At 68.9% G+C, this 176,140-nt stretch carries 186 protein-coding genes, 2 tRNA genes and 2 pseudogenes; 106 read left to right on the top strand and 84 right to left on the bottom strand.

Annotation, left to right across the window (positions count from 1 at the left end; translation table 11 throughout):
• Positions 1 to 94: 94 nt before the first annotated feature.
• The 7 genes from L942_RS44025 (at position 95) to cutA (ending at position 5,513) form a co-directional block, all read left to right on the top strand.
• Entirely contained in the window at positions 95 to 883 is a 789-nt protein-coding gene (locus L942_RS44025) for a hypothetical protein (protein WP_158684595.1), read from the top strand.
• Positions 884 to 1,343: 460 nt separating this feature from the next.
• Complete coding sequence (locus tag L942_RS37265; protein WP_037369317.1) at positions 1,344 to 1,691, top strand: hypothetical protein; 348 nt, start codon at positions 1,344 to 1,346, stop codon at positions 1,689 to 1,691.
• 128 nt (positions 1,692 to 1,819) lie between these two features.
• Positions 1,820 to 2,284 (top strand): hypothetical protein, encoded by a 465-nt coding sequence (locus tag L942_RS37270; protein ID WP_051166514.1) that lies wholly within the window; start codon positions 1,820 to 1,822, stop codon positions 2,282 to 2,284.
• Positions 2,281 to 2,922 carry a DUF3558 domain-containing protein gene (locus L942_RS37275; RefSeq protein WP_081655385.1) on the top strand — a complete coding sequence of 214 codons (642 nt, stop codon included), beginning with the start codon at positions 2,281 to 2,283 and terminating at the stop codon, positions 2,920 to 2,922. The genes L942_RS37270 and L942_RS37275 overlap by 4 nt, the downstream gene beginning before the upstream one ends.
• A gap of 1,237 nt (positions 2,923 to 4,159) precedes the next feature.
• Entirely contained in the window at positions 4,160 to 4,324 is a 165-nt protein-coding gene (locus L942_RS44690) for a hypothetical protein (RefSeq protein WP_158684596.1), read from the top strand.
• Positions 4,325 to 4,333: 9 nt separating this feature from the next.
• Positions 4,334 to 5,086: an ESX secretion-associated protein EspG gene (locus tag L942_RS37285; protein ID WP_037369322.1), complete on the top strand. Its 753-nt coding sequence runs from the start codon at positions 4,334 to 4,336 to the stop codon at positions 5,084 to 5,086.
• A 100-nt stretch (positions 5,087 to 5,186) separates the two neighbouring features.
• Entirely contained in the window at positions 5,187 to 5,513 is a 327-nt protein-coding gene (gene cutA, locus L942_RS37290; protein ID WP_051166515.1) for a divalent-cation tolerance protein CutA, read from the top strand.
• A 4-nt stretch (positions 5,514 to 5,517) separates the two neighbouring features.
• Here the strand turns inward: cutA and L942_RS43475 are convergent, their stop codons facing one another.
• A complete protein-coding gene (locus tag L942_RS43475; RefSeq protein WP_158684597.1) occupies positions 5,518 to 6,891 on the bottom strand; it encodes a helix-turn-helix domain-containing protein in 1,374 nt (457 codons plus the stop codon).
• Between the two features lie 444 nt (positions 6,892 to 7,335).
• Between L942_RS43475 and L942_RS37295 the strand changes: the two genes are divergently transcribed.
• From L942_RS37295 to L942_RS37340, 11 genes are all read left to right on the top strand, one after another.
• Entirely contained in the window at positions 7,336 to 7,806 is a 471-nt protein-coding gene (locus L942_RS37295; RefSeq protein ID WP_037369328.1) for a hypothetical protein, read from the top strand.
• 2 nt (positions 7,807 to 7,808) lie between these two features.
• Entirely contained in the window at positions 7,809 to 8,192 is a 384-nt protein-coding gene (locus tag L942_RS42385; RefSeq protein ID WP_158684598.1) for a hypothetical protein, read from the top strand.
• Positions 8,192 to 8,440 carry an AMED_5909 family protein gene (locus L942_RS44695; protein WP_051166517.1) on the top strand — a complete coding sequence of 83 codons (249 nt, stop codon included), beginning with the start codon at positions 8,192 to 8,194 and terminating at the stop codon, positions 8,438 to 8,440. Before L942_RS42385 ends, L942_RS44695 begins: the two co-directional genes overlap by 1 nt.
• A gap of 26 nt (positions 8,441 to 8,466) precedes the next feature.
• Positions 8,467 to 9,057: a helix-turn-helix domain-containing protein gene (locus L942_RS44700; RefSeq protein ID WP_158684599.1), complete on the top strand. Its 591-nt coding sequence runs from the start codon at positions 8,467 to 8,469 to the stop codon at positions 9,055 to 9,057.
• Complete coding sequence (locus tag L942_RS37310; RefSeq protein ID WP_037369334.1) at positions 9,006 to 9,740, top strand: helix-turn-helix domain-containing protein; 735 nt, start codon at positions 9,006 to 9,008, stop codon at positions 9,738 to 9,740. Before L942_RS44700 ends, L942_RS37310 begins: the two co-directional genes overlap by 52 nt.
• A 3-nt stretch (positions 9,741 to 9,743) precedes the next feature.
• Positions 9,744 to 9,989: an AMED_5909 family protein gene (locus L942_RS37315; RefSeq protein WP_037369337.1), complete on the top strand. Its 246-nt coding sequence runs from the start codon at positions 9,744 to 9,746 to the stop codon at positions 9,987 to 9,989.
• Between the two features lie 376 nt (positions 9,990 to 10,365).
• On the top strand, positions 10,366 to 11,943 hold the full coding sequence (locus L942_RS37320) for an FtsK/SpoIIIE domain-containing protein (RefSeq protein ID WP_037369339.1): 1,578 nt from the start codon (positions 10,366 to 10,368) through the stop codon (positions 11,941 to 11,943).
• A complete protein-coding gene (locus L942_RS37325; RefSeq protein ID WP_037369340.1) occupies positions 11,940 to 12,326 on the top strand; it encodes a hypothetical protein in 387 nt (128 codons plus the stop codon). The genes L942_RS37320 and L942_RS37325 overlap by 4 nt, the downstream gene beginning before the upstream one ends.
• Before the next feature lie 104 nt (positions 12,327 to 12,430).
• Positions 12,431 to 14,050, top strand: coding sequence for a replication initiator (locus L942_RS37330; RefSeq protein ID WP_037369343.1), 1,620 nt, complete (start codon positions 12,431 to 12,433; stop codon positions 14,048 to 14,050).
• Between the two features lie 23 nt (positions 14,051 to 14,073).
• A complete protein-coding gene (locus L942_RS37335) occupies positions 14,074 to 14,256 on the top strand; it encodes an excisionase family DNA-binding protein (RefSeq protein ID WP_037369346.1) in 183 nt (60 codons plus the stop codon).
• Between the two features lies 1 nt (position 14,257).
• Complete coding sequence (locus tag L942_RS37340; RefSeq protein ID WP_037369349.1) at positions 14,258 to 15,469, top strand: site-specific integrase; 1,212 nt, start codon at positions 14,258 to 14,260, stop codon at positions 15,467 to 15,469.
• A gap of 78 nt (positions 15,470 to 15,547) precedes the next feature.
• Here the strand turns inward: L942_RS37340 and L942_RS37345 are convergent.
• From L942_RS37345 to L942_RS37365, 5 genes are all read right to left on the bottom strand, one after another.
• Positions 15,548 to 15,620 (bottom strand) — tRNA-Ala (locus L942_RS37345).
• 73 nt (positions 15,621 to 15,693) lie between these two features.
• On the bottom strand, positions 15,694 to 16,497 hold the full coding sequence (gene sepX / locus L942_RS37350; RefSeq protein ID WP_037369350.1) for a divisome protein SepX/GlpR: 804 nt from the start codon (positions 16,495 to 16,497) through the stop codon (positions 15,694 to 15,696).
• Positions 16,498 to 16,658: 161 nt separating this feature from the next.
• Positions 16,659 to 17,318, bottom strand: coding sequence for a GNAT family N-acetyltransferase (locus tag L942_RS37355; protein WP_037369352.1), 660 nt, complete (start codon positions 17,316 to 17,318; stop codon positions 16,659 to 16,661).
• Between the two features lie 3 nt (positions 17,319 to 17,321).
• Entirely contained in the window at positions 17,322 to 18,683 is a 1,362-nt protein-coding gene (glp, locus tag L942_RS37360) for a molybdotransferase-like divisome protein Glp (protein WP_106965183.1), read from the bottom strand.
• Positions 18,680 to 19,585, bottom strand: coding sequence for a UTP--glucose-1-phosphate uridylyltransferase (locus tag L942_RS37365; RefSeq protein ID WP_037369353.1), 906 nt, complete (start codon positions 19,583 to 19,585; stop codon positions 18,680 to 18,682). The genes glp and L942_RS37365 overlap by 4 nt, the downstream gene beginning before the upstream one ends.
• Before the next feature lie 24 nt (positions 19,586 to 19,609).
• On the opposite strand from L942_RS37365, the gene L942_RS37370 reads away from it, so the two are divergent.
• From L942_RS37370 to mscL, 4 genes are all read left to right on the top strand, one after another.
• Positions 19,610 to 20,209, top strand: a complete 600-nt coding sequence (locus tag L942_RS37370; RefSeq protein ID WP_037369354.1) for a 5-formyltetrahydrofolate cyclo-ligase — start codon at positions 19,610 to 19,612, stop codon at positions 20,207 to 20,209.
• A gap of 615 nt (positions 20,210 to 20,824) precedes the next feature.
• A complete protein-coding gene (locus tag L942_RS43485) occupies positions 20,825 to 21,154 on the top strand; it encodes an FmdB family zinc ribbon protein (protein WP_081655389.1) in 330 nt (109 codons plus the stop codon).
• Positions 21,155 to 21,283: 129 nt separating this feature from the next.
• Positions 21,284 to 21,943 carry an SAF domain-containing protein gene (locus L942_RS37375; protein WP_235079622.1) on the top strand — a complete coding sequence of 220 codons (660 nt, stop codon included), beginning with the start codon at positions 21,284 to 21,286 and terminating at the stop codon, positions 21,941 to 21,943.
• 74 nt (positions 21,944 to 22,017) lie between these two features.
• Positions 22,018 to 22,443, top strand: coding sequence for a large-conductance mechanosensitive channel protein MscL (gene mscL, locus L942_RS37380; protein WP_037369355.1), 426 nt, complete (start codon positions 22,018 to 22,020; stop codon positions 22,441 to 22,443).
• Positions 22,444 to 22,448: 5 nt separating this feature from the next.
• Here mscL and L942_RS45125 read toward each other — a convergent pair whose 3' ends face one another.
• Positions 22,449 to 22,622: a hypothetical protein gene (locus tag L942_RS45125; protein WP_200863048.1), complete on the bottom strand. Its 174-nt coding sequence runs from the start codon at positions 22,620 to 22,622 to the stop codon at positions 22,449 to 22,451.
• Positions 22,623 to 22,686: 64 nt separating this feature from the next.
• Entirely contained in the window at positions 22,687 to 23,187 is a 501-nt protein-coding gene (locus L942_RS37385) for a MogA/MoaB family molybdenum cofactor biosynthesis protein (RefSeq protein ID WP_037369357.1), read from the bottom strand.
• Positions 23,188 to 23,310: 123 nt separating this feature from the next.
• Here L942_RS37385 and L942_RS37390 point away from each other — a divergent pair, with 123 nt between their 5' ends.
• Both L942_RS37390 and L942_RS37395 read left to right on the top strand, forming a co-directional pair.
• Positions 23,311 to 24,369 carry an NAD-dependent epimerase/dehydratase family protein gene (locus L942_RS37390; protein ID WP_037369359.1) on the top strand — a complete coding sequence of 353 codons (1,059 nt, stop codon included), beginning with the start codon at positions 23,311 to 23,313 and terminating at the stop codon, positions 24,367 to 24,369.
• A 56-nt stretch (positions 24,370 to 24,425) separates the two neighbouring features.
• The gene (locus L942_RS37395; RefSeq protein WP_051166527.1) at positions 24,426 to 25,274 is read left to right on the top strand and encodes an MBL fold metallo-hydrolase; all 849 of its coding nucleotides are present in this window, start codon (positions 24,426 to 24,428) and stop codon (positions 25,272 to 25,274) included.
• Between the two features lie 18 nt (positions 25,275 to 25,292).
• Here the strand turns inward: L942_RS37395 and L942_RS37400 are convergent, their stop codons facing one another.
• From L942_RS37400 to L942_RS37410, 3 genes are read right to left on the bottom strand one after another with little or no spacing between them, the layout of a single operon-like run.
• Positions 25,293 to 26,342: a sensor histidine kinase gene (locus L942_RS37400; protein ID WP_037369360.1), complete on the bottom strand. Its 1,050-nt coding sequence runs from the start codon at positions 26,340 to 26,342 to the stop codon at positions 25,293 to 25,295.
• Complete coding sequence (locus L942_RS37405) at positions 26,339 to 27,040, bottom strand: response regulator transcription factor (protein ID WP_037369361.1); 702 nt, start codon at positions 27,038 to 27,040, stop codon at positions 26,339 to 26,341. The genes L942_RS37400 and L942_RS37405 overlap by 4 nt, the downstream gene beginning before the upstream one ends.
• 8 nt (positions 27,041 to 27,048) lie before the next feature.
• Positions 27,049 to 28,452, bottom strand: coding sequence for a hypothetical protein (locus tag L942_RS37410; RefSeq protein WP_037369363.1), 1,404 nt, complete (start codon positions 28,450 to 28,452; stop codon positions 27,049 to 27,051).
• Between the two features lie 159 nt (positions 28,453 to 28,611).
• Here L942_RS37410 and L942_RS37415 point away from each other — a divergent pair, with 159 nt between their 5' ends.
• The 5 genes from L942_RS37415 to L942_RS37435 are packed head-to-tail and all read left to right on the top strand — an operon-like array spanning position 28,612 to position 32,213.
• Positions 28,612 to 29,256, top strand: coding sequence for a glycosyltransferase family 2 protein (locus tag L942_RS37415; RefSeq protein ID WP_037369659.1), 645 nt, complete (start codon positions 28,612 to 28,614; stop codon positions 29,254 to 29,256).
• Entirely contained in the window at positions 29,253 to 29,924 is a 672-nt protein-coding gene (locus tag L942_RS37420) for a TIGR04282 family arsenosugar biosynthesis glycosyltransferase (RefSeq protein WP_037369366.1), read from the top strand. The genes L942_RS37415 and L942_RS37420 overlap by 4 nt, the downstream gene beginning before the upstream one ends.
• A complete protein-coding gene (locus tag L942_RS37425; RefSeq protein ID WP_037369368.1) occupies positions 29,921 to 30,550 on the top strand; it encodes a class I SAM-dependent methyltransferase in 630 nt (209 codons plus the stop codon). Before L942_RS37420 ends, L942_RS37425 begins: the two co-directional genes overlap by 4 nt.
• Complete coding sequence (locus L942_RS37430) at positions 30,547 to 31,764, top strand: molybdopterin-dependent oxidoreductase (protein ID WP_235079623.1); 1,218 nt, start codon at positions 30,547 to 30,549, stop codon at positions 31,762 to 31,764. Before L942_RS37425 ends, L942_RS37430 begins: the two co-directional genes overlap by 4 nt.
• Positions 31,761 to 32,213 (top strand): hypothetical protein, encoded by a 453-nt coding sequence (locus tag L942_RS37435; RefSeq protein ID WP_037369369.1) that lies wholly within the window; start codon positions 31,761 to 31,763, stop codon positions 32,211 to 32,213. The genes L942_RS37430 and L942_RS37435 overlap by 4 nt, the downstream gene beginning before the upstream one ends.
• A gap of 295 nt (positions 32,214 to 32,508) precedes the next feature.
• On the opposite strand, the gene L942_RS37440 is transcribed toward L942_RS37435, so the two are convergent.
• The 7 genes from L942_RS37440 to L942_RS37470 all read right to left on the bottom strand — a co-directional run bounded on the left by L942_RS37440 (position 32,509) and on the right by L942_RS37470 (position 40,128).
• Complete coding sequence (locus tag L942_RS37440) at positions 32,509 to 34,131, bottom strand: trypsin-like peptidase domain-containing protein (protein WP_037369370.1); 1,623 nt, start codon at positions 34,129 to 34,131, stop codon at positions 32,509 to 32,511.
• Between the two features lie 80 nt (positions 34,132 to 34,211).
• Positions 34,212 to 35,282 (bottom strand): galactose-1-phosphate uridylyltransferase, encoded by a 1,071-nt coding sequence (gene galT, locus L942_RS37445; protein ID WP_037369372.1) that lies wholly within the window; start codon positions 35,280 to 35,282, stop codon positions 34,212 to 34,214.
• A complete protein-coding gene (locus L942_RS37450) occupies positions 35,279 to 36,079 on the bottom strand; it encodes a DeoR/GlpR family DNA-binding transcription regulator (protein ID WP_106965189.1) in 801 nt (266 codons plus the stop codon). The genes galT and L942_RS37450 overlap by 4 nt, the downstream gene beginning before the upstream one ends.
• A gap of 119 nt (positions 36,080 to 36,198) precedes the next feature.
• Positions 36,199 to 37,638 (bottom strand): sensor histidine kinase, encoded by a 1,440-nt coding sequence (locus L942_RS37455; RefSeq protein ID WP_037369376.1) that lies wholly within the window; start codon positions 37,636 to 37,638, stop codon positions 36,199 to 36,201.
• A complete protein-coding gene (locus L942_RS37460; RefSeq protein ID WP_009083592.1) occupies positions 37,635 to 38,327 on the bottom strand; it encodes a response regulator transcription factor in 693 nt (230 codons plus the stop codon). Before L942_RS37460 ends, L942_RS37455 begins: the two co-directional genes overlap by 4 nt.
• A gap of 517 nt (positions 38,328 to 38,844) precedes the next feature.
• A complete protein-coding gene (locus L942_RS37465; RefSeq protein WP_037369379.1) occupies positions 38,845 to 39,465 on the bottom strand; it encodes a trimeric intracellular cation channel family protein in 621 nt (206 codons plus the stop codon).
• Between the two features lie 9 nt (positions 39,466 to 39,474).
• Positions 39,475 to 40,128 carry a response regulator gene (locus tag L942_RS37470; RefSeq protein ID WP_009083595.1) on the bottom strand — a complete coding sequence of 218 codons (654 nt, stop codon included), beginning with the start codon at positions 40,126 to 40,128 and terminating at the stop codon, positions 39,475 to 39,477.
• A gap of 253 nt (positions 40,129 to 40,381) precedes the next feature.
• Here L942_RS37470 and L942_RS45755 point away from each other — a divergent pair, with 253 nt between their 5' ends.
• From L942_RS45755 to L942_RS37475, 3 genes are all read left to right on the top strand, one after another.
• The gene (locus tag L942_RS45755) at positions 40,382 to 40,840 is read left to right on the top strand and encodes an alpha/beta hydrolase (RefSeq protein WP_235079630.1); all 459 of its coding nucleotides are present in this window, start codon (positions 40,382 to 40,384) and stop codon (positions 40,838 to 40,840) included.
• Positions 40,837 to 41,337, top strand: coding sequence for a hypothetical protein (locus L942_RS45760; RefSeq protein WP_235079624.1), 501 nt, complete (start codon positions 40,837 to 40,839; stop codon positions 41,335 to 41,337). Before L942_RS45755 ends, L942_RS45760 begins: the two co-directional genes overlap by 4 nt.
• Before the next feature lie 475 nt (positions 41,338 to 41,812).
• The gene (locus tag L942_RS37475; protein ID WP_037369383.1) at positions 41,813 to 42,148 is read left to right on the top strand and encodes a hypothetical protein; all 336 of its coding nucleotides are present in this window, start codon (positions 41,813 to 41,815) and stop codon (positions 42,146 to 42,148) included.
• 161 nt (positions 42,149 to 42,309) lie between these two features.
• Here the strand turns inward: L942_RS37475 and L942_RS37480 are convergent.
• Positions 42,310 to 42,382: transfer RNA gene (locus L942_RS37480), tRNA-Arg, on the bottom strand.
• The gene (locus tag L942_RS42395; protein WP_051166529.1) at positions 42,345 to 43,019 is read right to left on the bottom strand and encodes a TetR/AcrR family transcriptional regulator; all 675 of its coding nucleotides are present in this window, start codon (positions 43,017 to 43,019) and stop codon (positions 42,345 to 42,347) included. Before L942_RS42395 ends, L942_RS37480 begins: the two co-directional genes overlap by 38 nt.
• Positions 43,020 to 43,089: 70 nt before the next feature.
• Here L942_RS42395 and wzt point away from each other — a divergent pair, with 70 nt between their 5' ends.
• A complete protein-coding gene (gene wzt / locus L942_RS37485; RefSeq protein WP_037369385.1) occupies positions 43,090 to 43,830 on the top strand; it encodes a galactan export ABC transporter ATP-binding subunit Wzt/RfbE in 741 nt (246 codons plus the stop codon).
• Here wzt and L942_RS37490 read toward each other — a convergent pair.
• The gene (locus L942_RS37490) at positions 43,827 to 44,813 is read right to left on the bottom strand and encodes an Lrp/AsnC family transcriptional regulator (protein ID WP_081655391.1); all 987 of its coding nucleotides are present in this window, start codon (positions 44,811 to 44,813) and stop codon (positions 43,827 to 43,829) included. The two genes, wzt and L942_RS37490, sit on opposite strands and share 4 nt — an antisense overlap.
• Positions 44,814 to 44,881: 68 nt before the next feature.
• Here L942_RS37490 and L942_RS37495 point away from each other — a divergent pair, with 68 nt between their 5' ends.
• Entirely contained in the window at positions 44,882 to 46,231 is a 1,350-nt protein-coding gene (locus L942_RS37495; protein ID WP_051166518.1) for an MFS transporter, read from the top strand.
• Here L942_RS37495 and L942_RS37500 read toward each other — a convergent pair.
• The gene (locus tag L942_RS37500; RefSeq protein WP_037369386.1) at positions 46,152 to 47,021 is read right to left on the bottom strand and encodes an SDR family oxidoreductase; all 870 of its coding nucleotides are present in this window, start codon (positions 47,019 to 47,021) and stop codon (positions 46,152 to 46,154) included. The genes L942_RS37495 and L942_RS37500 overlap by 80 nt on opposite strands.
• A gap of 70 nt (positions 47,022 to 47,091) precedes the next feature.
• A complete protein-coding gene (locus tag L942_RS37505) occupies positions 47,092 to 47,592 on the bottom strand; it encodes a pyridoxamine 5'-phosphate oxidase family protein (RefSeq protein ID WP_037369388.1) in 501 nt (166 codons plus the stop codon).
• A 372-nt stretch (positions 47,593 to 47,964) separates the two neighbouring features.
• Here L942_RS37505 and L942_RS37510 point away from each other — a divergent pair, with 372 nt between their 5' ends.
• From L942_RS37510 to ftsW, 3 genes are all read left to right on the top strand, one after another.
• Positions 47,965 to 49,584: an NRAMP family divalent metal transporter gene (locus tag L942_RS37510; protein WP_037369672.1), complete on the top strand. Its 1,620-nt coding sequence runs from the start codon at positions 47,965 to 47,967 to the stop codon at positions 49,582 to 49,584.
• 85 nt (positions 49,585 to 49,669) lie between these two features.
• Positions 49,670 to 50,971, top strand: coding sequence for an LCP family protein (locus L942_RS37515; protein WP_051166519.1), 1,302 nt, complete (start codon positions 49,670 to 49,672; stop codon positions 50,969 to 50,971).
• Positions 50,972 to 51,083: 112 nt separating this feature from the next.
• Positions 51,084 to 52,352, top strand: a complete 1,269-nt coding sequence (ftsW, locus tag L942_RS37520; RefSeq protein ID WP_037369679.1) for a putative lipid II flippase FtsW — start codon at positions 51,084 to 51,086, stop codon at positions 52,350 to 52,352.
• Positions 52,353 to 52,395: 43 nt separating this feature from the next.
• Here the strand turns inward: ftsW and L942_RS37525 are convergent, their stop codons facing one another.
• Together L942_RS37525 and L942_RS37530 are read right to left on the bottom strand one after the other, a co-directional pair.
• The gene (locus L942_RS37525; protein ID WP_037369389.1) at positions 52,396 to 53,550 is read right to left on the bottom strand and encodes an AAA family ATPase; all 1,155 of its coding nucleotides are present in this window, start codon (positions 53,548 to 53,550) and stop codon (positions 52,396 to 52,398) included.
• Positions 53,544 to 54,512 carry an RNA polymerase subunit sigma-70 gene (locus tag L942_RS37530; protein WP_440201363.1) on the bottom strand — a complete coding sequence of 323 codons (969 nt, stop codon included), beginning with the start codon at positions 54,510 to 54,512 and terminating at the stop codon, positions 53,544 to 53,546. Before L942_RS37530 ends, L942_RS37525 begins: the two co-directional genes overlap by 7 nt.
• Before the next feature lie 66 nt (positions 54,513 to 54,578).
• On the opposite strand from L942_RS37530, the gene L942_RS37535 reads away from it, so the two are divergent.
• The gene (locus tag L942_RS37535) at positions 54,579 to 55,139 is read left to right on the top strand and encodes a TIGR03086 family metal-binding protein (protein WP_200863049.1); all 561 of its coding nucleotides are present in this window, start codon (positions 54,579 to 54,581) and stop codon (positions 55,137 to 55,139) included.
• Here the strand turns inward: L942_RS37535 and L942_RS46080 are convergent.
• From L942_RS46080 to L942_RS37550, 4 genes and pseudogenes are all read right to left on the bottom strand, one after another.
• A pseudogene (locus L942_RS46080) lies at positions 55,136 to 55,612 on the bottom strand (methyltransferase); the annotation flags it as partial. The gene L942_RS37535 and the pseudogene L942_RS46080 sit on opposite strands and share 4 nt — an antisense overlap.
• Positions 55,613 to 55,633: 21 nt before the next feature.
• Positions 55,634 to 56,122, bottom strand: coding sequence for a methyltransferase family protein (locus tag L942_RS46085; protein ID WP_326929386.1), 489 nt, complete (start codon positions 56,120 to 56,122; stop codon positions 55,634 to 55,636).
• A gap of 342 nt (positions 56,123 to 56,464) precedes the next feature.
• The gene (locus L942_RS37545) at positions 56,465 to 57,778 is read right to left on the bottom strand and encodes an MFS transporter (RefSeq protein ID WP_037369393.1); all 1,314 of its coding nucleotides are present in this window, start codon (positions 57,776 to 57,778) and stop codon (positions 56,465 to 56,467) included.
• 32 nt (positions 57,779 to 57,810) lie between these two features.
• Positions 57,811 to 58,830 (bottom strand): hypothetical protein, encoded by a 1,020-nt coding sequence (locus tag L942_RS37550; protein WP_037369395.1) that lies wholly within the window; start codon positions 58,828 to 58,830, stop codon positions 57,811 to 57,813.
• A 98-nt stretch (positions 58,831 to 58,928) separates the two neighbouring features.
• Here L942_RS37550 and L942_RS37555 point away from each other — a divergent pair, with 98 nt between their 5' ends.
• Positions 58,929 to 59,531 carry a TetR/AcrR family transcriptional regulator gene (locus L942_RS37555; protein WP_037369398.1) on the top strand — a complete coding sequence of 201 codons (603 nt, stop codon included), beginning with the start codon at positions 58,929 to 58,931 and terminating at the stop codon, positions 59,529 to 59,531.
• Positions 59,532 to 59,534: 3 nt separating this feature from the next.
• On the opposite strand, the gene L942_RS37560 is transcribed toward L942_RS37555, so the two are convergent.
• Positions 59,535 to 59,885 (bottom strand): antibiotic biosynthesis monooxygenase family protein, encoded by a 351-nt coding sequence (locus L942_RS37560; protein WP_037369400.1) that lies wholly within the window; start codon positions 59,883 to 59,885, stop codon positions 59,535 to 59,537.
• 192 nt (positions 59,886 to 60,077) lie between these two features.
• Between L942_RS37560 and L942_RS37565 the strand changes: the two genes are divergently transcribed.
• On the top strand, positions 60,078 to 61,265 hold the full coding sequence (locus L942_RS37565) for a cytochrome P450 (protein WP_037369401.1): 1,188 nt from the start codon (positions 60,078 to 60,080) through the stop codon (positions 61,263 to 61,265).
• 93 nt (positions 61,266 to 61,358) lie between these two features.
• Positions 61,359 to 61,742 carry a hypothetical protein gene (locus L942_RS37570; protein ID WP_051166530.1) on the top strand — a complete coding sequence of 128 codons (384 nt, stop codon included), beginning with the start codon at positions 61,359 to 61,361 and terminating at the stop codon, positions 61,740 to 61,742.
• Between the two features lie 4 nt (positions 61,743 to 61,746).
• On the opposite strand, the gene L942_RS37575 is transcribed toward L942_RS37570, so the two are convergent.
• Complete coding sequence (locus L942_RS37575; RefSeq protein ID WP_037369405.1) at positions 61,747 to 62,688, bottom strand: MBL fold metallo-hydrolase; 942 nt, start codon at positions 62,686 to 62,688, stop codon at positions 61,747 to 61,749.
• 2 nt (positions 62,689 to 62,690) lie between these two features.
• Positions 62,691 to 63,689, bottom strand: coding sequence for a fumarylacetoacetate hydrolase family protein (locus L942_RS37580; RefSeq protein WP_037369407.1), 999 nt, complete (start codon positions 63,687 to 63,689; stop codon positions 62,691 to 62,693).
• 126 nt (positions 63,690 to 63,815) lie between these two features.
• Here L942_RS37580 and L942_RS37585 point away from each other — a divergent pair, with 126 nt between their 5' ends.
• Positions 63,816 to 64,415, top strand: coding sequence for a TetR/AcrR family transcriptional regulator (locus L942_RS37585; RefSeq protein ID WP_051166520.1), 600 nt, complete (start codon positions 63,816 to 63,818; stop codon positions 64,413 to 64,415).
• Between the two features lie 42 nt (positions 64,416 to 64,457).
• On the opposite strand, the gene L942_RS37590 is transcribed toward L942_RS37585, so the two are convergent.
• From L942_RS37590 to L942_RS37615, 6 genes are read right to left on the bottom strand one after another with little or no spacing between them, the layout of a single operon-like run.
• A complete protein-coding gene (locus L942_RS37590) occupies positions 64,458 to 65,339 on the bottom strand; it encodes a hypothetical protein (RefSeq protein WP_037369411.1) in 882 nt (293 codons plus the stop codon).
• A 1-nt stretch (position 65,340) separates the two neighbouring features.
• Positions 65,341 to 66,822 (bottom strand): CoA transferase, encoded by a 1,482-nt coding sequence (locus L942_RS37595; RefSeq protein WP_037369413.1) that lies wholly within the window; start codon positions 66,820 to 66,822, stop codon positions 65,341 to 65,343.
• Complete coding sequence (locus L942_RS37600; RefSeq protein ID WP_037369416.1) at positions 66,819 to 67,676, bottom strand: 3-hydroxyacyl-CoA dehydrogenase NAD-binding domain-containing protein; 858 nt, start codon at positions 67,674 to 67,676, stop codon at positions 66,819 to 66,821. The genes L942_RS37595 and L942_RS37600 overlap by 4 nt, the downstream gene beginning before the upstream one ends.
• Before the next feature lie 14 nt (positions 67,677 to 67,690).
• Positions 67,691 to 68,854, bottom strand: a complete 1,164-nt coding sequence (locus L942_RS37605; protein ID WP_037369417.1) for an acyl-CoA dehydrogenase family protein — start codon at positions 68,852 to 68,854, stop codon at positions 67,691 to 67,693.
• 13 nt (positions 68,855 to 68,867) lie between these two features.
• Positions 68,868 to 70,040, bottom strand: coding sequence for an acyl-CoA dehydrogenase family protein (locus tag L942_RS37610; RefSeq protein ID WP_037369420.1), 1,173 nt, complete (start codon positions 70,038 to 70,040; stop codon positions 68,868 to 68,870).
• 3 nt (positions 70,041 to 70,043) lie between these two features.
• Positions 70,044 to 71,216: a CaiB/BaiF CoA transferase family protein gene (locus tag L942_RS37615; RefSeq protein WP_037369423.1), complete on the bottom strand. Its 1,173-nt coding sequence runs from the start codon at positions 71,214 to 71,216 to the stop codon at positions 70,044 to 70,046.
• Positions 71,217 to 71,346: 130 nt separating this feature from the next.
• On the opposite strand from L942_RS37615, the gene L942_RS37620 reads away from it, so the two are divergent.
• The 6 genes from L942_RS37620 (at position 71,347) to L942_RS37645 (ending at position 76,366) form a co-directional block, all read left to right on the top strand.
• Positions 71,347 to 72,222: a LysR family transcriptional regulator gene (locus tag L942_RS37620; protein WP_037369684.1), complete on the top strand. Its 876-nt coding sequence runs from the start codon at positions 71,347 to 71,349 to the stop codon at positions 72,220 to 72,222.
• Between the two features lie 124 nt (positions 72,223 to 72,346).
• Positions 72,347 to 73,747: a fatty acid desaturase gene (locus L942_RS37625; RefSeq protein ID WP_037369426.1), complete on the top strand. Its 1,401-nt coding sequence runs from the start codon at positions 72,347 to 72,349 to the stop codon at positions 73,745 to 73,747.
• Positions 73,747 to 73,938 carry a ferredoxin gene (locus L942_RS37630; protein ID WP_037369428.1) on the top strand — a complete coding sequence of 64 codons (192 nt, stop codon included), beginning with the start codon at positions 73,747 to 73,749 and terminating at the stop codon, positions 73,936 to 73,938. Before L942_RS37625 ends, L942_RS37630 begins: the two co-directional genes overlap by 1 nt.
• Positions 73,935 to 75,137: an NAD(P)/FAD-dependent oxidoreductase gene (locus L942_RS37635; RefSeq protein WP_037369431.1), complete on the top strand. Its 1,203-nt coding sequence runs from the start codon at positions 73,935 to 73,937 to the stop codon at positions 75,135 to 75,137. The genes L942_RS37630 and L942_RS37635 overlap by 4 nt, the downstream gene beginning before the upstream one ends.
• Position 75,138: 1 nt before the next feature.
• Entirely contained in the window at positions 75,139 to 75,762 is a 624-nt protein-coding gene (locus L942_RS37640) for a TetR/AcrR family transcriptional regulator (protein WP_037369434.1), read from the top strand.
• 208 nt (positions 75,763 to 75,970) lie between these two features.
• On the top strand, positions 75,971 to 76,366 hold the full coding sequence (locus L942_RS37645; protein ID WP_037369436.1) for a VOC family protein: 396 nt from the start codon (positions 75,971 to 75,973) through the stop codon (positions 76,364 to 76,366).
• A 379-nt stretch (positions 76,367 to 76,745) separates the two neighbouring features.
• Here L942_RS37645 and L942_RS37650 read toward each other — a convergent pair whose 3' ends face one another.
• The gene (locus L942_RS37650) at positions 76,746 to 77,462 is read right to left on the bottom strand and encodes a CDP-alcohol phosphatidyltransferase family protein (protein ID WP_051166521.1); all 717 of its coding nucleotides are present in this window, start codon (positions 77,460 to 77,462) and stop codon (positions 76,746 to 76,748) included.
• Positions 77,463 to 77,495: 33 nt separating this feature from the next.
• Between L942_RS37650 and L942_RS37655 the strand changes: the two genes are divergently transcribed.
• Genes L942_RS37655 through L942_RS37665 form a run of 3 tightly spaced genes read left to right on the top strand, consistent with a single transcriptional unit; the run spans position 77,496 to position 79,615 of the window.
• Positions 77,496 to 78,470 carry a zinc-dependent alcohol dehydrogenase gene (locus L942_RS37655; RefSeq protein ID WP_037369439.1) on the top strand — a complete coding sequence of 325 codons (975 nt, stop codon included), beginning with the start codon at positions 77,496 to 77,498 and terminating at the stop codon, positions 78,468 to 78,470.
• A 12-nt stretch (positions 78,471 to 78,482) separates the two neighbouring features.
• The gene (locus tag L942_RS37660) at positions 78,483 to 78,881 is read left to right on the top strand and encodes a 6-pyruvoyl trahydropterin synthase family protein (RefSeq protein ID WP_037369443.1); all 399 of its coding nucleotides are present in this window, start codon (positions 78,483 to 78,485) and stop codon (positions 78,879 to 78,881) included.
• Positions 78,878 to 79,615 (top strand): class I SAM-dependent methyltransferase, encoded by a 738-nt coding sequence (locus L942_RS37665; protein ID WP_037369444.1) that lies wholly within the window; start codon positions 78,878 to 78,880, stop codon positions 79,613 to 79,615. Before L942_RS37660 ends, L942_RS37665 begins: the two co-directional genes overlap by 4 nt.
• On the opposite strand, the gene L942_RS37670 is transcribed toward L942_RS37665, so the two are convergent.
• The 4 genes from L942_RS37670 to L942_RS37685 all read right to left on the bottom strand — a co-directional run bounded on the left by L942_RS37670 (position 79,598) and on the right by L942_RS37685 (position 83,703).
• On the bottom strand, positions 79,598 to 80,563 hold the full coding sequence (locus tag L942_RS37670; protein WP_037369446.1) for a DNA polymerase domain-containing protein: 966 nt from the start codon (positions 80,561 to 80,563) through the stop codon (positions 79,598 to 79,600). The two genes, L942_RS37665 and L942_RS37670, sit on opposite strands and share 18 nt — an antisense overlap.
• 39 nt (positions 80,564 to 80,602) lie before the next feature.
• Positions 80,603 to 81,382: an oxygenase MpaB family protein gene (locus tag L942_RS37675; protein ID WP_037369447.1), complete on the bottom strand. Its 780-nt coding sequence runs from the start codon at positions 81,380 to 81,382 to the stop codon at positions 80,603 to 80,605.
• 42 nt (positions 81,383 to 81,424) lie between these two features.
• On the bottom strand, positions 81,425 to 82,441 hold the full coding sequence (locus L942_RS37680; protein ID WP_200863050.1) for a cytochrome P450: 1,017 nt from the start codon (positions 82,439 to 82,441) through the stop codon (positions 81,425 to 81,427).
• 386 nt (positions 82,442 to 82,827) lie between these two features.
• Positions 82,828 to 83,703: a LysR family transcriptional regulator gene (locus L942_RS37685; RefSeq protein WP_037369449.1), complete on the bottom strand. Its 876-nt coding sequence runs from the start codon at positions 83,701 to 83,703 to the stop codon at positions 82,828 to 82,830.
• 70 nt (positions 83,704 to 83,773) lie between these two features.
• Between L942_RS37685 and L942_RS37690 the strand changes: the two genes are divergently transcribed.
• The gene (locus L942_RS37690) at positions 83,774 to 84,916 is read left to right on the top strand and encodes an FAD-binding oxidoreductase (RefSeq protein ID WP_037369451.1); all 1,143 of its coding nucleotides are present in this window, start codon (positions 83,774 to 83,776) and stop codon (positions 84,914 to 84,916) included.
• 1 nt (position 84,917) lies between these two features.
• On the opposite strand, the gene L942_RS37695 is transcribed toward L942_RS37690, so the two are convergent.
• A complete protein-coding gene (locus tag L942_RS37695) occupies positions 84,918 to 85,322 on the bottom strand; it encodes a nitroreductase family deazaflavin-dependent oxidoreductase (RefSeq protein ID WP_037369452.1) in 405 nt (134 codons plus the stop codon).
• An 87-nt stretch (positions 85,323 to 85,409) separates the two neighbouring features.
• Here L942_RS37695 and L942_RS37700 point away from each other — a divergent pair, with 87 nt between their 5' ends.
• Positions 85,410 to 85,859: a MarR family winged helix-turn-helix transcriptional regulator gene (locus L942_RS37700; RefSeq protein ID WP_037369454.1), complete on the top strand. Its 450-nt coding sequence runs from the start codon at positions 85,410 to 85,412 to the stop codon at positions 85,857 to 85,859.
• Between the two features lie 32 nt (positions 85,860 to 85,891).
• Here the strand turns inward: L942_RS37700 and L942_RS37705 are convergent, their stop codons facing one another.
• Positions 85,892 to 86,563 (bottom strand): GNAT family N-acetyltransferase, encoded by a 672-nt coding sequence (locus L942_RS37705; protein ID WP_037369455.1) that lies wholly within the window; start codon positions 86,561 to 86,563, stop codon positions 85,892 to 85,894.
• A 119-nt stretch (positions 86,564 to 86,682) separates the two neighbouring features.
• On the opposite strand from L942_RS37705, the gene L942_RS37710 reads away from it, so the two are divergent.
• A complete protein-coding gene (locus L942_RS37710) occupies positions 86,683 to 87,531 on the top strand; it encodes a PaaX family transcriptional regulator (RefSeq protein ID WP_037369457.1) in 849 nt (282 codons plus the stop codon).
• Here L942_RS37710 and L942_RS37715 read toward each other — a convergent pair.
• Positions 87,521 to 87,913, bottom strand: coding sequence for a RidA family protein (locus tag L942_RS37715; protein ID WP_037369690.1), 393 nt, complete (start codon positions 87,911 to 87,913; stop codon positions 87,521 to 87,523). The genes L942_RS37710 and L942_RS37715 overlap by 11 nt on opposite strands.
• Before the next feature lie 66 nt (positions 87,914 to 87,979).
• Between L942_RS37715 and L942_RS37720 the strand changes: the two genes are divergently transcribed.
• A complete protein-coding gene (locus tag L942_RS37720) occupies positions 87,980 to 90,331 on the top strand; it encodes a bifunctional salicylyl-CoA 5-hydroxylase/oxidoreductase (protein WP_037369458.1) in 2,352 nt (783 codons plus the stop codon).
• Entirely contained in the window at positions 90,328 to 91,473 is a 1,146-nt protein-coding gene (locus L942_RS37725; protein ID WP_037369459.1) for an acyl-CoA dehydrogenase family protein, read from the top strand. Before L942_RS37720 ends, L942_RS37725 begins: the two co-directional genes overlap by 4 nt.
• Before the next feature lie 20 nt (positions 91,474 to 91,493).
• Here L942_RS37725 and L942_RS37730 read toward each other — a convergent pair whose 3' ends face one another.
• The gene (locus L942_RS37730) at positions 91,494 to 92,225 is read right to left on the bottom strand and encodes a DUF2306 domain-containing protein (protein ID WP_200863051.1); all 732 of its coding nucleotides are present in this window, start codon (positions 92,223 to 92,225) and stop codon (positions 91,494 to 91,496) included.
• A 250-nt stretch (positions 92,226 to 92,475) separates the two neighbouring features.
• Here L942_RS37730 and L942_RS37735 point away from each other — a divergent pair, with 250 nt between their 5' ends.
• Positions 92,476 to 93,693 (top strand): glycoside hydrolase family 16 protein, encoded by a 1,218-nt coding sequence (locus tag L942_RS37735; RefSeq protein ID WP_037369465.1) that lies wholly within the window; start codon positions 92,476 to 92,478, stop codon positions 93,691 to 93,693.
• 286 nt (positions 93,694 to 93,979) lie between these two features.
• Here L942_RS37735 and L942_RS37740 read toward each other — a convergent pair whose 3' ends face one another.
• A complete protein-coding gene (locus L942_RS37740) occupies positions 93,980 to 94,696 on the bottom strand; it encodes a GntR family transcriptional regulator (protein ID WP_440201364.1) in 717 nt (238 codons plus the stop codon).
• Positions 94,697 to 94,804: 108 nt separating this feature from the next.
• Here L942_RS37740 and L942_RS37745 point away from each other — a divergent pair, with 108 nt between their 5' ends.
• The 5 genes from L942_RS37745 to L942_RS37765 are packed head-to-tail and all read left to right on the top strand — an operon-like array spanning position 94,805 to position 99,089.
• Positions 94,805 to 96,064: an MFS transporter gene (locus tag L942_RS37745; protein ID WP_037369468.1), complete on the top strand. Its 1,260-nt coding sequence runs from the start codon at positions 94,805 to 94,807 to the stop codon at positions 96,062 to 96,064.
• Positions 96,061 to 96,855 carry a putative hydro-lyase gene (locus tag L942_RS37750; protein ID WP_037369471.1) on the top strand — a complete coding sequence of 265 codons (795 nt, stop codon included), beginning with the start codon at positions 96,061 to 96,063 and terminating at the stop codon, positions 96,853 to 96,855. Before L942_RS37745 ends, L942_RS37750 begins: the two co-directional genes overlap by 4 nt.
• Position 96,856: 1 nt before the next feature.
• Positions 96,857 to 97,606, top strand: coding sequence for a LamB/YcsF family protein (locus tag L942_RS37755; RefSeq protein WP_037369473.1), 750 nt, complete (start codon positions 96,857 to 96,859; stop codon positions 97,604 to 97,606).
• Entirely contained in the window at positions 97,603 to 98,217 is a 615-nt protein-coding gene (locus L942_RS37760; RefSeq protein WP_200863052.1) for a 5-oxoprolinase subunit B family protein, read from the top strand. Before L942_RS37755 ends, L942_RS37760 begins: the two co-directional genes overlap by 4 nt.
• Complete coding sequence (locus tag L942_RS37765) at positions 98,214 to 99,089, top strand: biotin-dependent carboxyltransferase family protein (RefSeq protein ID WP_037369476.1); 876 nt, start codon at positions 98,214 to 98,216, stop codon at positions 99,087 to 99,089. Before L942_RS37760 ends, L942_RS37765 begins: the two co-directional genes overlap by 4 nt.
• On the opposite strand, the gene L942_RS37770 is transcribed toward L942_RS37765, so the two are convergent.
• From L942_RS37770 to L942_RS37795, 6 genes are all read right to left on the bottom strand, one after another.
• On the bottom strand, positions 99,058 to 99,681 hold the full coding sequence (locus tag L942_RS37770) for an alpha-ketoglutarate-dependent dioxygenase AlkB family protein (protein ID WP_440201365.1): 624 nt from the start codon (positions 99,679 to 99,681) through the stop codon (positions 99,058 to 99,060). The two genes, L942_RS37765 and L942_RS37770, sit on opposite strands and share 32 nt — an antisense overlap.
• Before the next feature lie 164 nt (positions 99,682 to 99,845).
• The gene (locus tag L942_RS37775) at positions 99,846 to 100,901 is read right to left on the bottom strand and encodes an alcohol dehydrogenase catalytic domain-containing protein (RefSeq protein WP_037369481.1); all 1,056 of its coding nucleotides are present in this window, start codon (positions 100,899 to 100,901) and stop codon (positions 99,846 to 99,848) included.
• A gap of 126 nt (positions 100,902 to 101,027) precedes the next feature.
• On the bottom strand, positions 101,028 to 101,378 hold the full coding sequence (locus tag L942_RS37780) for a hypothetical protein (RefSeq protein ID WP_037369484.1): 351 nt from the start codon (positions 101,376 to 101,378) through the stop codon (positions 101,028 to 101,030).
• 72 nt (positions 101,379 to 101,450) lie between these two features.
• Entirely contained in the window at positions 101,451 to 102,269 is an 819-nt protein-coding gene (locus L942_RS37785; RefSeq protein WP_037369695.1) for an LLM class flavin-dependent oxidoreductase, read from the bottom strand.
• Positions 102,270 to 102,337: 68 nt separating this feature from the next.
• Positions 102,338 to 103,021: a metal-dependent transcriptional regulator gene (locus L942_RS37790; RefSeq protein WP_037369486.1), complete on the bottom strand. Its 684-nt coding sequence runs from the start codon at positions 103,019 to 103,021 to the stop codon at positions 102,338 to 102,340.
• Positions 103,022 to 103,062: 41 nt separating this feature from the next.
• On the bottom strand, positions 103,063 to 103,503 hold the full coding sequence (locus tag L942_RS37795) for a GNAT family N-acetyltransferase (protein ID WP_037369487.1): 441 nt from the start codon (positions 103,501 to 103,503) through the stop codon (positions 103,063 to 103,065).
• A 43-nt stretch (positions 103,504 to 103,546) separates the two neighbouring features.
• Between L942_RS37795 and L942_RS45765 the strand changes: the two genes are divergently transcribed.
• Positions 103,547 to 103,861, top strand: coding sequence for a hypothetical protein (locus L942_RS45765; protein ID WP_037369489.1), 315 nt, complete (start codon positions 103,547 to 103,549; stop codon positions 103,859 to 103,861).
• A 13-nt stretch (positions 103,862 to 103,874) separates the two neighbouring features.
• Here L942_RS45765 and L942_RS37805 read toward each other — a convergent pair whose 3' ends face one another.
• Positions 103,875 to 105,452, bottom strand: a complete 1,578-nt coding sequence (locus L942_RS37805; protein WP_037369491.1) for an amidohydrolase — start codon at positions 105,450 to 105,452, stop codon at positions 103,875 to 103,877.
• Positions 105,453 to 105,499: 47 nt separating this feature from the next.
• Here L942_RS37805 and L942_RS37810 point away from each other — a divergent pair, with 47 nt between their 5' ends.
• The 5 genes from L942_RS37810 to L942_RS37830 all read left to right on the top strand — a co-directional run bounded on the left by L942_RS37810 (position 105,500) and on the right by L942_RS37830 (position 109,608).
• Complete coding sequence (locus L942_RS37810; RefSeq protein WP_037369493.1) at positions 105,500 to 106,243, top strand: enoyl-CoA hydratase/isomerase family protein; 744 nt, start codon at positions 105,500 to 105,502, stop codon at positions 106,241 to 106,243.
• Positions 106,240 to 107,775 (top strand): ATP-dependent acyl-CoA ligase, encoded by a 1,536-nt coding sequence (locus L942_RS37815; RefSeq protein ID WP_037369494.1) that lies wholly within the window; start codon positions 106,240 to 106,242, stop codon positions 107,773 to 107,775. Before L942_RS37810 ends, L942_RS37815 begins: the two co-directional genes overlap by 4 nt.
• Positions 107,772 to 108,419: a TetR/AcrR family transcriptional regulator gene (locus tag L942_RS37820; RefSeq protein ID WP_037369497.1), complete on the top strand. Its 648-nt coding sequence runs from the start codon at positions 107,772 to 107,774 to the stop codon at positions 108,417 to 108,419. The genes L942_RS37815 and L942_RS37820 overlap by 4 nt, the downstream gene beginning before the upstream one ends.
• A gap of 46 nt (positions 108,420 to 108,465) precedes the next feature.
• Positions 108,466 to 108,792, top strand: a complete 327-nt coding sequence (locus L942_RS37825) for a hypothetical protein (RefSeq protein WP_037369498.1) — start codon at positions 108,466 to 108,468, stop codon at positions 108,790 to 108,792.
• Positions 108,793 to 108,918: 126 nt separating this feature from the next.
• Complete coding sequence (locus tag L942_RS37830) at positions 108,919 to 109,608, top strand: 4'-phosphopantetheinyl transferase family protein (RefSeq protein ID WP_037369697.1); 690 nt, start codon at positions 108,919 to 108,921, stop codon at positions 109,606 to 109,608.
• 32 nt (positions 109,609 to 109,640) lie between these two features.
• Here the strand turns inward: L942_RS37830 and L942_RS37835 are convergent, their stop codons facing one another.
• Both L942_RS37835 and mihF read right to left on the bottom strand, forming a co-directional pair.
• Positions 109,641 to 110,807, bottom strand: a complete 1,167-nt coding sequence (locus L942_RS37835) for an isochorismate synthase (RefSeq protein ID WP_037369500.1) — start codon at positions 110,805 to 110,807, stop codon at positions 109,641 to 109,643.
• Between the two features lie 94 nt (positions 110,808 to 110,901).
• Positions 110,902 to 111,213, bottom strand: coding sequence for an integration host factor, actinobacterial type (mihF, locus tag L942_RS37840; protein WP_050788348.1), 312 nt, complete (start codon positions 111,211 to 111,213; stop codon positions 110,902 to 110,904).
• Positions 111,214 to 111,674: 461 nt separating this feature from the next.
• Here mihF and L942_RS37845 point away from each other — a divergent pair, with 461 nt between their 5' ends.
• The 11 genes from L942_RS37845 to L942_RS37895 all read left to right on the top strand — a co-directional run bounded on the left by L942_RS37845 (position 111,675) and on the right by L942_RS37895 (position 123,012).
• Entirely contained in the window at positions 111,675 to 113,303 is a 1,629-nt protein-coding gene (locus L942_RS37845; protein ID WP_037369502.1) for a long-chain fatty acid--CoA ligase, read from the top strand.
• A gap of 99 nt (positions 113,304 to 113,402) precedes the next feature.
• On the top strand, positions 113,403 to 114,707 hold the full coding sequence (locus L942_RS37850; RefSeq protein WP_037369504.1) for an ABC transporter substrate-binding protein: 1,305 nt from the start codon (positions 113,403 to 113,405) through the stop codon (positions 114,705 to 114,707).
• A complete protein-coding gene (locus tag L942_RS37855; RefSeq protein ID WP_037369506.1) occupies positions 114,704 to 115,615 on the top strand; it encodes a carbohydrate ABC transporter permease in 912 nt (303 codons plus the stop codon). Before L942_RS37850 ends, L942_RS37855 begins: the two co-directional genes overlap by 4 nt.
• Positions 115,612 to 116,430 (top strand): carbohydrate ABC transporter permease, encoded by an 819-nt coding sequence (locus tag L942_RS37860; protein WP_037369508.1) that lies wholly within the window; start codon positions 115,612 to 115,614, stop codon positions 116,428 to 116,430. The genes L942_RS37855 and L942_RS37860 overlap by 4 nt, the downstream gene beginning before the upstream one ends.
• Before the next feature lie 90 nt (positions 116,431 to 116,520).
• On the top strand, positions 116,521 to 116,970 hold the full coding sequence (locus tag L942_RS37865) for a hypothetical protein (RefSeq protein WP_037369510.1): 450 nt from the start codon (positions 116,521 to 116,523) through the stop codon (positions 116,968 to 116,970).
• Between the two features lie 183 nt (positions 116,971 to 117,153).
• Entirely contained in the window at positions 117,154 to 118,869 is a 1,716-nt protein-coding gene (locus tag L942_RS37870) for a TIGR03767 family metallophosphoesterase (protein WP_037369513.1), read from the top strand.
• A 52-nt stretch (positions 118,870 to 118,921) separates the two neighbouring features.
• Positions 118,922 to 119,323, top strand: a complete 402-nt coding sequence (locus L942_RS37875; protein ID WP_037369516.1) for a PaaI family thioesterase — start codon at positions 118,922 to 118,924, stop codon at positions 119,321 to 119,323.
• Positions 119,324 to 119,397: 74 nt separating this feature from the next.
• Entirely contained in the window at positions 119,398 to 120,654 is a 1,257-nt protein-coding gene (locus tag L942_RS37880; RefSeq protein ID WP_200863053.1) for a peptidase C39 family protein, read from the top strand.
• Positions 120,655 to 120,698: 44 nt separating this feature from the next.
• Complete coding sequence (locus L942_RS37885; RefSeq protein WP_235079627.1) at positions 120,699 to 121,205, top strand: DinB family protein; 507 nt, start codon at positions 120,699 to 120,701, stop codon at positions 121,203 to 121,205.
• Between the two features lie 86 nt (positions 121,206 to 121,291).
• Positions 121,292 to 122,389: an S-(hydroxymethyl)mycothiol dehydrogenase gene (locus L942_RS37890; RefSeq protein ID WP_037369522.1), complete on the top strand. Its 1,098-nt coding sequence runs from the start codon at positions 121,292 to 121,294 to the stop codon at positions 122,387 to 122,389.
• A 65-nt stretch (positions 122,390 to 122,454) separates the two neighbouring features.
• A complete protein-coding gene (locus tag L942_RS37895; protein WP_037369524.1) occupies positions 122,455 to 123,012 on the top strand; it encodes a hypothetical protein in 558 nt (185 codons plus the stop codon).
• Positions 123,013 to 123,049: 37 nt separating this feature from the next.
• On the opposite strand, the gene L942_RS37900 is transcribed toward L942_RS37895, so the two are convergent.
• Entirely contained in the window at positions 123,050 to 124,660 is a 1,611-nt protein-coding gene (locus L942_RS37900; protein WP_200863054.1) for an FAD-binding oxidoreductase, read from the bottom strand.
• Between the two features lie 16 nt (positions 124,661 to 124,676).
• On the opposite strand from L942_RS37900, the gene L942_RS37905 reads away from it, so the two are divergent.
• From L942_RS37905 to L942_RS37925, 5 genes are all read left to right on the top strand, one after another.
• Positions 124,677 to 125,321, top strand: a complete 645-nt coding sequence (locus L942_RS37905; protein ID WP_037369526.1) for a TetR/AcrR family transcriptional regulator — start codon at positions 124,677 to 124,679, stop codon at positions 125,319 to 125,321.
• Positions 125,318 to 126,853 carry a glycerol-3-phosphate dehydrogenase/oxidase gene (locus L942_RS37910; RefSeq protein ID WP_037369528.1) on the top strand — a complete coding sequence of 512 codons (1,536 nt, stop codon included), beginning with the start codon at positions 125,318 to 125,320 and terminating at the stop codon, positions 126,851 to 126,853. Before L942_RS37905 ends, L942_RS37910 begins: the two co-directional genes overlap by 4 nt.
• Before the next feature lie 67 nt (positions 126,854 to 126,920).
• On the top strand, positions 126,921 to 127,172 hold the full coding sequence (locus L942_RS37915; RefSeq protein WP_037369531.1) for a helix-turn-helix transcriptional regulator: 252 nt from the start codon (positions 126,921 to 126,923) through the stop codon (positions 127,170 to 127,172).
• A 2-nt stretch (positions 127,173 to 127,174) separates the two neighbouring features.
• Positions 127,175 to 128,074: an ABC transporter ATP-binding protein gene (locus L942_RS37920; protein WP_326929387.1), complete on the top strand. Its 900-nt coding sequence runs from the start codon at positions 127,175 to 127,177 to the stop codon at positions 128,072 to 128,074.
• Entirely contained in the window at positions 128,071 to 129,249 is a 1,179-nt protein-coding gene (locus L942_RS37925) for an ABC transporter permease (RefSeq protein WP_037369536.1), read from the top strand. Before L942_RS37920 ends, L942_RS37925 begins: the two co-directional genes overlap by 4 nt.
• A 28-nt stretch (positions 129,250 to 129,277) precedes the next feature.
• Here the strand turns inward: L942_RS37925 and L942_RS37930 are convergent, their stop codons facing one another.
• From L942_RS37930 to L942_RS37945, 4 genes are all read right to left on the bottom strand, one after another.
• A complete protein-coding gene (locus L942_RS37930) occupies positions 129,278 to 130,636 on the bottom strand; it encodes a cryptochrome/photolyase family protein (protein WP_037369539.1) in 1,359 nt (452 codons plus the stop codon).
• A 63-nt stretch (positions 130,637 to 130,699) separates the two neighbouring features.
• Positions 130,700 to 132,016 (bottom strand): citrate synthase, encoded by a 1,317-nt coding sequence (locus L942_RS37935; protein WP_051166523.1) that lies wholly within the window; start codon positions 132,014 to 132,016, stop codon positions 130,700 to 130,702.
• Between the two features lie 190 nt (positions 132,017 to 132,206).
• Positions 132,207 to 133,148 (bottom strand): carbohydrate kinase family protein, encoded by a 942-nt coding sequence (locus L942_RS37940; RefSeq protein WP_037369541.1) that lies wholly within the window; start codon positions 133,146 to 133,148, stop codon positions 132,207 to 132,209.
• 55 nt (positions 133,149 to 133,203) lie between these two features.
• Positions 133,204 to 133,791 carry a TetR/AcrR family transcriptional regulator gene (locus L942_RS37945; RefSeq protein WP_037369544.1) on the bottom strand — a complete coding sequence of 196 codons (588 nt, stop codon included), beginning with the start codon at positions 133,789 to 133,791 and terminating at the stop codon, positions 133,204 to 133,206.
• Between the two features lie 103 nt (positions 133,792 to 133,894).
• Between L942_RS37945 and L942_RS37950 the strand changes: the two genes are divergently transcribed.
• Positions 133,895 to 135,040 (top strand): acyl-CoA dehydrogenase family protein, encoded by a 1,146-nt coding sequence (locus L942_RS37950; protein ID WP_037369547.1) that lies wholly within the window; start codon positions 133,895 to 133,897, stop codon positions 135,038 to 135,040.
• Here L942_RS37950 and L942_RS37955 read toward each other — a convergent pair.
• A complete protein-coding gene (locus tag L942_RS37955) occupies positions 135,037 to 135,399 on the bottom strand; it encodes a winged helix-turn-helix transcriptional regulator (RefSeq protein WP_037369549.1) in 363 nt (120 codons plus the stop codon). The two genes, L942_RS37950 and L942_RS37955, sit on opposite strands and share 4 nt — an antisense overlap.
• A 66-nt stretch (positions 135,400 to 135,465) precedes the next feature.
• Here L942_RS37955 and L942_RS37960 point away from each other — a divergent pair, with 66 nt between their 5' ends.
• Positions 135,466 to 136,281 (top strand): NmrA family NAD(P)-binding protein, encoded by an 816-nt coding sequence (locus L942_RS37960; protein ID WP_037369552.1) that lies wholly within the window; start codon positions 135,466 to 135,468, stop codon positions 136,279 to 136,281.
• Between the two features lie 95 nt (positions 136,282 to 136,376).
• Positions 136,377 to 136,985: a Uma2 family endonuclease gene (locus L942_RS37965; protein ID WP_037369554.1), complete on the top strand. Its 609-nt coding sequence runs from the start codon at positions 136,377 to 136,379 to the stop codon at positions 136,983 to 136,985.
• Between the two features lie 32 nt (positions 136,986 to 137,017).
• On the opposite strand, the gene L942_RS37970 is transcribed toward L942_RS37965, so the two are convergent.
• Genes L942_RS37970 through L942_RS37980 form a run of 3 tightly spaced genes read right to left on the bottom strand, consistent with a single transcriptional unit; the run spans position 137,018 to position 139,634 of the window.
• Positions 137,018 to 138,238, bottom strand: coding sequence for an amidohydrolase (locus L942_RS37970; protein ID WP_037369556.1), 1,221 nt, complete (start codon positions 138,236 to 138,238; stop codon positions 137,018 to 137,020).
• A gap of 11 nt (positions 138,239 to 138,249) precedes the next feature.
• A complete protein-coding gene (locus tag L942_RS37975; RefSeq protein ID WP_037369558.1) occupies positions 138,250 to 138,762 on the bottom strand; it encodes a GNAT family N-acetyltransferase in 513 nt (170 codons plus the stop codon).
• Positions 138,729 to 139,634, bottom strand: a complete 906-nt coding sequence (locus L942_RS37980; RefSeq protein ID WP_037369561.1) for an aldose 1-epimerase family protein — start codon at positions 139,632 to 139,634, stop codon at positions 138,729 to 138,731. Before L942_RS37980 ends, L942_RS37975 begins: the two co-directional genes overlap by 34 nt.
• Positions 139,635 to 139,722: 88 nt before the next feature.
• Between L942_RS37980 and L942_RS37985 the strand changes: the two genes are divergently transcribed.
• The 3 genes from L942_RS37985 to L942_RS37995 are packed head-to-tail and all read left to right on the top strand — an operon-like array spanning position 139,723 to position 141,958.
• Positions 139,723 to 140,298, top strand: coding sequence for a TetR/AcrR family transcriptional regulator (locus tag L942_RS37985; protein WP_037369563.1), 576 nt, complete (start codon positions 139,723 to 139,725; stop codon positions 140,296 to 140,298).
• On the top strand, positions 140,298 to 141,113 hold the full coding sequence (locus L942_RS37990) for an MBL fold metallo-hydrolase (RefSeq protein WP_037369565.1): 816 nt from the start codon (positions 140,298 to 140,300) through the stop codon (positions 141,111 to 141,113). Before L942_RS37985 ends, L942_RS37990 begins: the two co-directional genes overlap by 1 nt.
• The gene (locus L942_RS37995) at positions 141,110 to 141,958 is read left to right on the top strand and encodes an MBL fold metallo-hydrolase (RefSeq protein ID WP_037369568.1); all 849 of its coding nucleotides are present in this window, start codon (positions 141,110 to 141,112) and stop codon (positions 141,956 to 141,958) included. Before L942_RS37990 ends, L942_RS37995 begins: the two co-directional genes overlap by 4 nt.
• Positions 141,959 to 141,989: 31 nt before the next feature.
• Here L942_RS37995 and L942_RS38000 read toward each other — a convergent pair whose 3' ends face one another.
• Positions 141,990 to 142,715: an SDR family oxidoreductase gene (locus tag L942_RS38000; RefSeq protein WP_037369571.1), complete on the bottom strand. Its 726-nt coding sequence runs from the start codon at positions 142,713 to 142,715 to the stop codon at positions 141,990 to 141,992.
• Positions 142,716 to 142,801: 86 nt separating this feature from the next.
• On the opposite strand from L942_RS38000, the gene L942_RS38005 reads away from it, so the two are divergent.
• Complete coding sequence (locus tag L942_RS38005) at positions 142,802 to 143,365, top strand: TetR family transcriptional regulator (RefSeq protein ID WP_037369574.1); 564 nt, start codon at positions 142,802 to 142,804, stop codon at positions 143,363 to 143,365.
• Here L942_RS38005 and L942_RS38010 read toward each other — a convergent pair whose 3' ends face one another.
• A complete protein-coding gene (locus tag L942_RS38010) occupies positions 143,366 to 144,796 on the bottom strand; it encodes an amino acid permease (RefSeq protein WP_037369577.1) in 1,431 nt (476 codons plus the stop codon).
• A gap of 9 nt (positions 144,797 to 144,805) precedes the next feature.
• Positions 144,806 to 145,948: an aminotransferase class V-fold PLP-dependent enzyme gene (locus tag L942_RS38015; protein WP_037369579.1), complete on the bottom strand. Its 1,143-nt coding sequence runs from the start codon at positions 145,946 to 145,948 to the stop codon at positions 144,806 to 144,808.
• A 258-nt stretch (positions 145,949 to 146,206) separates the two neighbouring features.
• Here L942_RS38015 and L942_RS38020 point away from each other — a divergent pair, with 258 nt between their 5' ends.
• On the top strand, positions 146,207 to 147,004 hold the full coding sequence (locus tag L942_RS38020; RefSeq protein WP_051166524.1) for a cyclase family protein: 798 nt from the start codon (positions 146,207 to 146,209) through the stop codon (positions 147,002 to 147,004).
• Entirely contained in the window at positions 147,001 to 148,629 is a 1,629-nt protein-coding gene (locus L942_RS38025; protein ID WP_037369582.1) for a thiamine pyrophosphate-binding protein, read from the top strand. The genes L942_RS38020 and L942_RS38025 overlap by 4 nt, the downstream gene beginning before the upstream one ends.
• On the opposite strand, the gene L942_RS38030 is transcribed toward L942_RS38025, so the two are convergent.
• The 4 genes from L942_RS38030 to pdxH all read right to left on the bottom strand — a co-directional run bounded on the left by L942_RS38030 (position 148,589) and on the right by pdxH (position 152,969).
• A complete protein-coding gene (locus tag L942_RS38030; protein WP_037369584.1) occupies positions 148,589 to 149,962 on the bottom strand; it encodes an APC family permease in 1,374 nt (457 codons plus the stop codon). The genes L942_RS38025 and L942_RS38030 overlap by 41 nt on opposite strands.
• A gap of 46 nt (positions 149,963 to 150,008) precedes the next feature.
• Entirely contained in the window at positions 150,009 to 150,569 is a 561-nt protein-coding gene (locus tag L942_RS38035) for a DUF3558 domain-containing protein (RefSeq protein ID WP_037369587.1), read from the bottom strand.
• Between the two features lie 37 nt (positions 150,570 to 150,606).
• Complete coding sequence (locus L942_RS38040; protein ID WP_037369712.1) at positions 150,607 to 151,884, bottom strand: MFS transporter; 1,278 nt, start codon at positions 151,882 to 151,884, stop codon at positions 150,607 to 150,609.
• Positions 151,885 to 152,303: 419 nt separating this feature from the next.
• Positions 152,304 to 152,969, bottom strand: coding sequence for a pyridoxamine 5'-phosphate oxidase (gene pdxH / locus L942_RS38045; protein ID WP_037369590.1), 666 nt, complete (start codon positions 152,967 to 152,969; stop codon positions 152,304 to 152,306).
• 246 nt (positions 152,970 to 153,215) lie between these two features.
• Here pdxH and L942_RS38050 point away from each other — a divergent pair, with 246 nt between their 5' ends.
• Entirely contained in the window at positions 153,216 to 154,892 is a 1,677-nt protein-coding gene (locus tag L942_RS38050; protein ID WP_037369592.1) for a purine-cytosine permease family protein, read from the top strand.
• Here the strand turns inward: L942_RS38050 and L942_RS38055 are convergent.
• The 6 genes from L942_RS38055 to L942_RS38080 are packed head-to-tail and all read right to left on the bottom strand — an operon-like array spanning position 154,857 to position 159,298.
• Positions 154,857 to 155,585, bottom strand: coding sequence for an urease accessory protein UreD (locus tag L942_RS38055; RefSeq protein ID WP_037369595.1), 729 nt, complete (start codon positions 155,583 to 155,585; stop codon positions 154,857 to 154,859). The two genes, L942_RS38050 and L942_RS38055, sit on opposite strands and share 36 nt — an antisense overlap.
• Entirely contained in the window at positions 155,582 to 156,283 is a 702-nt protein-coding gene (gene ureG, locus L942_RS38060) for an urease accessory protein UreG (protein ID WP_037369597.1), read from the bottom strand. Before ureG ends, L942_RS38055 begins: the two co-directional genes overlap by 4 nt.
• On the bottom strand, positions 156,273 to 156,959 hold the full coding sequence (locus L942_RS38065; RefSeq protein WP_037369599.1) for an urease accessory protein UreF: 687 nt from the start codon (positions 156,957 to 156,959) through the stop codon (positions 156,273 to 156,275). Before L942_RS38065 ends, ureG begins: the two co-directional genes overlap by 11 nt.
• Entirely contained in the window at positions 156,959 to 158,680 is a 1,722-nt protein-coding gene (locus L942_RS38070) for an urease subunit alpha (RefSeq protein WP_037369600.1), read from the bottom strand. Before L942_RS38070 ends, L942_RS38065 begins: the two co-directional genes overlap by 1 nt.
• Entirely contained in the window at positions 158,680 to 158,985 is a 306-nt protein-coding gene (locus L942_RS38075; protein WP_037369602.1) for an urease subunit beta, read from the bottom strand. The genes L942_RS38070 and L942_RS38075 overlap by 1 nt, the downstream gene beginning before the upstream one ends.
• Positions 158,986 to 158,995: 10 nt before the next feature.
• Positions 158,996 to 159,298 (bottom strand): urease subunit gamma, encoded by a 303-nt coding sequence (locus L942_RS38080; RefSeq protein ID WP_037369604.1) that lies wholly within the window; start codon positions 159,296 to 159,298, stop codon positions 158,996 to 158,998.
• Positions 159,299 to 159,762: 464 nt separating this feature from the next.
• Here L942_RS38080 and L942_RS38085 point away from each other — a divergent pair, with 464 nt between their 5' ends.
• On the top strand, positions 159,763 to 160,902 hold the full coding sequence (locus L942_RS38085; protein WP_037369606.1) for a citrate synthase 2: 1,140 nt from the start codon (positions 159,763 to 159,765) through the stop codon (positions 160,900 to 160,902).
• A 52-nt stretch (positions 160,903 to 160,954) separates the two neighbouring features.
• Here the strand turns inward: L942_RS38085 and L942_RS38090 are convergent, their stop codons facing one another.
• Positions 160,955 to 161,536: a TetR/AcrR family transcriptional regulator gene (locus L942_RS38090; RefSeq protein WP_037369608.1), complete on the bottom strand. Its 582-nt coding sequence runs from the start codon at positions 161,534 to 161,536 to the stop codon at positions 160,955 to 160,957.
• Positions 161,537 to 161,550: 14 nt separating this feature from the next.
• Positions 161,551 to 163,257, bottom strand: a complete 1,707-nt coding sequence (locus tag L942_RS38095; RefSeq protein WP_037369714.1) for an SDR family oxidoreductase — start codon at positions 163,255 to 163,257, stop codon at positions 161,551 to 161,553.
• 152 nt (positions 163,258 to 163,409) lie between these two features.
• On the opposite strand from L942_RS38095, the gene L942_RS38100 reads away from it, so the two are divergent.
• The 7 genes from L942_RS38100 to sepH all read left to right on the top strand — a co-directional run bounded on the left by L942_RS38100 (position 163,410) and on the right by sepH (position 170,729).
• Positions 163,410 to 164,249 (top strand): ABC transporter ATP-binding protein, encoded by an 840-nt coding sequence (locus L942_RS38100; protein WP_106965186.1) that lies wholly within the window; start codon positions 163,410 to 163,412, stop codon positions 164,247 to 164,249.
• Positions 164,246 to 165,061, top strand: coding sequence for an ABC transporter permease (locus L942_RS38105; protein ID WP_037369612.1), 816 nt, complete (start codon positions 164,246 to 164,248; stop codon positions 165,059 to 165,061). Before L942_RS38100 ends, L942_RS38105 begins: the two co-directional genes overlap by 4 nt.
• Positions 165,040 to 166,227 carry a sensor histidine kinase gene (locus L942_RS38110; RefSeq protein WP_235079629.1) on the top strand — a complete coding sequence of 396 codons (1,188 nt, stop codon included), beginning with the start codon at positions 165,040 to 165,042 and terminating at the stop codon, positions 166,225 to 166,227. Before L942_RS38105 ends, L942_RS38110 begins: the two co-directional genes overlap by 22 nt.
• Complete coding sequence (locus tag L942_RS38115; RefSeq protein ID WP_037369617.1) at positions 166,224 to 166,847, top strand: response regulator; 624 nt, start codon at positions 166,224 to 166,226, stop codon at positions 166,845 to 166,847. The genes L942_RS38110 and L942_RS38115 overlap by 4 nt, the downstream gene beginning before the upstream one ends.
• Positions 166,848 to 166,870: 23 nt before the next feature.
• Complete coding sequence (locus L942_RS38120) at positions 166,871 to 168,217, top strand: serine hydrolase domain-containing protein (RefSeq protein WP_037369619.1); 1,347 nt, start codon at positions 166,871 to 166,873, stop codon at positions 168,215 to 168,217.
• Between the two features lie 291 nt (positions 168,218 to 168,508).
• Positions 168,509 to 169,633, top strand: coding sequence for a phosphoserine transaminase (gene serC, locus L942_RS38125; RefSeq protein ID WP_037369621.1), 1,125 nt, complete (start codon positions 168,509 to 168,511; stop codon positions 169,631 to 169,633).
• A 259-nt stretch (positions 169,634 to 169,892) separates the two neighbouring features.
• On the top strand, positions 169,893 to 170,729 hold the full coding sequence (sepH, locus tag L942_RS38130; RefSeq protein WP_037369623.1) for a septation protein SepH: 837 nt from the start codon (positions 169,893 to 169,895) through the stop codon (positions 170,727 to 170,729).
• Positions 170,730 to 170,921: 192 nt separating this feature from the next.
• On the opposite strand, the gene L942_RS38135 is transcribed toward sepH, so the two are convergent.
• Genes L942_RS38135 through L942_RS38145 form a run of 3 tightly spaced genes read right to left on the bottom strand, consistent with a single transcriptional unit; the run spans position 170,922 to position 172,739 of the window.
• A complete protein-coding gene (locus L942_RS38135) occupies positions 170,922 to 171,275 on the bottom strand; it encodes an MmcQ/YjbR family DNA-binding protein (protein WP_037369626.1) in 354 nt (117 codons plus the stop codon).
• A gap of 18 nt (positions 171,276 to 171,293) precedes the next feature.
• A complete protein-coding gene (locus L942_RS38140; RefSeq protein ID WP_037369629.1) occupies positions 171,294 to 171,884 on the bottom strand; it encodes a DUF2537 domain-containing protein in 591 nt (196 codons plus the stop codon).
• Positions 171,885 to 171,917: 33 nt separating this feature from the next.
• Positions 171,918 to 172,739 (bottom strand): TrmH family RNA methyltransferase, encoded by an 822-nt coding sequence (locus L942_RS38145; RefSeq protein ID WP_037369632.1) that lies wholly within the window; start codon positions 172,737 to 172,739, stop codon positions 171,918 to 171,920.
• Between the two features lie 217 nt (positions 172,740 to 172,956).
• On the opposite strand from L942_RS38145, the gene L942_RS38150 reads away from it, so the two are divergent.
• The 4 genes and pseudogenes from L942_RS38150 to L942_RS38165 all read left to right on the top strand — a co-directional run.
• Positions 172,957 to 174,453, top strand: coding sequence for a glutamate-cysteine ligase family protein (locus L942_RS38150; protein WP_037369635.1), 1,497 nt, complete (start codon positions 172,957 to 172,959; stop codon positions 174,451 to 174,453).
• Positions 174,454 to 174,504: 51 nt separating this feature from the next.
• A complete protein-coding gene (locus L942_RS38155) occupies positions 174,505 to 175,107 on the top strand; it encodes a TetR/AcrR family transcriptional regulator (protein WP_037369716.1) in 603 nt (200 codons plus the stop codon).
• Positions 175,108 to 175,185: 78 nt separating this feature from the next.
• Entirely contained in the window at positions 175,186 to 175,860 is a 675-nt protein-coding gene (locus tag L942_RS38160) for a heme oxygenase (biliverdin-producing) (RefSeq protein ID WP_037369637.1), read from the top strand.
• A gap of 114 nt (positions 175,861 to 175,974) precedes the next feature.
• Positions 175,975 to 176,140, top strand: a pseudogene (locus L942_RS38165) (superoxide dismutase); the annotation flags it as partial.

Below are 176,140 nucleotides of genomic sequence, written 5' to 3' on the forward strand. Positions count from 1 at the left end.
TCCTTCCAGGCGAGGCCGAAGCCTCACAGGTGAGGTGTCAACCAAACCCTGAGCAGACCCGTGGCCTGTATTGGGCGGTGTCACAGCGCTGACCTTGGCGGCCTGGTGGCTGTCGGACTGGCAGGTCTGGCCGTGGCTGGGCGCGGTGGGCGTGATGCTGCTGCTGGGTGTGACGGGGGCGGCTCGGCGGGTCGGGCTGGCGTGGACGCTGGCGGCGTGCCTGGCGGTGGTCGCGTTGTGGCTGCTGCTGGTCTACGTGTCTCCCTGGTGGTGGCTGCTGCTGGCTGGTGTCGTGCTGCTGGTGGCGGCTGTGACGGCTGCGGCGGTGCTGAGGCTGCGGGAACGGCGCGCGCAAACCCTGGCGGCGCTGGGGATCGGCCTGGCGATGGTCGCGGGCGGTGCGGTCGGACTGGGGGTCACTGCGGCTGAGCACGAACGGCAGGAACAAGCGGCGTTGGACCAGCAGCATCAGACCTCGGTGGCGCGGATTCTGCCCCGTACGCCGGGCAGCATGGTGAACTTCCTGGTGGAGAAGATCGCCTATCCCACGCCGGATGCGGTGACCTCTGCGTGCTTCGTCTTCGCCCCTCCCGCTCAAGCCCAGTTGGCGGGGAGCCTGAGGGTTGCGGACTGTCCGGCTGCGGTGCGGGCGCTGGCGGCGAAAGTCATTGACGCGCACGACTACGCCAACAATGTGTGGCTGCCGGGGCAGGCCGTGACGCGTGGTCCGGCCGGGACTGTGGTGGACGCGTGCCATCTGACGTTCGACGCGCTGACCGACGACACCCCGCACCCCAACGCGGGGCCTCAGCTCGGGCGCTTGACCTTGCAACAGCAGCAAGGCGAAGGGTCGCTCATCGTGGCCTACCAGCGGTGCCGGTAGCAGGGTTGCGCGAGCAGGAAGGCGCTGGGCTGTTCTGTCCGTCGTTCTCGCCCTTGCCATCGTGAGTGCCGTGCTGGCGGGGTCAAGGGGGAGCGCCAGCTCATCGCGCAGCGACGCCGAAGGCGCCCTTGAGGCCGTCGGCGCGGCATTCGAGGATCGGGCGCGAGGAGGACGGCCCAGCGCCGGAGGTGAGCGCGGCTCCTGCCGGGAGAACGGCGGGGTTGGCGTCCGGTGCTGCTGGTCGACGCGGGGTCATGGGGCTTGGGCGGCGTCTGCGGCGGCGTGCGCACCCGGGGCGAGTCTTCGGCGGGCTCGCCGGGCGGGCCGGCCGGAGCGCCAGCGGAGGCCCGCCCAGCCAACCGGCGAGTCTCGCCGTACGCGAGGTGACCGGTTGCGCGCCGCCGCAGGCGGCGCGCCTTGATCCCCTAGAGCCAAATTCGGCAGGCGTTAGCGTGGCGGCATGGACCGACCAAACGATTCCGGCGACGGTGCGGAGCCGGAGTACAGCGACTACTACCGTCAGCACGCGCTGTGGGCGAGGCGGACCGCGGACCTCCAGACCACGTTCATCGACCTGCTCGACAAGCTGGCCGAGCACGGGCAGCCGCACCCGACCGACATGCGCGAGAAGGCGGTGTGGCTCAGGCAGACGATGGGGCAGGTGGCTGACGTGCTGGCCGCGCAGGGACTCGCGCATGACGAGATGCTGGCGGCTGGTGGTCCGGACAATTCCCGCGCGTGGGTCGAGTACGAGGCCATGACGCGCCGCCACGCTGAGCTGTTGCCCCGGGACCCGTCTCCCGAGTGATGGAGGTCCTTTTTCGGTGAACCGGTCACCCCTGCGTGACGGGTCCGCTACGGTGATTCTAGACAAGTTGCCCACGGATTGGACAGCTGTTCACAGGGCGGGCGTAGGTCATCGGAGGGGTATCCGCAGTGTCTCAACCTGCACAGCAGCCGGGATGGCTCGACGGGCTGTACTTCAACATCGGCGATACGTTCGACGCGGGAGACGCGGCCGGTGCCGCGATGAGCGGCGGCGGTTCGTCGGGTGGCCAGGGGTTCACGATGAGCCGCGATGACGCGACGGCCATGCTCAAACTGGCCAAAACCGTCCGCGAGCACTTCCGCGACATGCAAACCGACGCTAGCCGACTGACTCAGACTACGTCTCCGGCAGACGAGCCGACCAGCAACGGCTACAACAAGCTGCTGGTCAATCAGGGCGAGCCGAAAGGCGCGTTCGTCATGGGCGAGGACCAAGTCAAGCGGGAGTTCGCTTATGCCGACGAGCTGGTGAAGCGGTTAGAAAAGGCGTTGGGGATCATCGGGTCGTCGGACGAGCAGGCCGCGACCGATGTTAAGGATGCGGGCAAGCAGAGCGGAGGGTTCGCGGTATGACACGCCGTGTCGTCACCACAATCCTGGGCGCGGTCGCGGTCGTGTCCGTCGCTGCCGCATGCTCCAGCGGCCCCGGGGCTGCCCCGGCGAGCACCGAGCCGACACCAGCGTCGTCGTCGGCCACTGCTGCTGGCCTGCCACACAGCGGGGCACCGAAGGTCGAGCATCCGCTTCCGGAGTCGGTGCTGTCCGGGCAGCCCTGTCAGGAAGCGCTCACCTCTGACCAACTCAAGCAGATCCTCGACATGGTGCCGCAGGGCGAACCGTCCAACATTCCCGGTCTCGGCCCTGACTGCAAATGGCACAACACCGACGCTGGGGCGCAGGTAGGGGTCGGCTACACGACGCAGACCCATCAAGGGCTGAGTGCGGTCTATCAGGGCACGAAACCGCAGGCGAAAGTGTGGCGGGAGTTGCCGCCCATTCAAGGGTTTCCCGCAGTCGCGTTTTCAACAGAGGACTCTGGCACTCAGACTGGTCTCTGTCTGGTGAGCGTGGGTATCGCGGACGATCTGTCGTTTGACGCATCGCTTGGTCTGGGTGACGCGAAGAGGGCCAGTGGGGCCGATCCATGTCCGCTTGCTGCGCGGGTGGCGGACATGGTGGTCACGAACCTGAAGCGCAAGGCGGGTGCGTGATGGGGTTCTTCGATGTCCTCGGCGACGCGGCGAAGGCCGTGGGCGGGGCGCTGGAAGACGCTGCGGACTGGGTCGGGGACCGGGCCAGCGACGTGGGCCACTGGTTCGACGATCTCTACCACGGCAACCTGGGTGATCAGGCGGTCCCGGCACCGGAGCTGGTGGCGAAGGTCCTGGCGAGCCAGGGCGCGCAAAGCTGGCACCAGAGCGCGCAGCAGGCCACGAGCCTGGCGGGCAAACATGACCAGGCGGGTGCCTGGGTACAGCAGCTGAGCGCCGGTCTCGAGTCTGCGTGGACCGGCGGCGGCGCGGACGCCGCGCAGTCGAGGATCAAGCCGTTCGCCGACGCGACCACGGCCGCCGCGCAGACTTACACCGGCAACGGGCAGAACCTCACCGACCTCGCGCACGGGTTCGACGCGATGAAGCAGAGTTTGCAGCCAATGCCGGGTGTGCCGCCGCACAAGAACCTCTGGGACGAGGCGACGTGGTGGAACACCGACACCGAGGACCAGATCAACCAGTACAACAAGACGGCCCAGGACAACCTCGACAAGTACCACGGGTACACCCAGCACGCCCAGACCAGCGGGCAAAGCNNGGGCAAAGCCTCAAGACCGACTACGGCCAGCTCAGCGGGTTCGACGGTGACGTGACCCTCTCCGAGCCCGGCAAGCATAAGACGGGCGGTCCGGACGACGGGCACGGACCCGACGGCCGCTCCCGGTCCGGGTTCGGGCCGTCGCGCACGGGCGGACCCTCGGACACCGGCGGGCCGTCGAGCACGTTCACCCCGAACTACCCCGGCAGTACGCCTCCCCCGCCAGGTTCGGGCGGTCACCTGCCGACCTACCAGCCGCCGAGCCATCCGGTGGGGACTGGGCCGGGCGACGGCACGACGGTCGCGGGATGGACGCCGCCGGATCCCAGCCGGATCACCGGTCCGGGTTCGGGCTGGGTTCCCTCGCCGTCGATTCCGGGCGGCGGTACCGGCGGTGGGAACTCGTGGACGCCGGGACTGGTTGGCGGATTCGGTCCGACTGGCGGGTTCTCCGGTAGCGGCGGTGCTGCAGAGTCCGGCGGCGCCGGTGGTCGCGGCGGGAGCGCCGCGGGGCGGCTGGGCAGCGGATCAGGCACCGGCGGTGCGGCCGAGGGCGCGGCGGGGCGAAGCACGTCCGCGGCTGGTGCCGGGATGCGGGGCGCGGCCGGGGCCAAAGGATCGGCTGGAATGGGCGGCATGGGTGCCGGGGGTGGCAAGGGCAAGGGCGAGGAAGACAAGGAACACCAGCGCAAGTATGGGCTGGAGGACGATTCCGCGTTCGACATCACCGATGACGAGGACGGCCGGTTGCGTGACCCGCGCACCGGGCTCCCGCCCACGCCGCCGACCATCGGCGGCTGAGACACCACGATGACGATCCTCGACCGGCCGGTGCGGATTCCGCGACCGGCGTTCTTCATAGCGTGGAACTACGTCGGCGGGGGCACGCTCCCCGCCGTGGTCGACCCGGACACCACGTACGCCACCGCGGACTTTGCCCGCGAGTTGGAGCAGCGCACGATGTCCCGGTTCGAGCGGTCGCGGTTGGCGACGTCCGACGGACGGCTGACCCCATCGTTCCGGGCGACGTTGGAACTGCTCGCCGCACCGGAAAAGGAGCTGTACGCCTGGACCGCGTTCGTCCACCGCCCCGACGACAACGGCGCTGTGTTCGTCGCCTCCGCAGGCCGCAACGCCGTCCGGCTGATTACTGACCACCGCTCCATCCAGCTCGACCCAATCCCGGTACGCGACCTGGCGGCGAACCTGGTCGACACCCTGCCTGACTACGCGCCGGCCAGGATCAGCCACCTGCGGGTGCCGATGTCCTACCTCGACGGCAGCAACGTCGATCCGCTCTCGGAAGACTCTGGTCAAGCCGACCAGATCCGCCACCTGACCCGGGCCGAACGCGCAGGAGTGCACAAGCTCTACGCCGCCACGCGGAGGGGCGGCAACCGCATTCACAGTACCCCGCTCACCGTCTACGACCTCACCCGAAACGGCCGCGTCCTGGCCTTCACCAGCACCGGTAACAGCGGTAGCGAAGAAGCGACGATGTGCCCTGGCAGCCGCAGGAACCTGGTGGACGCACTCGACCTCACCCTCAGCGGCCTCGGCTGACGACACCCCCGAGCCTCCCGGCACGGCGTGGTTGCGCCACGCCGGTCACCGAATTCTGCGGCTAAGCTCGAAAAGGACGGCTGAACCGAAGGAGGGCACAGTGTCGCGTAGCTATTGCACGGCGGTGACGGTAACCGATAGCGAAGACGATGCGGCGCGATTGGCTCGCGGCATAGTCGAGGCGCGCCTAGGTGCGTGCGCGCAGGTGTCCGGGCCGATCCGGAGTTTTTATCGGTGGCAGGGCAGCATCCATGATGAGCAAGAGTGGCAAGTCCTCGTCAAGACTGACGCAGACCGTATTGACCTGCTTATTGCACACATTAAAGAGAACCACCACTACGATGTTCCCGATATCGTAGTGCAGCCGATTGAGGCGGGCAGCGCGGAATACCTTGAGTGGTTGACGTCCGAAACTCGGCCAGAGTAGTTGGCTATCGGTGTAAGCCAGACCTGATCTTATCGCGGATCGCATTTTCGGGGCTGCTCACCTTCGCTGTTGCAAGCTTGGACGAGAGGGTGAGCAGCCTCTGCCGGGACAAGCTGCTTTCGGTGCGGATGGTGGAATCAATCGCGCCATCTACTAGCGCTTGCGCCCTGTCGTAATCGTTCGCGCGAACGCAGAGCGTCGTGAGGTCTGTCAGGGCTAGAGCCCGCTGCTTCCGCACGGTCGGAGGAAGGGATGCCAGTAGAGAATCGGCGATCGCGGGAGCGTCGCGGTGCTGGAGTCCCATGTAGGTCGAGACGGTCAAACTGCCAAGCCTGCTCGCAGTAAAGAACGTCGTCCAAAGTCGCTCTGTACGGGGTTGCGCGAAGTCAAAAGCCGTAAACGCGCGTTCGAGTGCGCGCATGGCTTCTGTTTCATTCCCCAAACGGCTTAGCTCTTCAGCCTCTCGGCCTGCGACCCATGCCCGGGTGGCAGGTGCCGTAGTGCCCGGCACGTAGCTCTCAGCCTGTTGAAGCAGGCGGATTGCTGGGATTGTGTCATTCCGCGAAGACGCTAGGTAGCTCCAGTACGAAAGCGCGCACGCCGCTAGGGGTCCATCGTCGGAAGCCTTGGCGATTTTTAGCGTCTTGCGCCAAGATTGAACGGCTTCGTTCGCATTTCCAAGGTCAAAATGCAACCATCCGACCAAAACTTCTGTCTCGCCCAGGGTGCGAGCAAGCTCACTTCTAATTTCACTCGTGCGGGCGTTGTCAAGTAATGCGGAGACGATTGACCGATGTCGTTGCAAATCGTCCAGCAACTGGCGTGCGGGAACCGTGTGCTCATTCTCGTGAAAGTCCGCGGTTCGGTCCTTCATAAGCTGAACGGTAGCCATGTCGACTGGCCGATCGTTTTCTACTGAATCGATTAATCGCTGCCAGGGTGCGTTCGCGAGTAGCGCTGCGCTTGCAGCTGAAACCGCTATGGCACCTGCGGTCTTAAATAGGTCGCGACGCGGTACGCCAACTGAACTCGGACCGGTATTCTCAGGCGAATAACCTGGGTGACTGGTCAGGGTTGCGTGCTCTGTTTGGGTACTGAACCATAAGAGGTCGGCTGGTATGCGCAGAGCATTCGCCCACCTTTCGAGCTTTGCGAGGTCGGTGATGGCCGAAGGGGACCGCTCAAGCCTGCTGAGCTGCCCCTGAGTGACACCAAGCCACGCCGCGAGATCGGCTTGCTTGACCTTGGGGTCTTGCGCGGACCGATAAGCCCGGAGGAAGTGCCCGAAGTGCTGGTTAAGCAGGGGTGCGCGGATGTCTGGCCGCTCCCAGAAGTCGGCGGGCAGGTCGGGCGCGTTTGCCTCGGCGTCCTCACTCATACGGTCACCCCCTGCGGTTGTCGTATGCATGCATCGTAGCACGGTAACGGGTTGTTGACCTGCGCATATGCGTCGGATGCATATTTGGCGCTTAGCGCCGTATGCATATGCCTGTCTTCAGTTTTGAATTTGGCTCGCCTGGCCGATTCTAGCTCATGTTCGACAAGCCGAGTACGTAGGGAGGGCCGCTAAGTGAGAGGGCTGGTTCATGGCGAAGCGCACTGGACCTCGGGCATCTGAAGGCGCCGAAAACGATGGGGCCGAGAGGTACATGTGGGTGTTCCGCGCGGGAAGCTCCGCCGTTCTCTCGGTTCCTGGAATAAGAGATCTGATGATGTCGGCTGAAGAGGCCCGAAATATCGGCCAGATGCTACTGGACATGGCTGACGACATAGATGGCGAAAAAATAAACGGCAAAGATTCCCAACAGTAAGGGTCAATATCGTGGCTATTGAACGTGGTTTCCGGTTTTCCATTCCGTTCGATGACGCTTTTCCTGACGGTCTTGTGATGGTCGGCGAGGTTTCGGCGGACAACGAGTTTCAGTCTCGGGAGGAGCGCGCGGCGAACCGGCCAGTTCGTCAGAAGGTGGACGAAGTGACGGGCAAGCGGCAGTGGAAGTTCACAGCAACGGACCCGGGCGAAGCGAAGGCGAAGCGGGCATCGTTCGAGGTGACGTTGCTGGCGGACGTGCAGCCGGTGCCGACGACCAGTGAGGCCCTGCCGGGTATGCGGCCGGTGGAATTGGAAGGGTTGACGGCGGAGCCGCGCGTTGGCGGGCAGGGCGAGTTCAAGTACCTGACGTACGTGTTCCGCGCGACGGGTTTCAAGGCCGCTGGTTCCGGTTCGGCGGGTGGTGCTAAGTCGTCGCGGTCGTCGACGTCGTCGAGCTCGGACGAGTCCAAGGCGGCCTAGTGATGCACGCGCGGCGTCGTTCGGTGAAGGAGCTGGAAGAGGCGTGGACTTCGGCGTATCAGGATTACTCGGGTCTGTACAACGTCGAACAGCGGGAGAGCACGGACGAGGCGCGTGCGCAGCTGGGCTACGCGACGGAGACAGTTGCGCAGCTTTGGCATGAGTTGCTGGAGGCGCAGGCGTGGCCGTGGTGGGTCCGCGCGGCGGTGGTGCTGGCGGTGCGGGAGTTTTCCCGGCAGGCGGCGGATCTGGCCATGAGCGCGGCGGAACCGGCAGTGCAGGCGACGGCGGAGCGGGTCCGGCTGGGCAATCCGCGGCGGTTGCCGAGTTCGCGGCCGGGCTCCGGGCGTGGTCGTCGCAACGGCCCGGGTCCGGGCGGCTCGTGATGGCGACGAAGACGGGACCCCGGACCCTGGACGAGGCGCACGCCGACAAGCTGAGCCGGTTGCCCCGTGGTCCCGTGTCGTCGGCGGAAAAGTTGTTGTGGCACAAGGAAAACATGCGGATGTATCAGGAGGTGGCGGAGATCGACACCCGGCACCATTACGAGGCGCTGAGTTGCGCGTTCGTCGAAAGCCTGCGGATTGCGGAGCTGGAGCAGAGCAAGAACGGGGCGGAGGCCGGAAAGGAGTGAGGGAGGTGAACGCGGGTGCGCGCGCGGTGGGCGGATTCCTGGTGGCTCGTCGGCATGAGCTTGGCTTGAAACAACGGGAAGTCGGTTTCCGCGCGGGCATCTCGCATACCTCGATGGTGCGGTTCGAGAAAGGCCAACGGCCGGTGCAGTCGGTCGCGGTCACGGCCAAGCTGGCGAAGGCGCTGGAGGTGAACCCGTACGGGCTGGTTGCGATGGTGGCGGACGGAAAGGGAAAGCTGGACCGTTCCGTGTCCTTGTCGTCCATTGTGGATCAATTGGCGTGCAGCTACGTGTGTGACCTGCACGAGCCGGAATGCCTGGCAGAGTTGATATTTCTCCTGCGGGCGATTGCGCGCAAGGACTGCGAAGAGGCTGCTGCGGCTGCGGGGCTGCATGTCCGGTCCTGGGACAAGCTGGAGCGGAACGAGTACCGGCCGTCGATTCCCGTCCTCGTGCGGATCGCGGAACGGCTGGGCTCAGGCTCGGAAGCGTACCGGGTGCCGCTGCTGGGGTTGGCCATGCGAGATCAGCTGCGGAGGCAGCACTACGAACGGAAAGGCGAAACATGGAAGCCGCGCTGGACTCGCCCGCCGAGGTCGCGGCGGTGGTCGCGGTGAGGGGCATGGACGTGGACGGCTGCGAAACGGTCGAGGCGGCGGACGAAAGGGTTGCGGCGACGGCGCGCTTCCTGCTGGAACGTCGGCGAGAGCTGGGCTTGTCGCAGGCCGGAGTGTCGCGGCGGGCGGGCATTAACCGGACCACGCTGGGGCGGCTGGAGAGGGGCGAGGAACCGCTGTGCTCGGTCGTGTTTGCGTCGGGGCTGGCGAGGGCGCTGAATGCGTCTCCGTACGCGTTGGCGTTGACGGCTGCGGACGGAACGGGACAGCCGGAGCCGCGGGAAGGGTTCAACTCCTTTGTAGACGAACTGCATGTGTTCGGCGGCAGTCGAATGCGCGCGCCGAAGTGCTTGGCGCAGCTGGCGTTCGCGTTGCGGATGCGAGCGCGGAAGCTGTGCTGCGAGGCGGCGGAGGATGCCGGGCTGCACCCCGCGACCTGGGGACAGGTCGAGCTGGGGAAGCTCCACCCGTCGATTCCGATGCTGGTCGGGATGGGGCAAGCGGTGGCATGGGACTTGCCGGTATGTCGGCGGCAACTGCTGCTCATCGCGGTGCGCGACCAGGTGGACCGCGAGGAATGCGCGCAGCGTGGCGAGACATGGGACCCGGGCTGGCGGCGGCCCGCCAAGGTTCGGCAACCGGCTGATTGGCCCGCCTCGGCGCGAACACAGAACGGAGGATGAAACGTGAAAGACGTCGACGCGGTGACGACGCTGGAGGAAGCGCGCAACGAAGCGAAGAGGCTCGACCCGGGCGAGGGCGCAGACCTGCCGGAGCGGATCGGCTGGCTGCGCCACGTGGCGCAACTGTACAAGAACGTCTCCGTTACCGACCCTGAGCACCAGTACGAGGCGTGGGCGATGTTCGGCAGGCAGCGGGAAGCCATCGCGCGCTTGACTCGGAAACCGGAGTACGCCTCCGACTATGACTAGCGGACCGGAGGAGGTGATCTCAGCGACACGCTAAAAGCATTTTCTCAATCGAATATCGAAAAAGCACGTGGGACGCGCGCTTGTGGCTCAACGCGTCCCACGTGCCCGGAATTGTCCCTATAAATAAACGCAGAACCGGCCTCTTGGCGGCAAACCTGAACCGGTTCTGCGCTGTCCACTGGTGGTGAACGATGAATAAGATAAATGACGACCAACAACAGACGTCAACCGGGGTCACCCGAACGCGCAGCCAAAAATGCCGCAAGTTCGCCCGGCTCGTGCCCGGCGAAACACCCTGCGCTCCGTGCCAGGGCATGTTGCCGCTGGTCCTGCGGCTGCCGGATACGTGCGCACGGCCGGACGGCGGTGATGCCCGATGAACGCGGCGACGGTGATCATCGGCGGCGTGAGCCTGGCGGTGCTGGTGTGGATGCTGGCCAAACTCGGCCGCGCCTTCGCCGCGATCGCGGAAACCCTGGCCGCACTGGCATTCCTCGGCCTGGCCCTGTGGGGCCTCGCGCGGGCCGTGGGCTGGATTGTTCGGCAACTGGCCACCCACTGGCGCACCTGCCTGACCTTGCTCGCCCTGTGGGCGTGGTGGCATTGGCTCGGCTGGCTCTCCCTGGCGATCACGGCCGGTTCTGTCGGCCTGGTCGCTGCGGTGTGGCGGCTGGGCTGGCGGATCGGGTTCGAGCAGTGGTGCGGGCGCTGGGTGCGTGCCTGGTGGCTGCGCTGGGCCGTCTACGGGCGCAAGCTCCCGGGCTGGCTGCATGCCTGCGGCCTGACCGTGCGGGACGAGGCGATCCCGGTGGACGTGACGGTGAACCTGGTCTCGCGGCGTCGCAAGCGCGAAGCGGTGGCCCAGTCCCGGCGTGACGCGGGCGTGGCTTTCCCGAAGCTGCTGCGGGTCCGTTCCGGCCCCTCGTGGGACGAGGTGCGCGTACGCCTGGTGCCCGGCCAGACTCCGGAGGACTTCGGCGAGGCTGCCCGTGCTTTGGCGACGGCGCGGCGGGTGACGCGGGTGCAGGTGCGGGAGATCTCGCCGGATGTGGTGTCGGTGGACTTCATGCGCCGGGACCTGCTGGCCTCGGCGGTGTCCTGCCTGCCGCTGCCGGAGGTGGCCGAAGCGTCGGCGGTGGATCTGCGGCGAGTGTTCGCCGGTTCCACCGAGTACGGGACGGCCTGGCGGCTGCCCCTGCTCGGCGGCGGCGCGCACACCCTCGTGGCCGGTGCTTCGGGTGCGGGAAAGAACTCGGTGATGTGGTCGCCGCTGGTGTCGGCTGCCCCGGCAATCCGCTCCGGGCTGGTGCGGGTGTCCGGTGTGGACCCCAAGGGCATGGAACTCGCGTACGGGCGCGGGATCTTCTGCCGGTACGCGGTCTCGGGCAAAGAGGCGCTGGAGGTGCTGGAGGCGCTGCGGGACGAACTGGAGCGCCGCAAGCGGGCGTTCGCGGGGCAGACCCGGGAAGTGCCGCTCTCGCAGGAGTTTCCGCTTGAGCTGCTGGAGTTCGACGAGTTGGCGGCGTTGACCCGCTACACCGACCGCAAGACGCGAGAGGCGATCACCGAACACATTTCGGTCCTCAACACCCAAGGGCGGGCGGCGCTGATCTCGGTGCGTGGCTACGTGCAGGACCCGACGAAGGAAACCATCCCGGTGCGGGAACTGTTCACCCGCCGCGTCTGCCTGCGCGTCACGTCCAAGTCTCAGGTGTCCATGGTGCTCGGCGACGGCGCATACGAACGCGGCGCGTGGGCCAACCGCATCCCGGAGAGCACGCCCGGTGTCGGCTACGTGTGGGGCGAAGGCATCCGCGAACCCCTACGCGTGCGCGCTGGATGGGTCTCTGACGCGACGGTGAAAGCGCTGGAGAACTACGTCACCAACGGCGGGGCACAGGTGATCGACCTCGCCCATAACCGCGGTGACAGCAAGGAAAGGGGGACGGCATGAACCGGCTGATGGTCTTCCTCGACGCGATCCGGGACCACCTCGACGCGTATGCGCTGCCCCCGGCCTTCTCGGTGAAAGTCACGTCCGTGTCCGACCCGATCACTGTCCAGCTCGACACCGGCGGCCTGCCCGGCGTGGCGCGGGGGTTGAGCGTATGGGCGTCCACCCTGGACGAACCACGGGCCAGCGTGGTGCGCGTCGGGGACGGCGGGCTGGTCTTGGTGTCGCTGACCGGCCGTACTCCCTGCGGGGTTCCGGTCAACGTCTACGGCGGGGTTCCGTTCGACCCGGCCACCTTCCCGGACCTGCCTCTGCGGACCGATCAGGACATGCCCGTGTGGCTGCTGCGGCAGTGGGCACGCGCCGGAGGGGAGGTCGCCTGATGCCCCCCTCAGGACGGGAACATGCTGGTCAGCCAATGCCTGCCACGCTTGCGGGGCCCGCATGGTCGCGCTCCTCGGCTAACGACGAAACCGCTGGTCAGCCGATGCCGGCACGGGGACCGGACCGAATCCGTGGTGCCCTCGCGGCCGACGTGGTGAAGGCGACGGCGGAGCAGCACGGGGTGTGCGTCCGGCCGTTCACGATGGAAGTCGCCGACACGGAGACCGGGGAGCTGCGCTACGTCCCGGTGCCGTGCGGCTCCACGGTGGAATCGGTGTGCCTGCCGTGTGCTCGCAAGGCCAAGGCCCTGCGGCAGGCCCAGTGCCGGGAGGGCTGGCACCTGACCGAAGAACCCGTGATCACCCGCGCGGAACCGACGGAGACTCAACGGGAGTTGCTGACCTACCGGGCTGATCTCGCCGCGCACTACCGGGACGCGGTCGAGGCCGGGAACGAGCCGGAGGCGGAGGAACTGCGGGCCGAAGTGTCCACCGTGGACGCGGAGCTGCGCGAGTCGGGCATGACGGGGCGGCTTCCATCCCTCGACGCACCCGGCAAGAAGCCGGTGAAACGGTCCACGCGTCGGCGGCAGGACGCGCCGAACCTTCCCCGCAAGAAAGTCGCCAAAACCACCGTCGGACGGGAGTTCGCGGGCCGGTTCCGGCCGTCGATGTTCGTCACCCTCACCTGCGACACCTACGGCCGCGTGCGCCCGGACGGCTCCCCGGTCGACCCCAGCTCGTACGACTACCGGCGGGCGGCTCGGGACGCGGTGCACTTCGCCGCGCTGGTGGACCGGTGGTGGCAGAACCTGCGCCGGGTCGTCGGGTTCGACGTGCAGTACTTCGCCACCGTGGAACCCCAGAAACGCGCCGCACCCCACCTGCACACCGCGCTGCGCGGAGCGATCTCCCACGAGGTCATCCGGATCGTGACCGAAGCGACCTACCACCAGGTGTGGTGGCCCAACCACGACAAGATGGTCTACGGCGGGGACCGGAAACCGGTGTGGGACCCCGATGCCCGTTCCTTTGTGGACCCTGACACCCGGGAGCCGCTGACGGCGTGGGACGACGCGGTAGACGCGGTGGAGGAACCGGCGCACGTCGTGCGGTTCGGGCAACAGGTGCACTCGAAAGGAATCCTCGGCGGCACCGAGGAAGCCGGGCGGCACATCGGCTACCTGACCAAATACCTCACCAAATCCACCGGCGAAGTGGTCGACGCCGAGACCGCCGCGCAGCGTGACCACCACGACCGGTTGCACGCTGAGCTGGCGGTCACCCCGTGCTCTCCGCGCTGCCCGGTGTGGCTGCTCTACGGCATCAATCCCAAGGGGGCCAACGGAAAAACGACTCCGGGGCACTGCCGGGGGCGCGCGCATCGGCGGACCACGCTCGGCCTGCCCGGTCGCCGGGTCCTGGTCTCCCGCAAGTGGTCCGGCAAGACCGTGGCCGACCACAAGGCCGACCGGGTCGGGTTCGTGCTTTCCGCCCTCGCGGCGGTCGGGATCGAGAAACCACGCCCCGACCCGGAAAAGCTGTCGTGGCGCAAGGTCGAGCCCGGTGACCCGAACTGCCCGCCCCGGGACCAGCTCGTCATGCGCGCCATCGCCGAACGCCTCACCTGGAAAGCCGAATACGAAGCCGCCCGGCTCGCCGCGTCCGGATCACCGCCGCCCGAGCCGCCGGAAACTTCGGCAACTGCGCGGTTGGCCGCCTGACCAGGGAAGGGGGAGATCTGAGGATGATCACGCGTAAATGGCACACCGTTGCCGAGGTGGCGGAGATGCTGGGCTACGGACTGTCGAAGACGAAAATGCTGGTCGCCACTCAACAGATTCGCTCTGTCAAGGACGGCCGGAACCGGCGAATTCTTCCCGAATGGGTTGACCAGTACATCAACGATCGAGTTATGGAGGGAAATTAATATGGCAGGGAAACGCGCCAACGGGGAAGGTTCGATCTTCCCTTATCGAAGGGGGTTCTGCGCGTACGCATGGGTCACAACCCCCAGCGGAGACAGGAAACGAAAATACGTTTACGGGAAGACTCGGGAGGAAGTCCACAATAAGTGGCTGAAGCTGCAGCAGGAAGCAAAGAAAGGACCCGTTTCGACGAATGTTCCCAAGCTAGGCCCGTACCTGCTGCACTGGCTTGAGGAGTTTATTCAGCCGAACCGTGCACCGAAGACGTACGTCAACTATGAGCTTTTCGTGCGGTTGTACATCAACCCCTTCTTAGGGGAAACGCGCATCGATCGCCTTCAACTCCGCGAGGCACAGAAGTGGGCCAACAAGCTGCCTACGGTGTGCCAGTGCTGCGCACAGGGCAAAGACGCCAAGCGGCCGCGAAACAAGCAACGCTGCTGTGCGAAGGGTCGGTGCTGCGGACAGGCACCATCCGCAAGGACCATCAGGGACATCCGGGATTGCCTGCGGAGCGCGCTGAACTACGCCATCCGCGAAGAGCTGATTACCCGCAACGTGGTCGGCTTGGTGACGTTGCCTGCCGTCCGGAAGCCCAAGCGCCAGCGGTGGTCCAACGATGAAGCACGAAAGTTCCTGGAGTCGGCGAAGAAAGACAACGATCCGCTCTACGCGGCCTACGTCCTCATCGTGATCATGGGTATGCGCGAAGGGGAAGTGCTTGGCCTGCCCGAGGAAGCAATCAACTTCGAAACGTCCGAGCTGGACATCGCCTGGCAGCTCCAGCGCGTCCGGAAGCAGCTCCTGCACCGCCAGACCAAGACCCCGACGTCAGATGACACCTTGCCTATGATCGACGTCGTAACAGCGGCGCTGAAGCTGCGCATAGAGCACAGGAACCGGGACCGCGAGAAGGCCGACTTCTGGCCAGACAGCAACCTGCTGTTCACTACCCAGCTCGGTACGCCAGTCGAGCCGCGCAACTTCCTTCGTTCTTGGGCTGCACGCTGCACCAAAGCCGGTGTCCGCTACATCACCGTCCATGACGGCCGACGTTCGTGCGGCTCCCTGCTCGCCGACCTGGACGTGCATCCCCGCGTGGCCATGCGGATCCTCCGCCACGCTCAGTTCTCGATGACGATGGAGATCTACACGGAGGTCTCGTCCGAGCAAACACGCGCTGCGCTCAAGAAGCTGGGAGACAGCCTCCGATGAGCCGTTGCTGTACTTTGCTGCTGTACGGGCATGAAAAAGGCCCTCCCCGGTACCCCGGAAAGGGCCTCTCACCTGCTGTGGAGCTGAGGGGAATCGAACCCCTGACCTTCTCGATGCGAACGAGACGCGCTACCAACTGCGCTACAGCCCCTAGGAGCGTGAGCCCCTGTTGTTCAGTGCTTGGAAAGCTTAGCAGCGCCCTCCAGGCACCCCACAGCGGGGGGTCACTCTCCGACCGCCCGGCGGTACGGGCTCGTGCTCGGCTCGGCGAGTTCCTCGAAAGCGGGGTCCTCGTCGTCCAGGTCGACCACGACTGCCTGCCGACGGATGCGGGACATCGGGGACGGTTTGCGCTCCACGATGTCGCGCGGCACCTCGGGCGTGACGACCTCGACGTCCTCCTCTTCCTCCGCAAATGAGTCGTACGAAGGAGCAGCAGGGGCCGTCGCCGCGTAGCGGGCCATCCGGCGCTGCCGGATCTCTTCCTCGATGCGGACCTGGCGGCGGAGGTACACGAGGTAGCCGACGAGGGCGAGATCCACCGCGCCGTGCACCCACCACGCGAGCGAGATGGCGAATCCGGCGATCGCGGCCGTCACAACGGCGGCGATCAGCAGGATCACGACCACTCGCTGACGGAATGCGTACTTCGCCTTGGCCGCGATCTCGGCGGCTTCCGGGTCGAAGCCGCCTCGGCCGGGCCGGTAGCTGCGGCGTTCGCGGCGTGGTTCGGCGGCGCGTTCGGCACGCGATGGCTGCGGGAGCGGCTCCGGTTCGGGTTCGGGCTCGGCGTCCAGGTCAGCGTCGAGTTCCGCTTCGAGTTCGGCGAGGTCGTCCTCCACCGAAGGATTCGCATTGTCGGACACGGCGTCGTCCTCCTGTCCCTCGTTGCTGCCCCTTCGCACTACCCGGGCGGCCAGCGCGGAGGTCGGCGTCCGCGCGACTTGCTGGCGTTTGCGAGCCACCATGGGCACGAGAACGACGAGCCATGCCGCGGCGAGCGCGACGATGATCACCGAACTGGGCATCTCCCGTCACCTCCCCCGATTCTCTGCTGTAGTCACGCTAGCCACAACAGTCACACAGGAGGCGCAGACTCGCCGGGTTCGATCACGAAAATGCATCACCGCATTAGGTGAATCTCACAGGATGTGGTAACGCGTGATCGAAGCGGGACGCGTAGTCACCGTCAGAGCCGGTCGGCGCGTCCGGACGCCACCAGGCGGGACACCAGGCCGTCGCCGGTCTCCTCTTTCGTCACGGCGAAACACAGGTGGTCCCGCCACGCTCCGGCGACGTCGAGGTACCGCTCGAACAGCCCTTCCTGCCGGTATCCGGCCTTGGTGAGCACCCGAATGCTGGCGTTGTTCTCCGGCCGGACGGTCGCTTCCAGCCGGTGCAGCCCGGCGGCGTCGAAAGCGTGATCTGTCACGAGCGCGACGGCCGCGGTGGCCACACCTCCGCGGACGATCTCGGACGAGACCCAGTACCCGATCCAGGCCGACCGGAGTGCGGCGCGGATCACATTACCGACAGTGATCTGCCCCGCGAATTTTCCGTCCACCGTGATCGTGAACGGCAGGCACTGGCCCCGCCGCGCCAGGCCGCGCAGCGCCGCCCACTGCGACGGCCACGACCAGAACGCGTTGCGGTCCGCCCACGGCCCGATCCCGGTCGGCTCCCACTCTTCGAGGTGCTCGCGATCGCGCAGCCGCACCCGGCTCCACTCCCCGGCATCGCGCAACCGCACCGGGCGCACGGCCAGCACGCCTGCCGGGACCCGCAAGGGACCGAGCGTGGCTGGCCAGCCCGGGTGCCGGTTTTCGACCGAGTCGGCGAGTGCGGCCACGGATCAGGCGCGCTGGGCGAGGAAGGTGACCTTGACCTGGTCGCCCGCGGCCACCTCGGTGAGATCTTCTTCGACGGTGATGAGGCAGTTGGCCTCGGCTAGCGACGCGAGCAGGTGCGCACCGGACGTGCCGAGCGGCTGCACCAGGTACTCGCCGTTCGCCTCGTCGCGCAGCAGCTGGCCGCGCAGGTAGCCGCGGCGGCCCTTCGTCGAGGTGATCGACGACAGCAGCCGCGCCCCGACCACCCGGCGGTGCGGGTTGCGGGTGCCGCGCGCGGTGCGGATCAGCGGCCGCACCAGCACCTCGAAGACCACGAGCGCGCTCATCGGGTTGCCCGGGATGAGGAACGTCGGCACCGAATCCGGGCCGAGCCGGCCGAAGCCCTGCACCGACCCGGGGTGCATCGCGACCCGCGTCATGTCGATGTGCCCGAGGTCGGACAGCGCGGCGTGCACCTCGTCGCCGGAAGACCCGCCGGCTCCGCCCGCGACGACCACGATCTCGGACATCAGCAGCCGTCCTTCGACGACCTCGCGCAGCCGCTTCGGGTCACCCGGCACGATGCCGACCCGGCTCACCTCGGCGCCAGCGTCGCGAGCGGCCGCGGCCAGCGCGTACGAGTTGACGTCGTAGACCTGGCCGACCGACGGCGTGCGGTCGATGTCCACCAGCTCGTCGCCGACCGACACGATCGACACTCGCGGCCGCGGGTAGACCAGCACCTTCGCGCGGCCGACCGCGGCCAGCAGTCCGACCTGCGCGGATCCGATGGTGTCGCCCTTGCGCACCGCGACGTCGCCGATCTGCACGTCTTCGCCGGCCCGGCGCACGTAGCCGGCCGACGGCACAGACCGGTGGATCGTGACCTTGGCCTGGTGGCCGTCGGTGTACGCGGTCGGGACCACGGCGTCGGCGAGCGTGGGCAGCGGAGCGCCGGTGTCGACGCGTACAGCCTGCCCCGGCTGCAACCGGCGCGGCTGACGCGAGCCAGCCGGGATTTCGCCGACGACCGGCAGCTGAACCGGCTCTTGCCCGGCGGTCTGGACGTCGACGCTCCGGACCGCGTACCCGTCAACTGCCGCCTGGTCGAACCCGGGCAGCGCGTGCTCGGCGACCACTTCCTCCGCGCAGAGCAGGCCCTGCGCTTCGGAGATCGCGACCCGGACCGGCCGCGGGCGCACGGCGGCGTCGAGGGTCAGCGCGATCTGCTCGTCGACCGAGCGGAACTCACCCGACCCGGCGGATTCTTCAGTCGGGACACCGGTTTCTGCCGATTCCGCCGCGGCGACGGCCTGAATCGCCGGTTCAGTGGCCGCGACGTCTTCGGTCGGGGTGGCGGGGGTGGAATCGAGGGAGTCCGTCATGGGCGATCGTTTCCGATCCGTTCGGTCAGCCAGCTGCGCAGCGACGGCCCGTAATCCGGGTCCTCGAGCGCGAAATCGACGGCGGCGCGCAGGAATCCGCCCGGGTTGCCCAGGTCGTGCCGCCCGCCGCGGTGGACGACGATGTGCACGGGGTGCCCTTCCTCGATCAGCAGCGCGACGGCGTCGGTGAGCTGCAGCTCGCCGCCCGCGCCGGGCTTGATCCGGCGCAGCGCGTCGAAAATCGCCCGGTCGAGCAGGTACCGCCCGGCCGCGGCGTAGGTCGACGGCGCGTCCTCCGGCTTGGGCTTCTCGACCATGCCGTGGACCTGCTTGACGTCCGGGTCGTCGGTGTCGGTGACGTCGAAGACGCCGTACGGGGAGATCTGCTCCTTCGGGATGTCGAAGGCGCAGAGCACGCTCCCGCCGTGCTGGGCGCGGACAGCCGACATCCGGTCGAGAACCCCGGCGGGCAGCACGAGGTCATCCGGCAGGAGCACGGCGACAGCGGTGTCCTCGTCGGTGAGGTTGGGCTCAGCCTGCGCGACGGCGTGCCCGAGCCCGAGCGCCTGCTCCTGGATCGCGACCTCGACGTCCAGCAGCTCCGGCCCTCGGCGAACCTTCGCCAGCAGCTCGGTCTTGCCCTTCTCCTCGAGCGTCTTCTCCAGGTCCGGCTTCGCCTCGAAGTACCGGACGACGCTTTCCTTGTCCGGCGAGGTGACGATCACCAGCCGCTTCGCGCCCGCACTCGCCGCCTCGGTCGCGACGATCTCGATTCCCGGCGTGTCGACCACCGGCAGCAGCTCTTTGGGCACCGCTTTCGTCGTCGGCAGGAATCGCGTGCCGAGCCCTGCGGCAGGCACGATGGCGGTTCTGAAGGTCTGGGTGGTTGAGGCGCCCGTCATGGGCGCAAAGCCTAACCTGGTCTCATGCACGAGCCGGGCAATGAGACCCCGAGCAAGGCGGAGTGGCGGACCCGAATCCTTCGCGCCCGCGCCGAACTGCCTCCCGAAGCCCACGCTCGCGAGGCAGCCGCCCTGGCGACCGCCGCGTCGTCGATCCAAGCGGAAACGGTGTGCGCGTACCTCCCATTCGGTACCGAGCCCGGACAGATCTCCCTGGTGAACGCCCTGGCCGCGACGGGCGCTCGCGTCCTGCTGCCAGTCATCCCGGACGCGCCCGGCCCGCTTGACTGGTCCGAGTACACCGGCCCGGACGCCCTGATCCCCGGACGCCTCCGCGGCGTCCTGGAACCGTCCGGCCCACGCCTGGGCACCGCCGCGGTGACGTCGGCACAGGTGCTGCTGATCCCAGCCTTGGCCGTCGACCGCCACGGCACCCGCCTCGGCCGCGGAGCCGGCTACTACGACCGCACCCTGGCCGCTGCGCCGGATACCACCCGCGTGGCTGTGGTGCGCGCGGAGGAGGTCGTCGACCACCTCCCCGCCGAACCCCACGACGTGCCCATGACCGCCGTCCTGACGCCCTCGGGCCTCATCGAGCTGCCCACCGCCGCCGCGACTCGCTGAGGAGTGGTCAAGACCACTCGATGGGCTCGCCGTAGCCGGTGCGGTCGCCCCAACCGGATGTCCGCCGCCAGCGCCCGCCCGGCCGGTCGGAGGCACCCACCACCGCCGCCTGGTCGGGTGCCGTGGCCATCCCGCCGTCCGAACCGAAGGCCCGAGCGTCCGCCCTGGAGCCCAGAGAGCCCCAGTCTCGAGCGGTCCGCAACAGGTGCGCCACCTGCCCCAACTGACGCCCGCGCCCGCACTCGTACTGCTAGCTCCAAGCCGCGCGCGGACGCCCACCGTCACCGAGCACCTGGCCGAACATTCCGGAACGAATCACCCAAAAACGCGCGCCCGACAGGCCGCTCGCACATCCGCCGAACCCAGCACAGCCAGGCCCTTCCACGGACGCTGCCCAGGCCCGCCAAGCCAGCCGCCGACAGCCCGCCCGACCGGACTAGTCGCAGTCCAGCCACCCGGCAGCCTCGCCCGCGACACCCTGACCAGCACTAACCCGCCTCTGCCCCCTCCCGCCGCCGCAGTGTGAGCAAGGGGTAATTGCGCTGAGGGAATGCCGTCCAGCACAATTGGGTTAGCACTCTTGTAGGTCGAGTGCCAGTGCATGAAGGAGCTTCAGTGCCCACGTACCAGTACGCCTGCAAGGAATGTGACCACCGCTTCGAAGCGGTGCAGTCCTTCTCCGACCCCAGCCTGACCGTCTGCCCGCAGTGCTCCGGCGCGCTGCGGAAGGTCTTCAGTTCGGTCGGCGTGGTCTTCAAGGGCAGCGGGTTCTACCGCACGGATTCGCGTGATTCGAGCAAGTCGAGCACCTCCGCGGCCCCGGCCAAGACCGAGAGCGCCAAGTCCGACTCGTCGTCCACCACCTCCTCTTCGTCGACGTCTTCTTCGTCCTCGAACACATCCTCCACGACGAGCACGACGAAAACGGCTTCCGCGTCCTCCTGAGCCCCGAGTTATCCACAAGGGGCCAGTTGTCCACAGGTTCGCGAATCGGCTCTTCCGGCCGGTTCGCGACGTCCTTAACGTCGGATTCGTGCGGCATCCCGCCGTACCGGAACCGACGAGGGGACAACCGTGAACACCTTGCTCAGCCGCCTTCCCGCGCTGCCTGACGTCCGTCTGCCGCGCGGGCGGCGAGCCCGGATGCTCCGCCGGTGTCTCGCGGCGGCCCTGCTCCTGGCCGGCCTGCTCGTCCTGTTCCTCCCGCCCTCCGCACGGGGCGCACCCGCCACCTCGACGGTGGTCTCCGCTCGCGATCTGCCCGCGGGCTCGGTCCTGCGCGCTGCTGACGTGCGGACAATCGCACTGCCCGACAACCTCCGCCCGTCCGGCGCGCTTTCCGCGACCGACGCGGTTGTAGGCCGTCTTCTCTCCGGCGCGGCCCGGGCTGGCGAACCCATCACCGACGTCCGGCTCCTTGGCAACAGCCTCCCCGTAACGGGTGAACCCGGCGCGGTCACCGTCGCCGTCCGGCTCGCGGACGCGGCCGTCGCCGAGTTGCTCCAGCCGGGCCAGCGCGTCGACGTCGTCGCGGGCGCGGATACCACAAAAACCGCCTCTGTGCTGGCCAGCGGGGCCACGGTGGTCACCGTCCGGCGTTCCGACGACGTCGGGAATCACGCCCTGGGCCCGCCGCAGAAGGGTCCGCTGGTCCTGCTCGCGCTCCCGATGGGGGTTGCCACGCAGGTCGCTGCTTCCTCGCTCGAACGACCGGTAACGGTTACTCTCCGCTAACCCGACCCTGTTCCGACGGGCGACGGCTGTCCGAAGACGGCCAGATGCCTGTCCCGAATCCCCTGGGAGCAGCAGTGCTGAAAGGTTTCAAGGACTTTCTGATGCGCGGCAACGTCGTCGACCTCGCGGTCGCCGTCGTGGTGGGAGCCGCGTTCACCGCGATCGTCACCGCCTTCACCAACGGCCTCATCAAGCCGCTGATCAACGCCCTCGGCGGTTCGAACGCGGGGAAGGGCCTCGGCTTCAACGTCCTGCGCAACAACGACTCGACCTTCATGGACTTCGGCAGCGTGATCAACGCGGCGATCAACTTCGTGATCGTCGCCGCGATCGTCTACTTCCTGATCGTCCTGCCGGTCAAGCACCTGCAGGAGCGGCGCAAGCGCGGCCAGGAGCCCGGCCCGGCCGAGCCCACCGACGTCGAGCTGCTCACCGAAATCCGCGACCTGCTGCGCGCGCAGCAGGGCAACGGCGAAGGCCCCTCGCGCCACAGCAGCTGAGGGGGTCACCGATCGTGATGCGGGGGCCGGTTCTCGAGATACCACGAATCCGGAGTGGTCTCCGGGCCCCGGCCCCGCTCATCGGACGTGGTCTCCGGCAGCACGTCGCCGAAGACCTCGTCGACCCGGCGGCGGCGCTGGGCCTCGGTCACGCGGGGGCGTCGTTCCTCGTCCGGCATGGGTCCATCGTCCCACCTGTTGTTTGACAAGTGCAGAGAGACATCCGCCGCACAACGGCCGGGCTCAGACCTCTTCGAGGCCGGAGAGCTCGTCGATGACGTGCGGGACCAGCGAGGAGAGGGTGGCCATGCCGTCGCGCACCGCCGCGCGCGAACCGGCCAGGTTGACCACCAGCGTGCTGCCCGAAACTCCGGCCAGGCCGCGGGAGATCCCGGCGTCGACCGCGCCCGCGGCCAGCCCCGAGGCGCGCAGGGCCTCGCCGATGCCCGGAATCGGGCGGTCGAGCACGCCGGCGGTCGCGTCCGGCGTGCGGTCGCGCGGCGATACTCCGGTGCCGCCGACCGTGATCACCAGGTCCGCCCCGCCGATCACCGCGGTGTTGAGCGCGTTGCGGATGGCCGCGGTCTCGGCCTCGACCACCACGACGCCGTCGACGATGAACCCGGCTTCCTCAAGCAGCTCGGTGACGAGCGGCCCGGAGGTGTCCTCGTGCTCCCCGTGCGCGACCCGGTCGTCCACAATCACCACGAGTGCCCGGCCCAGCCGCTGTGCGCTCCGTTCCATGCCGACACCGTATCCGGTTCCAGGCCCGCTCCGCCGCCACGGGCCCGGTGATTTCTGACGATTCGGTGACGTGGTCGGCGCAGGCCGCGCGCACCCTGGCGCGGTCGGCCTACCGTCGGCGAGGTGCGAGTGCTCCTCACCGGCGGCGCCGGATTCATCGGGTCCCGGATCGCTGACCAGCTGGCCGATGACGGCGACGAGGTCGTCGTGCTGGACAACCTGCTGTCCACCGCGCACGGCTCCACCACGCCGCCCGAATACACCCGGCGGCACCGCTTCCTGCGCGGTGATGTCACCGACACCGAGATCGTCGCTGAACTGCTCGACGGCGTCGACGCGGTCTGCCACCAGGCCGCGGTGGTCGGGCACGGCGTCGATCCCTCCGACGCACCCTCATACGCGCTGAACAACGACTACGGCACCGCCGTGCTGTTAGCCGCGATGCACGCGGCGAAGGTGCGCAAGCTCGTGCTCGCCTCGTCGATGGTGGTCTACGGCGAGGGCCGCTACGCATGCGCGGAACACGGCGTCGTTGCTCCCTCGCCTCGCCGGCAGTCCGATGTGGACGCCGGACGATTCGAACCGGCTTGCCCGCGCTGCGGTGCCGAGTTGGGCTGGCGACTCGTGCCCGAAAACGCGCCGCTGTTGCCTCGAAGCACCTACGCGGCAACAAAACTGGCCCAAGAGCATCTCGCGGGCGCGTGGGCACGGCAAACCGGCGGCACGGTCTGGGCGTTGCGGTACCACAACGTCTACGGCCCGCGGATGCCGCAGAACACGCCGTATGCGGGCGTGGCATCGCTGTTCCGTTCAGCGTTGGAACGCGGCGAAGCGCCGACCGTGCTGGAAGACGGGCGACAGCAACGGGATTTCGTGCACGTGGACGACGTGGCCCGAGCGAACGTCCTCGCGCTCCGGAGCGACGGTCCCGAAGCCGAGATCACGCCGCTGAACGTCTGCTCCGGACAGCCGCACAGCGTCGGCGACCTGGCCCGGGAACTTGCCCGTGCCTGCGGCGGGCCGGAGCCGCGGATCGTCGGCGGCGCTCGGCCGGCCGATGTCCGGCACGTGGTGGCCGATCCGGCTCGGGCGCGGGAGTTGCTCGGGTTCAATGCGGAAACGTCCTTCGCGGAAGGCATCGCCGCGTTCGCCACTGCGGAACTGCGCGCCCCGGTCACCTGATGAGGTGAAGATCACGTTCCGGAATGAATTGGCCGTACCGGATCTTGATGCTGGGCATGCGTTCCATCGTGGTGGGGGACATCGAGATCCACGCGCTGACCGACGGACGGCTGCAGCTGCCGTCGTCGTTCTTCCCGGGACTCCAGGGCAAGCGCTCGGCCCCGAGCACTGTGCCCGTGGTCATCGGCGCGTTCCTGATCCGAACGGGTAACCGCACGGTGCTGGTCGACGCTGGGTTCGGTCCGCGTCGGGCCGGCGAGCCGCATCTGCCGCAGCACTCGAAAGAGCAGTTGCACCCGGTGGTCAGCGCCGCTGAACCGGACCACACCGGCGGGTTGCCCGCAGCGCTCGCCGAGGCCGGGGTCGACAGCGAAGACATCGACACCGTCGTACTGACACATCTGCACGCCGACCACATCGGCTGGGTCGCGCCGAACGGCGAGCCGTACTTTCCGAATGCCGAAGTGCGGTACGGCGCACCGGACTGGGCGGCATTCGTCGAACCGGCCGGGCGGCACGACCGCGGCCGTGTCGCGCTGGAAGCCCTTCGTGCACAGGGCAAACTGCGTCCGCTCGTTGACGGCGAGCCGGTCGCTCCCGGGGTCACCGTCCGGCACGCACCCGGGCACACGCCAGGGCATTACGTACTGGAAGTCGCGGATCAGGACCGTCGCGCCGTCCTGGTCGGCGACGTCTTCCAGATCCCGGAGCAGCTGACTGATCCGACGATCGGCGCGGCGTCCGACGTCGATCCCGGGCAAGCGGAGCGGACCCGCCGCCGCTGGCTCGGCGAGGTGGTCGGCACCGGCGCGATCGTCGCGGCAGCGCATTTCCCGGAGGAGCCGTTCTTCCGGATCGCGGCCGACCACACCGTGGAGCCGGTCTCGGCGGTTGCCGCGTCCTGACCGTCCACAACAGACGGTTCAGGACGCCGCCAGCGGCAACCGCACCTCGAAGCGGCATCCTGGGCCGTGGTTTCGCACGCCGATCCGTCCCCGGTGTGCTTCCACCAGGCCCTTCGCGATCGCCAGGCCCAGCCCGCCGCCACTGGTAGTGCCGCTGCGGTCGGGGGTGCGAGCTTGCGTGCCGCGGAAAGCGACGTCGAAGACCCGGCCGATCTCGTCGTCCGGAATCCCGCCGCAGCCGTCGTCCACCGCCAGCAGTGCCTGGTCGCCGTCGATGCCGATCTGCACGGCGACCGTGCCGTCCGGCGGAGTGTGCCGGATGGCATTGGAGACCAGGTTCCGCACGATCCGCGCCAGCTCCGGATCGCTGCCGGACACCACCGGCCACGCCGACGCGTTTTCCAGCACCCGCACGCGTTTGCGGTCAGCTACCGGTGCCTGCGCGGCGACCGCGTCGCTCACCACGTCGCGCAGCGGCACCGCCGACATGCTCAGTTCGAGTGCTCCCGCAGTGATCCGGGACAGCTCGAACAAGTCGCCCACCATGCCGGACAGTCGCGTGGTCTCGCCGCTGATGCGCTCGGCGTAGTCGGCCACTTCGGCGCGTTCCGAAACCACGCCGTCCGCCAGTGCCTCCGCCATCGCCTGGATCCCGGCGAGCGGACTGCGAAGGTCGTGGCTGATCCACGCGACCAACTCGCGACGCGACGCCTCCGCCGCGCGTTCGCGTTCCCGTGCCTCGCGTTCCCACACACTGCGTCGCGCGATGACCCGGCCCAGCACCATCGCCGCGGGAACCGCCACCAGCGCCACGAGCAGGCATACGAGCAGTTCGGTGGTCAGCGCCTCAGTGAACATGAAGCCGCTCACGCCGAGGATCCCGACCAGCATCGCGGCGACCGGCGTCAGCACGAGCGTGGTCATCGTGGTGGCCAGCGACCGGTGCCGCAGGAGGTAAAGCGCGAGCCCGCCCAGCGCCGCCACCGGCAACGCGAACATCAAAGCGAGCGGCAGGATGTGCAGGACGTGGACGAACAGGTCCCACGCCGACTCGCCCGACCCGATCACGGCTGTGTCCGGTCGTAGCGGTAGCCAACACCCCACACCGTCGCGACGCGGACCGGTTTGGCCGGGTCACGTTCGATCTTCTCGCGCAACCGTCGCACGTGGACAGTCACCGTGGACTGGTCGCCGAAGTCCCAGCCCCACACCTTCTCCAGCAGGTCGGCCCGGCTGAACGCGACGCCGGGATGGGAGAGGAAGAACGCTAGCAGATCGAACTCGCGCGTGGTCAACGGCAGTGCCGCGCCGTCGAGCGTCGCCTGACGGGCGGTCATCTGGAGCCGGAGATTGCCGTCCGTCAGCTCAGCGGTGGGCGGTTCGGGCCGCGGCATCCGGGCCCGGCGCAGCACGGATGCCACGCGCAGCGTGAGTTCCTTGGGGCTGAACGGTTTGGTGACGTAGTCGTCGGCCCCTAGCTGCAGCCCGGCGATGCGGTTCTCCTCCTCGCCGAGCGCGGTGAGCATGACGATCGGCACCTGGCTCGTCTGCCGCAGCCTCCGGCAGACCTCCAAGCCGTTCAGGCCGGGCATCATCACGTCGAGCACCACCAGATCCGGCACGCGCTGTGCGAACTGGGCGAGCGCCGCCGTGCCGTCGCCGGCCAGGTCGACGGTGAAACCGGCGGTTTCGAGGTAGCGACGGACGACGTCGCGCACAGTCTCGTCGTCGTCGACCACGAGCACGCGACCCGCTTGGTCCTCCATGCCTCACCTCACCAGTTCGTCAGCAGCAGGTGGTTGACCGCGAGCGCGACCACCGCCTGTCCAGCCAGCCACCAGCGGCGGTGGCCCGCCGGAAGCAGCGCCGTGGCCGGGATCAGCCACGCGCCGAACGGTAGCCAGATCCGTTCTACCTCAGCCTTCGACAGGCCGGACGAATCAGCGAACACGATCGTGAGCAATGCCGCCGCCACGATCAGGAGCACCGGATCGCGCAGGATCGTCCGGCGGGAAGGCAAGAAGACCGCGGTAGCCACCCCTCGACGGGCCGCGGCGACCACTGCCGGCCCGCACGCGACGGCTACCGCGGCCAGGTCGGCCCACACCCAGTAGGAATACGGCCGCACCAGCGCGACGCCCTGGTAGTACCGCTCGACGACGAGGTGGTAGCCGTCGAGCCACCAGAAACCGGCGAGCGCGAACACGCCGACTACGGCCAATGCGCCGAGGACCGCGACGGCCGTGGCTCGCCATTGCCTGCCGAGCACGGCGACGGCCAACACCACCAAACCGAGCAGGACGAGGCCGTAGGAGAGGAAGATGCCGAATCCGAGGAGGATTCCGGACGCCAACGCGGTGGGCCAGGCGTAGCCACGGCGCTCTCGGAAGCCCGCCGATGCCAAGGCGAGCAGGGCGATGCCGGTGGCGGTCACGCCAGCGAAGAGGCCGTCCGCGGAAACGCCCAGCCACACCGCACCTGGGCTGAGCACGGCGAACGGGAGCGCGGCGCGGGCGGAGTCGGGACGGCCGAGCAGGGCGATCGTCGCTGGTACCGCGACGGCGACCAGTGCGGCAACCAGCACCACAGCGGTCGACGCCCAGGCTCCGCCGTGGAGGCCGAGCCGGTCGAGCCAGACGAAGACGAGGGTCGCGCCGGGCGGATGGCCGGACACGTGCGTGGTCCACGAGTTCGGCTGGAAATCGAGGATGCGCGAGGAGAACTCGCGGAGGAACCGCGGGATGTCCGTGATGCCGGGGACTTCGTGCAGGTACTCCTGCGGAGTGGTGAGGCGGCCGGTGAAGCCGCGCGTCCAGCCGTCGACCATGGCGAGCGAGAAGATCCAGGCGAGGGAAGCCAGGTAGCCTGCGGCCAGGGCGCGCCGCCAAGGCAGCCGGGCGGCAAGGGCCGGGCCGTAGAGAACGACACCGGCGGCGATAACGACGGCGAATACCGAGCCGGGGCCGACGTGCGGCAGCCAATGCGCGAACAGGGGCGGCGCGAACGCATAGATCACCACGCCCGAGCCCGGCCGGTTGTAGAACGCGCCAACCGCGGTCGCGGCGGCGATCACCACGAGGGTGACGCCGACCGTCACGAGGTCGGCGCGGAACCGGGGACGGACGGGAACCGGGGACGGCGGCTCGGCGAGCCGGGCAGCCTTCGTCGACTCGCTCATCGCCGGTCACGATAACCCCGTGAGCGGCCGTCCGGCGGGTTCGCGGCGAATCCGTGAGAAGTCGGTAAGATCTCGCTGGACGTCAGGATTTGGTAAGCAGCGCAAGGGTTCTGCACTGTCCTTTCCAGACTTACCGTACGCCTCGTGAACGAACTCGGAGTGGACGTCGTCCTCCCCTGCCTCGACGAGGCGGCCGCGTTGCCCGGCGTGCTCGCCAGCCTGCCGCCGGGGTATCGCGCGATCGCCGTGGACAACGGGTCGCGCGACGGCTCGCCTGACGTCGCGGCGGCGCACGGCGCGAAGGTCGTCGACGAGCCGCGGCGTGGTTACGGTGCCGCCGTCCACACCGGGCTGGAGATCGCGACCGCCGACATCGTCTGTTTCGCGGATGCCGACGGATCGCTCGATCTGGCCGAGTTGCCGCGCCTGGTCGCCGCGGTCGCGGAAGGCGCGGATCTCGCGGTCGGGCGACGGGTGCCGGTATCTCGAGCCGCCTGGCCATGGCACGCCAGAGCAGGCAATGCTGTCCTCTCGCTGCTCTTGCGGTCCCGCGGGTTGCCGGTGCGGGACATCGCTCCGCTGCGAGCGGTGCGTCGCCAGGAGTTGCTGGCTCTCGGCGTCGCCGACCGGGCGTTCGGCTATCCGCTTGAACTGCTGGTCAAGGCTCAGCGCGCGGGTTGGGTGGTCCGGGAGTTTGATGTCACCTACCGGGAACGGGCGCGGGGCACGAAATCGAAGGTGTCCGGTTCGGTGCGCGGCACGTTGCGGGCGGTGCGGGACTTCGGGCGGGTGTTGGCCCGATGACGTTCTGCCTGCTTGTGGTGGCGAAAGCCCCGGTGCCGGGGTTCGCGAAGACCCGGTTGTGCCCGCCCGCGACACCCGCACAGGCCGCCGAGATCGCCGCGTCCGCGCTGCTGGACACGCTGGACGCCGCGTTCGCCACCGAGGGCGCGATCATCGTGGTGGCGATGACGGGTGACCTCGCCGAGGCAGCGCGCGGTGCCGAAATCGGCCGAGCGTTGCGAAAAGCGACCGTGATCGCACAGCGGGGCTGGGATTTCGGTACCCGGTTGGCCAACGCGCACTCCGACACCGCCTCAGTTCATGCCGGATTGCCGGTGCTGCAGATCGGGATGGACACGCCACAGGTCTCCCCCGCATTGCTGGCATCGGCGATCAAGCCGGTCGCCGACGGGGCCAGCCACGCAGTGCTGGGAAACGCGGAAGACGGTGGCTGGTGGGGACTCGGGCTGGCGGAGCCGCGGCGCGCGCAAGTCCTCACGGGAGTGCCGATGTCGCGTCCGGACACCGGCTTGCGCACCCGAGCAGCGTTGGAGGGAGCGGGGCTACGGGTTGGCCAGCTGCCGACACTGTCTGATGTGGACACCATGGAGGACGCGCTGCGGGTGGCCACCATCCGGCCGGACAGCAGGTTCGCCGCGGCGGTCGACGCGGTGGGAGCGGTGGCGTGAAACTCGCGAATGGCCGCGAATTCGACCTCGGGCTGCTTGGCCATCAGTGCTGGCTGGAGCTTGCCAACGGGGACCGCATCGAGCTCCCAGTCGGTCGTTGGGCAGATGGTTGCGGCGCGGGCGACGCCGTGCTGCTGGACGCATGTGTCGGACCGACGCTCGATGTCGGATGCGGGCCAGGTCGGCTGACTGCCGCTCTGACGCGCCGAGGCGTGATGGCGCTCGGCGTGGACAGCTCGCCGGTCGCGGTGCAGCTGACTCGACGGCGCGGAGCGAGTGCGTTGCAGCGCAACGTTTTCGCTCGGTTACCCGGCGAGGGGCGATGGAATCATGTGTTGCTGGCTGACGGCAACATCGGGATCGGTGGCGATCCCGATGCGCTGCTGCGGCGCGTGCACGAACTGCTCACGCCGGACGGTGCCGTGCTCGTGGAACTGGAGGAACCGGGCCACGGCGTGCGTCGGGACCACGTCCGTCTGCGGCCGGACCCCGCTGGCGGACGGTGGTTCACCTGGGCCTGGGTCGGAGTCGATGCCATCGCGGAAATCGCGGTACGGACGGGTTTTCGAGTGGCGTGGACGACCAGCCGCGGGCGTCGCTGGTTCGCGAAGCTGGACCGGACATGAAACGCGGACGGCTGGCGGCCGCGTGGCACCGGCTCGACGATTGGGTCACCGCCGCGCAAGCCAGGATCGGTGAACGCGCCCGCGCCGTCGATCGGCGGGTTCCGAAGACGGAGCAGTTCAAGGGCGGCGCGCACGGTGAGCGCGTGACAGCCCGGGTCGGCAGCCTGCTCGGGTTCGCGTTCCTGATCTGCTTCGTCACCGGACTTTTGAGCCACTTGATCCAGCATCCGCCGGAGTGGTTCTTCTGGCCGAGCCGGCCGGTGTGGCTGTACCGGGTGACGCAGGGCGCGCACGTGCTGTCCGGAATCGCGGCGATTCCGTTGCTGCTGGCCAAACTGTGGAGTGTCTACCCGAAGCTGTTCGAGCGGCCGCTCGTGCGCTCGGTGCCGCACGCGGTGGAGCGGCTGTCGATCCTCGTTCTCTCCGGAGCGGCGTTTTTCGAGCTGAGTTCGGGATTGCTGAACGTCGCGCAGAACTACCCGTGGAACTTCTACTTCCCCCAGGTGCACTACGCGGTGGCGTGGGTGGCGATCGGGTCGGTCTTCGTGCACGTCGCGGTGAAACTCCCGGTGATCCGGCGAGCGCTGACGCGACAGCCCCGGCCCGCCCAGCCGCCCGGGCCGGGGCTGTCGCGCCGTGGATTCCTGGCCACCACGGGCATCGCGACCGGCGTAGCCGTGCTGGCGACGGCGGGAGCGACCGTGCCTGCGCTACGGAACATCTCCGGCCTGTCGTGGCGATCGGACAAGGGCACGCAGAAGTTGCCGGTCAACCGCACGGCGGTGGCGGCGCAGGTAACGCGGACCGCGCGGGATCCCGGATGGCGGCTGTCCGTGGTGACTCCGGCGGGGACACGGGAGTTCAGCCTGGCCGAGTTGCGGTCGTTGCCGCAGACCACGGTGGACTTGCCGATCGCGTGCGTCGAAGGCTGGAGCCAGATGGCGACGTGGCGCGGAATCTCCTTTGCCGATCTGCTGCGTGCGGCGGGCAGCTCGCCCGGCGTGGACGTGCGTGTGTCGTCGCTGGAGAAGACCGGTCTGTACGGCGTCAGCGTGCTGCCAGGCGAGCACACGGCCGACCCACTCACCTTGCTGGCGCTGGAACTGAACGGCGAGGTGCTGAACCTCGACCACGGCTATCCGTGCCGGGTGATCGCGCCCAGCCGGCCAGGCGTCTTGCAGACGAAGTGGGTCGCCAAGCTGGAGGTGTTGTGAAGACCGCGCGGATTCTGCTGGCGCTGCCCGGATTAGCGGCGTTGGCGTACGGGATCGTGCTGTTCCTCGACTACGCGGCACCGGCCTGGCCGGACAGCTTGCCGACCTTGCTGTGGATCGGCGGCGGTCCGATCGTCAACGACGCGGTGTTCGCTCCGGTCGCGGGTGTCGTAGGCCTGCTGCTCGCTCGGCTCCTGCCGCAGCCGTGGCGAGGGCCGGTTCAGGTTGGCGCGGTGTTGACCGCGGTGCTGGGCTTCGTGGCGTTCCCGCTGCTGTGGCGGGTTTACGGCGTGCCGCCGAAGCCCGGGCTGCACGACGGGAACGCGTGGCTGGGGCTGCTGGCGACGCTCGCGGTGGTGTGGAGCGCCGTCCTCGTCGTTTCAATGGTCCGGATTGTCCGGGTCCGGCATCGAGCGGCACGGAAAAATCGGCCGCGCGCACGTACTTGACCTGGGTTTTCTTCCGGTACCGGAATTTTCCCGCAGATTCGGCGTTTGGGACAGCGTGCGCGTGGGCACCTCACCGCACGCGGAGAGGCTCTCCGTGCCGAGTCGGAGGCGGCACGGAGAGCCTCTTCGTGTTTTCGTGCGCTAGCCGGTTTTTCGGGCGCTGGGCACCAAAAACGGCCACGCGCGACCGGCTCGGATGCTCCGGTCGCGCGCGGCCTGAAAAGGTTCGGCCCCACGCGCGGACAGGGGGGTCGAGCCATGGCTGGTCTCGGCCGCGGCATGGCGGCCGAGCGATCTAGTTGGCCGGCACTGGCTGCCCGCCGAGGGTGACCGGCACCGTGCGTCCGTCTGCCAGGGTGAACGTCACCTGGTCGTTCGGGGCGCGCGTGCGGATCGCGGCGACGAGCGTGTTGGCACTGTCGATGACACGGTTGTCGATCTTGGTCACCACGTCGCCGGACTTCAGGCCCGCCTTCTCCGCCGGGCTGCCCGGCGTGATGTCGCCGAGCTGCGCGCCGCCCTGCGGCGCGTCGGTGACCTTCGCGCCGATGAACGTCTGGGTCGCGTGCCCGGTCTTGATGATGTCCTGCGCGGTGCGGCGCGCCTGGTCGATCGGGATGGCGAAGCCGATGCCGACGTTGCCGCCCTCGGAGCCGCTGCCCTGGCCGCGGCTCGAATTCGGGCTGTAGATGGCCGAGTTGATGCCGATGACTTGGCCGCTCATGTTCGACAGCGGACCGCCCGAGTTGCCCGGGTTGATCGCGGCGTCGGTCTGGATCGCGTCCATCACCGTGGTCTGGTCGGTCTCGTCGCCGCCTGCCTGCACCGGGCGGTGCAGCGAGCTGACGATGCCCGAGGTGACCGTGCCGGTCAGCTCGTACGGCGAGCCGATGGCCACGACCTGCTGCCCGACCCGCAGGTCGTCGGACCGGCCCAGCTCGACCGGCGTGAGGCTCCCGACGCCGGACACCTTCACCACGGCGATGTCCGTGGTCGGGTCCCGGCCGACGACCTGCGCCGCGGCTTTCTTGCCGTCCTGGAACACGGCCTGGATCTGGCCGCCGTTCGCGGCGACCTGGACGACGTGGTTGTTGGTGAGGATGTAGCCGTCGCTGCTGATCACGAAACCGGAGCCCTCGCCCGCCGCGGTCCGGCCGGACACCTGCAGCTCGACCACGCTCGGCGACAGTTTCTGCGCCACCGATTCGACCGAGCCGGCGGGCACGTTGCCGGTCTGCTGCGCGGGTTTCGGCGCGTCGAGCGCGCTCACCGACGAACCGGACCCGCCGGTGAGGTACCCGACGGTCCCGCCCGCGACGCCGCCGATCACGAGCGAGATGGCGGCGACGCCCGCGAGGAGTTTGCCTGCCGAACCCTTCTTCTCGCGCTGCGCGGGGACGCCGTAAACCGAGGTTCCCGGTGCGCCGTAAGGGTTGGCCGGGCCTCCAGCGGGCGGAGTGTGGGTGCCGCCGGGGTACTGGCTGCCGTACGGCTGTCCCGCGGACTGCTGCTGAGCGCCGGGGATCGGACCGGTCTGCGGCGCGCCAGCGTGCGAAGCGGCTGCGCCTTGGGCCGACCACGGGTTCGGCGTGCCTCCAGCCGGCATCGCCCCGTACGTCGGAGAGGCACCGTACTGACCCGCTGGCGCTCCGTACGCGCCAGAAGCGTCGCCAGCCCCCGTACCGGAGCCGGATGTGCCTGCCGAGCCCTCAGCGGCCGTACCGTACGCGGCAGTCGAACCAGTCGCGCTGGGAGCCGACTGTCCCGCGTCGCCGCCGGTCGAGCCGGCGGAAGAGGGTTCGTCCGGCTGAGCCGGAGTCTGCTGCTGCCAGGCCGCCTGGCCTTCGGCGCCCGGCTGGGCACCCGGGTCCTGGCGACCCGCCGCGGAGTCGGGCACGTGGGGGTCTTTCTCGGTCATGTCCTCACCTAAGCGGCTGGGCCTGAGAGGTTCCTGAGTCGAACCTGTGTTTCCTAGATGAAGTATGCCGTGAATCGCGGTCAGCCCGCCGAACGAAGCCGCTCCGCGATCTGCTCCGGGGTCGCGTCGTTGATCCAGACCGCCATCCCCGACTCGGATCCGGCCAGGTATTTCAGCTTGTCCTTGGCCCGCAGCACGGAGAACAGCTCCAGGTGCAGCCACGACAGGTCCCGGTCCCGGCGCACCGGCGCCTGCTGCCAGCCCGCGATGTAGGGCAGCGGCCGGTCGTACAGCGCGTCGCACCGGCGCAGCACGTCCAGGTACACGCGGGAAAAGTCGTCGCGTTCGGCGTCGGTGAGCGACGGCAGGTCCGGTACCTGCCGGTGCGACACGATCTGGACGTGCACCGGCCAGCGCGCAGCCGGCGGCACGAACGCCGTCCAGTGCTCTCCGGCGGCGATCACGCGCTCGCCCGATTTCTGTTCCGCGGCCAGCACGTCGCCGAGCACCGACCCGCCATGTTCGCGCGCGACCGCCAGCATTCGCTCAGTCTTCGGCGTGACGAATGGGTAGCCGTAGATCTGCCCGTGCGGATGCGAGAGCGTGACGCCGATTTCCTCGCCGCGGTTCTCGAACGGGAAGACCTGTTCCACGCCAGGCGTCTGCGCGAGCGCGGCGGTGCGGTCGGCCCACGCGTCGACGACGAGGCGCACCTGCTCCGGGGTCAGCTGGGAGAACGCGCCGTCGTGGTCGCTCGTGAAGCACACGACCTCGCAGCGGCCGAGCCCCGGTGCGGTCGGCACCAGGCCCAATCCGTCCACTGTGGACGGCTCGCCCGTAGCCTGCTGCGAGAACGACGGGAACCGGTTCTCGAACACGACCACGTCGTAGTCGGCTTCGGGGATTTCGCTCGGCTTGCCCGGCCGGGTCGGGCAGAGCGGGCAGAGGTCGGCCGGAGGCTTGTACGTGCGCGTCTGGCGGTGCGCTGCCATCGCGACCCACTCGCCGGTCAGCGGGTCGCGGCGGATCTCCGAGGCCGCCGCGACCGGCGGCAGGTCCCGGGTGTCCGCGGCGAGCCGTTCGCCGGTGTCGGCGTGGTCGAAGTAGATGATCTCCCGGCCGTCAGCCAGGTGCCGCACAGTGCGTTTCACGCTTCTTCTGCCTCGAGGTTCTCCGCCGTTTCGGCGATCATGAGTTCTCCGACCCGCTCCGCGAGTTCTTCGCGCGCGCGGTCGTCCAGTCCGTCGTCGGTCACCACGACCTGTGCTTCCTCCAGGTCCGCGATCGTGGAAATGCCGACCGTGCCCCACTTCGTGTGGTCGGCGAGCACCACGAGCCGCCGTCCGGCCTCCACCAGCGCGCGGTCGGTTTCGCTTTCGGTGAGGTTCGGGGTGGTGAACCCGGGCCCCACCGCCATTCCGTGCACGCCGAGGAACACCAGGTCGAGGTGCAGCGTCCGCAGGCTCTGCACGGCGACCGGGCCGACCAGCGCGTCCGACGGGGTGCGCACGCCGCCGGTGAGGACCACGGTGCGGTCCGGCTGCCCGGCGTTGCGCAGCACGTCGGCGACCTGGATCGAGTTGGTGACGATGGTGAGGCCCTCGATGCCGTCGAGCGCGTGCGCGAGCGTCCAGGTGGTGGTTCCCGCGGACAGGCCGATCGCGGTGCCCGGTTTGACGAGCGTGGCCGCCAGTTCGGCGATGGCTTCCTTCTGCGCGCGCTGGCGTACCGATTTCGCCTCGAACCCCGGTTCGTCGGTGCTCTTGCCGACCAGCGACGTCGCGCCGCCGTAAACCTTCTCGACCAGCCCGCGGCCCGCGAGCACGTCGAGGTCGCGGCGGACCGTCATGTCGGAAACGCCGAGCCTCGCGACGAGGTCACTGACCCGGACCGCACCGGTCCGGCGTGCTTCCTCGAGGATCACCGCCTGTCGCTGCCGCGCGAGCACCGCCACTCCCCAAGCACACCCATTAACTACACAAAATCCTACACGATTCAACATCAAGGGTGCGCGACGTGCGGATCGATCGTCCCCCTGCTGGGCGACAGCCAAGCGTGGCGGGCGGCTCAGGCGACGGGCGCCCCGGGTAGCCGGATGGTGAGCAGCGCCCCGCCCTCCGGGGCCCGGTTGGCGTAAACCGTGCCGCCGTGCCGTTCGGCGGCGTGCTTCACGATCGCCAGTCCGAGGCCGGACCCGGGCAGGGTGCGCGCCTCCGACGAGCGGTAGAAACGGTCGAACACCTTGGGCAGGTCTTCCTCGGCGATGCCCGGACCAGAGTCCGCGACCTCGACCACCGCGGTGCCGTCGCCCAGCGGACGCAGCGTGACCCGCACCCGCGAACCCTGCGGCGAAAACTTCACCGCGTTGTCCAGCAGGTTCAGCACCGCGCGTTCGAGCGAGCTGTTGTCACCAGTGAGCACCCACGGCTGCAGCGAGACCTCGAACTCGATCTCGCCCGCCCGGCGGCGCGCCCGGTCGAGCGCGCGCTCGACCACGTCCATCAGGTCGACGCGTTCGGCCTGCTCGCGCGGTTCGTCCTGGCGCGCCAGCTCCACCAGGTCGCCGATGAGCTGGGTGAGTTCGTCGAGCTGGCCGCGGATGTCGGCCTCGATGTCGGCGCGGTCCTCGTCCGGCAACGACGGTGCGCCCGGCCGGCTGGCCGACAGCAGCAATTCCAGGTTGGTGCGCATGGAAGTCAGCGGGGTGCGCAGCTCGTGTCCAGCGTCAGCGACCAGCTGCCGCTGCCGTTCCTGCGAGTCCGCGACCGTGCCGAGCATGATGTTGAAGCTGTGCGTGAGCCGGGCGAGTTCGTCATCGCCGCTCACCGGGATTGGCCGCAAGTCACCGGTCGCGGCCACGCGTTCGGCAGCCGAGGTCAGCCGGTCGACCGGACGCAAACCGGCGCGCGCGACCGCCGTGCCCGCGCCCGCGGCCACCACGATCCCGGCACCGCCGACCAGGAACAGCACCACGGACAGCTGGTTCAGCGCCCGCATCGTCGGCGCCATCGACTGAGCCAGCACGATCGCCTGCCCGTGCCCGAGCGGGACCGCGACCACTCGCATGCCAGTGGCCGCGTCGGTGCGCAGCGACTGTGGCAGCACACCAGTCGCGACGCGCATCTCGGACGGACCCACCGGCGGCCGCGTACCCGGCTGCGGATAGATCAAGTCACCGGTCAGGCCGTTGAGCTGGCCGATCTGCAGGTCGGCGCTGGCCAGCAAGGCACCCGGCACCTCGCGCAACTGGTCGGTGGGCACCTGCGGCGAGTTCGCCGCAGCTTGTGCTCGGGCGAGCAGGTTGTCATCGAGCTGGGTGAGGAGATTGTTGCGCACCACCAGGTACGCGCACAGGGACACCAGCGCCACCGCACCCGCCACACACGCGGCGGCCAGCAGCGTGACGCGGCCGCGCAGCGAGAATCGGCGGGTGCTCCACCGGGTGCCCCGCGGATCGGGGACCTCCCCCGACGGCGCGGCCGGTTCGCCTGCCGGATGCTCGGTCACGGCGGGGTCTCGCGCAGGACGTACCCCACTCCACGCACCGTGTGGATCAGCCTCGGTTCGCCCTCCGCTTCCGTCTTGCGGCGCAAATAGCCGACGTAGACCTCCAGCGCGTTGCCCGACGTCGGGAAGTCGTAACCCCATACTTCCTCCAGGATCCTTCCGCGGGTCAGCACGTGCTTGGGGTACGAGAGGAACAGCTCGAGCAGCGCGAACTCGGTGCGGGTGAGACTGATCTCGCGACCGCCGCGGCGGACTTCGCGAGTGCCCGGGTCGAGCGTGAGGTCGGCGAACGACAGCACCTCCGACGTCTCGCCCTGCTGAGCGTCCGGCGCGGCACGGCGCAACAGGGCGCGCAGCCGGGCGAGCAGTTCCTCCAGGGCGAACGGCTTGGGCAGGTAGTCGTCGGCACCGGCGTCGAGGCCGGAGACCCGGTCGGAGACGGTGTCCCGGGCGGTCAGCACGAGAATGGGCAGGTCATCGCCAGTGCTGCGAAGCCGGCGGGCCACTTCGAGCCCGTCGAGCCGCGGCATCATCACGTCGAGCACCATCGCGTCCGGCCGGTTGGCGAGAATCGTCTCCAATGCCTGCGCACCATCGCTCGCGAGCTCCACGGTGTACCCGTTGAACTCCAAAGACCGCCTGAGCGATTCACGGACGGCACGGTCGTCGTCCACTACGAGGATGCGCATGCCGCCAGTCTTACGCAGAGTGCTGAGACCCGCCTAAGAACACACGCAGAACACACAAAGAGCATCTCCCCGGAGTGCGGCGCGTAACAGGCGGGGCGACGGTCGCGACCATCAGCTGGACTTGAGGGGGAGGAGCGCTGATGGCCAATCGGAAACGGCTCGGTCCCGGGTGGCTGGCTGGTATTTGTGTACTTGGCGTCATTGGGTTGATCGGCAACGCGTGCGGCAGCAAGGACGCCGGGCCTTCTGCGCCCGCCTCCGGGACAGCCCCGCTCACGACGCCTTCCTACAGCCCTGCCCCGGTGTACGAACCACCTACAACCTCATCGGACACGCCCGCTTCGACGCCGACGTTCTCGCCGCCTTCAGACGACCCGGTCGATACCGGGACTGGGTCTGGCGTCACCGACGCGCCGCTGCCCGACGACTCAGACGGCCACGTGCATGTACCGCACATTCCGCACCCGCATGTGCGTACGTGCGTCGGTGGGAAGCACGTCCATATCTGCGGCTGACGTCACAACGGGCGCTCTTCCGGCGGCCGCGCGACCGGAGCGTTCCAGTGGCGCCAGAGCGCGAGCACGCGGATCGCGACCACCACCACCGCGGAGACGGTCGTTACCGCGCCGGCCGGGAGGTTCAGCGCGTGCCCTGCCCAAACGCAGACCGCGCCGGTCAGCGCGGCCATTGCGTAGATCTCCTTGCGCAGCACGAGAGGGATTTCCCGCAGCAGCAGGTCGCGGAGTGCACCGCCGCCGATGCCGCTGGTCATGCCGATCAGGCAGGCGGCGTACCCGGTCGCGCCCGCGTTGAGTGCCAGCGTCGTCCCGGCCGTGGCGAACACGCCGAGTCCGACCGCGTCCGCGAGGAGCACCGCGTGCCGCAGCCGGGCGACCTGCGGGTGGAAGGCGAACACGACCAGCGCCGTCGCCGCGCAAACGGCCAGGTACGGCCAGTTGCGGAGGGACGTCGGCGGGTGGATGCCGAGGAGCACGTCGCGGATGATGCCGCCGCCGAGCGCCGTGGTCAGCCCGACCACGACGACTCCGAACACGTCCAGCCGCGCCCGGACCGCGGCCAGCGCCCCGGACGCAGCGAACGCCACCAGCCCGAGGAACTCGAGCGCGGTCAGCAGCATCTGCTGGTTCTACTGGTCGAGAAGCCCGCCGCGGTAGGCCAGGAGCGCGGCCTGCACCCGGTTGGCCGCGCCGATCTTCGAAAGCACCGCCGAGACGTATCCCTTGACCGTCGCCTCGGACAGGTGAAGCCGCCCGCCGATCTCGGCGTTCGACAGCCCCTGCCCGATCAGCGCGACGACCTCGCGTTCGCGTTCGGACAGCGAGGCCAGGAGCTTGCGCGCCGGCTGCGCGGCCCGCTGCTCGTCGCGGTGGCTCTGCACCATCCGCACGGCCACGCCCGGGTCGAGGACAGCACCGCCCTTGGCCAGGTCGCGCACGGCCCGCAGCAGCGCCGCCGGGTCGATGTCCTTCAGCAGGAAGCCGTTGGCGCCGAGCCGCAGCGCGAGGCTGACGTACTCGTCGATGTCGAAGGTGGTGAGCATGGCGACGGTCGGCGGATCGGGCAGCGCGAGAATGGCCCGAAGCGCGCGAATGCCGTCGTCAGGGGCGCGCATCTTGATGTCGAGCAGCGCGACGTCGGGGTGATAGCGACGGGCGACCTCGACCGCCGATCTGCCGTCGCTTGCCTCGCCCACGATCTCGATGTCCGACGCCCCGGACATCATGGCGCGCAGCCCCGACCGAACTAGTTCCTCGTCGTCGGCGAACATGAGCTTGATCAACGAAGCCCTCCGGCAGACCGTGGGTTGGAGGCGGCTCCCCGCACCCGTTACGGAAGATTACCTACTGTTGTTCATGGTTTCGAAACCAGACACGACCAGGTGACGCGGCTGGTCCACCGGAGCGGCCGGGAACAGCAGTCGACCTGGTTGCTGGTCACCCACTTGAGTGAGTTCTTCGGGTGGGGACCGCCGAGTTGCGTAACCGATCCAGAAGGGCTGATCCGAAGAGATCCTTACCAGCTTCCAGGACGGCCTGCGCGCAAGCCACGAAGGCAGCCCCTCCGCCAACACCCTCCTCGGCCACAGCTACGGGACCACCCTCGTCGGCCACGCCGCCAGCAGCACCCACCTGCCCGTCGACAACATCGTCCTCGTCGCCAGCCCCGGCGTCGGCGTCGACCACGCCGCACAGCTGAACATCCCGCCTGACCACGTCTACTCCACCACCGCCGAACACGACCTGATCAACATCACCAACTTCCCCCGCGGCATCACCGGAAGCGGAGACTGGCTCGACCCCTCGACCCCTCGGCCCCGACCCCACCGACCCCGAATTCGGCGGAAAGACATTCAGCTCCAACCCCGGAACCGAAGGCCCGTGGCACAAATTCGGCCTCAGCAGCGAGGCACACAGCCAATACTGGGACCGAGGCAACCAAGCCCTGACCTCAATGGGTCAGATCATCGCCGGGAAGCAGCCGAACCGACATGAGCCTTCGCACCATCGCCGCGACAGCCATCGTCGCATGCTTGACGCTCGCACTTGCCGGATGCGGAAAGGAAACCGATTCCGGAATGAAGAACACCATCACGAGCCAAGAGGCAAACCAGCGGCTGGACGCTTACATCCAGCAAGCGAAGTCAGCGCTTTCAATCTCTCTGGAACTCACGGGGAGAGACACCGATCAGCCCTGCGACGACCCCACCGACAACGGACCGAAGGGGCGATTGATCGCGGGACGGAGCTATAAGCTGACCGGCACAAACAAAAACTCGACCGCATCATACTTCGCAAAGCTCAAAACATGGTCAACGGAAAACAATTTTCATATTCTAACAGAGAAGCATAACCCGGAATACCTCTGGATCGAGAAGCGGGACGACGGATTCCGCTTGGCCTTGCAATCAAATGATCTAGGCGAAATCTACCTGGACGGTTCTTCGCCGTGCGTCTGGCGCAACGGCACGCCCGAACCGCAGCAGGAGTAGCGCGGGTGCCGAGCACCGGCCCAGAAGTGGCCGCACTGGCCAAGGAAGGCTAATAGCAGGATTCGAGACAGGCGAGCAGTCGTTGACCTCGGCTGTCACGCTAACTACAGTCGAACACGCGAGCGAGCAGTCGACGAAGGCGGCACGGCCCCGGATGCCGATCAGGCGGCACCGCCGCAACAACCGGACCGGTTCGGTGTGGACAATCACGTGGTACCACCACCCGCCCGACATGGTTGCGGCAGTGCCGTCGCCCGCTGACGTCCACGCACGTTGGATCTCGGAACCATCCTGACCGGAGTTTTCACGCTCACCGGCGCCCTCGAGTGCATATGGCTGACTCAGCGCAACGTGGAGCGTGAGGTACGTCGAAGTCGAGCCGAGGCCGGGCGCGATGCTCAGCGGCGCGTGCTCGCAGAGCTATTGGTTACTGGCCACAAGAAAGACGTAGCAGTACGAGTTGGCGCTGCCAATCATGTACAAGGCCCAAGAGCGCGGAAGTCTCGGCGAATTCGCAGAATCTGAGCTGGGGACGGAGCTAGCGAAGGTCAACGCCGAGTTCTCGCGTGCGCTCGTAGAGGCAAGCTCGTTGGTCGGCGACGGACCACCTGTCGACGCCCTCCTCAACGTGCGAAGTCTCGACCTTCGTCATCCCGATAGCGCGGTCGGACCCGCGATCGACACGAAGAAAGGTTTCGACGTCGAGCCGCACGAGAAGATCATCGAGGGCCTGCCGCGGGTCGCGGCAGAAGGTGAGGCCGCGCGTGCGCTGCTGCAGCGCGTGCTCGGCGACCTCACCGCCATCGGCTAGCTCCGGCTACTGAACCTTGGGCCGGAATCCGTGTACGTCATGCACTGGGAGTTACCGCGAAGCGCCCGAACCGTCACGCGGTGAATTCTGACAGTTTCTGCCCCTTGGTCTTCCCCAGCTCGAACTTCCTTGATCGAAATAGGCTCTGACCTGCGAGAGTGTGCCCCCGGCAGGATTCGAACCTGCGACACCGGCTTTAGGAGAGCCGTGCTCTATCCCCTGAGCTACGAGGGCAGTCGCGTGCTGCGGGCTCCATCCTAGCGGGGGCCGCGGCGGGGGAAGTCAGGTACGCCAGTGCCAGGTCCGCCGCTTCCTCCGACCACTTCTTCCATGAGCGGTCGTCGGGCCAGAATCGGCAGGTCGCGGCGCGGTGGATGCACGCGCCGATGATCGTTCTGGCGGCCATCTTCACTCGGTCGGTCTCGGCCGGAGAAGGCGACAGCGCTTCCAGCAGCGCGGCTTGGATCGCGGACAACGCGGCCAGGCCACGGTCTCGGCCGTCGGAGCGTTGGGCGTCCAGGAGTTCCGGGAAGATTCTGTCGTGGTTCTCGAAGGTGCCGGCCAGAGCTGCCACGAAGGCAGTGAAGGCCGAGCGTAGATCAGGGGGCGCGGAGCGCAGGGCGTCTCGGACGTTTGCCTCCAGCTGGGTCAGCAGGCGGTCCTTGACGGCGTGCAGCAGTTGGTCCTTCCCGTCGAAGCGGCGGTAGATCGTGCCGACTGACATGCCCGCTTGGGAAGCCACCGCGGCGACGGTGAACGACTCCAGGCCCTGCTCGGCGAGGACGTGTTCGGCGGCGGTCAGGAGTTTCTGCAGCGCGACGCGGCTGCGCGCTTGTTGTGGCGGGCGGAAGCCCTCGCTCGGCTGGCTCACCGGAGCACCTTAGCCTGGCCAGCTCCCCTATGCGAATGGTAATTTACATTCACATACAGGGGAGGGGCCAATGGTCAGCATCGAGGTGCGCAACGCCTACGTCGACTTTCCGATCTTCGACGCCAAGACTCGGTCGTTGAAGAAGCGCGTGCTCGGGAAGGTCGGCGGGAGGATCGCCAGCGGGGCGCGGGTGCCGGTGATCGAGGCCTTGCGGGACGTGTCGTTCCGGCTCGAGGAGGGCGATCGGGTCGGGCTGGTGGGGCACAACGGGGCCGGGAAGTCCACGTTGCTGCGGTTGTTGTCCGGGATTTACGAGCCGACGCGCGGGAGCCGGAGAGTGCGGGGGCGGGTCGCGCCGGTGTTCGATTTGGGGGTGGGCCTGGATCCGGAGGTGTCCGGGCGCGAGAACATCCTGATCCAGGGGCTGTTCCTCGGGATGAGCCGGCGGCAGATGGCCAAGCGCGTCGAGGACATCGCGGAGTTCACCGAGCTCGGCGACTATCTCGAGCTGCCGCTGCGCACCTACTCGGCCGGGATGCGGGTGCGGCTCGCGCTCGGGGTGGTGACCACGATCGATCCCGAGATTCTGTTGCTCGACGAGGGGCTCGGCGCGGTCGACGCGGCGTTCCTCGCCAAGGCGCGCGAACGGCTCAAGGACCTGGTGAAGCGGTCCGGCATTCTGGTGTTCGCGAATCATTCCGACGAACTGCTCGGTGAGTTGTGCGACACCGCATTGTGGATGGACGAGGGCCAGGTTCGGCAGCACGGGGCATTGTCCGAAATCCTTACTGCGTACAAGCCCGCCGCTTAGAGCGGGAGCAGCGATCCGCTCCGCTTCACCGTGCGGACGACCGGGGCCGTTTCCATTTGCTGGATTCCGTCAAGTGATCCGACGCGTTCGGTGAGATATTCGTACAGGTGCGTCGCGTTGCGACAGGCGATGGCGGCGACCAGGTTCGTCGGGCCGGTAGTGACAGCGGCGAATTGCACTTCTTCGTGTGCTGCCAAGGCACTTGCGACCGACGTGACCGCAGACGGGCGCACGGTCATCCACAGTCGTGCTTCCGAGCAAAAGCCGAGAGCGCGCAGGGAAAGGTCCAGTTGGTACGACAGGACTCCCGTTTGGCGCAGGGTTTCGATTCGGCGTTTCACGGTCGATTCGGAAAGGCCGGACGCGGCGGACAGTTCGCCATAGCTGGCGCGGCCGTCGTCGGCCAAAACGTGCATTAAACGACGGTCGGCTTCATCGAAGGTGGCTTCTCCGATTGGGTTTACCGGGACGCGCAGGGCGGCGATCTGCTGGGCAGATAGCGCCGACCAGCTGCCCAAGCGCGTGAATCCGTGCAGCATTTGGTGTGCGGACACGGACGTGATCCGGCTGCTCCGCGGGAGTTTGTCCAGCATCAGCACGTCAGGTTCGTCCACTAAGGACGACTGGGTGGTGCACGCGATTTCGGTCCCACCGGAGAGCAAATGGACCCAAAAGGTGTCGGGCCGCTTGGCTAGCGCCGCTGCGATCGGGATGCCGGACGCGGGCGCGCAGGAGAACCGGACGGTCCACAGGGCATAGCCGAGCTTCGCGCTCGCGACGGCGCCGACGACTCGGAGCACCCCGGCTTGGCGCAGCCGTCGGTAGCGCCGGCCGACGGTGTTCTCCGAAACGCCGAGGACGTCGGCGATGCGCGCGAAAGGGGCGCGGCCATCGAGATCTAGGGCATGGATCAGCTGATGGTCCACGACGTCCAGCGTGACGGGTTTCATCACTTCACGGTAGCTGATGACGGGATCTGTCATTGGCGGCCAGTTTGCTTGAGGTGTTCCCGACCGGCCCGAACACTCGGCGACGAGAGAAAGGGACTGTGATGCGCAAATGGGGGCCGTTGGCGGCGATCTGCCTCGGGTCGTTCATGTTGATCCTCGACACCACCGTGGTGACGGTGGCGTTGCCGGAGATGGCGCGCGGGCTGGGAGCCTCGCTGACCAGTCTGCAATGGGTGGTCAACAGCTACACGTTAGTGCTCGCCGTGCTGGCGCTGAGCGCCGGAGCGATCGGCGACCTCGTCGGACAGCGCAGGGTGTTCGTCGGCTCGGTCGCGTTGTTCGCCGTGGCGTCGCTGGGCGGTGCGCTCGCGCCCACTATCGGCGTGTTGATTGGTGCGCGGGCGGTGCAAGGAATTGGCGGCGCGGCGATGATGGTCGCTGCGATGTCATTGCTGGGAGCCAACTACGCAGGCAAAGAGCGTGGCAGCGCATTCGGGACATGGACGGCGGTGCTCGGTGGCGCCGGGGCCGCGGGGCCATTTCTTGGCGGAGTTTTGACGCAATGGGCCGGCTGGCAGGCGATCTTCTTCCTCAATCTCCCGCTGAGCGGGCTGACGTTGCTCCTGACCCGCAAGTACCTGGTCGAAGCGCCGAGAAGGCCGGCAGGCACACGGATCGATGTCGGCGGGATGCTGGCTTTCGGGATGAGTTCCGGCGCGTTGATCTACGGGCTGATTCAGCCGGACGGCAGCCTTCCGGTGTTCCTTCTCGCCATCGTCGCGCTTGTCGTTTTCGTTGTGGTGGAACGACGAGCGGAGCACCCGATGGTCGATCTCGCGTTGTTCCGCCGGGCAGCTTTCGTGACGGTACTGATCGTGGTCGTCGCGAGCTCATCCGTCTTCGCCTGCCTCATTTACGCGTCGATCTGGCTGCAATCGGTGCGGCACCTCAGCCCCACCGCGGCAGGGCTGGCGCTGATTCCGTTGGCGGCCACGTCGTTTGCCGCCTCGATGCTGATCGGCAAGCGGCTGCACGCCACCGGCATCGTTCTCGCCCTCGGGGCGCTGCTGGCGGCAGCGGGTTGCGGACTGGAGTGGATGCTGCTCGACCGCGACTCGACTTGGCTCAGCCTGCTGCCCGGATTGATCGTGACCGGTGCCGGAATGGGGATTGCCGGGCCAGCAACCAGTACCGCGATCCTCAGCGCGGTTCCGCCGGATCGCGCGGGGATGGCGTCCGGTGCCATGGCCACGTTCCGGCAGCTCGGCCAAACGCTCGGCGTCGCCGTGCTCGGGCTGGTTTACGCCAACACCGCGGAACTCGGCGACGTCTTCCTGGCCACCGCCGGGCTCAGTCTCGGCGCCGCAGTGCTCAGCGGACTGGTGCTTGTTCGAAACAATGCCGGTGCGCCGTCGCGAACTCGCGGAAGCTCCGGGGCCGCTGCCCGGTGACGTCCTCGACCGTGGACGTCACCGTTTCCGCCCCGCCGTCGAGGTACGTATTGCACACCTCGACCAGCGCTTTGGCGTGGAACGAGGACATTCCTGCCTCGGCGAGCGCGGAAAGCGCTTGCTCGTTGGACATTCCGCGGTACGCGATCGGACGGTCGAGCACTTCGGACAACACTGCCGCGGCCTCGTCGTATGTCAGCGCGTCAGGGCCGGTGAGCGCGTATGCCTTGCCTTCGTGCCCGTCCTCAGTCAGTGCGCGAAACGCCACGCGGGCAACGTCTTCCGCGTCCACGAAGGCGATCGGGCCGCGGATCAGCGGGCTGGCGAAGAAATTCCCCGAACTAATGGTGCCCGCCCAGTTTCCGGAGAAGGCCTGGAGATAGAAGTTCGCGCGGAGAAAAGTCCAGGACAGCGGCGAGGTTTCCAGCATCCGCTCGACCGGACGGTGCAGCCGCGCGATCGGGGTGAGTTCCTCGTCCGCCCGCCACAGCGACTGTTTCACCACGTGCGAGACCCCGGCGGACACGGCAGCTTCGACCACATTGGACTCGTTGCCGGTCTGTCCGGGGCTCATCGCGCCCAGCAGGAACACCTTCGACACTCCGGCCAGCGCGGATTCCAGCGTGGCCGGATCGGACATTTCCACGGTGACCGCGTCGATTCCGTCCGCTGCGGCCCGCCGTGCCTTCTCCGCGGAATGGTATGCGGCCCGGAACGACACCTCGGCCGCCCGCAACTGTTTGACCAGCGCCGATCCCACGTTGCCGCTCGCACCCGTCACCAGGATCATGCGCTCCGCCTTCGCGCGTCGATGCCACCAGACGAGCGAGTGTAGTGGATCAGCGGATTTTCGAAGCCGGTTACGCACTCGCCGCTTGCGCCCGGCGCCGCGCCAGCTCCTCGACCGCCGACGGCAGCGTCGTCTCGAAGTCGATGAGCTTCGCCCAGGTCGGGGTGACCACGATGCGGACCATGCCGTCGACGTACAGCGAGCGGATTTCGGCCTCCCATTCGACGCGCTGTTCGGGCGTCATCTCGTAGGAACCGTTCATTTCGAGGTACTCGTCCGGGATTCCGTCCACATAGTCGAGTTCGGCGCGGCCGCGCAGAAGCAGGATCTTCGGCGGGTGCGATTCGGTGTCGATGGTCAGCGCGACCATCGGGTTCGCCCGCAGCGCCGGCAGCTTCGGAGCGTTCTTGGTGGTGCACAGGACGATCTCGGTGCCGTTCCAGCTGAACGCGATCGGGACGCTGCGCGGCGTGCCGTCCTTCGCGACGTAGGCCAGCCGGGCGATGTCGCGCTCGAGCAGTTCGCGGCTGTACGGACGGTTCAGGACCTCGGCGACTTCCTGCGGTTCCATGACGCTCTCCTTCTCGGTCTGCGGCCTCGTGGTCGGCCAGGTGCTGCGGGGACGGAGCCGGGACGGCGTTCTCGACATTACCTCGACAGTGACCTGAGTCACATTGATGGCTACAACACTTGTACAAGCGCTTGACAGTTATCCGGAGGATGGCGTTGAGTGCTTCAGGAGCCGGAAAATCGGGGAGGTGAGGGCGATGCGCGACTCGAGCCCAGGGCGAAGTACGCCCTCGGACCCTGACTTGTCCCCTTCTTCCGGTATCCCCGGCTGATCCGCTTCCCCGCCCGTCCGGTCCGCACCGGACGGGTCTTCGGGATGCGCGGAACCCGGGTGCCCCGATCGGCCCGCCCGCGGCCGAAGGGAGTGTTCGTCATGACCACCGACTCCACCGTCCAGATCGACCGGCGCACCACCGCGGTCCTCGACGATCAGCACGTCGGCGACATCCGCGGCGCGCTCGGCACCATCAAAGCGGGCGATTCCGCGCCGCGGACCGGACTGAGCGCCAAGCTCAAGACCCTGCTCGCGATCGTCGGGCCGGGGTTGATCGTGCTGGTCGGCGACAACGACGCCGGCGCGTTCGCCACCTATGGCCAGGCCGGGCAGAACTACGGCCCGAAGCTGCTGTGGACCCTGCTGCTTCTGGTCCCGGTGCTGTACGTGAACCAGGAAATGGTGCTCCGCCTCGGTGCGGTCACCGGCGTCGGGCACGCCCGGTTGATCCTCGAACGCTTCGGCAAGTTCTGGGGCGCGTTCTCGGTGCTCGACCTGTTCTTGCTCAACGCGTTGACGCTGGTCACCGAGTTCATCGGCATCACGATGGCGACCCGCTGTCTCGGGCTGCCGACGGTTCCGTCGGTCGTGCTGGCCGCGGCAGTGATCGTCGCCGCCGCGTTCACCGGCAGCTTCCGGCGGTTCGAGCGGATCGCGATCTTCTTCTGCCTCGGGTCGCTGACGCTGATCCCGGTGTACGTGTTCGCGCACCCGGCGCCGAAGAAAATGCTCGGCGGGCTGGTGCCGACGATGCCGGCCGGACCCGGCGGGACGGCGGAACTGATGCTGCTGATCATCGCGATCGTCGGAACCACCGTCGCGCCGTGGCAGTTGTTCTTCCAGCAGTCTTACGTGATCGACAAGCGCATCACGCCGCGGTTCATGCGCTACGAGAAGGCGGATCTGTGGATCGGTTTGGTCGTGGTGATGGTTGGCGCGGCCGCGATCATGGGAATCGCGGCGACCGCCTTCGCCGGCACCGGCACCCCGTTCTCCGACACAGCCGCGGTCACGAACGGCATTGAGGCTTACGCGGGGCGCACGGCGGGCGCGCTGTTCGCAGTTGCACTGCTGGACGCGTCGATCGTCGGGGCCTTCGCAGTGTCGCTGTCGAGTGCGTACGCGATCGGTGACGTCTTCGGGATGAAGCACTCGCTGCATCGCGGGGCACGGCACGCGAAAGGCTTCTACGCGGTGTACGCCGGTCTCGTCGCGCTGTCGGCCACCATCGTGCTCATTCCGGGCTCGCCGCTGGGCCTGCTCACCACCGGAGTGCAGACGCTGGCCGGAGTGCTGCTGCCGTCGGCGACAGTGTTCCTCTTGCTGCTGTGCAACGACAAGGCAGTGCTCGGGCCGTGGGTCAACGGACGGCGCACCAATCTGTTCACCTCAGTGGTCGTCGGAGTGCTGGTGGTGCTGTCGGTGATCCTCACCGCGGCGGTGCTGTTCCCGGACCTCAGCGCGGACCAGATCTTCCTGATCATGGCGGTCAGCGGCGGAATCGGCGTGCTGACCGCCGGGTACGCACTGCTTCGCCGCCGCAGCCCCGCGCCGATCGATCGCACCGGACGCGCGGAGTGGAGGATGCCGCCGCTGCGGTACCTGCCGCCGCCGGAGATGTCGACCGGGCGCAAGATCGGGCTCACCGCGCTGCGCACGTATCTGTTCTTGGCGATGGCCCTCGTCGTCATGAAACTCGTCCACCTGGCTCTGGGTTAACTCTGCGTGAGCTTCATTCTCAGCTTGTACACAGCGAGTGTGCAGAACAGTAGGCAACCATGACGCCCCGGCACCGGAAGGCCCGATGACCGACCCTCGCGACAGACGCGTCGCCGCATCCCGAGGCGCGGCGGCACGCGGCGTCGCCGCCCGTGCCGCCGCCCGGCGACGGCGGATCACCGGCCGGGTCGCCCTGGCTCTCGCGGCCGCGCTGACCCTCGGGCTGACCGGCTACGGCTGGGCCGCCTACCACGGCATGGTGTCCGGGCTGCAGGTTTCCGACGTGCTCGACGGGCAGTCGACCTCCAGCGGCGGCGACACGAACATCCTCATCATGGGCCTCGATTCGCGGCTCGACGAGAACGGCAACCCGCTGCCGAAGGACATCTACAACTCGCTGCACGCGGGGGATCAGCAGGACGGCGGCTACAACGCCAATGTGCTGATGCTGCTGCACGTCCCCGGCGACGGCAGCAAGGCGACGTCCATCTCGATCCCGCGCGACGACTACGTTCCGCTGGCCGGCTGCCCGGACAACGTGTGCCAGGGCAAGATCAAACAAGCCTACGGGCTGGCGTTCGACGAAAAGGCCAAGCAGCTGATCGCGCAGAACGTCACCGGCAAATCCGAGCGCGAGCAGCAAGCCCGGGACGCGGGCCGCCGGGCGGAAATCGACACCGTGCGGAAGTTCCTCGGCGAGGTCCCGATCGATCATTTCGTCGAGGTCACCCTCGTGGCGTTCTTCGAGATCGCCCAGGTCGTCCAGCCGATCACGGTGTGCCTCAACGAGGACACCCAGGACAGCTACTCGGGGGCGAACTTCCACGCCGGGCAGCAGGAGATCAGCGCGGAGCAGGCCGTCGAATTCGTTCGCCAGCGCCGCGACAACGTGCATCCCGCGCTCAATTTCACCGACCTCGATCGGGAACGCCGGCAGCAGGCATTCATCGCTTCGCTGGCCTATCAGCTCAAACAGGGCGGGACGTTCACGAATCCGGCGAAACTCCAAGGAATTCTGGACGTCGCGAAACAGAACACCGCGGTCGACAGTTCGCTGGACCTGTTCGCGCTCGCGAAGCAGGCGTCGAGCCTGACCGGCGGGAACGTCAGCTTCGTGACCCTCCCGGTCGATCATTTCGGCAAGAGCCCGTCCGGCGAAGACGTCAACTTCGTCAATACCGGGCAGATCCAGACCCTGGTCGCGCAACTGCTCAGCGGCGGCCCGACGCCGAGCCCAGCCGCCTACGCGACGCCGACCGCCGAACCGACGCACAAGCACCGCAGCAGCAGCACCAGCAGCGAGCCGAGCACCACCTCGGCCGCGCCCGCGGCGCCGCAAGCGCCCCCGCCGATGTTGAGCGGAGGCGGAATCCCTTGTGTGAAGTAACTTCCGCGCGGGAAACCCGCGCGCCGCAATGTCCTATCAGGACGGTTAGGGCATAATCGGCTTGGCGCGTTCCTTTCCCGCGCCGGAAATATCGGTGGACGGCGGTGCGCGAGTGGCTACGACACGGAACAGACGAGGCCGGGTCCCGGTCGCGATCGTCGGCTGGCTCTCCCGGCCGCTGGCGTCGTTCCACCTCGTGCTCGCGTTGTGCGGTCTGCTCACGCTGCTCGGCGTCATCATGGTGCTGTCGGCGTCTTCGGCGCAGCCGGGCGGCGTGTACAGCACGTTCCAGAAGCACATCGTCTTCGTCCTGATCGGCCTGGTCGCGTTGTGGGCCGGGTTGCGGGTTCCGTTGCGGCGGATCCGGTCTCTGTCGCCGATGCTGATGCTCGTCACGCTGGGGCTGCTCGCGCTGGTGCTCACCCCGCTCGGCGCGAAGGTGAACGGCGCGCAGCGGTGGTTCGCGCTCGGTCCGCTGACGCTGCAGCCGGTCGAGCTCGCGAAGGTCGCGTTGACCTTGTGGGGCGCGCACATTCTCGTGGTGAAAGCCCGGCTGCTGCACCATTGGCGGCATCTGCTGGTGCCGCTGGTGCCGGTCGCGCTGCTGATGTTCGCGCTGGTGATGGCGCAGCCGAACCTCAGCGGGACGATCTCGCTCGGCATCGTGCTGCTGGCACTGCTGTGGTTCTCCGGCGCGCCGGGACGGCTGTTCGGCGCGCTGCTGGCCGGCGGCGTGGCCGGGTTCGTGGTGCTGGCGCTGGTCGCGGACTACCGGCTCGCGCGCGTGCTGTCGTTCCTCTCCCCCGACGCGGACACGTCCGGGGCCGGATACCAGGCGGTGCAGGCGCAGTACGCGCTCGCCGAGGGCGGGTTGTTCGGCGTCGGGCTCGGACAGGGCGCGTCGAAGTGGAAGTACCTGCCGAACGTGCAGAACGACTTCATTTTCGCGCTCATCGGCGAGGAACTCGGCTTCCTCGGCTGCGCGGTGGTGCTGCTGCTGTTCGGCGGGCTCGCCCTGGTCGGCCTGCGGATCGCGACGCGCAACCTCGACCCGTGGATCCGCGTCGTCGCCGCGACGATCACCGTGCTGCTGGTGGCGCAGGCGGCGGTCAACATCGGGTACGTCGTGAACGCGCTGCCGGTCACCGGGGTGACGCTGCCGCTGGTGTCGTACGGCGGGACGTCGCTGATCGTGACGATGTTCCTGTTCGGCGTGCTCGCCAGCTGTGCCCGGCACGAACCCGCGGCGGTGGCGGATCTGAACCACCTCGGGCCGGGGAAGATCGGGCGAATCCTGCGCTTGCCGGTGCCGGAGCCTTACCGGCCGGTTCGCACGCCGACGAAGACGACTCGCGTACGGCGACCGGTGCGGCCTCGCTGACCCTGATCGCGGTTCCGCGCGGGTCCGTTCGCGCGGCCGGACTTCACCGTTTCGGCCAATGCCACGACGGCTGGTCCAGCCTCCCCTGCCCAGCCACCACCGTCGCGCCGAAGTCCTTCTCGAGTTCCAGCACGGAGGCGTCCTCGAGAAACCGCACCAGCAGCTGGGAGTGCGAAACCACCAGCAGTTGCGTCTTCTTGGCCGCCGCGGTGATCAACGCGGCCAGCGCGGGCAGCAGGTCCGGGTGCAGGCTGGTCTCCGGTTCGTTCAGGACGAGCAGCTCCGGCGGGCGCGGGCTGAGCAACGCCGCGGCCCACAGCAGGTAGCGCAGGGTGCCGTCGGAGAGTTCGGCGGCGCTCAGCGGGCGCAGCAGTCCGTGCTGGTGGAAGCGGAGGTCGAAGCGGCCGTCGGCGGTGGTCACTTCGACGGACGAACCGGGGAAGGCGCCGTCGATCGCGGTGGCCAGAGCCTCGGCGTCGGTGGATTCCTGGATGGTGCGCAAGGCCGCGGCCAGGTCGCCGCCGTCGTGGTCCAGGGCCCAGGTCCGGGTGCCGATTCGGCTTTGCCTCGCCGGGGCGTCGGCGTCGGTGCGGAAGTGGTCGTAGAACCGCCAGCTGCGGACTCGGTCGCGGACGATCAAGAGTTCCGGGCACAGGCGCGGGTCGGCGAATTCGCTCAGCATGCTGTCGGTGAGGGCGATCGAGTGGCCGCTCTCGATCCAGGAGCCGGACTCGTCGCGGATGCGGACTCTGGTACCGGCACGGTCGGCCAGCAACGCGGACGGGCGCAGTACGGGGCAGTGCCAGACGCACTCGCGTTTGTATTCCGGGTCCAGGTTGAAGGCCGTCTCGCTGGGGATCGGGAGGCCGAAGTCGAGTGCGTAGCCGAATTCGTCTCCGGAGTAGCCGAGTCGCAGGCCCACGGATGTGGTTCGCCGCAACGGTTGCACCGGCACCCGGCCTTCCCGCACCGCTCGGCTGATGGTCTCCGGGCCTGCCCACAGCGTCGACGGCAGACCGCCCTCCCCGGCCAGGGCGGCGACCGCGCCGTTGCGTCCGGCGTCGGCGAGCAGCCGCAGCGCGCGGTACAGGCTGGACTTGCCGGTGCCGTTCGCGCCCACGATCACGGTGAGCTGCGACAGCGGCAGCACCAGGTCGCGCAGCGAGCGGTAGTTCTGAATCGCCAGGGTGGTCAGCACGCCGACACCTCCTCGGGCAGGCCGAAGCGCGGGAACAATGCGGGTTCGAGGAACCAGGTGACGGTGCGGATTCGGTCGCCCCACGGCGCGAGGACGAGGATTCCGGCGGGTCGCCCCACCGTGCCGCCGGATTCGGTGAGGTAGCAGGCGAAGGCCGGATGGGTGTTGGCGCGCGTCGGGACCAGGCGGAACCTCCGGGTGCCGCGCCACTGTCCGAATCCGGTAAGGAACGCGGCGACGGCTTCGCGGCCGACGTACTCGTGCGGTGCGGGCGGCATGGCGAGCCAGCCGTCGTCGGTCAGGAGCGCGACGACACCTTCGACGTCTCCCTCGCTGAACGCGTCCGCGAACCGTTGCGCGATTTCCCGTTCGCGCGGCGCTGGCGGAGCGGGCTCGACGGTCTGGCGCAGCTGGGCTCGCGCACGTTGCAGAGCGCCTTTGACCGCAGTGGAACTGGTGTCCAGCAGATCCGCGACCTCGGCGGTCGAGTAGTCGAGCACGTCCCGCAGCAGGAGGACAGCGGCCTGGCGCGGCGGGAGTTTCTGCAGGGCCGCGACGAAAGCCAGCTCGAGGGTTTCCTTCGCGCTGTACTGCGAAGCGGGGTCGTCCGGCACAGGCTGCAGCCAGGTCACGTCACTGCAGCGAGTGGGCTCGGTCGGGGTGAACGGCGGTGCCGGTTCGGCCGGGACACGACGGCCGGCGTCGCGGAGGGCGTTGAGACAGCGGTTGGTGGCGATGCGGTACAGCCAGGAGCGCACGGAAGCGCGCCCGGCGTAACCGTCCAGCCCGCGCCAGGCGGCGAGCAGCGTCTCTTGCAGCAGGTCCTCGGCGTCGGTGAGCGAGCCGAGCAGGCGGTAACAGTGCGCCTGCAGCTCGTGCCGATAGGGCTCGACCAGCTCGCGGAAAGCGCGCTCGTCGCCGGCGCGTGCGCGCTCGAGGATGTCCTGGCCCACCTGTCGCATCCTGCCATCGTTCCGTTTCCGGGGCGGGCGGTGTCTGTACCGGTGACCTCCCAGAAAGGCGAACCGATGAACCCTGTCGACGAGCTGGCCACCGTCCTCGAATCCACCAGCGCGCTGGTCGCGGGCGTGTCCCGGTGGGACGCGCCGACGCCGTGCCCGGAGTGGACCGTCCGCGAACTGGTGAACCATCTGGTCCTCGGGCACCGGCTGTTCACCGCGGTCCTGCGCGGCGAGGCGGGCGGTTCGCTGGACCCTCGTGCTTCCGACGCGCTCGGCGACGACCCGGTCGCGGCGTATCGGGACGCGGTTGCTGGCCTGCTCGCGGCGTTCCGGCAGCCGGGGGTGTTGGAGCGGGTTTTCGAGGTACCCGCCGGGACGGTTCCGGGGATCGCCGCGGTGCATCTGCGGATCGTCGAGGAACTCGTGCACGGCTGGGACCTCGCTCGAGCCACTGGCCAGGAGCCGAAGTTCGAGGACGCCTTGGTGAAGCGGGAAATCGCGTTCAGCGCGGCGAAACTCGCCGATCTTCCGGCAGGGCGGAGTCCGTTCGCTCCGCCGGTGCCGATCGCCGGGGACGCGCCGCCGCTGGCTCGGCTGGTCGCGTTGCTAGGCCGGGGGGCGGGTTAAGCGACCCGGAATTCGAGCAGGCCTCGTTGGCTGGTCAACGGGGCCGCCGATGCCAGGACCAGGCCCGCGGAACTGGCGAGAGCGCGGAATTCTTCGACCCGCCGTTCGCGGCCGCCGAAGTGGACGAGCATCACCAGGTCCATTTCAGTGCTCGCGTGTATTCCGCTGACCGCCTCGATGGCGAGGATCCGTGCGGACCGACCGGCCGCTTCCGCGCATCGCGTCAGGATGCGGCGGGCGTTCTCGTCGTCCCAGTTGTGCAGGATGTCCACCAACAGGTAGGCATCCGCCTTGGCGGGCAGCGGATCGAAGAAGCTGCCGCCGCGCACCTCGACCCGATCCGCGAGGCCACGGCCGGCGAAGGTGGTGCGGGCCTCGCTTGCGGTCGGTTCGAGGTCGACCAGGTGGGCGCGCAGGTGCGGAGTGGTCTCGAGGATCGCGGCGAGCAAATCGCCTCGGCCGCCGCCGACGTCGACTACCGAGGTGCACGAAGCCTAGTCGATGCCGGCGACGACCTGCGGGATTTCGGCGCGGAACCGGTTCGTCATCTGCTGGTCGAAGGAGTGCCGCAAGTGCGGTTGTGCGGAGAGATCGGTCCAGAAATCCTTGCCGTAGCGGCGCGAGTAAGCCGCCTCGCCGGTCCGGATGCTGTGCGCCAGCTCGACGAAAGCGAGCTCGGCGCGCCCGGCGGCGCGGTCCAGGTGCAGGAGGTTGGCCACGCCGTTTTCGTTGTCCTGGCAGAGATTCGCGCCGTACGCGGTGGTGAGGTAGCCGTCGTCGATGCGTTCGACCACGCCGAGCGTGCCGAGGTGGCCGAGCAGGACGTCGAGTGCGGTCGGCGAGAGGTTCAGTTCGGCGGCGACGTCGTCGACAGTGCCGGGGGTGCGCAGCCGGTCGGGCAGGCCCAGCGTTACCGCGACTCGCAACGCCATGGGGGTGGCCAGACTGGCGGCGCGGAGAAGATGGTTCGCGTCATCGCTCACGGGAATCCACTTTGCCAGTCTGTGTCAACCGGCTTTCCTGGCCAGACGGCGGGCTCGGCGAAGCTGCGCGGCATTCCCTGACCGACCAATTCCGCGACATAGTCCTCTATGGACAGTACGGAGGCCAGCTGCACGGCGCGTCTCCGCTCGTCACCCCGGAAGCCGTCGCCGCGCGAAGGTCGATTTACCGACGGCTCGAGTCCTTCCTCGCGACCGGGCGCGCGGACGGCAGCATTCCCGGTCCGGTCAACGCCACCGACCTCGTCGCGTTCAGCACCCTACGACGTCGAACGGTCCTTCGAGGACGAGGCGTTGAGTTAGCAAGCCGGCCGCGCCGCCTGGTCACCGGCGGGACGCGCGCGGCTTCGCTCCCAACGCCACTGCCAGCATGGCTCCGGCCACCATGCACGCGCCGACCACCCACAGCCCGGTCCGCTGGGTACCGGTCAGGTCGCGCAGCCAGCCCGTCACATACGGCGCGACGAACCCGCTCAGGTTGCCCAGCGCGTTGATCAACGCGATCCCGCCGGCGGCAGCCGCGCCGGACAGGAAATTCGACGGCAGTGCCCAGAACGTCGGCAGCGCCGCACACACGCCCACCGCGCAGATGGTCACCGCGGTCATGGTGGCGTATGGGTTTCCGAGGTACAGCGCGACCGGGATCGCCGCGCCGCCGACGAGCATCGGCAGCGCGACATGCCACGTGCGTTCCCCGGTCCGGTCGCCGTGGCGCGCCCACGGGACCATCACCAGCGCGCCCACGACGTACGGGATCGCGTTCACCAACCCCGCCTGCAGCACGCTGAGTTTGGTGCCGAACTCCTCGCCGAACCCGGCGATGATCGTCGGCAGGAAGAAGCCCAGCGCGTACAGGCCGTAGACGACCGCGAAGTACACGAACGCCAGGCCGAGGATCCGCGGGTGCGTGAGCGCTTTCCGCAGCGGCCAGTGGTGTTCCGCCTCGGTGGCGCGGCGTTCGGCGTCGAGTTCGCTGGTGAGCCAGTCGCGCTCCTCAGCGGAGAGCCACTTCGCGGTTTCCGGCCGGTCGCTCAGGCAGAACCACGTGACGACCGCGAGCAGGATCGCCGGAATGCCTTCGACGAGGAACATGAACCGCCAGCCGGACAGGCCGAACACGCCGTGCCCGCCGCTGATCAGCAGACTGGAGACGGTCGAGCCGATCGCGCTCGACACCGGCACCGCGCACATGAACAGCGCGACCGCCTTCGCCCGCTGCGCCGCCGGGAACCAGTACGTCAGATACAGAATGATGCCCGGGAAGAATCCCGCTTCGGCGACGCCGAGCACGAACCGCAGCACCACCAGCGTCGCGGCGTTCGGCACGAACGCCATCGCGACGGCCACCGCGCCCCAGGTGATCATGATCCGCGCGATCCAGCGGCGCGCGCCGAAGCGGTGCAGTGCGAGATTGCTCGGCACCTCGAGAATGAGGTAGCCGATGAAGAAGATCCCGGAGGCGAGGCCGAACGCCGTCGCGGTGAGGCCGAGTTCCTTGTTCATCCCGTTCGGACCGGCGAACCCGATGTTGACCCGGTCCAGGTAGTTGACGAAGTACAGCAGCATCAGCAGCGGCATGATCCGCACCGCCGCCTTGGCCATGACCCGGTTGCCCAGTGCGCTCGTCTTCGTCGACATGTCCGGATCTCACCTGTCCGGACCCCGCCGAGTCAAGGTTTCGCGTAATGCTCGGCGACCGCGGCGAACGCCTCCTTCGGTTCCCAGTTCAGCCCCGGGTACGCCGTGCCCGAGCGGTCTTCCAGCACCTTCACCAGGCCGAAGCTGGCGAGGTCGAGATCGTCGCGGCCGGTCCGGTGCGGGTAGTTGCCGAGCGCGAACAGGAAGACGAACGCACTGTCCACCCCCTCCGCCTCGAAGATCTCCAGCAGCTCGCGCAGATACGCGGCCTGGCCGGCTTCGTCCCGCTCGTAGTCGCCGTCGAGGCGGAGCGGCTCGCCGGTTTCCTTGTCGTACTCGACGATTTCCATGCTGCGCGTCGCGACGTCGCCGGCTCCGCGCCAGGTCGCCGTGCCGAAGCCGGTGATCGCCACCGGTTTTCCTTGCGCCACCAGGGTCCGCACGCCCTCTTGAAAGATGTCGGCGATCTCGGCGGAGCGGATCAGCTCCACCGTGACGAAGTCGAACCGGCTCCAGTCCACCTGCTCGAACTGGATGCACGCGTAGGTGACCGGGCCGTGGAACCGTTCCCGCACGGTATGGACGGCGGCGTCGAGGAACGTGTCGATCCGTTTGACGACCTCGGCCAGTCGCTCGGCGCGCCGCTCGGGCTCGGCGAACAGCAGACTGACTCGTTCCGCGGTGTCCTTGCCGGGCAAGAAGCCGGGGTTCATCACGCTCAACTCGACGCCGGTCACGAACACGACGTTCGCCCCGGCGGCGCGCAGCCGTTCCGCTCGGGTGGCGCAGTCGGCGAACAGGGCGAGCATCTCCTCGTGGGTCCGCTCCAGCGGATACGGCGAGAACCAGACCTCCAGTCCCAGGTCAGCCGCCCACTGCGCGGCCTGCTCCAACCGATCCGGATCGCCGCCGACGACCTGCACCGCGGTGCAGTGCAGATCGTCGCGGATGATCGCGAGCTCGCGCTTCACCACCTCCGGTTCGAAGCTCTCCCGCGACGACCGTCCATTGCGGACGAAGCCGGTGTCGTACGCCATTCCCTTGCCGCGCATGGCGGTTTCCTTTCGCTCGGGGACGCCGCCCACCTTACGCACGAAACTTGCGCGCACGCAAGTTTGCGCATGCGCACGAACACTGGAAGACTGCATGCGTGACCGGATTGCGCGAACGGAAGAAGCAGGCCACCCGCGTCGCACTGCGCGAAGCAGCCCTGCGGCTGGCGATCGAACACGGGCCGGCGAACGTGCGCGTCGACGACATCGCCGAGGCGGCCGGGGTCTCCCCGCGGACCTACAACAACTACTTCTCCAGCCGCGAAGAGGCGATCGTCGCCGCGGTCACCGCGGACCGCGAGAACCGGATCGCCACCGCGGTCGCCGAGCGCTCGCCGGACACCCGGCTGGCCGAGGCGGTCATCGACGCGGTCATCGAGCAATACACCGACCCCGGCGAGCAGAGCCGCGACGCATTGCTGCTGATCACGACGAATCCCGGGCTGCGCACGGCATTCCTCGACGCTCCGGCCGCGCTCGCCGACCCGCTGCAGGAAGCGCTCGCACCCCGGGTCGGCGACCAGCGGACCGCGCGCGTGCTGGCCGCCTCGATCGCGGCAGCGGTGCGGGTCGCGCTGGAGCAATGGACGCAACCGGCCGGAAACAACGGCCTGGTCGTGGTTTCCGGCTCACTGCCGGATCTGCTGCGACGGTCGCTCGAACCGCTCGTCCCCGCCCTCGACGCCGCGGAAGCGGGCTAAGGCTCAGAGTTCGATCTGCTCGAAGATGTGCGGATACGACACGATGTCGTCGGGAAACTCGGCCGCCACGCGCTGAAACTCCGGGTTGCCCAATGCCGCGGCGAGCGCCGCCGTCGTCTCCCAGGCCGCGACGTTCAGCAGAAGCTGGCTGCCCGCCGTTCCCCGGTGCAGCCGCAGCGAAACGAAGCCGGGCTGAGCCTTCATGAACTCGGCCTGCTTGCGAAAGAGCGCCAGGAACTCTTCGGTCCGCTCCTTCGGGACGAAGAAGGTGTTGGCGAGGACGATCGGTCCGGTCTTTTCCTGGAACTGAGCGAACATCGGCGTAGCCGGGTCGAGACTCTGCAGGGTGGCCATTTCGGGTTTCCTCTCACTGGAGCCAGTCTAGCGACGCTAGATAACGAGGCAACGCTAGCAATGTCAGTGCTCGGCTGTCTAGCACTGCTAGGTCAGTGAATCTCTACCGCCGCCGCTTTAGCTTCGACACTGTATTCACAAGTTTGTGAAAACTGTGTACCTTCTGAACTATCCAGAGGGGAAGGAGCGACGATGACCCGTCACACAGGACTCCCGATCAAACGGGGCGCGTGCCCGTTCGATCCGGCACCGGCCCAGCGCACCTCGGCTCCGGTTGTGCCGTTGACCTATCCGGACGGCACCCAGGGCTGGCTCGTCACCGGATACCAGGAGGCGAGGGCAGCCCTTGCCGACCAGCGGATGTCCGCGCGAGCCGAACTGGCCAAGCTCCCGCTCGACCTCGGCCCGCTGCCGCCGCCGAAACCGGCCGATCCGGGGGTGTTCAGCGGGATGGACGACCCGGATCACCACCGCTACCGCAAGCTGCTGACCGGGGCGTTCACCGTGCACCGGATGCGCCTGCTGGAGGACCGCGTCGCCGAGATCGTCGAGCACCACCTCGATGCGATGGCCGCCGCGGGCGGTCCGGTCGACCTGGTGGAAGCGTTTGCGCGGCCGGTGCCGGCACTGGTGATCTGCGAACTGCTCGGCGCTCCCTACGACCGCCGCGCCGAGTTCGCCGGCTACACCACCACCATGTTCTCCAAGGACGTCCCGATCGCCGAGCGGATCGACGCGACCCAAGGCGTCGTCGCGTTCATCGCCGGGCAGATCGAGGAGAAGCGAGCGAACCCGGGCGACGATCTGCTGTCCGATCTGGTCCGCGGCGGCGAGCTGACCGACGAGGAACTCGCCAACATCGGCATGATGCTGCTGGTCGCCGGATTCGAGACGACCCGCAACATGATCGCGCTCGGCACGCTGGCGCTGCTGGAGAACCCGGAGCAGCTGGCGAAGTTCAAAGCCGATCCGGACCTCACCGCGGGCACGGTCGAGGAACTGATGCGCTACCTCAGCGTGATCCACATCGGACCGATCCGCACCGCGCTGGAGGACGTCGAACTCGGCGGGGTGACGATCAAGGCGGGCGATCCGATCGTCATGTCGCTGCCGGTGGCCAACCGGGACCCGGAGAAGTTCCCGGACCCGGACGTGCTGGACGTCACGCGCAAGGCGACCGGGCAGCTCGGCTTCGGCCACGGCGTGCACCAATGCCTCGGGCAGCAGCTGGCCAGGGTCGAGATGCGGATCGCGCTGTTCCGGCTGTTCGCGCGATTCCCGGACCTGCGGCTCGCGGTGCCGTTCGCCGAGGGGGACCTGCCGCACGACGCGTCGATCTACGGTCCGGTGCGGCTGCCGGTGACCTGGCAGCGGGAGTAGCCTGGCAGCGGCGGATCGAATACCGGAATCGAGGTTTTCCGCGCTGTGCATGCGATTGCCCTGATCGGCGCCTTCACGTTCGTCTGGTTCGGGATGGTGCTCGCCATCTCGTTCCTGGAGGCCCCATTGAAGTTCCGCGCGCCGGGAGTCACCATTCCGATCGGTCTCGGCATCGGCCGGATCGTGTTCCGGGCCTTGAACATCGCCGAGGTGCTGCTCGCGATCGGAGTGGTGGCCACGGTCGTGGCCGGGCGGCCGAGCACCGCGGTGACGGTGCTGGCGGCAGTGGCGGTGGTGGTGCTGATCGGGCAGCTGGGGGCGATCCGCCCGGCGTTGAACCGGCGGACGGACCGCGTCCTCGCCGCCCCGGAAGGCACGGAGCTGCCGCGCTCGCGGGCGCATTTCGCTTATCTCGCCGCGGAAGCCGTGAAGGTGCTGGTGTTGCTGGCGCTCGGCATCCTGACCGTGACGGGCTAGCGGCTCACGCGAACCCCTCCAATTCCGCGATCCGGCGGAACACCTCGCGGGTGTCCACGCGCTCCATCTCCGGGTCGAGTTCGTAGTACACCGCGAGCACGTTCTGCGCGAGGCGGCCGCGTTCGTCGAGGTCCGCGAACCGGCCCAGCGAGATGTCCCGCATCGCCTCCTCCGACGTCATACCCCGGCGGTGGCGGTCGGCGGCCTCGGCGCGCACCCACTGCAGGTAATCGAGGACCGAGCGGATGCCGTCGGCGTCGGTGACCGGGCCGTGGCCGGGGACGACGAACTCGGCCTCCATCGCGAGCATCGCTTCGCAGGCGGCGATCCAGTTCGACACCGGCCCGGCCCAGGTGATCGGGGTGCCGCCGATGAACAGCAGGTCCCCGGCGTACAGCACGCCCTCGTCGGGAACCAGCACGACGCTGTCGCCTTCGGTGTGCGCGGGGCCGAGGCAGCGGATTTCCACCGCGACACCGCCGATGTCGAGCTTCAGCTGGCCGGCGAAGGTGCGGGTGGCCGGGGTCGCGGTGATGGAGTCGAAGTCGAACGGGCGGAGGATGTGCCGCGCGAAGCGGCCGACCGGGCCGTCCTGCCGCACCAGGCCGCGCATGAGGTCGGGGCCGTTGGTGCGCATCTCTTCCGCCGTGGCCTCGGACGCGATGATGGACGCGTCCGCGACCAGTTCGTTGCCGAACCAGTGGTCTCCGTTGGCGTGCGTGTTCACGACCGTCTTGATTGGACTGTCTACTGTGGTGCCCTGGAGCCCGTCGAGCATTTCCCGGGTCATCGGCACGTCGAAGAGCGTGTCGACCAGAAGGGATTCTCCGGCCCCGGCGATCAGTCCGGCGTTGCTCCAGCCCCAGGTGCCGTCTGGCACCAGCCAGGCCGAGCAGTGTTCGGTGAGCCGATGCTGTCCTTTGGTGTAGGGAATGTCTTTGCGCACACTTACCTCCTGGGGACGTGCACCTCGGGCGCACCCTGATACGAAGCCAATCCCGCACCTTCCGGCGCGACCTGCCGCTGCCCCACCGGATTCCGCAGTACCCCGACTCCGGACGCGGCCAGTTCCACCACGTCGCCCGGCTGGATCCAGCGGTCCAGCTCCAGCCCGCACCCGCCGCCGACGGTGCCGAGCCCGAAGAACTCGCCGGGATAAACGTCTTCGTCCAGCGACGCCCACGCGAGCACCTCAGCGAACGAGAACTGACGGTCCTTTGTGGACCCGGAGGCCCACCCTTCGCCGTTGACCGAGGCCGTCAGCTGCACGGCCCATTCGTCGACCTCGTCCATGGTGAGCACGCACGGCCCCATCGCGGTGCAGAAGCTCTTTCCCTTCGACGGCCCGATGGACAGGCTCATCTCGAACATCTGGATGTCGCGGGCGCTGACGTCGTTGAAGATCGTGACGCCGGCGATGCGTCCGGCCGCCTCGGCCGGGGTCAGGTTCTTGCCGCCGCCAGAAGTGAAGAAGCCGAGTTCGAGTTCGAAGTCGAGTTGCGCGGTGTAGGACGGCCACAGCAACGGCTCGTCCGGTCCGATCACCGACTCGACGTTGGCCTGGTAGCAGATCGGCATTGCCTTGAAGGCAGGCGGAACGGCGAGTCCCGAGCCGGTCGCGTGCTGGGTATAGGTCAGATAGTCGCGAATCCGGCGCGGCCTCGGCACGGGCGCGAGCAGCCGGACTTCCTCCTGCGGCAGCACCGCGGGCTGCCCCTCAGCGAGCAACACGTCGCCTTTTTCGGCCGCGGCGTCGGCGAGCAGAAGGGCCTGCTCGGCACTGGCGCGCGCCTCAGCCCCGCCCTCGAAGAACGCGACCATCTCGGTCGGGATTTCGCTTTCCCCTGGTCGCACTGCCCGCAAGACCCGCGCCGGGTCCACCACCGCGTCGCCGTGCAGCACCCCGAGCCGGGGCGCACCGGCCGATTCATAGGTGACCAGACGCATCGCCGCCTCCTTGAACTGGAGTCTAACCTTGGACTAGCGTCCAACAAAGCTAGGCCGCGGCGGAAGCCGCGTCAAGGGGGTGCCATTCAGCGGGCACCGGGAGGAAATGATGGTTGACTGCGATGCATGACGGCAGAAGCGACGACCGACCGGCGGACCAGGCAGCGACATGAACGCCGGGACCGGCTGTTCCAGGCGGCCGTGGAGCTGTTCGTGGAACGCGGGTACGACAACACCACGATGGAGGACATCGCCGAACGCGCCGACACCGCGCGCGCCACCGTGTTCAACCACTTCCAGCGCAAGACGGCGTTCCTGGACGAGTGGAGCCTGCGCCGGCGGGAACGCGCGATGACCGCGGTGCGCGCCGAGAACCTGGAAGACCGGCCGCTGCGCGAGGTGCTCAGCCGGTACCTGATCGAACTGGCGCGCACCAGCCTCGACTCCCGGGCGGAAACCGTCGCCTGCATGGGCGCGGCGATCCACTCCACGAATGTGTTCGGCAATCCGGAGCTGGCGCGTCAGTTCGGCGCGTTCGTCGCCCGGGCGCAGGAGGCCGGGGAGATCCGGGCCGAGATCGACCCGGCGCAGGCGGGATTGCTGCTCGCCACCTCGTATTTCGGAACGCTCAGCTCATGGATCGAGAGCGAGGCCGCGCCGTTCGACCTGCAGGAGCGGCTGCTGAACACGGTGGAGATGATTCTGCACGGGATCGCAGTCGGGTAACTGCTCGTGAGTGTTTACGCCGGTTAGAACCGGCATCGGCGCTCACGAGGCCTGGACGCCCGCGATCCCGGACAGCAACTCTCCCAGGTCCGCCACCACGCGCGGTTCGCCGCCGGGCAACGGCACCGCGGTGATCCGCCCGCCGAGGTCGGACACATACGCGACCTCGTCGTCCACCGCCAGCCCGATCGCCTCGGTGAAGCCGCTCGCCAGGATCTCCGGTTCCGCGCCCTTCTCCCCTGGTCCGGGAATCGGCGCGCGGTTCAGAGTGTTGCCCTTCGGCGCCGCACCGCGGTCGGTCCAATACAGGTACCCATCGCGGATTTCCAGATCGATCGGTTCCGGCAGGTGCTCCCACAGGGTCTCGACGTCGGACCGATCGCGCGCGGTCTCGCCCGAAGGAATCTCCAGCCCGGCACGGAAAATCCGCCCGAGGCCGCCCTTCGCCGGACCCTTCTGCGTCCAATAGAGATGCGTGGCGTCCACCGTCACGCCAACGCATTCCTGCGTCCCGCTGTCGTCCGGCTCGTTCACGACCAGGTCCGTGAGTCCAGTGCCATCCGGACGCACCCGGGTCACCCGGCAGCCCTCGCGGTCGCTCCAGTACAGGGAACCGTTGTACGCCAGCTGTTTCCCGGTCGTCAGAGTTCCATCCGGGACCACGTCACGCGCACCGGTACCGTCGAAGGAAACGGCATGCAGGCCGCCGTTGCGTGCCGAGTAGTCGAGGCCAGCCTCGCCCGGCACCGACGGGTCGCGCGAGGGCATGCCCATGGTGGTCCAATAAACCGTGCCGTCGGCGACCACTACGCCGTCCGGCGAGACACCAGCGTCTTTGTACAGCGGGGTAACCTGCCCGTCGGGAAGTCCGACGCGGTAAATCGTCCCGGTGCGAATGCCCAGCACCACAAGTTCGCTGAACATGTCACCTCCACTCTGGACGGTGCGATCCCCTCGGGATCAGCGGATTCGTGTAATAGCCCGGAGTTTCCGACATCCGGATCTGTTCGGTGACCCCGCGGTAGCGGCCCAGCGGGGTGTCCGCGGTGAACGTCTCGGGGTCGAAGTACTCGTGCCCGGGCGCGACCCCGGCGACCTCCGCGGCGTAGCCCTTGTCGAAGATTCCCAGGCTCAGCAACCACAAAGCGACGCGCGTCAGCGAAACCTGCACTCGATACGAGCCGCCCCATTCGGCGCGGAGCATGAGGGCGCGCAGGATTCCCAGCTGCAGGAACCACGACGTGATGTAGTCGTTCACCACCGGCACCCCGGGCAGCGAAGGAACTCCGCCCTCGCCTTCCAGCAGCATCACGCCGGAAAGGCAGCCGGCCGTCTGGTCGAAACCGACGCGGCCGGACCACGGGCCGGTGCTGCCGTTGAGCGTCACCTCGGCGTGGATGATTCCGGGCCGGATCTCGGCGGCGGTCTCCGCGTCGAGACCGTGGCGGGCAAGGTATCCGGGGCGGCGGTTGGCGTAGAAGATGTCCGCACCGGCGAGCAGCCAGTGCATCCGCTCCTGGTCCGCGGCGCGACGGAAATCGAGCCGGGTGGAGCGAACGCCCACATTGGACGTCGCGTACAACACCGGCAGTTCGTATTCGCCCGGGTCCCACACGTTCAGCACGTCCGCACCGTGCAAGGCCAACGCGCGGCCACAGCCGGCACCCGCGATGATGTGCGCCCGGCCGAGTGCGCGAACGCCTTCGAGCGGAGTGGAAGGGTTGGGGTGCAACGGTTCTGGCGCACTGTCGCCGATCCGCTCGACAATCACCGGCGGCATCGTCGACAGCACCGACTGGTACTGCTCGGTCGCCATCAGTTCTTCGGTCGTGCGCACCACCGGCATGATGACGCCCGCGGCTTCGGCGGCGTCCTCCAGCTCGAAGGAATTCCACTGCGCGATCGCTTGCTGCACCAAGGCATCCCGCTCGGGCACCCCGAGGAGGGCAGCGGCGTCGTTGCGCAGCTTCGGATACGGGCTGATCGGGTGCACCCAGCGGCCGTCCGCGGTGGAGTAGAAGCGATCGGTGCCGAAGGCGGGATCGACGCGCGCCGGGTCGCCTTGCGGGTAGCCGTCGAGCAGTTCCCATTTCCTGTCGTAGAACGGGCACAGCCGGTGCGGCGCGGTCCGCAGGTCCATCGAGATGTCCTGCCCGCGTCCGCCGCGCAACTGCCAGATTTTCGCTACCGCAACGGATTTCGCCGCCAGCGCGACGGACGTCGCACCGGCCAGCCGCAGCGCGCCCGGCAGAACCGGGTCGGCTCCGGTGAACTCGATCCGGCCGCCGGCGTCGGACTCCTGGAGGCCGACCGAGCCGAGCAGGTCGGCGAGCGGCTGGTGCAGGTCGTATTCGTCGGTGGTGGCCGGCTTGGCGAGCGCGGCCTCGAGTTGCTCGGTGAGGCTCATTCCTTCTCCAGCGCGTCCAGCAGCGCGCGGGTGCGGCTGTCTCGCGCCTCGACCCGCGCGGCGTACGTGTCCGCGGCGCCGTAGGTCTGCTCGACCTCGTCGATCACCGCGTCGAGGTGCTCGCGGTCCGGGCGGCCGATCTCGAATTTCATCTGCGAGCCGACGTGGCTCACCAGGTGCCGGATCCCGTCCGGGCCGCCGCCGAGGTGCATGCTCTCGAACGGCCCGATGGTCGCCCACCGCGGCCCGAGCGACGCCTTGACCAGCTCGTCCAGGTCCGCCGCGGACACGACGCCCTGCTGCACGAGGTACATCGCCTGGTCGTTGAACACCTTCTGCAGCCGGTTCCCGACGAATCCGGGAACTTCCTTCTTCAGCGTGATCGGCTTCTTGCCCAGCCCGCGGTAGACCTCGACGGCCTTCGCCACGGTGTCCTCGGAAGTCGAAGCGCCGGGCACCACCTCGACCAGCGGCATCAGCTCGGGCGGGTTGAACGGGTGCCCGATCACGATCCGCGAGGCCGCGCTGTTGCCCTCGGCGATCACCGAGGGCAACAGCGACGACGAGGAGGACGCCAGTACTACGTCGTCGCGCGTGGCGGCGGCGAGCGTCGCGAACATTTCCCGCTTCAGCTCGATCCGCTCCGGGCCCGACTCCTGGACGAAGTCGGCCCCGGCAGCGGCTTCCGCGAGGTCCGCGACTGCCGTGGCGGGCAGCCCGGCGAGGTCGCGGGAGACGATCTCCCGCAGGTCCAGGCGAGGATCGGTGACCCGCACCGTCCAGCCCGCCTCGGCGAACAGCCGTGCCCACGACACTCCGATGACCCCAGCGCCGACGATCGCGACGACCGGCATGGCGCGCTCCTTTCTCAGGCGGTGACCGCGTCCGCGTTGTTGAGCAGCGCGCTCGGCGGCGTCAGCAACGCGTCCGACGCTAGCGCGCGGCGGCGGGCCGCGCTCACTCCGCCGTAACTCTCCGTAATGGCGATGAGGCGCGCCGCGTGGTGCGCGACCTCCGATTCGTAAGTCATTCCGATCCCGCCGTGCAGCTGGACGATCTCCTCGGCGGTCGCGGTCGCGGCGTCGCACACGAACACGAACGCGTCGTCCGCCGCGGCCTCGAGGTCCACTGTGGAGGCTCCGTTGTCGTAGGCCTCGACCGTCGCGGTGGCCCACAGCGCCAGCGAACGAGCCAGCTCGACCTTCGCGTACAGGTCAGCGGCGCGGTGCACGAGCGCCTGGAACGCCGCCAGCGGAACGCCGAACTGCTTGCGGGTCTTGAGGTATTCCACGGTCATGGCGAGCCCGGTCTCCATCAGACCGATCGCTTCGCCGGTCACCGCGACCCGGGCCCGCGAGAACGCACGGCGCAACGCGGCCGGTGCGTCGGAGTCCGTGGTGCCGAGCAGAACCGCTGGCGTACCAGCGAATTCGACCTGTGACGTGTGGCCCCAGTCCGCGGCCCGTCCGTCGACGCGAGCGATGCCTTCCGCGGTCGCCTCGACCAGGTACACCCCGGTGCGCCCGTTCTCGTCGACCGCGGTGACCAGGAACTTGTCGGCCTGGTCCGCGTTGCGCACCGGCGCCTTCACGCCGGACAGCGCGGAACCGCTCGCCGACACCGACGGCGCGACGCCCCACGGACGTCCCGGCTCGGAGTGCGCGACCGCGATCGTGGTGCCGCCGCTGGCCAGCAGCGGCAGCAACTCCTTGACCTGGTCGTCGGTGCCCAGCTCGGCGATGATCCACGCCGGCAGGAACACGCCGTCGAGCAGCGGTTCGGCCGCCGCGTGCTTGCCCATCGCCTCCAGCGTCGCGTAGACCTCGACCGGGCCCGCGCCCGCGCCGTCGTGGTCCGCGGAGATCGGGAGACCGGCGAGACCCAGCTCGCCGAGGGTGTTCCAGACCTGGTCGTTCCAGCCGAGTTCGCTGCTCGTCGCGGCCGCGCGGCCGCCTGCCGGGTAGCCGCGGCCGACCGCCGTGTCGACGGTCTCGAACAGCAGCTTCTGGTCTTCGTTGAATTCGAGGTTCATGAGTCGCCGTCCCTTACAGACCGAGGATCGTCTTCGCGATGACGCCGCGCTGGATTTCGTTGGAGCCGCCGAAAATCGACAGCTTCCGCTGGTTCAGGTACTGCGCCGCGGCGACCACCGCGGCCTCGTCGGCCCGCACCGGGGATTCGGTGTCCAGCAGCATGCCGTCGGAACCGGCCGCGCGCATGCGCAGCTTCGTCAGCGCCTGCAGCGCCTGCGTGCCCTCCATCTTGAGCAGTGACGACACCGGGCTCGGCTGGCCGTTTTCCGAAGCGGCGGTGACCCGCATCTGGGTCGCCTCCAGCGCGAGCAGCGTGGTCTTCGCGGTGTGCATGGCGGCGCGGAATTCCGCGTCGTCCGCGAGCCGGCCGTCCTCAGTGGGCAGCTCCGCGGCCGCGGCGGCGAGGTCGGCGAAGATCCGCTGCCCGGTGCCGACCTGGGCGATGCCGTTGCGCTCGTTGCCGAGCAGGAACTTCGCGTACGTCCAGCCCTTGTTCTCCTCGCCGACCAGGTTCTCCGCCGGGATCACCACGTTGTCGAAGAAGAACTCGTTGACCTCGGCGGACCCGTCGACCAGCTTGATCGGACGGCGCTCGATGCCCGGCGTGTTCAGGTCCAGCAGCAGGAACGACAGGCCCTGTTGCTTGCGCGGCGCGTCCGGGTTGGTCCGGGCGAGCACGAACATCCAGTCGCCGTACTGGCCGAGCGTGGTCCAGGTCTTCTGTCCGTTGAGGACGTAGTGGTCGCCGTCGCGCTTCGCGGTGGTGCGCAGCCCGGCAAGGTCCGAACCGGCCTCCGGCTCGGAGAAGCCCTGCGACCACCAGATGTCGAGATTCGCGGTGGCCGGGAGGAACTTCTTCTTCTGCTCCTCGCTGCCGAACTCGGCGATGATCGGGCCGACCATGCTCGCGTTGAAGGCGAGCGGCTGCGGCACCGCGTTGCGCTGCAGTTCGGAGGCGTAGATGTGGGACTGGGTCGGAGTCCAATCGCGACCGCCCCATTCGACCGGCCAGTGCGGCACGGCGAGGCCGTGCTCGTTCAGGATCCGCTGGCTCGTGACGATGTCGTCGCGCGTGATCAGGCCGAGCGCGCTGCGCTTGCGGATTTCCTCGGGAATCGCGCCGAGGAACACCTCCCGCAATCCGTCGCGGAACGCGAGGTCCTCTTTAGACAGTTCGAGATCCATCGATCAAACCCCTTCAGTGGTGCGTACGGCTCCGACGACTTCGGCGGTGCTCGCTCCGGCGCGTTCGGCGTGCCTGCGGAACCCGGCCGGGGTCCGCGAGAAATGCAGCGGGTTCTCCACGACGCGGATCGTGCCCTCGGTCGGGTGTTCCCGCTCGGTGATCAGCCCTACTTCCTGAACGTACGGGTCGGTCGGCAGGTCGGCGATGTCGACGACGACGGCGTACGGAACGTCGTGGGCGGTCAGGTACTCCTCCCACTCCGCGGTGGTGCGGCTGGTGGAGTTGGCGAGCACCTTCTCCACCCCCGCGGTGAAAATCTCCCGGTCGATCACCGGGGAGTCCCAGGCCGGATCGGCCGCGGCGTCTTCGAGGCCGGCGCCGATCAGCAGCGTCCGCACGGCCTCGTTGGTGTAGGGCACCGCGGCGATCGCGCCGCCGTCGGCGGTGCGCATGGCCGCGTGCGTGTCGCTGAGCGAAAGCGGGTTGCCGACGTCGCCGGCGGCCGGGACGAAAACGTCGCCCGCCAGGTGCTCGACCAGGTTGACCGCGATCATCGCGTCGGCCATCGCCAGTTCGACCTGCTGGCCCTTGCCGGTGCGCTGCTGGTCGAAGAGCGCGGCGAGCACGCCGTTCAGCAGGAACAGCGCGGCGGTCTTGTCGGCGATGAAGGTCGGGACGAACTGCAGCGTGCCGCCCGCCCGGTCCTGCAGGCTGACCAGGCCGGAGGTGGCCTGGATGACCTCGTCGTAGGCGGGCCGGTTGGCGCGCGACGAGCCGGGCGCGAAGCCCTGCGCGTGGGCGTAGACCAGGCGGGGGAAGCGCTCGCGCAGCTGCTCGTAGCCGAGGCCGAGCCGGTCGAGCGCGGCGGCGCGCATGTTGGTGACGAGGACGTCGGCGTCGGCGAGCAGGGCGAAGAGGTCTTCGCGGCCGGCCGGGTCCTTGAGGTCGAGTTCGATACTGCGTTTGTTCTGGTTGACCTGCATGTACAGCGGGGCCATCCCGGGCGTGCGGCCGGTGTTGGCCGGCGAGTGCCGGGCGACGTCGCGCAGCGGTTCGACCCGGATCACGTCGGCGCCGAAGTCGCCGAGGATCTGCGTGGCGTACGGGCCCATCACCGCGGACGACAGGTCGAGCACCTTCACTCCAGCGAGCGGTCCGGTGGCTTCGTCAGGCATCTTCGCGGCCCTCCCGTTGACGATCTTTGGCTTCGCCACTGACGCTAAGCGCTTGCTCACCAGAAGGGAATGACCGAGTGCATCAGATCGGTATGACCACGGTGATAACACCGTGGGTACGCTGCGCCTCGTGGAGATTCACCACCTGCGGTACTTCCTCGCGGTCGCGCGCGAGCTGAACTTCACCCGCGCCGCGCGGTCGCTGAACATGTCCGTGCCGCCGCTCAGCCAGCGCATTCGCGACCTCGAACGCGAGCTGGGCGAGCCGCTGTTCGACCGCTCCACCCACCACACCCGGCTGTCCGAGGCGGGCGAAGCGCTGCTGCCGCTCGCCGAATCGGTCGTTTCCGGCTTCGACGCCATCCCGGCCCGGATGCGCACCCGCGACCAGCGCGCCGACGTCCGCCTCGCCATCCCCGACGTACTCAATCCCGCGCACCGCCGCCAGCTCAGCGAATCGATCCGCGCCCTCGACGGCTCCTACCGGTTCACCCTGCGCCAGATGCCGTCGCTTGAGATGGAATCGGCGCTGCTCAGCAGCTCGATCGACCTCGCCGTGTCGCATCTGGGCACTTCCCACGACCGGCTGTCCACGATCGTCCTTTACCGCGAGCCGCTGGGTGCGGTGGTGGACGCGTCGCGATTCCCCGGACGCACCTCGCTCACCCTCGCCGACCTGCGCGGCTTCCAGTACCTGCAGGGTCCGCGGCACTGGGATCTCGGCTCCCGGCGCGCCGAGCAGCTCGCCGCCAAGGGCGTGCTGGTCGACCCGGAAGCGCAGTTCTCCGACGTCAGCGGGCTGCTGATCTTCTTGCGCAGCACCAAAAGCTTCACTCTCGCGCCGGTCGAATCCGCGACCGCGCTCGCACTGGACCCGAACGAATGCGCGGTCCTGCCGATCGACGACCTGGTCGCCACGCTGACCACATTCCTGCTCCGGCGCACCGCCGACACCCGGCTGGACCCGGTGGTCGAGGTGCTGCGGCACGCGCGCGTACCCGACTGACTCCGCCCGAGGCCCCGCCGCGCGGGTTCACTCGATCGAGACAACTTTACATTTAGTTCTCTCTTGTCAATCGAGGTGTACATGTATTACCTTCGTGTAAAGCCAGCCAACGGAGGAGGGCGCGATGAGCGAGATGACCGGCACGGTGCCGCTGGGGTCGACCGAAGGATGGACCGACAAGAAGCGGTATCTGTGGCTGATCGGACTGGTGGTGCCGTCGCTCGCGTTCCTCGCGATCGGACTGCACGCAGCGACCGGCTGGGGCGTCTGGTTCTGGATCGGGCCGATCGTGATCCTGCTGATCGTGCCGGCGATCGACCTGGTCGCCGGCCTCGACCGCAGCAATCCGCCGGACGACGTGATCGAACGGCTCGAACAGGACCGCTACTACCGGTGGATCACCTACCTGTTCCTGCCGATCCAATACGTCGGGTTCGTCCTCGCGTTCTGGCTGATCGCCCGCGGCGACCTGTCCGTTGCGGACAAGGTCGGGCTCGCGATCTCGATCGGCTGCATCGGCGGGATCGGCATCAACACCGCGCACGAACTGGGCCACAAGAAGGAAAGCCACGAACGCTGGCTGTCGAAGATCGCGCTGGCGCAAAGCTTCTACGGACACTTCTACATCGAGCACAACCGCGGGCACCACGTGCGCGTCGCGACTCCGGAAGACCCGGCGTCGAGCCGCGTCGGGGAAAGCTTCTACCGATTCTGGCCGCGCACGGTGTTCGGTTCGCTGAAGTCCGCGTGGGGGCTGGAGCGCAAGCGCTACGCCCGCCGGAACAAGCACCCGTTCCGGATCGGCAACGACGTGCTCAACGCGTGGCTGATGTCCGCGGTGCTGTGGGTGGCGATGGTGGCCTGGCTCGGCGTCGGGATCCTGCCGTACCTGGTGATCCAGGCGGTGATCGGATTCTCGCTGCTGGAAGTAGTGAACTACATGGAGCACTACGGGATGCTGCGGCAGAAGGTCGGGCCGCCGGAGCGCCGCCGGTACGAGCGCGTGGATCCCAGCCACAGCTGGAATTCCAACAACATCGCGACGAACGTCCTGCTGTATCACCTGCAGCGGCACAGCGATCACCACGCCAACCCGACGCGTCGCTACCAGACCTTGCGCGACTTCGCCGAATCTCCGGTGCTGCCGACCGGGTACGCCGGGATGATCGTGCTCGCGCTGTTCCCGCCGTTGTGGCGGCGCGTGATGGACCAGCGGGTGCTCGACCACTTCGACGGGGACATGAGCCGGGCGAACATCCAGCCGTCGAAGCGGGAGAAAGTCCTTGCCCGGTATGGCTCTTCCGAGGCGAAGCCGGTTTCCGTGCCGGAGGACGTGCGCGGTGACGCCAGTGAAGGCGGGATGTGCCCCGGCTGCGGATACGTCTACGACGAGCAGCGCGGCGACCCGCGGGAGGGCTTCCCGGCGGGCACCCCGTGGTCGTCCATTCCGGACAGTTGGTGCTGTCCCGACTGCGGCGTAAGGGAAAAGGTCGACTTCGTTGCTCCGGGAAGGATGAGTGTGTGATGCGGATCGAAGCGGATGTACACAAATGTGACGGCCTGGGCATGTGCGAAGCGATGGCTCCGGACTTCTTCGAGGTGGGCGACGAGGGCACGGTCGTCGTGCTCGACGAGAACCCCGGCGAGGAGCACCGGACCGACCTCGCCGCGGCGGTCGACGCCTGCCCGGTGCTCGCGCTGAGGCTGGTGTCATGACGCTCGCGGTGGTCGGCGCGTCGCTGGCGGGCTTGCGAGCGGTCGAATCGGCGCGGCGGACCGGATACGACGGCCGGATCGTGCTGATCGGCGAGGAGGAGCAGTTGCCCTACGACCGGCCGCCGCTGTCGAAGGCCTTCCTCGCGGCGGACGGGCCGGTTGCGGTGGAACCGTTTCTCCGCGCGGACGACTTGCGGGAACTCGGCGTCGAACTCCGGCTGGGCACTCCGGCGACCGGACTCGACCCGATTGCCCGGGAGATCCGCACCGGTGACACAGTTGTCCCCTACGACGCGGCAGTCATCGCGACCGGAGCCACCGCGCGTGTCCTGACCGACACCGCGGAGATCTCCGGCATCCACTCGCTGCGCACCGCGGACGACGCTCTCGCGATTCGGTCCGCATTGGACAGTGGGGCTAGGACAGTCGTGATCGGTGCCGGTTTCATCGGCTCGGAAGTCGCTTCCGCGGCCCGTAAACGCGGCTTGCCAGTATCCATTGTGGAGACCCTGGACACCCCATTGGTGCGCGCGATCGGTCCGGAAGTCGGCGAGGTCTGCGCGGAGCTGCATCGCGCGGCGGGCACCGATCTCCGGCTCGGCACCAGGGTCACTGGCTTTGCGACGCAAGACGGCGCGGTGACCGGCGTCCACCTGTCCACTGGTGAGACCCTCCCGGCCGACCTGGTCGTGGCGGGAATCGGCGCGGTCCCGGCCACCGGTTGGCTGCGCGACAGCGGACTCCTGCTGCATGAACGCGACGGCGGCATCATCTGCGACGGCACCCTCGCCGCCGCGCACGGCGTTTACGCGGCCGGAGACGTCGCACACGTGGCGAACGCGCTGTTCGACGGCGAGCTGATGCGCCTGGAGCACTGGACGAACGCGGCCGAGCAGGGTGCGGCCGCGGCTCGGCACGCGCTGGACCCCGCGAGCGCGCGGGTGTTCAGCGCCGTGCCGTATTTCTGGTCCGATTGGTACTCGCACCGCATCCAGTTCGTCGGGACACCGCGCGCGGACGAGGTGGTCGTCGCGGTCCCGGCCGAGCACGGCTTCACCGCGCTGTACCGGCGCGGCGATCGGCTCGTCGGCGCGTTCACCATCGACCGGCCGCGCGACATCATGAAGTACCGCAAGCGGATCGCTGCCCGGACACCATGGTCCGAGGCGGTCGCCTTCGCGCTGGAAACGGCCGCCTAGAATGACTGCCATGAGCGTGCTTCCGGTGCCCACTGGCGGCCAGTACCGGCAGCCCATCATCACCGCCGCCATCGAACTCACCGCGAAATCCGGCTGGTCGGCGGTCACCATGGCCCGGCTGGCCGACCTGGTCGGGGTGAGCAGGCAGACCGTCTACAACGAGATCGGCTCGAAAACCGCCCTCGCCGAGGCGATGATCTCGCACGAGCTGCAACGGTTCCTCGCGGTCGTGAGCACCGCGTTCGACCGCCATCCGGACGACCTGGTCGAGGCGATCTACGACGCCGTCCGCTCGGTGCTCGAACTGGCCGACGACAACATCCTGCTGCGCGCCATCGCCTCCGCGACCCACGGGACCGACACCGAATTCCTGCCGCTGCTGACCACCCGCGCCGGCACCCTGCTCGCCGAAGCGAAAGCCGTCCTGCGCGGCCGGGTCCGCGACTACGCACCCCCGCTCGACGACGGCCAGCTCACCGTGGTCATGGACCTAGTCGTGCGCACCGTGCTCAGCCACGTCATGCAGCCGTCGGGCACCCCCGCCGAGACCGCCGACGGCCTGGCCTGGGTCGCCGCGCGCGTCCTCGGCGCCACTCCGTCGGCGTCGATGCGCACCCGCTCGTAACCGAGCTGCGCGGCTCCCGCCGCGGGTGGCTGCGAGCCCACGTCCGCCACGGCGGCCGCGTTCGAGATCTTGAGTGTCCCGCCTGACCTGCCCGGACTTCTCGCCGAGGCCCGCCGTTCAGCTTCACCCGCGCCGGGCGACACCCTTGACAAAACTTCTTGTCAATGCCACCTTCGGACCTGACCCCAACCCGCGAAAGGGCAGTCCGATGACCGACCTCGTCCCGTTCCTGATGTTCCAAAAGCGCGACGCCGCCGAGGCGATGGCCTTCTACACCTCGCTGTTCCCCGGCGACTCCGTGCTGTCCGAGCAGCGTTACGGCGCCGACGGGCCCGGTCCGGAGGGGACGATCGTGATGGCCGAGTTCACCGTCGCCGGGCAGCGGGTGCGGTGCAGCGACAGCTTTGTCCAGCACGGTTTCGACTTCACGCCGTCCACCTCGCTGTTCGTCACCGTCGACTCGACCGACGAACTGAAGCGGATCTACGAAGCACTCGGCGAGGGCGGCGGAACGCTGATGCCGCTCGACGACTACGGCTTCGGCCCGTTCGCCTGGGTGAACGACCGGTGGGGCGTGTCGTGGCAGTTGAGCGCCAAGGGCTGAACTACGCAACAGGATACGCGTACGGTTTCTTTTTGCGATCGCTAATCACGACGGATCCGCAGCTCGAGAGCAATTCCCGACACTATTGACCCGGTGCCAGATGTCGCGAAAAGGAATGCGGTCTGGTTACCCACGGACGGGTTAAGCGGGCGTATTCGGGCACCGCTAGAGTGAGCGCCGGGAGGTTGGCGATCAGCCTGAGGGGGGCCGATACCGCATCCCGGGACCAGCCGTTTCGCCCGCAGCAGCCCGCCGGGGCGGTGCGGTTCGGGGCAAACGGCTGGTCCCTGTGCCGGAATGCGAAATCAAGGGCCACGGCAGTGCGGGAGCCACGCTTTCCGGATCCGAAACCCGGCGAGGAAGAATCAATTCGCAGTACCTAGGCGGCGCGGTTCCGGTACAGCCACCGCACGTCCCGGCCGAAGGACCAGCTCAGCGTCGTGACCGCGATCCCGGCCAGGATTGCCGGGGCGACTCCCGCCGCGGCGGCGGTCAGCGCGACTCCCTGCAGGGCCGCCACTGCCTTCCGGGCCCGGCTGGGGCGCAGCGGGGCGCGCAGCCACGGCCATCGCCGGGCCGCGGCCACGAACGCGTAGCGCAACAGGCCGACGGCCAGGACCCACAGGCCGACCGTCGTCGCGACCAGGACGCTCAGCACCAGGATCAGGAAGGCGTCCGCTTCCATGTCGAACCGGGCACCCAGCGCGGAGACGGTTCCGGTGCGGCGGGCGACGTAGCCGTCGACCGCGTCCAAGGCCAAGGCGACCGCGGCCAGGGGGACGAGCAAGGTCAGCGGCGGGTGCCCGTCCAGGCGGTCGGCGACCAGGGCGGTCACGGTGCCGATCAACGCCGCTCGGGCGAGGGTCACCTGGTCGGCGGGGCCCAGCCGGTACACCCGGATCCGCCAGGCGCCCTGGGTGAGCAGCACCAGCAGGCCGAGCAGGTAGGCCACGCCCACCGCCCACCCGGCCGGGCCGAGGCCGGTCGTCACCGCCAGCAGGGTCAGCAGCGCGAGTTGCGCCAGCAGCGCGGGGGCCTGCTGGACGACGGTTGAACCCAGCTCGGCCGGGGTTCGTGTACAGGTGGAGACAGCCATTTCTCCTCGATCCGGCAGCAACGGAGGACAACCTTGACACGGGCGGCGCAGGCCTTCTGGTTCACTTCGGCCGCGGGCGGGGAGCTCCGATCGGCGGAGGTGGCTGCTCCGCGAGACGGCGAAGTGCTGGTCCGAACGAGATTCTCGGCGTTGAGCCGCGGCACGGAAAGCCTGGTGCTGCGCGGCGGGGTCCCGGCGAGCCAGCACGAGGCCATGCGCGCGCCGTATCAAGAGGGCGACTTTCCGTGGCCGGTCAAGTACGGCTACCTGAACGTCGGCGAGGTCCTTTCCGGACCGCCGGAACTGACCGGTCGCACGGTGTTCTGCCTCTATCCACATCAGACCGAGTACGTCGTGCCCGCGTCGGCGGTCACGGTGGTGCCAGACGACGTTCCCGCAGCGAGGGCGGTGCTCGCCGGGACCGTCGAGACCGCGGTGAACGCGCTCTGGGACGCGGCACCGCTGGTCGGCGACCGGATCGCGGTGGTCGGCGCGGGGATGGTCGGCTGCGGTGTCGCACGGCTGCTGTCCCGGTTCCCCGGCGCGGACGTCCAGCTCGTCGACCCCGACCCGGACCGCGCGCAGGTCGCGGACGCGTTCGGCATCCGGTACGCCACCCCGGAAACGGCGACCGGCGGCCTCGACCTCGTGGTGCACGCCAGCGCGACCGACGCCGGGCTCACCCGCTCGCTGGAACTGCTCGGCCACGAGGGCACGGTGGTCGAGCTGAGCTGGTACGGCGACCGCCAGGTGTCGGTGCCGCTCGGCGAGAACTTCCATTCGCGACGGCTCACGGTCCGCGGCAGCCAGGTCGGCACCGTCTCGCCGGCTCGCGCCGCCCGGCGCGGCTACGGCGACCGGATGGCACTGGCGTTGCGGCTGCTCGCGGACCCGGCGTTCGACGCCCTGATCACCAGCGAATCGACCTTCGCCGAACTGCCGGACGTCGCGGCCCGATTAGCGGACGGAACTTTGCGCGGACTGGCCCATCGGATCACCTACTCGTAAAGGAGAAACGCGTTGTTCAGTGTCACCGTGCGCGATCACATCATGGTCGCCCACAGTTTCCGCGGCGAGGTTTTCGGCCCGGCGCAACGCTTGCACGGCGCGACGTTCGTGGTCGACGCGACGTTCCGGCGACCCGAATTGGACTCGGACAACATCGTCGTCGACATCGGGCTCGCCACCCAGCAGCTCGGCGCGGTGCTCGCGGACCTGAACTACCGCAACCTGGACGACGAACCCGATTTCGCGGGGATCAACACGTCGACGGAATACCTCGCCAAGGTGATCGCCGACCGGCTCGCGGACCGGATCCATGCCGGCGACCTCGGCGAGAACGCGCGCGGGCTGGCCCAGCTTTCGGTCACCCTGCACGAATCCCACGCCGCGTCGGCCGGATACGAGCGCTCCTTGTGACCACAGTGGACCCCTCCGGGTACGCGCCGGAATGGCTGCGGCTGCGGGAACCGGCCGACACGGCGGCCCGGGCCGCCGATCTGGTCGCCTTGCTGCCGCCCCGTCCGGCGGTCGTCCGAGATCTCGGCTGCGGCACCGGTGCGATGGGGCGGTGGCTGAGCGGACGCCTTCCGAAACCGCAACGGTGGATTCTGCACGACCAGGACCCGCGGCTGCTGGAGATCGCGGAACGCAGTCTTCCCCCGGGGATCAACGTCGAGACGGAACAAGCTGACGTGACCCGGCTGGATTTCCGCGGCACGTCCCTCGTGACGGCTTCCGCTTTGCTGGATCTCCTTACCCAGGAGGAGATCCAGCGCGTGGTGCGGTCCTGTGTGGACGCGCGAAGCCCGGCACTGTTCACGTTGTCCGTGACCGGCTCGGTCCAGATCTCGCCGCCGAACCGCACCGACGAAGCCCTCAACGCCGCCTTCAACGACCACCAACGCCGAGACGGAAAGCTCGGCCCAGACGCCGTCGCGTTCACCGCGGCCGAATTCGACCGCCACGGCTGGACTGTCCACAGCAGACCGTCGCCGTGGCGGCTCGGTCCAGAACACCGCGAACTCATCGACACCTGGTACCGCGGATTCGTCGCCGCCGCGCGAGAACAGCAGCCGGACCTCACCGCGCCCGACGACCGGCAGATCACCGAAGTCACCGTGCACCACCAGGATTTACTCGCTCTCCCCTGACTCCCGTCGCGCCCGGGCCCGGCGTTTGCCCTCGTGCATCGCCGCGACCCGGGCGACCGGGATCGTGTGCCCCTCAGCCACCAGATCCGCCGGGAGTTCCTGCGGTTCCGGCAATTCCTCCGCCCACGGATCAGCGCTGCCCAGCAGCTCCACCGCGCTCTTCACGGTGAAATCCGCCGGCTTGACGTCGTCGGCGTCCGCCCAGCGCACCGGAAACGACACCGGTGCGCCCGGCCGGATTCGCGGGCTGTACACGGCCGCCACGGTCGCCCCGCCCGCCCGGGTCGAATCGAGAAACACCTTGCCGTGCCGGTCTTCCCGGATGAACGCGGTGGTCGCCAGCTGCGGATCGATCCGTTCCGCCCGCGCCCCGACCGCGCGGGTCGCCGCCGCGACGTCCGCAAAGGACAGTCCGGGGACCAGCGGCACGAACACGTGCACTCCCTTGGACCCGCTGGTCTTCAATGCACCGGCGAGCCCGACGTCGGCCAGCGCCTGCCGCACCAGCCGCGCCGCCGCCACCGCGACGCGGAAGTCCGCGCCCTCGGGCGGGTCGAGGTCCATGATCAGATCGGTCTGGCCGATCGGATTCACCCGGGTCAGCGCGGGATGCAATTCGACCGCTCGCTGATTGCCGAACCACAGCAGCGTCCGGCGGTCGTTGCACAGGCCGTAAGTGACGGTCCGCTGTGAACTCTCCGCCCACAGTTTCGCCCGCGGCACCCACTCCGGCGTGTACTTCGGCAGGTTCTTCTGCATGAACGCGTCCTGCCCGCGCAGCACTCGCATCACCGACAGCGGGCGGTCGCGCAGCACCGGCAGCAGCCGGTCCGAGACGGCGTCGAAGTAGTCGATGAGATCGCGCTTCGTCACCCCGGCGTCGACGAACAGCTCCTGGTCGAGGTTGGTCAGGGAAACCCCTTCGCGCACCTCATCCGCTTTGGCCATGCCGCAACCCTTGCCGACCAGCGCATTCCGGTCAACCGCTTAGACGAGCGGTTTTCCCTTCCGCAACCGGCGCCGGAAGTCCGCGAGACAAGCGTCGTAGGGGAATCGCCGCACGCGCACCGGAAGCGGTTCGACCATTCGGCCGATCGCGCGCATCAGCCGATCGAACCTGCGCTGGTGCGCGGCCGACCACGGCAGCCGCATCTGCTCGCGGAACACCTCGGGCAGGAAACCGGTCGTCACGAACCGGTGAAACCGTCCGAAGAGGAACGAGAACGGCCGCGGCAGGAATTCCAGGTTCGCGATGGCGGTGAGGTATGCGCGGAGCCGGTCGTCGATGTCCACCTTGGCCAGCCCGTCCGCCCAGTACGCGGCGAAGTCCTCCGGCCAGTCTTCCGGACGCACCTGCAGCGTCGTGCCGAGCACCGCGGCCTCGGCGTACCACGATTGCGGAGCCGGCCGGCCGAGGAACGCACGATGCACGTCCTCGATGCCATGGCACAGACAAGCGGCGACCCACAGCTGCAGCTCCCGGTCGAAGGCGCGGTACCGCACCGGACTCGCCTCGGTCGAGACCACCTGCGCGTGCACCGCGTTCACCGCCCGCCGGTACGCCGCCCGATCCGCGTCCGTGCCCAGAACAGCGACCGCGAGATAGGTGACGGTGGTGCGCGTGCGTTTCAGTGGATGTTTGAACAGATTCCCCGAATCGACCCGGCTTTCCAGCACGCCGTACCCGACCTGGGGCCGGCCCAGCTGCATGATCACGTTCGCGCCGCCCGCGAGCAGGCTGACGCCGAGCACGCCGTCCTGGAGCATCCGTCCAGGGGAACGCCTCCGTTGACGCCTTGTCAAGAGCCTTCAAGCTCGCCCGACCCGCACGTCCGCGACCTCCAGCAGCCCGTCCAGGTGCACCCGGGCCCGCGTCTGCGCCGGATCCACGACCAGACCGTCGCGCCGGACCAGGTCGAGAACGCGTTCCGCCAGCGGCAGCACCAGGTGCCGTCCCCAGCAGCGTTCACTGACGTGCCCGAACGGGAGGTAGCCGGGGTGGGTGTCCGGGTCGAGCGCGGCCCAGCGGCTCGGCCGGAACTCGCCGGGCGCGTCCCACAGTCCGGGGTCGCGATGGCTGAGCAGCGGCAGCAGCAGGACGTCGTCTCCCGGGCCGATCCGGGCGTCCACCTCGGCGAACTCCGGCGAACGCACCCGCAGGATGTTCCACGATGGCGGCAGGAGGCGCAGCGCCTCGTTGAGCACGTACTCGCTGGGCACGTCGTCGTCCAGCGGCGAACTCAGCCACAAGGCGTTCGTGACCAGCGCGGCGACGGTGAAGCAGATCGGCCCGGCCACGCGCCGGTAGAGGTACATCGCGAAGCGGCGCTGCTCGTAGCTGTCCGCCTCCAGCACCATGCGCGCCAAAGTGGACAGAGCGACTTCCGGCGCGGGCCGGCCCCACAGCGCGGCTCCGGCGGCGACCGCGGCCCAGGTGATCTTCGGCGTCAGCTCCAGCCGACGGTCGACCAGAACCCGGAACCGCCGCTGCTCACGGCCGAACACCAGGTCCCGCAGGTAATTGTGCGGTACGGCGGGCCAGGTCCCGGTGAGGTCGACGTCGTCGAGCGGCTTCTTCAGCGCGGCGCGCACGTCCGCGCCGACCGCCCGCATCAGGGCCGCCGATTCCGGCCGGGTGACGGCCCGGCCGCGCACCGGCTTGAAGGTCGGCCGTTCCTCGGCGTTCGCGGGCCGGCTGCGCAGCAGCGCGTCCATCAGCTCGGCCCCGGCGACGCCGACGGTGTCCGGTTCCAGCCGAAAGCAGGAGTTCCCCCGATAACGGTCGAACAGTTCTTGAAGACGCGGCGCGAATACCACCTGCCGCACTTTGTTCCGTTCAGCGGGAATTGGCACCGCGCACCCCATCTTGGAAGAGAAGAAGCGGCCGGTTCCGGGATTTCCGGAACCGGCCGGTACCGGCTAGCGGGACTGTCAGATCCAGCCGTACCAGGCGTAAGACTTCAGGCTCTTGCCCGGAAGGGCCTTGCGCACGAGACGAACGAGCTTCACGGAAATACCTCCGTCTTCTCCGGAACTTCGACCGCCCTCGCGGCCGCCGCCGACAATACGACGAATTTCCGCGAATAACCGGAAAGACAACCTGAACGGCCCATGTCGGCGGATATGTTCGGGAGCGCCAGGTCGTCGATTCGGGAATTCCGCCCCGAATTCCTTGCCGAAGCCGAAGCGGCGTCGGTATCCTTCGCCGCTCGCTAAAGCACCGACCGGGCGAACTCGATGAGCGCGCGCGCCGCCGGTCCGGCCGGGCCGGCGGACCGCCACGCCAGCGCCAGCTGTCCGCGCAGTTCCGGCCGCAGCCGCAGGGTGTGCAACTCCGCGGCGTAGTAGCGAGCCAGCGATACCGGGACCAGCGCCACGCCGAGGCCGCGGATCGCGAGCTTGGCCAGCACGTTCGGATCGCTCGCCTCGATCGTGACGCGCGAGTGCAGCCCGGCCGCGGCGAATCCGCGGTCCAGCACGCCGCGCATCCCGGTGCCCTTCGGCAGGCAGATCAGCGACCGTCCGGCCAGTTCGGCCAGGGTCAGCGAGGCACGGCCGGCGAACTCGTCGTTCCGCGCGGTGACGGCGACCAGCTCCTCGTCGAGCACGACCTGAGTGGTCAACCCAGCGGGCACGCCGTCGGCCAGACCGATCACCGCGACATCCAGCCGTCCTTCGCGCAGCGCCTCGACCATCTGGTCGGAATTCGCTTCGCTGAGCGTGATCTCCACTCCCGGGTAGCGCTCCGCGAACCCGGCCAGGAACTCCGGCAGCGCCACCGGTCCGGCGGAAGTCACCATCCCCATCGCCACCTGGCCGCGCACCAGCCCCTCGTGCTCCGCGACCGTCTCGCGCACCGCCGCGACTGCCGCGAGGGCGGCTCGAGCGTGCGGCAGCGCGGCTTCGCCGACGTCAGTGAGCCGTACCGCGCGACCGGACCGATCGAACAGCGGCTGGCCCAGCTCGCGTTCCAGCCGCCGGATCTGCGCACTGACCCCGGGTTGCGCGACGTGCATCCGGGCCGCCGCACGCGTGAAGTTGGCTTCCTCCGCGACGGCGACGAAGTACTCGAGCTGGTGCAGTTCCATAATCAGCAATTCTAACTGCCGGAAGTAGTATCTCTTGGACTTATCGCCAATCGGCTAGCACGCTGAAGGCATGCAGACGTTCACCCCTGACCAATCCGGTTACCGCGAAGAGATCGCCGGGTTCCAGACCGGCATCACCTCCACCCCGCCGCTGGTCGTCGCCGCCACCAGCGCGGACGACGTCGCCGCCGCGGTCCGGCTCGCGGCCGAGCGCGACCTGCCGGTTTCCGTGCAGGCCACCGGGCACGGGCTGCGCACGCCGCACGAGGGCGTGCTGATCTCGACCAAGCGGATGACCGGTGTGACCATCGATCCGGACCGCGCCGTGGCCCGCGTCGAAGCCGGGACCACCTGGGGCAGCGTCATCACCGCCGCCGCGGAACACGGGCTCGCGCCGCTGAGCGGTTCGGCCCCGGGCGTCGGCGTGGTCGGCTACACCCTCGGCGGCGGTTTCGGCCTCCTCGGCCGGCACTTCGGCCTCGCCTCGGACCGCGTGCGCTCAGCCGAAGTCGTCCGGCCCGACGGCACGCTCACCACCGGCCCGATCGACACCGGGATCGTGACCGCGCTGGAATTCGACCTCGTCCCGGTGACCACGCTGTACGGCGGCGGGCTGTACTTCGACACCGCCAAGATCCCGGACGTCCTGCGCACCTGGCGCGACTGGACCGCCGACCTGCCGGACACTGTCGGCACCTCGGTCGCGATGGTGCCTTACCCCGACTTGCCGATGGTGCCGGAACCGTTGCGGGGCAAGCACATCGCGCACATCCGGGTGGCCTCTCTCGGCCCGGACGGCGATGACCTCGTCGCGCCGCTGCGCGCGCTCGGCCCGCTGCAGGACACCCTGACCACGATGCCGTTCACCGACTCCGGCCAGATCGCCGCGGAACCGCCGAACCCGCACTCGTACCTCGGCGACAACCGGGTGCTCCCGGGACTCCGGGACGACGTGCTGAACACTGTGCTCGACCACGCCGGCCCGGATGCCCCGATTCCGACCGTGCTGATCATCGACCTGCTCGGCGGCGCGTACCGGCATTCGTCAGCACCGGATTTCACCGCCGATTCGCGCTACACCGTGCGCGCGCTGTCGATGATCGAGCCGGACGCGGCGACCGTGCGGGCCGCGCACGCCAAGCTGTTCGCTCCGCTGGATCCGATGTCGACTGGACGGTTGCGGAGCTTCGTCTACGGGCAGCCGCTGGACTGAGTCAGCGTTCGAGAACGAAGACCGGGATCACGCGCTCGGTCTTCTTCTCGTACTCGGCGAAACCCTCCGCGTGCTCGACCATCTTGGCGTACAGCCGGTCGCGCTCGGCGCGGTCGGACACGAGCTTCGCCGTCGCCGGGAACTTGTCGGTGCCGATCTCGACCGTGACCGACGGGTTCGCGACGAGGTTGTGGTACCAGTCCGGGTTCGTGTCCGCGCCGCCCTTGGACGCGGCGATCACGATCCGGTCGCCGTCAGTGGTGTACACCAGCGGGTTGACCCGCTGCTTGCCGCTTTTCGCGCCGGTGTGCGTGAGCAGCAGCATGTTCCTGCCCTCGAACATGCCGCCGACCTTGCCCGCGTTCGCGCGGAACTCGTCGATGATCTGCTGGTTCCAGTCCGACATCGGAAGACTCCCGTGATTGATGATGTAACAACGAACCTAGGAGCGCGCGAATCGGGCTGTCAACACACTCGCAGGTACTGTCGCGGCATGGCCACCGAATCCGGCCCGACCGTCGAGGACGGGGTCCGCGAGCTGCTGCTGCTGATGCCTCGCCTCGTCGGGCGCGCGAAGCGGACGCCGCCGCCTCCGGAACTCGACGGCGTCGCGCTCGCGCCGCGGCATTTGTCCCTGCTGGCTTATCTGCTGTTCGACGGTCCGATGACGGTCAACGAACTCGCCGGACGGCTCGAAATCGCGCCGACCACAGCGAGTCTGATGATCGGCGACCTGTCCCGGCAAGGCGTGCTGGAACGCACCGAGGACCCGGACGACCGGCGGCGCACCATCGTGAGCATCCATCCGGAGAAGCGCCCGGCGGTCGACGCCTGGCTCGCGCGCGGCGCGAAGGCGTGGCAGGAAGCGCTGACCCCGTTGAGCCCGAGCGAGCGGGCGCTGGTGATCAAGACGTTGAAGGCGTTTGAGGAGTATGGCTCGTGAGTGTTCCGGCCGGTTCTAACCGGCGTAGCCACTCACGAGGCGACTAGCCACTGCGCCTGCGGTCCCGCGCATTTCCGGGGCCACGCCGCGTCGTGCTGGTACCACCAAGCCTCGCAGCCGCGCCCGTCCGGCAGCGTGTACCGCGGCGGTCCCGGCACCCGGCGCAATCCGGCGGCCTCGAGCGAACGGCCGCTCGCGACGTTGCCGACCTCCGCGCCCGCGCGCACCCGCGAAAGCCCGAGATGTTCGTGTGCCAGCACGAGACCAGCGGCGAACAGATCGCGGCCGAAGCCTTGCCCGCGATAGCCCGGCGCGAGATAGCCGCCGGTTTCCGGGCCGCCGTCCTCGCCCGCGTGCACGCTCACGAGACCGGCGCAGCGGCCGGCCGCGAGATCGATCGCGACGACGTCCACCGAATGCGGATCCGGGGTGGTCCAGTCCGGTCCGGTTCCGGGAATCACCCGCAGCGCCTCGCCGCGCATCGGTTCGGCCACCACGGACTCCGGGAGCCAGCCGAGCCAGCGTTGCGCGGCCGGATCGCTGCCGCCCGCGACCGCCGCCGCGTACTCCCACGCGGTGGGCGTGCGGAAAAGGAACCGGCCGAGCGCGAAGGCGTGTCCCCGGCGGTCGCAGGTGCGTTTCGCCATCAGCCGTCCGCGGCGGGTCAGCCGGCTCACCAGAGGTGCAGTGCTCACAAACGCCATCGCGCCGGAAATGCTACCCCTCGTCGGTTACTGTCCGACCAGAAGCAGGCGGAGCCGGTCCGCGTCCCCCGCCGTGGCTTTGGCCGGATTGGCCGCGAACGGCACGGTATGGTGACCGGGTGACGGCCGTACCGGAAGCAGCCGACGCCGACGGCGGGCGCGCGGCGCAGCCCCGGCACCTCATCGTGTCCGTCTACGGCGTGCACCACCAGGCGGGCGGCGAATGGCTTTCGGTCGCCTCGCTGATCGATCTGCTCGCCGCGGTCGGGGTCGACGAGCCCGCCGTGCGGTCGTCGATCTCCCGGCTCAAACGGCGCGGCGTGCTCGACGCGGTGCGCCGCGACGGAGCCGCCGGGTACGAATTGTCCGGTACCGCGCTGGATTTGCTGCGCGAGGGCGACGAGCGCATCTTCCGCCGCGACCGCGCGAAGCTCGCCGACGGCTGGCTGCTCGCGGTGTTTTCGGTACCGGAAGCCGAACGGCACAAGCGGCACGTGCTGCGGACGCAGTTGTCGCGGCTTGGATTCGGCACCGCGTCCTCGGGCGTCTGGATCGCGCCCGCGCACCTGTACGAGGCCACTGTCGGCACGCTGGAACGGCTCGGACTCGCCGAGTACGCCGATGTCTTCCGCGCCGAGCACCTCGCCTTCGGCGACCCGCGCGAGAAGGTGCGCGAGTGGTGGGACCTGGACCAGCTGGACGAGCTGTACACGGCGTTCCTCGAAGAGCACGAGCCGGCGCTGCGCCGGTGGCAGCGCCGCCGCACGACGCCCACCGACGAAGCGTTCGCCGATTACCTGCGCGTGCTCACCGGCTGGCGGCGGATGCCGTATCTCGACCCGTGCCTGCCCGCGGAATTGCTGCCCGAGGGCTGGTCCGGCATCCGCGCCGCCGAGGTGTTCTTCACGCTGCACGACCGGCTCGAGGACGCCGCGCGCACGCACCTGCGGCAGGCGCTCAGCGGTTGACCACCGCGTAGCCCTGCACTTCCACCAGCGCCTCGACGTCCCACAACCGGTTCACGCCGATGCCCGCCATCGCCGGGTACTCCGCGCCCACCAGCCGCTTCCACACCCGGCCGATCTCGCGCGCGTGAGCTTTGTAGTCGTCCATGTCGACGATGTAGACGGTCAGGCTGCACAAGTCCGCGGGTTCGCCGCCCGCCGCGCGCAACGCGGTGAGCAGGTTGCCGAGCGCGCGCTCGAACTGCTCCACGACACCGTCGCCGACGATCCGGTTGTCCGCGTCCAGCGCCGTCTGCCCGGCGAGGAACACCAGCCGGCCCTGCGCCGCCACCGCGTGCGAGAACCCCGAGGGCTTGCCCAGTCCGGGGGGATTGATCCGCTCCATGCCGGGAGCGTAACCCATCTATCGTCTTCTTGACGACCGTAGGACAAGCGACATATCCTGGGCCGCGTGCGGATTTCAGTAGTCGGCGGCGGGCCTGCGGGCCTCTACTTCGCCGTGCTCGCGAAGCAACTCGGCCCGGACCACGAGATCACGGTCTGGGAGCGCAACGCGCCGGATGACACGTTCGGCTTCGGCGTGGTCTTCTCCGACGAGACGCTCGGCGGCATCGAGCACGCCGACCCGGCCGTGCACGAGGCGATGAGCCGGGAGTTCGCGCGCTGGGACGACATCGACGTGCACTACCGCGGCACGGTGTCGACCTCGGGCGGGCACGGCTTCGCCGCGATGAGCCGGAAACGGCTGCTCGCGATCCTGCAGCAGCGGTGCCGCGAAATGGGTATTGATGTCCGATTCCGCACTCTCGCGCCGGACGCCGCCGAACTGGCCGCTTCTGCCGATCTCGTCGTCGCGGCCGACGGCGTGAATTCCGCGGTGCGCACCGCGTTCGCCGAATCGTTCCGGCCGTCGGTGGAGACCCGGCAGTGCCGCTACATCTGGCTCGGCACCGACCTCGTGTTCGACGCGTTCAAGTTCTACGTGCTCGAAACGCCGCACGGCATCATGCAGGTCCACGGCTACCCGTACGGCCGCGACGGCAGCACGTTCATCCTGGAGATGCACGAAGACGTGTGGCAGCGCGCGTTCGGCCCGATCGCCGCCACCGGCCTCGGTCCGGGCGAAAGCGACGAGAAGTCGATCGAGCTGATCCGCGAACTGTGCGGCGACATTTTCGACGGACACCAGTTGCTGGCCAACAACTCCAAATGGACCACCTTCGGCACGGTGCGCTGCGAAAACTGGGTACACGACAACGTCGTGCTGCTCGGCGACGCGGCGCACACCGCGCATTTCTCGATCGGCTCCGGCACGAAGCTCGCGATGGAGGACGCGCTCGCGCTCGCCGCGTGTCTGCACGAACAGCCGAGCGTTCCGGAAGCCCTTGCCGCATATGAACAAGAGCGTCGTCCGGTCGTCGCGTCCACGCAGCGGGCGGCGCAGGCGAGCCTGGAGTGGTTCGAGAACCTGGCGCAGTACACGCATCAGGAACCCGAGCAGTTCGCGTTCAACCTGCTGACCCGCAGCCGTCGGGTCACCTACGACAACCTGAAGCTGCGGGACAAGGAATTCGCCGCCTCGCTGGATCAGTGGTTCGCCGATTCGCTCGGCACTTCCGTCGCGCCGCCGATGTTCCAGCCGGTGCGCATCGGCTCGCTGGAATTGCCGAACCGGATCATCGTGTCGCCGATGGACATGTACTCCGCGGTCGACGGCGTGCCCGGCGAATTCCACCTGGTGCACTTGGGCAGCAAGGCGCTCGGCGGGGCCGGAATGGTGATGACCGAGATGATCTGCGTGTCCGCCGAAGGCCGGATCACGCCGGGTTGCCCCGGGCTCTACACCTCCGAGCAGGAAGCCGCGTGGAAGCGGATCGTTGACTTCGTGCACCGGGAAACCCCGGCGAAGATCGGTTTGCAGCTGGGGCATTCCGGCCGCAAGGGCTCCACGAAACTGATGTGGGAAGGCATCGACGACCCGCTGCCGGAAGGCAACTGGGAGGTCTGCGCACCGTCCGCGCTGCCGTACTCGCCGAAGAACCAGACGCCGCGCGAACTCACTGTCGCCGAGCTGGGCGAGATCCGGGACCAGTTCGTGGCGGCCGCGGAGGCCGCCGCGCGCGCCGGGTTCGACCTGCTGGAACTGCACTGCGCACACGGCTATCTGCTGTCGTCCTTCCTGTCTCCGTTGACCAACCACCGCACCGATGCCTATGGCGGCTCCCCGGAAAACCGGCTGCGTTTCCCGTTGGAAGTCTTCGACGCGGTCCGCGCGGTGTGGCCGGCCAACCGTCCGCTGACCGTCCGGATCTCCGCCACCGACTGGTTCGAGGGCGGCAACGACGCCGACGAAGCCGTGGCCATCGCGCAGGCGTTCGCCGAACACGGCGCGGGCGCGATCGACGTGTCGACCGGCCAGGTGGTCAGCGAGGAGAAGCCGAAGTTCGGCCGCAGCTACCAAACGCCGTACGCCGACCGGATCCGCAACGAGGTCGGCCGCCGCTACGGCACCGCGGTGATCGCCGTCGGCGCGATTTCCTCTTACGACGACGTGAACTCGCTCATCCTGGCGGGCCGGGCCGACCTGTGCGCACTCGGCCGCACTCACCTGTTCGATCCACAATGGACCCTGCACGCGGCCGCCGCGCAGGATTACCCGGTGGCGTGGCCGAAACAGTGGGCCGCGGGCAAACGCCCGCCGCAGACCGGGCGCTCCGACGGCCCGGAGCCCCGGCTGGACCTGGTCCGCACCGGCGGACACCAGACCGCCCATGCCCGCTGGCGACCGGAGGACGCCCGATGAACGCTTTCGCCTTCACTCCGGAACAGACCTCCTACGCCGCTTCCGTCCGGAAAATCGCCGCCGAACAGCTCGTCGGATTGGCCGCCGCCGGCGCGGAAGGCGAGGTAAACCGTCCGCTGCTCAAAGCCATGGGCTCGCACGGTTTGCTCGCCCGGCTCTTCCCCGGGGTCGAAAGCGGACAGCCGACCCGGCAAGCCGCCGCGACCGACCTGTGCCTGTTGCGAGAAGCCCTCGCCACCCAAAGCACCGAAGCCGAAACCGCGTTGGCGTTGCAGGGCTTGGGCAGCTACCCCGTCCTCCAGTCCGGTTTGGACGAACAGGTCCAGCGCTGGCTCCCGGCCGTCGCCGCCGGCGACGCCGTCGCCGCCTTCGCACTGACCGAACCGGAGGCCGGATCCGACGCCGCCGCGCTGCGCCTGACCGCCGAACCAGACGGGGACGGCTGGCGGCTCACCGGCACGAAGATGTGGATCTCGAACGCCCCGGAAGCCGACTTCTACACGGTTTTCGCCCGCACGACGCCGGATGCCGGTGCGCGCGGCGTCAGCGCCTTCGTCGTCCCCGGCGACCGCGCCGGACTCAGCGGCGAGCACCTGGACCTGGTGAGCCCACACCCCATCGGCACAGTAGTGTTCGACGGCGTCCGGGTGCGTCGCGACGAACTCCTCGGGGAAGAAAACCGCGGTTTCGCGGTAGCCATGCGGACTTTGGACCTGTTCCGGCCAAGCGTCGGCGCGTTCGCGGTCGGGATGGCACAAGCCGCTCTCGACGCGACGGTGGAGTACACGGCTTCGCGCGAGGCATTCGGCGGTCCGTTGGTGAAGCAGCAGACGGTCGCACACACGCTGGCCGAAATGGCGACGCGGACGGAAGCCAGCCGTCTGCTGGTGTACGCGGCCGCGGCAGCATATGACGCCGGCGAGCAGAACCTGGCTGGTCGCGCGGCAATGGCCAAGTTGTTCGCGACTGAGACCGCGCAATACGTGGTGGATCAAGCAGTGCAATTGCACGGCGCCCGCGCACTGCGGCGCGGGCATTTGCTGGAGCATCTGTACCGGGAGGTCCGTGCGCCGCGCATTTACGAGGGTGCGTCCGAGATCCAGCGGACGATCATCGCGCGGTCGCTGCAGCGGCGCGGATGAGCCGGCGTACGGACAGCGAACTACTGAACGCTCGCGCGGCGCTTCGGCTTCCGGTCCAGCCACAGCTGCGCCGCGATCAGCGCGACCGTCCAGCTCACCCACGCTCCGAGCGCGGCGATTGACTGCCCCAGCGCGATCTCGCTGCCGCCGAACGTCGTGGCGAGCCGCGGCTCCAGGAAGATCGCCGCGACCGGGCCGATCAGCCGGTTCAGGATGATCGACATCGTCAACGCGAAGCTGCGGATCATCCAGCGCCGATGATCGCCGAACCGGCGTTCGCGAGCGGCGCGGAAGCCCGCCCACGTCGTGCCGAGCCACAGCACCGCGAGCAGCACGTCGCTGGCCCGGGTCACCGGCCCGTACGGAGTCGCCGCGCCGACCGTCAACGCCAGCAGGCCGGACGGCAGCACCCCGGCGAACACGTAGGCACGGCCGGAATAACGGTGCAGCACTGGATGCTTCCGCCGGATCGACGGCCAGACCTGCAGCACCGCGGTCACCATCGCGATCGAGCCGAAGAGCACGTGCCCTACCAGAAACAGGTAGTGCGCCGGGAAGGTCGACGGGACGCGCGACCGCGCCGGATCGAACGCCAGATAAGGCGGCAGCGAATACGCCAGGAAAGCGACCACCACCAAGCCCAGCGGCGCTGTCCAGGGGCGTCGCCACCAGTGTTTCTTCGGCTCGACCCGTACCGTTCGCTCCGGTGCGGACTGCGCCCGCGTCGGTCGAAGATCCGTCCCCGCCGTCATGATCGCCTCTCTCCGTCGTCCGTTCTCGGCTGGCACTTCCGAACGTATGACGGGCGCCCCCGGCGAACCATGGGGCCGGCTGGCGTCAGTGCGGTGGGGGCAGCCTTACCCTCGGCCAGGTGATCCCGGCGCCCTCGGTGACCATTGCCGCAGAGGTCCAGACCAGGCATACTTCTCCTACTTTGTTGCCCGCCACAACAAAGCGTTCACCCTCGTCCTAGGTTCCTCCCCGAAACCGAGGTGACAACGCATGTCCCATTTCCGCAGACGTCTCCCCACCGCGCTCGCCGCCGCCGCGCTCCTGGCGCTCGGCCTCCAGGCCGCTCCAGCCGTGCTGGCTCCTGCGACCGCGGCGGCCGCAGAGAGTTTCACCGACGATTTCGACGGCCCGGCCGGGGCCGCCGCCGACGCGTCGAAATGGACCTACGAAACCGGCGACAACAACGGCAACAACCACGAACGCCAGTGGTACACCGCGGGAGCCGCGAACGGCGCGCTCGACGGCCAGGGCCATCTGGTGATCACCGCCAAACGCGAAAACTCCGGCCACACCTGCTGGTACGGCACGTGCCAGTACACGTCCGCCCGGCTCAACACCGCCGGGAAGTTCAGCCAGGCCTACGGCCACGTCGAGACCCGGATGAAGATCCCGCGCGGCCAGGGCATGTGGCCCGCGTTCTGGATGCTCGGCGGCGGGAATTGGCCGGGCGACGGCGAAATCGACGTCATGGAGAACATCGGCCGCGAGCCGAACACCGTGCACGGCACCATCCACGGTCCCGGCTACTCCGGCGCCGGCGGCATCGGCGCGGCATACAACGGCCCGGTCTTCGCTGACGATTTCCACACTTACGCCGTCGATTGGTCGCCGAACAAGATCGTCTGGTCGGTCGACGGCAACGCTTACGAAACCCGCACCCCGGCCGACCTGAACGGCAACCGGTGGGTCTTCGACCATCCCTTCTTCCTGATCCTGAACCTCGCGGTCGGCGGCGACTGGCCCGGCGACCCCGACGGCAGCACGCAATTCCCGCAGCAGCTGGTCGTCGACTACGTGCACGTGTCCACGAGCAGCACTGGCGGGTCGAGCGGCCGGATCATCGGCATCGGCGGCAAATGCGTCGACGTGCCCTGGGCCAATCCGGCGAACTTCACCCAGCTGCAGATCACCGACTGCAACGGGAACGCCGCGCAGAACTGGACCGTCGGCAGCGACGGGACCCTGCGCGCGCTCGGCAAGTGCATGGACGTCAAGTACTCCGGCACCGCCGACGGCACGCCAGTCCAGATGTACGACTGCAACAACAGCGACGCGCAGCAATGGGTCGTGACCGCGGCGCACGACATCGTCAACCCGCACGCGAACAAATGTCTCGACGCGGCCGGGGTCAGTTCGGCCAACGGGACGAAACTGCAGCTGTGGACGTGCACCGGCAACGTCAACCAGAAATGGTCGGTGAACCAGTAGCCGTCCACTGTGGACGAAAGAAGACGGCGGGCCGTCCCCTCCCCCCGGTGGTTACGGCCCGCCGCGTAAGCCGCGTGGGCCGGGCGGGAACCAAGGCAGCCGCCCGGCCGCGCATCGCCCGCCGCGCGCCGGCTGGGGGTCCCAACGCGCGGGGCGGCACTTTCACCCGGCCCAGCACCCAAGGTAGCCAGACCACCCGCACCGTGGCCCCTTCCGGCTGACAGGTGGGCCCGATCGGCCATTCTCGCTGCCTTCCCGGGCAAACCAGCCGGTCCGGCTCAACCTCTCAGCGGGTCCCGGCCAGTTCCGCGTAGGCCTCGACCAGCTGCGCTTCGGCGTCGTCGAGATAGACAGCGAGCATCTCCGCGGTACGGATTCCGTCGCCCGTCGCGAGCACGTCCAGGATTTCGTGGTTTCGCGGCAGATACCGCTCATGGAAGCGGCGCGGGTCGGCCATCACGTGGAACACCAGCCGCAGCTCGGCGGTGAGCGCCTGCATCAGCTCGACAATGCGCTCGCTGCCGGCGAGCGCGACCAGTTCCGCGTGGAAACGGATGTTCGCGGTGCCCAGGTCCTGCCACTGCGCCCGCTTCGCCGCGCGATCGCCGTCCGCGACCGTGCTGGCGATCTTCTCGTACGACGCCGGCTTCTCGGTCACCTCCCGGACCGCGGCGCACTCGATGAGCTTGCGGACCCGGTAGATGTCGCGGACGTCCTCGACGCTCGGCACCCGCACGAAGACGCCGCGGTTCAGCTCGTGGACCAGCAGCCGTTCGTGCGTCAGCAGCCGGAAGGCTTCACGGAGCGTGTTGCGCGAGACCCCGAGCGCGCTGCCGATGTCCTGCTCCGAAAGCCGTACTCCAGGCAGGAAGTACCCCTCGGAAACGCGCGTGCGCAGCACGCCGGCGACTCGTTCCGCGGTGCTCGTCCGGCCGAGCAGGCCGCGATCCGCTTCCAGGCCCATCGGCTCTCCGTCGGTGACCACGTCGCCCAGCGTAGCCATCGGACGGTGAACAATAAAATGAGGGACTTGTGGAATTGTTGAACGATCCGTACGGTAGCCGCCAGGTGACTCGTGCCACCATGAGTTCGTCCCCTTGTGAGGTGCCCTATGAACGTCAACGTCGCCGACGGCACCGCGAACGCGGCCCGCCCGTTCGGCTGGTATCGCTCGCTCGGCCGCAAGGGCCGCCGCGCCTTCCTCGGCGCGTTCGGCGGCTACGGCCTCGATTCGTTCGACTACCAGACCCTTCCCTTCGGCCTGGCCGCGATCACCGCCTACTTCGGCATCACGTCCGGGGAAGCGGGCCTGCTCAGCACGGTCACGCTCGTCGTGTCGGCGATCGGCGGCGTCGGAGCCGGCGTGCTCGCCGACCGCATCGGCCGCGTCCGCACGCTGCAGCTGACCATCGCGATGTACACGATCTTCACGGTGCTCTGCGGTTTCGCGCCCAACTTCGAAACGCTGCTGGTCTTCCGCGGCCTGCAGGGGCTCGGGTTCGGCGGCGAGTGGGCGGTCGGTGCCGCGCTGGTCGCCGAGTACTGCTCGACCCGGTACCGCGGCCGCACGGTGGCGTTCGTGCAGAGCGCGTGGGCGGTCGGCTGGGGACTGCTGGTGCTCGTCTACACGGTGCTGTTCAGCGTGCTCGACCAGGACATCGCGTGGCGCGTGCTGTTCTGGGTCGGCGTCATCCCGGCGCTGCTCGTGCTGTGGGTCCGGCGCAGCGTCGAGGACGCGCCGGAGGCCGCCGAACGACGGGTTTCGGCGAAGGTCAAGGGCTCGCTCATCGGGATCTTCCGGCCGAATCTCCTTCGCACCACGGTCTTCGCCGCGCTCCTCGCGACCGGCGTCCAAGGCGGCTACTACACGCTGTTCACCTGGATGCCGAAGTACCTGCAGACCAGCCGCGGCCTGTCCGTGGTCAACACCGGAGGCTACTTCGCGCTGCTGATCCCGGGCGCGTTCATCGGCTACGTCTGCGGCGGCTACCTCACCGACCTGCTCGGCCGGAAGAAAACCTTCCTGCTGTTCTCGGTCGTTTCCGCGCTGCTGATCGTGCTGTTCGTGCAGCTGCCCTACGGGGCGAACGGCCTGATGCTGCTGATCAGTTTCCCGCTCGGCTTCTCGACTTCGGCGATCTTCAGCGGCTTCGGCGCGTATCTCGCCGAGCTGTACCCGACCGCGCTGCGCGCCACCGGGCAGGGCTTCACCTACAACTTCGGCCGCGCGGTCGGTGCCGCTTTCCCCGCCGTGGTGGGCTTTCTCGGGGCAGGCGGGGCGATCGTGCTCGGCGCCGTCGGGTACGCGATCGCCGCGGTCGCGCTGCTCGGGCTGCCGGAAACGCGAGGCAAGGAACTGGTGGAGCGATGACCACTTCCTACGATCCCTCGACGCTCACTCCGGCCGAGGCCCGTGCACTCTTCCGGGCCGGCACCGAACGGCCGACCACCGGATGGGCCGACGGGTACGCGCAGACGAACCTGATCGCCGTCCCCGCGGACTGGGCCGACGACGTCCGCGAGTTCTGCGCCCGCAACCCGAGGCCGTGCCCGGTGCTCGACGTCAGCGAACCCGGCGACCCGAGCACGCGGCTCGCACCCGGCGCGGATCTGCGCACCGATCTGCCGCGCTACCGCGTCTGGCACAACGGCACGTTGACCAGCGAAATCACCGACGCCACCGGGGTGTGGCGCAGCGACCTGGTCGCGTTCTCCATCGGCTGCAGCTTCAGTTTCGAGACGTTGCTGCGCGCCGCGGGCATCCCGCTCCGGCACGTCGAACAGGGCCGGAACGTCTCGATGTACGTGACGAACCGGCAGTGCGCACCGGCCGGACGGCTCAGCGGGCCGATGGTGGTGTCGATGCGGCAGATTCCGGAAACCCTGGTCGAGGAGGCCGTGCGCGTCACCGCCGCGATGCCCGCCGTGCACGGCGCTCCGGTGCACGTCGGCGACCCGGCCGAGCTGGGCATCGCCGACCTGGCCCGGCCGGATTTCGGCGATCCGGTCGACGCCGAACCCGGGGACGTGCCGGTGTTCTGGGCCTGCGGCGTCACCCCGCAGGCGGCGCTGATGGCGTCAAAGCCGCCGTTCGCCATCACGCACGCCCCCGGCTACATGTTCTTGACCGACCGACCCGATCGCGAATACCAGGTGGGATGACATGGACCTCAACAGCGACCTCGGCGAAGGCTTCGGCGCCTGGACCATGGGCGACGACGAAGCCATGCTCGACATCGTGACCAGCGCGAACGTCGCGTGCGGCTTCCACGCGGGCGACGCGAGCGTGATGCGCCGGGTGTGCGAACGCGCGGCCGAACGCGGCGTCGCGATCGGCGCGCACGTCGGCTACCGCGACTTGGCCGGCTTCGGCCGGCGCGCGCTCGACATCGCTCCGGAAGACCTCGCGGACGAAGTGCTGTACCAAATCGGCGCTCTCGACGCCTTCGCGCGCGCGGCGCACAGCTGCGTGCGTTACGTGAAGGCGCACGGCGCGCTGTACAACACCGCAGCTGTGGATCCGGAGCAGGCAGCTGCGCTTGTCGAAGGCGTACGGCGCTATCACACCGATCTGGCGCTGCTGTGTCCTCCGGACTCCGAAATGCTGCGCGCGGCTCAAGCGGCGGGCGTGCCTGCGTACGCAGAAGCGTTCGCCGACCGTGCGTACACGCCCGAGGGGCGCCTGGTGTCGCGCAAGCTGCCGGGTGCGGTGCTGCACGACGCGGACGAAGTCGCCGCGCGGGCGCTCACCATGGCGACCACCGGCGAGGTTGTCGACGCCGAAGGCGGCAAGCTGACGCTGCGGGCGGATTCCCTGTGCGTGCACGGAGATACGCCCGGCGCGGTCGAGCTGGCCCGGCGGATTCGCGAGCTGCTCACCGAATCCGGCGTGGTGCTGAGGTCGTTCGTGTGAGCCAGCCGAGCACTGTGTTGCGCTACGGCCGTTCCGCGTTGCTCGTGGAGGTCGACGACGTGCTCGGGTTCCAGGCGGCCTGCGAAGCCGCCCAGCCCGAGGGCGTCGTCGAACTGGTCCCCGCCGCACGCACCCTGCTGGTCCGGTTCGATCGGACCCGCACCGATTCCGCCACGCTGACCCGTTCGCTGGCTTCGCTGTCCACAGTGGACGTATCCGAGCGCTCGGCGGAGACCGTCACCCTGCCGGTGCGGTACGACGGTGCCGACCTGGCAGACGTCGCCGAAGCCACCGGACTGTCGGTTTCCGAGGTGGTGCGACGGCATTCGGCGACCGCCTACGTCGCGGCGTTCTGCGGTTTCGCGCCCGGTTTCGCCTACCTGACCGGCCTCGACCCGGCCTTGCACCTGCCGCGCCGCAGCACGCCGCGCACGCGCGTGCCAGCGGGTGCGGTGGCGATCGCCGGCGAGTACAGCGCGATCTATCCGCATCCGTCGCCCGGCGGCTGGCATCTGCTCGGGCACAGCGACGCGGAGGTGTGGAACGTCGACCGCGAGCAGCCGAACCTGCTGGTCCCCGGCACCCGAGTGCGGTTCGAGGAGATTCGGTGACCGGGAAGATCGAGATCCTCGCGCCCGGTCCGTTCGCGACCGTGCAAGACCTCGGCCGGCCCGGGTACGCGGCCGTCGGCGTCGGCCGTTCCGGCGCGGCCGACCGGGGTGCGCTGAAGCTGGCGAACCGGCTCGTCGGCAATCCCGAAACGCACGCGGCACTGGAGGTCACCCTGGGCGGTCTGCGGCTGCGGGTCTCCGAGCACACCGTCGTCGCGGTCACCGGCGCGCAACTGCCGATTCGGGCCGGCGGAAGGGCCGCCGGGGTCGGCGCGCCGATCCACCTTCGCCCGGGAGAGGAACTCGAACTCGGCGTCGCGTCGCTCGGGCTGCGCAGCTACCTCGCGGTGCGCGGCGGGATCGACGTGCCACCGGTACTCGGCGCGCGAGCCACCGACACGCTGGGCAAACTCGGCCCGCCCGTCCTCGCCGCGGGCAGGTCGCTGCCGATCGGTTCGGTGGTGCAGGGCAACCCTTGTGTCGACCTGGCCCCGTTGCGCCAGCTCGCGGAAGAACCCGTGTTGCGCCTGCAGCCCGGACCGCGGCTGGACTGGTTCACCCCGTCCGCACTGTCCACTTTGCTTACTGGGACCTACACGGTGACCAATGACCTCGACCGGGTCGGCGTCCGGCTGGACGGTCCGGCACTGACCCGAGCCCGGGTCGGCGAACTGGCTCCGGAGGCCGCCGTGCCGGGCGCGCTGCAGGTGCCGCCGTCCGGGGTGCCGATCCTGTTCCTCGCCGACCATCCGGTGACCGGCGGCTACCCCGTCGCCGCGGTGGTGGACGAGGACGACCTGGACCTCGCCGCCCAGCTCCGGCCCGGGCAGCGGATCCGGTTCACCTCCCCGACACCCGCAGCGTCAGGTTGAGCCTGCCGGTCAGGCCGAGATCCGGATCCGCCGTGCCCGGCAGGGTTTTCGGCACCCCGTGGAACGCCAGCCGGGCCGGGCCGCCGAACACGAACAGGTCGCCCGAGCGCAGTTCGACATCGGTGTACGGCCGGTTGCGGTGCTCGGTGTTGCCGAAGCGGAAGACGCACGCGTCACCGAGGCTCAGGGACACCACCGGCTCCGTCGAACGCTCGTCTTTGTCCTGGTGCATGCCCATTTTCGCGGTGGCGTCGTAGTAGTTCACGAGCGCGACGTCCGGCTGGTAATCGTCGGCTGGCCGGTCGTAGGCGTCGGCGAGCGCACGGCGGCCGAGATCGGCCAGCCACTCCGGGAACGGCTCCACCGGTGAACCGTCCTCGCGCAGCCGGTCATAGCGGTACGGCCGCCATTGCCAGCCGAGACAGACCGTGCGCACGGACATCACCCCGCCGCCCGGCAGCCGGGTCGACCGGTAGCCGCGCCAGCCTCGACAGGCCGCGACGAGGTCGCGTTGTTCTTCGAAGGCGAGCCAATCCGGAACGTGCACTGCTCCGGGTGCGATTTCTCGGCGCGGGCGCGGCAGCAGCTCCATCACGCCGCTCCATGGCCGGCGGCCGCAGGAGTCACCCGGCCGGGCGCTCCTGCGGCGGATTCCCCTCGCCACTTGCCGCCAAGCTTCGGAGAATTCCACACCGCCACGGGTCCCGCCAGACCTTCGTCAGCTACAACTCGGACTCGGTTGCCGGTCGCCATTCGTCACCCGAACTCGACGACGGTCACCCCGGCCCGGGCAGGCACCGGGTCGCTCATCGCGGCGAGCGCCGCTGGCACCCCGTCGAGCCCGATCCGCGTGCCGATCAACCCGGCCAGATCAATGCCGGACCGCTCCACCACCCCGAGCAATTCCGGGTATTCGTACGCCTGCAGCCCGTGAATCCCGACGATCTCCAGTTCGCCGCCCACCACCCGATGCATCGGGATCGGCGGAACGCCCTGACTGGGCGGCATCAGCCCGGCCTGCACGTGTCGGCCGCGCTTGCGCAAGCTGCCCACCGAAGCCGCACAGGTGGCCGGGGAACCGAGACAGTCCAGCGACACGTGCGTACCGCCTTCAGTGCGCTCACGAACGTACGCAGCCAGTGCTTCCGGCCCATCGAACGCACTGGCATCGACGCTCAGCACGGCACCAGAACGCTCCGCCAACGCGCGCGCCTGCGGCGAAACGTCGACCGCGACCACCTTCGCACCGGCAGCGGCTGCCAGGAGGACCGCGGAGATGCCTACGCCGCCACAGCCATACACCGACACCCACTGCCCCGCGCGTACGCCGCCCTGGCGCAACACTGCGCGGAAAGCCGTGCCGAAGCGGCAACCAAGCGCAGCAGCTTCCGCCGACGACATCGAATCCGGCAACGCGACCAGGTTCGTCTGGGCGTGCTCGATGGCGACCTTTTCGGCGAACGAACCCCAGTGGGTCGCACCGGGCTGGAACTCGTCGTCGCAGATCTGCTGGTCGCCTTTGGCGCATTGCGCGCAGACTCCGCAGGCGCACACGAACGGGACGGTCACCCGGTCGCCCTTCGCCCAGCCCTTGACCCCCGCGCCGACCTCGACGATCCGGCCGGCGAGTTCGTGCCCGGCGACGTGCGGCAGCCGGACCGCGGCGTCGTGGCCCTGCCAGGTGTGCCAGTCGCTGCGGCACACCCCGGTCGCCTCGACCGCGATGACGACCCCGCCGTCCGGGGCCACCGGATCCGGCACCTCCCGCACTTCCGGAAGCACGCCGAACTCTTCGATCACGACCGCACGCATGGGTCCGATCGTAGAAGCCGCCGGTTTTCGCTCCGCCGCGCAGGCCTGGAGGGAACGCGGCGGACGGCGGCGCGCAGACGTCGGGATGCGACTGCGCGCTTCGCCGTCCGCCGCGGCCGGGCGCGCTCAGGAGAGCGGCTGGCCCGGCTGATGGAACTGGCCGCGCGGACGCGGCGGGCCGAGCAGCCTGCGCAGCGACCCGTCCGGGACGCCGAGGATCTGCTCGAGATTTCGCAAGGCCCGCAACGATTCCGGGCGTTCCGGGCGGCAGCGTCCGGATTGCCAATGGCTCAAGGTCGCGAGACTGACCGTGGTTCCCCTTCCCCGCAGCCGATATCTGATGCGTTCCAAGCCGAGCCCGCGGGCCCGGATGGCCGCGCGCAGCGCTTCGGCGAAGGGGCCGGTTTCGAGCAATTGCCCGAGATCCCGCCCTGTTGCACTCCCCCGGTCGATCGTCGGTGTTCGCTGACCGGTCATCGCACACGCTCCGAACCACGTCGCTGGGAAACCTCGGAGCGTAGGCCGGACCACGCATGATCGGAAGGGCTTTCACCCTTGTGCGGACAGGGCCCGGGCAATCTCGGCGAACGGTTCCGCATAGCCGGAATTGACCGTGACACAGGAAATCCCCCACCGCTCTCGCCAGCGGAGAAGCATTTCCCCGGCGACGTCAGGGTTTTCCGGCAGCACGGTGACAGCTTTCTCCGCGACCAGCTGCGGCACGTCCACCCCGGTGTAGCGGGCGAGCCGCGGCGAAGACCGATCCCCGATCGCGGTGAGATTCACCGCCAATTCGACGTCCCGGTCTCCCGCGAACGAGCGAAAAGTGTCCACAATGGAGTCGGCCTGCTCCTCGGTGGTGCGCGGTCCCCAGGCGAACGTGACGACGTCGGCGGTGCGCGCGGCGAGCGCGAGCATTTTGGGCCCGGAAGCCGCGAGCAATAGCCGGGGCCGCTCGGTGCGCTGCGAGAGCACCTCGATCGTCTCCGCCAGCCGGGCGACGCGTTGCCCCGGCGAGAGGAACTCGCGGCCCAGCGTCGCGGCGTGCTCGCCCGCGCCGGGATGCCCGACGCCCAGTCCCAGCAGGAAGCGGCCGCCGGTCGCCTGATGCAGGGACTCGGCCTGCCAGGCGAGGTTCCGGGCGTCGCGGAACGGATCGGCCAGCACGAAGGTGCCGACGGTGAGCTCGCTCGTGACCGCGGCGGCGGCCGGAACGAGCGTCAGCGGGTCGAGGCCGCCGACCGGGTCGGTCGCGAACATCGTGTCGAACCCGAGTTCCTCGATCCGGCGGGCCTGCGCGGTCCAGCCCGCCAGATCGGGGGCGTATCCGGTGACGATGCCGAAGCGGAACGGCTTGGTAGTGGTCATGCCGACCATCGTCGGCGGGTGCGCGGCCCGGCACATCCGTCCGGCGGCGACACTCGCGCGTACGCTCCTCAGCGCAGGGTGACCGACAACGCCTGCGCGATCTCCTTGCCGATGGCGTGCGTGGCGGCGTCCGGCGGCTGGCCGACCTTGACGACCATCGGCCCGCCGAACGGCTGCCGCTCGACCACCTCGATGCGCTCGCCGAGCCCGATCGCGTGCTCGGTGAGGTAGCGCAGCAGGTCCGGATCGGTGTCCCAGACCCGGACGATCTCGCCGACCGCGCCGGGCGGCAGGTCGTCCAGGATGCGCATCGGAAGCTCCTCGACGCTGCCGTCCGGAGCCGGGATCGGATCGCCGTGCGGATCGCGCACCGGGTTGCCGAGCTTGGCCGCGATCCGCTCGACGAGCCGGTCGGAGACGGCGTGCTCCAGCGCGTCGGCCTCGGCGTGGACCTCGTCCCAGGTGTAGCCGAGTTCGGAGACCAGGTACGTCTCGATCAGCCGGTGCCTGCGCAGCACCGACCGCGCGAGCTGCCGCCCCTCCGCCGTGAGCTCGATGCCGCGGTAGGGCACGTGCGCGACCAGGCCGAGCTGCGAAAGCTTGGTGACCATGCCCGACGCCGACGACGGGCTCACCTCAAGCCGCCCGGCCAGCGACGCGTTGGTGACCGCCTCGCCCCGTTCGACCAGCCCGTAGATCACCCGCACGTAGTCCTCGACCGACGACGACCTCCGGACGGAACCATCTCCCATGCCGCATACGATACGGGGCCCGGCCCGCCGCGGTCGCCCGGTCAGGGCCGCCAGCGGTAACGGATCCAGCCCGGCACCGGCTCCGCGCCGAGCTGCGCGTAGAACGCCTCCGCCTTGGCATTGCCCGCCTGCATGTCCCACTCGACGCGTCCCGTCGTGCGGGCGCGCAACGCGTCGAGCAGCTCCCGGCCCAGCCCGTGCCTGCGGTACTCCGGGCGGATGAACAGGTCGTCCAGCCAGATCCCCGGACGGCCTTCCCAGGTGGAGAAATTCCAGCTGCAGAAAGCGAACCCGGCGATGACGTCCGGACGTCCCGGCGGCGTGCACATCAGCACCCACGCCTTGGGTTCCGGACCGAACAGGTGGCCGCTCATCTCGGCGCGGTCGAGTTTGAGGTCGTGTTTGTCCTCGTAGACCGCGTGCTCCTCGATGAGGCTGCAGATCTCCTCGACGTCCTCGAAGACGGCGTCGCGAACGGGCATCGGGCGCCCCTTTCTTGTCGGTGGTGGCGGCTACGGTGCGGGAATGACTGAAGAGCGGTTCGAAGACCTGGTCGACGAGCTGCAGCTCTGCCCGGGCGTCACGCCGCCCCGGCCCGGGCGCGGCTTCGGTTCGCACGCGCTGAAGGTGCACGGGCGGATCTTCGCGATGTTCGTGCGCGGCGAACTCGTGGTGAAGCTGCCGAAGGCGCGCGTGGACGAACTGGTGGAGGGCGGCCACGGCGTGCGCTTCGACGCGAACAAGGGCGTCCCGATGAAGGAGTGGTTCGCGATGGATCCGGAGTCTCCGCTGGAGTGGAGCGCGGTGGCGAGGGAGGCGATGGAATTCGTGGGCGGCTGAACCGGCATCGCGCTCACCCGGCCTCGTAACGGAGCTCGCCGCCCACCGCGGTGCCGAGCACCCGCGCTTCCTCCACAGTGGACAGTGGGTCCGCGGACAGCACCACGAAGTCCGCGAGCTTCCCCGGCTCCAGCGTGCCGAGGTAGCTCTCCGCGAAGGTCGCGTAGGCCGAGCCGTACGTATAGGCGCGCAGGGCCTCCGCCGGGGTCAGTGCTTCCTCGACCGAGAACGGCTGGCCGGTGGACGTGCGGCGGTGGACCATGTCGGCGAGGCCGAGCAGCGGGGCGCCGTCGACGACGGGGCGGTCCGAGCTGGCGGGCAGGACGCATCCGGCGTCGAGGAGGCTGCGGAGGCGGTAGCACCACGGCACCCGCGCTTCGCCGAGGGCCGCGCGCATGCCGTCGCCGAGTTCGTTCACGAACCGGCCCTGCGGCGAGGCGATCAGGCCCAGCGACGCCAGGCGGGCCAGTTCCGCGGGCGGGAGCACGGCGCAGTGCTCGATGCGGTGCCGGTGGTCGGGGCGCGGGTTGGCGGCCAGGGCGGCTTCGTAGGCGTCGAGGACGACCGTGATGGCCCGGTCGCCGATCGCGTGGGTCGCGATTTGCCAGCCGGCGTCGTGGGCTTGGCGGATGGTGCGCGCCAGCTCGTCCTCGGGCACCTGGAAGTAGCCGCGGTTGTCCGGTTCGCCGTCGAACGGTTCGTGCATCGCGCAGGTGCGGCCGACCAGCGAGCCGTCGGCGAAGAGCTTCATCGGGCCGATGCGCAGCCACTCGTCGCCGAGGCCGGTGCGCAAGCCCAGGTCCAGGCCGAAGCCGGCGCCGTCCGGCAGGTCGTGGAGCACGCTCGCGGCGACCATCACCGTGCTGCGCACGCGCAGGACACCACGTTCGCGCGCGAGCTGGTACGCGGCCAGTTCGGCGGGCGTCTCGCCGACCAGGCCGCCGCCGATCCCGGCTTCCTGGACGCTCGTGATGCCCTCGGACAGGTACTGCTGGCTCGCCCGGTCGAGGCCGCGGACCACCGATTCGAGCGGCGTCGGGTACGTCAGCGGACGCAGCAGCAACTGCGCCTGCTCCCGCAGCAACCCGGTCGGCGAACCGTCGGGCGCCTGCACCACGTCGCCGCCGACGGGGACGTTCGCGAGGTCCAGCCGGTCCAGCACCGCGGAGTTGACCAGCGTCATGTGGCCGGACGTGTGCTTGAGCCGCACGAGCATGCCGGGCGCGGCGCGGTCGAGGCCGTGCCGGTCCGGGTGCTCGCCGCCGGCGAGTTTGTTCTGGTCGTAGCCGCTGCCGACGACCCAGCTCCCGGCGGGCAGCTCGGCCGCGCGCCGGGCCACCGCGTCGTACACCTCGTCGACGCTGCGGCAGTCGCTGAGCGGCACGTCGTCCAGGCCCATGCCGAACCAGGCCATGTGGTTGTGCGCGTCGTGGAACCCGGGCGCGACGAACCCCCCGCCCAGGTCCACCCGGCGGCGGGCGGACAGTTCGCGCGCGTCGTCGCCCAGCGCCACGATCCGGCCGTGCAGCACCGCCAGCGCGGTGTCGCCGGTGACCAGCCTGGCGTTCTCGTACACCGCGTCCACCTGCATGCCTCCGACACTATCGATCGATCGATCGAACGTCTAGGCTCCCCTCCATGAGCACCGTTGACCTGGCCGTCGAGGGCGGCCTCGCGCAGATCCGGCTGAACCGGCCCGAGCGGCTCAACGCCGTCGCGCCCGTGCTGGTGGACGACTTCCTGACCGCGTTGGAGGAGGTCGCGCACAGCGAAGCCCGCGTCGTGCTGCTGTCGGGCAACGGCCGTGCCTTCTGCGCCGGGCACGACCTCAAGGAACCCACCCCCGAGGGGGACTCCCGGACGAGGCTGGAGCGGCTCCAGGAGGTCACGCGCCGGCTGCGCGCGCTGCGGCAGCCGGTGATCGCCGCGGTGCACGGGTACGCGATCGGCGCGGGCGCGGAGTTCGCGCTGGGCTGCGACCTGATCCTGGCCGCCGAGGACGCGGTGTTCGGCTTCCCCGAGGTGTCGCTGGGGCTGAGCGTCACCGGTGCCGCGTCGAGGCTGCTTCCGCTGCTGGTCGGGCCGGTCAAGGCGAAGGAACTGCTGCTGCTGGGCGACCGGTTCGACGGCCGTCGCGCGCACGACCTCGGCCTCGTCAACGCCGCCGTACCGGCCGACGAGCTGATGCCGCTCGCGCTCGGCTGGGCGGAGAAGATCGCCCATCACCCGCCGGAGGCCGCCACGATGGCGAAGCGGGCGCTCGACGCCGGGATCGACCACGCCTTCGATTCGGCGCTGGAACTCGAGGTCACCCACGCGCTGATCACCGAAAACTCGGCCGCCGTCCGCGAGTCGACCGAAGCGTTCCGGAGCCGGGCGTGACTCCGCTGCAGAACGTCGACACCCTGGTCGCGCTGGTCGCGCGCGCCGCGCAGCTCTGGCCCGAACGCACCGCGTGGATCTTCGACAGCACCGGCGCCCGGTTCACCTTCGCCGAAGTCGACGACCGCAGCGGACGTTTGGCGAACGCACTCCAGGAACACGGCATCCAGGCCGGCGATCGCGTCGCGGTGATGCTGCGCAATGAGCCCGAATTCCCGCTCATGTGGCTCGCGCTCGCCAAACTCGGCGCCGTTTTGGTCCCGGTGAACATCAACTACCGCGAATTCGACGGCACGCATGTCCTCCGCCACTCCGGCGCGCGTCTGGCGGTGGCCGCCGAAGAGTTCGTGGAACTGCTGGAGAAAATCGCGCCGGAAACGGCCGTGGAACGCGTCCTCACCCCGGAGGCGCTGCAGTCGGAAACGCGCTGCGAACCGGCGGCAGTGGTGGCCGAGCAGCCGGTGAACATCCAGTACACCTCCGGCACCACCGGCGCGCCGAAGGGCTGCGTGCTGCCGCACCGGTACTGGACCACGCTCGCGATCGGCCTCGCCACCGGCTTCCCTGCCGTCGGCGAGGACGACATTCTGCTTACCGCGCAACCCTTCCACTACATCGATCCACAGTGGAACGTCGCGCTCGCGCTGGCCGCCGGAGCGACGCTCGTCGTGCTGGACCGCTTCCACCCCTCGACGTTCTGGGCGAAGGTCCGCGAGTACGAGGTCACCTGGTTCTACTGCCTCGGCCTGATGCCGACGCTCCTGCTGCGCCAGCCGCCGCATCCGGACGACCGGAACCACCGCGTCCGTGCGATCAGCGCCTCGGCGATCCCGCCGGACCTGCACGCTCAGCTGGAAGAGCGCTGGGGCGTGCCGTGGTACGAGGCGTTCGGGATGACCGAGACCGGCGGCGACCTCCGGGTGTCCGAGTCCGACCACGACGCCGCGGTGGGCACCGGCTGCATCGGACGGCCGACCCGCGACCGCGAGGTGATGATCGCCGGCGAGGACGGGAAACCGTTGCCGCGCGGGGAAACCGGCGAGCTGCTGATCCGCGGCATCGGGCTGATGCACGGCTACCACGACGACCCCGAAGCAACCGCGCGCGCCTTCGCCGGCGGCTGGTTCCACACCGGCGACCTCGCGCGGATGGACGCCGAGGGCCGCGTCTACTACCTCGGCCGCACGAAGGACATGATCCGGCGCAGCGGCGAGAACATCTCCGCCGACGAAGTGGAGCGCGCACTCCTGCAACATCCGAAAGTGCAGCTCGCGGCCGTGATCGCGGTGCCGGACGAGCTGCGCGGCGAGGAAGTGAAGGCGTACGTCGTGTGCGCCGACGGCCAGCCGTCGCCGCAGGAGCTGGCGGAGTTCTGCGCGCAGCAGCTGGCGTACTTCAAGGTGCCGAGGTTCTGGGCGTTCGCGGACGATCTGCCGCGCACGCCGTCCGAACGCGTCGCGAAGGGCGAGCTGCGGAAGGCCGCCGACCTCCGCGCCGGCTCCTGGGACCGCAGCACCGGGGAGTGGCGGTGAGCAGCGGCGAACGGGTCCGGACGGCAGCCGTGAAACTGTTCGCCACCAAGGGTTTCCACGGCACAGGCATCCGGGATCTGGCCCAGGAAGCCGAACTTTCTTCGGCGACCCTTTACCACTACATGGGCACCAAGGAAGATCTCCTCGTCGAGATCATGACGACCTCGCTGCGCCGCCTGATCGACGCGGTGGCGAAGGCCACCGCGGGCAGCGACGATCCGGTGGTCCGGATGCGCACGCTGGTCGCGCTGCACGTCCTCGCGCACGCCGCCCAGCCGGGCGAAACCCGGGTGGTGGACAACGAAGTCGACGCGCTATCGGCTCCGGCGCGTGCCCGGGTCGTCGCGCTGCGGGACGAATACGAGCAATTCTGGGCGAAGGCGATCGAGGACGGCACCGCGACGAACGTGTTCCATACCGCACAGCCGGCCGTGACGCGGCTCGCATTGCTGGAAATGTGCAGCGGAGTGGCCCGATGGTATTCGCCGAAGGGCCCGCTCCGGCTGGAAGACCTGGCCACGCACTACGCGGAGCTGGCATTGCGGGCACTCGGACATCCGGTCGCGGTGCGTGCCGAAGACCTCCGGCAATGCCTCGAAGTGGTCGCCCAAGTGTGGGACTTGCCTGTCCAAGAGCGCTTTTAGCGCCATACGCCTTGCTCAGACGGCGAACGTGGGGGACGCTCGAAGGGTGACTGAGCAAACGATCCAACTCGAACTGGACGACTCGGGTCTCTCGCCTGGCCTGCCCGCACCCTCTCACCCGCGCGATCAGGTCCAGGACGTGCCGTATCGACCAGTCGAGTTTCGTGACGACGACCTGCCCAGCGCGCTCGAGCGCTGCGCGGGATGGCTGCGCCAAGCGCAGGAGTGGCTGGGAGAACCGCTCGACGTCCTCGCGATCCACCTAGACTACGACGAGCGACAGGGTTCGCCCTACTACGACGTGAAGCTGCTGTGCAATGAGGAAGACCTAGCCGGGGTTCCCATCGCCATGCGCAACAAAGACAAGTCGTAGCACTCGTTATCCAGCCGCGAAGGCCCTCTCGGACTCCGAGGGGGCCTTCGCCGCGTCCGGGATAGGGGGCATGACAAACCGCCTCGCGCCCCGGCAAGATCGGAGGCGGACGAGGAGGGGGTGCCGGTGACCGAAATCGTGGTGCGCTGGTCCGAGCCGCTGCCCGCGGAGGACCGCTACCTGAAGCTGCTGGACGACCTGGAACGCGGCCGCTACGACGCGTACCGGCTCGAGATCGACCAGCGCCGCTTCCTGACCGGCCGGGTGCTCGCGAAGACCCTCGTCGCGGAACGGCTAGGCGGCACGGCGGAGTCCGTGCGCTTCGACGCGACCTGCGAGGACTGCGGCAAACCGCACGGCCGCCCGCGGGTGCCGGGTGCCGACCTCGTGCTGTCGATCTCGCATTCGGGCACGCTGATCGGCCTCGCGGTCACGGACGGGGTGCCAGTAGGCCTCGACGTCGAAACGTCCAGCCGGAAGGCGGACGCCTCGCTCGTGGAGTACGCGCTGAGCCCGGCCGAGCGGGAAGCCGTCGCAGGCTTGTCCGACGAGGAGCGTTCCGCGGCGTTCTTCATCTACTGGACGCGCAAGGAAGCGGTGATGAAGGCCACCGGCAAGGGCCTGAAGATCCCGCTGCAGAGCATCACGTTCTCCCGCTACGACGCCCCGGCCGAGCTGGTGGCGTCCGGCCACGAAGCCCTCGACCCGGCCCGGACCCGGCTCGCCGACCTCAAGGCGGCGGACGGACATCGCGCGGCGGTCGCGGCGCTGACCTCGGACCGCCTCAGCGTCACCGAGGAACACTGGGTCTCGTGAGTGGCTACGCCGGTTAGAACCGGCACTGCCACTCACGAGGCGCGGTCGTCCAGCCCCATCGCGCCGAGCAGCGTGCGGAACTTCGCGATCGTCTCCTGATACTCGGTGTCCGGATCCGACGCGGGCACGATGCCGCCGCCCGCGTAAAGCCGCATCGACTCCTCGGCCACCTCGGCGCACCGGATCGCGACCGCCCACTCGCCGTCTCCCGCCGCGTCGACCCAGCCGACCGCGCCCGCGTAGTACCCGCGGTCGAACGGTTCCAGCTCCTGCACCAGGTCGCGCGCGGCGACGGTCGGGGTGCCGCAGACCGCAGGCGTCGGATGCATCGCGGCGGCGAGGTCCAGGGCGGTCACTGAACGGTCCGCGAGCTCGCCGGTGATGGACGTCCGCAGATGCCAGATCGCGGGCGTGGAGACCAGCTCAGGGCCGGCCGGGACGTCGAGCTTGCGGCAGAACGGCCGCAGCGACTCGACGACGTATTCGATCACCAGCTCGTGCTCCTCCCGGTCCTTCGCGGACGCGAGGAGGGCTTCGCCGTTGGCCCGGTCGGTCTCCGGGTCGGCCGAACGCGGCATCGACCCGGCGTGCGGGGTCGTGAACACGGAGTCGCCGGCCCGGGAAAGCAGCAGCTCAGGGGTGGCCCCGACGAGAGTGCGGCCGCCGGGCAGTTCGGCGGCGTAGGTGAAGTGGCGCGGGTTGCCGCGCGCGAGGTTGCGCACGATCGCGGCGACCGGGATCGGCGCGTCGAATTCCAGCTCGAGCGCACGGGCCAGCACGGCTTTGCGCAGGCCGCGGTCGCGCAGCGCGGCGACGGCCGCCCGCACGTTCTCGCGGTGGCCGTCGGCGGACGGGAGCCGCCGGGTGGCCGCCGGGGCGGGCAGGTCGGCGGCGGGCGGCGCGGCCGGGGTTTCGGCGTCCGCCTGGGCGCGATGAACCGTCCGGGGCAGCACGAGATGCCCCGGCGAGGTCGCGCCGGGTCCGGTGTCGAACGGCAGCACGCCGACGGCGAGCGGCACGCCGGAACCGGCCAGCTCGGCTGCTGCCGAGCGGGCGAGGCGGCGCGGGTCGGCGTCGGTGACCGTGCCGAGCGCGCCCTGGGCGAGCAGGGCCCGCCGGGCGCTCGCGAACAAGAAGTCGCCACGCTGGTAGCGGACGGTGGTCTCGGCCGGGGTCGCCGGCGCGGTACTGGTCGTCACTCCACCAGCGTCTCAGGATCCGGGAGCGCCGCGGGGAAAGTGTTGCCGGAAGAACATCTTCTCGCGCACCCTCCCCGCGGCTGCCGGATCGGCGTTACTTGAGCGCGTCGATCAGCGCTTCGCGCTGCCGTTCGCCCAGGCCAGCGGCCCGGCGGTCGGGGTCGATGCCCGCCTGCTCGAGCAGAGCGGCGACCTTGACCGCGCCCAGGCCGGGCACCGCCTTGAGGAGCTGCGTGACCTTCGTCTTGCCGATGGTCTTGTTCTCCTTGGCCTGCTTGAGCACCGACTCGATGCTCTCCTTGCCGGACTTGATCGAAGCGAGCAGCTCCGAGCGCGCCTTACGAGCCTCTGCCGCCTTGGCGAGGGCCTCGGCGCGCTGCTCCGGAGTCAACGTGGGCAGAGCCAACGTAATGTCCTTTCCTCTCAGGTCTCCGCTTTCGCGGCCGACGGTCTCAGCCGATGCTTGCAGCTGCAAGCGCTGGCCAGCCGTCACTTACCACGGCCCCAGTAAACGCCACGTGGCCGAGGTACGCGCAACCGACACGCACTTATCACCCGTCGACGGGCGCGCCGGACCTGCGCGAGGGGACCCCTCGCGACCTGTGAAAACGGCCCCGAAGGGCTCATTTCCGCCCCCATTACCTCACCCGAACGGGACTCTATTTCCACGCAGTTAACACAACGCATTTTCTTGCCCCGCAACGGGAATCGGGACAGATGTGGATCATGAAAACGCGGGGCCGCCACCCGATGGCGGGAGAGGGCCGACAAGCCGTTACCGAACTTGTTCGTGCCCGATCCGGCGGATGCGCATTAGAGTCGGGCGCACCCCAGTTCACCGGCGAACGAGCACCACGGGAGTCACCCATGTTGAGCACGATGCAGGACGGACAGCTGTCGCTCGCGAAGCTGCTGCGCCACGGCACGAAGGTGCACGCGAAGAGCGAAGTGGTCACCTGGACCGGTTCAGAAGCCCGCCGGGAGACCTACGCGGAACTCGGCAAGCACGCCGCCCGGCTGGCGAACGCGCTCCGCGGCCTCGGCGTCACCGGCGACCAGCGCGTCGGCACGTTCATGTGGAACAACGCCGAGCACCTCGCCGCCTACCTCGCGGTGCCCGCCATGGGCGCGGTGCTGCACACGCTGAACATCCGGCTGTTCCCGGAGCAGCTGGTCTTCGTGGCGAACCACGCGGAGGACCACGTCATCATCGTCGACGGCACGCTCGTGCCGCTGCTGGCGAGCAACCTGCCGGGGATGAAGACGGTCAAGCACGTCATCGTGGCCAACGGCGACGCGTCCGCGCTGACCGCGCCCGAGGGCGTCACCGTGCACTCCTACGACGAGCTGCTGGCCGCGCAGTCCGACGAGTTCGACTGGCCGGAGATCGACGAGCGGTCCGCGGCCGCGATGTGTTACACGTCCGGCACCACGGGCGACCCGAAGGGCGTCGTCTACTCGCACCGGTCGATCTGGCTGCACTCGATGCAGGTCTGCATGACCGACAGCATGCGGCTCGCCCAGGAAGACCTCGCGCTCGCGATCGTGCCGATGTTCCACGCGATGTCGTGGGGCCTGCCGTACGCGGCGCTGATGGTCGGCGCCTCGCTGCTGATGCCGGACCGGTTCCTGCAGCCGGCCCCGATCGCGGCGCTGCTGGCCGCGGAGAAGCCGACCTTCGCGGCCGCGGTGCCGACGATCTGGCAGGGCCTGCTCGCGCACCTGGACGCGCACCCGCAGGACATCAGCCACGTGCGCGAGGTGGTCGTCGGCGGGTCGGCCGCGCCGCCGTCGCTGATGCACGCCTTCGAGGAGCGCTACCACGTGCCGATCCTGCACGCGTGGGGCATGACCGAGACGTCGCCGCTGGGCAGCGTCGCCCGTCCGCCGGCCAGTGCGACCGGCGACGAGCGCTGGGCCTACCGCTACACCCAGGGCCGGTTCCCGGCGTCCGTGGCGGCCCGGCTGATCGGCGACAACGGCGAGGAACTGCCGTGGGACAACGAGGCGGTCGGCGAGCTGGAGGTCTCCGGTCCGTGGATCGCGGGGGCCTACCACGGCGGGTCCGACGTCGACCCGGAGAAGTTCCACGACGGCTGGCTGCGCACCGGCGACGTGGGCAAGATCAGCCCGGACGGCTTCCTGACGCTCACCGACCGGGCCAAGGACGTGATCAAGTCCGGCGGCGAATGGATCTCGTCGGTGGACCTGGAGAACGCGGTGATGGGTCACCCGGCGGTCGCCGAGGCGGCCGTGGTCGGCATCCCGGACGAGAAATGGGACGAACGCCCGCTGGTCGCCGTCGTGGTGAAGGAAGGCCAGCAGGCCACCGCCGAGGAACTGCGCGACTACCTGTCGGACAAGGTCGCGAAGTGGCAGCTGCCGGAGAACTGGACGTTCGTGGACGAGGTGCCCAAGACGAGCGTCGGCAAGTTCGACAAGAAGCGGCTGCGCGCGTCCTACTCCGAGGGAAAGCTCGACATCTCACACCTCTGAGCGGTAAATCTCCGGCGAGTTGTCGGCCTGGGAAGGGCTTCGTGAGGGAATCTGGTGCGGGCAAGGAGCCCTTCCCAGCACGTCGGAGGAGAACTGGGGATGCAGCAGCGGAGCAGGAGGTCGTTCCTGTCGTTGGCGGGAACGGCGGCGGTGGGCGGCCTCGCGGCCGCGTGCGGGTCGAACACCGGGCGTCCGGGGGATCCGCCGCCGTCCACGGCGATGTCGGCGGGCGCCACGACCACCTCGCCGGCCCCGAAGGTCACGCTGCAGCAGTGGTACCACGCCTACGGCGAGGACGGCGTGCAGGAAGCCGTCAAGAACTACGCGGCCAGCTATCCGGGCGCGAAGGTCAACGTGGTGTGGAACCCCGGCGACTACGACTCGAAGATCGTCACCGCGCTGCAGAACAGCGCGATTCCGGACGTCTTCGAAGCGCAGGTGAAGATCGACTGGGTCCGGCAGAACCAGGTGGTGGCGCTCGACGACCTGATCGGGCCGGTCAAGAACGACTTCAGCCCCGCCGTGCTGGCCGCGCAGACCGTGGAGGGCAAGGTCTACGGCATTCCGCAGGCCACCGACACGCAGGTGCTCTTCTACCGCAAGAGCATGCTGCAGGACGCCGGCGTGCAGCCTCCGCAGACCGTGGACGAGCTGATCGACGCCGCGGGCAAGCTGTCGAAGGACGGCGTGAAGGGCTTCTTCGCGGGCAATGACGGCGGCGTCGGCACGCTCACCGGTCCGCTGCTGTGGTCGGCCGGGCTGGACTACCTGAAGAACAACAACCGCGAGGTCGGGTTCGACGATCCGCGCGCGGCCGCCGCGTTCAGCAAGCTGCACACGCTGAACGCCAACGGTTCGCTGCTGCTCGGCGCGCCCGCCGACTGGTCGGACCCGGGTGCGTTCGTCGACGGGCTCTGCGCGATGCAGTGGACCGGGCTGTGGAACGTCCCGAAGATCCGCGACGCGCTCAACGACGACTTCGGTGTGCTGCCGTTCCCGAAGCTGGACGACAGCGGCAAGCCATCGGTCCCGGTCGGCGCGTACGGCGCGATGGTCAACGCGAAGAGTGCGCACGTCAACGAGGCCAAGGCGTTCGTGAAGTGGCTGTGGATCGACCAGACCGACAGCCAGCTGGAGTTCGCCACCCGCTACGGCTTCCACGTGCCCGCCCGGCAGAGCCTGATGGACAAGGCGCAGACGCTGCAGAGTGGCCCGGCCGCCGACGTGGTGAAGTTCGTCAAGGAGAACAGCCACCTGATCGGCGGTCCAGTGTGGACGCAGACGTCGAACACCGCGCTGTCGGACGCGGTCGCGAAGATCGCCAAGGAGGGCGCGGACCCGGTGGCGCAGACGAAGGCCGCGGTCACCGTCGCGCAGGCCGAGCTGAAACGCCTGTTCGGATGAAGCTGTCCCGGAAAAGCCGGGACACGTTGGCGTTCTGGGGGTTCGTGGGTCCGTTCCTGCTCGGCCTGGCGATCTTCGCCTACCTGCCGATCGGATGGAGCCTGTACCTGTCGTTCTTCGACGCGCGCAACACGGTCACCCCCAGCGTCTTCGTCGGACTGGACAACTACGCGCACATGCTCTCCGACGGCCCGTTCCTCGCGAGCCTCGGCACGTTCAGCGTGTTCGCCCTGTTCATCGTGCCGCTGACGTTCGTGCTGTCGCTGGCGCTGGCGGTCGGCGTGAACCAGCTGCGGTTCGCGCGAGCGTTCTTCCGCTCGGTGTTCTTCCTGCCCTTCGCGTGTTCGTACGTGGTGGCGTCGCTGATCTGGAAGACCTCGCTGTTCTCCGGCGTCCGCTACGGACTCGCGAACACGGTGCTCGGCGTCTTCGGCATCGACCCGGTCGCGTGGACCGGCACCGTGCACCCGCCGCTGTACTGGGTGGTGCTGGTGACCGCGCGGCTTTGGCTGCAGCTCGGCTTCTACATGATCCTCTTCCTCGCTGCGCTGCAGCGGATTCCGCAGCATCTGTACGAGGCGGCGTGGCTCGACGGCGCGAAACCGGGCTGGCAGGTCTTCCGGCACATCACGCTGCCGCAGCTGCGCGCGACGTCGGTGGCCGTGCTGCTGCTGAACCTGATCAACGCCTATCAGGCGTTCGACGAGTTCTACAACATCATGGGCGATTCCCGGGGTTATCCGCCGTTCGCGCGGCCGCCGCTGGTGTACCTCTACTACACCTCGCTCGGCTCCGGTGGACAGGACCTGGGCCGCGGCAGCGCGGGCGCGATCATTCTGGCGCTGCTGATCGCGGTGGTGACTCTCCTGCAGGGCAGGCTTTTCCGGTTCGAACGGAGCACGACATGATCCGCGCGGTGCTTCGCTGGACGGCGCTCGCCGTGTCCGCGATCCTCTTCGTGGCGCCGTTCTATCTGTTGCTCCGCAACGGTCTCGCCTCCCGCGCGGAAATCACCGCGCCGGGCTGGACGCTGTGGCCGAAGCAGGTCCACTGGGAGAACTTCTCGAAGCTGTTCGACCAGCAGGACGTGCCGTTCGCGCGCAGCATCGTGAACTCGGTCGTCGTCGCGGTACTGCAAACCGTGGGTCTGCTGGTGGTGTGCTCGCTCGCCGGCTACGGCCTGGCGCGCGTGCCGTACCGCTACTCGAAGCCGGTGTTCTACGCGGTGCTGGCGACGCTGATGATCCCGACGTCGGTGACGTTCGTGCCGAGCTTCGTCGTGGTCTCGACGCTCGGCTGGCTCTCGGACTTCCGCGGCCTGATCATCCCGGGCCTGTTCAGCGCGTTCAGCGTTTTCCTGTTCCGGCAGTATTTCCTGGACTTCCCGAAGGAACTCGAAGACGCCGGCCGCGTCGACGGCCTTTCCCGCTGGGGCGTCTTCCGCAAGATCGTGGTGCCCAACTCGCGCGGCTTCTTCGCCGCGATCGCGGTGATCACCGTGATCGGCAGCTGGAACGCGTTCCTGTGGCCGCTGATCATCGCGCAGTCGCCGGACTCGTGGACGGTGCAGGTCGCCCTGTCCGGGCTGCTCACCGCGCAGAACCCGCAGCTGAACCTGCTGTTCCTGGCCGCGGTGCTCTCGCTCGTCCCGATCGTGCTGCTCTTCGCGTTCCTCCAGCGATATCTGGTACGCGGGGTCACTGAATCCGGGCTGAAAGGCTGAAAACCGTCACATCGACCGGCGACCGCGCGTAACGTTTCGCCGTTAGCCGCCGACGACCCACCGTCGCCACAGTCGCAGCAGGAGTGCACCATGACGGACCCGTATCAGCAGCAGCCCTACCCCGGCCAGGACCCGGCGCAGGGCCACCCGTCCGGTCCGGTGCCCGCGCCCGGCTATCCCCCGTCCGCACAGACGCCCGTGCCGTATGGGGCGCCGATGTACGGGTCGCCGTATGCGGCTCCGTATCCGGGGGCCGCGCCGCTGAAGACCAGCGGGCTCGCGGTGGCCGGGATGGTGGTCGGGATCGTCGCGCTGATCTTCTTCTGGGTGCCGTTCTTCGACGTGGTCGCGGCGATCACCGCGATCGGGTTGTCGTGGGCCGGGATGGTCCAGGCAGGCAAGCCGGGGTGGACTGGGCAGGGGATGGGGATCGCCGGGCTGGTGTGCGGGATTCTGGCGGCTATTCCGGCGGTGATCTTTCTGGTGTGGTTCTTTGTGTCGTTGTCCGCGGTGGGGGCTACCTGCGCGTTTTACTGCTGAGGGGGGCTTGGGCGGTGATCAACCCCTCCGTTCGGCGGTGTTGGCGCCCGTCTTCGTGTGACAGAGTCTGCCGCGTTGTCACGACGAATGTGAGAGACCTTCGCGTTCTGCTCCGGAATCGTTCACCGAGGCGTCATGGGCGTCCGGGAGCGTGCTGGGGCACGGCGAGACGGGGAGTGAGAAATGGCGGAACTGACCAGGCGCGCGTTCACGACCGCGGGGGCGGCCGGGGTGGGGTTGCTGCTTTGCATTCCGACGGCCAACGCTCTGGACCGTGCGTTGAGGCGGAGTGCGCAGCGGGCGGTGCGGACTCTCGGGACCACCCTTGACCAGGCTGCTTCCGGGGCGGCTACCGGGTACTCGCGGTTGTCCGCTGGGCCTGGGTGGCCGGTCGTCGTGCGGGCGGATCTCGTGGCGGGCAAGTCCGGGCGCGATGACCGGCGGACTGCGCTCGGGGCGTTCGTGCAGTTCACCGACCTGCACATCACTGACACCGAATCCCCTGCTCGGTTCGAGTATCTGCATCCGTTCATCGGGTCCGCGCACCGGCCGCAGGAAACGTTGGGCACGGTCGCGACCAGTGCGCTCGTCAAGCGGGTCAACAGTCTTCGCGCGGGGCCGTTCACCGGGCGGCAGTTCGACTTCGTCGTGACCACCGGCGACAACACCGACAACCACGAGCTGATCGAACTCGACTGGTTCCTCACCACGCTCAACGGCGGCGCGATCACGCCCAACTCCGGCGATCCGAACCGGTACGAGGGCGTGCAGGCCTCCGGCAACCCGGAGTTCTGGAATCCGGGCACTCCGCTCGCCGACGACTACACCAAAAAAGGGTTCCCGCAGATCCCCGGGCTGCTCGAGGCCGGGATCGCGCCGTTCACCGCGCCGGGACTGAATCTGCCCTGGTACTGCACGTTCGGCAACCACGACGACAGCGTCGTCGGCACGCTGCCGGAGGGCATTCCGGGCATCGAGGGCTGGTACACCGGCAAATACAAGGTCATCGGCAAGGACGAGAGCAGCGCGCGCAAGCTCGGCACCGCCATCCAGAACGGCCAGAGCGTGCCGCTTGGCGAACTGTTCGGCGGCGGCACCATTCGCGAGGTCACGCCGGACCCGCGGCGGCGGCCGTTCAGCACCTCGGAGTTCGTCAAAGCGCACCTCGCGGCGAAGAACACCGGCCCGGGACCGGTCGGGCACGGGTTCACCGACGCCAACTCCGACGGGCTCAACGTCTACTACACCTTCCGCATCGCGCCCGGCGTCACCGGGATCAGCCTCGACACCACCACCCAGGGCGGGTTCGCCGACGGTTCGATCGGGCTCGCGCAGTTCAACTGGGTCGAAGCGACGCTCAAGCGCAACAGCTCGACCTACTACGACTTCTTCGGCCGCAAGGTCACCCACTCCGTCACCGACGAACTGTTCGTCCTCTTCAGCCACCACACCAGCGGCACCATGGGCAACCTTCTGCCCGACGCGCGCCACCTGCTCGACCCGCGGCTGAACGGCGACACGTTCGTCGCGATGCTGCAGCGCTTCCCGAACGTCGTGGCCTGGGTCAACGGGCACACCCACCTCAACAAGATCACCCCGCACGTCGGCAAGACCCCGGCGCAGAGCTTCTGGGAGATCAACACCGCCAGCCACATCGACTTCCCGCAGCACGCGCGGATCATCGAACTGGCCGACAACCACGACGGCACCCTCTCGCTGTTCACCACGCTCATCGAGGCCGACGCCCCGTACGCGGTGGACTACTCCGCCCGCACCCCGGACGCGCTCGCCTCGATGTACCGCGAGTTCTCCTACAACGACATCCACGCGAATCTCAGCCACGTCGGCGAGGCGGGCGACCGCAACACCGAGTTGCTGCTGACCAACCCCCTCAGTTGATTACCTTCGAGGTAATCGACGCCATGCGTCCGGTTGCGGTTGACTGCTCGGCATGACCGACGTCGAAGGCACGAAGCTGTTCCACCAGACGATGCCGTTCAGCGAGCGGCTCGGCATCGAGGTGCTGGAGCACGGCGCCGACCTGGTCCGCAGCCGGATCGAATGGGACGAATCGCTGTGCACGCTCGGCGGCGTGCTGCACGGCGGCGTCCTGATGGCGCTGGCGGATTCCACCGGCGCCGTCTGCGCGTTCCTCAACCTCCCCGAGGGCGCGCAGGGCACGACGACGCTGGAGTCCAAGACCAACTTCCTGCGCAGCGTCCGTTCGGGGTACGCCACTGCGTCGTCCAGACCACTGCACGCCGGACGCCGCGTCGTGGTCGTCGAGACCGAAATCCGCGACGACGACGGCAAGCTCGCCGCGAAAATCACCCAGACGCAAGCGGTGTTGTAGCGACGGCCCTTTACTTACCCGCTCCGGAAGGCGAAAATCTCTGGCTACCACTGGGGTCTGGGGACGGAGCCGGAATGCGGGTTCGCGGGTTGGTCACGTTACTGTCCATCGTCATGCTCACGGCTGGTGCGGCACAGGCCGCCGCGGAACCGCGGCCCGCGCGCAACGACGAGGCCATCGACTACCACGAATGGTCGTCCGGCTCGTTCTTCGCGGGCCGGCTCGACGGGCTCGGTTTCGGCTACGGCGGCCTGCGGATCACGCATCCGGCAGGGAGCGTCGCGCACACCGAACCGGGCCTCGGCACCACGCGCACCTACGACTACGGCACCTGGACGTCGCCGAGCTACCGGCAGGGTTTCGACGCGACGCAGCTGATCGCGTCGTGGAACGCGCGGACGCCGGCGAAGACGTGGCTGGAGGTGCAGGCCCGCGGCCGGACTTCGGCGGGCGCCGAAACCACCTGGTACACGATGGGCCGCTGGGCCAGCGGGGACGCCGACATCCACCGCACCAGCGTCGACGGGCAAAGCGACGACAACGCCTCGGTCGACGTCGACACGCTCGCCACGAAGGCGAGCGTCACGCTGCGCTCGTACCAGTTGCGCGTGACGCTCTACCGTGAGCAGGGTTCACCCACCACACCAACGCTGTCCTCGCTCGGCGCGATGACCTCGAACGTTCCGGACCGGTTCGACGTCCAGACCACCAAGCCCGGCCGGGCGCGCGGGATCGAGCTGAAGGTGCCGCCGTTCGCCCAGAACATCCACAAAGGACAGTTCCCGCAGTACGGCGGCGGCGGGGAAGCCTGGTGCAGCCCGACGTCGACCGAGATGGTCGCCGAGTACTGGGGCCGCAAGCCGAGCGAGCAGCAGATGGACTGGATCCCGGCGGACTACCAGGACCGGTCGGTCGTCTACGCCGCGCGCGGCACCTACGACTACGCCTACGACGGCACCGGCAACTGGCCGTTCAACACCGCGTACGCCGCTTCGCTCGGGTTGCGCGGGCACATCACGCGGCTGCACGACCTCAACGAACTCGAGGACTACATCGCGCGCGGCATCCCAGTGATCACGTCGCAGTCGTTCCTGGCCAGCGAACTCGACGGCGCGGGCTATGGAACGGCCGGGCACCTGATGGTCGTGGTGGGCTTCACGCAGGAGGGCGACGTGATCGCGAACGACCCGGCGTCCAGCTCCGACGGCCGCGTACGCACGGTGTACAAGCGGGACCAGTTCGAGAAGATCTGGCAGCGCACGAAGCGGCACACGGAAAGCGGCGCGGTGGCTGGCGGGCCGGGCGGGATCGTTTACCTGATCACGCCGTAAAACTCGCTGGTCCAGCTTGGCGTTTCGACGCTACGGTGCCCTTCGTGACCGAGCCCCCCGATACGCTGTCGGACCCGCGTGAACTGCTGCTCGCCTACCTCGACTACTACCGCGACACGCTGCTGCGCAAGCTCGACGGCCTGTCCGACGACGAACTGCGCACCAGCCGGCTTCCTTCGGGCTGGACCCCGCTCGAGCTGCTCAAGCACCTCGCGTTCGTGGAACGACGGTGGATGCGCTGGGGATTCCGGGGCGAGCACGTGGATCCGATCTGGGGCGAGACCGACCCCGAGACCGGGAAGTGGTCGGTCGGGGCGGACGAATCGGCGGAGTCGGTCCGGGCGCTCTTCCTGGGAGAATGCGCGGCGTCCCGCGAGATCGCGTCGGGCGCGCGGCTGGAGGACCTCGCCCGCGGCAGCGAGCGCTTCGACACTCCGGAGCGGCCACCGGCGTTGAGCTGGATTCTCTTTCACCTGCTGCAGGAGTACGCGCGGCACGTGGGGCAGCTGGATGTGGTGCGCGAGCTGGCCGACGGGGCGACCGGCGAATAGCGGAACCGATCCGGGCTATGGCGATATGCGCATGATCCGTGATTAGCTGCCCGCGAGAACGCCGTCGCGGGTGAAAGGGTGTGCGCATGCCGTACGAGGTCCAGGGAGTGGTGTCGCGGGCCAAGGGTGAGCCGGTCACGCTCGAGACGGTGGTGGTGCCGGATCCCGGACCGGGCGAGGCCGTCGTTTCCGTGCAGGCGTGCGGGGTGTGCCACACCGACCTGCACTATCGCGAGGGCGGGATCAACGACGAGTTCCCCTTCCTGCTCGGGCACGAGGCCGCGGGACGGGTGGACAAGGTCGGCGCGGGCGTCACCGATCTCGCGCCCGGCGACTACGTGATCCTCAACTGGCGCGCGGTCTGCGGCACCTGCCGGGCGTGCAAGCGCGGCAAGCCCTGGTACTGCTTCTCGACCTTCAACGCCGAGCAGCCGATGACGCTCACCGACGGCACGAAGCTGTCGCCCGCGCTCGGCGTCGGCGCGTTCCTCGACAAGACACTCGTCCACAGTGGACAGTGCACCAAGGTCGACGAGCGGGCCGAACCCGCGGTCGCCGGGCTGCTGGGCTGCGGCGTGATGGCCGGGCTGGGCGCGGCGATCAACACCGGCGCGGTCGGGCGCGGCGATTCGGTCGCGGTGATCGGCTGCGGCGGCGTCGGCGACGCGGCCGTCGCGGGCGCGCACCTCGCCGGGGCGACCACGATCGTCGCGATCGACACCGACGACCGGAAACTGGAGTGGGCCAAGGACTTCGGGGCCACGCACACGGTCAACAGCCGCGGCCTGAGCGAGGACGACGTGGTCGCCGCGATGCAGGACGCGACGAACTCGTTCGGCCCGGACGTGGTGATCGACGCGGTCGGCCGCCCGGAGACCTGGCGGCAGGCGTTCTACGGCCGCGACCTGGCCGGCACCGTCGTGCTGGTCGGCGTGCCCACGCCGGACATGAAGCTCGACGACCTGCCGCTGATCGACTTCTTCTCGCGCGGCGGCTCGCTGAAGTCGTCGTGGTACGGCGACTGCCTGCCGTCGCGGGACTTCCCGATGCTGGTCGACCTGTACCTGCAGGGCAGGCTGCCGCTGGACAAGTTCGTCACGGAGCGGATCGGCGTCGACGGCGTGGAGCAGGCTTTCGAGCGAATGCACCACGGCGACGTACTGCGCAGCGTGGTGGAGTTCTGATCCTCTTCGCCGACGCGGACTATCCGGCCGACCCGTACCCGGGCACGCGGCCCGACTGCTCGTACGTGCACCTCGACGGCGCGGGCCACGCGCTGGACACCGCGCCGCCGGGGTGGCGTTCGCGCACGCCGGTGCTCGCGTACGGATCGAACGCGTGCCCGTCGAAGATCACCTGGCTGCGCACCCAGCTCGGCCTGACCGGACCGGTGGTTGCGGCTCGGGTGCGGTGCACCGGCCTGGCCGCAGTGTGGGCCGCCGGGGTGCGGCAACGCGACGGCCAGCGCCCGGCAACGCTGACCGCACTGCCGGGCGTGACCGAGGACCACTTCGTCTGGTTCGCGACGCCGGAACAACTCGCGGTGCTGGACATCTGCGAAGGCCGCGGGAACCGGTACGACCTGGCGATGCTGGACCACGCCGACATCCGGCTGGACGGCGTGCTGCTCTCCGGAGTGCACGCGTACGTCGGGGCCTCGCCGATCCGATACCCGTTGCTGGTCAACGGTGCCCCGGTCCGGGTAGCCGACGTCGCCCAGGCGGACGCGGCGGCGCTCGTCGGCGAGCCAGCGGCCGGGCACGGCCTCGCCTGCACTGTTCTGCTGCCAGATACGCCCTTCAGCTGACTCGCGGAATCGCGCGACGTCGCCTGCGCGAGCGCGTTCAGCCGAGCAGTTTTCCAGGGTTCAGGATCCCGGTCGGGTCCACCGCGGACTTGGCCGCGCGCAGCACGTCCAGCCCGATCCGGCCGATCTCCGCTTCCAGGTACGGCGCGTGGTCGACGCCGACCGCGTGGTGGTGGCTGATCGTTCCGAGGCCGGTGATCGCCTCGCACGCGGCCGCCTTCGCGCGCTGCCACTGTCCGACCGGGTCGGTGTCGTCGCGCGAGGTCAGCACGGTGAAGTACAGCGACGCTCCGGTTTCGTAGGCGTGCGAAACGTGGCACATCACGATCGCCCGGCCCAGCGAAGCCACCAACGCCGCGCGCACCGCGTCGTGCAGCTCGTCCAAATTGGACCAATAGGCCGCGGTCTCCAGGGTTTCGACGCACACCCCGAGATCCAGCAAGGCATCCCGCTGCCGAGGACCGGAAAACCGGCCGTGCCGCCACGATTCGCCGAGCACCTTGCCGATCCGCACCGCACCGGAACACTTCAGCATCGCCGATGTCCGCCGCCGGCGCCGCGCGACGTCACCCTCCCAGCCGACGATCAGCAGGCACGGGTTCTTGATCCGGCGCGCCTTGAGACAGGCCTTCAGCGCCGCGGTCTTCAGGCCGGCGTTGAGCGAGAACGACACATTCGTCTCGTCCACATCGGACAGCCGGGTGACGTCCGCCAGAGCGTGGTCCTGCGCGAGCTTCCGCACCGCCGCCGCCCCGGCCTCCCAGCCGTCGACGATCCAGCCCTCGTAGTGCCGCTGCTCGGGCAACGGCCGGACGCGCAGCGCGACCTCGGTGATCACCCCGAGCGTGCCCTCGCTGCCGACCGCGAGCTGCCGCAGATCCGGTCCGGCCGCGGACGCCGGCGCGACGCCGAGCCGCCACTCGCCCTTCGGGGTGGCCAGCCGGACCCCGGCGACCATGTCCTCGAACCGGCCGTATCCGGACGACGCCTGCCCGGCCGAACGCGTGGCCGCGAACCCGCCGATGGTGGCGCGCTCGAACGACTGCGGCACGTGGCCGAGCGTGTACCCGTGCGCCGCGAGCAGCCGCTCCGCCTCCGGTCCGCGCACGCCGGCCCGCAGCACCGCGATCCGCGACACCGGGTCCACCGAAACCAGCTCGTCAAGCCGCACCAGGTCCAGCACGACCACCGCCGCCTTGTCGCCGCGCAGCGCCGCGACCCCGCCGACCACCGACGTGCCGCCGCCGAACGGGACCACGCCGACGTCGTGTCGCACGCAGAGGTCCAGCACCGCCTGCACCTCGTCCGGGTCCGCGGGCAGCAGCACCGCGTCCGGCACCGGCACCTCGTCGCCGGCGCGGGCGTGCAGCAGGTCCAGATAGGACAGACCGCCCGCGCGGCCCAGCCGTTCGGCCGGGTCGACCAGCACGTAGTCCGCGCCGAGAAGGTCCTCGAATTCGGTACGGACGGGCACGGTCAGCGCGGACTCGGCGACCGGGCTCGAAGCACCGGTTTTCCCGCCTCGATCCGGGCCGACCTGGCCGATACGCTGGCCAAGCCACCGGACCGCGCGGTCGGGCAGGCCGGCCGCGGCCGAGCCCTCTTCGGTCCACGAACGCCGGATGCGGTGGTTGATGAGATCGCTCACGACTACAGTGTGACATATGGACGTCAAACGTCACTCCCGACCGAGAGCGGCCCCCTCCGCGCTCGCGGACGCCCGGAGCCGCCCGACCTCGGCTCGCGTCGCCGACGACGAGCTGCTCGACGCCGCGCGCCAGTGCGTGCTCGCGGTCGGCGTGCGGCGCACGACGCTGGCCGAGATCGCCCGAACCGCGCAGGTCAGCCGCATGACGGTGTACCGGCGGTTCCCCGATGTGCGCAGCGTGCTCGCCGCGCTGATGACGCGCGAGTTCAGCGGCCTGCTGCAGCGCGTGACCGAGACCGGCGACCAGGCGGCGTCCGCACGCGACCGCATCGTGCACCTGGCGGCGGCCAGCGTCGGCGCGCTGTCGGCCGATCCGCTATTCCGGACGCTGCTGGACGTCGACGCCGAACTGGTGCTGCCGTACATCGTCGAACGGCTCGGTGCGACTCAGCACTTCGCTGAGCATGTGCTCCGCAACCTGCTCGAAGAAGGTCACCGAGACGGCTCGGTGCGCGTCGCCGACGTGGCGGCGCAGGCGCGGTCGGTGTTGCTGGTCGTCCAGTCGTTCGCGTTCTCGCTGCGCCCGGCCACCGCAGACGTCGACGAGGCCGCGCTGCTCGCCGAATTCCGACACCTGGTCGAAGCGGGGTTGAAACCATGAGCACCGGATCCCTGAACGCGCGCCGCCGCGAACGCGAACTCTCCCGGCTGGTCGACGGCGAACGGGTCGACGTCCTGGTGGTCGGCGGCGGAGTCACCGGCGCGGGCATCGCGCTCGACGCGGCCGCTCGCGGGCTTTCCGTCGCGTTGGTGGAGGCGCACGACCTGGCCTTCGGCACCTCGCGCTGGTCCAGCAAACTCGTGCACGGCGGATTGCGGTACCTGGCCAAGGGCGAACTCGGGCTTGCCCACGAAAGCGCCGTGGAGCGCGGAATCCTCCTCACGCGCACCGCGCCGCACCTCACCCGTGCGATGCCGCAGCTCTTTCCGCTCTATCCCGGCACGTCCGCCGCGCAGCAGGCTCTGATCGCCGCCGGCCTCCGAGCTGGCGACGGGTTGCGGCGAGCTGCGCGTACGCCGTCGTCCGTGCTTCCCGCTCCACGCCGGATTCCCGCGGCGGAGGCGCTCGCCCTGTCCCCCGGCCTCGCTCCCGGCGGACTGCGCGGCGCTCTGCTGGCGTACGACGGCGCATTGGTCGACGACGCACGGCTTGTCGTGAGCATCGCCCGTACCGCCGCTTTGCTCGGTGCTCGAATCCTCACCCGGTTGTCGGCGGTTTCCTTGTCCGGCAACGAAGCTCAGGTCAGCGATGGCACCTCGGCGTACACAGTTCGCGCGCGCCAGGTCATCAACGCGACCGGCGTCTGGGCGGACACCCTGACTGATTCCGTACAGCTGCGTCCTTCGCGCGGATCGCACCTGGTGCTCGCGCCGGACACCGTGCGGGTCGGAGCCACGTCGGTCAACATTCCGGTTCCCGGCGAGACCGACCGGTTCGTGTTCCTGCTGCCGCAGCTCGACGGCCGAGTCTACTTAGGACTCACCGACGAGCCGGTGACCGGCGGGGTCCCGGACGTCCCGACGGTTCCGGAGTCCGATGTGGACTTCCTGCTGTCGACCGCGTCCTCGGTGCTGAACCGGCCGTTGACCGCCGCCGACGTGATCGGCTCGTACGCCGGATTGCGGCCGCTCGTTTCCGGTTCCGCCGGACGCAGTGCGGATTTGTCCCGGAAACACGCGGTGCTCACCGGTTCCGATGGCGTGCTCACCGTGGTCGGCGGAAAGCTGACGACGTATCGGCGCATGGCCGAAGACGCCGTCGACGCCGCTTTGACGCACGCCGGATTGCCCGCCGGCCCTTCGCGGACGTCGAAGCTGCCGCTGATCGGTGCCGCACCGCGTTCCCGACTGTCACTTGTGGACGCTCCAGCGCGGCTGGTCGCCAAGTACGGCACCGAGGCGCCCCGCGTCGCGGCACTGGGCGAACTGGAGCCGGAATTCGCCGCCCCGCTGTGCGCGTCGACGGAAATCACCGCGGCCGAGGTGGTGTGGGCGGTCCGGCACGAGGGCGCGATGACGGTCGAGGATGTGCTCGAACGCCGCACCCGGCTGGCCCTCGTTTCGGCCGACGCGGAGGCTGCCCGGGACCGGGTGACGGAACTGGTGGAGAAAACGCTGGCCGGGCTGTCCTGAAAAACCCCAGGACAATGACCGGCAAGGCAGCTTGACCGGTCGTTGGGTTTTTGCAACAGTGCGGTCCATGAGCCCGGTGCGGCGGTGCGAGGAGCTGCCGATTCACAACCGGCTGCCGGTGCTGCGCGCGGAGCGCGGGATGAGCCGGGCGGAACTCGCCGAGGCGGTCGAGGTCAATCCGCAGACCATCGGGGCGCTGGAGCGCGGGGATCATTACCCGAGTCTCGACCTGGCGTTGCGCATCTGCGCGGTGTTCGGCCTGCCGGTGGAGGCCGTGTTCAGCCGCGCGTCGTTCGCGGAGCGGGAGGGGGACGCGTGACGCTGGAAATCGACCGGATCAGCAAGCGGTTCGGGGCGAAAACCGCACTCGACGGCGTGAGTTTCACCGCGGCGCCGGGTGAGTTGTTCGGGTTCGTCGGGAGCAACGGGGCGGGCAAAACCACCACGATGCGGATCGTGCTCGGCGTGCTGGCCGCCGATTCCGGCGAGGTGCGTTTCCGCGGGCAGCCGGTCACGCGCGAGACCCGCGAGCACATCGGCTACCTGCCCGAGGAGCGCGGCCTGTACCCGAAGATGAAGGTCCTCGACCAGCTCGTCTATCTGGCCGAACTGCACGGCTTCAGCACCAACGACGCGCACCGCGCCGCCGAGCTGTGGATCGCGAAGCTCGGGCTCGGGCCGAAGCGCAAGGACCACATCCAGCAGCTCAGCCTCGGCAACCAGCAACGCGTGCAGCTCGCCGCCGCGCTGGTGCACGACCCGGCGCTGCTGGTGCTCGACGAACCGTTTTCCGGTCTCGACCCGCTCGCCGTCGACGTGCTCAGCGGCGTGTTGCGCGAGAAGGCGGCGACGGGCGTGCCGGTGGTGTTTTCCAGCCACCAGCTCGACCTGGTGGAGCGGCTGTGCGACCGGGTCGGCATCATCCGCGACGGCCGGATGGTCGCGGTCGGCACCGTGGACGAGCTGACTCGCGACGCCGGACGGCGGCTGGTCGTCACCGCTCCCAGCGCGAGTCCCGGTTGGGCGGCAACGGTTCCCGGTGCTCGGGTGCTCGAAAACCGCGGCGCTACGACCGTGCTGGACCTGTCCCCGAGCGCCGATGACCAGGCCGTGCTCGCCGCGGCCCTGGCCACCGGCCCGGTGACGGAATTCAGCCACCGCCGCCGTACGCTGGCCGACCTGTTCCGCGATTCCGTCGCGACGCCGGGAGTCCCGCGATGAGCCGGATCCGCCCGGCCCGCGCGGTGCGGCTGGTGGCCAAGCGGGAACTCAACGCGCGGCTCCGCACCCGGTCGTTCGTGATCAGCACCGCGGTGATGCTGTTGCTGCTGCTGGGTTACGTCACCCTGCAGGTATTTCTGGCCAATGACCGGGAGACCACGAAAGTCGCGCTCGCCGGGCAAGCACAGGGCATCGCCACCCAACTGGAGAACAACGACCGGCATCTCAAGATCGTCCTGGTGCAGTCCGAATCGGACGGATTGGCTCAGGTCCGCGACGGCGACGTCGACGCGCTCGTCTCCGGAAGCGCTTCCCGGCCACGGGTGGTCGTCAAGTCTGCTTTGGACTCCCAGCTGCGGACGACACTGGACGACATCGCGCAGCAACAGGTCCTGGACGCTCAGCTGTACTCCGCGAACCTCGATCCCGCCGCCGTGCATCAGGCGGTATCCGCCACCCACGCCGACGTCCAGGCACTCGAACCGGCGGATCCGCAAGCCGGAAGAAAGCTCGTGACCGGAATCGTGCTCGCGATTCTGTTGTACGTCAGCATAATGACCTACGGAATGTTCGTCGCGCAGGGCGTGGTCGAGGAGAAATCGAGCCGCGTGGTGGAGATCCTGCTCGCGACCGTCCGGCCGGTGCAGTTGCTGCTGGGCAAGGTCGTCGGGCTCGGTTTGGTCGGGTTGACGCAGCTCGCGATCCTCGCGGTGGCGGGTTTGGCGGCCAGCGGCGTGTCCGGAGTGTTCTCGATTTCCAGTGTCGAACTGGGAACGCTGGGCTGGGGCCTCGTCTGGTATCTGCTCGGCTTCCTCCTCTACGCCATGCTGTACGGCGCGGCCGGCGCGCTGGTGTCCCGGCAGGAGGACACCCAGACGGTGGTCGGCCCGGTGAATATCGCGCTCGTCATCGGGTTCGTCGCGGGAATCAATCTGCTGACGCAGGCGCCGCAGGGGGCGGCGACGCGGATCGTGTCGCTGATTCCGTTGCTGTCGCCGATCCTGATGCCCGCGCGCATCGCGCTCGGCACGGTCGAGCCGTGGGAAATCGCGCTCTCTCTGGCGCTGACGGTCGCGCTGATCGCCGTGGTCACCTGGGCGGGAGCGCGGGTATATCGAAACGGGGTGCTGCGTACTGGAAGCCGGGTCCGGCTGGCTGAGGCATTACGCCGTTAGCGCGTGGACGGCCAGCGCATACACCACGCTAAGAGCCGGTGATCGCCCCATACCGCTGCAAGGCGACCTGCCGCTCCTCCGCGTGGTCCACGATCGGAGCCGGATATTCCTCCGGACGCTCCTTCAGCACATGCACCGCTTTCCCTGCCACTCCCCGCAATTCCGGCACATACCGGCGCACGTAATCGCCCTGGGGGTCGAATTTCTGGCCCTGCGTGGTCGGGTTGAAGATCCGGAAGTACGGCGCGGCGTCCGTGCCGGAGCCGGCGACCCATTGCCAGTTGAGCTGATTCGAAGCCAGATCGCCGTCGACGAGATGCTCCATGAAGTGCCGCGCGCCCCACCACCACGGCAAATGCAGGTCCTTCACGAGGAAACTCGCCACGATCATCCGGACGCGGTTGTGCATCCAGCCCTCGGCCCGCAACTGCCGCATCCCAGCGTCGACGATCGGGTAGCCAGTCCGTCCCTCGCGCCAGAGTTTGAACATCTCCTGCGCGGTTTTCCCGGTGTCGTAGCGCATTCCGTCAAAGCGCTGGTCGTAGTGCCGCCGCGCGGTTTCCGGCCGGTGCCATAGGACGTCGGCGTGAAACTCCCGCCAGCACAGTTCGGAACGCAACGCCTGCGCGCCCTCGGAGCGCTTCCCGGCCAGGTCGGCCAGCATTGTCCGCGGATGGATCGCACCCCAGCGCAGATAGGGCGAAAGCCGGGTGGTGCCAGCGTGATCGGGACGATCGCGTTCGGTCGCGTAATCAGCCAAGCCGTCGGACAGAAACTCCTGCCATGTCGCCAGCGCGGCTTCCTCCCCCGCTGGCGGCAGCTCGCACTCCACCTGCGGCGCGTCCGGCAATTCCTCCGAAGCAGAGGGCTTCACCCAGTCCACAATAGACACATTGGTGTCCGCCGGACGCGGCCAGCCGTGCTGCGCCCATGCGCGGTAAAAGGGAGTAAAAACCCGGTACGGAGTCCCGTCCGGCTTGGTGACCCGCCCCGGCGTCACGGCATACGGGGAACCCGTCGGCACCCATTGAATTCGATGTTCCGCCAAGGCTTTGGCTACCGCTTCGTCCCGCTCGCGCCCATAGGGTGCGGTATCCGCGGAGACGTGCACCGCCGCCGCCCGGATCTCGCGGGCCGCGGCGACGACCTCCCGCACCGGATCGCCGTGGCGCACCTGCAATCGGCCGGACAACGCGCTGTCCAGTTCCCGGAGGGAATTCAGCAGAAACGCGACCCGCGGCGAACCGGCCGGCTTGAGCAACCGGTCGTCCAGCACGTAGAGCGCCAGCAGGTGCTTGCTGTGCTTGGCCGCCTCGAAGAGGGCGGCATGGTCCCGCAATCGCAGATCCCGGCGGAACCACAGCACGACCGGCGCTTCCATCGTCATGCCGCACAACGATAAACGCCCCGCCGCGCGAAAGCACGGCGGGGCGTTTCCCGAAACGGAGGCTCAGCGCTCCGACATCGGGGTGTAGTCGCGAGAGGCGTGGCCGGTGTAGATCTGCCGCGGACGGCCGATCTTCGTCTGCGGGTCGTTGATCATCTCGCGCCAGTGCGCGATCCAGCCGGGCAGCCGGCCGAGCGCGAACAGCACGGTGAAGAACTTCGTCGGGAACCCGAGCGCGCGGTAGATCAGACCGGTGTAGAAGTCCACGTTCGGGTACAGCTTGCGCTCGACGAAGTAGTCGTCGGAAAGGGCCGTTTCCTCGAGCTTCTTGGCGATGTCGAGCAGCTGGTCGCCGCCCTTGAGCTTGCCGAGGATCTCGTCCGCGGTGTTCTTGATGATCTTCGCGCGCGGGTCGTAGTTCTTGTAGACCCGGTGCCCGAAGCCCATGAGCTTGACACCTTTTTCTTTGTTCTTCACGCGGTTGACGAACGTCGCGACATCGCCGCCGTCGTCGCGGATGCCCTCGAGCATCTCCAGCACCGCCGCGTTCGCGCCGCCGTGCAGCGGGCCGAACAGCGCGTTGATGCCCGCCGAGATGCTGGCGAACAGGTTCGCCTCGGACGAGCCGACGAGCCGCACCGTGGAGGTGGAGCAGTTCTGCTCGTGGTCGGCGTGCAGGATGAACAGCAGGTCGAGCGCCTTCGCGATGTCCGGGTCGACCTCGTACGGCTCGGCCGGGAAGCCGAACGTCATCCGCAGGAAGTTCTCGACCAGGCCCAGCGAGTTGTCCGGGTACAGCAGCGGCTGGCCGACGGACTTCTTGTACGCGTACGCCGCGAGCGTCGGCACCTTCGCCAGCAGGCGGATGGTGGAGAGCTCGACGTTGGGCTCGTCGAACGGGTTCAGCGAGTCCTGGTAGAAGGTCGACAGCGCGGAGACGGCGCTGGACAGCACTGGCATCGGGTGCGCGTCGCGCGGGAAGCCGGAGAAGAAGGCCTTGAGGTCCTCGTGCAGCAGGGTGTGCCGCTGGATGCGCTCGGTGAAGTCGGCCAGCTGGGCCTCGGTCGGCAGCTCGCCGTAGATGAGCAGGTAGGACACCTCGATGAAGGTGGACTTCTCCGCCAGCTGCTCGATCGGGTAGCCGCGGTAGCGCAGGATGCCCGCATCACCGTCGATGTAGGTGATGGCCGACGACGCGGCGCCGGTGTTGACGAACCCGGGGTCGTAGGTGATGTACCCCGTCTGCGCCAGCAGCTTTCCCAGCTCGATTCCCGGCGCGCCCTCGACCGGGTTGACGACCTTGAACTCGTGCTCGCCACTCGGCAGGCGCAGCGTCGCGGTTTCGCCGCCGGACTGCCCCGCATTCGTCGCGTCGGACATGCAGGTCCCTCTCACGTTGGGCACGGGGCGGCGGCGCCTGCAGGTTCCGCAGTAGCCACGTGTTCACGCGAGGAAACACGCGCCTCGCTGCACACCGCCCCGCTGGGTATGAATTCACCACTACGCTAGTCGAAGGGTGGGTCACTCCGCACTCGCTGCGTTGCCCCAAAAGGCCCCATTGGGACCAGGTTCACACGGTCGCCGCCATCTCCGCGGCGGTCGGCGGCTCCGCTCCGCTGCGGGAGACCGTGATCGACGCCGCTTTCGCCGCATAAGCAAGCGCTTCGTTCCACGCGGCGGCGTCGAGTGCGCCCAGGTCGCGCACGGTGCGCTCGTGCAGCCAGGCCAGCAACGCGCCGTGCACGGTGTCGCCGGCGCCGATCGTGTCCGCGACCGCGACCGTGCGGGAGGGGACGTGGGCCAGCTCACCAGCCGAAGTGATCACAGACAAGCCGTCCGCGCCCCGGGTGAGCACGACGGCGTCCACACCGGACTCCACCCACGATTTCGCGGCGGCCACCGGGTCGGCCCCCTCGGCGAGCCACGCGGCGTCGTCGTCGGAGATTTTCAGCAGCCGCACGTCCGGCAGCCATGAGGCGAAGCGCGCGCGATAGGCCGCCGGGTCGGTGATGAGCGCCTCCCGGATGTTCGGGTCGAGCGCGGTCAGGATCCCCCGCGCGGATTCGCGGCGCAGAATGCGCTCGTACGCGCTCGCGCCCGGTTCCAGCACCATGCCGAGCGTTCCGAGCGACAGCGCGGTGGTTTCTTCCGGCAGCGCACCAGGATCGGAGACCAGCCGATCGGCGGTTCCCTCGACGTAGAACGTGTAGTGCGCGGCGCCGCGTTCGTCGAGCGCCACGACGGCGAGCGTCGTCGGCTCGTCGCCGCGCTGCAGCAACGAAGTGTCGACGTGCGAAGCGGAAAGGCGATCCACCAACGCGACGCCGAACCGGTCAGTGGAAACCCGGGACAGGAACGAAGCGGGAACGCCGAGCCGGGCCGCGGCGAGCGCGACGTTGTACGGACCGCCGCCGAGCCGGGGCAGCAGCGCGCGCAACCCACCGTCCACAGTGGAATCCAACGGTTCACCCGGAACGAGGTCGACCAGCGCCTCTCCACCCACCACGATCACAAGCGGCGAGTGTAGAGGAACGGGCGATGACAATTCCTGTCCCAATGCGGACAAATCAGTTCTTGTCGAGTCCGCCGAGCAGAAGTTCGCCGAGCGCGGTGAAGGCTTCCGCGTCGGACACGTCGGTGCGGCGGCCGAGCACGCCGGTCTGAATGCCCTCGATGATCAGTCCGGTCATTTCCGCGACGAGCCGCGCGTGCACGTCGCGGAACACCCCGTCGGCGACGCCCTTGTCGATGAACGCGCGGATCCGGCGCGCGGCGGCGCGGCTGTTGAGCTGATAGGTGTCGCGGGCGGGCGCGAAGGCGGCGATGTCGGCCATGAACTCCGGCGACGCCCGGTTCAGGTGCTCGGAGACGCCGGAGAGGTACTCGCCGATCAGCTCGCGGGCGTCGTCGATGCCCGCGATCCGCTTCTCCAGGCGTTCGGCGGCGTCGCGGAAGAAGTGCGCGACCACCTTGACCGCAAGCTGCTCCTTGCTCGGCGCGAGCGCGTACAGCGTCGACTTCGAGCAGCGGAGGCGGGCGGCCAGATCGTCGAGCGTGAAGCCGGCGAAGCCCTCCGCCAGGAACAACGCCTCGAGTTCGCGCAGCAGCGCCTGCTGCCGCGCGGTGGGCCGGCGACGGGCTTCAGGGGTGGACATCACGTCACTATCTCCTACCGATCAGGGACAGCCCCGCTCCGCATACGGTACTCTCAGCCATCCGCCAGTACTGTTTTCAGTACCGCCGCCTGGGAGGGAAGCCATGCCGGTCGACCGTCTGCTGCCGACGCCGGAGTCCGAAGACCTGCTCGCACTCGTCACGGAAATCGCCCGTGACGAGCTGAAACCGCGCGCTTCGGCGGACGAGGAGGCCGAGAAATTCCCGCGCGACCTGTTCACCCTGATGGGCAAGTCCGGCCTGCTGGGACTGCCGTACCCAGAGCGATGGGGCGGAGCGGAGCAGCCGTACGAGGTCTACCTGCAGGCGCTGGAGGAGATCGCGGCTGCGTGGATGAGCGTCGGTGTGGGACTGTCGGTGCACACGATGTCGTGCTACGCGCTCGCGCACTACGGCACGGAAGAACAGCAGGACCGCTGGCTGCCGGACATGCTGGGCGGCTCGCTGCTCGGCGCGTACGCCCTGTCGGAAACGCACGCCGGCTCGGACGCGGCCGCGCTGTCCACCCGCGCGCGGCTCTCCGGGGATGAGTACGTCGTCAACGGCACGAAAGCGTGGATCACCCACGCCGGGGTCGCGGACTTCTACACGACCATGGTCCGCACGAGCGACGACGGCGGGCGCGGCATCTCGTGCCTGCTTGTCGACTCGTCGACTCCGGGCCTGTCGGCGGCCCCGCGCGAACGGAAAATGGGCCTGACCGGGTCCCCGACGGCGCAGATGCTGTTCGAGGACGCCCGGGTCCCGGCCGACCGCCTCATCGGCGGCGAGGGGACGGGCCTCAAGATCGCCCTGTCGTCGCTCAGCTCGGGACGGCTCGGGATCGCCGCGTGCGCGGTGGGCCTGGCACAGGCGGCCCTGGACGAGGCCGTGGAGTACGCGAAGGGCCGCACCCAGTTCGGCCGCCCGATCGCGGACTTCCAGGGCCTGGAGTTCCTGCTGGCGGACATGGCGGCGACGGTCGAATCGGCCCGCGCGACGTACCTGGACGCGGCTCGCCGCCGCGACCACGGGCTGGACTTCCAGCGCCAGTCGTCGATCGCGAAGCTGGTGGCGACTGACGGCGCGATGAAGGTGACCACCGACGCGGTCCAGGTGCTCGGCGGCGCCGGCTACACGCGGGACTTCCCGGTGGAGCGGTACATGCGCGAGGCGAAGGTGCCGCAGATCTTCGAGGGGACGAACCAGATTCAGCGGATGGTGATCGCGCGTTCGCTGAAGAACGCCTAGTCCCGCCGGTTGTCGTAAGCCGCGCGGGCCGCGTGGACGCGGTCCGCGTTGGCTTTCGACCAGTCGGCGATCGCGCCGGTCAGCGCGCCGACGTCCCGGCCGAGGCCGGTGAGCGCGTACTCCACGCGCGGCGGGATCGTCGGGTAGATCGTGCGGGTGACCAGGCCGTCGCGTTCGAGGTTCCGCAGCACCTGGGTGAGGGATTTCTGCGTGACCCCCTCGACGCCGCGGCGCAGCTCGGTGAACCGCAGCGGCCGTTCGTGCTGCCGGAGCAGGCCCAGGACGTAGAGCGTCCACTTGTTCGCCAGCACGTCCATCACGGTGCGCGACGGGCACGCTTGCGCATACTTGGTATCCATTGGGTACCTATGGTTCGTTGAGGCGCCTTCTTCACAAACGATACCGGTGGCGAGCAGTCTGTTCGCATGATCTTGGTGACCGGTGCTACCGGCAAAATCGGCAGTGCGGCAGTTCGGCTGCTCGGCAAGGTCCGGACTCTCGTGCGCACCCCGGCTAGCGGCGCCGACGAGGTGGTGGGCGATTTCTCCCGGCCGGACACGCTCGACGCGGCTCTGCGCGGGATCGACACGCTTCTGCTGATCGGGCCCGCGGTGGCGGCGCAGACCGCGGTTCTCGATCGCGCGGCCGCGCACGGGGTGCGGCACGTCGTGCGGATCACCAACCACAAGGCTCACGCGGATTCGCCGGTCGCCCGGCGACGGGAGCACGCGCGGATCGATGCGCACCTCAAGGCGTCCGGGATGGCGTACACGCTGCTCGCGCCGAACTTCTTCATGCAGAACCTGCTCGCCCTCGCCCCGGAGATCGCCGCGACTGGCGGCTTCTCCGGATCCGCCGGCGACGGCCGGATCGGAATGATCGACGCCCACGACGTCGCGGCGGCGGCCGCGGTGATCGCCGCGGCCCCGCAGCCGCATGGCGGGCGGACATATTTGCTGACCGGGCCGGAACTGGTCACCTTCGCCGATGTCGCACGGGAGTGGGCTTCGGCGACGGGCCGCCCGGTGGGGTACCGGCGGATCTCGGTCGAGGAACACCGCGCGGCGATGGAGTCGAACGGAGTGCCGGAAGCGGGATCGAACGCACAGGTCTTCGGCCTGCTGGCGGAGGGGGACGGGGCTTGGCTGAGTGACGACTTCGGTGCGATCACCGGGCGGGAGCCGCGCGGGTTGCGGGCATTCCTGGCGGACTGTGTTGGCGGAAAACAAAGCCGCGCATGATCAACCCAGCGACGAAACATGGCTCTTCGTGTCGATATGGTTACTGACAGTCTCGCGACCGGCGTGAGACAATGCCGGTGACGTGAGGAGACGCTGTGACAGCACTTCCCGAGCCGACGCGTGGTGAATTCCCCTGGGAGATTCCGGATCACCTGCTGTCGATCGAGGAATACGCGGCCCTCGGTGAAACCGACTCCGGCTTCACTGAGCTTGTGGAGGGCCGTTTGATGATGTCGCCCAGTCCGAGACCCGATCACGGCCTCGCGATGCTAGAGCTCGCCCACCAAATCCGGCCCTTCGTGCCGGAAGGTTTCAAAACGGTGGCGGAGGCCGATATCGATCTTGAGCTCGCCCCCGCCGGAGGACCAGGCTTCTCCCGGCGCCCCGGCCTGTTGATCGTCAGCAAAGCAGAACTCGCCCGCCGTCGCCGCGAAGGCGGGATACTCCGCGCGAGCGGGATACTCCTCGTCGTCGAAATCGTGTCGCCCGGTTCGAAACGCACCGACTACACCACCAAGCACGACGAGTACGCCGACGCCGGAATCCCGTTCTACTGGATCCTCGACCTCGACGAACCGGTCTCCCTCGTGGCTTGCCACCAGGCCGGGGAACTCGGCTACCAGGACGCCCCCGCCGCCACCGGGATATTCCGCACCGCTGAGCCATTCCCCGCGGAAATCGACCTCACCGCGCTGCTCGATTGAGGCGACCAGACCAGGCCGCCTCAATCTGAGCGTCAGCGAGCTTCCCGGTACCGCCGATCCGCCGAAACGCCCTCGCCGGTCGTCTCGTCGAAGTGGTAGACCTCCTGGCCTCGCACGAACACCCGCATCGCGCGGTTCATCACGTCCAGCGGGTCGCCCGACCACAGCACGACGTCCGCGTCCAGGCCCGGCGTCAGGGTGCCGATCCGGTCGTCCAGGCCGAGCATTTGCGCCGGGTGCAGCGTCAGCGCCTTGAGCGCGGTCTCCGGGTCGAGGCCGTCCTTCACCGCCAGCGCGGCTTGGTACACCAGGAAGTTGATCGGCACGACCGGGTGGTCCGTGGTGATCGCGATCTTCACCCCGGCCCGCGCCAGAATGCCCGCCGAGCGCAGGGTGCGGTTGCGCAGTTCCACCTTGGACTTGGTGGTGAACAGCGGGCCGAGGATCACCGGGACGCCGCGTTCGGCCAGCAGGTCCGCGATCAGGTGGCCTTCGGTGCCGTGGTTGATCACCAGTTTGTAGCCGAATTCGTCGGCGAGCCGGATCGCGGTCACCATGTCGTCGGCGCGGTGCACGTGCTGGTCCCAGTACAGCTCGCCGTCCAGGACCTTCGCCAGCGTTTCGTTGGTCAGATCCGTTTCGAACGGTTTGCCCTCGGACCGCGTGTGCTCGCGCTTCTCCTGGTAGTTGCGCGCCTTCGTGAACGCTTCGCGCAGGATCGCGGCCACGCCGAGCCGCGTCGAGGGCGTGACCTTCTTTTCGCCGTAGACCCGCTTCGGGTTCTCGCCCAGCGCGCTCTTCACGCTCACCTGCTCGGCGAACGTCATGTCCAGAATGGACCGGCCCCACGTCTTCACGCCGATGGTCTGCCCGCCGATCGGGTTGCCCGACCCCGGCTTGATCACCACGCTCGTGACGCCGCCGGCCAGCGCGTCGTCGAAGCCCGGTTCGTACGGGTCGATCCCGTCGATCGCACGGAAGCGCGCGCCGTTCGGGTCGGTCATTTCGTTGGTGTCGTTGCCCGCCCAGCCTTCGCCGTCCTCGTGGACGCCCAGGTGCGCGTGCGCGTCGATGAATCCGGGCAGGACCCAGCTGCCGGACGCGTCCACCAGTTCCGCGTCCTCCGGGACCTCGACGTCGGCCTCAGTCCCGACCTGGGAGATCCGGCCGTCTTCGATGAGCACAGTGCCGCCCTCGATCGGAGCGGCGCCGACGGGGACCACATAGCCCCCGACAATCGCCTTGTAAGCCATAGTTTGACACGCTAACGAACTCGCCCGGGGTCGCGCATCCGGGGTTTTTCCAGGTGCACCAACTGATAGTCGGCTTCCGGCGAGCGATGCGTTTCGCGGTAACCGAGCTTTCCGTACAAATAGCGCGGTCCGGCCGAACGCTCTCCGGTGAACAGCCGGAAGACCGTCACCTCCGCCGGGGCCGCCTCCTCCGCGGCCGTCAGCAGCGCGGTACCGAGTCCCTCGCCCTGGCGATCCGGTGCCACGACGAGCCGGCCGATCTCGCCGACCGGACCGTCCGCTCGCATCCGCACGCTCGCCACGAGCCGGCCGCCGTCGCGGAAGCCCCAGACCGCGGTCGACGGGTCGGCGAGGGCCGCGCGCACGTCGTCGAGGGTGTCCAGCAACGGCGGCAGGTCGAAGTTCTGGTGTGCCCGCGCCTCGGTGATGTACGCGGCCTGCTGCAAGGTCAGCAGCTCGCCCGCATCGGCGGCGGTGAGCAGCTCGAGCTTCACCGGACCCGGATTCCCCAGCTGCCCGTCCACGACGTGGCCGGTTCCAGCTCGATCAGGTCGGTGCGCGTGTTGAGCGCGTCCGCCGGGCACGTCATCGGCTCGATCGCGACCGCGCGGCCGCGGCCGGCCAGGTCGTCCGGCGTGAACACCTGCACCCAGCGGAAGTCCGGGCCGGTCCAGACCACCAGCTGGCGGTCGCCGTGGGACAGCACGTGCTGGTGGGTGCCGTCGGCCGCCAGCTCCAGCCCGCCGAACGCGGTGTCCAGGTCGACGCCCTCGAGCAGCTTGCCCTGCCGGAAGTCGTACTCGGTGCCCTCGACGTCCTGCTCGTCCGCGTACGGCATCTGCTGATCGCCCTCGTACGGCCGGACGCGCGTGGCGGGCAGCGTGAGAGTCAGCTCGTCGGTGGGCGCGTCGCCGATCCGGAAGTACGGATGGGTTCCGACGCCGACGCCGATCGGCTTCTCCCCCTCGTTGCGGATCTCGTGTGTGACGACCAGCTCGCGCGGCTGCAGGTCGTAGGTGATCGTCGCGCGCAGCGGGACCGGCCAGCCGGGCTGGACCTCGACGTCGACGGCCAGCGTGATCGACGTTTCGGCGTGCTCCAGCAGCTCCCATTCCAGGTGCCGGGTCAGGCCGTGGATGGCGTTGCCGCGCGCTTCCTCGGTGATCTCCAGCTGCTGCTCTTCGCCCTCGAACTCCCACTTGCCGCCCTTGGTCCGGTTCGGCCACGGCAGCAGCACCTGGCCGAGCCCCTTGGGCGGCTTCTCGTCCTCGGCGAACGTCTCGACGTACGGCACTCCGCTGATCTCGAACGCGCGCAGTCCCGCACCGATCTCGGTGATGACGGCGCGCGCGTTGCCGCGGGTGATCTCGAACTGCTCTCCGGTGGGGTTCGCCATGGCGCTGAGGTTACCGATCGTCCGCGCCGCGCGGGCAGACCGCGAAACTAACTAGACCGGTCGTCATAGTTTGAGTTACGGTGGGTGCATGGTCAACCGCACCGACACGCGCCGCCGGATGCTCGAATCGGCGGCGGAGCTGTTTCGCACCCAGGGCTACCACGCCACCGGGATGACGCAGCTCGTGTCCGAAAGCCGGGCCCCGAAGGGTTCGCTGTACTTCCATTTCCCCGGCGGCAAGGAACAGCTCGCCGCCGAGGCGGTACAGCTTTCCGGCGAGCGGCTGGCCGGGATTTTCCGCGAGATCACCGCCAGCGCACCGAATCCGGCCACCGCCGTCGATCTCATCGTCACCGCGCTGGCCACCGCACTGTCCGAATCGGACTACCGCTGCGGCTGTCCGATCGCGACTGTCGCGTTGGAAGCCGCGGACAGCGAGCCCATCCGCGAAGCCTGCGATCAGGGTTACGAAGGCTGGCTGCGCGACATTTCCGCTTACTTCACCAAGTGCGGCCTCGCCGAGGATCGCGCCGCTTCTCTGGCGACCGTCGCGCTGTCCGCGATCGAAGGCGCGCTGCTGCTCGCGCGCACTCGTCGGGACACCGCGCCGCTGCGAGCCGTCGCCGCCCATCTGCACACCACTGTTGAACGGGAGTTCGCCTGATGCGGGTACACCACTTCAACTGCGGCACCATGCGTCCGATCGGCGGCAAGCTGGTCGACGGAAAACCCGGACTGCTGCGCCGTGCCACCCTGGTCTGCCACTGCATGCTGGTCGAAACCGGCACCGGACTGACCCTGATCGAGACCGGAATGGGTTCGCCCACCGTCACCGATGCCGCGCGCTGGCTCGGTCCGCGCTTCCTGCGGACGTCGAACCCGATGCGGGACGAACGCGAAACCGCGCTGAGCCGGATCCGGGCACTGGGCTTCGACCCGGCCGACGTGCGCGACATCGTCCTCACCCACCTCGACCTCGACCACGCGGGCGGGCTCGTCGACTTCCCGCAAGCCCGCGTGCACGTCTACGGCAAGGAACTCGACGCGTACCGCGCCGGGAATCCGCGGTACCGCGACGTCCAGTTCCGGCACGGTCCACAGTGGAAGTCCTATTCGGACGCTGGGGACAGCTGGTTCGGCCTCGAAGCCGTCCGCGAGCTGGATGGAATCGAGGGCGTCGCTCTCGTGCCGCTGGCCGGGCACACCGTCGGACACGCCGGGGTGGCCGTCGACACCGGGTCCGGCTGGGTGCTCAACGCGGGCGACGCGTATTTCTTCCACCAGGAGATCGACGCCGAGCCCTATTGCCCGCCCGGATTGGCTATGTTCGAACGGCGGGTCCAGACGCTGCCCGGGCCGCGGCGCGAGAACCAGCGCCGGTTGCGCGAGCTGCGCCGGGACCACGCCGACGAGGTGACCGTGTTCGCCTCGCACGACCTGACCGATTTCGTCCGGCTCAGCGAGAGGAGCACGGTATGAAGGTGCACCACCTGAACTGCGGCACGATGCGCCCGCTCGGCGGCAAGGCGCTCGACGGCCGCCCCGGGACGCTGCGGCGCAGCACGATCGTGGCGCACTGCCTGCTCGTGGAGACGGCCGATTCGCTCGTGCTGGTCGACACCGGATTCGGCACCCGCGGGGTCACCGAATCACGGCGCTGGCTCGGCGGTCCGTTCATGGCGATGGTCGGCGCGAAACCGGCCATGGAAGAAACGGCCGTGGCACAGATCCGGGCGCTGGGCCACGATCCGGCCGACGTGCGGCACATCGTGATGACCCACCTCGACGTCGACCACGCCGGTGGCCTCGCCGATTTCCCCGACGCCACCGTGCACGTCCGCGCCGCCGAGCGGCGCGCCGCGGACCATCCGAAGAGCTTCCCGGAGAAAACGCGGTACCGTGCCGAACAATTCGCGCACAGTCCACTGTGGAGCACCTACGACGAGGCCGGGGAGAAGTGGTTCGGTTTCGACGCGGTGCGGCCCTTGCGCGGTCTGCCGCCGGAAATCCTGCTCGTCCCGCTGCCCGGACACACGCACGGCCACTCCGGCGTCGCGGTCGACACCGGCGACGGCTGGCTGCTGCACGCCGGGGACGCGTACTTCTTCCACGGCGAAGTCGCCCCGGTGCGCCCGCATTGCCCGCCCGGAATGCGCGCGTTCGAGGTGCTGAACCAAATGGACGGTGCCACCCGTCGCGCCAACCTCGCCCGGCTGCGGGCTCTCGCCCGCGAACACCAGGACGAGGTCACCGTATTCAGCGCGCACAGCCCGGTCGAATTCCAGGCGTTGCGCCGGAATGCCTCGCAGCCCTCCCTGAATTGAGCATCGGCAGGGCGCGCAGCCGGAAAATAGTTCAGCTTCCGGTAAGCACGTAACCTCCGTCCACAGTGATCACCGCACCGGTGACGAACCGGTTTTCCATCAAGTACACATTCGTCGCCGCCACTTGATCCGCCTCGCCGACCGATTTGGTCAGGGTGCGGTTGGCGAACGCGGCGACCATCGCGTCCAGTTGAGGCTGCGGCAGGCCGTCCCACATCGGGGTGTGGACCGGCCCCGGGCGGACCGTGTTGACCCGCACCGGGGCCAAGTCGACGGCCAGGCCGCGCGCCAGCCCCTCGACCGCGCCGACGGAACCGGCCGCGAGCGCGGCGCCGGGCATCGGGCGGAGGCCCAGGATCCCGGACGTCAGCACGATCGAACCGCCGGGCCGGATGCGCGGCGCGGCGTGCTTCGCCGCACTGACGGCACCCCAGAAACGGACGTAAAACCCGCTCTGCGCGTCGCCGAGAGACAGTTCGGTCCACGGCCGCTGATCCGGCATATCGCCTGCGGTGTAGACGAGGTGGTCCAGCGCGCCGACGTGCTCGAACAGGGCCGAGACGTTCGCCTCGTCGCGTACGTCGGTGACGAATCCGTCGCAGCTGTCCGGCAATTCGGCGAGCGCCGCGTCCAGGCGGTCCTTGCCGCTCGACGCGATCGTGACGGACGCGCCCGCCGCCGCGGCGGCCTTGGCGGTCGCCAATCCCATCCCCGAACTGCCGCCGATGACGACGACCCGCTGGTCAAGCAAAGACATGAGCTGCCCTCCGAAAGGTGATGACGCAGTGAGACATCAACAGTAGCAGTGATGACCCACTGAGTCATCACTGCTAAACTCACCCCATGCCGCGCTGGGACCCCGAAGCCAAGGAGCGGCTCCGCGCGGCCGCGCTGGAGCTGTTCGCCGAACACGGCTACGAGAACGCCACCGTCACCCAGATCACCGAGCGCGCCGGGCTGACCCGTCGAACGTTCTCGCGGTACTTCGCGGACAAGCGCGACGTGCTGTTCGCTGGCTCCGAGCAAGTCCCGGACGCGATGGCCGACGCCGTCCGGCGCGCCGACCCCGCACTCCCGCTGTTTCCCGCGCTGCTGGCGGCGCTCGTCGACGCTGGCGATTTGTTCGCCGGCCTGGTTTCCCATGCCGCGCAACGGCGCGCGATCATCGCGTCCAGTCCGGAACTGCAGGAACGGGAGCGCACGAAACTGGCGGCCGTCACCGCCGCGGTTGTCGAAGCGTTGCAGGAACGCGGCGCGACCGAATCGAGCGCGAAGATGCTCGCGCAGGTCGGCGTCGCGATCTTCCAGACCGCGTTCGAGCGATGGACCGAAAAGCCCGAGGACACGGATTTCGCCGCGCAAATCCAGCAGGCGGCAGCCGAACTCGCCGCCCACCTCGTCCCGTGATCAGGCTTTCTCGCGGACCAGCGTCGAATCCTCCAATTCCGCTTCCGCGACCCGGTTCGCGCGTCCGGTCATCCGCAGCACCAGATAGGCCACCACGAGCAGGACGAAGAACGGAATCCCGAACTTCCACGCCGGGTCGAGTCCTTCGATCCAGAACGTCGAAACCAGTACCGTGGCGAGGAAAGCGATCACCACGACGTTCACCACTGGCGCACCCCACAACCGCACTGGCGACGGCGGCAGCCCGGCACGGCGGCGACGGACCCGGAACGCCAGGTGCGTCACCAGAATGATCATCCACACCACGAGCGCGGCGAAGATCGAAATGCCGAAGAGCACGAGATACGCGCTGGAATCGGAATTCTTGGACAGAATGGTCGCGATCACCAGGCCCGCGGTGGAGAGCACGAGTGCGTTGCGCGGAACTCCGGATTTGGTCAGCCGCCCCGCCCAGGACGGGGCGAACCGGTGCTCAGCGAGGGAATGCAACATCCGCGTGGTGAGGTAGAGGTTGGTGTTCGCGCTCGACAACGCCGCGGTCAGGACGACGAAGTTCATGATCGTCGCCGCGGCCGGGACTCCCGCGGCCTGGAACACGCGGACGAACGGGCTGGCCGTGATGGAACCGCCTTGGCCGGTCACCGTCCACGGCACCACCAGCACGACCACCAGCATCGCCGCGACGTAGAAGACGGCCAGCCGCACCACCATCGCCCAGGCCGCGCGCGGGATGTCGCGAGTCGGGTTCTCCGATTCCGCCGCGGTCACCGAAACCACCTCGGTGCCGATGTAGCTGAACAGCACGAACACCATCGCCAGCAACAGCCCGGACACGCCGTTCGGCAGGAATCCGCCGCCGGAACCGAGATTCGCGAAACCGGGCGCGGGCGACTTCGGCAGGCCGAAGAACACGAGAATCAGGCCGAGCGCGACGAACACCAGGATCGCGCACACCTTGATCATCGCGAACCAGTACTCGAACTCGCCGAAAATGTGCACCGCCGCGCCGTTGACGACGATCACCATCAGCGAGAACACCGCGACCGGCACCCACAGCGGAATCCGCGGCCACCAGAACTGGACGTACACGCCGGCCGCGATGGTCTCCCCGCCGATCGCGATCACTTGCATGGCCCAATACGCCCAGCGCACGACGAACCCGCTGCCCGCGCCGAGATACTTGTGCGCGATGCTGCCGAACGCGCCCGCGGCCGGGTGCACCACCACCATTTCCGCCAGCGCCCACGAAATCGCCAGCGCGACGAGTCCGCAAAGGACGTAGGCGAGCACGACGGCCGGCCCGGCGTGCGAGATCGCCAGGCTCGAGCCGAGGAACAGACCGGTGCCGATGGCCCCGCCGATTCCGATCATCGTCAACTGCCTGCTGCGCAGCCTCCGCTGCAACCGGCTCGGGGACGGGGACTCGGCCATGTCTGCTCCCTACTGGCTCGCCCGGTGCTCGGCGATCGCCGCGATGACGGCGTCGAGATCGGACTCGACGTTGTAGTAGTGCAAGGACATCCGCAGCACGTCGCCGCGGGCACTGCAGACGATCCGCCGCCCGGCGAGAAACGCCGCCAGTGCGTCGGGATCGCGGTCCGCCAAGGCGACGAGCGGACCGCGCCGCGCGTCGTCCAGCGGGGACCGGAGTTTCTCCCCCGCGTCGAGCAACCGCTGCTGCAACTGCCCGGTCAACCGTCCAATGTGGTCCCGAATGCGGTGCGCGTCCACCTGGTGCAGCAACTTCAGCCCGGCGACCGCGCCGTACGCGGACGGGATCGACGGCGTCCCGGTCTCGAAGCGGCGGGCGTGCTCGGGATAGTCGAGGTGCCGCGGGTCGAATTCGAACGGGTTCGTCCGGCCGAACCACCCGGTCAGCGGCGGGGAAACCTCGTCGCGCACGCCCGGCCGCACATAGAGGAACGCGATCCCGGAGATGCCGAGCAGATATTTCAGGCTGCCGCTGACCAGATAATCGCAACCGAGTTCGGTGACATCGACCGGCTCGACGCCGAGGCCCTGGTATGCGTCGACAAAGCTTCGGGCCCCCTTTTCCCTTGCCAGCGCGGCAACTTCGCGGACCGGGAAACGGAGCCCGTTGGCGTAACTGACCAGCGGGACAGACACCAGTCGCGTCTGCTCGGTGATCAATGCGGCGTAATCCTCGGCGTCGACCAGTCCGTCGTGGTGCGCGACGAACCGAACGTCCGCGCCGCGGCCTCGCTGCGCCAGCCAAACGTGGGCCAGCGACGGAAATTCCAGGTCGGTCGTGACAATTTCCGGTCGCCGCGCCCATGCCTGCGTGGACGCCACCTGATACGCCCCTTCGGACGCGGAGGGCACGACGGCGATGTCGTCCGCGTCCGCACCGATCAGCTGCGCGAACAAGGCTCGCGCCTCGGCGACCTTCGCCATCCACCTGTCCCACGGCGCCCCGTGCTCGCGGATCGTGTGCTGGAACTCGAGAAGCTCAGCGGTCAGCGCGTCCGAGAGCGCGCCCTGACTGCAGCTTGCGAGGTGCACCGAGTCGGCGAAGGCGGGAAACCGCGCCCGGAACGCGGCTGGGCTGGGCTGGTCGGTCACGACACTCCGTTCCGTAACTGGCGGGCGCGGCCGCGGAACCGGTCCGCTCGCCACCGTAATGGCGTGAGCACCGTGCGTCGATGCTCGCTCCGACACCGGCCTCCGGACTCCCTGGTCGAGCTTCCGCGTTCACCCTGACTGATCGTTGGCGGCTATTCCGTCAGCGCCGCTGAAACCGGTACTGTAGATAGGGCCTTCCGCGCTGTCAACGACCGTCAAGGATCCGCAATAGCGCCCCGCGACCGAGAGGACGCACCGATGAGCATCCCCGCCGACACCGGGGTCGACCAGCTCCTGGCCCAGCTGGCCGACGGCCGGCTGCAGGTCGTCGACCTCACCAACAAGCTCAGCGCCGCCACCCCGACGCTCCGGCTGCCCGAGCCGTTCGCGAACCTGATCGACTTCAGCCTCGAACCGGTCAGCGAGTTCGACGATTCCGGGCCGCTGTGGCGGCACCACAACATCCACACCGGCGAGCACATCGGCACCCATCTCGACGCTCCGAGACACTGGATCTCCAACCGCGACGGCGCGGACGTTTCGGAGCTGCCGGTCGGCAGACTGATCGGACCCGCGCACGTCCTCGACATCTCCGCGCGCGTTGCCGACAATCCAGACTTTCTGCTGGAAATCGAGGACATCCAGACGTGGGAAGCCGAGCACGGTCCGTTGCGCCCGGGCGGTTGGCTGCTCGTGCACTCCGGATGGGACCAGTACGCGCAGGACCGCGACGCGTTCCTCAATTTCTCCGACGGCACCAGCCACACCCCGGGAATCTCGGCGGCCGCGGCGAAATGGCTTGCCGAGGAAACGCCGATCGCCGGCTACGGCGTGGAAACCGTCGGCATCGACTCCGGGAACGGTTTCGCGCTCGACCCGCCGATGCCCGCGCACCACCATTTGCTCGGCGCGGACAAATACGGCATCACGTCGTTGCAGAATCTCGGCTCGCTGCCGCCGGCCGGCGCGCTCGTCGTGGTCTGCCCGCTGCCGATCGTCGGCGGGACCGGCAGCCCGGCGCGGGTGCTCGCGGTGACGCCGGGAGTTCAGTCGTGAATGTCGCCCAAGCCGTCGGGATCGCGTTGGCGCGGTTCGGCGTCCGCAAGGCGTTCGGCGTGGTCGGGAGCGGGAACTTCCACTTCACCAATGGCTTGCTTCAGGGCGGGGCCGAGTTCGTCGCCGCCCGGCACGAGGGCGGCGCGACCACGATGGCCGACGCCTACGCGCGGTGCAGCGGCGAGGTCGCGGCGGTGTCGGTGCATCAGGGTTGCGGGCTGGGCAACGCGACCACCGGGATCGGCGAAGCGGCGAAAAGCCGGACGCCGCTGGTCATCGTGACCGGCGAGGCAACTGACCCGCTGTCGAACTTCCACATCGACCAGGACGCGCTGGCTCGGTCCGTGGGGGCGAGCAGCATTCTGGTGCGGTCCGCGGAAACCGCGCTGGCCGACGTGCGCCGAGCGTTCACCCAAGCTCGACGTGATCGACGGACTGTCCTTTTGCGACTCCCGCTGGAGGTGCAGGCCGAGCCGTTCGACGAAAGCCTCCTCGAGGGGCTGGCCGCGATCGAGCCACTGCCGCAACCGCGTGCCGCGCAAGCGGAGGTACAGGCGCTAGCTTCGCTACTGCAGCGCGCCGAGCGTCCGGTATTCCTTTGTGGACGCGGATCTCGCGCCGCCCGGACGGAACTGGTCGAACTGGCGGACCGTTGCGGAGCGTTGCTCGCCGAGGGCGCGGTCGCGAAAGGACTGTTCGCCGGTGAACCGTGGGCGATCGGAGTGTCCGGCGGGTTTTCGTCTCCGCTGACGACCGAGCTGATCCAAGGTGCGGACGTCGTCGTCGGCTGGGGTTCGGCCCTCAACGACTGGACCACCGCGCACGGCCGGCTGCTTTCGCCGGGCACCGCACTGGTGCAGGTCGATCTGGAGTCCGCCGCGCTGGGCCGTAACCGGCCGGTGGATCTGGGCATTGTCGGCGACGTCGCCGGTACCGCCGCGGCGGTGGCCGAACTGATCGAGGTCCACAGTGGATACCGCAGCGACGAGCTCAACGACCGGATCTCCCGGGAAATCCGTTGGCGCGACTACGAATACGAAGACGCCGGGACCGCCGAGGTCATCGACCCCCGTACGTTGTCCGCCGCGCTCGACGACCTCGTTCCGGCCAACCGGGTCGTCGGCGTCGATTCCGGGAATTTCATGGGCTATCCCACGATGTACCTCGACGTCCCGGACGAGAACGGGTTCTGCTTCACCCAGGCGTTCCAGTCGATCGGCCTCGGACTGGCGACCGCGATCGGCGCGGCGCTCGCCCAGCCGGACCGTTTCCCGGTCGCGATGTGCGGCGACGGCGGATTCCTGATGAGCATCGCCGAACTGGAAACCGTCGTCCGGCTCAAGCTGCCGATGCTGATCGTCGTCTACAACGATCACGCCTACGGCGCCGAGGTGTACTTCTTCGCACCTGGCGGACATCCAGCCGACACGGTGACCTTCCCGGACACTGACCTCGCCGCGATCGCCCGCGGTTACGGCTGCGACGCGGTCACCGTCCGCGCCAAGGAAGACCTCGACGAGGTGGCGGGGCGGGTCGCCGCCGGACTCGACCGTCCGCTGGTGGTCGACGCGAAAATCGCCGGGTTCAGCGCTTGGTGGCTCCAGGCCGCGATGACGCACCACTGAGCATCCGCTTCACCAGGAGGTTCACCACCCACAGCACGACGCCGACGGCGAGCAGGATGCCCGCCACCTGGTAGTCCTGCGCCGGGCGACCGGACAGCGGGCTGACCAGGTAGAGGCAGAACACCGCGGCCAGCACCGGCACCGCCGTCGGCGCGCGGAAATGCTTGTGCGGCACCTTGTCCTTGCGCAGCACCAAAAGCGCGACATTGACGATGGCGAATACCACGAGCAGCAGCAACGCGGTCGTCCCGCCGAGCGCACTGATGTCCACAAAGGACACCAGACCGATGGCGATGGCGCTGGTGAAAATGATGGACACCCACGGCGTCCGACGGGTCGGATGCACGCGGCCGAACACCGGCGGCAGCACGCGTTCGTTCGCGAGGCCGTACAGCAGCCGGCTGGCCATCAGCATGTTGATCAGCGCGGAGTTGATCACCGCGAAGAGGCCGATGGCGGAGAAGATCTCCCGCGGGAAGCCCGGCGCGCCCACGTCGAGCACCTTCAGCAGCGCGTCGCTCTTCGCTCCCGCCAGCTCGGCGGCCGGGACCAGCAGCGACGACGTCACCGAGACGAGCACGTAAATCGTCGCCGCGATGACCATGCCCCACAGCATCGCGCGCGGGAAAATCCGCACTGGGTCATGGCATTCCTCTGCCATGTTCACCGAGTCCTCGAAGCCCACCATCGCGAAGAACGCCAGCGACGTCGCCGAGGAGATGGCCACCAGCCAGGTCTTGTCCGCGGTGTCGATCTCGACCAGCCGGGACGGTTCGCCGTCCCCGTTCAGCACCGCCCACACGCCGACGCCGATGATGATCAGCAACCCGGACAGCTCGATGCAGGTGAGCACGACATTGGCCTTCACTGATTCGCCGACGCCGCGGAAGTTGATCAACGCCAGCAGGAGCACGAACGCGATGCCGACCAGCACCGTCGGCAGCTTCACGAACGCCGCGAGATAGGTCGCGCCGAACGCCACCGCGGCCGACGACGCCGACGTGATCCCGGAGCACATCACCGCGAACGCGACCAAGAAGGTCAGGAACGGCACCCCGAACGCCTTGTTCGTGTACAGCGCCGCGCCGGCCGCGCGCGGGTACTTTCCGACCAGTTCGAGATAGCTGAACGCGGTCAGGAACGCGACCACGAAGGCCAGCAGGAACGGCAGCCACAACGCGCCGCCGACGCGTCCGGCCACCTGCCCGGTCAGCGCGTACACGCCGGTGCCGATGATGTCGCCGACCACGAAGAACAGCAGCAGCTTCGGGCCCATGACCCGCAGCAGCGCCGGTTCGGCGGCCTCGGCCCTGCCCTCGCTCACGTCCGTCATGGGCGGTTAGTGTGCCTTGTCCGGACTTGGACGGAAAGTCCGCCGATCAGGCCTTCGCGACCGCCGTGTGCACGAGCGGGGTCATCATTTCCTTGGTCATCTTGACCGGTCCGGTGTAGTTGACCAGCACCGGAACCCCGTTGGAGACCTTGGCGGCGGCGAGCGTGGCGGTCTTCTGCTCGTCGGTGTAGAAAACCGCGCCGTCCGCGAAGCCCGGCACGTCGACCGCGCCCGGCTTGGCCTTCTTGATCGCGGCGATCATGTCGGCGGGCTTGGCCTTGCGGCCCTCGTAGCGGGTCACCGCGAGCGCGCCGGCGGTCTTGCCTTCGAGGAGGTATTCGCAGCTCGTGGCCTTGCCGCCGTTGCTCGGGTTGTCGTGGGCGGGACCGGCCTTGGAGGTGATGTTCGGGATCTTGATCGCCTTGCTGACGTCGTCGGGCGGCAGCAAGGAGCAGGTGTCGGCGGTCTTGTTCGCGGGCGCGGATGAGGAGGCCGGAGCCTTGCTCGCGGGCGGCGGGGTCGGGGCGGCGGTTTTCTGCTCCCCGGAAGAGCAGGCAGTGAGGACAGCGGCGGCGGAGATCAACAGAGCGATCGGGTAGGCACGCATGTCAGGGCATGCTAGTCCGAATGGAGTAACGCCCTGGTTAGTGCCCCTCTTCCCGCGGAGCGCGGTACCGCCAGAACCCGGGCAGCACGACCAGCGAGGCCACCACCAGCACGATCACCAGCAGGCCGCCGCCGGTGGCCGCGACCTTGGTCCCCCACGCCGCCGCGGACCAGCCGTGGGTGAGATCGGCGATCCGCGGCCCGCCCGCGACGACCACGGTGAACACGCCCTGCAGCCGTCCGCGCATCTCGTCGGTGGTGGCGGTCTGCAGGATCGCCTGCCGGTAGACCGAGCTGACCATGTCCGCGGCGCCGCCGAGCGCCATGAACACCACGGCCAGCCACAGCGCGTGCGCGAGCCCGAACGCCGCCATCGCCGCGCCCCAGCAGCAGATCGCGATGACGACCGCCGCGCCTTGCCGCTGCACCCGGTGCAGCCAGCCGGAGAACAAGCCGATCAGCATCGCGCCCGCGGGCAGCGCGGCGTACAGCAGGCCGAGCGCCGGACCGCCGCCGGGCGGGTCGCCGAACGTACGCTCGGCCATCTCCGGGACCAACGCGCGCGGCATGCCGGCGACCATCGCGATAATGTCGACGACGAACGACGCGAGCAGCACTTTCTGGTGCGCCAGATACCGGAATCCGTCGACGACCGAGCCGATCCCCGCCCTGCGCGCGCCCTCGCCGAGCGGCGGGATCGAGGGCAGCCGCCACACCGCGATCAGCGTGATCGCCAGTGCGCAGACATCCACCAGGTACAAAGTGGACAGTCCGATCACCGGGATCAGCGCCCCGCCGAACAGCGGCCCGAACACCGCGCCGAACGTGGACATCGTGGTGTTGAGCGCGTTCGCAGACGGCAGCAACGCGGCGGGCACCAACCGAGCGACGACCGCCCCGCGCGTAGGCATGTTGATCGCGAAGAACGCCTGGTTCGCGGCGAGCAGCCCGAGCACGAGCCACACCGAGCGCATCCCGGAGAAGGCCTGGAGCCAGAGCAACGCGGAGGTGATCGCGACGCCGTTGTTGGTGACGAGCAGCAGCTTCCGCCGATCGACCGCGTCCGCGATCGCCCCGCCCCACAGCCCGAACACAAGCAGCGGCACAAGCGCGACAGCCCCGGTCAGCCCAACGTAACCGGACGATCCGGTGAGATCGAAAACCTGCTTCGGCACCGCGACCGCAGTGAGCTGCGACCCGACCGCGGTGACCGCGGTGGACATCCACAGCCGCCGAAACGCCGGAATCTTAAGCGGACGAGTGTCAACGACGATCCGGCCGAGGAGCTTGCGAGCCCCGGTACGGGGCGGGCGTATCCCCGGTTCTGAAGTCACGAGCTATCAGCTTAGCTGCGCTAACGAACTTGGCGCAGGTGATTTTCCCCGCATGCTGGTCGCGCCGGATTTCGGAACGGCCGGACGCCAGTTGGCAGGCCAGTTCCGGAGCGCCCCCTCCCCACCGCCAACCGCAGCCACTGCACCCTACGACCGAGGCACGCACACCACCCCGCACCCCGCCATACCAACGCGCAGCCACCCCACTCAACTCACCAAGGCAGCCAGCCCCCGCCCTGCACCCCGATACGAAGCCTCCCTGCACAATCAAGCTTCGGGGTGCCCACGCCCCTCACCAAAGCAATGTCGCCGCCAGGCGACGAGCCGCCCACGCACAAACCAAAACAGAAACGCCGCCCCCAGGACCAACCCCAGGAACGGCGTCCAAACCCACCCAAACCTCACGGAGCCAACCGCTCCACGTGCCACCCATCGTGGGTCCGGTGGAACCGAAGCCGGTCATGCATCCGGTCCTCCCGCCCCTGCCAGAACTCCACGAAATCCGGCCGAATCCGCCAGCCGCCCCAATGCGGCGGGGCCGGAATCTGCTCGACATCGGCGAACCGGCGTTCGATGTTCCGCAGCGCGTTGTCGAGCGCACGCCGCCCTTCGACGACCCGCGACTGCGGCGACGCCCACGCTCCCAGCTGCGAACCGCGCGGGCGCTGGGCCCAGTAGGCGGCCGTCTCGTCGGCGGTGACCTTCTCGACCTCGCCGCGGATCGTCACCTGCCGGTGCAGCGGGTACCACGGGAAGGTGGCCGACGCGTAGCGCGTCGCCGTCAGGTCATGGCTCTTCGCCGACGTGTAGTTCGTGTAGAAAACCACTCCGCGTTCATCGAAGCCCTTGCACAGCACCGTCCGCGAGGACGGCCTGCCTTCGACGTCGGCGGTCGCGAGCACCATCGCGTTGGGTTCCGCGAGTGCTTCGGACACCGCCTGGCTCAGCCAGCTTTCCAGCTGATCATGCCACGTGGCCGCGAGCGCGGACTCGTCAAACGGCGCGCTGTCGTAGGCCACCCGCATGCCAGGCAGCCGCACGACCGCCTCGTCGATCTCCGATGTCATCCGGCCCAACCTCCGTTACCCCTGGTGAGGGTGTCGAATCACGGCTATCCAGCGACGGTATTGGCTCGCCGGTCGCGGCGAAACCCACCGAACGGTGACTCCTGCCACGCCTGGCCCGCCATCGGGCCGTAACCGCAGGACGCCGAGTTGTAACGCGTCGTTCACGGGCTGGTCCCTGATCGATACAGGCCGCACCTACCTTTCGACCTGCTCCGGCACCCGTCCCCAGTCACGGAGGCAGGCCAGATGACCGAAACTCTGTCCGAACGCGACGACACGCGAAAACCACAACGCACCTACGCCGCGCTCGCCGCCAACGAAAACCGCGAGGACTACTCACTGCGCTTCGCCGCGCAATCGTTCCGGCGCTGGTCGCCGTTCGTCGTCGCGACGACCGCGCTGGGCGGGATCGCCTACCTCGCCGACTTCGCCATCGGCGCCAGCATCGTGCTGTCCTACGGCTTCACCTCGGGGGTGCTCGCCATCCTGGCCGCCGCGGTGGTGATCTTCGTGACCGGCATTCCGATCGCGCGGGCCTGCGCGACCTACGGCGTGGACATGGACCTGCTCACCCGCGGCGCCGGATTCGGCTACTTCGGGTCCACCCTCACCTCGCTCGTCTACGCCAGCTTCACCGTGATCTTCTTCTCCCTCGAGGGCTCGATCATGGGCCAGGCGTTCCAGCTGGCGCTCGGCATTCCGCTGCCGGTCGGCTACTTGCTGGCGACGCTGATCGTGCTGCCGTTCGCGCTTTACGGGATGGGCGCGGTCGCGAAGATGCAGACCTGGACGCAGCCGCTCTGGATCGCCGGGCTGGTGCTGCCGTTCGTGGTCGTGCTCGTCCGCGAACCCGGACGATTCGCCGATTTCGCGACGTTCGGCGGCATCGACGGCGCGGGGTCCGGATTCTCCGCGGTCGGTTTCGGGTTCGGCATGGGCATCGCGCTTTCCTTGATCGGACAGATCGGCGAGCAGGCCGACTACCTTCGTTTCATGCCCGCGAAGACGGCGGAGAACAAGCGCTCGTGGTGGGCCGCGGTGCTCTCCGCCGGGCCAGGCTGGGTCGTGCTCGGCGCGGCGAAGCAGATCGGCGGTGCGCTGCTGGCCTTCCTGGCGCTCGGCGTCGTGGGCAAGACCGCGGCGCTGGAGCCGATCGCGCCCTATCTCGAGGCGGTGCGCCCCGCGCTCGGACCGGCCGCACTCACCTTCGCCGCGTTGTTCGTGGTGGTTTCGCAGATCAAGATCAACACGACGAACGCCTACTCCGGCTCGCTGTCGTTCGCGAACTTCTTCTCCCGCGTGCTGCACCGCCATCCGGGCCGCGCCTGGTACGTGCTGGTCAACTGCGGGATCGCGCTCGCCCTGATGGAATTCGGCGCGTTCGGTTTCCTGAACAAGATCCTCGGCTTCTATTCGAACGTCGCGATCGCCTGGATCGGCGCGGTGTGCGCGGACCTCGTGATCGCGAAACCGCTCGGCCTTTCCCCGCGCTACATCGAGTTCAAACGGGCTTACCTGCACAAGATCAACCCGGTCGGCTTCGGTGCCATGCTGATCGCGTCCGGCGTGTCGATCGCGGCCTACTTCGGCGCGTTCGGCGAGCTGCTCGCGGCGTTCAGCCCGCTGCTGGCGATGGTGATCGCGGTGGCACTCGTCCCAGCCCTCGCGGTGGCCACCCGCGGCCGGTACTACCTGGTGCGGCCCAACCTCGTTTCCGGCCCCGAGGCCGGCCAGGACCTCACCGCCACGCACAACTGCTCGGTCTGCGGCGAAGCCTACGAACTGCCGGACATCGCCGACTGCGCCAACCAGGGCGGTGCGATCTGCTCGCTGTGCTGCACGCTCGACCGCAGCTGCCACGACATGTGCCGCACAGCCGGCCCGGTCTCACTGCCCGAGCCGACTTTCCGCAACGCCGGATAGACCGAAGCTCAACGCGGTCACCACGTCCGGACCGACCGCGGTCGTCAGGGCGCCGCCCGCGGCGAGCGGGGTTCGCGACCACCACGGTCCGGACTCCGCGGGCCGCGGCGGTCCGCCGAACTCCAGCTCGGTCACCAGCACCCGATGCCCGGCCAGCACCGCGAGGCTCGCGTCCAAGGGAGCGTCGCCGACGGTCTGCGTCTGCCGCAACGCCGGGACTCGGCCGCGGGTCACGTGCACTGTCGAGGACAATCGGCCCGGACGTTCGCCTTCTCGGCCGAGGACGAGAACTTCCCGCGTCTGGAACCGGGCGTCCGCGGCCAGGTCGGCGCGCAGCACGGCGACGTGCTCCGCCCGGGCGGTGACGACGGTCGGCTCCGGCAGGTATTCGAAGGAACCGCCGTCCTCGACGAGCACCTCCACTGTGGACAGACTGGGCACCTCCCGCAGGCCAGGCAACGCGAGGGTCGCCGCCACCCCGGAGAGTTTCAGTTGCGCCCCTGCCTCGACGCGAATCTCCAGGTGCAGTTCATCCCCGCCGAGCGGGGCGGTGGCCGAGTTGACCAGGTGCACCATCGCGTCCGGGCCGCGCTGCCGACGCGGGACAAGGGTCAGCGGTGCCATCGACTTCAGTTCTCGCAGCACCGTCCGCCCGCCGGCGAGGGCGGCGACCAGGCGGGCGTGCGCCTTCACCCCTGCCGGACCGGCACCAGCGAGCGCACCCAGTCCGCCACCGCCGGAGCGTCCGGAGTGTCCACTAGGGACTGGGTGAACACCGGCAGCTCGCCTCGCATGTGGTGGGCGTCCGAGGTCATCACGGTCAGGTCGGCGCCGACCAGCGGGGCGAGGTCGGTTTTGTTGATCACCAGCAGGTCGGCCGTGGTCACCCCGGGACCGCCCTTGCGCGGCACCTTGTCCCCGCCCGCGACGTCGACCACGAAAATCTGGCTGTCGGCCAGTCCGCGGCTGAACACGGCGGTCAGATTGTCGCCACCGCTTTCCACGATGACCAGCTCCAGGCCGGGAAACTTCTCTTCCAGCCGCTCCACCGCGTCGAGGTTCGCGGTGATGTCGTCGCGGATCGCGGTGTGCGGGCAGGCGCCGGTCTGCACCGCCTCGATCCGTTCCGGGTCCAGCACGCCCGCTCGGCGCAGGAAGTCCGCGTCCTCGGTCGTGTAGATGTCGTTGGTGACCACGGCCAGGTTCACCTCGTCGCCGAGCGCGCGGCACAGCGCGGCGGTGAGGGCGGTCTTGCCGCTGCCGACCGGGCCGCCGATGCCGATCCGGTACGCCCGGCCGGCGGTCGGCGCGGCGTCGTAGTGATCCGGTTCGGCGGCGGTCGGGTCGAAGTTGACCGCGTGAAAATGCCCGTGACCGTGTTCAGCTGGCAAAGAGACGCACCTCTTCCTGGTGATGCCGAGCGTGTTCCTCGGCGAACAGATCCAGCGCCGGCGACGCTGGCGCGGGTAACTCGGCCGGATCGGCCCCGGCGGTTTCGGCGGCCTGGCCGCTCACTTCACGCAACGGTCCGGCAAGCCGCGCGACCACCGCGTTCACCGCGAACGGGTCCAGCCCGAGCAGCCGAACCGCCGCACTCGCCGGACCGCTCACCGCGAGGTAGGCGACCGCCATGGCCGCGTCGAACGGGCTGCCGCCGCTGATCCCGACGAGCGCGCCGGTGATGACCGGATGGTGCGGGCGCGGAGTCTCGGCGAGCAGCTGGGACAGCACAGGGGACGGCCACGCCGCACGTCCGGCTCGCGCCGTGCCCCGGCCTTGCGCGCGCGACGCTTCCCGCTGCGCGAGCGACGGCGTGCGGGCGTCGAGTTCCTGATCGAGCCGTCGCCAATGGACCCGCTCGACGGCTCGGGCCGCGGCGTGCGCGGAAGCAGCGGCGAACGCGGCGGCGAGGAGGCCCGCGGTACGCAACCGTCCAAAAAGGAATCCCGGCAGGTCGCGTTCGGACCGGACGAGTCCCCGCGCGGCCGCCTCTTCGAGGCCGCCGGAATGCACGTGTCCGCCGCCCGGGAACCGGGAGTCGGCGAGAATGAGGGCGGCCGGATCCATCAGAATAGGAAATACCGTTGGGCCATTGGCAAATCGGCCACTGGATGCGGTTCGATCAGCTCTCCGTCCACGCGCACGGCGAAGCTGTCCGGATCCACCCGCACCCGCGGGGTCGCATCGTTCAGCACCATGTCCGCTTTCGTCCGGCGGCGGGTGTTGGCGACCGCGACCAACGGCCGGGTGATGCGGAATCGGTCCGCCACCCCGGAATCCACTGCCTCCGGTGCCACGAAATGCAGGCTGGACGCGGCCGCCACCGCGGGTGCGGCACCGAACATCGGCCGCGCGAGCACCGGCTGCGGCGTCGGAATCGAAGCGTTCGCGTCCCCCATCGCCGCCCACGCCGGGAAGCCGCCCTTCAGCACCACGTGCGGGCGCACGCCGAAAAACTTCGGCTCCCACAACACCAGGTCGGCGAGTTTGCCGATCTCGACCGAACCGATCTCCGCGTCCATACCGTGCGCGATCGCCGGATTGATCGTGTACTTCGCGACGTAGCGACGGGCGCGCACATTGTCCGCGGCGCCGTCGCCGGGAAGCGCGCCGCGCCGGCCTTTCATCACGTGCGCGGTCTGCCAGGTCCGGATGATCACCTCGCCGATCCGCCCCATCGCCTGCGCGTCGGAACTCATCATCGAGATCGCACCGAGGTCGTGCAGCACGTCCTCGGCGGCGATCGTGCTCGGCCGGATCCGGCTTTCCGCGAAGGCGAGGTCCTCGGGCACCGATGGGTTCAGGTGATGGCACACCATCAGCATGTCGAGATGCTCGTCGAGAGTGTTGACCGTGTGCGGCCTGGTCGGATTCGTCGACGAGGGAAGGAAGTTCGCCATCCCGGACACCTCGATGATGTCCGGCGCGTGCCCGCCGCCCGCGCCCTCGGTGTGGTAGGCGTTGATCGACCGGCCGCCGATCGCCTCCACAGTGGACTCCAGGAATCCGGCCTCGTTGAGCGTGTCGGTGTGGATGGCGACCTGCACGCCGGATTCGTCGGCGACGGTGAGACAGGCGTCGATCGCGGCCGGCGTCGAACCCCAGTCCTCGTGCAGCTTGAACCCGCCGGCTCCGGCCGCCAGCTGCTCCCGCAACGCCTCGTGCCGGACCGTGTTTCCCTTTCCCAGCAGCAACACGTTCACCGGCTGACCGTCCATTGCGGACAGCACCCGGCCGAGATTCCAGGCACCGGGCGTCACAGTGGTCGCCTTGGTGCCCTCGTTCGGTCCGGTGCCGCCACCGACCAAAGTGGTCAGCCCGGCCGCGAGCGCGGTGTCGACCAGCTGCGGGCAGATGAAATGCACGTGGCAGTCGATGCCGCCCGCGGTGAGGATCTTCCCGTTGCCCGCCAGCACTTCCGTGGACGGGCCGATCACCAGCGCCGGATCGACTCCGTCCATGGTGTCCGGATTACCCGCCTTGCCGATGCCGACGATGCGCCCGTCCCGCACCCCGACGTCGGCCTTGACCACGCCCCAGTGGTCGAGGATCACCGCGCCGGTGATCACCAGATCCGGCGCTCCCTCAGCCCGGGTGGCCAGGCCCTGGCCCATCGACTCGCGGATCACCTTCCCGCCGCCGAACAGCACCTCGTCGCCGCTGCCGCCGGGACCCATCGACCGGTCCTCGGTCACCTCGATCAGCAGATCGGTGTCCGCGAGCCGGATCCGGTCGCCGGCGGTCGGGCCGAACAGTTCGGCGTAGCGGACGCGGTCGATCTCCGGCATCAGAACTCCCCGGCGTATTCGGCACGCAGGCCCGGCACCCGCCGGTGTCCGCTGAGCGGCACCAGGTCGACCTCGCGGTCGATGCCCGGCTCGAACCGCACCGAAGTCCCGGCAGGCACGTCGAGCCGATGCCCGCGGGCGGCTTCGCGATCGAACTCCAGCCCGGGATTGACCGCGGCGAAGTGGTAATGCGAACCGACCTGCACCGGGCGGTCGCCGAGATTGCGCACGCGCAGCCGCACGCGGGCCCGCCCCGGATTCAGCGGCACCGGCTCGTCGCCGGGAATGATCTCGCCTGGCCGCAAGAATTCCTCCTCAAGCAATCGGTTCGTGCACCGTGACGAGCTTCGTGCCGTCTGGAAAAGTGGCCTCCACCTGCACGGACTCGACCATTTCCGGCACCCCGGCGAGCACTTGCTCGCGGGTGAGGACACCGCGCCCGCCCGCGGCCAGCTCAGTGACCGTGCGGCCGTCGCGGGCGCCCTCCAGGACGTAGTCGGTGATGAGCGCGACGGCTTCGGGATGATTGAGCCGAAGACCGCGTTCGAGCCGTTTGCGAGCAACGTCCGCCGCGACGTGGACCAGCAGTTTGTCGCGTTCCTGCGGGCTCAGGTGCATGGCCAAGGTCTACCACCGGAGCAGCCGCTCCGCCTGATTCGGCAACACAGTGTTTACGTGGCGAAGACAGCGCGGGTTCGCCGGACCCGAGGGGAATTCGGGCCAGCCGGGGACGATTCCGCGCTCCATCGGCACCCAGCCACTTCCGGAGCACAGCCGGTGCTCCCCGCCCTCACCGAGCGTGACCGCCACCCATCCTCGGCAAGCCGGGGTTCACCTCGAGTCCACCGGGGTACCAGTCTGCGTCCACCTCACTGGACGGGAGAAAGTGGCGTGCGGGGCTCACCTGGACTGAATCGTTCTCGTAATCGTGACCGAAACCACCACATCTTCCGTTGCCCCAGCCGGGCAAAGGGAGCATGGTTTGTCCCACCGTGCGATGAGGCGCGCAAGGAGCCAGCGTGTATCCCGTCCGCGCGTGCACAACACAGCCGGGGAATGCGCATCGAAAGGGTTCGCGAAGAGTGACTACCTCCACGATCAGCAAGACCAACGAAGCCGACGACGGGTTCCGGCCGGGGCTTGAAGGCGTCGTCGCGTTTCGGACCGAAATCGCCGAACCCGATCGGGACGGCGGGGCGCTGCGCTACCGCGGCGTGGACATCGAGGACCTCGCCGGGAAGGTGACCTTCGGCGACGTATGGGGCCTCCTGGTCGACGGCCGGTTCGGGACCGGGCTTCCGCCCGCCGAGCCGTTCCCGCTTCCGGTGCACACCGGCGACGTCCGGGTCGACGTCCAGGCCGCGCTCGCCATGCTCGCCCCGATCTGGGGGTACCGGCCGCTGCTCGACATCTCCGACGCCGACGCGCGCGACCAGCTCGCCCGCGCTTCGGTGATGGCGCTGTCCTACGTCGCACAGTCCGCGCGCGGCATCGGCCAGCCCGCGGTGCCGCAGTCGCGGGTCGACGAGGCCAAATCGATCACCGAGCGCTTCATGATCCGCTGGCGCGGCGAGCCGGACCCGGCGCACGTCAAGGCGGTCGACGCGTACTGGGTTTCCGCCGCCGAGCACGGCCTCAACGCCTCCACCTTCACCGCGCGCGTCATCGCCTCCACCGGGGCGGACGTGGCGGCGTCGCTGTCCGGCGCGATCGGCGCGATGTCCGGCCCGCTGCACGGCGGCGCCCCGGCGCGCGTGCTGCCGATGATCGAGGAGGTCGAGCGCACGGGTGACGCCCGCGCGCTGGTCAAGGGCATCCTCGACCGCAAGGAGCGGCTGATGGGCTTCGGCCACCGCGTGTACCGCGCGGAGGACCCGCGGGCCCGCGTACTGCGCCGCACCTGCAAGGAACTGGGCGCCGAACGCTACGAGGTGGCCGCCGCGCTGGAGCAGGCCGCGCTGGCCGAGCTGCGCGAACGCCGTCCGGACCACCCGATCGAGACCAACGTCGAGTTCTGGGCCGCGGTGATCCTGGACTTCGCGAAGGTGCCGCCGCACATGATGCCGGCGATGTTCTCCTCCGCGCGCACCGCCGGCTGGGCCGCGCACATCCTGGAGCAGAAGCAGACCGGCCGCCTGGTCCGTCCGTCGGCGAAGTACGTCGGGCCCGGCCCGCGCACGCCGTCCGAGGTCGAGGGCTGGGACAGCGTCACCAAGATCTGAGCCACGTCCGTGAAGGGCTCCTTGAGGGAAGCTAATTCCCTCAAGGAGCCCTTCACGGCTTTGCGGCCAGGTGCGCGTCCGTGGCGGCGAGCATCGCGGTGAGCTGATCGACCAGCCAGCCGTCCAGGGTTTCCCTCGGGACGGTGCCCTCCTGCAGCCACGACAGCAACGCCCCTTCGACCACCGCGGTCCAGCAGCGCAGCGTCAGCAGCACCAACGGCGACGGTTCGGGCAGAGCCAGCGCTTCCAGAATCAGTTCGACCGCCCGGTTGCGAACCTCGTCGATCGCCGCGTCCGTCTCCGAAGTGGCGATGACCGAACCGCTGCGCAGCAACGCGACATAGCCTTCGCGGTAATGCGCGGCGACATCGACCAGGCCGCGCACCGCCGCGCGCAGCCGTTCTTCCGGCGCGCCTTCTTCCAACGTCGCGAGCCGGTCGACCAAACCGTCGGTGACCGTTCGCAGCGCCTGCATTTGCAGTTCCCGCAGGCTGGGGAAATACCGGTAGAACAATGGCCGCGACACCTCGGCCCGCGCCACGATGTCGTCCACTGTGACCAGTTCCGGAGCCCGGGTGCCGAATAGGTCCAGCGCCGCCGCGATCAGATCGTCCCGCCGGGCCTGCGCGGTCATCCGACGCGGACGGCTCACGGCGTGACGTCCAGTTTCGCCGCCGCGCGCAGCAAACCCGGCGTCAGTCGCGAAAGGACCAGCGCGACCTTCGCTTCCGGAGTGGACGGTTGGATCGCGACGTTCTTCTCCACCGCACGCAGAATGTCGCGCGCTACTCGTTCCGGACCGAAATTGCGCCGGGCGTAGAGCTTCGACGATTCCTTCTGCCGCCGCTTCTCCTCCACCTCGTCCACGCCGACGAACCTGGTCGTCTTGGTGATGTTGGTATTCACCAGCCCCGGGCAAACGGCTGTCACCCCAATTCCGTCGGCAGCCAGTTCCGCGCGCAACCCGTTGCTCAACGCGAGCACGGCCGCCTTCGTGGTGCCGTAAGCGGTGAGAATCTTCGACGGCAGATAAGCCGCGGCCGAAGCGAGGTTGACGATCTGCCCGCCCTCAGCGCGTTCCTTCATCATCGGCGCGAACGCGCGGCACCCGTGGATCACGCCCCACAGGTTGACGTCCACGACCTTCTCCCAGTCCTCGATCGTCGTGTCGAGGAACGGGCCGGACATGCCGATTCCGGCGTTGTTCACCACGATGTCGGGCACGCCGAACTCTTCCCGCACCTGCGCGGCGAACCGGGCCACCGCCTCGCCGTCCGAAGAGTCCACTGTGTACTCGCCGGCGTCGGCCCCGCGCTCCCGCACGAGTTTCGCGGTCTCCGCGGCGGAATCGCCGTTGATGTCGCTGACGACGACGTCGGCGCCCTCGGCCGCGAACGCCAGCGCGGTCTCCCGGCCGATCCCGCTGCCCGCGCCGGTCACGACCACCAGGTGGTGCGCGAAGCGGCCGCGGCCGCCACCGCCCCGCGCCCGCCGCAGCGCGCGCGATTCCTCCCCGGTTTCCACCGACGCGATCAGCTCCGCCGCCGCGGCAGCCACCACTTCCGGGTTCGTCCGGGTGATCCAGTGCGACCCGATCACGCGCCGGACATACAGATCCGGCACCCAGCGCTCGACCTCGGTCTGCAGCGGCGTGGTGACGTACGAATCGCCGGTCGGCGCGAGCACCTGCACCGGGATCTCCGCCGGACGCGGGCGCGGCCGGGAAAGCCGCGGCCCCATGTTCGCCCGGTACAGCTTCAGGCCGTGCACGCCGTCGGCCGTCTTCGGCGACGACTCGGCGGGCTCCAGCTTCCGGATCATCGTGCGCATGATTCCCGTGCGCCACAACAGTTCCGGGATCAGCGGCACCTGGAACGCGACGATGTAGTACGAGTGCAGGAACTGCCGCAGCGCGTGCCCGAGACGACGCGGCGTCGGCCGGGTCAGCTGAGCGCGGAACCAGGTGCCGGCGTGGTCGAGGCTGGGCCCGGAAAGCGAGGTGTACGAAGCGATCCGGCCGCGCAACCGGTCGCCGGTGACCGCGTGCCACGCCTGGATCGAACCCCAGTCGTGCGCGACGAGGTGGACCTTGCCGGACGGCTGCACTTTGTCGACCACCGCAGCGAGGTCGTCGGCGAGCTGGTCCAGCCGATACGCTCGGCGCGCTCGCGGCTTGTCGGATTCGCCCGCGCCGCGCACGTCGTAGACGACCACCCGATGCTCGCGGCGCAGCTCCTCGGCGACGCCGTCCCACATCGAGCTGTTGTCCGGGTACCCGTGCACGAGCACCACTGTGGGCCCGTCCGGGTTGCCGCTCACCCGGACCGAAAGGCGGACTCCGTCGCTGGCAGTCACCTGCTTGTGAGACATCTTGTCATGTTAGACAACTTGTCAACAGCGACCGACGTGGTTCCACGGGAAACCAGCGTGTCCACCGTTCGACGGACAGCCGGATTCCACTGCCCGGACGTCCCGCGGGCCGCCCTGCGCGGCGCACGCTGGACGCCATGAGCACAGCAGTGCGAGTGCGCGGACTGCGCAAGGAGTACCCGGGCCACCTCGCCGTGGCCGGGATCGATCTCGACATCCCCGACGGCGAGGTGTTCGCCCTGCTCGGACCGAACGGCGCGGGCAAAACGACGACCGTCGAGGTCCTGGAGGGGCACCGGCAGCGGACGGCGGGGGAAGCGACCGTCCTCGGCGAGGACCCGGGTACCGCGGGACGCGCGTGGCGCGCCCGCCTCGGCATCGTGCTGCAGACGGCGACCGACGCGGCGGAATTGACCGTCGCCGAGACCGTGCGGCACTTCGCGAAGTACTACCCGAATCCGCGGGATCCGGAGGAGGTGATCGACCAGGTCGGGCTCACCGCGAAGGCGGGCGCGCGGGTGAAGTCGCTGTCCGGCGGGCAACGCCGCCGGGTGGACGTCGCGCTCGGCATCGTCGGCCGTCCGGAACTGCTGTTCCTCGACGAGCCGACCACCGGCTTCGACCCCGAAGCACGACGGCAGTTCTGGACGCTCATCGACGGGCTCGCCCACGAGGGCACCACGATCCTGCTGACCACGCACTACCTCGACGAGGTCGAGGCGCTGGCCGACCGGCTCGCGGTGCTCGCCCGCGGTTCGGTCGTCGCGGAGGGGACGCCGGCGACGCTCGGCGGCCGCGAGCGCGCCGAGGCGGTCGTGCGCTGGCAGGACGAACGCGGCAGGCACGAGGAACGCACGCCGTTCCCGACGAAGCTCGTCTCGCAACTCGCCGCCGACCACGGGGAACTCGCCGGGCTGACCGTGACGCGCCCCAGCCTGGAAGACGTCTATCTCGACCTGATCGGGGAGCAACCGTGACCACGACAATGGCCCTGCCGGGAACGGCGCGCCTCGGCCTCGCCCGCGGCGGGCTCGAACTGCGGCAGTTCTTCCGCAACCGCGAGCAGGTGGTGTTCACCTTCTCGCTGCCCGCGGTGCTGATGATCCTGCTCGGCTCGATCCTCGACGGCCCGACCGCGCAGACCGGGATCTCGTCCGGACAACTGCTCGCCGCCGGGATGATCGGCGCGGGCATCGTGTCGACGTCGTTCAACAGCGTCGGCATCGGCATCGCCGCGGACCGCGAAATCGGTGCGCTCAAACGCTTGCGCGGCACGCCGATGCCCTCGGCGGCCTATTTCCTCGGCAAGATGGTGATGGTCGCGGTGACCAGCGTGTCGCAAACCGTCCTGATGGCCGCGGTGGCGATGCTGCTGTTCCGTCTCGAACTGCCGTCGGATCCGGCGAAGTGGCTGACCCTGGTCTGGGTGCTGCTGCTCGGGATCGTGTCCTCGACGCTGCTGGGCATCGCGATCAGCTCGGTCACCCGCACCGCGAACGGCACCGTGGCGCTGGTGCAGCTGGTGTACTTGGTGCTGCAGTTCATTTCCGGGGTGTTCGTCACGCCGATCACGCACCTGCCGAGAATCATGGTCGACGTCGCGTCGTTCTTCCCGCTGAAATGGATCTGCCAGGGCTTCCGCTCGGTGTTCCTTCCGCCGGAGGCCGCGACCCAGGAAATGGCGGGGACATGGGAGCTTCCGAAGGTGGCGCTGGTGCTGGCGGTGTGGTGCGTGGTGGGCCTGGTGCTCGCGAGGGTGACGTTCCGGTGGACGAACGAAGCGAAGTGAACCAAGCCGACGCGTGGGAGCGGTCGTACTGGTCCTGGGAGGTGCTGTTCGCGGTCGCCTACGTGGCGACCGCCCTCCTGGTGCTCTTCAACGACGGCTCGGCGGCGGCGAAGATCGTTGCCGAGGCGGCGCTCGGTGCGATCGCCGTCGGGTATCTGGGCACTGGACGGCGGCTGGTGCACGGCGAGGACAACGAGACTGCCCGCGCGGTCGCGGCCGGCGTGCTGATCGCGTTGAGCGCCACCGCGATCCTCGCCACCACGTCGGCGAGCTTCGTGCTGTTCCTCGCCTGCCCTTTGCTGTTCATGCTGCTGGATCTGCGGCCCGGAGTGGTCGCGACGACGCTGCTCATCCTGCTCGAGCCGGTCTCGGCGGTGCTGAACAGCGGATGGAACGGCCAATTGCTGTCGATCCTGCTGCCGATGACCGCGATCCTCGTCGTGTTCAGCGTGCTGGCCGGGAAGTTCACCAGCGACGTGCTGAAACAGAGCCATGCCCGCGCCGAGCTGATCCGCGAACTGGAGTCCAGCCAGGCCGAGGTCGCGCGGCTGTCGCGCGAGGCGGGCACCGCGGCCGAACGCGAACGGCTGGCGCGGGAAATCCACGACACGCTCGCCCAGGGATTCACCAGCATCATCACGCTGACCCAGGCGATCGAGTCCGAACTGGACACCGATCTGTCCACAGTGCGCAGGCATCTCGCGCTCGCCGGCCGCACCGCGCGGGAGAATCTCGCCGAAGCCCGCGCGATGGTCGCCGCGCTCGCACCGTCCGATTTGGCCACTGGTTCGCTGCCGGAAGCCGTGCGGCGGCAGGCAGACCGGCTCGCCGAGGAACTCGGTGTTCCGGTGGAGTGCGCAGTGGACGATGCCCTGCCGCCACTGTCCACTGCGGTCGAGGTAGTGCTGCTGCGGGCGGCGCAGGAGGCACTGTCGAACGTGCGCAAGCATTCGGGCGCGACCCGGGTGCGCGTCCGGCTGTCCGCTGTGGACGGAGCGATCCGGTTGCGGGTGGCGGACAACGGGTGCGGCTTCGCCCCGGACGCCGATCCGGCCGGATTCGGGTTGCGCGGCATGCGTTCGCGCGCCGAGCAGGTCGGCGGCACCCTGGACGTGCGGACCGGCGCGAACGGCGGCACCGAACTGGAACTGGAGGTGCCCGCGTGATCACGATCATGCTGGTCGACGACCATCCCGTGGTGCGCGAAGGGCTGCGCGGCATGCTCGAAGCCGAGGACGACTTCACAGTGGTGGGCGAGGCCGGTTCCGGCGACGAGGCGGTGGCGCTCGACCGCGTGAAGCAGCCCGACGTCGTCCTGATGGACCTGCGCATGCCCGGTCTCGACGGGGTCGGCGCCATCCACGCGATCCTCAAGGAGACGCCCGCTAGGCGGATCGTCGTGCTCACCACCTACGAAACCGACGCGGACATCCTCCGCGCGGTCGAGGGGGGCGCGTCGGGATACCTGCTGAAAGACGCGTCGCGCGCGGAGCTGGCCGGGGCGATCCGGGCCGCGCATCGCGGCGAGACCGTGCTGGCGCCCTCGGTCGCGGGCAAGCTCGTGCACCGGATGCGGAACCCGGAACCGGTGTCGCCGCTGTCCGCACGCGAGGTGGAAGTGCTGCGGCTGGTCGCGAAGGGCCACACCAACGCCGAAATCGGCCGTGAGCTGCACATCGGCGAGGCGACGGTGAAAACGCACCTGCTGCGGGTGTTCTCGAAGCTCGGCGTTTCCGACCGCACGGCAGCGGTGACGACGGCGCTGGACCGGCAGCTGCTCGGCTGAGCCGCCCGGGCAGAATGTCGGCCATGCTCGACTCCACCGAACTCGCCCTGTACCGACGGCTCGCGCGGGAGCAGTCCGTCAGCCGCGCCCCGTCCCTCGTCGCTGCTGTCGTGCGGGGCGGCGAGGTCGTCTGGTCCGGCGCCCGCGGCCGCGTCGGCGACCAGCGCCCGGACGACGACACGCAGTACCGGCTGGGGTCGATCACCAAAACGATGATCGCCACCGCGGTCATGCGGCTGCGCGACGAGGGCAAACTCGACCTCACCGACCCGCTGGAGCGGCACCTGCCGGGCACCGCGTTCGGCTCGGTCACCATCGCGCAGCTGCTGTCCCACACCTCGGGCCTCACGTCGGAATCGCCCGGCCAGTGGTGGGAACGCGCGCCCGGCGCGGACTGGGCGGCCCTCGTCGCGAGCCTGGAGAAGGGCGCGACGAAGCTGCGTCCCGGGTCCAAATTCCACTACTCGAACGTCGGCTACGGCGTCCTCGGCGAACTGGTCGCCCGGCACCGCGAGCGGCCGTGGTTCGACGTCGTGCGCGACGAAATCCTCGCCCCGCTCGGCATGAACCGCACGACCCCGCACCCGGAGGGCGCGCACGCCGAGGGCTTCGCCGTGCACCCGTTCGCCGACGTGCTCATGCCGGAGAAGTGGCCGGACGCCGGCGCGATGGCCCCGGCCGGCCAGCTCTGGTCCACGATCACCGACCTCGGCCGCTGGACGTCGTTCCTCGGCGGCCACACCGGCGACGTGCTGTCCGCCGGCACCGTCGACGAAATGCGGACGATGAACACCGTCGACGACACCGAGGTGTGGTCGACCGGATTCGGCCTCGGCCTGATGGTCATGCGCTACCAGGGCCGGCATCTGGCCGGGCACACCGGTTCGATGCCCGGCTTCCTCGCCGCGACCCTGGTCGACCCGCGCAGCGGCACCGGCGCGCTGTGCCTGGCCAACTCGACCGGAGGCGTCGGCATCACCCAGCTCTGCCTCGACCTGATCACCACGGCCGACGACCTGGAACCCGCGCTGCCCGAAGAGTGGTTCCCGTCCACTGTGGACCCGGACCTGCTCGCGCTGACCGGGCTGTGGCACTGGGGCCCGTCGCCGTACTTCCTGCGCGTGCAAGGCGACGGCCTGATCTCGCTGAACCCGGCGGTCGGAGCCGGCCGCGCCTCGCGGTTCCGCCCCGAGGGCCCGGACACCTGGATCGGCCTGGACGGCTACTACGCGGGCGAAACGCTCACCGTCGGCCGCGACGCGGACGGGAAGGCGAACCACCTGAACCTCGCGACGTTCATCTTCAGCCGCACGCCGTACGACCCGGCCGCGCCCATCCCGGGCGGGCTGGACGAGGGCGGATGGCGCTGAGTCACCCCGCCTCGGCCTTGCCGCCGGGCTCTTCGGCGGCAAGGCCGTCCGGGATCGTCCCCGCCTTCCCGGCGCAGCCGGACGACTCCTGACGCCGCGACGACCTCGGCCCGAATCAGCAGCGAGGCCGAGCAGCGCAGCGGAACCCGGCGGGCGCACCAGCTCGGTCGCGGCGAAGAGCGCAACCCGCCCGAGCGCCGCCGGTAACCGTGCGTTTCCGGCACGATTCCACATCCCGGACACTCGGCAACCGCCGTTACCTGCGTTGTCCCGACCTGAGAGACTAAGCACATGACCGACGCTGAGTTGACGATCCCTGCAGACCTCAAGCCGGCCGACGGCCGCTTCGGCTGCGGACCCTCGAAGGTCCGCGAAGAGCAGCTCGCCGCCCTCGCCCGGTCCGGTTCCACCTATCTCGGCACCTCGCACCGGCAGAAGCCGGTCAAGTCGCTCGTCGGGCGCGTGCGCGCCGGGCTGTCCGAGCTGTTCTCGCTCCCGGACGGGTACGAGGTCATCCTCGGCAACGGCGGGACGACCGCCTTCTGGGACGCCGCCGCGTTCGGCCTCGTGCGCGAGCGCGCCCAGCACTTCACCTACGGCGAGTTCTCCTCGAAGTTCGCCGCCGTCACGAACAAGGCCCCGTTCCTCGGCGAGTCGATCGTGGTGAAGGCCGACCCGGGCAGCGCGCCGGAGATCGCCTACCAGCAGGGTGCGGACCTCGTCGGCTGGGCGCACAACGAGACCTCCACCGGCGTCGCGGTGCCGGTGCGGCGTCCCGAGGGCAGCGACGGCGCGCTGGTCGCGATCGACGCGACGTCCGGCGCCGGCGGCCTGCCGGTCAAGGCCGAGGACTTCGACGTGTACTACTTCGCGCCGCAGAAGTCGTTCGCGTCCGACGGCGGGCTGTGGATCGCGCTCGCGTCGCCCGCCGCGATCGAGCGGATCGGCGAGATCGGCGGCGGTGACCGCTGGATCCCCGAATTCCTGTCGCTCACCACCGCGCTCGACAACTCGCGCAAGGACCAGACCTACAACACGCCGGCCGTCGCCACGCTTTTCCTGCTCGCCGAGCAAATCGAGTGGATGAACGGGCAGGGCGGCCTTTCCTGGACCACCGCGCGCACCAAGGAATCCTCGACCCGGCTGTACGAATGGGCCGAGAAAACCTCGTACACCACGCCGTTCGTGGCCAACCCGGAACTGCGCTCGCAGGTCGTCGGCACGGTCGACTTCGCCGACGAGGTCGACGCGGCCGCGGTGGCGAAGGCGTTGCGCGCCAACGGGATCGTCGACACCGAGCCGTACCGGAAGCTGGGCCGCAACCAGCTGCGCGTCGGCCTGTTCCCGGCGATCGACCCGGACGACGTCACGAAGCTCACCCACTGCATCGAGTACGTCGTGGAACGGCTCGGCTGACGCGAAACCGCGCCGAAACGCCCGAACCGCCCCGCCAGCCAGCCGGCTCGCGGGGCGGTTCGCGTTGACGACCACTCGTTCGTGACGCACCGTGGTCGGCGTGTCACGGCCGCACCCGATCCGCCGCACGGCGAAAATGCCCGGGAAAGTGCTGTCGGATTGAGTTCGAATGGGTGAGGCGTCGGCGCGCCTCGCACGTCAAGCCGACGCGCCGTTCTAACGTGGGCACCCACAAAGGTGAACACCGGGGAGGCGAGAAATGCGGGCGTTGCGGGTAGTCGGGCTGCACGAGGACGGGAAGTCCCTCGTGCTGGAGGACCCGGCGAGCCGTACCCGCTTCCTGCTTCCGGCCGACGAGAGACTGCGGGCGGCGGCGAGGGGGGACATAGCCCGGCTGGGCCAGATCGAGATCGAGTTGGAGAGCCAGATGCGGCCACGCGAGATCCAGGCGCGAATCCGCGCGGGCGAGTCCGTCGAGCAGGTCGCGAGCAGCGCGGGCGTCTCGACCCAGCGGGTGGAGCGGTTCGCCTACCCGGTGCTGCTCGAACGGTCCCGCACGGCGGAACTCGCGCAGTCGGCGCACCCGGTCCGCGAGGACGGGCCCGACGTCCAGACCCTCGGCGAGGTCATCGCCTACGCCTTCGGCGTCCGCGGCCACGACTACAACCAGGCCGCCTGGGACGCCTGGCGCGGCGACGACGGCAAGTGGGTCGTCGTACTGCGCTGGAAGGCCGGCCGCTCCGACAACCGCGCGCACTGGTCGTTCTCGCCCGGCGCGCACGGCGGAACGGTGCACGCGCTCGACGAGAACGCCGAGGTCCTGCTGAACCCGAACTCGTACGTCGCGCCGCGCACCGTGCGTGCGTTGGCGCCCGCCCAGGATTCGGTGGTGCAGCCGACGCTCGACGCCGTCGAGGAGCCGCGCGCCATCGAAGGCCCGGACGAGGGCGACGAGGAGACCCGCGAGATCCCGCACGTCCCGGGTGAGTCCGACGGGGACGACGCCGAACAGCCGCGCACGAAGGCGAAGAAGAACCACCCGATCGTGCCGTCCTGGGAGGACGTACTGCTGGGGGTCCGCACCCAGCGCGGCTGACCGCCGAGACACGGACGAGGCAAGGTCCGGAAAGGGCTCCCTGGGGAATCGGAGTCCCTCGAGCCCTTCCCGGACTTCCGCCGGAGCGAGCCGGGCGCATCGGGCAGGCGAGTCGAACGCAGCGCCCTGATCGAAGGCAGCAAGGAGTGGACGGCGCGCATCCAGGGTGCCGTCGGCGCGCTCGCGGCCGGGTCAGGTGTCCAGCAACGCGGCCAGTTTCTTCGGCGCGACGTGCCGATACGCCTCCCGCACGATCTGGTCCACCTCGGTCCAGTCGAGGTCCACGTCGAGGCGTACGCCGAGCCAGCCGTGCACTCCGACGTAGGGCGGCCGGAAAAACCGGTCCGGCTCGGTGCGCACCAGTTCCTCCTGGACGCCGGGCGGCGCGGGGCACCAGAACGCGAGCTTGTCGTCGTGGTGCCGGTCGGCGAACATGGCGAACGTTTTGCGGCCCCGGACGAACCACGTCGGCTCGCCGTGGCTGAGCCGTTCGGTGGCTTCGGGCAGGGCGAGGCAGAGCGCGCGCAGCTTGTCGAGCGGGGCCATCGGCTCAGTATCCGCGCGTCAGAACACCGTGGCCAGCACGCCGATCCAGGCCAGCACCAAACCGCCGCCCGCGCCGTACACCGCCCAGCGCAGGATCGGCGCTTTCCGGCCCAGCCACAGCGACGGCGAGACCCCGCCGGTGACCACCAGCGCCGCGATCAGTGCCAGCCAGGTGCTCGTCTCGCGCGCGAGCGTGCCGGCCAGCGCGAGCATCGCGACGATCACCACGGCAGCCGCGAACGCGGAGACGGTAAGCCCGGTGGCCCACGGCGTCGGCTCGTCCGGGATTCGGGGCCGCGCGGGCTGGCCGGGCCGCGGCGGCGGTTCGACCACGATTTCCACGCCCGTCACCGGATCGACAAAGCGCACCTGAGTGCCCATCACCGCGGCCAGTCGCCCGGCGAGCTGGCGGCCCCGCTGCGACACGACCGATCCGGCGACATCGACGTCCGAATCGGAGCGGGCCACGGCCGACGCCACGCGCGCCCATTCGTGCAGCGCTTGGGCCAGGTCGGCACCGATCGCGAGCCGGCGCGGGTCGACCTCCCGCGCGTGCTCGCCGCCCGGCCCGGCGAGCACCGCTTGCCCGCCGCGAATCCGCAGCTCCATGGGCACCCCTCCCCGCGCAAAACGTGCCAGGAGTCACTCTAGTGGCGCGAACCCGGCGGAGACTTCGTGGAACGCGATCGCCGCGGCCGTGGCGACATTCAGCGAGTCGACGCCGGGCACCATCTCCACGCGGACCGCGACGTCCGCGGCCTCGATCGCCTCGTCCGTCAGCCCCGGCCCCTCCGCGCCGAGCAGCAACGCGATCGGGCCCGGCACCTTCTCCCGCAATCCGCGCAGCGGTACGGAATCCGCGCGCGGAGTGAGCGCGGCGACGGTGAAACCTCGGGCCCGAAGCACATCCAGGTCCCCGGGCCAGCTGTCGAAAGCCGCGAACGGGACGCGCAGCACGTGCCCCATCGAAACGCGCACACTGCGCCGGTAAAGCGGATCCGAACAACCGGGACCGAGCAACACCCCGCCGACGCCGAGCGCGGCGGCATTCCGGAAAAGCGCGCCGAGATTTTCGTGATCGCCGACACCTTCCAGCACCGCCAATACCTGCGCGCCGTCCACGATCTGGGAAACCGTCGGCGGTTCCGGGCGGTCCGCGACCGCGAGCACGCCGCGGTTGAGATGGAAACCGACCACCTCGGCCATCGTCTCGGCCGACGTCACATACGCGGGCACGTCGACGCCGGCGAGTTCGTCTTCCAATTCCCGCAGCCGTCTCTCCACGCCGAGCAGCGCTCGCACCGGATAGCGCGAGGCAAGCAGCCGTCCGACCACGACGGTTCCCTCGGCGATCACCAGCCCGCGCCCGCCGGGGCGGTCCGGGCGACGGTCCGCTGTGGACAGGTCGCGGAAGTCGTCGAGCCCCGGATGCGTCCGGTCCTCGGTGAAGATCAGGTGAGCCACATCGGACAGTCTCGCACCCGCCCGAACCCGCGCCCATTGGTCCGAACGCGCCGCCCGCTTTGGTACGAACGGCGTAGTTACGCGAAGGGTCAACTCCCGGTGACGGAGAGCACCAGTTTGGCCGCTAGCCCATGGCCACTCGCTGTGCGACGGTGGTCTGCCTGGCGACCTAGCCGCCCAGACCACTGCGGACAGCAGCCAAGGAGCGCGTCGAACCATGGGTACGGATCTCTCGGCACACCCCGGCCGGCTCGATCGCGGACGGTACCGCCGGAAGGTCCAGCGGTGCCTGGACACCCTGGCGCGCATGCTCACCGACGGCAGTTTTTCCTTTCCCCGCAAGAACATCGGACTCGAAGTCGAGCTGAATCTGGTGGACGGGCAACTGCGCCCGTCGATGACCAACTCGGTCGTGCTGGAGGCGCTCGACGACGCCGCGTTCACCACCGAACTCGGCCAGCACAACCTCGAACTCAACGTGCCGCCGCGCCCGCTCGCCGGGGATTCCGCGCTGCGCTTGGAAGAAGACCTGCACTGCTACCTCGCGAAAGCGCAGGAGAGCGCGGCGCACACCGGCTCGTCGGTGGCCATGATCGGCATCCTGCCGACGCTGCGGCCGGAGCATTTCGACCAGAAGTGGCTTTCCCACAAAACGCGCTATTCCTCGCTGAACGACGAGATCTTCGCCGCCCGCGGCGAGCGGATCGCGCTCGCGATGGACGGCCTGGCCTTGCCCGGAGCGCAGCCGGAGCGGCTGCGGCACTACGCGGAGTCCATTCTCCCGGAGGCCGCCTGTACTTCAGTCCAATTGCACCTGCAGGTCGCCCCGGAGGAATTCGCGGCGCACTGGAACGCCGCGCAATGCCTCGCCGGGGTCCAGATCGCGCTCGCCTCGAACTCTCCGTTCCTGCTGGGCAAGGCGTTGTGGCACGAAACGCGGATCCCGTTGTTCCAGCAGGCCACCGACACCCGCCCGGAGGAGCTGAAAAACCAGGGCGTCCGGCCGCGGGTGTGGTTCGGCGAACGATGGATCACGTCGATCTTCGACTTGTTCGAGGAGAACGTCCGCTATTTTCCGGGTCTCCTGCCGGAGACGGACGTCGAGGACCCGATCGAAGCGCTGGAATCCGGGCAGGCGCCGAAGCTCGCCGAACTGCGGCTGCACAACGGAACGATCTGGCGGTGGAACCGGCCGGTGTACGACGTCGTCGACGGCCTGCCGCACCTTAGGGTGGAAAACCGGGTGCTGCCCGCCGGTCCGACGGTCGCCGACATCGTGGCCAACGCGGCGTTTTTCTACGGGGCGCAACGCGCGCTCGCGGAGCAGGACCGGCCGGTCTGGTCGCAGATGTCGTTCCAGGCAGCCGAAGAAAACCTCTACGAGGGTGCGCGCAAGGGTTTCGACGCGCAGTTGTACTGGCCGGGCATCGGCTGGATCCCGCCGGACGAACTGGCGTTGCGGGTGCTGCTGCCCCTGGCACACGAAGGCCTCCGTCGTTCGGACGTGTCCGACGAAGCCCGGGTGCGCTATCTCGGCATCATCGAACGCCGCTGCCTCGCCCGCCGCAGCGGCGCGACCTGGCAGCGCGACTACGTGCTGCGCGCGCACGAACGCGGCGCCGACCGCGAAACCGCGCTCAACTGGATGCTGCGGCGGTATCTGGAGCTCTCCGCGGAGGGCGAACCGGTGCACACCTGGTCGCTCGACGGCTGAGCCGGTTCGCGCGGTCCCCTAAGGTATTCCGCACGGAAGGGGGTGGCGCGCGTGCCGAAGGTGCTGGGCGGTTCGCTCGAAGCGCACCGCCGCGAAGTGCGGTCACGGGTGTTCGACGTCGTCCGTGCGCAGCTGTACGAGCGCGGGTTCGACGCGATCACGCTCGCCGGCGTCGCCGCGGAGGCCGGGCTCGGCCGCACCGCGATGTACAACCACTTCCCGGACAAGGAGAGCCTGCTCGTCGCGTTCGTGGAGGACGAGGCCGCACGGTATGTCGAGCGGCTGCGCGCGGCGGTGGACGCTGAACCGGACCCGGTCGCCCAGCTGGCCACGTTCGTCCGGCTGCAGTTGCGCGTACTGGCCGAGCATCACCTTCCCCCGGGCACCGCGCTGGAGTCCGCGCTCGCGCCCGCCGCGTACCAGCGGATCAGCGCGCACGCCGACCCGATCATCGAGCAGCTTCGCTCGGTGCTGCTCGCCGGAGTCGACGCGGGCAGCTGGCCCGCGCAGGACCTCGACGTGGTGGTTCCGATGATCACCGCCGCACTGGGCAGCCGCCAGGTCATCGATGTGCCCGCCGACCAGCTGGAAGACGCTATCGAAGCCGCCGTGCGGTTCGTCCGGCGAGCAGTCGGTTCGAGTGAAACCGGCTGATTTTAGGCTAGCCTAAGTACCGGTCGTGGCCTACAGTTCTTTCTGACAGCTTGTCAGAAAGACGCCGGGAGGCCTTTGATGACAGTGACCGCGGACCTCGAAGCCAGCCCGTTCTCCGGACAGCTGCGCGCGTCCACGAGGACGGTGCACGACAAGGCCAACCACTCGACGTACATGAACGCCCTCCTCGGCGGCGAGCTGACCCTGGCCGGCTACGCGGCGCTGGCCACCCAGTACTACTTCATCTACCAGGCGATCGAGCGCGCCGGCGACGCGATGGCCGACGATCCGGTCGGCGGCCAGTTCGTGTTCGAGGAACTGCGCCGGCTGCCCGCGCTGGAACGCGACCTCGCCCGCCTGGTCGGCCCGAACTGGCGCACCGAGATCGCCCCGCTCGCCGCCACCGAGGCCTACACCGCGCGGATCGCCGAGGCATCGCGCTGGTCCGGCGGGTTCGTGGCGCACCACTACACGCGCTACCTCGGCGACATCGCCGGCGGCCAGATCATCCGGCGGCTGCTGGAGAAGAAGTTCGACCTCGCCGAGGCGGGCACGCTCTTCTACCGCTTCGACCAGATCGGCAGCGCCCCCGCCTTCCGCGACCGCTACCGCGCGAAGCTGGACGAGGCGCCGTGGAGCGAGGAGGACCGGGCCCGGGTGATCGACGAATCCGTGGTCGCCTTCGAGCACAACGTGGCGGTGTTCGACGAGCTGGCGCTGGACCTCGACCGGTACCGCGACCCGGCGGCATGAGCCGGGTCACAGCGAGTTGACCTCCACCTAGCTTGAAGTACGACGCTCGGTTTCAGAAGGCTCCCGCGAGGGAAGCCGCCAAGCGAAACCGCGCGTCGATCAGAAGGAGGGCCCATGGCCCGGTACGAGCTGCCCGAACTCGACTACGACTACGGTGCTCTCGCGCCCTACATTTCGGGCGAGATCAACGAGCTGCACCACAGCAAGCACCACGCGACCTACGTCAAGGGCGCGAACGACACGCTGGACAAGCTCGCCGCCGCGCGCGAGGCGGGAGACT

This window comes from Amycolatopsis orientalis DSM 43388 (genome assembly GCF_000411975.1).
Classification (GTDB): domain Bacteria; phylum Actinomycetota; class Actinomycetes; order Mycobacteriales; family Pseudonocardiaceae; genus Amycolatopsis; species Amycolatopsis orientalis_D.

What these genes read in the sequence shown, in the direction of transcription:
- L942_RS37265 (WP_037369317.1), top strand. Translation starts at nt 1,344, where the DNA reads ATGGACCGACCAAACGATTCCGGCGACGGTGCGGAGCCGGAGTACAGC.
- L942_RS37275 (WP_081655385.1), top strand. Translation starts at nt 2,281, where the DNA reads ATGACACGCCGTGTCGTCACCACAATCCTGGGCGCGGTCGCGGTCGTG.
- L942_RS44690 (WP_158684596.1), top strand. Translation starts at nt 4,160, where the DNA reads ATGGGTGCCGGGGGTGGCAAGGGCAAGGGCGAGGAAGACAAGGAACAC.
- L942_RS37285 (WP_037369322.1), top strand. Translation starts at nt 4,334, where the DNA reads ATGACGATCCTCGACCGGCCGGTGCGGATTCCGCGACCGGCGTTCTTC.
- L942_RS43475 (WP_158684597.1), bottom strand. Translation starts at nt 6,891, where the DNA reads ATGAGTGAGGACGCCGAGGCAAACGCGCCCGACCTGCCCGCCGACTTC.
- L942_RS42385 (WP_158684598.1), top strand. Translation starts at nt 7,809, where the DNA reads ATGCACGCGCGGCGTCGTTCGGTGAAGGAGCTGGAAGAGGCGTGGACT.
- L942_RS44695 (WP_051166517.1), top strand. Translation starts at nt 8,192, where the DNA reads ATGGCGACGAAGACGGGACCCCGGACCCTGGACGAGGCGCACGCCGAC.
- L942_RS37310 (WP_037369334.1), top strand. Translation starts at nt 9,006, where the DNA reads ATGGAAGCCGCGCTGGACTCGCCCGCCGAGGTCGCGGCGGTGGTCGCG.
- L942_RS37320 (WP_037369339.1), top strand. Translation starts at nt 10,366, where the DNA reads ATGAACGCGGCGACGGTGATCATCGGCGGCGTGAGCCTGGCGGTGCTG.
- L942_RS37325 (WP_037369340.1), top strand. Translation starts at nt 11,940, where the DNA reads ATGAACCGGCTGATGGTCTTCCTCGACGCGATCCGGGACCACCTCGAC.
- L942_RS37330 (WP_037369343.1), top strand. Translation starts at nt 12,431, where the DNA reads ATGCCGGCACGGGGACCGGACCGAATCCGTGGTGCCCTCGCGGCCGAC.
- L942_RS37335 (WP_037369346.1), top strand. Translation starts at nt 14,074, where the DNA reads ATGATCACGCGTAAATGGCACACCGTTGCCGAGGTGGCGGAGATGCTG.
- L942_RS37340 (WP_037369349.1), top strand. Translation starts at nt 14,258, where the DNA reads ATGGCAGGGAAACGCGCCAACGGGGAAGGTTCGATCTTCCCTTATCGA.
- sepX (WP_037369350.1), bottom strand. Translation starts at nt 16,497, where the DNA reads ATGCCCAGTTCGGTGATCATCGTCGCGCTCGCCGCGGCATGGCTCGTC.
- glp (WP_106965183.1), bottom strand. Translation starts at nt 18,683, where the DNA reads ATGACGGACTCCCTCGATTCCACCCCCGCCACCCCGACCGAAGACGTC.
- L942_RS37365 (WP_037369353.1), bottom strand. Translation starts at nt 19,585, where the DNA reads ATGACGGGCGCCTCAACCACCCAGACCTTCAGAACCGCCATCGTGCCT.
- L942_RS37370 (WP_037369354.1), top strand. Translation starts at nt 19,610, where the DNA reads ATGCACGAGCCGGGCAATGAGACCCCGAGCAAGGCGGAGTGGCGGACC.
- L942_RS45125 (WP_200863048.1), bottom strand. Translation starts at nt 22,622, where the DNA reads ATGCCGGACGAGGAACGACGCCCCCGCGTGACCGAGGCCCAGCGCCGC.
- L942_RS37385 (WP_037369357.1), bottom strand. Translation starts at nt 23,187, where the DNA reads ATGGAACGGAGCGCACAGCGGCTGGGCCGGGCACTCGTGGTGATTGTG.
- L942_RS37395 (WP_051166527.1), top strand. Translation starts at nt 24,426, where the DNA reads ATGCGTTCCATCGTGGTGGGGGACATCGAGATCCACGCGCTGACCGAC.
- L942_RS37405 (WP_037369361.1), bottom strand. Translation starts at nt 27,040, where the DNA reads ATGGAGGACCAAGCGGGTCGCGTGCTCGTGGTCGACGACGACGAGACT.
- L942_RS37410 (WP_037369363.1), bottom strand. Translation starts at nt 28,452, where the DNA reads ATGAGCGAGTCGACGAAGGCTGCCCGGCTCGCCGAGCCGCCGTCCCCG.
- L942_RS37420 (WP_037369366.1), top strand. Translation starts at nt 29,253, where the DNA reads ATGACGTTCTGCCTGCTTGTGGTGGCGAAAGCCCCGGTGCCGGGGTTC.
- L942_RS37430 (WP_235079623.1), top strand. Translation starts at nt 30,547, where the DNA reads ATGAAACGCGGACGGCTGGCGGCCGCGTGGCACCGGCTCGACGATTGG.
- L942_RS37440 (WP_037369370.1), bottom strand. Translation starts at nt 34,131, where the DNA reads ATGACCGAGAAAGACCCCCACGTGCCCGACTCCGCGGCGGGTCGCCAG.
- L942_RS37460 (WP_009083592.1), bottom strand. Translation starts at nt 38,327, where the DNA reads ATGCGCATCCTCGTAGTGGACGACGACCGTGCCGTCCGTGAATCGCTC.
- L942_RS37465 (WP_037369379.1), bottom strand. Translation starts at nt 39,465, where the DNA reads ATGCTGCTGACCGCGCTCGAGTTCCTCGGGCTGGTGGCGTTCGCTGCG.
- L942_RS45760 (WP_235079624.1), top strand. Translation starts at nt 40,837, where the DNA reads ATGAGCCTTCGCACCATCGCCGCGACAGCCATCGTCGCATGCTTGACG.
- L942_RS37475 (WP_037369383.1), top strand. Translation starts at nt 41,813, where the DNA reads ATGTACAAGGCCCAAGAGCGCGGAAGTCTCGGCGAATTCGCAGAATCT.
- wzt (WP_037369385.1), top strand. Translation starts at nt 43,090, where the DNA reads ATGGTCAGCATCGAGGTGCGCAACGCCTACGTCGACTTTCCGATCTTC.
- L942_RS37490 (WP_081655391.1), bottom strand. Translation starts at nt 44,813, where the DNA reads ATGACAGATCCCGTCATCAGCTACCGTGAAGTGATGAAACCCGTCACG.
- L942_RS37495 (WP_051166518.1), top strand. Translation starts at nt 44,882, where the DNA reads ATGCGCAAATGGGGGCCGTTGGCGGCGATCTGCCTCGGGTCGTTCATG.
- L942_RS37500 (WP_037369386.1), bottom strand. Translation starts at nt 47,021, where the DNA reads ATGATCCTGGTGACGGGTGCGAGCGGCAACGTGGGATCGGCGCTGGTC.
- L942_RS37505 (WP_037369388.1), bottom strand. Translation starts at nt 47,592, where the DNA reads ATGGAACCGCAGGAAGTCGCCGAGGTCCTGAACCGTCCGTACAGCCGC.
- L942_RS37510 (WP_037369672.1), top strand. Translation starts at nt 47,965, where the DNA reads ATGACCACCGACTCCACCGTCCAGATCGACCGGCGCACCACCGCGGTC.
- L942_RS37515 (WP_051166519.1), top strand. Translation starts at nt 49,670, where the DNA reads ATGACCGACCCTCGCGACAGACGCGTCGCCGCATCCCGAGGCGCGGCG.
- L942_RS37530 (WP_440201363.1), bottom strand. Translation starts at nt 54,512, where the DNA reads ATGCGACAGGTGGGCCAGGACATCCTCGAGCGCGCACGCGCCGGCGAC.
- L942_RS37535 (WP_200863049.1), top strand. Translation starts at nt 54,579, where the DNA reads ATGAACCCTGTCGACGAGCTGGCCACCGTCCTCGAATCCACCAGCGCG.
- L942_RS37545 (WP_037369393.1), bottom strand. Translation starts at nt 57,778, where the DNA reads ATGTCGACGAAGACGAGCGCACTGGGCAACCGGGTCATGGCCAAGGCG.
- L942_RS37550 (WP_037369395.1), bottom strand. Translation starts at nt 58,830, where the DNA reads ATGCGCGGCAAGGGAATGGCGTACGACACCGGCTTCGTCCGCAATGGA.
- L942_RS37560 (WP_037369400.1), bottom strand. Translation starts at nt 59,885, where the DNA reads ATGGCCACCCTGCAGAGTCTCGACCCGGCTACGCCGATGTTCGCTCAG.
- L942_RS37565 (WP_037369401.1), top strand. Translation starts at nt 60,078, where the DNA reads ATGACCCGTCACACAGGACTCCCGATCAAACGGGGCGCGTGCCCGTTC.
- L942_RS37570 (WP_051166530.1), top strand. Translation starts at nt 61,359, where the DNA reads ATGGTGCTCGCCATCTCGTTCCTGGAGGCCCCATTGAAGTTCCGCGCG.
- L942_RS37580 (WP_037369407.1), bottom strand. Translation starts at nt 63,689, where the DNA reads ATGCGTCTGGTCACCTATGAATCGGCCGGTGCGCCCCGGCTCGGGGTG.
- L942_RS37585 (WP_051166520.1), top strand. Translation starts at nt 63,816, where the DNA reads ATGACGGCAGAAGCGACGACCGACCGGCGGACCAGGCAGCGACATGAA.
- L942_RS37590 (WP_037369411.1), bottom strand. Translation starts at nt 65,339, where the DNA reads ATGTTCAGCGAACTTGTGGTGCTGGGCATTCGCACCGGGACGATTTAC.
- L942_RS37595 (WP_037369413.1), bottom strand. Translation starts at nt 66,822, where the DNA reads ATGAGCCTCACCGAGCAACTCGAGGCCGCGCTCGCCAAGCCGGCCACC.
- L942_RS37600 (WP_037369416.1), bottom strand. Translation starts at nt 67,676, where the DNA reads ATGCCGGTCGTCGCGATCGTCGGCGCTGGGGTCATCGGAGTGTCGTGG.
- L942_RS37605 (WP_037369417.1), bottom strand. Translation starts at nt 68,854, where the DNA reads ATGAACCTCGAATTCAACGAAGACCAGAAGCTGCTGTTCGAGACCGTC.
- L942_RS37610 (WP_037369420.1), bottom strand. Translation starts at nt 70,040, where the DNA reads ATGGATCTCGAACTGTCTAAAGAGGACCTCGCGTTCCGCGACGGATTG.
- L942_RS37615 (WP_037369423.1), bottom strand. Translation starts at nt 71,216, where the DNA reads ATGCCTGACGAAGCCACCGGACCGCTCGCTGGAGTGAAGGTGCTCGAC.
- L942_RS37625 (WP_037369426.1), top strand. Translation starts at nt 72,347, where the DNA reads ATGAGCGAGATGACCGGCACGGTGCCGCTGGGGTCGACCGAAGGATGG.
- L942_RS37630 (WP_037369428.1), top strand. Translation starts at nt 73,747, where the DNA reads ATGCGGATCGAAGCGGATGTACACAAATGTGACGGCCTGGGCATGTGC.
- L942_RS37635 (WP_037369431.1), top strand. Translation starts at nt 73,935, where the DNA reads ATGACGCTCGCGGTGGTCGGCGCGTCGCTGGCGGGCTTGCGAGCGGTC.
- L942_RS37640 (WP_037369434.1), top strand. Translation starts at nt 75,139, where the DNA reads ATGACTGCCATGAGCGTGCTTCCGGTGCCCACTGGCGGCCAGTACCGG.
- L942_RS37645 (WP_037369436.1), top strand. Translation starts at nt 75,971, where the DNA reads ATGACCGACCTCGTCCCGTTCCTGATGTTCCAAAAGCGCGACGCCGCC.
- L942_RS37650 (WP_051166521.1), bottom strand. Translation starts at nt 77,462, where the DNA reads ATGGCTGTCTCCACCTGTACACGAACCCCGGCCGAGCTGGGTTCAACC.
- L942_RS37670 (WP_037369446.1), bottom strand. Translation starts at nt 80,563, where the DNA reads ATGGCCAAAGCGGATGAGGTGCGCGAAGGGGTTTCCCTGACCAACCTC.
- L942_RS37675 (WP_037369447.1), bottom strand. Translation starts at nt 81,382, where the DNA reads ATGCTCCAGGACGGCGTGCTCGGCGTCAGCCTGCTCGCGGGCGGCGCG.
- L942_RS37685 (WP_037369449.1), bottom strand. Translation starts at nt 83,703, where the DNA reads ATGGAACTGCACCAGCTCGAGTACTTCGTCGCCGTCGCGGAGGAAGCC.
- L942_RS37690 (WP_037369451.1), top strand. Translation starts at nt 83,774, where the DNA reads ATGCAGACGTTCACCCCTGACCAATCCGGTTACCGCGAAGAGATCGCC.
- L942_RS37695 (WP_037369452.1), bottom strand. Translation starts at nt 85,322, where the DNA reads ATGTCGGACTGGAACCAGCAGATCATCGACGAGTTCCGCGCGAACGCG.
- L942_RS37700 (WP_037369454.1), top strand. Translation starts at nt 85,410, where the DNA reads ATGGCCACCGAATCCGGCCCGACCGTCGAGGACGGGGTCCGCGAGCTG.
- L942_RS37705 (WP_037369455.1), bottom strand. Translation starts at nt 86,563, where the DNA reads ATGGCGTTTGTGAGCACTGCACCTCTGGTGAGCCGGCTGACCCGCCGC.
- L942_RS37715 (WP_037369690.1), bottom strand. Translation starts at nt 87,913, where the DNA reads ATGGAGCGGATCAATCCCCCCGGACTGGGCAAGCCCTCGGGGTTCTCG.
- L942_RS37725 (WP_037369459.1), top strand. Translation starts at nt 90,328, where the DNA reads ATGAACGCTTTCGCCTTCACTCCGGAACAGACCTCCTACGCCGCTTCC.
- L942_RS37730 (WP_200863051.1), bottom strand. Translation starts at nt 92,225, where the DNA reads ATGACGGCGGGGACGGATCTTCGACCGACGCGGGCGCAGTCCGCACCG.
- L942_RS37735 (WP_037369465.1), top strand. Translation starts at nt 92,476, where the DNA reads ATGTCCCATTTCCGCAGACGTCTCCCCACCGCGCTCGCCGCCGCCGCG.
- L942_RS37740 (WP_440201364.1), bottom strand. Translation starts at nt 94,696, where the DNA reads ATGGCTACGCTGGGCGACGTGGTCACCGACGGAGAGCCGATGGGCCTG.
- L942_RS37745 (WP_037369468.1), top strand. Translation starts at nt 94,805, where the DNA reads ATGAACGTCAACGTCGCCGACGGCACCGCGAACGCGGCCCGCCCGTTC.
- L942_RS37750 (WP_037369471.1), top strand. Translation starts at nt 96,061, where the DNA reads ATGACCACTTCCTACGATCCCTCGACGCTCACTCCGGCCGAGGCCCGT.
- L942_RS37755 (WP_037369473.1), top strand. Translation starts at nt 96,857, where the DNA reads ATGGACCTCAACAGCGACCTCGGCGAAGGCTTCGGCGCCTGGACCATG.
- L942_RS37770 (WP_440201365.1), bottom strand. Translation starts at nt 99,681, where the DNA reads ATGGAGCTGCTGCCGCGCCCGCGCCGAGAAATCGCACCCGGAGCAGTG.
- L942_RS37775 (WP_037369481.1), bottom strand. Translation starts at nt 100,901, where the DNA reads ATGCGTGCGGTCGTGATCGAAGAGTTCGGCGTGCTTCCGGAAGTGCGG.
- L942_RS37780 (WP_037369484.1), bottom strand. Translation starts at nt 101,378, where the DNA reads ATGACCGGTCAGCGAACACCGACGATCGACCGGGGGAGTGCAACAGGG.
- L942_RS37785 (WP_037369695.1), bottom strand. Translation starts at nt 102,269, where the DNA reads ATGACCACTACCAAGCCGTTCCGCTTCGGCATCGTCACCGGATACGCC.
- L942_RS37790 (WP_037369486.1), bottom strand. Translation starts at nt 103,021, where the DNA reads ATGGGAGATGGTTCCGTCCGGAGGTCGTCGTCGGTCGAGGACTACGTG.
- L942_RS37795 (WP_037369487.1), bottom strand. Translation starts at nt 103,503, where the DNA reads ATGCCCGTTCGCGACGCCGTCTTCGAGGACGTCGAGGAGATCTGCAGC.
- L942_RS45765 (WP_037369489.1), top strand. Translation starts at nt 103,547, where the DNA reads ATGACTGAAGAGCGGTTCGAAGACCTGGTCGACGAGCTGCAGCTCTGC.
- L942_RS37805 (WP_037369491.1), bottom strand. Translation starts at nt 105,452, where the DNA reads ATGCAGGTGGACGCGGTGTACGAGAACGCCAGGCTGGTCACCGGCGAC.
- L942_RS37810 (WP_037369493.1), top strand. Translation starts at nt 105,500, where the DNA reads ATGAGCACCGTTGACCTGGCCGTCGAGGGCGGCCTCGCGCAGATCCGG.
- L942_RS37845 (WP_037369502.1), top strand. Translation starts at nt 111,675, where the DNA reads ATGTTGAGCACGATGCAGGACGGACAGCTGTCGCTCGCGAAGCTGCTG.
- L942_RS37850 (WP_037369504.1), top strand. Translation starts at nt 113,403, where the DNA reads ATGCAGCAGCGGAGCAGGAGGTCGTTCCTGTCGTTGGCGGGAACGGCG.
- L942_RS37855 (WP_037369506.1), top strand. Translation starts at nt 114,704, where the DNA reads ATGAAGCTGTCCCGGAAAAGCCGGGACACGTTGGCGTTCTGGGGGTTC.
- L942_RS37860 (WP_037369508.1), top strand. Translation starts at nt 115,612, where the DNA reads ATGATCCGCGCGGTGCTTCGCTGGACGGCGCTCGCCGTGTCCGCGATC.
- L942_RS37865 (WP_037369510.1), top strand. Translation starts at nt 116,521, where the DNA reads ATGACGGACCCGTATCAGCAGCAGCCCTACCCCGGCCAGGACCCGGCG.
- L942_RS37870 (WP_037369513.1), top strand. Translation starts at nt 117,154, where the DNA reads ATGGCGGAACTGACCAGGCGCGCGTTCACGACCGCGGGGGCGGCCGGG.
- L942_RS37875 (WP_037369516.1), top strand. Translation starts at nt 118,922, where the DNA reads ATGACCGACGTCGAAGGCACGAAGCTGTTCCACCAGACGATGCCGTTC.
- L942_RS37880 (WP_200863053.1), top strand. Translation starts at nt 119,398, where the DNA reads ATGCGGGTTCGCGGGTTGGTCACGTTACTGTCCATCGTCATGCTCACG.
- L942_RS37890 (WP_037369522.1), top strand. Translation starts at nt 121,292, where the DNA reads ATGCCGTACGAGGTCCAGGGAGTGGTGTCGCGGGCCAAGGGTGAGCCG.
- L942_RS37905 (WP_037369526.1), top strand. Translation starts at nt 124,677, where the DNA reads ATGGACGTCAAACGTCACTCCCGACCGAGAGCGGCCCCCTCCGCGCTC.
- L942_RS37910 (WP_037369528.1), top strand. Translation starts at nt 125,318, where the DNA reads ATGAGCACCGGATCCCTGAACGCGCGCCGCCGCGAACGCGAACTCTCC.
- L942_RS37915 (WP_037369531.1), top strand. Translation starts at nt 126,921, where the DNA reads ATGAGCCCGGTGCGGCGGTGCGAGGAGCTGCCGATTCACAACCGGCTG.
- L942_RS37925 (WP_037369536.1), top strand. Translation starts at nt 128,071, where the DNA reads ATGAGCCGGATCCGCCCGGCCCGCGCGGTGCGGCTGGTGGCCAAGCGG.
- L942_RS37930 (WP_037369539.1), bottom strand. Translation starts at nt 130,636, where the DNA reads ATGACGATGGAAGCGCCGGTCGTGCTGTGGTTCCGCCGGGATCTGCGA.
- L942_RS37935 (WP_051166523.1), bottom strand. Translation starts at nt 132,016, where the DNA reads ATGTCCGACGCGACGAATGCGGGGCAGTCCGGCGGCGAAACCGCGACG.
- L942_RS37945 (WP_037369544.1), bottom strand. Translation starts at nt 133,791, where the DNA reads ATGTCCACCCCTGAAGCCCGTCGCCGGCCCACCGCGCGGCAGCAGGCG.
- L942_RS37950 (WP_037369547.1), top strand. Translation starts at nt 133,895, where the DNA reads ATGCCGGTCGACCGTCTGCTGCCGACGCCGGAGTCCGAAGACCTGCTC.
- L942_RS37955 (WP_037369549.1), bottom strand. Translation starts at nt 135,399, where the DNA reads ATGGATACCAAGTATGCGCAAGCGTGCCCGTCGCGCACCGTGATGGAC.
- L942_RS37960 (WP_037369552.1), top strand. Translation starts at nt 135,466, where the DNA reads ATGATCTTGGTGACCGGTGCTACCGGCAAAATCGGCAGTGCGGCAGTT.
- L942_RS37970 (WP_037369556.1), bottom strand. Translation starts at nt 138,238, where the DNA reads ATGGCTTACAAGGCGATTGTCGGGGGCTATGTGGTCCCCGTCGGCGCC.
- L942_RS37980 (WP_037369561.1), bottom strand. Translation starts at nt 139,634, where the DNA reads ATGGCGAACCCCACCGGAGAGCAGTTCGAGATCACCCGCGGCAACGCG.
- L942_RS37985 (WP_037369563.1), top strand. Translation starts at nt 139,723, where the DNA reads ATGGTCAACCGCACCGACACGCGCCGCCGGATGCTCGAATCGGCGGCG.
- L942_RS37990 (WP_037369565.1), top strand. Translation starts at nt 140,298, where the DNA reads ATGCGGGTACACCACTTCAACTGCGGCACCATGCGTCCGATCGGCGGC.
- L942_RS37995 (WP_037369568.1), top strand. Translation starts at nt 141,110, where the DNA reads ATGAAGGTGCACCACCTGAACTGCGGCACGATGCGCCCGCTCGGCGGC.
- L942_RS38000 (WP_037369571.1), bottom strand. Translation starts at nt 142,715, where the DNA reads ATGTCTTTGCTTGACCAGCGGGTCGTCGTCATCGGCGGCAGTTCGGGG.
- L942_RS38005 (WP_037369574.1), top strand. Translation starts at nt 142,802, where the DNA reads ATGCCGCGCTGGGACCCCGAAGCCAAGGAGCGGCTCCGCGCGGCCGCG.
- L942_RS38010 (WP_037369577.1), bottom strand. Translation starts at nt 144,796, where the DNA reads ATGGCCGAGTCCCCGTCCCCGAGCCGGTTGCAGCGGAGGCTGCGCAGC.
- L942_RS38020 (WP_051166524.1), top strand. Translation starts at nt 146,207, where the DNA reads ATGAGCATCCCCGCCGACACCGGGGTCGACCAGCTCCTGGCCCAGCTG.
- L942_RS38030 (WP_037369584.1), bottom strand. Translation starts at nt 149,962, where the DNA reads ATGACGGACGTGAGCGAGGGCAGGGCCGAGGCCGCCGAACCGGCGCTG.
- L942_RS38035 (WP_037369587.1), bottom strand. Translation starts at nt 150,569, where the DNA reads ATGCGTGCCTACCCGATCGCTCTGTTGATCTCCGCCGCCGCTGTCCTC.
- pdxH (WP_037369590.1), bottom strand. Translation starts at nt 152,969, where the DNA reads ATGACATCGGAGATCGACGAGGCGGTCGTGCGGCTGCCTGGCATGCGG.
- L942_RS38050 (WP_037369592.1), top strand. Translation starts at nt 153,216, where the DNA reads ATGACCGAAACTCTGTCCGAACGCGACGACACGCGAAAACCACAACGC.
- L942_RS38065 (WP_037369599.1), bottom strand. Translation starts at nt 156,959, where the DNA reads ATGGATCCGGCCGCCCTCATTCTCGCCGACTCCCGGTTCCCGGGCGGC.
- L942_RS38070 (WP_037369600.1), bottom strand. Translation starts at nt 158,680, where the DNA reads ATGCCGGAGATCGACCGCGTCCGCTACGCCGAACTGTTCGGCCCGACC.
- L942_RS38080 (WP_037369604.1), bottom strand. Translation starts at nt 159,298, where the DNA reads ATGCACCTGAGCCCGCAGGAACGCGACAAACTGCTGGTCCACGTCGCG.
- L942_RS38090 (WP_037369608.1), bottom strand. Translation starts at nt 161,536, where the DNA reads ATGACCGCGCAGGCCCGGCGGGACGATCTGATCGCGGCGGCGCTGGAC.
- L942_RS38100 (WP_106965186.1), top strand. Translation starts at nt 163,410, where the DNA reads ATGAGCACAGCAGTGCGAGTGCGCGGACTGCGCAAGGAGTACCCGGGC.
- L942_RS38120 (WP_037369619.1), top strand. Translation starts at nt 166,871, where the DNA reads ATGCTCGACTCCACCGAACTCGCCCTGTACCGACGGCTCGCGCGGGAG.
- serC (WP_037369621.1), top strand. Translation starts at nt 168,509, where the DNA reads ATGACCGACGCTGAGTTGACGATCCCTGCAGACCTCAAGCCGGCCGAC.
- sepH (WP_037369623.1), top strand. Translation starts at nt 169,893, where the DNA reads ATGCGGGCGTTGCGGGTAGTCGGGCTGCACGAGGACGGGAAGTCCCTC.
- L942_RS38135 (WP_037369626.1), bottom strand. Translation starts at nt 171,275, where the DNA reads ATGGCCCCGCTCGACAAGCTGCGCGCGCTCTGCCTCGCCCTGCCCGAA.
- L942_RS38140 (WP_037369629.1), bottom strand. Translation starts at nt 171,884, where the DNA reads ATGGAGCTGCGGATTCGCGGCGGGCAAGCGGTGCTCGCCGGGCCGGGC.
- L942_RS38150 (WP_037369635.1), top strand. Translation starts at nt 172,957, where the DNA reads ATGGGTACGGATCTCTCGGCACACCCCGGCCGGCTCGATCGCGGACGG.
- L942_RS38160 (WP_037369637.1), top strand. Translation starts at nt 175,186, where the DNA reads ATGACAGTGACCGCGGACCTCGAAGCCAGCCCGTTCTCCGGACAGCTG.